The sequence below is a fragment of the Duganella sp. CT11-25 genome (genome assembly GCF_047302815.1).
Taxonomy (GTDB): Bacteria; Pseudomonadota; Gammaproteobacteria; order Burkholderiales; family Burkholderiaceae_D; genus Rugamonas.
The window spans coordinates 7,011,276-7,238,590 of record NZ_JBKBFD010000001.1 but is presented as its reverse complement, the minus strand read 5'-3'; the positions used below and the strand labels follow the sequence as shown (position 1 = coordinate 7,238,590).

General features: G+C 66.0%; 197 protein-coding genes, 3 tRNA genes, 1 pseudogene and 1 other annotated feature (2 of these 202 cut by a window edge). Of the genes and pseudogenes, 83 read left to right on the top strand and 118 right to left on the bottom strand.

Annotated features, from left to right (window positions below):
• The 3 genes from ACEN9F_RS31710 to ACEN9F_RS31700 form a co-directional block, all read right to left on the bottom strand.
• Positions 1–892, bottom strand: partial view of a GAF domain-containing protein gene (locus ACEN9F_RS31710; RefSeq protein WP_413426805.1) — the 5' end (the start) only. Its footprint begins 1,391 nt before the window's first position; the window shows 892 of its 2,283 coding nt (coding positions 1–892); the start codon lies at positions 890–892; its stop codon lies off the left edge, out of view.
• Positions 889–1,209, bottom strand: coding sequence for a hypothetical protein (locus tag ACEN9F_RS31705; protein WP_413426803.1), 321 nt, complete (start codon positions 1,207–1,209; stop codon positions 889–891). Before ACEN9F_RS31705 ends, ACEN9F_RS31710 begins: the two co-directional genes overlap by 4 nt.
• Positions 1,210–1,278: 69 nt before the next feature.
• Positions 1,279–3,492, bottom strand: coding sequence for a TonB-dependent receptor plug domain-containing protein (locus tag ACEN9F_RS31700; protein ID WP_413426801.1), 2,214 nt, complete (start codon positions 3,490–3,492; stop codon positions 1,279–1,281).
• Positions 3,493–3,680: 188 nt separating this feature from the next.
• Between ACEN9F_RS31700 and asd the strand changes: the two genes are divergently transcribed.
• Complete coding sequence (gene asd / locus ACEN9F_RS31695; protein ID WP_413426799.1) at positions 3,681–4,526, top strand: archaetidylserine decarboxylase; 846 nt, start codon at positions 3,681–3,683, stop codon at positions 4,524–4,526.
• Positions 4,527–4,542: 16 nt separating this feature from the next.
• On the opposite strand, the gene ACEN9F_RS31690 is transcribed toward asd, so the two are convergent.
• The gene (locus tag ACEN9F_RS31690) at positions 4,543–5,454 is read right to left on the bottom strand and encodes a LysR family transcriptional regulator (protein ID WP_413426797.1); all 912 of its coding nucleotides are present in this window, start codon (positions 5,452–5,454) and stop codon (positions 4,543–4,545) included.
• A gap of 111 nt (positions 5,455–5,565) precedes the next feature.
• Here ACEN9F_RS31690 and ACEN9F_RS31685 point away from each other — a divergent pair, with 111 nt between their 5' ends.
• The 3 genes from ACEN9F_RS31685 to ACEN9F_RS31675 all read left to right on the top strand — a co-directional run bounded on the left by ACEN9F_RS31685 (position 5,566) and on the right by ACEN9F_RS31675 (position 7,657).
• A complete protein-coding gene (locus ACEN9F_RS31685; protein ID WP_413426795.1) occupies positions 5,566–6,165 on the top strand; it encodes an FMN-dependent NADH-azoreductase in 600 nt (199 codons plus the stop codon).
• Between the two features lie 37 nt (positions 6,166–6,202).
• Positions 6,203–7,072 carry a pirin family protein gene (locus ACEN9F_RS31680; protein WP_413426793.1) on the top strand — a complete coding sequence of 290 codons (870 nt, stop codon included), beginning with the start codon at positions 6,203–6,205 and terminating at the stop codon, positions 7,070–7,072.
• A 120-nt stretch (positions 7,073–7,192) separates the two neighbouring features.
• The gene (locus ACEN9F_RS31675) at positions 7,193–7,657 is read left to right on the top strand and encodes a hypothetical protein (RefSeq protein ID WP_413426792.1); all 465 of its coding nucleotides are present in this window, start codon (positions 7,193–7,195) and stop codon (positions 7,655–7,657) included.
• On the opposite strand, the gene ACEN9F_RS31670 is transcribed toward ACEN9F_RS31675, so the two are convergent.
• Genes ACEN9F_RS31670 through ACEN9F_RS31660 form a run of 3 tightly spaced genes read right to left on the bottom strand, consistent with a single transcriptional unit; the run spans position 7,654 to position 9,750 of the window.
• Positions 7,654–8,808 carry an acyltransferase family protein gene (locus ACEN9F_RS31670; RefSeq protein ID WP_413426790.1) on the bottom strand — a complete coding sequence of 385 codons (1,155 nt, stop codon included), beginning with the start codon at positions 8,806–8,808 and terminating at the stop codon, positions 7,654–7,656. The genes ACEN9F_RS31675 and ACEN9F_RS31670 overlap by 4 nt on opposite strands.
• 13 nt (positions 8,809–8,821) lie before the next feature.
• Complete coding sequence (locus ACEN9F_RS31665) at positions 8,822–9,109, bottom strand: hypothetical protein (protein WP_413426789.1); 288 nt, start codon at positions 9,107–9,109, stop codon at positions 8,822–8,824.
• Between the two features lie 2 nt (positions 9,110–9,111).
• A complete protein-coding gene (locus ACEN9F_RS31660) occupies positions 9,112–9,750 on the bottom strand; it encodes a DUF1906 domain-containing protein (RefSeq protein ID WP_413426787.1) in 639 nt (212 codons plus the stop codon).
• A gap of 240 nt (positions 9,751–9,990) precedes the next feature.
• Between ACEN9F_RS31660 and ACEN9F_RS31655 the strand changes: the two genes are divergently transcribed.
• The 3 genes from ACEN9F_RS31655 (at position 9,991) to ACEN9F_RS31645 (ending at position 14,673) form a co-directional block, all read left to right on the top strand.
• Positions 9,991–13,263, top strand: coding sequence for a winged helix-turn-helix domain-containing protein (locus ACEN9F_RS31655; RefSeq protein ID WP_413426785.1), 3,273 nt, complete (start codon positions 9,991–9,993; stop codon positions 13,261–13,263).
• Complete coding sequence (locus tag ACEN9F_RS31650; RefSeq protein WP_413426783.1) at positions 13,260–13,625, top strand: hypothetical protein; 366 nt, start codon at positions 13,260–13,262, stop codon at positions 13,623–13,625. The genes ACEN9F_RS31655 and ACEN9F_RS31650 overlap by 4 nt, the downstream gene beginning before the upstream one ends.
• A gap of 88 nt (positions 13,626–13,713) precedes the next feature.
• Positions 13,714–14,673 carry a succinylglutamate desuccinylase/aspartoacylase family protein gene (locus ACEN9F_RS31645; RefSeq protein ID WP_413426781.1) on the top strand — a complete coding sequence of 320 codons (960 nt, stop codon included), beginning with the start codon at positions 13,714–13,716 and terminating at the stop codon, positions 14,671–14,673.
• Here the strand turns inward: ACEN9F_RS31645 and sugE are convergent.
• Positions 14,670–14,987 carry a quaternary ammonium compound efflux SMR transporter SugE gene (gene sugE / locus ACEN9F_RS31640; protein WP_413426779.1) on the bottom strand — a complete coding sequence of 106 codons (318 nt, stop codon included), beginning with the start codon at positions 14,985–14,987 and terminating at the stop codon, positions 14,670–14,672. The two genes, ACEN9F_RS31645 and sugE, sit on opposite strands and share 4 nt — an antisense overlap.
• Positions 14,988–15,192: 205 nt before the next feature.
• Here sugE and ACEN9F_RS31635 point away from each other — a divergent pair, with 205 nt between their 5' ends.
• Positions 15,193–15,552 carry a DUF1304 domain-containing protein gene (locus ACEN9F_RS31635; protein WP_413426777.1) on the top strand — a complete coding sequence of 120 codons (360 nt, stop codon included), beginning with the start codon at positions 15,193–15,195 and terminating at the stop codon, positions 15,550–15,552.
• Here the strand turns inward: ACEN9F_RS31635 and ACEN9F_RS31630 are convergent.
• Together ACEN9F_RS31630 and ACEN9F_RS31625 are read right to left on the bottom strand one after the other, a co-directional pair.
• Complete coding sequence (locus ACEN9F_RS31630; protein WP_413426775.1) at positions 15,549–17,672, bottom strand: peptidase domain-containing ABC transporter; 2,124 nt, start codon at positions 17,670–17,672, stop codon at positions 15,549–15,551. The two genes, ACEN9F_RS31635 and ACEN9F_RS31630, sit on opposite strands and share 4 nt — an antisense overlap.
• A gap of 14 nt (positions 17,673–17,686) precedes the next feature.
• On the bottom strand, positions 17,687–18,928 hold the full coding sequence (locus tag ACEN9F_RS31625) for an HlyD family secretion protein (protein WP_413426773.1): 1,242 nt from the start codon (positions 18,926–18,928) through the stop codon (positions 17,687–17,689).
• Between the two features lie 499 nt (positions 18,929–19,427).
• Here ACEN9F_RS31625 and ACEN9F_RS31620 point away from each other — a divergent pair, with 499 nt between their 5' ends.
• On the top strand, positions 19,428–19,586 hold the full coding sequence (locus ACEN9F_RS31620) for a hypothetical protein (RefSeq protein WP_413426771.1): 159 nt from the start codon (positions 19,428–19,430) through the stop codon (positions 19,584–19,586).
• Between the two features lie 541 nt (positions 19,587–20,127).
• On the opposite strand, the gene ACEN9F_RS31615 is transcribed toward ACEN9F_RS31620, so the two are convergent.
• On the bottom strand, positions 20,128–21,132 hold the full coding sequence (locus tag ACEN9F_RS31615) for a hypothetical protein (protein WP_413426769.1): 1,005 nt from the start codon (positions 21,130–21,132) through the stop codon (positions 20,128–20,130).
• Between the two features lie 128 nt (positions 21,133–21,260).
• Between ACEN9F_RS31615 and ACEN9F_RS31610 the strand changes: the two genes are divergently transcribed.
• Entirely contained in the window at positions 21,261–21,557 is a 297-nt protein-coding gene (locus ACEN9F_RS31610) for an ArsR/SmtB family transcription factor (protein ID WP_413426767.1), read from the top strand.
• An 11-nt stretch (positions 21,558–21,568) separates the two neighbouring features.
• Positions 21,569–22,624 (top strand): alkene reductase, encoded by a 1,056-nt coding sequence (locus ACEN9F_RS31605; RefSeq protein WP_413426765.1) that lies wholly within the window; start codon positions 21,569–21,571, stop codon positions 22,622–22,624.
• A gap of 52 nt (positions 22,625–22,676) precedes the next feature.
• Here ACEN9F_RS31605 and ACEN9F_RS31600 read toward each other — a convergent pair whose 3' ends face one another.
• The 7 genes from ACEN9F_RS31600 to ACEN9F_RS31570 form a co-directional block, all read right to left on the bottom strand.
• A complete protein-coding gene (locus ACEN9F_RS31600) occupies positions 22,677–23,642 on the bottom strand; it encodes an MBL fold metallo-hydrolase (protein WP_413426763.1) in 966 nt (321 codons plus the stop codon).
• 88 nt (positions 23,643–23,730) lie between these two features.
• Positions 23,731–24,759, bottom strand: a complete 1,029-nt coding sequence (locus tag ACEN9F_RS31595) for an acetate kinase (RefSeq protein WP_413426761.1) — start codon at positions 24,757–24,759, stop codon at positions 23,731–23,733.
• A 59-nt stretch (positions 24,760–24,818) separates the two neighbouring features.
• Positions 24,819–25,310 (bottom strand): hypothetical protein, encoded by a 492-nt coding sequence (locus ACEN9F_RS31590; protein ID WP_413426759.1) that lies wholly within the window; start codon positions 25,308–25,310, stop codon positions 24,819–24,821.
• A gap of 14 nt (positions 25,311–25,324) precedes the next feature.
• On the bottom strand, positions 25,325–26,011 hold the full coding sequence (locus ACEN9F_RS31585) for a C39 family peptidase (RefSeq protein WP_413427245.1): 687 nt from the start codon (positions 26,009–26,011) through the stop codon (positions 25,325–25,327).
• Positions 26,011–26,364, bottom strand: a complete 354-nt coding sequence (locus ACEN9F_RS31580; protein ID WP_413426757.1) for a hypothetical protein — start codon at positions 26,362–26,364, stop codon at positions 26,011–26,013. The genes ACEN9F_RS31585 and ACEN9F_RS31580 overlap by 1 nt, the downstream gene beginning before the upstream one ends.
• Before the next feature lie 64 nt (positions 26,365–26,428).
• Positions 26,429–28,144: a hypothetical protein gene (locus ACEN9F_RS31575; protein WP_413426755.1), complete on the bottom strand. Its 1,716-nt coding sequence runs from the start codon at positions 28,142–28,144 to the stop codon at positions 26,429–26,431.
• 172 nt (positions 28,145–28,316) lie between these two features.
• A complete protein-coding gene (locus tag ACEN9F_RS31570) occupies positions 28,317–29,723 on the bottom strand; it encodes a sigma 54-interacting transcriptional regulator (protein WP_413426753.1) in 1,407 nt (468 codons plus the stop codon).
• A gap of 171 nt (positions 29,724–29,894) precedes the next feature.
• Between ACEN9F_RS31570 and ACEN9F_RS31565 the strand changes: the two genes are divergently transcribed.
• Complete coding sequence (locus tag ACEN9F_RS31565; protein WP_413426751.1) at positions 29,895–30,515, top strand: 1-acyl-sn-glycerol-3-phosphate acyltransferase; 621 nt, start codon at positions 29,895–29,897, stop codon at positions 30,513–30,515.
• 6 nt (positions 30,516–30,521) lie between these two features.
• On the opposite strand, the gene ACEN9F_RS31560 is transcribed toward ACEN9F_RS31565, so the two are convergent.
• The 8 genes from ACEN9F_RS31560 to ACEN9F_RS31525 all read right to left on the bottom strand — a co-directional run bounded on the left by ACEN9F_RS31560 (position 30,522) and on the right by ACEN9F_RS31525 (position 36,259).
• Positions 30,522–31,070 (bottom strand): HupE/UreJ family protein, encoded by a 549-nt coding sequence (locus ACEN9F_RS31560; RefSeq protein WP_413426749.1) that lies wholly within the window; start codon positions 31,068–31,070, stop codon positions 30,522–30,524.
• A gap of 9 nt (positions 31,071–31,079) precedes the next feature.
• Complete coding sequence (gene ureG / locus ACEN9F_RS31555) at positions 31,080–31,703, bottom strand: urease accessory protein UreG (RefSeq protein WP_413426747.1); 624 nt, start codon at positions 31,701–31,703, stop codon at positions 31,080–31,082.
• A 13-nt stretch (positions 31,704–31,716) separates the two neighbouring features.
• Positions 31,717–32,397, bottom strand: coding sequence for an urease accessory protein UreF (locus ACEN9F_RS31550; RefSeq protein WP_413427243.1), 681 nt, complete (start codon positions 32,395–32,397; stop codon positions 31,717–31,719).
• A 109-nt stretch (positions 32,398–32,506) separates the two neighbouring features.
• Positions 32,507–33,016: an urease accessory protein UreE gene (gene ureE / locus ACEN9F_RS31545; RefSeq protein ID WP_413426745.1), complete on the bottom strand. Its 510-nt coding sequence runs from the start codon at positions 33,014–33,016 to the stop codon at positions 32,507–32,509.
• 7 nt (positions 33,017–33,023) lie between these two features.
• Positions 33,024–34,724, bottom strand: a complete 1,701-nt coding sequence (gene ureC, locus ACEN9F_RS31540) for an urease subunit alpha (protein ID WP_413426743.1) — start codon at positions 34,722–34,724, stop codon at positions 33,024–33,026.
• 11 nt (positions 34,725–34,735) lie between these two features.
• A complete protein-coding gene (locus tag ACEN9F_RS31535) occupies positions 34,736–35,062 on the bottom strand; it encodes an urease subunit beta (protein ID WP_413426741.1) in 327 nt (108 codons plus the stop codon).
• Positions 35,063–35,073: 11 nt separating this feature from the next.
• Positions 35,074–35,376 (bottom strand): urease subunit gamma, encoded by a 303-nt coding sequence (locus ACEN9F_RS31530; RefSeq protein WP_117010090.1) that lies wholly within the window; start codon positions 35,374–35,376, stop codon positions 35,074–35,076.
• Between the two features lie 13 nt (positions 35,377–35,389).
• Entirely contained in the window at positions 35,390–36,259 is an 870-nt protein-coding gene (locus tag ACEN9F_RS31525; protein ID WP_413426738.1) for an urease accessory protein UreD, read from the bottom strand.
• 325 nt (positions 36,260–36,584) lie between these two features.
• Here ACEN9F_RS31525 and ACEN9F_RS31520 point away from each other — a divergent pair, with 325 nt between their 5' ends.
• The 3 genes from ACEN9F_RS31520 to ACEN9F_RS31510 all read left to right on the top strand — a co-directional run bounded on the left by ACEN9F_RS31520 (position 36,585) and on the right by ACEN9F_RS31510 (position 38,818).
• On the top strand, positions 36,585–37,106 hold the full coding sequence (locus tag ACEN9F_RS31520) for a spore coat U domain-containing protein (protein ID WP_413426736.1): 522 nt from the start codon (positions 36,585–36,587) through the stop codon (positions 37,104–37,106).
• Positions 37,107–37,297: 191 nt separating this feature from the next.
• Positions 37,298–37,819, top strand: a complete 522-nt coding sequence (locus ACEN9F_RS31515) for a spore coat U domain-containing protein (RefSeq protein WP_413426734.1) — start codon at positions 37,298–37,300, stop codon at positions 37,817–37,819.
• A gap of 102 nt (positions 37,820–37,921) precedes the next feature.
• Positions 37,922–38,818, top strand: a complete 897-nt coding sequence (locus ACEN9F_RS31510; protein WP_413426732.1) for an NAD-dependent epimerase/dehydratase family protein — start codon at positions 37,922–37,924, stop codon at positions 38,816–38,818.
• Positions 38,819–38,897: 79 nt separating this feature from the next.
• Here ACEN9F_RS31510 and ACEN9F_RS31505 read toward each other — a convergent pair whose 3' ends face one another.
• The 7 genes from ACEN9F_RS31505 to ACEN9F_RS31475 all read right to left on the bottom strand — a co-directional run bounded on the left by ACEN9F_RS31505 (position 38,898) and on the right by ACEN9F_RS31475 (position 50,897).
• Complete coding sequence (locus ACEN9F_RS31505) at positions 38,898–39,713, bottom strand: APH(3')-I family aminoglycoside O-phosphotransferase (protein WP_413426730.1); 816 nt, start codon at positions 39,711–39,713, stop codon at positions 38,898–38,900.
• 239 nt (positions 39,714–39,952) lie between these two features.
• A complete protein-coding gene (locus tag ACEN9F_RS31500) occupies positions 39,953–41,290 on the bottom strand; it encodes a S41 family peptidase (protein WP_413426728.1) in 1,338 nt (445 codons plus the stop codon).
• A 299-nt stretch (positions 41,291–41,589) separates the two neighbouring features.
• The gene (locus tag ACEN9F_RS31495; protein WP_413426726.1) at positions 41,590–42,072 is read right to left on the bottom strand and encodes a hypothetical protein; all 483 of its coding nucleotides are present in this window, start codon (positions 42,070–42,072) and stop codon (positions 41,590–41,592) included.
• A gap of 438 nt (positions 42,073–42,510) precedes the next feature.
• Complete coding sequence (locus tag ACEN9F_RS31490; RefSeq protein ID WP_413426724.1) at positions 42,511–44,292, bottom strand: DUF885 domain-containing protein; 1,782 nt, start codon at positions 44,290–44,292, stop codon at positions 42,511–42,513.
• Between the two features lie 23 nt (positions 44,293–44,315).
• Positions 44,316–46,499 (bottom strand): EAL domain-containing protein, encoded by a 2,184-nt coding sequence (locus tag ACEN9F_RS31485; RefSeq protein ID WP_413426722.1) that lies wholly within the window; start codon positions 46,497–46,499, stop codon positions 44,316–44,318.
• A gap of 58 nt (positions 46,500–46,557) precedes the next feature.
• Positions 46,558–49,077, bottom strand: a complete 2,520-nt coding sequence (locus tag ACEN9F_RS31480) for an ATP-binding protein (RefSeq protein WP_413426720.1) — start codon at positions 49,075–49,077, stop codon at positions 46,558–46,560.
• A 173-nt stretch (positions 49,078–49,250) separates the two neighbouring features.
• Entirely contained in the window at positions 49,251–50,897 is a 1,647-nt protein-coding gene (locus tag ACEN9F_RS31475) for a SulP family inorganic anion transporter (RefSeq protein WP_413426718.1), read from the bottom strand.
• A 310-nt stretch (positions 50,898–51,207) separates the two neighbouring features.
• On the opposite strand from ACEN9F_RS31475, the gene ACEN9F_RS31470 reads away from it, so the two are divergent.
• Positions 51,208–52,887, top strand: a complete 1,680-nt coding sequence (locus ACEN9F_RS31470; RefSeq protein ID WP_413427242.1) for a fibronectin type III domain-containing protein — start codon at positions 51,208–51,210, stop codon at positions 52,885–52,887.
• Positions 52,888–52,897: 10 nt separating this feature from the next.
• On the opposite strand, the gene ACEN9F_RS31465 is transcribed toward ACEN9F_RS31470, so the two are convergent.
• On the bottom strand, positions 52,898–53,488 hold the full coding sequence (locus ACEN9F_RS31465) for a hypothetical protein (RefSeq protein WP_413426716.1): 591 nt from the start codon (positions 53,486–53,488) through the stop codon (positions 52,898–52,900).
• 118 nt (positions 53,489–53,606) lie between these two features.
• Entirely contained in the window at positions 53,607–54,182 is a 576-nt protein-coding gene (locus ACEN9F_RS31460) for a TetR/AcrR family transcriptional regulator (protein ID WP_413426714.1), read from the bottom strand.
• A gap of 88 nt (positions 54,183–54,270) precedes the next feature.
• Here ACEN9F_RS31460 and ACEN9F_RS31455 point away from each other — a divergent pair, with 88 nt between their 5' ends.
• A complete protein-coding gene (locus ACEN9F_RS31455) occupies positions 54,271–55,407 on the top strand; it encodes a thiolase family protein (RefSeq protein ID WP_413426712.1) in 1,137 nt (378 codons plus the stop codon).
• Positions 55,408–55,411: 4 nt separating this feature from the next.
• Here ACEN9F_RS31455 and ACEN9F_RS31450 read toward each other — a convergent pair whose 3' ends face one another.
• Positions 55,412–56,797: a GGDEF domain-containing protein gene (locus ACEN9F_RS31450; RefSeq protein ID WP_413426710.1), complete on the bottom strand. Its 1,386-nt coding sequence runs from the start codon at positions 56,795–56,797 to the stop codon at positions 55,412–55,414.
• A gap of 311 nt (positions 56,798–57,108) precedes the next feature.
• Here ACEN9F_RS31450 and ACEN9F_RS31445 point away from each other — a divergent pair, with 311 nt between their 5' ends.
• Both ACEN9F_RS31445 and ACEN9F_RS31440 read left to right on the top strand, forming a co-directional pair.
• Positions 57,109–58,110: an SDR family oxidoreductase gene (locus ACEN9F_RS31445; protein ID WP_413426708.1), complete on the top strand. Its 1,002-nt coding sequence runs from the start codon at positions 57,109–57,111 to the stop codon at positions 58,108–58,110.
• A 3-nt stretch (positions 58,111–58,113) separates the two neighbouring features.
• Entirely contained in the window at positions 58,114–59,061 is a 948-nt protein-coding gene (locus tag ACEN9F_RS31440) for a Ku protein (protein WP_413426706.1), read from the top strand.
• Between the two features lie 7 nt (positions 59,062–59,068).
• Here ACEN9F_RS31440 and ligD read toward each other — a convergent pair whose 3' ends face one another.
• Entirely contained in the window at positions 59,069–61,570 is a 2,502-nt protein-coding gene (gene ligD, locus ACEN9F_RS31435; protein WP_413426704.1) for a DNA ligase D, read from the bottom strand.
• Positions 61,571–61,726: 156 nt separating this feature from the next.
• On the opposite strand from ligD, the gene ACEN9F_RS31430 reads away from it, so the two are divergent.
• On the top strand, positions 61,727–62,083 hold the full coding sequence (locus tag ACEN9F_RS31430; RefSeq protein ID WP_413426702.1) for a hypothetical protein: 357 nt from the start codon (positions 61,727–61,729) through the stop codon (positions 62,081–62,083).
• Positions 62,084–62,160: 77 nt separating this feature from the next.
• Here the strand turns inward: ACEN9F_RS31430 and ACEN9F_RS31425 are convergent, their stop codons facing one another.
• From ACEN9F_RS31425 to ACEN9F_RS31400, 6 genes are all read right to left on the bottom strand, one after another.
• Complete coding sequence (locus ACEN9F_RS31425) at positions 62,161–64,056, bottom strand: hypothetical protein (protein ID WP_413426700.1); 1,896 nt, start codon at positions 64,054–64,056, stop codon at positions 62,161–62,163.
• Between the two features lie 194 nt (positions 64,057–64,250).
• Positions 64,251–65,753, bottom strand: a complete 1,503-nt coding sequence (locus tag ACEN9F_RS31420) for an efflux transporter outer membrane subunit (RefSeq protein WP_413426698.1) — start codon at positions 65,751–65,753, stop codon at positions 64,251–64,253.
• Position 65,754: 1 nt separating this feature from the next.
• Entirely contained in the window at positions 65,755–68,943 is a 3,189-nt protein-coding gene (locus tag ACEN9F_RS31415) for an efflux RND transporter permease subunit (RefSeq protein WP_413426696.1), read from the bottom strand.
• A 6-nt stretch (positions 68,944–68,949) separates the two neighbouring features.
• Positions 68,950–70,191 carry an efflux RND transporter periplasmic adaptor subunit gene (locus tag ACEN9F_RS31410; protein WP_413426694.1) on the bottom strand — a complete coding sequence of 414 codons (1,242 nt, stop codon included), beginning with the start codon at positions 70,189–70,191 and terminating at the stop codon, positions 68,950–68,952.
• A gap of 144 nt (positions 70,192–70,335) precedes the next feature.
• Complete coding sequence (locus ACEN9F_RS31405; RefSeq protein ID WP_413426692.1) at positions 70,336–71,202, bottom strand: alpha/beta hydrolase; 867 nt, start codon at positions 71,200–71,202, stop codon at positions 70,336–70,338.
• Positions 71,199–71,411, bottom strand: coding sequence for a hypothetical protein (locus tag ACEN9F_RS31400; RefSeq protein ID WP_413426690.1), 213 nt, complete (start codon positions 71,409–71,411; stop codon positions 71,199–71,201). The genes ACEN9F_RS31405 and ACEN9F_RS31400 overlap by 4 nt, the downstream gene beginning before the upstream one ends.
• Positions 71,412–71,535: 124 nt before the next feature.
• Between ACEN9F_RS31400 and ACEN9F_RS31395 the strand changes: the two genes are divergently transcribed.
• Together ACEN9F_RS31395 and ACEN9F_RS31390 are read left to right on the top strand one after the other, a co-directional pair.
• Complete coding sequence (locus tag ACEN9F_RS31395; RefSeq protein WP_413426688.1) at positions 71,536–72,495, top strand: LysR substrate-binding domain-containing protein; 960 nt, start codon at positions 71,536–71,538, stop codon at positions 72,493–72,495.
• Entirely contained in the window at positions 72,492–73,469 is a 978-nt protein-coding gene (locus tag ACEN9F_RS31390; RefSeq protein ID WP_413426686.1) for a D-2-hydroxyacid dehydrogenase, read from the top strand. Before ACEN9F_RS31395 ends, ACEN9F_RS31390 begins: the two co-directional genes overlap by 4 nt.
• 32 nt (positions 73,470–73,501) lie before the next feature.
• Here ACEN9F_RS31390 and ACEN9F_RS31385 read toward each other — a convergent pair whose 3' ends face one another.
• Entirely contained in the window at positions 73,502–74,647 is a 1,146-nt protein-coding gene (locus tag ACEN9F_RS31385; protein WP_413426684.1) for an L-lactate dehydrogenase, read from the bottom strand.
• 209 nt (positions 74,648–74,856) lie between these two features.
• On the opposite strand from ACEN9F_RS31385, the gene ACEN9F_RS31380 reads away from it, so the two are divergent.
• Both ACEN9F_RS31380 and ACEN9F_RS31375 read left to right on the top strand, forming a co-directional pair.
• Positions 74,857–75,600: a PEP-CTERM sorting domain-containing protein gene (locus ACEN9F_RS31380; RefSeq protein ID WP_413426682.1), complete on the top strand. Its 744-nt coding sequence runs from the start codon at positions 74,857–74,859 to the stop codon at positions 75,598–75,600.
• Between the two features lie 16 nt (positions 75,601–75,616).
• On the top strand, positions 75,617–76,354 hold the full coding sequence (locus tag ACEN9F_RS31375) for a PEP-CTERM sorting domain-containing protein (RefSeq protein WP_413426680.1): 738 nt from the start codon (positions 75,617–75,619) through the stop codon (positions 76,352–76,354).
• A gap of 49 nt (positions 76,355–76,403) precedes the next feature.
• On the opposite strand, the gene ACEN9F_RS31370 is transcribed toward ACEN9F_RS31375, so the two are convergent.
• A tRNA-Arg gene (locus ACEN9F_RS31370) sits at positions 76,404–76,480 on the bottom strand.
• Positions 76,481–76,629: 149 nt separating this feature from the next.
• On the opposite strand from ACEN9F_RS31370, the gene ACEN9F_RS31365 reads away from it, so the two are divergent.
• Complete coding sequence (locus ACEN9F_RS31365; protein ID WP_413426678.1) at positions 76,630–77,358, top strand: PEP-CTERM sorting domain-containing protein; 729 nt, start codon at positions 76,630–76,632, stop codon at positions 77,356–77,358.
• Between the two features lie 34 nt (positions 77,359–77,392).
• On the opposite strand, the gene ACEN9F_RS31360 is transcribed toward ACEN9F_RS31365, so the two are convergent.
• From ACEN9F_RS31360 to ACEN9F_RS31350, 3 genes are all read right to left on the bottom strand, one after another.
• Positions 77,393–77,469 (bottom strand) — tRNA-Arg (locus ACEN9F_RS31360).
• A 135-nt stretch (positions 77,470–77,604) separates the two neighbouring features.
• Positions 77,605–77,681: transfer RNA gene (locus ACEN9F_RS31355), tRNA-Arg, on the bottom strand.
• Positions 77,682–77,872: 191 nt separating this feature from the next.
• Entirely contained in the window at positions 77,873–78,106 is a 234-nt protein-coding gene (locus ACEN9F_RS31350; protein ID WP_413426676.1) for a hypothetical protein, read from the bottom strand.
• A 264-nt stretch (positions 78,107–78,370) separates the two neighbouring features.
• Here ACEN9F_RS31350 and ACEN9F_RS31345 point away from each other — a divergent pair, with 264 nt between their 5' ends.
• The 3 genes from ACEN9F_RS31345 (at position 78,371) to ACEN9F_RS31335 (ending at position 82,797) form a co-directional block, all read left to right on the top strand.
• Positions 78,371–79,198, top strand: coding sequence for a response regulator (locus ACEN9F_RS31345; RefSeq protein WP_413426674.1), 828 nt, complete (start codon positions 78,371–78,373; stop codon positions 79,196–79,198).
• Positions 79,199–79,342: 144 nt separating this feature from the next.
• A complete protein-coding gene (locus ACEN9F_RS31340) occupies positions 79,343–81,571 on the top strand; it encodes an ATP-binding protein (protein WP_413426672.1) in 2,229 nt (742 codons plus the stop codon).
• Between the two features lie 248 nt (positions 81,572–81,819).
• The gene (locus tag ACEN9F_RS31335; RefSeq protein WP_413426670.1) at positions 81,820–82,797 is read left to right on the top strand and encodes a diguanylate cyclase domain-containing protein; all 978 of its coding nucleotides are present in this window, start codon (positions 81,820–81,822) and stop codon (positions 82,795–82,797) included.
• A gap of 48 nt (positions 82,798–82,845) precedes the next feature.
• On the opposite strand, the gene ACEN9F_RS31330 is transcribed toward ACEN9F_RS31335, so the two are convergent.
• On the bottom strand, positions 82,846–83,268 hold the full coding sequence (locus ACEN9F_RS31330) for a hypothetical protein (protein ID WP_413426669.1): 423 nt from the start codon (positions 83,266–83,268) through the stop codon (positions 82,846–82,848).
• 228 nt (positions 83,269–83,496) lie between these two features.
• Here ACEN9F_RS31330 and ACEN9F_RS31325 point away from each other — a divergent pair, with 228 nt between their 5' ends.
• Both ACEN9F_RS31325 and ACEN9F_RS31320 read left to right on the top strand, forming a co-directional pair.
• The gene (locus tag ACEN9F_RS31325; RefSeq protein ID WP_413426667.1) at positions 83,497–85,116 is read left to right on the top strand and encodes a response regulator; all 1,620 of its coding nucleotides are present in this window, start codon (positions 83,497–83,499) and stop codon (positions 85,114–85,116) included.
• A 109-nt stretch (positions 85,117–85,225) separates the two neighbouring features.
• Complete coding sequence (locus ACEN9F_RS31320) at positions 85,226–85,951, top strand: sensor histidine kinase (protein ID WP_413426665.1); 726 nt, start codon at positions 85,226–85,228, stop codon at positions 85,949–85,951.
• Here the strand turns inward: ACEN9F_RS31320 and ACEN9F_RS31315 are convergent.
• Entirely contained in the window at positions 85,938–87,248 is a 1,311-nt protein-coding gene (locus tag ACEN9F_RS31315) for an NAD(P)/FAD-dependent oxidoreductase (RefSeq protein ID WP_413426663.1), read from the bottom strand. The two genes, ACEN9F_RS31320 and ACEN9F_RS31315, sit on opposite strands and share 14 nt — an antisense overlap.
• Before the next feature lie 35 nt (positions 87,249–87,283).
• Positions 87,284–87,775 carry a hypothetical protein gene (locus ACEN9F_RS31310; RefSeq protein WP_413426661.1) on the bottom strand — a complete coding sequence of 164 codons (492 nt, stop codon included), beginning with the start codon at positions 87,773–87,775 and terminating at the stop codon, positions 87,284–87,286.
• A 140-nt stretch (positions 87,776–87,915) separates the two neighbouring features.
• Between ACEN9F_RS31310 and ACEN9F_RS31305 the strand changes: the two genes are divergently transcribed.
• The 4 genes from ACEN9F_RS31305 to ACEN9F_RS31290 are packed head-to-tail and all read left to right on the top strand — an operon-like array spanning position 87,916 to position 92,515.
• On the top strand, positions 87,916–88,350 hold the full coding sequence (locus ACEN9F_RS31305) for a MarR family winged helix-turn-helix transcriptional regulator (RefSeq protein WP_413426659.1): 435 nt from the start codon (positions 87,916–87,918) through the stop codon (positions 88,348–88,350).
• On the top strand, positions 88,347–89,885 hold the full coding sequence (locus ACEN9F_RS31300) for a DHA2 family efflux MFS transporter permease subunit (protein WP_413426657.1): 1,539 nt from the start codon (positions 88,347–88,349) through the stop codon (positions 89,883–89,885). The genes ACEN9F_RS31305 and ACEN9F_RS31300 overlap by 4 nt, the downstream gene beginning before the upstream one ends.
• 23 nt (positions 89,886–89,908) lie before the next feature.
• Positions 89,909–91,342 (top strand): efflux transporter outer membrane subunit, encoded by a 1,434-nt coding sequence (locus tag ACEN9F_RS31295; protein ID WP_413426655.1) that lies wholly within the window; start codon positions 89,909–89,911, stop codon positions 91,340–91,342.
• A gap of 24 nt (positions 91,343–91,366) precedes the next feature.
• Positions 91,367–92,515, top strand: a complete 1,149-nt coding sequence (locus ACEN9F_RS31290) for an efflux RND transporter periplasmic adaptor subunit (RefSeq protein ID WP_413426653.1) — start codon at positions 91,367–91,369, stop codon at positions 92,513–92,515.
• A 5-nt stretch (positions 92,516–92,520) separates the two neighbouring features.
• Here the strand turns inward: ACEN9F_RS31290 and ACEN9F_RS31285 are convergent, their stop codons facing one another.
• The 3 genes from ACEN9F_RS31285 to ACEN9F_RS31275 all read right to left on the bottom strand — a co-directional run bounded on the left by ACEN9F_RS31285 (position 92,521) and on the right by ACEN9F_RS31275 (position 95,077).
• Positions 92,521–94,074: a hypothetical protein gene (locus ACEN9F_RS31285; protein WP_413426651.1), complete on the bottom strand. Its 1,554-nt coding sequence runs from the start codon at positions 94,072–94,074 to the stop codon at positions 92,521–92,523.
• 52 nt (positions 94,075–94,126) lie between these two features.
• The gene (locus tag ACEN9F_RS31280) at positions 94,127–94,507 is read right to left on the bottom strand and encodes a hypothetical protein (protein WP_413426650.1); all 381 of its coding nucleotides are present in this window, start codon (positions 94,505–94,507) and stop codon (positions 94,127–94,129) included.
• 72 nt (positions 94,508–94,579) lie between these two features.
• On the bottom strand, positions 94,580–95,077 hold the full coding sequence (locus ACEN9F_RS31275; RefSeq protein ID WP_413426648.1) for an Lrp/AsnC ligand binding domain-containing protein: 498 nt from the start codon (positions 95,075–95,077) through the stop codon (positions 94,580–94,582).
• 101 nt (positions 95,078–95,178) lie between these two features.
• On the opposite strand from ACEN9F_RS31275, the gene ACEN9F_RS31270 reads away from it, so the two are divergent.
• The 3 genes from ACEN9F_RS31270 (at position 95,179) to ACEN9F_RS31260 (ending at position 98,520) form a co-directional block, all read left to right on the top strand.
• A complete protein-coding gene (locus tag ACEN9F_RS31270) occupies positions 95,179–96,462 on the top strand; it encodes a D-amino acid dehydrogenase (protein ID WP_413426646.1) in 1,284 nt (427 codons plus the stop codon).
• A gap of 196 nt (positions 96,463–96,658) precedes the next feature.
• Positions 96,659–97,498: an HDOD domain-containing protein gene (locus tag ACEN9F_RS31265; RefSeq protein ID WP_413426644.1), complete on the top strand. Its 840-nt coding sequence runs from the start codon at positions 96,659–96,661 to the stop codon at positions 97,496–97,498.
• Positions 97,498–98,520: a transporter gene (locus tag ACEN9F_RS31260; RefSeq protein ID WP_413426642.1), complete on the top strand. Its 1,023-nt coding sequence runs from the start codon at positions 97,498–97,500 to the stop codon at positions 98,518–98,520. Before ACEN9F_RS31265 ends, ACEN9F_RS31260 begins: the two co-directional genes overlap by 1 nt.
• Here ACEN9F_RS31260 and ACEN9F_RS31255 read toward each other — a convergent pair.
• On the bottom strand, positions 98,468–98,989 hold the full coding sequence (locus ACEN9F_RS31255; protein ID WP_413426640.1) for a hypothetical protein: 522 nt from the start codon (positions 98,987–98,989) through the stop codon (positions 98,468–98,470). The two genes, ACEN9F_RS31260 and ACEN9F_RS31255, sit on opposite strands and share 53 nt — an antisense overlap.
• A gap of 148 nt (positions 98,990–99,137) precedes the next feature.
• Here ACEN9F_RS31255 and ACEN9F_RS31250 point away from each other — a divergent pair, with 148 nt between their 5' ends.
• From ACEN9F_RS31250 to ACEN9F_RS31235, 4 genes are all read left to right on the top strand, one after another.
• A complete protein-coding gene (locus tag ACEN9F_RS31250; RefSeq protein ID WP_413426638.1) occupies positions 99,138–100,352 on the top strand; it encodes an MFS transporter in 1,215 nt (404 codons plus the stop codon).
• Positions 100,349–100,969 (top strand): helix-turn-helix transcriptional regulator, encoded by a 621-nt coding sequence (locus tag ACEN9F_RS31245; RefSeq protein ID WP_413426636.1) that lies wholly within the window; start codon positions 100,349–100,351, stop codon positions 100,967–100,969. The genes ACEN9F_RS31250 and ACEN9F_RS31245 overlap by 4 nt, the downstream gene beginning before the upstream one ends.
• Before the next feature lie 44 nt (positions 100,970–101,013).
• The gene (locus tag ACEN9F_RS31240; RefSeq protein ID WP_413426634.1) at positions 101,014–103,119 is read left to right on the top strand and encodes a TonB-dependent siderophore receptor; all 2,106 of its coding nucleotides are present in this window, start codon (positions 101,014–101,016) and stop codon (positions 103,117–103,119) included.
• A 115-nt stretch (positions 103,120–103,234) separates the two neighbouring features.
• Entirely contained in the window at positions 103,235–103,855 is a 621-nt protein-coding gene (locus ACEN9F_RS31235) for a hypothetical protein (RefSeq protein WP_413426632.1), read from the top strand.
• Here ACEN9F_RS31235 and ACEN9F_RS31230 read toward each other — a convergent pair.
• From ACEN9F_RS31230 to ACEN9F_RS31215, 4 genes are all read right to left on the bottom strand, one after another.
• On the bottom strand, positions 103,812–106,475 hold the full coding sequence (locus tag ACEN9F_RS31230; protein WP_413426630.1) for an EAL domain-containing protein: 2,664 nt from the start codon (positions 106,473–106,475) through the stop codon (positions 103,812–103,814). The two genes, ACEN9F_RS31235 and ACEN9F_RS31230, sit on opposite strands and share 44 nt — an antisense overlap.
• Positions 106,472–106,900 carry a phosphate ABC transporter substrate-binding protein gene (locus ACEN9F_RS31225; RefSeq protein WP_413427240.1) on the bottom strand — a complete coding sequence of 143 codons (429 nt, stop codon included), beginning with the start codon at positions 106,898–106,900 and terminating at the stop codon, positions 106,472–106,474. The genes ACEN9F_RS31230 and ACEN9F_RS31225 overlap by 4 nt, the downstream gene beginning before the upstream one ends.
• A 20-nt stretch (positions 106,901–106,920) precedes the next feature.
• Positions 106,921–108,174, bottom strand: a complete 1,254-nt coding sequence (locus ACEN9F_RS31220; protein ID WP_413426628.1) for a hypothetical protein — start codon at positions 108,172–108,174, stop codon at positions 106,921–106,923.
• Positions 108,175–108,447: 273 nt separating this feature from the next.
• Entirely contained in the window at positions 108,448–111,609 is a 3,162-nt protein-coding gene (locus ACEN9F_RS31215) for a PAS domain S-box protein (RefSeq protein ID WP_413426626.1), read from the bottom strand.
• 128 nt (positions 111,610–111,737) lie between these two features.
• Between ACEN9F_RS31215 and fur the strand changes: the two genes are divergently transcribed.
• Positions 111,738–112,193 (top strand): ferric iron uptake transcriptional regulator, encoded by a 456-nt coding sequence (gene fur, locus ACEN9F_RS31210; protein ID WP_413426624.1) that lies wholly within the window; start codon positions 111,738–111,740, stop codon positions 112,191–112,193.
• Here fur and ACEN9F_RS31205 read toward each other — a convergent pair.
• On the bottom strand, positions 112,171–113,073 hold the full coding sequence (locus ACEN9F_RS31205; protein WP_413426622.1) for a LysR family transcriptional regulator: 903 nt from the start codon (positions 113,071–113,073) through the stop codon (positions 112,171–112,173). The genes fur and ACEN9F_RS31205 overlap by 23 nt on opposite strands.
• A gap of 127 nt (positions 113,074–113,200) precedes the next feature.
• On the opposite strand from ACEN9F_RS31205, the gene ACEN9F_RS31200 reads away from it, so the two are divergent.
• On the top strand, positions 113,201–114,190 hold the full coding sequence (locus ACEN9F_RS31200; protein WP_413426620.1) for a zinc-dependent alcohol dehydrogenase family protein: 990 nt from the start codon (positions 113,201–113,203) through the stop codon (positions 114,188–114,190).
• On the opposite strand, the gene ACEN9F_RS31195 is transcribed toward ACEN9F_RS31200, so the two are convergent.
• The 5 genes from ACEN9F_RS31195 to ACEN9F_RS31175 form a co-directional block, all read right to left on the bottom strand.
• Complete coding sequence (locus ACEN9F_RS31195) at positions 114,180–114,851, bottom strand: FecR domain-containing protein (protein WP_413426618.1); 672 nt, start codon at positions 114,849–114,851, stop codon at positions 114,180–114,182. The genes ACEN9F_RS31200 and ACEN9F_RS31195 overlap by 11 nt on opposite strands.
• Positions 114,852–114,899: 48 nt before the next feature.
• Entirely contained in the window at positions 114,900–116,831 is a 1,932-nt protein-coding gene (locus ACEN9F_RS31190) for a putative bifunctional diguanylate cyclase/phosphodiesterase (RefSeq protein WP_413426616.1), read from the bottom strand.
• Positions 116,832–116,833: 2 nt separating this feature from the next.
• Complete coding sequence (locus tag ACEN9F_RS31185; RefSeq protein ID WP_413426614.1) at positions 116,834–117,235, bottom strand: response regulator transcription factor; 402 nt, start codon at positions 117,233–117,235, stop codon at positions 116,834–116,836.
• 110 nt (positions 117,236–117,345) lie between these two features.
• Entirely contained in the window at positions 117,346–117,969 is a 624-nt protein-coding gene (locus tag ACEN9F_RS31180; protein ID WP_413426612.1) for a response regulator transcription factor, read from the bottom strand.
• On the bottom strand, positions 117,956–119,413 hold the full coding sequence (locus ACEN9F_RS31175) for a sensor histidine kinase (protein WP_413426610.1): 1,458 nt from the start codon (positions 119,411–119,413) through the stop codon (positions 117,956–117,958). Before ACEN9F_RS31175 ends, ACEN9F_RS31180 begins: the two co-directional genes overlap by 14 nt.
• A gap of 236 nt (positions 119,414–119,649) precedes the next feature.
• Between ACEN9F_RS31175 and ACEN9F_RS31170 the strand changes: the two genes are divergently transcribed.
• From ACEN9F_RS31170 to ACEN9F_RS31160, 3 genes are read left to right on the top strand one after another with little or no spacing between them, the layout of a single operon-like run.
• Positions 119,650–120,618 carry a hypothetical protein gene (locus ACEN9F_RS31170; protein WP_413426608.1) on the top strand — a complete coding sequence of 323 codons (969 nt, stop codon included), beginning with the start codon at positions 119,650–119,652 and terminating at the stop codon, positions 120,616–120,618.
• Positions 120,618–121,589 (top strand): GlxA family transcriptional regulator, encoded by a 972-nt coding sequence (locus tag ACEN9F_RS31165; RefSeq protein WP_413427238.1) that lies wholly within the window; start codon positions 120,618–120,620, stop codon positions 121,587–121,589. Before ACEN9F_RS31170 ends, ACEN9F_RS31165 begins: the two co-directional genes overlap by 1 nt.
• Before the next feature lie 31 nt (positions 121,590–121,620).
• Positions 121,621–126,045, top strand: coding sequence for a DEAD/DEAH box helicase (locus ACEN9F_RS31160; RefSeq protein ID WP_413426606.1), 4,425 nt, complete (start codon positions 121,621–121,623; stop codon positions 126,043–126,045).
• Positions 126,046–126,062: 17 nt separating this feature from the next.
• On the opposite strand, the gene ACEN9F_RS31155 is transcribed toward ACEN9F_RS31160, so the two are convergent.
• On the bottom strand, positions 126,063–126,944 hold the full coding sequence (locus tag ACEN9F_RS31155) for a neutral zinc metallopeptidase (protein WP_413426604.1): 882 nt from the start codon (positions 126,942–126,944) through the stop codon (positions 126,063–126,065).
• 126 nt (positions 126,945–127,070) lie between these two features.
• On the opposite strand from ACEN9F_RS31155, the gene ACEN9F_RS31150 reads away from it, so the two are divergent.
• Entirely contained in the window at positions 127,071–129,134 is a 2,064-nt protein-coding gene (locus ACEN9F_RS31150) for an AsmA family protein (RefSeq protein WP_413426602.1), read from the top strand.
• A gap of 6 nt (positions 129,135–129,140) precedes the next feature.
• On the opposite strand, the gene ACEN9F_RS31145 is transcribed toward ACEN9F_RS31150, so the two are convergent.
• The 6 genes from ACEN9F_RS31145 to ACEN9F_RS31120 form a co-directional block, all read right to left on the bottom strand.
• Positions 129,141–131,510 carry a beta-L-arabinofuranosidase domain-containing protein gene (locus tag ACEN9F_RS31145; protein ID WP_413426600.1) on the bottom strand — a complete coding sequence of 790 codons (2,370 nt, stop codon included), beginning with the start codon at positions 131,508–131,510 and terminating at the stop codon, positions 129,141–129,143.
• Positions 131,511–131,610: 100 nt separating this feature from the next.
• Complete coding sequence (locus ACEN9F_RS31140; protein WP_413426598.1) at positions 131,611–132,702, bottom strand: ATP-binding protein; 1,092 nt, start codon at positions 132,700–132,702, stop codon at positions 131,611–131,613.
• A gap of 3 nt (positions 132,703–132,705) precedes the next feature.
• Entirely contained in the window at positions 132,706–133,836 is a 1,131-nt protein-coding gene (locus tag ACEN9F_RS31135; protein WP_413426596.1) for an FIST signal transduction protein, read from the bottom strand.
• Positions 133,837–133,962: 126 nt separating this feature from the next.
• On the bottom strand, positions 133,963–135,222 hold the full coding sequence (locus ACEN9F_RS31130; RefSeq protein ID WP_413426594.1) for a right-handed parallel beta-helix repeat-containing protein: 1,260 nt from the start codon (positions 135,220–135,222) through the stop codon (positions 133,963–133,965).
• Positions 135,223–135,291: 69 nt separating this feature from the next.
• The gene (locus tag ACEN9F_RS31125; RefSeq protein WP_413426592.1) at positions 135,292–136,170 is read right to left on the bottom strand and encodes a sulfurtransferase; all 879 of its coding nucleotides are present in this window, start codon (positions 136,168–136,170) and stop codon (positions 135,292–135,294) included.
• Between the two features lie 62 nt (positions 136,171–136,232).
• Positions 136,233–137,150 carry a LysR substrate-binding domain-containing protein gene (locus ACEN9F_RS31120; protein WP_413426590.1) on the bottom strand — a complete coding sequence of 306 codons (918 nt, stop codon included), beginning with the start codon at positions 137,148–137,150 and terminating at the stop codon, positions 136,233–136,235.
• Between the two features lie 113 nt (positions 137,151–137,263).
• Here ACEN9F_RS31120 and ACEN9F_RS31115 point away from each other — a divergent pair, with 113 nt between their 5' ends.
• From ACEN9F_RS31115 to pyk, 4 genes are all read left to right on the top strand, one after another.
• Positions 137,264–138,352 (top strand): tartrate dehydrogenase, encoded by a 1,089-nt coding sequence (locus tag ACEN9F_RS31115; protein WP_413426588.1) that lies wholly within the window; start codon positions 137,264–137,266, stop codon positions 138,350–138,352.
• A gap of 73 nt (positions 138,353–138,425) precedes the next feature.
• Complete coding sequence (locus tag ACEN9F_RS31110) at positions 138,426–139,772, top strand: dicarboxylate/amino acid:cation symporter (RefSeq protein ID WP_413426586.1); 1,347 nt, start codon at positions 138,426–138,428, stop codon at positions 139,770–139,772.
• Between the two features lie 13 nt (positions 139,773–139,785).
• The gene (locus ACEN9F_RS31105; RefSeq protein ID WP_413426585.1) at positions 139,786–141,045 is read left to right on the top strand and encodes a glycerate kinase; all 1,260 of its coding nucleotides are present in this window, start codon (positions 139,786–139,788) and stop codon (positions 141,043–141,045) included.
• A 12-nt stretch (positions 141,046–141,057) separates the two neighbouring features.
• Positions 141,058–142,476, top strand: a complete 1,419-nt coding sequence (gene pyk / locus ACEN9F_RS31100) for a pyruvate kinase (RefSeq protein ID WP_413426583.1) — start codon at positions 141,058–141,060, stop codon at positions 142,474–142,476.
• Here pyk and ACEN9F_RS31095 read toward each other — a convergent pair.
• Entirely contained in the window at positions 142,473–143,222 is a 750-nt protein-coding gene (locus ACEN9F_RS31095; protein ID WP_413426581.1) for an SDR family NAD(P)-dependent oxidoreductase, read from the bottom strand. The genes pyk and ACEN9F_RS31095 overlap by 4 nt on opposite strands.
• Positions 143,223–143,331: 109 nt before the next feature.
• Here ACEN9F_RS31095 and ACEN9F_RS31090 point away from each other — a divergent pair, with 109 nt between their 5' ends.
• On the top strand, positions 143,332–144,234 hold the full coding sequence (locus tag ACEN9F_RS31090) for a LysR substrate-binding domain-containing protein (RefSeq protein WP_413426579.1): 903 nt from the start codon (positions 143,332–143,334) through the stop codon (positions 144,232–144,234).
• A 3-nt stretch (positions 144,235–144,237) separates the two neighbouring features.
• Here ACEN9F_RS31090 and ACEN9F_RS31085 read toward each other — a convergent pair whose 3' ends face one another.
• Positions 144,238–144,597 carry a hypothetical protein gene (locus tag ACEN9F_RS31085; RefSeq protein WP_413426578.1) on the bottom strand — a complete coding sequence of 120 codons (360 nt, stop codon included), beginning with the start codon at positions 144,595–144,597 and terminating at the stop codon, positions 144,238–144,240.
• 90 nt (positions 144,598–144,687) lie between these two features.
• Positions 144,688–145,059, bottom strand: coding sequence for a GFA family protein (locus ACEN9F_RS31080; protein WP_413426576.1), 372 nt, complete (start codon positions 145,057–145,059; stop codon positions 144,688–144,690).
• 110 nt (positions 145,060–145,169) lie between these two features.
• On the opposite strand from ACEN9F_RS31080, the gene ACEN9F_RS31075 reads away from it, so the two are divergent.
• Positions 145,170–146,570 (top strand): glycoside hydrolase family 28 protein, encoded by a 1,401-nt coding sequence (locus ACEN9F_RS31075; RefSeq protein ID WP_413426574.1) that lies wholly within the window; start codon positions 145,170–145,172, stop codon positions 146,568–146,570.
• A gap of 6 nt (positions 146,571–146,576) precedes the next feature.
• Here ACEN9F_RS31075 and ACEN9F_RS31070 read toward each other — a convergent pair whose 3' ends face one another.
• The 4 genes from ACEN9F_RS31070 to ACEN9F_RS31055 form a co-directional block, all read right to left on the bottom strand.
• Positions 146,577–147,551, bottom strand: coding sequence for a hypothetical protein (locus ACEN9F_RS31070; protein ID WP_413426572.1), 975 nt, complete (start codon positions 147,549–147,551; stop codon positions 146,577–146,579).
• 7 nt (positions 147,552–147,558) lie between these two features.
• A complete protein-coding gene (locus tag ACEN9F_RS31065) occupies positions 147,559–149,388 on the bottom strand; it encodes a hypothetical protein (protein WP_413426570.1) in 1,830 nt (609 codons plus the stop codon).
• A 110-nt stretch (positions 149,389–149,498) separates the two neighbouring features.
• Positions 149,499–150,533 (bottom strand): AraC family transcriptional regulator ligand-binding domain-containing protein, encoded by a 1,035-nt coding sequence (locus ACEN9F_RS31060; protein ID WP_413426568.1) that lies wholly within the window; start codon positions 150,531–150,533, stop codon positions 149,499–149,501.
• Positions 150,530–151,426: a GGDEF domain-containing protein gene (locus ACEN9F_RS31055; protein WP_413426566.1), complete on the bottom strand. Its 897-nt coding sequence runs from the start codon at positions 151,424–151,426 to the stop codon at positions 150,530–150,532. Before ACEN9F_RS31055 ends, ACEN9F_RS31060 begins: the two co-directional genes overlap by 4 nt.
• Between ACEN9F_RS31055 and ACEN9F_RS31050 the strand changes: the two genes are divergently transcribed.
• The 4 genes from ACEN9F_RS31050 to ACEN9F_RS31035 all read left to right on the top strand — a co-directional run bounded on the left by ACEN9F_RS31050 (position 151,425) and on the right by ACEN9F_RS31035 (position 160,974).
• Positions 151,425–151,649 (top strand): hypothetical protein, encoded by a 225-nt coding sequence (locus ACEN9F_RS31050; protein ID WP_413426565.1) that lies wholly within the window; start codon positions 151,425–151,427, stop codon positions 151,647–151,649. The two genes, ACEN9F_RS31055 and ACEN9F_RS31050, sit on opposite strands and share 2 nt — an antisense overlap.
• Positions 151,650–151,718: 69 nt before the next feature.
• Positions 151,719–154,265 carry a TonB-dependent receptor gene (locus tag ACEN9F_RS31045; protein ID WP_413426563.1) on the top strand — a complete coding sequence of 849 codons (2,547 nt, stop codon included), beginning with the start codon at positions 151,719–151,721 and terminating at the stop codon, positions 154,263–154,265.
• Complete coding sequence (locus tag ACEN9F_RS31040; protein WP_413426561.1) at positions 154,265–155,842, top strand: phytase; 1,578 nt, start codon at positions 154,265–154,267, stop codon at positions 155,840–155,842. The genes ACEN9F_RS31045 and ACEN9F_RS31040 overlap by 1 nt, the downstream gene beginning before the upstream one ends.
• Before the next feature lie 179 nt (positions 155,843–156,021).
• A complete protein-coding gene (locus ACEN9F_RS31035) occupies positions 156,022–160,974 on the top strand; it encodes a response regulator (protein WP_413426559.1) in 4,953 nt (1,650 codons plus the stop codon).
• Here ACEN9F_RS31035 and ACEN9F_RS31030 read toward each other — a convergent pair.
• Positions 160,950–162,110, bottom strand: a complete 1,161-nt coding sequence (locus tag ACEN9F_RS31030) for a putative peptide maturation dehydrogenase (RefSeq protein WP_413426557.1) — start codon at positions 162,108–162,110, stop codon at positions 160,950–160,952. The genes ACEN9F_RS31035 and ACEN9F_RS31030 overlap by 25 nt on opposite strands.
• 191 nt (positions 162,111–162,301) lie before the next feature.
• On the opposite strand from ACEN9F_RS31030, the gene ACEN9F_RS31025 reads away from it, so the two are divergent.
• The 3 genes from ACEN9F_RS31025 (at position 162,302) to ACEN9F_RS31015 (ending at position 168,332) form a co-directional block, all read left to right on the top strand.
• The gene (locus ACEN9F_RS31025; protein WP_413426555.1) at positions 162,302–162,571 is read left to right on the top strand and encodes an NHLP-related RiPP peptide; all 270 of its coding nucleotides are present in this window, start codon (positions 162,302–162,304) and stop codon (positions 162,569–162,571) included.
• A 388-nt stretch (positions 162,572–162,959) separates the two neighbouring features.
• Positions 162,960–163,508 carry an RNA polymerase sigma factor gene (locus ACEN9F_RS31020; protein ID WP_413426553.1) on the top strand — a complete coding sequence of 183 codons (549 nt, stop codon included), beginning with the start codon at positions 162,960–162,962 and terminating at the stop codon, positions 163,506–163,508.
• A 237-nt stretch (positions 163,509–163,745) separates the two neighbouring features.
• Positions 163,746–168,332, top strand: a complete 4,587-nt coding sequence (locus ACEN9F_RS31015) for a hypothetical protein (RefSeq protein ID WP_413426551.1) — start codon at positions 163,746–163,748, stop codon at positions 168,330–168,332.
• Positions 168,333–168,389: 57 nt separating this feature from the next.
• On the opposite strand, the gene ACEN9F_RS31010 is transcribed toward ACEN9F_RS31015, so the two are convergent.
• From ACEN9F_RS31010 to ACEN9F_RS30965, 10 genes are read right to left on the bottom strand one after another with little or no spacing between them, the layout of a single operon-like run.
• Positions 168,390–169,544 carry an esterase-like activity of phytase family protein gene (locus tag ACEN9F_RS31010; protein ID WP_413426549.1) on the bottom strand — a complete coding sequence of 385 codons (1,155 nt, stop codon included), beginning with the start codon at positions 169,542–169,544 and terminating at the stop codon, positions 168,390–168,392.
• Positions 169,541–170,455, bottom strand: coding sequence for a nucleoside hydrolase (locus ACEN9F_RS31005; protein WP_413426547.1), 915 nt, complete (start codon positions 170,453–170,455; stop codon positions 169,541–169,543). The genes ACEN9F_RS31010 and ACEN9F_RS31005 overlap by 4 nt, the downstream gene beginning before the upstream one ends.
• The gene (locus tag ACEN9F_RS31000; RefSeq protein WP_413426545.1) at positions 170,452–171,357 is read right to left on the bottom strand and encodes a ribokinase; all 906 of its coding nucleotides are present in this window, start codon (positions 171,355–171,357) and stop codon (positions 170,452–170,454) included. The genes ACEN9F_RS31005 and ACEN9F_RS31000 overlap by 4 nt, the downstream gene beginning before the upstream one ends.
• The gene (locus ACEN9F_RS30995) at positions 171,354–172,307 is read right to left on the bottom strand and encodes a carbohydrate kinase family protein (protein ID WP_413426543.1); all 954 of its coding nucleotides are present in this window, start codon (positions 172,305–172,307) and stop codon (positions 171,354–171,356) included. Before ACEN9F_RS30995 ends, ACEN9F_RS31000 begins: the two co-directional genes overlap by 4 nt.
• A gap of 17 nt (positions 172,308–172,324) precedes the next feature.
• Positions 172,325–173,374, bottom strand: coding sequence for an ADP-ribosylglycohydrolase family protein (locus ACEN9F_RS30990; protein WP_413426541.1), 1,050 nt, complete (start codon positions 173,372–173,374; stop codon positions 172,325–172,327).
• A gap of 36 nt (positions 173,375–173,410) precedes the next feature.
• Entirely contained in the window at positions 173,411–174,379 is a 969-nt protein-coding gene (locus tag ACEN9F_RS30985; protein WP_413426538.1) for an ABC transporter permease, read from the bottom strand.
• Positions 174,376–175,461, bottom strand: coding sequence for an ABC transporter permease (locus tag ACEN9F_RS30980; RefSeq protein WP_413426536.1), 1,086 nt, complete (start codon positions 175,459–175,461; stop codon positions 174,376–174,378). Before ACEN9F_RS30980 ends, ACEN9F_RS30985 begins: the two co-directional genes overlap by 4 nt.
• Entirely contained in the window at positions 175,458–177,056 is a 1,599-nt protein-coding gene (locus ACEN9F_RS30975) for an ABC transporter ATP-binding protein (protein WP_413426534.1), read from the bottom strand. The genes ACEN9F_RS30980 and ACEN9F_RS30975 overlap by 4 nt, the downstream gene beginning before the upstream one ends.
• Before the next feature lie 13 nt (positions 177,057–177,069).
• On the bottom strand, positions 177,070–178,164 hold the full coding sequence (locus ACEN9F_RS30970) for a BMP family lipoprotein (RefSeq protein ID WP_413426532.1): 1,095 nt from the start codon (positions 178,162–178,164) through the stop codon (positions 177,070–177,072).
• A 19-nt stretch (positions 178,165–178,183) separates the two neighbouring features.
• Entirely contained in the window at positions 178,184–180,646 is a 2,463-nt protein-coding gene (locus tag ACEN9F_RS30965; protein WP_413426530.1) for a TonB-dependent receptor domain-containing protein, read from the bottom strand.
• Between the two features lie 287 nt (positions 180,647–180,933).
• On the opposite strand from ACEN9F_RS30965, the gene ACEN9F_RS30960 reads away from it, so the two are divergent.
• Complete coding sequence (locus ACEN9F_RS30960; protein WP_413426528.1) at positions 180,934–181,680, top strand: GntR family transcriptional regulator; 747 nt, start codon at positions 180,934–180,936, stop codon at positions 181,678–181,680.
• Between the two features lie 3 nt (positions 181,681–181,683).
• Here the strand turns inward: ACEN9F_RS30960 and ACEN9F_RS30955 are convergent, their stop codons facing one another.
• Both ACEN9F_RS30955 and ACEN9F_RS30950 read right to left on the bottom strand, forming a co-directional pair.
• On the bottom strand, positions 181,684–182,232 hold the full coding sequence (locus tag ACEN9F_RS30955) for an RNA polymerase sigma factor (protein ID WP_413426526.1): 549 nt from the start codon (positions 182,230–182,232) through the stop codon (positions 181,684–181,686).
• A 211-nt stretch (positions 182,233–182,443) separates the two neighbouring features.
• A complete protein-coding gene (locus ACEN9F_RS30950; protein WP_413426524.1) occupies positions 182,444–182,983 on the bottom strand; it encodes an RNA polymerase sigma factor in 540 nt (179 codons plus the stop codon).
• Between the two features lie 269 nt (positions 182,984–183,252).
• On the opposite strand from ACEN9F_RS30950, the gene ACEN9F_RS30945 reads away from it, so the two are divergent.
• From ACEN9F_RS30945 to ACEN9F_RS30900, 10 genes are all read left to right on the top strand, one after another.
• A complete protein-coding gene (locus ACEN9F_RS30945; protein ID WP_413426522.1) occupies positions 183,253–184,293 on the top strand; it encodes an FHA domain-containing protein in 1,041 nt (346 codons plus the stop codon).
• Positions 184,287–185,654 carry a FliI/YscN family ATPase gene (locus tag ACEN9F_RS30940; RefSeq protein ID WP_413427236.1) on the top strand — a complete coding sequence of 456 codons (1,368 nt, stop codon included), beginning with the start codon at positions 184,287–184,289 and terminating at the stop codon, positions 185,652–185,654. Before ACEN9F_RS30945 ends, ACEN9F_RS30940 begins: the two co-directional genes overlap by 7 nt.
• A complete protein-coding gene (locus ACEN9F_RS30935) occupies positions 185,651–186,130 on the top strand; it encodes a hypothetical protein (protein WP_413426520.1) in 480 nt (159 codons plus the stop codon). Before ACEN9F_RS30940 ends, ACEN9F_RS30935 begins: the two co-directional genes overlap by 4 nt.
• Entirely contained in the window at positions 186,120–186,770 is a 651-nt protein-coding gene (locus ACEN9F_RS30930; protein WP_413426518.1) for a hypothetical protein, read from the top strand. Before ACEN9F_RS30935 ends, ACEN9F_RS30930 begins: the two co-directional genes overlap by 11 nt.
• Positions 186,771–186,838: 68 nt before the next feature.
• Positions 186,839–187,912 carry a FliM/FliN family flagellar motor switch protein gene (locus tag ACEN9F_RS30925; RefSeq protein ID WP_413426517.1) on the top strand — a complete coding sequence of 358 codons (1,074 nt, stop codon included), beginning with the start codon at positions 186,839–186,841 and terminating at the stop codon, positions 187,910–187,912.
• The gene (gene sctR / locus ACEN9F_RS30920; RefSeq protein WP_413426515.1) at positions 187,909–188,568 is read left to right on the top strand and encodes a type III secretion system export apparatus subunit SctR; all 660 of its coding nucleotides are present in this window, start codon (positions 187,909–187,911) and stop codon (positions 188,566–188,568) included. Before ACEN9F_RS30925 ends, sctR begins: the two co-directional genes overlap by 4 nt.
• Before the next feature lie 22 nt (positions 188,569–188,590).
• Entirely contained in the window at positions 188,591–188,854 is a 264-nt protein-coding gene (gene sctS, locus ACEN9F_RS30915; RefSeq protein WP_413426513.1) for a type III secretion system export apparatus subunit SctS, read from the top strand.
• A 3-nt stretch (positions 188,855–188,857) separates the two neighbouring features.
• Positions 188,858–189,652 carry a type III secretion system export apparatus subunit SctT gene (sctT, locus tag ACEN9F_RS30910; protein ID WP_413426511.1) on the top strand — a complete coding sequence of 265 codons (795 nt, stop codon included), beginning with the start codon at positions 188,858–188,860 and terminating at the stop codon, positions 189,650–189,652.
• Positions 189,649–190,755 carry a type III secretion system export apparatus subunit SctU gene (gene sctU, locus ACEN9F_RS30905; RefSeq protein ID WP_413426509.1) on the top strand — a complete coding sequence of 369 codons (1,107 nt, stop codon included), beginning with the start codon at positions 189,649–189,651 and terminating at the stop codon, positions 190,753–190,755. The genes sctT and sctU overlap by 4 nt, the downstream gene beginning before the upstream one ends.
• Positions 190,745–191,323 (top strand): hypothetical protein, encoded by a 579-nt coding sequence (locus ACEN9F_RS30900; RefSeq protein WP_413426507.1) that lies wholly within the window; start codon positions 190,745–190,747, stop codon positions 191,321–191,323. The genes sctU and ACEN9F_RS30900 overlap by 11 nt, the downstream gene beginning before the upstream one ends.
• 21 nt (positions 191,324–191,344) lie before the next feature.
• Here ACEN9F_RS30900 and ACEN9F_RS30895 read toward each other — a convergent pair whose 3' ends face one another.
• Positions 191,345–192,439: a type IV pilus twitching motility protein PilT gene (locus ACEN9F_RS30895; RefSeq protein WP_413426505.1), complete on the bottom strand. Its 1,095-nt coding sequence runs from the start codon at positions 192,437–192,439 to the stop codon at positions 191,345–191,347.
• 215 nt (positions 192,440–192,654) lie between these two features.
• Here ACEN9F_RS30895 and ACEN9F_RS30890 point away from each other — a divergent pair, with 215 nt between their 5' ends.
• Together ACEN9F_RS30890 and ACEN9F_RS30885 are read left to right on the top strand one after the other, a co-directional pair.
• A complete protein-coding gene (locus ACEN9F_RS30890) occupies positions 192,655–192,810 on the top strand; it encodes a hypothetical protein (protein ID WP_413426503.1) in 156 nt (51 codons plus the stop codon).
• A gap of 69 nt (positions 192,811–192,879) precedes the next feature.
• Entirely contained in the window at positions 192,880–193,062 is a 183-nt protein-coding gene (locus tag ACEN9F_RS30885) for a hypothetical protein (RefSeq protein WP_413426501.1), read from the top strand.
• Positions 193,063–193,140: 78 nt separating this feature from the next.
• Here the strand turns inward: ACEN9F_RS30885 and ACEN9F_RS30880 are convergent, their stop codons facing one another.
• Both ACEN9F_RS30880 and ACEN9F_RS30875 read right to left on the bottom strand, forming a co-directional pair.
• Entirely contained in the window at positions 193,141–193,488 is a 348-nt protein-coding gene (locus tag ACEN9F_RS30880) for a hypothetical protein (RefSeq protein ID WP_413426500.1), read from the bottom strand.
• Positions 193,489–193,772: 284 nt separating this feature from the next.
• Positions 193,773–193,979 carry a hypothetical protein gene (locus ACEN9F_RS30875; RefSeq protein ID WP_413426499.1) on the bottom strand — a complete coding sequence of 69 codons (207 nt, stop codon included), beginning with the start codon at positions 193,977–193,979 and terminating at the stop codon, positions 193,773–193,775.
• 319 nt (positions 193,980–194,298) lie between these two features.
• Here ACEN9F_RS30875 and ACEN9F_RS30870 point away from each other — a divergent pair, with 319 nt between their 5' ends.
• Positions 194,299–194,745: a GNAT family N-acetyltransferase gene (locus ACEN9F_RS30870; RefSeq protein ID WP_413426497.1), complete on the top strand. Its 447-nt coding sequence runs from the start codon at positions 194,299–194,301 to the stop codon at positions 194,743–194,745.
• On the opposite strand, the gene ACEN9F_RS30865 is transcribed toward ACEN9F_RS30870, so the two are convergent.
• From ACEN9F_RS30865 to ACEN9F_RS30815, 11 genes are read right to left on the bottom strand one after another with little or no spacing between them, the layout of a single operon-like run.
• Complete coding sequence (locus ACEN9F_RS30865) at positions 194,742–195,179, bottom strand: lytic transglycosylase domain-containing protein (RefSeq protein WP_413426495.1); 438 nt, start codon at positions 195,177–195,179, stop codon at positions 194,742–194,744. The two genes, ACEN9F_RS30870 and ACEN9F_RS30865, sit on opposite strands and share 4 nt — an antisense overlap.
• A complete protein-coding gene (gene pilV / locus ACEN9F_RS30860; protein WP_413426493.1) occupies positions 195,176–196,507 on the bottom strand; it encodes a shufflon system plasmid conjugative transfer pilus tip adhesin PilV in 1,332 nt (443 codons plus the stop codon). The genes ACEN9F_RS30865 and pilV overlap by 4 nt, the downstream gene beginning before the upstream one ends.
• 10 nt (positions 196,508–196,517) lie before the next feature.
• Positions 196,518–196,982: a type IV pilus biogenesis protein PilM gene (gene pilM / locus ACEN9F_RS30855; RefSeq protein ID WP_413426491.1), complete on the bottom strand. Its 465-nt coding sequence runs from the start codon at positions 196,980–196,982 to the stop codon at positions 196,518–196,520.
• Between the two features lie 3 nt (positions 196,983–196,985).
• A complete protein-coding gene (locus ACEN9F_RS30850) occupies positions 196,986–197,957 on the bottom strand; it encodes an ATPase, T2SS/T4P/T4SS family (RefSeq protein WP_413426489.1) in 972 nt (323 codons plus the stop codon).
• A gap of 18 nt (positions 197,958–197,975) precedes the next feature.
• A complete protein-coding gene (locus tag ACEN9F_RS30845; RefSeq protein ID WP_413426487.1) occupies positions 197,976–198,500 on the bottom strand; it encodes a type 4 pilus major pilin in 525 nt (174 codons plus the stop codon).
• Positions 198,501–198,557: 57 nt separating this feature from the next.
• A complete protein-coding gene (locus ACEN9F_RS30840) occupies positions 198,558–199,634 on the bottom strand; it encodes a type II secretion system F family protein (RefSeq protein ID WP_413426486.1) in 1,077 nt (358 codons plus the stop codon).
• Positions 199,624–201,243 (bottom strand): GspE/PulE family protein, encoded by a 1,620-nt coding sequence (locus tag ACEN9F_RS30835; RefSeq protein WP_413426484.1) that lies wholly within the window; start codon positions 201,241–201,243, stop codon positions 199,624–199,626. The genes ACEN9F_RS30840 and ACEN9F_RS30835 overlap by 11 nt, the downstream gene beginning before the upstream one ends.
• A complete protein-coding gene (pilP, locus tag ACEN9F_RS30830) occupies positions 201,240–201,791 on the bottom strand; it encodes a type IV pilus biogenesis protein PilP (protein WP_413426482.1) in 552 nt (183 codons plus the stop codon). Before pilP ends, ACEN9F_RS30835 begins: the two co-directional genes overlap by 4 nt.
• Positions 201,781–203,067, bottom strand: a complete 1,287-nt coding sequence (gene pilO2 / locus ACEN9F_RS30825; protein WP_413426480.1) for a type 4b pilus protein PilO2 — start codon at positions 203,065–203,067, stop codon at positions 201,781–201,783. The genes pilP and pilO2 overlap by 11 nt, the downstream gene beginning before the upstream one ends.
• 10 nt (positions 203,068–203,077) lie before the next feature.
• A complete protein-coding gene (locus tag ACEN9F_RS30820) occupies positions 203,078–204,754 on the bottom strand; it encodes a PilN family type IVB pilus formation outer membrane protein (protein ID WP_413426478.1) in 1,677 nt (558 codons plus the stop codon).
• Positions 204,751–205,257: a toxin co-regulated pilus biosynthesis Q family protein gene (locus ACEN9F_RS30815; RefSeq protein ID WP_413426476.1), complete on the bottom strand. Its 507-nt coding sequence runs from the start codon at positions 205,255–205,257 to the stop codon at positions 204,751–204,753. The genes ACEN9F_RS30820 and ACEN9F_RS30815 overlap by 4 nt, the downstream gene beginning before the upstream one ends.
• A gap of 267 nt (positions 205,258–205,524) precedes the next feature.
• Here ACEN9F_RS30815 and ACEN9F_RS30810 point away from each other — a divergent pair, with 267 nt between their 5' ends.
• Entirely contained in the window at positions 205,525–206,226 is a 702-nt protein-coding gene (locus ACEN9F_RS30810) for a response regulator transcription factor (protein WP_413426474.1), read from the top strand.
• 39 nt (positions 206,227–206,265) lie between these two features.
• Here the strand turns inward: ACEN9F_RS30810 and ACEN9F_RS30805 are convergent, their stop codons facing one another.
• Genes ACEN9F_RS30805 through ACEN9F_RS30790 form a run of 4 tightly spaced genes read right to left on the bottom strand, consistent with a single transcriptional unit; the run spans position 206,266 to position 209,305 of the window.
• Complete coding sequence (locus ACEN9F_RS30805; RefSeq protein WP_413426472.1) at positions 206,266–206,730, bottom strand: hypothetical protein; 465 nt, start codon at positions 206,728–206,730, stop codon at positions 206,266–206,268.
• Entirely contained in the window at positions 206,721–208,646 is a 1,926-nt protein-coding gene (gene sctC / locus ACEN9F_RS30800; protein WP_413426470.1) for a type III secretion system outer membrane ring subunit SctC, read from the bottom strand. The genes ACEN9F_RS30805 and sctC overlap by 10 nt, the downstream gene beginning before the upstream one ends.
• Positions 208,643–209,068 (bottom strand): hypothetical protein, encoded by a 426-nt coding sequence (locus ACEN9F_RS30795; RefSeq protein WP_413426468.1) that lies wholly within the window; start codon positions 209,066–209,068, stop codon positions 208,643–208,645. Before ACEN9F_RS30795 ends, sctC begins: the two co-directional genes overlap by 4 nt.
• A 3-nt stretch (positions 209,069–209,071) precedes the next feature.
• Complete coding sequence (locus tag ACEN9F_RS30790) at positions 209,072–209,305, bottom strand: hypothetical protein (protein ID WP_413426466.1); 234 nt, start codon at positions 209,303–209,305, stop codon at positions 209,072–209,074.
• Positions 209,306–209,507: 202 nt separating this feature from the next.
• Between ACEN9F_RS30790 and ACEN9F_RS30785 the strand changes: the two genes are divergently transcribed.
• The 6 genes from ACEN9F_RS30785 (at position 209,508) to ACEN9F_RS30760 (ending at position 214,135) form a co-directional block, all read left to right on the top strand.
• The gene (locus ACEN9F_RS30785; protein ID WP_413426464.1) at positions 209,508–210,653 is read left to right on the top strand and encodes a hypothetical protein; all 1,146 of its coding nucleotides are present in this window, start codon (positions 209,508–209,510) and stop codon (positions 210,651–210,653) included.
• A 74-nt stretch (positions 210,654–210,727) separates the two neighbouring features.
• The gene (locus ACEN9F_RS30780; RefSeq protein WP_413426462.1) at positions 210,728–211,162 is read left to right on the top strand and encodes an EscI/YscI/HrpB family type III secretion system inner rod protein; all 435 of its coding nucleotides are present in this window, start codon (positions 210,728–210,730) and stop codon (positions 211,160–211,162) included.
• A 2-nt stretch (positions 211,163–211,164) separates the two neighbouring features.
• On the top strand, positions 211,165–211,989 hold the full coding sequence (gene sctJ, locus ACEN9F_RS30775; RefSeq protein ID WP_413426460.1) for a type III secretion system inner membrane ring lipoprotein SctJ: 825 nt from the start codon (positions 211,165–211,167) through the stop codon (positions 211,987–211,989).
• A 3-nt stretch (positions 211,990–211,992) separates the two neighbouring features.
• Positions 211,993–212,613, top strand: coding sequence for a hypothetical protein (locus tag ACEN9F_RS30770; protein ID WP_413426458.1), 621 nt, complete (start codon positions 211,993–211,995; stop codon positions 212,611–212,613).
• A 38-nt stretch (positions 212,614–212,651) separates the two neighbouring features.
• Complete coding sequence (locus ACEN9F_RS30765) at positions 212,652–213,275, top strand: HrpE/YscL family type III secretion apparatus protein (RefSeq protein ID WP_413426456.1); 624 nt, start codon at positions 212,652–212,654, stop codon at positions 213,273–213,275.
• 101 nt (positions 213,276–213,376) lie between these two features.
• Entirely contained in the window at positions 213,377–214,135 is a 759-nt protein-coding gene (locus ACEN9F_RS30760) for a hypothetical protein (RefSeq protein ID WP_413426454.1), read from the top strand.
• Positions 214,136–214,204: 69 nt separating this feature from the next.
• Here ACEN9F_RS30760 and sctV read toward each other — a convergent pair whose 3' ends face one another.
• From sctV to ACEN9F_RS30725, 7 genes and pseudogenes are all read right to left on the bottom strand, one after another.
• The gene (gene sctV / locus ACEN9F_RS30755; protein WP_413426452.1) at positions 214,205–216,298 is read right to left on the bottom strand and encodes a type III secretion system export apparatus subunit SctV; all 2,094 of its coding nucleotides are present in this window, start codon (positions 216,296–216,298) and stop codon (positions 214,205–214,207) included.
• Between the two features lie 73 nt (positions 216,299–216,371).
• Entirely contained in the window at positions 216,372–216,656 is a 285-nt protein-coding gene (locus tag ACEN9F_RS30750) for a hypothetical protein (protein ID WP_413426450.1), read from the bottom strand.
• Positions 216,653–217,096 (bottom strand): hypothetical protein, encoded by a 444-nt coding sequence (locus ACEN9F_RS30745; RefSeq protein WP_413426448.1) that lies wholly within the window; start codon positions 217,094–217,096, stop codon positions 216,653–216,655. Before ACEN9F_RS30745 ends, ACEN9F_RS30750 begins: the two co-directional genes overlap by 4 nt.
• Entirely contained in the window at positions 217,093–217,431 is a 339-nt protein-coding gene (locus ACEN9F_RS30740; RefSeq protein WP_413426446.1) for a hypothetical protein, read from the bottom strand. The genes ACEN9F_RS30745 and ACEN9F_RS30740 overlap by 4 nt, the downstream gene beginning before the upstream one ends.
• Positions 217,428–218,618 carry a hypothetical protein gene (locus ACEN9F_RS30735; RefSeq protein ID WP_413426444.1) on the bottom strand — a complete coding sequence of 397 codons (1,191 nt, stop codon included), beginning with the start codon at positions 218,616–218,618 and terminating at the stop codon, positions 217,428–217,430. Before ACEN9F_RS30735 ends, ACEN9F_RS30740 begins: the two co-directional genes overlap by 4 nt.
• Before the next feature lie 412 nt (positions 218,619–219,030).
• On the bottom strand, positions 219,031–221,385 hold the full coding sequence (locus ACEN9F_RS30730) for a DUF6351 family protein (RefSeq protein ID WP_413426442.1): 2,355 nt from the start codon (positions 221,383–221,385) through the stop codon (positions 219,031–219,033).
• Positions 221,386–221,566: 181 nt separating this feature from the next.
• Positions 221,567–222,146: pseudogene (locus ACEN9F_RS30725) on the bottom strand (IS3 family transposase); the annotation flags it as partial.
• Positions 221,810–221,914, bottom strand: a sequence feature (AL1L pseudoknot). Its footprint overlaps the pseudogene before it by 105 nt.
• Before the next feature lie 229 nt (positions 222,147–222,375).
• On the opposite strand from ACEN9F_RS30725, the gene ACEN9F_RS30720 reads away from it, so the two are divergent.
• Positions 222,376–226,086, top strand: coding sequence for a CARDB domain-containing protein (locus tag ACEN9F_RS30720; RefSeq protein ID WP_413426440.1), 3,711 nt, complete (start codon positions 222,376–222,378; stop codon positions 226,084–226,086).
• Positions 226,087–226,369: 283 nt separating this feature from the next.
• On the opposite strand, the gene ACEN9F_RS30715 is transcribed toward ACEN9F_RS30720, so the two are convergent.
• A complete protein-coding gene (locus ACEN9F_RS30715) occupies positions 226,370–226,555 on the bottom strand; it encodes an Arm DNA-binding domain-containing protein (protein WP_413426438.1) in 186 nt (61 codons plus the stop codon).
• Between the two features lie 301 nt (positions 226,556–226,856).
• On the opposite strand from ACEN9F_RS30715, the gene ACEN9F_RS30710 reads away from it, so the two are divergent.
• Positions 226,857–227,315: the start of a tyrosine-type recombinase/integrase gene (locus ACEN9F_RS30710; RefSeq protein WP_413426436.1), read on the top strand. 777 nt of this gene lie beyond the right edge of the window; 459 of the gene's 1,236 nt are visible here — the first part of the coding sequence; the start codon lies at positions 226,857–226,859; the stop codon falls past the right edge of the window.

Sequence of the window (227,315 nt, the reverse complement as noted above, 5' to 3'; positions counted from 1 at the left end):
ACAGGATGGAGCGCGTGAAATAGCCGGTACGCTTGTCGAAGGCCGGGTTGAAGCGCAGATCGGCGTAGGCATACGGGATATTGATGGTCTTGCCGGAGGTGAACACGGCGCCGGCGATACCGGCGCTGTTCGGCAGGCGGATCTGCAGCGACTCCAGCCCTTGCCCCACTTCCGACCACAGCTCGCCGGTTTTCTCATCGTTGAGGAACAGCGTCGAACGCTCGGCGTTGAGCAGGCGCGTGGCCTCGCCCATCACCTTTTGCAGCAGCGAGCCCAGCTTGATGTCGGCCGTGACTTCGGAGACGACGTCGATGAACTCCAGCTCCTGGCGGCGGATCTTCTTCATGCTCTCCAGGAAGCGCGCGCTTTGCAGCGCCAGCGTGCCTTGGGTGGTCAGCGCTTCCAGCAACTGCAGGTCGCCGCGAGTGAACTTGCCGCGCCGCTTGTTCAGCGTCTGCGAGACGCCGATGATCTCGCCCTTGAAGGTCTTGATCGGCACGCACAGGATGTTGCGCGTGACGAAGCCGGTCTGCTCGTCGATCGTGCGGTTGAACCGGGCGTCCGCGTAGGCGTCGGCGATCATCACCGCCTCGCCGGTGGTGAACACGTGGCCGGCGATGCCGGTGTGGTTGAGGAAGCGGATCTCGCGCTGGTGCGTGCCCTGCGCCACGCGCGAGAACAGCTCGCCGGTCTCGGCATCGTTGAGGAACAGCGAGCCGCGCTCGGCGTCCAGCTCTTCGGTGGTGACTTCGATCAGCGCGGTGAGGATTTCGTCCAGCGTGTCGTAGGCGGCCATGCGGCGCGACACTTCCAGCAGCAGCTCGACCTGGCGCAGGCGCTTGCGCTGCGCGCCGGCGGTCTCCGCCAGGTCGGAAGGGATCCTGGCCGTCATGCCCGGGCCTCCAGCGCATCGCGCAAGGCGCGGATGGTTTCGTGCAGCTGGGCGATGTCGGCGTGCAGCGCGGTGGTCGCGGCCTGGACGGCGTCGGCCTTTTCCTGGGCCAGCTTTTCCAGGCTGGAGCGCAGGGCGGAAATGGTATCGCGCAACTGCTGCGATTCATTGTGGGCGGTGGTCGCGGCGTCCTGCACCTGGCGCTGGCGCTCCAGATGCGCCGCTTCCAGCTCGGAGCGCAACACAACCACGGTGCGTTGCAAATCCCGCACCTCGGCCAGCGCCAGACGCAAACCGGCGTCGTCGTCCTGGATCATATCGGCTGCTTTCGGCGTTTTCAGGGTAGTCCCACGGCAAAAAAGTTCACCGCAGAATCATACCACTCATCAGAATCGCTTCTCTACCGTGACGCGCAGCTGGGTCTCGCCGCTGGCGATGGACATGCGGTTCAGGCTGCCGTTGGCGTCGCTGTACAGGCTTTCGGTGGTGTAGTCCTGCGCCAGCAGGTTGGAGACGGCCACGCGCAGGTTGTTTTGCGGGTCCAGCTTCCACAGCGCGTACACATCCAGGTCGCGGCGCACCGAGCTGTAACCGCCCTGGGTGCCGCTCAGGCGCGCCAGGCCGCCGTTGCGGAAGCTGAAATTGCTGCCGGTGCTGAGCTGGCCGTCGCGGGTCTTGTAGTCGATGCCCAGCGTGGCGCTGAGCGGGGTCTGCTGGTCCAGGCGGTTGTCCGGGCCCGGCACGCTCTCCACGCGCGACCAGTTGCGGCTGACGCTGGCGCGCAGGTCCAGCGACGGCGCGTCGTCGATCAGCGCGCGCATCGGGAACTTGGCTTCCAGCTCGATGCCGCGCGTCTCGGCGCGGCCGTCGTTGATCGCGGTCGAGACCCAGCGGTCGTCCTCGAACAGCAGGCCCTGGTGAGTGTAGTTCTCGATGCGGCGCACGGAAGCGCTGGCGCTCAGCAGGCCGCCGTCGCCCCAGTAGTGCTCGAACGACGCGTCCAGGCCCAGCGCCAGCTCCGGCTTCAGGCGCGGATTGCCGCGGCGGTCCGGCTCGGTCGGGCTATTGTTGGTCGAGGTGAACTTGCGCGGAATCAGGCTGGCGGTCGACGGCGCCTTGTAGGTGCGGGTCAGCGCCAGGCGCATCTGGTCCTTCTTGTTCGGCATCTTGATCAGCGTCTGCATCAGCGGGCTCAGCACGCTGGAGCGCTGTTGCACGGCGTCGAAGGTATTGCCATCGCTGCGGGTGTCCAGTCCTTCCCAGCGCAGGCCGGTGTAGATCGACCACAGCGGCGTCAGGCTCCATTCGTCCTGGCCGTACAGCGCCAGCCGCGTCACCTTGGCCGAGAAGCCTTCGTCGCTGTTGATCGGCGCACTGCCCGGCAGGTCGGCGTCGCGCTGGATGCGGCTGTCGTCGCGCTGCGTGATGCCGGCATCCCAGCCCAGCGAGATCGCGTGTTCGACGGCCTCGGCCTCGCCCTCGGCCGGCTTGCCGAAGGTCAGCGGCGTCGAATACTTGCCCTGGGTGCTGAAGCCCTGCTCCGAGCTTTCCGACACCACCGTGCGGAACAGGGTCGCGGGATCGCCGTGGTTGCCGCCCAATTGCAGCGAATCGCTGGTGTTGCGGGCATCGCTGACGGCGGCCTTCAGGTCCAGCTTGGCGCCTTCGGCCAGCTTGTGCACCCAGTTCAGGTCGGTGCGGCCGAAGCCGCTGTGGGCGCTGTAGGTGCTGTCGATGCGGTCGTAGTCGGGGCCGGCGCCGAGCTCGGTCGTGGTGCGGCTATGGCTGTTGCTGGCGAACTTGTTCAGGTTGAAGAAGGATTGCGAGGTCAGCGTATCGCCGTTCCGCAGGGTCCAGTTGATGCGCGGCGACAGGTTGAAGCCGTCCGAGCGGCCCTGGTCGCGCCAGGTCGAGGAGCGGTCCAGGTTGGCCACGCCGTCCGCATCGGTGCCGGTCTCGAACGATGGCGTCATGCGGTTGTACATATAGCGCCAGGCGTTGCCGCCGAACGAATACGAGGTCGAGCCCATCTTGTCCGACATCTGCAGGCTCAGGCCGGGCGAGCTGAAATTGCTGCCCTTGCCTTCGCTGATCTTGACTTCGTGCTGGGCCGCCTTGAGCGCCTTCTTCAGCACGATATTGATGGTGCCGGCGATCGACTGGGTGCTGAATTCGGCGCTGGCCGCGCGCAGCACCTCGATGCGTTCGATCACGTCCGGGGCCAGGCTGTCGATGGCGAAGCCGGCCGGCGCGCGTTCGCCGTTGATCAGGATCTGGGTATAGCCGGCGCCCAGGCCGCGCATGCGGATCTCGCCGCCGCTGCGGCCGGCCGCGCCGCCGACGGTAATGCCAGGCAACCGCTTGAGCACGTCGTTGACCGAGGTATCGCCGTATTTCTGGATTTCCTCGCTGTTGACCACGGTCTTGCTAGCGGTATCATCTCGGCGCGCGTCATAGCTGGCGGCGGCGCCCTTGACCTCCACCTTCTGCATCGGCTGCGGCTCGGCTTCTTTAACCACATCATCGGCACGCGCGGCGCCGGCAACAAAGCAAAGGGAGGCGACGGCAGCAGCGATCTGCGTCAGATGAAGTGTCTTCATATGAAATTGGCAAGTTGTAGGACAAGTGGGAACTTGCATTATGCCTTGATTTGGGCGAAATGTTCAGTAAATAACAAGCCCGAGAAACTGTTTAGCGTAATTTCATAAACGGCCATCCCGAAAACATGAATCTCCCCTGGCGACAACGATATAATGCGCGATCGTTAATCTTGTATGGATAGCCTACCGTGTCCGACCGCCTTGCCGTATTGCCGCAGTATTTGCTCCCCAAGGGAGCGTTGACCAACTTCGCTGGCTGGGTCGCCGGCGCCAAAGGCGGTTCCCGGACCACCGCCCTGATACGCTGGTTCGTCGGCCGCTACAACGTCAACATGGACGAGGCGCTCGATCCGAATATCGCCAATTACAAGACTTTTAACGAGTTCTTCACCCGCGCGCTGCGCGCCGACGCCCGCCCGCTGGCCGACGCCGCCTTCATCTGCCCGGTCGACGGCCGCATCAGCCAGTTCGGCGCCATCGATGACGACCAGATCTTCCAGGCCAAGGGCCATCAGTTCAGCACCACCGCGCTGGTCGGCGGCGACGCCGCGCTGGCCGCCAGGTTCCAGCACGGCAGCTTCGCCAATCTGTACCTGAGCCCGCGCGACTACCACCGCATCCACATGCCGGTCGACGGCAAGCTGACCCGCATGATCTACGTGCCGGGCGAGCTGTTCTCGGTCAACCCGACCACCGCGCGCGGCATTCCGGGCCTGTTCGCCCGCAACGAGCGCGTGGTTTGCGTGTTCGAGACCGCCCACGGCCCGTTCGTGATGACCCTGGTCGGCGCCACCATCGTCGGCAGCATGGCCACCGTCTGGCATGGCGTGGTCAACCCGCCGCGCCTGCCGAAGGTCACCGAGTGGAGCTACGAGGACCAGGACATCGTACTGAAGAAAGGCGAGGAACTGGGCCGCTTCCTGCTCGGCTCCACCGTCGTCATGCTGTTCCCGAAAGACGTGCTGAGCTTCAATCCAGCCTGGCAACCGGCCGGCCCGGTGCAGCTGGGCGAAGCGATGGCTCAGCTGAAATAACTCGGTTTCAACAAGCCTACATGCCGGCCGGCGCGCCGGTATCGAAGGCTGCCTCCAGCATATCAATAAACACCCGGGTCTTGGCCGGCATCAGCCGGCGGCCCGGGAAGACGGCCCAGCCCGTCACCTGCGGGAAAGCCCACTCCGGCAGGACCCGCACCAACTCCCCCGTCTGCAGGTACGGCCTGGCGATGGCCTCGGTCGACGCGCCGATGCCGATGCCGGTACTGGCCATGCGCACCAGCAGTTCCGGCGAATTGGCCAGCAGCCGCACCGGCAACTCGCGCTCCCAGGTGGTCTTGCCGCGCAACAGCGTCCAGCGTATCAGGCCGTTCAGGCGCGGCGGCAGGCTCAACAGATCATGCTTGAACAGGTCGTCCGGATGCTCGGGCAACCCGCGCAAGCCGTTGTACAGCGGCGATGCATACAGCGCCAGCGAGCTGAAGGTGATACGGCGCGCGGCCAGCGTGGCATCGTCCGGCAGGTTGCCCATGCGGATGGCCAGGTCGTAGCCTTCGGCCACCAGGTCCACCCGGCGCGGCGACAGGTCCAGCTCCAGCGAGATGGCCGGATAGCGGTTCATGAACTGCGCCAGCGTCGCGCTCATCGCCACGTTGGCGAAGTCGGCCGGCATCGACACCCGCAGCAGGCCGCTGGGCGCGCCCTGCCGGTGCTGGGCCAGCGCGCCGGCCGCCTCGGTCTCGTCGGCCACCTTGCGCGCGTGCTCCAACAGGCTGGCGCCGAACTCGGTCAGCACCAGCTTGCGCGTGGTGCGCTGGAGCAGGCGCTCGCCCAGGTGCGCCTCCAGCAGCGAAATCCGGCGCGACACCGTCGATTTCGGCAACTGCACCCGCTCCGCCGCCAGGCTGAAGCTGCCACATTCAACGATGCGCGCGAATAAAAGCAGGTCTCCGGGGTCGATTTCCATAGGATTGTTCCATCAGTGGATTAATGTTATCCATTTTAACGACTTCCGGAATAAATTTGAAACGATTAAAGTAACTCCATCGCATCACTAACCAGACATCAGGAGTAAGCCATGAACATCTTGCAAATCAATTCCAGCGCCCGCAGCACCGGTTCCGAATCGACCCGCCTGGCCGACGCCATCGTCGCCAAGGTGCGCGCGGCCAACCCGACCGCCGCCCTGACCCGCCGCGACCTGGCCGCTGATCCACATCCGGTGATCGACGAGCCAACGCTGCAGGCCCTGTTCACCCCGGCCGACCAGCGCACCGAAGCCCAAGCCGCCCGCGTGGCGCTGGACGACGCACTGATCGCCCAGGCACAGGCAGCGGACGTGATCGTGATCGGCGCGCCGACCTACAACTTCGGCATCACCGCCCAACTGAAAAGCTGGTTCGATGCGATCGCCCGCGCCGGTGTGACCTTCAAGTACGGCCCAACCGGCCCGGTCGGCCTGCTGACCGGCAAAAAAGTCTACGTGGCCTTGTCGCGTGGCGGTCTGCACCGCGATGCGCCGACCGACACCCAGCTGGCGCACATCAAGATGTTCCTGAACTTCGTGGGCCTGACCGACGTGCAGTACGTCTTCGCCGAAGGCCTGGGCATGGGTCCGGAAGCCGTGGCCAAGGCGCAAGCGCAGGCGGAAGCGGAAATCAACGCCGTACTGGTGTAAGCAAGACAGGCGGCGCAACCAATTAAGGAGAAATACCATGACTGATCAAGTGAAAAACCAACGCAGCGTAGAACGCATCATCCAAGGCCAGGCCGTCATGGACGGCGCGGGCGTCAAGATCAACCGCGTATTGACCCAGACCCTGCAGCGCCGCCTGGATCCGTTTTTGATGCTGGACAATTTCGGCAGCGACCAGGCCAACGACTACATCGCCGGCTTCCCCAGCCATCCGCACCGCGGCTTTGAAACCGTGACCTACATGCTGGAAGGCCGCATGCGCCACAAAGACAGCGCCGGCAACGAAGGCTTGCTGACCAACGGCGGCGTGCAATGGATGACGGCAGGCCGCGGCGTGATCCACTCCGAAATGCCGGAACAGGAAGACGGCGTGATGGAAGGCTTCCAGCTGTGGCTGAACCTGCCTGCCAAGGACAAGATGCGGGCGCCGTGGTATCGCGATTTCAACGGCGATGAAGTGCCGGTGTTCACCACGGCCGAAGGCGTCAAGGTCAAGGTCATCGCCGGCAGCAGCCATGGCGTGACCGGCGCCGTGCAGCGCGAAGTGACGGAACCGATCTATATCGACATCGATATCCCGGCCGGCGCCTCGTTCAGCCAGTCGCTGCCGGAAGGCCACAACGCCTTCATCTTCACCTACCGCGGCGCGGTCAATGTCGGCGACAAGGCGGTCGGCACGGGCCGCATGGCGATCCTGGCCAACACGGCGGGTGCGGACGGCGTAACCATCCATGCGACCGAGGCCAGCCGCCTGATCCTGATCGCCGGCCAGCCGCTGAACGAGCCGATCGCACAATACGGCCCGTTCGTGATGAACACGCAAGCGGAAATCTTCGCCGCCGTCGAAGACTTCCGCGCCGGCAAGCTGGGCGAAGAAGCCCAGGCGTAAAAGATCCGGGGTCAGGTCCAGTTTCCGGACACGAACTCTACCGTAGTGACCGCTACGGTAGAGTTCGTGTCCGGAAACTGGACCTGACCCCGGAGTTGCATCTCAGGATAAAATGCCGGCATGATGCCCACTATCCTTAAATGGCTGCGCTACCTGAGCCACATTCTCGGCTTTGAGACGGCCGATTCCTTCCCGCCCGGCCACCCGTACGAACGCACGCGCTGGAACGGCGCCTATTTCGATATCGCTTCGGATGTGAAGCCGGACCAGATCGAGAGCCGCCTGTGCGAGGCGATCGGCAACACGCCGCTGGTGTTCGGCTATATCACCAATCCGACGCCGCGCATGCAGCGTGCGCTGCTGGCCATGCTGGAAGAACGCATGCGCAACAACCGCGGCCGCGCCACCGAACTGGCCGCGCTATTGGTGACGGCCTATGACAGCCCGCATATCACGGAAGTGGTGCCCGGCCTGCGCGCCGCCATCGCCGCCACCCGGCATGAAGACATGGGCGAGCGCGCGCGCAGCGTGATGGCCTTCCTGGGATCGATGCAATCGCCGTTCGACGTGATCGAGTTGAATTAGGCCGGGACGGCCGCCGGCACTACCGGCTTGGCGAAGTTGCCCGGCACGTAGCGGTCGCGCAGCTTCATGAACGGCGTCTCCACTAATAAATGCAGCAGCCAGCCGGCGGCGATGCTGGCCACGCTCATGATGGCGATAGCCTGCCAGGAATCCGGGCCCCAGCCTTCGGCCTGCAGCGGCACGCGCATCAGCACGCACAGCTGCTTGTGGGTCAGGTAGATCGCATACGACCACAGCGCGATGCTGGCCGCGCCCGGCACGCGTATTCGCTGCAACAGCGAGCCGGCGCTCAGCGCCGCGATCAGCAACAGACTGAAACTCAGCCCCAGCAATGGATAACCGATCACGGTCATCATCAGGCCATAATGGTCTTCCAGCAGCAAACTCCAGGTCAGCGCCAGCAACGCGGCGCCGGCCGCCAAGGTCCAGTTGCCGAACGAGGTGATGCGCGCCCACACGCCGGCGTGGTAATTCTTCAGCAGCGCCAACGCCACACCGCACACCAGCTCGTCGAAACGGCACAGCGATGAATAATAGATCAGCGTGTAGTAGTGGTAGCCGCCCTGCTCTCCCGGACCGACATAGGTGGTCCAGAGGTAGGCGCGGATCGCCATGCCGGCGGCCAGCGTGCCGATCACCGCCACCCACGCCCAGATCAACGATTTGCGGCAGGCGGCAATCAGCAAGGCCAAGGCCGGCAGCAGCAGATAGAACTGCTCTTCCACGCACAGCGACCAGGCATGCGAGAACGCCGTGCCCGGATTCAGGTGGATGTTTTGCGTAAAAGTCAGGAATTTCCACAGCGGCGGCATCACGCTGGCGCCGCGCCAATACGGCCACAAGGCGTACAGCGCCAGCACCACGTAGAAGTTGGGCAAGGTGCGCAACAGCCGGCGCGCATAAAAACGTGGCAGCGAAAAGCGCTCAGGCCCGCTCTGCTGGCGGCGGATCGCGCCCAGGATCTGGTTGCCGATCAAATAACCGCTCAGCGCAAAGAACAGGTCGACGCCAGCCCAGCCGATCTCGCTCATCCAGCCGAAGGTCGGCGTGTTGCTGACGAAAATCATGTAGTGGTTCATGAACACCAGCACGATCGCCAGCGCGCGCAAGGTGTCGAGGCCGGCATTGCGGCTGGTGGTCAATGAATTCATCGACCGCATTTTATCAGGGCGATACCGCCATTGTCAGGACGTTATTAGAAACCGACAAGACCGCCGTGCTTTCCGGCGCAATCGCATAATTCTGGCTGTGACAGGAATAATAGTTGGTCATGCCCAGCCGTATGCAATCGATGGCCGCGCTGATGCCGGAGCTGATGGTGTAGGCGGACAGCACCATATCCGGGGCGGTGACAAACTTCAGCGTCAAATCCTGCCCCGTGTTGTTCAAAAAAACTGTCCTGGCCGGTTTGACCGTTTTCAACGAATGTGTTTCAGTAAAATGAATCTTCACCACTACAGCACCCTGAAAAGACCGGCCGGCAAGCCGTTGTTGTTACTCGCCAGATCGACACTGATCTTTTTGCCATCATCGACCGGCAAGGTCGCGGCGTCCAACTGCTTCAGGTTATACGCGGCATAGCCTTGCGATCCCAGAAACTCGGGGGGCGCGGACAGCCAGCCCAGCGTCGCCAGACCGGCGCCGATCATGGCCTGGCAGCAGGCGCCGGAGCCGTACACGCCGATCTGATACCGCTGCTCGCCCGGCCAGGCCGCCTCGAACGCCTGGTTCACGCCCTCGAAATAGCGCATGATCGGGCCCTCGATCTCGTCGCTGCCCGGATTGAAATCCACCGCGAAGTAAATCGCCGAGCCGGACGGTTGGGTGATGACCGACTGCGCCATCAAATAGGCGGCGGCGCCATCGGCCAACCCTTGGGCACGGCTGAAATAGTTGAGGTGCGGGCCGGCCGCCTCCCACACCACGCCGATCTGGATGCCGGCGTCGGTCAGCGCCCGCGCCTCGGCCAGCGACAGATTCCTGCCGGCCTGGTGGCTATACGAGCGAATTGCAAAATCGATACCTTGTTGTTTGATTGCTATTGCATGCTGCGTCAGTTCGAACGGAGCTTTCACGCCGGTCAAAACAGTCATAGGGGCTCCAGAGGGTTGAGGGGTGATCGATGACTGATGGGTGCGCCAATGCGACGGGATCGGCCGAATTTTAAAACTGCAAGATTGTTTAATTATTTCCCTCGACATAATGTTAATATTTCCGAGTTATGCAGGAGTGAAACAACTGTAACCAGTTGGCGATGAATCGGCCTTCCGAAAACCTTCCGATAGCTAAGCCATTGATTACAAATCACTTATTACCGAGCAAAGAAGGCTAGTGTGAACCATAAAAGTTTTCGTTTTGGACAGTGGCGGGTCGATCCGGCAACTAATACCGTCAGCTGCGAAGGCCTGAGCCGGCAGCTGGAACCCCGCGCCATGGATGTTTTATTGCATCTTTGCCGCAACCCGCATGTCGTCGTCTCCGCCGAAAGCTTGCTCGACGCCTGTTGGGGCGATGTGTCGCCCAGCGATAACGCCGTACACAAAATCATCACCCAGCTGCGCCGCGCGCTGGATGACTCGGCGACCGAACCGCGCTACATCGAAACCATCCGCAAGCGCGGCTACCGCCTGCTGGCCGAGCTCAGCTACGACGACGACGTCAGCAACGGCAGCTGGTTGCACGCCTCGCCGTTCCGCGGGCTGGAAGCATTTGAAGAACAGCACGCCTCCATCTTCTTCGGCCGCAAGATCAGCGTCGACCAATTGGTGCAGGTCGTGGTCGCGCAGGTCCAGGCCGCTTGTGCGATGGTTCTGGTGCTGGGGCCGTCGGGCGCCGGCAAGACCTCGCTGGTGCAGGCCGGCCTGATTCCCGCGCTGAAAGCGGGCGCCGCGCCGGCCGATGCCGGACTGGCTATCAACGCCCACCTCCAGCTCGATTGCGCCGACATGGGCCAGGCCGGGCTGCTGGAAACCCTGGCCAGCGTGCTGCTGGATGCCGAAATCGGCGACCGTTTGTTGTTTGAAAACACCAGCGCCGTCACACTGGCGCAACGTCTGGCGCAGGATTTGCCGGGCGTGATCGAGCAATTGCAAAAGCAAATGCCGGCGATTCAATTGCTGGTCTTTATCGACCGCTTCGAAGCCGTGTTCCGGCTGCCGCACATCAGCGAACAGGAACGTGCCGTCTTCATCAACGTGCTCGACCAGCTGGCGCGCTCCGGCAGCGTGCTGCTGATACTGGCCTGCCGCAACGACTTCTACCCACACTTGACAGCCTATCCGGCACTGATGAGCATGAAGCTGCGCGGAGGCCACTTCGACTTGACGCCGCCCGGCAGCGCCGACATCGCGCAAATCATCCGCCACCCGGCACAAGTGGCACAGCTGCGTTACACGACCGACGAGCGCGGCGAAAGTCTGGACGAGCTGCTGATCAGCGCCGCGAAATCCGGCCCGGACACCTTGCCGTTGCTGCAATACTGTCTGCAAGAGCTATACCGGCTGCGCAGCGCAGACGGCGAGCTGAGCCACGCCGCCTTCCATGAAATGGGCGGTCTCGAAGGCTCCATCGGCGCGCGCGCCGAGCAAGTCATTTCCGCCTTGGGCCCGGCGCAGATCGCCGCCCTGCCCCATGTACTGTCGCAACTGGTGCTGGTCGCTGACGATGAATCGACCGTGACTTCGCGCCGGGTTCCCTGGTCCGCCCTGCGCAACGACGCCGAGAACAAGCTGGTGCAAGCCCTGGTGGATGCCCACTTGTTCGTCAGCGACCTGCAAGGCGGCACGCCCGCCTTCGGCATCGCCCACGAAGCCCTGCTGCGCCGTTGGCCGCGCGTGGTCGCGTGGATCGACGAGCATCGCCAGGCTTTGCAAGTCCGCAGCCGCATCAGCGCCCAAGCCAACCGCTGGCAAGACAGCGGCCGCAAGCGGGACATGCTGCTGCCGTCGGGCACACAAGCCAACCAAGCCCGCCATCTATTGAAGACGAGCGGATTCAGTTTTACGCAACAAGAGCAGGACTTCGTCCAGGCATCGTTGATGGGCGTGCGGCGCGGCGAACGGCTACGGCTTGGAATCATGATCGTAGTGGTCAGTCTAGCCGTGCTGGCCGGTGGTCTTGGTGCTGCCGCACGATCGGCACAAACACAGGCCGAAGCGCACCGTACCGAGGCGGAGGGGCTGATGGGCTACATGCTGGGCGAGTTCGTCGACAAGCTTCGACCTTTGGGCAAGCTAGACCTCCTCGACAGCATTAGCAACCGCGCGCTGAAATATCTGTCCGATCCGGCGCGCAGCAACGACGGCGATGTAGCCTTGGCTCAGCGCGCCCGATCGCTGCAGCTCATTTCCGAGGTACGCATCGCCCGTGCCGACCCGGCCGGAGCCAACGCCGCGCTGCTGGCTGGCCACGCTATCCTACAGCGGCAATTGCAAGGCCAACCGACCGACCCTACGTTGCGCAAGAGCGCCGGCGAAAACGCCTTCTGGCTGGGCCAGATCCATCTCGACCAGAAAGAATGGGCTGAGGCTGAACGCTACTTCCGCGAGTACCGCGACCACAGCGATCAACTGGCGGCTGCGGCACCCGCCGATGTCGACGGCTGGATCGAGCAATCGTTCGCGCACAACAGCTTGGGTACAGTGGCCCTACGGCGCGGCGACATTGCTAACGCGGTCACCGAATTTGCGCTTTCGGTAGAGTTGAAAACTCGCGCCCACGAGCAAAAGCCTAAGGACAAACAGATCACCGCCGACTTGGCCGACAGTCTATCTTGGCTAGCCAGCGCTCAGATGCAACAAGGTAAGTTGGCGCAGGCAGAAGCGCTGTACTCCCGCGGTTTGACGCTACTGGAAGCGCTGCATGAGACCTATCCTAACGAAGTATCGTGGGTCAACGAACTAGCTGCAACTTGGTCCCATCAATCGGACTTAAGGCAGGCGCGAGGCCAGTTGACCGACGCCTATGCCCACGCGCAGCAAGCGCATTCACTATTGCAGGCGATCGTCGAAAAAGATCGGAGTAATCGTAACTGGCAGCGCAATCTCTACATCGCCGAACTGCGTATGTTCGATACCGACACCAAGCCGCGCACGCCCTTCCAAGCATTGGCTCATCTGGAACAGTTGCAAGGGCGCTTTGCTGAGCTCAGTCGCCTTGAACCCAAGCACTTGAACTTGCAGACATTAGTGGCAATGGTGCAACAGCGCAAAGCATCCGTACTGCTCCAACAGCGGCAAGCGGACGCCGCCGCCAAGGAACTTCAACCGGCGTTGAACAAACTGCAGCAGCTTCACGACGCAGTCCCGGCCGACCAGGTGATACTCAACGCGCTCAGTGATGCGCTATTGCTCAACGCAGACCTCGGCGGCTTGCAGGCCGATGCCACCGCGCTGAGTCATTGTGATGCCGTGCGTACGTTGCTGCGTCCACTGATAAGCGACAGTTCCGATTTCCATTTGCTGGCGCCCTGGGTCAAGGCCAACGTCTGCATGGATCAAAGCGAGCAAGTAGGTCACATAAAGAAGCAGCTTGAAGCGATGTCCTATCGTGATGCAGCCTATCTGCAATATCTATCTACCCACCAACCAAAGAAAGCGAACTTATGAGCAAAATCCACGCCTCTACACCGTTCATCAACGTCATGGTAAAGGTCAAAGCTGGCGACACGCCTGGCACTTATAACGTACACACGGCTCCGGAAATGCCGTGTGCCACGCAGAAGGATACGATCATTAACTACCAGATCTATGATGACGACAATGAGGGTATCGTCTTCACTGGCATGACCATCACGACTTTGGGGAATCCTCAACTGAGCGCGCCGAGCGTCAGTCTCAGCGGCAAGCAGTTGACATTCTGCGATTCAAACACATCCACTGTCACGATCAGCTTTAAGCTCAACTTTAAGAATGCTGCTGGCGTGGAATTCATGCATGATCCGCAAGTAAAAAACGATCCTCAGGTCTGATTAATCCCCTGCACGACGAAGCTGCCCAAGCGGCAGCTTCGCTGTCGCTTGAGATACCGTGCATTTTTGACAAATTGATGGGCAGAGCATGACAGTAACATACGCGTTGCAATTCAAGTCTCAGCAATATAGCGGCCAGCAACCCGGCACGCGACTAATCATCACCGGCGCCGTTCACGGCAACGAAACCTGCGGCACCAAGGCCATCCAGCGCGTGATGCAGGAACTCGACAGTGGCAAGCTGTTGATACGCAACGGCAGCGTCACCTTCGTCCCGATCACCAACCCGCTGGCCTATGCAAAAGGCGAACGCTCCGGAGAACGCAACCTGAACCGCAACCTGTTCCCGAATTCCAACCCGCAGGATTTCGAAGACCGCATCGCCAACTGGCTGTGCCCTCTTCTGGCCCAGCACGACGTGCTGCTCGACCTGCACTCGTTCAACGCCAACAGCGAACCGTTCGTCATGGTCGGCCCGCGCAACAACGACGGCCCGCTCGAACCGTTCAAGCACGAGGAAAAGGAACGCGCGATGGCGCGCCGCCTCGGCGTGCGCCGCTTCGTCGACGGCTGGCTGCGCACCTATGGCGCCGGCGTCCAGCGCCGCATGAGCGGCAGCAGCGAGCTGCAAACCGTGCTGCGCTACGGCATGGGCACCACCGAATACATGCGCAGCACCGGCGGCTACGCACTGACCTTGGAGTGCGGCCAGCACGCCGACCCGCAAGCGCCGGAAGTAGCCTACCGCGCCATCATGAACACGCTGGCCTTCCACGGCCTGATCGACGCACCGTCGCCGGAGCCGATCGCGATGGAAGACATGGAAGCGCTGAGCATGGTCGCGGTCTACGACAAGCAGCACGCCGACGATAGCTTCAGCCGCCAGTGGTCGAGCTTTGATCCGGTCGTGCAGGGCCAGCAGATCGGCACCCGCGCCGACGGCACGCCGGTGCTGGCCGAGTTCGACGGCCGCATCCTGTTCCCGGACGCCGCGGCCAACGCCAACAGCGAGTGGTATTACCTGACCCGCGCCAATCCTTCGTTTTAAACGGCGGAAATCTTCAGGCCGATGATGCCGCCAACAATCATGGCGATGCACGTCAGCCTGACGACGCTGGCCGGCTCGTTGAGCATGACGATGCCGTAAATCACCGTACCAACGGTGCCGATGCCGGTCCAGATCGCATAGGCCGTGCCCAGCGGCAGCGTGCGCAGCGCCAGGCCCAGCAAGCCGACGCTGCCGGCCATCGCGGCCAGCGTCAGCGCCGACGGGATCAGCTTGGTAAAGCCTTCGGTGTATTTGAGTCCGACCGCCCATACGACTTCCAGCAGGCCGGCCAGGATCAGAATCATCCAGGTCATCAGAGTTCCTTGTTGCGGCAAGGTCGTCCCCGCCTGGAAAACGCCACCACGGGCGCGGTACTTCTATCTGTGGCGGGGTCGTCCCCGCAGAAGCGCAAGAGCCCGTACTATACCAAGGGTGCAAAATTGGTGCAGAGCCTCTAGCCGCTGCAGCTTTTTCCGGGCGATAATGTTTCTTCAACATTCATAACAATAAGGAGCACCCATGCATTTAGCAGCGCAGATCGTCACCGCACTGGTGGCGCTGATACACGTTTATATCGTCCTGCTCGAAACCGTGCTGTTCCAGACGCGCGGCCGCCGCGTGTTTGGCCTGAGCAAGGAGAAGGCGGACATCGTCCAGCCGGCGATGTCGAACCAGGGCTGCTATAACGGTTTCCTGGTCGCCGCGCTGGTGGTCGGCTTCGCGCATCCGGACGCGGCGATCGCTTCGGCCTTCACCGTGTTCGGCCTGTGCTGCGTGGCGGTGGCCGGCATTTGGGGCGGCGTGACCGTCAAACGCTCCATCCTGCTGATCCAGACGCTGCCGGCGGTGATCGCGCTGGCGCTGCATCTTGCTCGCTAAGCACTAGCGTAGAGACCGGCCGGCTCGTCTGCAGAAACCAGCTTGCCGGACTTCAGCACCACCACCCTGTCCGCGCTGGCTATCGTCTCCGGCCGATGCGCCACGACTATGCGTGTGAGCCCCATTGACCTGACAGTCGTGTTGACGCTCTTCTCGTTGTCGATGTCCAACTCACTGGTCGCTTCATCCAGGACCAGAATGCGCGGTTGCCGGTACAGCGCGCGGGCCAGCAATATGCGCTGTTTCTGTCCACCGCTGATGCCAACACCGCTGTCGCCTGTAATGGTGTTGTATCCCATCGGCATGCTTTCGATTTCCGTTCCGACCGCTGCCAATCGCGCGCATTCCTTGATCCGCTTCCACTCTGGCATGGGGTCGAAGAAACTGATATTTTCCGCCACCGATCCGGAAAACAGCCGATCCTCCTGCATCACCGTCGCGACCATGTTGCGATAGGTGGTCAAGCCCAGCCGTTGAATCGGCTGGCCGCCCACCAGGATTTCACCATGCGTGGGAGCGAGTAAACCCAGCATCACTTTCACCAAGGTCGTCTTGCCACCTCCGGAAATGCCGGTAATGGCGACGCTCTCCCCTGCCCCAATCTTCAGATCGACATTTTCGAACACATAAGGCTCGGTCGGCGAGTAGCGGAAGGAGATACCGCGCAGTTCGATGCTCGGCGACAGTTGGTCCAGGTCCACCTCATCGGCATCATGACTGCCCAGCACTTCAGCTTCCGCCAGCACGATGTCCGCCACGCGCTCGCCGTGTAGCTTCAGCATCTTGAATTCAACCACCTTATCCACCAGCGCCGCCAACCTGGTGGAGAACTGATCCTTGTAGGCAATGAACGCAAACAGCATACCGGTCGTGAACACATGGTCCATCACCGCAGCCGCAGCGAGCCACACGACCAGAACACGCTCCAGGCCGAACAGCAAGGTTTGCGCCGTTTCGTAGCTAATCCGAATCCGGTGAATGCGCAGCTCGGCATTAAATTGTTCGGCCAGAATGTTCAACCATCCCGAGCGCCGCTGTTCGCCTTTGCCGAACAAACGTACGCTTTGTATGCCATTCGCGGTTTCAAAGAAATGGGTAGTTTGCTTTGCCGCGTGAATGATTTGTTCGGACGTCGCGGCGCGCAATCCGTGGAATAAAGCCCAACGCATCAAGGCATATAGCACCACCGCAATCAAGGAAATCCAGGCCAGCCGCTGGCTATACAGCATCATCATGGCGAAGGTCCCGGCTACCATCACGCCATCAACCATCGCCTGCACGAAGCCGCCGGTCAGGGTTTTCTGGATAGTTGTGATCGAGCCGAAGCGCGACATGATGTTGCCGACGTGGCGCTTCTCAAAATACTCCAGCGGCAGCTTCACCATATGGCCGAAGACATTGCCCAACCACTGGAAATTGAGCTGGGTACTGATCGCCACAACAAACCAGCCGCGCACGGCACTGATGGCTGCCTGTATCAATATGAGCAGGCCGAAGCCCAAGGCTAGCGTGGTCAGCAAATCCCGATCCGCCGATACCAGCGCATTATCGACCACCCACTGCAAAAAGAATGGCAGCGCAATCGAGACCGCCTCCAAGGCGAGCGCCAGCAGCAGGATCTGCGTCAGGCCGCGCTTCAGGCCGGTGATATGCCCCATCAAGCCGCGCAGCGTGAAGTGCAGCGTCTGGTCGGCCGGTGTGAAATCGGTGGCGGGGCTCAATTCGAGCGCGACGCCAGTGAAGTGCTTGCTGAATTCAGCCATCGTAAAGCTGCGCACGCCGATCGCGGGATCGTGAATCACGGCACGACGACTCGATACCGAGACCAGCACCACGAAGTGGTCCATATCCCAATGGATAATGCAAGGCAGCCGCAGTTGCGGCAAGTTGTGCATATCCAGTTTGACTGGGCGGCTGTCCAGCTTCAACACCTGCGAGATGCGAATCAGGCTCTCCAGCGTCGCGCCCTTGCGCGAGATCGGAAAACGCAAGCGCAGCGATGCCAGGTCCGTGCGATAGCCGTGATAATCGGCCACCATCGCCAGGCTGCACAGCCCGCACTCACTGGCCTCGGTCTGCAAATAAATCGGCACTTTGCGGTGCAATCCGATCCGTTCCATTCAGTACAGCTCCATCATAAACGGCTAGAAATACCGAGCAAGGGTTCCAACACCCACTCCGCCAATGTGCGATGTTCCAGTACCAGCGTGGCTGATAGCTGCATGCCAGGCTTGAGCGCATAAGGCAGGCCTGCGGCAACAACATCTTGCGCATCCAGACTCACGCGCACGCGGTAGACAGGCTCGGACGTAGCGCTGGCCGGCTGCAATTCGCCGAGCGAAATCGTAGTCAAGGAAATTTCACGCACACGGCCATGAAACTGTCCGAATTTTTGGTAAGGGAACGCGTCGTACCGCAGCAAAACCTCCGTACCAGGACGCACAAATCCGGCTGCGCGCGTCGGGACATAAAGCTCGGCTTCAAGCTTGCTGTCTTTAGGCAGCAAGCTTGCCAGTCGCTGCTCGATCGAAACGGCTTGTCCCTGGTCGACGACGATACCCGCCAGCCTACCGCTTTCGTCGGCGCGAACCACGAGTTGACGTTTGGCTTCGCTCTCGCTGGCTTGCTGCTTGAGCTCCTCAAGACTGCGCTTGAGTGTTGAGGCATCGCGGCTGCTTTGCAACGGCAAGTCGCTGCGCAGCGCAGTGAGCGCGCCGATATCGCGCTGAATGCTCAGGCGTTGTCCTTCGATAGTGGATGTCCGGGCTTCCTGCTCCAGCAGCTCAGCAGCCTTTTGACTGGCCGTATTTTTAGAAACACTTCCTTCCGCTGCAAGACTGTTGAGGCTATTCGACAATCCGCGCACGATTTCCGTTTTGCGCCGCTGCAAAGCCAACTCCGCATCCAACTGCTTCAGGCTGGTGCTGAGATTATCAAGACGAAAGGCAATTTCCTGTCCCTTGTTGGAGCTTTGAATGCCTTGCTGCTCCAACTCCTTGCTCAGGTGCGCCATACGGGACGACAGCGCCTCATTGATGGAGGCCTGCGTATCTCCTTTGGCGCTCGTGCGTTCGCTGGTCAGTACAAATACCGGGTCGCCGACCTGAAGCAAGTCGCCTTCTTTAGCTTGGATGCGGGTAACCACGCCGGACTGCGGCGCAGCCAGTCGGATCACGCCACGATCAGGGACCACCACCCCACTCACCGTCTCCTTGCGTGTGAAGCCATGACTGAACGCGAACACAATCAGCGCTATGACGATGCAGCAAAAGAATACGGTCAAAGCAGTGTACGACCAGGTATACGCCAATATAACCACGCCGTGCAGACGCTTATTCTTGTGCTCCACGGCTTCAGGGCGAAACAGTCGACTCATCAAGGTCTTTCATGTGCAAAAAAAGTGGACGCACAAGCGTCCACAGTGAAGAAATCTATCTGGCGTTGAATAGGCGATCAAAACCAATTGCTCTGCTTCAATTCGCAATGAATGCTACCGGACCTGACCTGATTACGCAACGATCTACCCGTGATAAGACGCACGCAATTTCTTCGTTGCATAAGCGAAAGACCTCTGTTAGTCTTTTTACGTTGTTTACCAAAAAATAATTTACGTCGAGGGATCTCTTTCTGAGATGCGTGTTTGATTAACTGAGGATATTTACATGCGTATAGCTTCCATTCAAAGTTGCAAGACTTCTATTTTGACGTTCTTTACCGAAAGCGTCTTAAAAACAGCCACGACCCACACTGCCACAGACATTCAAGAAGTTCAACCGGCGGAGTATTCCGCGATCGCTGGTGGCCCACAGGTTCAAAACGATCCCCAACCTCGCTGAGCATAACTTGGCTAACTCAAGAATAAGGAGTGGTAAACCATGAACCTCATTTCGAACATCAAAAAAATATTTTCGCCTTCTATCGGCCTGGATGCGCGTCAGGCTAATATGGCACCAATTCAAAATCTAACAGAGGGCGAGAGCCATGCCGTGCCCGGTGGCCCGCAGGTCCAGAACGATCCCCAAAAACCTCCATAAGCGCCCACCGCTAACAGCACAATAGACATTCAAGAACTTCCATATTGAAGAGTATGAAAGCAAACACCGCACTGTTGATCTGTGCAGCAATTGGCATTGGGACCGCTGGTTATGCGCAACTAACCAACAAGCCAACATCGCACGAGGTCAATCAAGCGTCCTGTGAAAAGGACGCAATTAGAAGTATTCCGAACATCACTGAGCGAGCAATATTGGCTTCGAAATGCGCAGAGCGGGGACGAGCCTGAGCGTCTGGCGCAACAGTTTTTGGCGCGATTGATAAGATCCGATAAATTTTGGCGACACTAGCCAGGAAATGAATTATGCATATTTTCTTTCTTTGTATCTGATAAAAATCCGTCATTCAGCGCAGTTCCCAAAACTAGTTTTTCGGTGACGGAAAAAGTAGGCAACGAACCTGCCATTCAGCAACTCACAGTAGAGGAATATCTATGTGTAGCTGGTGGACCGGAAAGCTCAAGTAGCTCGGGTGGCACTCCACCGAGACCACTATCACCTTAATCTTTCGACGCCACTTCGTTTATTTCCTCAGATCAGGCAACACCAGCGGCGTCACGGCCGGCGTGGTATCCGGCGGCTTGGCGCCGCTGCCGCGCAGCGCCAGCAGCCAGCCGATGCCGTCGAACCAGAACGGCGCGCCCAGCGATGAGGCGAAGGCCGTCATGATCCAGCCGATCAGCGCGAAGGCCAACGCGGCCAGGAAGGCGCCGACACCCTTGCCGTCGGCGGCGTCGAAGCGCGGCGACGGCCAGCCTATCGGCAGCGCCTTGACCTCTTGCAGTTCGCGTGTCATTTGCGCGGTCTGCGCCGTCGGCGTGGCGGCCGGCGTCGCGGCGGCCGGCTTGGCGTCGCTCGCTTTCTGCACCAGGCCGGCTGTGACGGCCGAGTCGCGCCACAAGCGCTGCGACAATTCCAGCGCATCGATGTTCATTGCGCACGCATAGAACAGGCCGACGCAGAACAACACCAGTTGCGAGCGCCGCTTGTACCAACCCGAGATACGGTCCATGACCGTGTCGTACCAGATGCGCACGGCGTTCTCCAGCGCCGCGATGTCCTCCGGCCCCTCGCCCATGATGGCCAGCAAGGTGCGGCTCAGGCCGTCATTGCCCAGCTTGGCCAGCAAGGCGGCGGCGGTCTGCGTCTTGCCGTACTTGGCAGTCAGCGTGGAGACAAACGCCCGTGCGAATATCGCGGACGGAATATAGGACGGCATGCGCCCCTTCTGCGCCATGCCGATAATCAGCGGATGGCTCATGACTTCACTGGTCAGCGAATGCGACCCCAGTTTCTCCAGCCCGAAGCCGGCGTCCATGCGCAGGAAGCGCTGGATCGATGGCCAGATGCCGCGCACCCGTTTCTTGCCCGCCGATTCGTGCAGCATGGTCAACACGCCATCCAGCAGCACCTTGGCGCGCGTCTGGAACAGCGAGGCGATCGCTTCGCGCGTGGCGCTGCACAGCAGGCTCACCGCCAGAAAAGTGTAGGACAGCCCGATGGCCACATCCAGGTAATGACTCGACATATACACCTCGTTATCCTGAATACAATGTTCCCATAACATAAAGGATTTTTCGGCCGCCAGCACATTTTTCTTTTACATCGTAAGATGGCGATATTGAAATCGGAAAAACACGATCTATATATCGTTACATGCAGATGGACATAGACGCTATACATAAAGCCCTCGCCAACCCGATGCGGCGCCAGATCCTGGCGTGGCTGAAGGAGCCGGAGGTGTATTTCTCGGACCAGCAGCATCCGCTGAGCCTGGGCGTATGCGCCGGTCTGATCGACCGCCGCTGCGAACTGTCGCAGTCGACCGTGTCGGCGCATCTGGCCACCTTGCTCAAGGCCGGCCTGATCACGTCGCACCGCGTCGGCCAGTGGAATTACTTTAAACGCGATGAAGCCCTCATCCAGGCCTTCATCGACCAAATGCAACTATAAGGAAACGCATCATGGCAAATCTCTTCGACCCGATCACCATTGGCGATATCACGCTGAAAAACCGCGTCATCATGGCGCCCCTGACCCGCGCCCGCGCCATCGGCGGCGCCCGCGTGCCGAACGCCTTGATGGCCAAGTACTACGAGCAGCGCGCCAGCGCCGGCCTGATCCTGAGCGAAGCGACCGCCGTGACGCCGCAAGGCGTGGGCTACGCCGATACGCCGGGCCTGTGGTCCGACGAGCAGGTCGAGGGCTGGAAGCAAGTGACCGAGGCAGTGCATCAAGCCGGCGGCGTGATCTTCGCCCAACTGTGGCACGTGGGCCGCATCTCGGACCCGAGCTTCCTGAACGGCGATGCGCCGGTCTCGGCCAGCGCGATCGCCGCCGACGGCCACGTCAGCCTGCTGCGTCCGCAGCGCGCCTACCCTGTGCCGCGCGCGCTGGATACCGAAGAGCTGGCCGGCATCGTCGCGGCCTACAAGAAAGGTGCGGAAAACGCCAAGAAGGCTGGCTTCGACGGCGTGGAAATCCACGGCGCCAACGGCTATCTGCTGGACCAGTTCCTGCAAGACAAGACCAACCAGCGTACCGACAACTACGGAGGCCCGATCGAGAACCGCGCCCGCCTGATGCTGGAAGTGACCGATGCCTGCATCGCAGTGTGGGGCGCGAACCGCGTCGGCATGCACCTGGCGCCGCGCCGCGATTCGCACGACATGGGCGATTCCAATCCTGCCGCGACCTTCGGCTACGTGGCGCGCGAACTGGGCAAGCGCAAGATCGCTTTCATCTGCGCGCGTGAAGCCGTCGGCGAAGACAGCCTGGGCCCGTTGCTGAAAAAGGAATTCGGCGGCGTCTACATCGCCAACGAAAAGATGGACAAGCAGGCCGCCCAGAAAGTGCTGGACAGCGGTGCGGCCGACGCGATCGCCTTCGGCAAGGCTTACATCTCGAATCCCGACCTGGTGCGCCGCCTGCAACTGGACGCGCCGCTGAACGAGTGGAAGGCTGAAACCTTCTACGCGCCGGCCGAGGAAGGTTATACCGATTACCCTGCCCTGGCGTAACCGCAAATTCAGCATGGGTTCCCGCTTTCGCCGGAATCCATGCTGAACAGAACTATCGCGGCTGCGTGTAATTGACCGGCACGAACAGGTAACCGCCCTTGCCGTTGGACCGCACATGGCCCAGCGCCGGGAACGCCAGGTGCGGCGCACCGATCAGGTAGCCGCCCTTGGCCGCCGCCGCGAACGCTTCCTTGCGCTCGGCAATGGCGATCTTGCTGTCGCTGTCGAACTGAATACCCACGCCCGGATCCTCAAACTGCACCGCCTGCACGTGCAGCAAATCCCCCAGCAACACCAGCTTCTGGCCCTTGCTTTCGACCACGTAGGTGATGTGGCCCGGCGTGTGGCCGCCATTGAAATACGATTTGATGCCCGGCACCAGCTCGCTGTTGGCGACGATAGGCTGGAACTTGCCCGCCTTCACGTAGGGATTGATCGACACCATCGGGCCCTGGAAATTATCCTTGGCCTCGGCCGGCGCCTTGTCCAGGTTGGCCGGGTTCAGATAGTAGTCCGCGTCCAGCTTGCCGGCGCGGACGATGGCGTTCGGGAACATGCGCTGCTCATTGGCCGCCAGGCCGCCGACGTGGTCGCCGTGCATGTGGCTGATGTAGATCTCGTCGACCTGCTCCGGCTTGTAGCCGGACGCCTTCAGATTGCCCAGCAGCTGGCCCAGCGTCGGGCCGAACAGGCTGGCGGCGCCGGTGTCGATCAGGATCAGCTTGCTGCCGGTATTGATCAGGAAGCCGTTGACCGAGGTTTGCAGCGGGCTTTTCTCGAAAGACTTGGCCAGCGCGGCGTCGGTCTTGGCGGCCGGCTGCTTCAGCAGTTTGTTGACCGGCAAGTCCAGGGTGCCGTCGTTCAGCACGGTGACTTCAAAATCGCCCAGCGTGGTGCGATAGAAACCCGGCGCCTGGAACTTGGCCATCGGCGCGGCGGCCTGGGCCGGCGCGCCCGCCAAGGCGGCAGCCAGCGCCGCAGCGATGGCTGCCGTTTGGGTCAATTTTGTCGAGATCATGGCTCCCCTTATTTTGAGAATTGTCAGGAACGCTACAATACCTCAAATGCACGGATTTAGCAGAGCACGTTAGAACCCACCCCGTTTTTCAAAACGTCATCGGCAAGCGGAACGACAGCTGCACGTCCGGCGTATCGCGCGTCAGGCCGGCGCCGACCGCGATGTTGACGGTGCGCTTGTCGGTGAGGCGGTAGGAAAATCCCATCAGCAGCGTGCCCAGTTGCGTACGCACCGAACCCGCCACCGGCTTGCCGTTCTGCCGCGTGCGGGCGATCGAGCTGTGGTCGTAGCCAAAGCTGATCAGCGACTTGTCGTTGAGCGCCAGACCGACGCCGAAATTGAAGCCGATCACGCCGCCCGGCTCGATCTTGCCCAGCGGCTCCCATTCGCCGTTCAACACCTGGCGGCTGACATTGTCGCGCTTGAAGTTGTACAGGTAGCTGACGCTGCCGAACAAGATCGCCGGGTCGCTGGAATACAGCCAGGTCAGGCTCGGTTGCAGCGCGTAAAAGCCCGAGCCGGTCGGCAGCTCCAGCGGCAGGCCGGTGCCGGTGGCGTTCGGCCCGACGCAGCGCTGGCTGCAATCGGTGACCACCTCGAACGGATCGGTGCCGGTGCGCGACTTGAAACGCAGGCCCGCCACGTAATACGGCTTGTCGATGCCGCCGTCGTTGAGCTGGTAGCGCACCGCCAGTTCGGCGTCGCCCACGCCGCGCCCGCTGGTGTCGAACACGCGGTCGACGCCGGTGCCGGTGAACACTTCGCGGCTGACGGTGGAGTCGGAACGGTAGACATACGGCACCTTCAGCTCCAGCTCGGCGCGGTTGGTCAGGCCGTAGCGGCCGGTGATGGCGCCGGTCAGCGTGTTGCGCTTGACCTCCCTCACGTCCACCAGGCCGATCAGCAGCGCCGGGATGATGGTGTAGCCGACCAGCACCACGCGGTTGCTGGACGAATAGCCGAACTGCATCGACGGCTCCAGCACCAGCTTGCCGCGCGGCGTCAGCACGCCCGGCTGCTCGAACAGCGGCGCCACCGCCGGCGGCCTGCCATCCTGCGGCGGCGGCGCGCCGACCGCCTGCCCCTGCCCCTGCTGCGCCAGTGCGGTCCCGTTCATCGCGCCCATCGTCATTACCACGGCCAACGCCATCGCTCTTGCTTGCATCGCTACCCTCTCTACTTGCCTACCGCACTGCTCAAGGCGTCGCGCAGAGCGCTTTCAAAATTGACGGCCTTGAGCATGGCCAGATTGCCGACCGTGGTGTTGATCGTGGTCTGGCTGCGTATCGCCTGATCGTTCGCGCTGTTCTGTATCAGCAGCGCCCCCAGCGTTTGCGCAGGCAGCGTCGGATCGACCGTGTTGCCAGGGCCGACCTGCACCACCGCGGCGGCCAGCGCATCGCTGACCGTCCTTGCTTCCGCAGCGCTCAACTGTGTCATATCGGCGATCGAGAAACGACTGTTTACAACAACACTGCCATTGATCGAAACCAAACGTTCGACACCTAGCGAGACCAGCATGCCGTTGCCGAGGTCGAAGCCGCCGCGCGCCTGCTCCAGTGTGCTGTCGTCGACGGCGCCCCAGTCGCCGGTCGGGTCCGGTAAAGCTTCACCGGCGTGCGCCACCGTCCCGCAGGCCAGTAGCACGGTCAATAAAGTGTTGCGCATGGCAGCGCCTCCTGTCAGTAGTTGCCGCTGCCGTTCTTGAACAAGGTGATGTTGGCCAGGCTGGAGCGGTTGATCGCCTCGCCCAGCGGCGCGCGCGGCGCGACGCCCCAGTCGGCCTGTTGATTGAAGTGCGGCTGCCCCGGCCAGTTGTGGATGACGAACAGCAACCGGTCCGGCCGCATCGCCTCGAAGTCCGCGCGCCGCATCGCTCGCGTGCCGCCGGCCGGATCGCCGAGCAGCACGCGCTCGTCCTCGATGCCCTTGATGACGACAAAATGCAGGTAGCCGTTCTCGACGATGCGCACGATGGCCGGCAGCTTCGCCTCGGCCAGCTTCTGCAAAGGCTGCAGGTAGCCGTCGGCGATGAAGCCCTGCTGCGCCAGGTAGCGCTTCATGTCCAGCAGCGAAAAGCCTTCGCGCTGTATTTTCTGCTGGTCGCCGCTCGCGTACATGGCGGCAAACACTTGCTGTTCGGTAACGGGTTTGTCGTAGTGATAGCTGAGCAGCGTCGCCACCGCCGCCGAGCCGCAGCTGAAGTCGTCCTTCTGCCGCACCGTCGAACGGAAACGCGCCTCCTTCAGGCTGGTCACCGGCAGCGCGTAGCTGCCGCCGCCACCGACGCCGGGCAGCTCCGCCGCACCGGCCAGGCCGGCGGCGCACAACGCGGCGCCGGCCATGAACACGCTCGCCAGGGTCTTCATCATTGCATCTGGATGTTGATGATGGTGGCGTTCTGGATCAGCACATTGGTGCCGGAATTCTGGATCGCGATCGGCAGTCCGGAAGCATTGCTGAACGAGCCGCTGTTGATCGAATTGGCGCCGCTGAGCACGTTGACCGCCGTGTTGTCGGTCACCGTGCCGTCCAGCCGCATGGTGTTGGTCACCGTGTCGGCGCCGCCGCGCAGCGCGGCCAGCTCGCCCACGTCCACCGCCTTGCCGTCAAAGCCGGCCGGATCGGCCACGGTAATGACGATCTCCGGCACCAGCGGCGGCGCGGCGCCGGCCTGCCAGCTGGCGGCCAGCAGTAGAACCACGCATAAATATTTGCGCATACCATCCCTCCTGTCGTTGGCTGTAGCGGAGCGCGCGCCGGACTGCGCGCGCCCCGCCTGCTTGTTACCTGCCTACCGACAGGTTGGACTGCACGTTGACGCTCTGCTGCACCAGCGCCGCGATGCCGCTGTTTTGCGACGCCACCATGATGCCGGCGGCGGACTGGCCGACGCTGTTCATGGTATTGGACATATTGAAGGTGCCCGCATCGACCGTCACCGCGCCGCCCGCGCCGCCGGCCGCACCGGTCCCCGCACCGCCGGTGGCTGTGCCGCCGGTGTTGGTACCGCCCGAACCGCCTGCGCCGCCGGTGTTGCTACCGCCGCCGGCACCGCCGGCACCGCCGGCGCCCGCCGTCGAGCTGCCATTGGTCGGATCGCCGTTGCTGGCCGTGCCGCCGGTGGCCGCGCCGCCCGCCGCACCGGCACCGCCGGTATTGGCCGCCGCGCCGCTGCTGCCGCCGCCCGCGCCCGCGCCGCCGGCACCGCCGGCCGCGCCTGTGCTGCTGGCGCTACCGCCAGCGGCGCCCGAGCCGCCCGCGCCCGAGGCCGCCGCCGCACCGGCACCGCCGGTTTGCGTCACGCCCGCACCCGCGCCGCCCGAGCCGCTGGTGGCCGCGCCGCCTGCCGCGCCGTTACCGGCGGTATTGCGGCCGCCCGTGCCCGCCGCGCCGGCGCCGCGGGCGCCGCCCGCCGCACCCGCACCGCCGGCACCGCCCGTTGCCGAGCCGGTGGTCGTGGTACCGTCGCCCGAACCGGCGCCACCGCCCGTGGCCGCGCCCGAGCCGCCGTTCGCGGTCTGCGACGGCGGCGTGCCTGCCGTGCCGCCATCGGTCGGCACGCCGGCCGTGTTGGTACCGGTCGCCGCGCCCGAACCGGCGCCGCCGCCGGAGGCGGAACTGGTGGCGCCGCCGGAGCCGCTCGCCGCATAGCCGCCGGCCGCGCCGGCCCCGCCGGCACCGGCCGAACCCCTCGACCCGCCCGAGCCGCCGCCGGCCAGGCCGGTGCTGCCGCCCAAGCCGCCGTTGCTGCCGGTGGCAGCGCCGCTGGCGCCGCCGTTGCCGCCGTTGGAGCCGCCGATGCCGCCGCCGGCGCCGCCGGTTGCCGCGCCGGTGGCGCCGCCATTACCGCCGTAGCCGCCGTAGGTCTCGCCGCCGGCGCCGCCGTAGCCGCCGTAACCGCCCGCGCCGCCGGCCCCGCCCGCACCGGTGCTGGCGCCGGCCGCATAACCGCCGGCGCCGCCGGCGCCGCCGGCCGTGGCGCCGACCACCGGCGAGCCGTTGTAGGCGCTGCCGTTGGTCGAGCTGCCGCCCGCGCCGCCGGCCGCGCCGGCGCCGCCGTAGCTGGCGCCGCCGGCGCCGGCGGTGGCGGCGGCATTGCCGCCTGTCGCATTGCCGCCATAGCCGTTGCCGCCATAGCCGCCGGTGCTGTTACCGCTGTTGGTGGCGCGGTTGCCGATGTCGTGCACGGTGTTGCCGCCCACGGTGCCGGTCAGCGTGGTGGTCGCGTCGGCGCTGGAGGTGTTGAAGGCATTGCTGAAGGTCGACGTGGCCGTGCCGCCGTTGTTGGCGGCGACGCCGCCGATCGCATTGGCGGCGGCTTGGCCAGTACTGTTGTTATTGTTGTTGCGGTTCTTGGTGCTGCTGTCCTGGATGGCGCTGGAGGCGTCGTTGGCGTGCGCCCCCGCGCCGGACTGGGTGGTCGTTGGCGGCGTGGTTTGCGCATAAGCCTGCGTGCCAAAAGCCAGCGCAATCGCTGCGCCGATCAGAGATTTTTTCATGGTTGCTCCCTACCTTGTTGTTCATGGGTTGATCAAGAATCGTGGCGCCAGGGGACCGATCTCCCGGCCAGACTTCTTTCGCAAACTTGGTGCCAGCGGTGGCAAGACATTGAAATCTAAAGACTATTCGACGCGCCGCGTGCCTGAGCCCGGCCCTTTCCGGCGTTGAGCGTCACTTGCCTGTGACAGAGCGCCCCGGCGCGCCGCCCTTCTCATTGGGCGCGGAGGTGTAACAGACACGCGACGGCGCGGGTATGCCATGCTTGGCCAGCAGGCGATACAACGTCATGCGCGATACGCCAAGGTCGCGCGCGGCCAGCGTGATGTTGCGGCCGGCGCGCAGCAGGCTGGCGTCGATGGCGTCGCGCTCGGCGCGGATGCGGGCGTCGTCCAGCTGCGCGGCGCCGTCCGGCGCGCGCACCGGACTCAGGCCCAGGTCCTGCGGCACGATCAGGCGCCCTTCCGCCATCACCATCGCGCGCCGCACGCGGTTGATCAATTCGCGCACGTTGCCGGGCCAGTCGTAGTCGCGGATCGCCTGCGCGGCACGGCCGCTGAAGCCTTTGACGCGGCGCGCCCGCTCGCTGGAAAAGGTGCGGAAAAAATGTTCGGCCAGCGGCAGCAGGTCTTCCTTGCGCTCGCGCAGCGACGGCACGTCCAGCGCCAGCACGTTGAGGCGGTAGTACAGGTCTTCGCGGAAGACGCCGCGCCGCACCGCCTGGGCCAGGTCCACGTGCGAGGCGGCGATGACGCGCACGTCCACCGCGATGCTGTGCGTCGAACCCAGGCGGTAGATGGTCTTCTCCTGCAGGAAGCGCAGCAGGTTGGCTTGCAGCTCCATCGGCAGGTCGCCGATCTCGTCGAGGAAAATCGAGCCGCCCTGCGCCGATTCGATCAGGCCACGCTTGGCGTGCGCGGCGCCGGTAAAGGCGCCGCGCTCGTAGCCGAACAGCTCGGACTGGATCAGCGCGGCGGGGATCGCGCCGCAATTGATGGGCACGAACGGTCCCTTGCGGCGCGCCGAATGCGCATGCACGGCCTGCGCCGCCAGCTCCTTGCCGCTGCCGCTCTCGCCCCAGATCAGCACCGGCGCGCTGGCCGCCGCCACCTTGACGATCTGCCGCCGCAGCCGCACGATGGCGCTGCTTTGTCCGGTCAGCGACGGTTCGTCGCCGGCATGCGGCGCCGGCACGGCGGCCCGCAGCGTCGCCAGGCCGAACGCATGGCCCAGCGCGTAACGCAACCTGGCGGCGTCGATCGGCCAGGTGTGGAAGTCGCCGCAATGATCGAGCACCAGCTGGCGCCACAACGGCTGCTCCAGCACCGGCGCCGGCAGCACGGCGATCCAGTGCGTCTGCCAGTGATCGTGCAGCAGATGGTCCAGCGCCTCCAGCGGCTCGCCCGCCGCCGCCTCGTCCACCATCAGCAGGCCGAGGGCGAATGACCGCGCCCTCAACTGACGGCTGGCTTCGGCCAGCGTAGCGGCCCGGCACACCTCCCATCCGTCCACTGCCGCATTCGGCGCCTCCAATAAGATGCGATCGCCGATCGCCACGCACAGTATGGTTTTTGTCGTCATCCACATTGGATGAGAAACAATAAATAAAGTTCAATCTTTCCGGCTATGCAAATGACGAATCGCTTGCCCGGCCGTCGGCCCCAATATAGAATGCGTGCGCGGTTTTTTGACGAGGTCTATGCCAACCTGTCAATAGTGAAAATAAGTTAAAACAACGACGGGGTATGTGAGATGAGCGATTTTGTACTGAAACCGGCGGATCTGCCGAGCTGGGGCCAGCGCATGTCGCTGCGCGTCCTCAACCTGTTCGGCTGGCGCATGCTGTACCGCCCACTGCCCGGCCCGCGCGGCATCGCGGTGATCTACCCGCACACCTCGAACTGGGATTTCATGGTCGGCCTGTTCGGCAAGTGGACGCTCAAGCTGCCGTTCCGCTGGCTGGCCAAGGATTCGCTGTTCAAGCTGCCGGTGCTGGGCAAATGGTTCCGCGCGCTGGGCGGCGAGCCGGTCGAACGCGGCACGCCGAGCGGCACCATCAAGCTGCAGGCGCAACGCATGAACGCGGCCGACTGGTACTGGGTCGGCATCACGCCGGAAGCGACGCGCGGCTACCGCCCCAACTGGAAAAGCGGTTTCTATCACCTGGCGCTGGAAGCCAAGGTGCCGCTGGCGCTGGTGTATATCGACTATCCGAACAAGACGCTGGGCCTGGTCGATCATGTGTTCCTGACCGGCGACCAGGAAGCCGACATGGCCGCCATCCGCGCCGGCTTCGAAGGCCACCGCGGCCTGTACCCCGAGAACCAGGCGCCCATCGTGCTGCAGGAACGCCGCACCGAGACGCGCGGCTGACCAGCCTTACACCGCCGCCACCAGCATCACGCCGGTGGCGGCAATCGCCGCGCCGGATACCTTCAGCGCCAGCGCGGGGGCCACGCGGCCCAGCACACTTCCTCCGCATACCAGCAGCGAACTAGCCAGCAACAGGCCGAAGGCGCTGGCCGCCTGCGGCAGCTCGTGCCCGTGCGCGTTGCCGTGCAGGAGAGCGAAGGCGCCCACCATCACGGCGCCGGCCGCCGCCGGCAGGCGGGCCGCGACCGCGATCAGCACGCCCGTCAGGACCACGGTGGCGGCGATGCCGGTTTCCAGTCCGGGGATCGCCAGACCGGCCGCGCCGCTCGCCATGCCGACCATGACCATGCCGATGAAGACGCAAGGCAGCCAGCGCGCGTTGGACTGGCGCGCGCTCCAGATGCCGGCCGCCAGCATCGCCAGCAAGTGATCGAGACCGGTGAACGGATGGGCGAAGCCGGCGATGAAGCCGTGCGTGTGGACGCCGCCCGCTTGCGGGTGGGCCAGTGCGGCGCCGCTGATGAGCGCCAGTGTGAGGGCCGCGATCTTTTTCATAGTGTCTCCTTAGTGTGGGGTCTGGCCCAGCAGGCCTTGTTCGCGGATGAAGTCGATGACGGCGGTCACGCCGTCGCCGCTGCGCAGATTGGTGAAGATGAACGGACGCGCGCCGCGCTGCTGTTTGGCGTCGCGCGCCATCACATCGAGGTCGGCGCCGACGTGCGGCGCCAGGTCGGTCTTGTTGATGATCAGCAGATCCGAGCGGGTGATGCCGGGGCCGCCCTTGCGCGGGATCTTCTCGCCGCCGGCCACGTCGATGACGTAGATGGTCAAGTCGGACAGCTCGGGACTGAAGGTGGCGGCCAGGTTGTCGCCGCCGGATTCGACCAGGATCAGGTCCAGCTTGGGGAAGTCGGCCTGCATGCGGGCGATGGCTTCGAGGTTGATCGAGGCATCTTCGCGGATCGCGGTGTGCGGACAGCCGCCGGTCTCCACGCCCATCAGGCGCTCGGCCGGCAAGGCGTCCGCGCGCAGCAGGATCTCCATGTCTTCCTTGGTGTAGATGTCGTTGGTGATGACGGCCATGTCGTAGTGGTCGCGCATGCCTTTGCAGAGCATCTCGCACAAGGCGGTTTTGCCGGAGCCGACAGGGCCGCCGATGCCGACGCGGAGGGGATTGGAAGTAGTCATGGTGGGTTGTCTCTCAAGATCTATATAAACGGCTGTATTGGACTTCGTGCTGCATCGACAGCAGCGACAGGCCCGGCGCCCAGTTGCTCATGTCATCGTCGGCGACGGTTTGCGCGTGGCGTGCGGCTGCCTCGATATCGGCGCGCAGCGACAGCAGCATGCGCTGGCCCGCCACCTGCCCCAGCGGCACGGACTTGACGCACACCAGCACCTGGTTCTCGGCCCACGCGAACAGCATCGCCAGCAGCGCGGCCTCGTGCGGGATCTCCAGCGCGGCGACGGCGCAGGAGAATGCGGTCGGCAAGGCGACTTCCGGCTCGCCTTGCAGCTGCGCCAGCATCTCGGCATCGACGAAGCCCAGTTCGGCCACCAGCTTGGTCAGCGAGTAGCCCATCTGGATGGTCTCGGCGCGGAACTCGGCGCTGTCGCGCGAGGCGATGAAACGCTCGCTCCATTCGGCCACCGCCGGCCAGTCGCGCCGCGACCATGCCCGCATCAGGCGCCAGCAGACCGGCGCTTCCCATTGCGCCACCACTTCATGCAGATGGCGCAGGATCCAGGCGCGCGCGGTGCCGGCGTTGTGGACGGCGCCGTTTTGCAGCGCCGCCTCCAGCCCCTGCGAATAGCTGTACGCGCCGATCGGCAGGGCCGGACTGGCGAATTGCAGGAGGTTGAGCAGCGCGGATGCTTGCATCACGCCCCCGCCGTCGTCATCCCCGCGCAGGCGGGGATCCATGCCGGGCGGGCCGCGACGCGTTCCATGGATTCCCGCCTGCGCGGGAATGACGATGACGCCGCCGACTTCATTTCGGGTCGCTCGGGCGGTGGATCTTCTGGCGCAGCGGGATTGGCGCCAGCGGATGATGGCCGCCATCATCGTGATGCGCGTGCCCGCCGCCGTAGGCGCCGGACTCCGGCTCGAAGGCGGCCTTCTCCTCCACCACCGTCGCGCCCAGGCCCGCCAGCATCTCCTTCAGCACCGCGTCCGCGCGGATGCGCAGGAAGCCGTCGCCGACCTGCGCCTGCGTGTGGCGGTTACCGAGATGGAAGGCGCAGCGCAGCAAGGTGTGGGCGTCGGCGCAGGTGACCTTGTAGGTCGGCTCCGCCGCGGCCACCACCTTGACGACGCGCTTGTCCTCGCCGGTCAGCAGGTCGCCGTCGCGCAGCACGGTGCCGCGCACGGTGAAGACGGCGACATCCTCGCCGGTGTCGAGCGTCGCGCGCAGGCGGCATTTCTCGCGCAGTTCGTAGGGCAGCACGAGCTGCGCGGAAATCGCGTCGGCATGTGGAATCTTGGTGTGCAATGTCAGCATAGTGAACTTAGAACAGGAAGTAGCGCTGCGCCATCGGCAGCTCGGTCGCCGCTTCGCAAACCAGCAGCTCGCCGTCGGCGCGCACTTCATAGGTTTCAGGATTGACGTCCATCTTCGGCGTCAGGCCGTTGTGGATCATGTCGGACTTGCGCAGCGCGCGCATGTTCCTGGCCACGATCAGCGTCTTGTTCAGTTTAAGCTTGTCGCCGATGCCGTCGTCATACGCCGCCTGCGAGACGAACGTGAACGACTTCTTCAAGCCGCCGCCGAAGGCGCCGAACATCATCCGGTAATGCACCGGCTGCGGCGTCGGGATCGAGGCGTTGGGGTCGCCCATCTGCGCGGCGGCGATCATGCCGCCTTTTAAAATCGTCGACGGCTTGACGCCGAAGAAGGCCGGCTTCCACAACACCAGATCGGCGATCTTGCCCACTTCCAGCGATCCGACCGCATGCGCGATGCCGTGCGTGATGGCCGGGTTGATGGTGTACTTGGCGATGTAGCGCTTGACGCGGAAGTTATCGTTGCGCGAGGAGTCCGGCGCCAGCGGACCGCGCTGCGTCTTCATCTTGTGCGCCGTCTGCCAGGTGCGCATGATGACTTCGCCCACACGGCCCATGGCCTGCGAATCCGACGACATCATCGAGATCGCGCCGAGATCGTGCAGGATGTCTTCCGCCGCGATCGTCTCGCGGCGGATCCGCGATTCCGCGAACGCCACATCCTCGGCGATCGCCGCGTCCAGGTGATGGCACACCATCAGCATGTCCAGGTGCTCGTCCAGCGTGTTGACGGTGAATGGACGGGTCGGATTGGTCGACGACGGCAGCACATTGGATTCGCCCACCGCCGCGATGATGTCCGGCGCATGGCCGCCGCCCGCGCCCTCGGTGTGGAAGGTATGGATGGTGCGGTCCTTGAAGGCCGCCAGCGTATCGGACAGGTAGCCGCCCTCGTTCAGCGTATCGCTGTGGATCGCCACCTGCACGTCCATCCTGTCGGCCACCGACAGGCAGTTGTCGATGGCGGCCGGCGTGCTGCCCCAGTCCTCGTGCAGCTTCAGGCCGATGGCGCCGGCGCGCACCTGCTCTTCCAGCGGCTCCGGCAGGCTGACGTTGCCCTTGCCGAGGAAGCCCAGGTTCATCGGGAAGGCGTCGGCCGCGCCCAGCATCGCGTGCAGGTGCCACGGACCCGGCGTGCAGGTGGTGGCAGAGGTGCCGGCCGACGGCCCGGTGCCGCCGCCTATCATGGTGGTCACGCCGCTCATCAGCGCTTCCTCGATCTGCTGCGGGCAGATGAAGTGGATGTGCGTGTCGACGCCGCCGGCGGTGACGATCATGCCTTCGCCGGCGATGATCTCGGTGGCGCCGCCGATGGCCATCGTCACATTCGACTGGATGTCCGGATTGCCGGCCTTGCCGATGGCGGCGATCATGCCGTTCTTCAGGCCGATGTCGGCCTTGACGATGCCCCAGTGGTCGATGATCACCGCATTGGTGATCACCGTGTCCATCACGTCGGCGGCCACGCGCTGCGACTGGCCCATGCCGTCGCGGATCACTTTGCCGCCGCCGAATTTGACTTCCTCGCCGTAGGTGGCGTAATCGTGCTCGATTTCGATAAACAGTTCGGTGTCGGCCAGGCGGATGCGGTCCCCCTTGGTCGGGCCGAACATCTCCGCATAGGCGCGGCGCGAGATTGTAGCCATGTCAGCCTTTTTTAGCTTTTAGGTGGTGTGGTATCCAGCTTGCCCATGACTTTGCCGTTGAAGCCGTAGACCTTCTGGTCGCCGCCCAGCTTCACCAGTTCGACGGTGCGCTGCTGGCCCGGCTCGAAACGCACGGCGGTGCCGGCCGCGATATTCAACCGCATGCCGTAGGCTTGCCAGCGCTCGAACTTGAGCTCCGTATTGACCTCGAAAAAATGAAAATGCGAGCCGACCTGCACCGGCCGGTCGCCCTTGTTGGTCACCACGACGGTCGCGGTGGGCCGGCCTTCGTTCATGCCGATCTCGCCCTCTTCGAGCACGTATTCGCCTGGGATCATAGCGATCTCCTTTACGGGATAGGGTTATGGACGGTCACCAGCTTGCTCCCGTCGGGGAACGTCGCTTCGACCTGGATGTCGGGGATCATTTCGGGGATACCTTCCATGACGTCGGCGCGCGTGAGTATCCGCGTGCCGTCGGACATCAGTTGAGCGACGGTTTTGCCGTCGCGGGCACCTTCCATGATGGCGCAGGTAATCAGCGCCACCGCTTCCGGGTAGTTCAACTTCAAGCCGCGTGCCAGGCGGCGTTCCGCCACGATGCCGGCGGTGAAAATCAGCAGCTTGTCTTTTTCTCTTGGCGTCAGGTCCATGGTGGTTCCAGTGTCAGGTTTGCCAGATGCGCGGCGTGATGGCCTCGCGGTCCAGCAGATGCGGGCGCACGCGGCGCCACACGGTGAGCATGAGGCGGCGCGCGGTCTCGCTGTCGTCGCCCAGATGGCGCGCCACCAGCACGCCCTTGGTGTGCGTGACGCCGAAAACGTGGTCGCCGTCGGCGCCGATGTCGGCGCGAATTTGGGACAACAAGTCGGACAGCACGACGGCCGGCAGCGTCTTGCCGGCGGCGATCAGCGTCGCGCACACGGTCCGGCCGTTCAGCGCCAGCGGGCTGTCAAGGCGGCCGCCCAGCATGGCGCCCTGCTCCCACCAGATCAAGCGGCCGTCGCGGCGGATGCTGCTGCGCTGCGTGATCATGCCGCTGTCGAATACCTCGCCCGAACCGCGCCGGCCCATGCACAGGATTTCGCAACCGATGAACGTGGCGCCGGCGGCCAGTTCGATGTCCTGTTCCAGCACGACGTTAGCGGTATCAAAAAAGATCGTCTCTTGCGGCAGCCATTCGAGCGCGGCGTCCGCGTTCACATGCAGGTGCACCGACTGGCGCGACACCTTGCCGTTGGCCTGGTACCACTTGGCCGCGCCCGGCGTGGTGATGAAGGCGTGCGCCCGCGCGCCGACGCCGATGTCGATTTCCAGCCGGTCGCCGCCGACCACGCCGCCCGGCGGGTGGACCACGATGGCGTGGCAGACCTTGCGGTCTTCGGGATACAGCGCCTTCTGCACGCGCAGCGGGCCGTAGTGGATATTGTTGAACAGCCGCGTGGTGCCGGCGTCATCCGCGAATCCGAGCGTGAGGCTGGCCTGCCAGGCGCTGGGACCGGCGGCGAGATCTCGGAGTGCGGTGCAATCGGGCATGGCAGTGCTAACTATGAATAATGCCTTGTCCTATGCAATCCGCGTGCCAGCCCAAATCACCGCTGATGCCGGGCAACAGCAGCTTTACGCACCAAATCGAAGCAAATGCACCACTGCGGTGCGTAAAAATCATTATTAGTAAAAAAATCCCGGGTTTTGCTGACGGCTGTTGTAAATATGTTCCCTGCGGCAAAATATTTCGTGTTTTTCTACGACCGCAAAAGTTCTGCCGCGCGCCGCAAAAGCATGATTTTTTTTGTTCAGGAATAATTGATTCATTAAATCAAAGAAACAAAATCTTATTTTTTACTTAAAGGAGGTCAACATGGCAAGCAAGTCCCTGTCCCGCGCCGTACTCGCCGCCGCAATCGGCGCGATGCTGTTACCGGTATTGAGTGGTGCGGCGGTCTACAGCAACGGCAGCAAAACCAGCACATTCGACGTCACACTGAAAATCATCGCCGACTGCACGATCGCGGCCACGGCGCTGGACTTCGGCCAATCGCAAGGCGTGCTGGCGACCGCGGTCAACGTCAACACCACGCTCAACATCACCTGCACCAACACCACACCATACAACATCGGCCTGAACGCGGGCACCGGCACCGGCTCCACCACCTCGGCGCGCCTGATGAGCGGCACCGCAGCCAACACCAGCACCGTGGCGTTCAACCTGTACCAGGCATCGGGCAGCACCAACTGGGGCAACACGCAGGGTACCGACACCAAATCCGGCGTGGGCACCGGCGTCGCACAAGTCCATACCGTCTACGGCAACGTGCCGGCACAAGCCACGCCGCAGCCGGATACTTATAAGTCGACGATCACCGCGACCGTGTACTTCTAATACCTGCAACACCCTCCGCCGGCAGCCCCCAACCAAGGCTCACCGACGCGATCCAGCAGCATCCCCAGCGCCTAACCCCGCGCTAGATTTTCCCCAGTTTTGTATCGATACCGCCCAAGCGTAGCGGCAGCATCTCACTTGCTTCGACCCTTTGCGTCCGGCCCCTATCTTTTACTTTACTGGAGTTCATCATGACCCGTCGTACCCTGACCCGCATCGCCACCGCCGCCATCGTCACCGCCATGCTGGCGCCCGTTATCGGCGGCGCCGCCGTCTACAGCAACGGCAGCAAAACCTCGACCTTCGACGTCACGATGAAGATCATCACCGACTGCACCATCAACGCCAATCCGCTGGACTTCGGCCAGTCGCAGGGCGTGCTGGCCACCAACGTCAACGTCAACACCACGCTCAACGTCACCTGCACCAACACCACGCCATATAACGTCGGCCTGAGTGCCGGCACCGGCACCGGCTCGTCGACGGCGGCGCGCCTGATGAGCGGTACCGCCGCCAACACCAGCACCGTCGCCTTCAACCTGAACCTGACCGCCGGCGGCGGCAACTGGGGCAACACCCAGGGCACCGACACGCTATCGGGCACCGGCACCGGCGCGGTGCAAAACCACACCGTGTACGGCGTCGTGCCGGCGCAGGCAACGCCACAGCCGGACACCTACAAGTCGACCATCACCGCCACCGTGTACTTCTGATTATTGATCCGCGCTCAAGGGAGCTTTGCGCCGCGCGGTCTTTGTGTGCGGTGGGACTGTCCCCATACTGGTAGCTTCTTGAATTGAATCCGGGAGCACAGCATGAAAGTATTCGTCACAGGCGCGGCAGGTTTTATCGGCGGTTCGATCGCGGCGGGGCTGGTGAAAGCCGGGCATGAAGTTGTTGGCCTGGTGCGCAAGCCTGAGCAGCTGGATGCATTGGCCAAAATCGGCGTGGCAGGCGTGGTCGGCGCCCTCAATGATCGCGAGCTGCTGATCGCCCAGGCGCAGGCGGCCGACGCCGTCATCAACGCCGCCAGCAGCGACAACCGCGCGGCGGTGGAAGCCTTCGTCGACGCCCTGTCCGGCACAGGCAAGGCGTTCCTGCACACCAGCGGCTCCAGCATCGTCGGCGACGCCTCCGGCGGTGAAGGCACGGAGCGCATCTACTTCGAGGACCAGCTGCCGGAACCAACCGCAGACAAGGCGGCCCGCGTCGCCATCGATAACCTGGTGCTGGCCGCAGCCGATAAAGGCGTGCGCTCGGCGGTGCTGTGCAATACGCTGATCTACGGCCACGGCGCGCTGCCGCGCGACAGCGTGCAGCTGCCACGTTTGCTCAAGCAGGCGCGCAAGAGCGGCATCGTGCGTCACGTCGGTCCTGGCCGGAATATCTGGTCGAACGTTCACATCGACGATGTGGTGGATTTGTATTTGCGGGCGTTGGAAAAGACCGAAGCCGGCGCCTTCTACTTCGTCGAAAGCGGCGAGGCCTCGTTCCGCGACATGAGCACCGCCATCGCCCGCGCGCTCAATCTGGGCGAACCGCAGGATTGGCCGCTGGACGAAGCCAAGGAAGAATGGGGTTATGAAATGGCCTCGTACGGCCTCGGCTCCAACAGCCGCGTGCGCGGCCAGCGCGCACGCACGCAGCTTGGCTGGAAGCCGCATCGCCCGTCCGTGTTGGAGTGGATCGCGAACGACATGCTGCGCGAGTGAGGCCTATTGATGGCGATTCGTTCGGAGTGTTGATCTCACCTCATCAGCCCCACTTAAGCGGACGTGAATTGGGGCGAGGTTAAAATAACTCGTCGAGCATCAAGTGGAAGTGCAACTTATCCCGATCAGGCTTGAGGACACCGTATCGCTCCAGGAATCTCTCCTGAAGCGATGCGCCAAACTCTGCGAGGCAGTTCCAAGCGATGGCGAGATCCTGATAGCGATCTGCAATGCCAACTCGACCCACATCGATGCAACCAAGCACCTCCCCGTCGAGGAGGAGCAGATTGTCGAGCGAAAAGTCTCCGTGCGTGACCACCGCATCCGGCGTGAGTGGCAACAGGGCTTGCATCGCGTCCCAGACCTGTTCCACCGTCCAGCCTTCACGCTCGTCATCGAAATCGTCTTCGTCGACCAGATGTGCATCGATGCGTGCTCGCGCACGGGCCAGCCGGTATGCATGCCCGCTCGTGAAAGGACATTCGCTAGTCGGAATTGCATGTATCCGTCGCAGGAACCCTGCGATAGCGTCCACGACGGCGGTTCGGCGTTCGGGATATGCTTCAAGGATCTGGTAAGCAGTTTTTCCGGGAACTGCCGTCATGAGCAACCATGCCTCCTCATCGTTGCGGGTGAACTGCACAACGGCGGGCACTGGCACGTACCTGCCCAGCCAACGCAGCCTGACCATTTCATCGGCGATGTCATCGGCAATGGCATCTTTGCCGTGTTTCAAAAACAATTCGGGAGTATGTGCCTTGCTGTGGAGCCGGTACACGGCTCCACCCGATGCGCCTACAGTGTCGCGTCCCCATTCATATCCGATCAGCTCGGCCGACAGGCTTGCCGGCAAGTGCGCGGCTGTGCACGCTTCCTCGCGATTCATATCATTCATCCGACTCACCTTGGAATCTCGTCCTTTAATACGCGTCATCCCCTGACCGCCTGCCTCTAAGACCAGCAAGCCTATTCGTATATCTTCCCGCAGGAAAGGAACACTGCGAAGCTGTTCGTGTACCTGCATGGTTTCGAGTCAAAAAATTAATGCCAATAAGGTCCGTTTGTGGCCGGCTGTTGTCGGCCCCATTGCAGACCTTCAAATTATAGAAAGTCTGCAACTGAAATACGCCCAATCTAGTGCTGCTGGATAAGCGCAATTGCATCGTACAAGACTTGATCGTTCGTGCCCGTGATCGGTGCCCGTGGGATCGAAAAATCGGGCGTGACTCCCGAAACTTCATCCTTGCCGTTGGGCCGGACAAAATGACTCTTGGGGTAGGTGACCGATATTTTCGTATTCGGCAGCGTAAAGGATTGGACCGACGCATAGTTAGAGGCCACATCTGCGGTTTCTTCACCAATGACTTTGCCGAAACCATAGTCCTGAACGAGTGCAGCGACCGACGCCGCGTTCGAGTAGCTGTGCCGGTTGACTAGGATCCACACCCTTCCTGTGAAGCGGGGGCCGGTACGCGGTTGTGCCAGGGGAAGGTCATATTTGTAACGCGTGCCGTTTGGCTCGCGGGCCTCGGCGTCCATCTGATGCGCGAAGTTTGGGTCTATCTTAGTGCCGGCCGCACGTTGGCGGGCATAGTCGGCTTTGGTCGCGGCGCTCGCCTTCAATGTGAAAGATGAGGCAAAGCGGAATGCTCGGGTGGCGAACCAGGCGACCATTGGGTCACTAAAGCTGTTGTCCCCTCCCGGATTATTGCGTAGGTCGATTATTAGATCGGTGGCGCGGCTGGCAAGAATTTTATGGAAGCTGTCGTCAATGAAGGTCAGGAATGACGCCGCCTGATAGGAAGGCTGGGCCCCGCTCACCGGTTGCTCGGTGTTAAAAAAAGGACCAGGGCGGAGATAGGCAATTCCGTTATCGAGCGGCTTGTAATCGCGTGTGGAGAAGTCGGTGGAAAGGCTCGGGCTCGAAAATTTTGCACCTAAGGCGCTGCGCTGTGCGAGCGTCACCGCCGAGACGGGAACCGTTAGTGCTTTCCCGGCGACGCTCGCTGTTACCATGATCGACCTGACTCCGCCGAGGTCCAGCCATAAGAGCGCTGGGAAGCTCTCCTCCATTTGCGCATACACCATATAGGGCCGCTCCGCAGAAACGTATGAGCTCAGCCGGTTCAGTACGTTATGAATCGGGATGCCGTCAATGGCGGTGATTTCTGTGCCTGCGCGCAGAGTGCCGCTGTCCTCCGCAGGCTCCGTCAGCAACACCCTGGCACCATCAATGCGTACGAAAATAGGCAGCAGCTTTCCGCCGCCTTGCAGATAGCTAACGAACGCGACGATGGGCGCATCGATATGCGCATGCCCGATACGCCCGAAGGCCACGAACTTCTGGAATAGCGTGGCGACCGCCACCGATGTCATTGGCCCTCGAATCGTCGCTGCCAGCGCCCGATAATAGTTATCGTACTCAAGTTTAGATCGATGTGCATACAGGTCGATGTGCGCCTCTTTCAGCATACGATACAGAAACGAGAAATCAGACCGAATGCTCCTAGCGGGCACTTTCGTAGCGGATCCTGTTTCAACGGTAGGCGCTGTTATTGATGCAAACACGGATTGATTCGTCAGAACCAATATTAGCAGGATCGATATTGATAAAAAATGTCTCATCGCCTGTATCTCCCAATTGCCAGCTTTCCTCTTTCTGCGTCAATGCTACTCATCAGACATACCCTGTTTCTCGGTTAGAAATAACCGTCTGTTGTTGGCCGGCTGCAGTCAGACTCTTCGGGCGACTTTCTAGCTGCAGGAAACAATCAATGCCCCGGGCCGATGCGCCTGGACTGGAGCAGCTTTCGAAGATCGGCTGGTATCTGTCCGTTTACAAGACGACGGCTTAACTGCGGAGATGGGTAGATGACCCCGTTCTCTTCGTATCCAGCGATTAGCCAAACCTCGCGATTTTTTACGGTGAAATCAAACACTCCGGCGCAAGATGTGCCGGGTACACTTCCCATGACACCGCGAGCGCTTAGTTTTTCACGTGCCTGACCGAGCCACCATCGCTCTGATTTGAAGTGAATGATTTGTACCTGCTCTCCGTGTTTGGCCGGCGCATCCATTGTTACGCTCTCGACCTCGCCCTTGAAAACAACCTTATTAGCGTGGTCAGAAGACATGAAGACTGCCAAGTCAAACGCCTCTGGCGCTAACTTACATGCACCTGCCTGCCCACTGAAGAGAATAGCCGCGGAACCAAGGATAACTATGGACAGGAAAGCGGGAAGCTTTGTTTTCATCTAAGGCGCTCACGCGGCATGTTTGCTCCTGCCGTTGGCGGAAGCTCGCGCTACTTCTTCGGCAGAGGTATCAGAAATTTTCGCGGCAGAGCGCGAAGGAAGATGCAAAGCCCACCGAATGCCACGAAACCGGCAGCCTTAGCGAAGTGAGAGTTCGGCGAAATCAGTCCCAGACCACCGCGCCGCCAATTAGCAATCCCAACAAAATGACTACAGCAGTCATCCCGTGTCGGACATTTTCCTCATCCATCTTTCCCCCTATGGTTCAGTCATTGTCCGCTGAATGGTAACAGCGGCGGCTCCTGGCCTAAATCGACCAGCGCAGTCACGATAGCATTTTTCTGACGTGACAAATACGCTTATTGTCACGCCCTTCTCGCTGGCTAACGCAATGCCCTTCGGAGATAGTCAAAATCGACTATCTCCACAAGGCTTGTATCAATCCAGGTTTGGATATGGGCTTTTGCCGCCTTCGGCGATGAACAGGTCGATACGCGCTTCCAGCACCGGCAGCGGTACCGAGCCCAGTTGCAGCACGGTGTCGTGGAAGGCGCGGATGTCGAACTTCGAGCCCAGCGCCTGCTCCGCCTTCTTGCGCGCGTTGATGATGCTCATCTCGCCCAGGTAGTAGGACAGCGCCTGGCCCGGCCACGAAATGTAGCGGTCCACTTCCGTCTCGATCTCGTGATCGGACAGCGCGGTGTTGGCGTGCAGGTAGTCCTGCGCCTGCTTGCGGGTCCAGCCCTTGCTATGCACGCCGGTGTCGACCACCAGACGCGACGCGCGCCATGCCTGGTAGCTCAACATGCCGAACACTTCATACGGCGTCTCGTACATGCCCATCTCGACGCCCAGGCGCTCGGTGTACAGCGCCCAGCCTTCGCCGTAGGCCGAGATGTAGCCGTTGCGGAACGGGGGACGGCCCTTCTGCTCCAGAGCGATCGGCATCTGGAAGGCGTGGCCCGGCGCCGATTCGTGCAAGGTCAGCGCCGGCATGCTGTACAGCGCGCGCGACGGCAGGTTGTAGGTGTTGACCAGGTAGACGCCCGGACCGCCACGGCCCGAGGTGTAGAACGGCGCCTGGTCGTCCGGCACCGGGATCACGGCGAAACGGCGGCGCGGCAGATAGCCGAAGTACTGCGAGACCTTGGCGTCGAACTTCTTGGCGACCCAGGCGGAGCGCATCAGCAGCTCTTCCGGCGTCTTGGCGTAGAAGCGCGAGTCGGTGCGCAGGAACTGCAGGAAGGCCGGCAGGTCGCCCTCGAAGCCGGTCTGCTTGATCACGTCCTGCATCTCGGCACGGATCTTGGCCATTTCGCTGACGCCGATCTGGTGGATCTGGTCGGCGCTCATCGAGGTGGTGGTGAATTCGACGATCTTCGACTGGTAATACGCTTTACCATCCGGCAGGCTCTCGGCCGCCAGTTCTTCGCGCGCCTTCGGCACATACTCTTCGCGCATGAACTTCAGGAGCGTTTGATATGACGGCAGCACGTGGGTCTGGATCGCCTGGACCGCCTGCGCGCGCAGTTCTTCCTGCTGCGCCGCCGGCATGGTGGCCGGCATGGTCTTGAACGGCGTGTAGAACACCGTGTCCTGCGGCGTCTTGGCCTCGGTCACGGAAGTGATCGAGCCATCGCGGCCGACCAACGTCACCTTCGGCGGCGTGAAGCCGCGCGCCAGGCCGGCGCGCATGTTGACGATTTCCTCGTTAAAGTAGCGCGGCACGTCGTTCAGCTGCTTCAGGTAGTCCTTGTACTGCTTTTCGGTGGTCAGCGGACGACGCGCGCCGCCGGCCATGTTGGACCAGAAGGCGGTATCGGCGTTGAGCGGCTTTTCGTATTCGCGGAACTGCTGCTGCGCGATCAGCGTGGCGATCTGCGCTTTGTAGACCTGGTAGTTGATACGCTCTTCCGCCGACAGCTTGTCCTGGGAAATGCCGTCCAGCTTTTTCATCACGCCCTGCCAATACGCCAGGCGCTTGTTCTGCGTGCCGACGTCGATGCGCGGCAGCGACGATGAAACGCCGTTGTCGTCATCCTCGTCTTCTTCCTGTTTCTGGCTGATGCGCCACTTCCACTCCTGGGTGTAGATGGCTTTGAATTGGGCGTCGGCCGGGCCGGCCTTGACTACTGGGGCCGCCGCGTTTGCGGCGCTTGTGGCGCCCAGACACAACAGCATGCATGCGCCGGCGATCGCGGCGTTGAACTTCTTTTCCATAATGCTCCAGGGGGAAAGGTTAATCACATATCCAACAAATTACGACGTTCTCTCAGCAGCGCGGTAAACGCCTCGGCGTTGACCGGGCGGCTGAAATAATAGCCCTGCATCTCGTCGCATCCGCGCTCGGTCAGGAACTGCACCTGCTCGCGCGTTTCGACACCCTCCGCGATGACGCGCATGTTCAGGTTGTGCGCCAGCGAGATCACCGACAGCGCGATCGCGGCGTCGGCGGTGTTGGTGGTGACGTCGTCGACAAACGATTTGTCGATCTTCAGCACGTCGATCGGGAAGCGCTTCAGGTAACTGAGGCTGGAATAGCCGGTGCCGAAGTCGTCCAGCGAGATGCTGACGCCGATGTCCTTCAGGCGCCGCAATGCCGCCACCGCCTTGTTCGGATCGCCCATCACCGTGCCCTCGGTGATCTCCAGGCCCAGGTACTCGGCCGCCACGCCGAACTTGCGCAGCGTGCTCTCGACATACGGCACCGTGGCGTCGTTGGCGAACTGGCCGGCCGCCAGGTTGACGGCGACCTTGATGTCGCCCAGGCCCTGGTCGTGCCACACCTTCATCTGCGCGCACACGCTCTCCAGCACCCATTCGCCGATCGAATTGACCAGGCCATATTCCTCGGCCAGCGGGATGAAGCGGTTCGGCGGCACCTTGCCCAGTACCGCGCTATCCCAGCGCAGCAGCGCCTCGGCGCCGACCATCGCGCCGGTCTTCAAACACATTTGCGGCTGATAGTGCACTTCGAATTCGTCGCGCGCGATGGCGCCGCGCAGCTGGCCCTGGATCGCCAGCTTGTCGCGGATTTCGGCGTCCATGCGCTCGGTGAAGAAGGCGTAGTTGTCGCGGCCGATCTCCTTGGCGCGGAACAAGGCGGTGTCGCCGTTGCGCACCAGTTCATCGAAGCTGTCGCCGTCGGTCAGGCTGACGGCGATGCCGATGCTGGAGGTGACGGTGATCTGCTGCTCGTCGATCACCAGCTCCTTGCGCAGGCCGGACAGGATCTTCTGCGCCAGCGCCATCGTCGCACCCAGCTGGGCATCGTCGGAGACGATGATCTGGAACTCGTCGCCGCCCTGACGGGTCACGGTGTCGCCTTCGCGCACCACGCCGCTCAGGAAGGTGGCCACCGTCTTCAATGCCTTGTCGCCCATGTCGTGGCCGTAGGAGTCGTTGATGCTCTTGAAGCGGTCCAGGTCCAGGCACATGACGGCCACGCAGCGGCCTTCGCGCCGCGCCGCGGCCAGCGTCTGCTCGAAGCGCTGGCGCGCCAGCATGCGGTTCGGCAGGCCGGTCAGCGCGTCATGGTTGGAGAGGAAATCGATCAGGTGCTGCTCGGCCTTGCGCTCGGTGATATCCATGAACACCGCCACGTGGTTGATCACATGGCCGGCTTCGTCCTTGACCACCGAAGCGCTGAGCAGGCCCGGATAGGTTTCGCCGTTCTTGCGGCGCGCCAGGATCTCGCCCGACCAGTGGCCGGTATGGACGAGGGACTGCACCATCTGCTCGAAGGAGGCCGCATCCTGGGTGCCTGCATGCAGGATACCCACGCTCTGCCCCATCACTTCCTGCGCCGTGTAGCCGGAAATCTGCGTGAAGGCCGGATTGGTGGCGACGATGCGCGCCTCGCGGTCGGTGACCACGATGGCGTCCTGCGTGGCCTCGAACACCTGGCTGGCCAGGCGCAAAAATTCTTCGTTGGCGCGGCGCTGCTCGATTTCCCTCGCCAGTTCGGCGGTGCGTTCGGCCACCCGCTCCTCCAGCAAGGCCCGTTCGGCGGCCAGCGCCTTCTGCGCGCGCCCCAGCCGCACGTGGGCGTCGGTGCGGGCCAGGATTTCCTCGGTCTGGAAAGGCTTGGCGATGAAGTCCACCGCGCCCAGCGCGAAGCCGCGCACCTTGTCGTCAGTGTCATGCTGGGCCGACAGGAAGATCACCGGCACCTGGCTCAGTTCCGGCGAGGCTTTCAGGCGGCGGCACACTTCGAAGCCATCGATGCCGGGCATGCGGATATCGAGCAGGATCAGTTCCGGCGGGCGCGATTGCGCGGTCCACAGGGCCAGCTCGCCGTTGGGCGCCTGGCGCACGTAATAGCCGGCCTCCGTCAGCAGGTCGCTCAGCAGCTTCAGCGAGGCCGGCGTGTCTTCCACGATCAGCACTTCGCCCTTGGTATGTTGGTCCGACAAATCCCGGTGCATGTAAAACTCTCTCGCCTGGTTCGCTGCTACTGTGGTTGCTGTCGCTATCATATACCTGTCAGGCTTGCGCCTCCAGTTCGGTACCCGCCTCGTCGAGCAAGGCGCACAACTGCGGGTATTGGTACAGCTGTATCATGTGTTCGATCCGTTCGACCACGCCGGCCAGCTGCGGCGGCAAAGGCGCCAGCAGCAACGCCACGCGCGACAGGTTCAACTCCTGCAGCGCGATCTTCAACTGGCGGCGCAGCGCCGGCTCCAGCAGTTCCAGGTCGGCGCGCGACAGCGGCGACGGCAGATGCTGGCGCGCGCTGTGATGGCGGCGCACGAAGTGCAGGCCCAGTTGCTGCTCCAGCACCGCGTACAGGCGATCCTGCTCCACCGGCTTGCGCATGAATTCATCGGCGCCGGCGTTCAGCGCCTCCTGGCGCTCCTCGGCAAAGGCGGACGCGGTCAGCATCACGATGCGCGGCTGCGGACCGGCGGCGTTGGCGCGGATCTGGCGCGTCGCGCTCAAGCCGTCCAGCGCCGGCATGCGCCAGTCCATGAACACCAGGTCGGGCTGCCAGACATCGACCATCGCCAGCGCCTGCGCGCCGTCGCCGACCATCGCCACCTCGAAGCCCAGCGGCTTGAGCAGGCTTTCCAGCAGCGCGCAGCCGTCGGCGTTGTCGTCGGCCACCAGGATGCGGCGCCCGCGCTGCTGCGGCTCCAGCGCGGTCACTTCGTCCTCGCCCTGCGCCTGCGGGCTGTCCGCCACCTGCACCGCGACGGTGAACTGGAATGTGGCGCCGGCGCCAAGCGTCGATTGCACCGACAGCGCGCCGCCCATCAGCTGGACGAACTCGCGCGAGATCGTCAACCCCAGGCCGGTGCCCTCCTTCGCGCCCGGACCGTCGGCCTGGATGAACGGCTCGAAGATGCGGGCCTGGTCCTCGGCGGAGATGCCCGGACCGTTGTCGATCACGGCGAACGCCAGCTCGCAGTGGCCGTTGCGTGAGATGCCGCGCACCCGCAGCGTGACCTTGCCCTGGGCCGTGAACTTGACCGCGTTCGACATCAAATTGAGCAGCACCTGGCGCAGCTTGGTGCCGTCCACGCGGGCGCCGGAAGGCAGGCCGGCGCTGTCCAGCTCCAGCTCGACGCCGGTCTGGCCGGCGCGCATGCTGACCATGTCCATCACTTCCTGCAGCATGTCGTCCAGCTTGACCACCTCGGTCTGCAGCACCGCGCGCCCGGCCTCGATCTTGGACAGTTCGAGGATATCGTTGATCAGCGTGAGCAGGTGCTGGCCGGAGCGGTGGATGATGGCCAGGTTGCGCTTCTCCTCCGGCAGCATGTTCTTGGAGTCCGCCATCAGGCGCGAGAAGCCGATCACGGAATTGAGCGGCGTGCGCAGCTCGTGGCTCATGTTCGCCAGGAACACGCTCTTGGCCTGGTTGGCTGCCTGCGCCTGGCGCACCGCGACCGACAGCGCGTTGGTGCGCTCGGCCACCAGGTCCTCCAGGTGGATGCGGTGGCGGCGCAGCTCGTGCTGCGCGACGCGGCTGGCGGTGACGTCGTAATTGACGCCGACCATGCGCGACGGCTTGCCATTCGCATCGCGGAAGATCATCGCGTCGCCCTTCAGGTAATGGACCGAGCCGTCCTCCCAGATCACGCGGAACTCGCCATCGAATTCGCCGGTGCCGTCCAGCGCCTGCTGCAGCAGTGCCTCGGTCGGCATCGCATCGTCCGGGTGCATCATCTGGCGCCACAGCCCGAACGGCTTGTCGACCTTGCGGCCATCGACGCCGTACAGGCGGTACATCTGCTCATCCCACACCACGACGTCGTTGATGATGTCCCAGTCCCAGATGCCGATGGCCGCCGCGCTGGAGGCGATCTGCAGCCGCTCCTCGCTGGCGTGCATGGAGACGTAGCGGCTGTCCATCAGGCGCACCATGTCGCGGATCGACGCATTCAGGGTTTTCAGCTCGCCGAAGAACCAGTCGCGCGGCGGCAAGGCGCCGGGATTCTGGCCGGCCTTGACGTTGGCGGCATAGCGCTCGATGGTGGTCAGCGGCTTGAGGATCAGTTGCCACAGCAGCAGGTAAAGACTCGCCACCAGCGTCACGTCCAGCACGAAGATCATGCCGGCGATGGTGTACAGGCGCTGGCGCAGCTGCTCGATCAGCACCGCCGGCGAGGCGTACACGGTGATGGTGCCGATGTTCTGGCCGCCGGCGACGATGGCACGCCGCTCGGACAGGAGTTCGGGATTTTCCGGCAGGCGCGTGGCGGCGACCAGTTGGGCCTGGGCGTTGCGGGTCAGGATGAAGGGACGGCTGCTGGCGGCCGGCGCGACCGCGCTGGCGTACAGGTCGCGGTTGCTCAAGCCGCTCTTCATGATGGTGACGATCTGGGTTTCGTCGAAGTTCCAGGCCGGCAGCGCCACGGCGGCGGCCAGCTCGTCGGCGCTGTTGGCCAGCGTCTTGTGCAACTGCTCCCAGCGCTGCGCCCGCTCGACCTGATAGAAGTACAGCGCGAACGTGGTCAGCACCAGCGTCACCACCGCCGTCAACGTGACGCTAACGAACACGGCTATAGATACTCTTCCTGCACGGCGGGCAAGTCGGACCAACATCGGAAAACCATTCTTTGGGGGTTAATCTGCGTTGCTACGACTTAAATCATAGGTTTAAAACGACTGCAAGTCCATGCCTTTTATTGCCTAAAAGGATTTAATTTCTCAAAAAACAATATTTTGCGCATTCAAGCAACATCCTTGACAGGATGCAAATGGTCGCAGGCGTTGGCGGTGCTCAGGAACAGCTTGCCGTTCAGCTGTCGCAGCAGCTCGCTGTTGCGCAGCCGGTCCATCACCGGCCCCTTCACTTCCGCCAGGTTCAGGCCGATGTCGCGCCGCTTCAGGCTCTGGTTCAGCTCGGACAGCGCCATCAGCGCCGTGGTGTCGATCGAACTGACGGCCGTCATCACCAGCACCAGGTGGCGCGCGCTGGCATGGGTCTGCAACTCGCACTCGATGCGCTCGGTCACCGCCTCGACGTTGCCGAAGAACAGGTTGGCGTCGATGCGCAGCACCAGCAGCTCGGGCTGGGTCTCGGCCGGATAGCGCTCGATATTGCGGAAATGCTCGCTGCCGGCGATGCGGCCCAGCACCGCGATGTGCGGCCGGCTGGCGCGCCAGATCAGCGTGCCCATCGACAGCGCCACACCGATGATCACGCCCGCCTCCACGCCCAGCACCAGCACGCCCAGGCAGGTCGCGCCCCAGGCCAGCGCGTCGCCGCGGTCGTACTGCCAGGCGGTGCGCAGGATGCCCAGTTCCAGCATGCCCAGCACGGCGATGATGATGGTCGCGGCCAGCACCGGCAGCGGCAGCAGCGCCAGCCAGCCGGTCGGCGCCATCAGCGCGCAGGCCAGCAGCGTCGCGGTGATCAGGCTGGCCAGCGGCGTATTGGCGCCGGCCGCGAAGTTGACGGCGGAGCGCGACAGGCTGCCGGTCACGGGGAAGCCGCCGGACAGCGCGCTGGCCACATTGGCCGCGCCGAGGCCGATCAGCTCATGGTTGCTGACCAGTTTCTCGTTGCGCTTGAGCGCCAGCGTCTGCGCCGCCGACATCGACATCAGGAAGATGATGAAGCCGATCAGCAGGCCCGGTTGCAGCAAGGGGCGCCAGTGGGCGCTGGACGACGCCAGGTTCAGATGCGGCAGGCCGGCAGGCACGGCGCCGGTGGCGCGCACGCCCAGCTCCGGCAGGCTGGTAAAGGCCATCAGCGCGATGCCGCCCAGCACCACCAGCATCGGCGCCAGCTTGGCGCCGATATCGGCGGCCATCGGCGGCAGGCCGCAGCGTTTCAGCAGGCCGGCCAGGTACAGCTTGGCCAGCACCAGCAGCGCCAGCGAACCGAGGCCCAGCATCGCGCTCGGCGCATGGAAGTGCGGCAGCTCTGCGCCCAGCAAGGTGTGCACCTGGTCGAAGGCGATGACGATGGCGGAACCGACGGTGAAGCCGCTCATCACGGGACGGGAAAAGAAATTGGCCAGGAAGCCCATGCGCAGCAGGCCGCACAGCAGCAGCACCGCGCCCGACACCAGCGCCAGCTGCGCCGCCAGCACGGTGGCCAGCGCGGAACCGGCCGGCGCCAGAGGGCCGATGACGGCGGCCGTCATCAGCGACACGATGGCCATCGGGCCGACCGACTGCGTCATGCTGCTGCCGAACAGCGCGTAGATAATCGGCGGCAGGATCGACGCGTAGATCCCGACCACCGGCGGCAGCCCGGCCACCAGCGCGTAGGCCATGCCTTGCGGGATCATCATCATCGCCACCACCAGCCCGGCGCTGATATCGCCAGGCAGCTGGGCGCGCCGGTATTGCTTCAACCAATGCAGCATTGTTCGTCCACGGTACTTGAAAAATACCGCCAGTCTACGCCATCGGGCTCGACCGGCCCAGCCTCCTTAGAAGATTTTTACATTACGTAATTCGAAAAACGCATAAGGCGAGCTGTTTGCGCCGGCGAGACAGTAGAAATACTGGGTCTGTGGCGCGCGTTGCATTTTCTATTACTATCGGATTCCTTGTGCCGCCCTGGCACCAGACAAAAAAACCGATAACAGGAGACCTCGAATGACGACCATCGTTAGGCAGTCCCGTATCTGTAGTATTGTCTTGACCTCGCTGCTGGCGGGCTGCCAGCACACCATGTCGCTGGCGGTTGCGGCGCCCGTCGCCCTGCCGTCGTATAACATTGATCCGGCGCAAAGCTCGGTGTCCGGCCTGTCTTCCGGCGCCTTCATGGCGGCGCAGCTGCATGTCGCGTACTCGGCGACCTTCAAGGCCGGCGCCGGCATCGTCGCCGGCGGACCGTTCTATTGCGCGCAAGGCTCGGTGGTCACCGCGACCGGCCCTTGCATGGCCGCCAGCAGCGCCAGCAAACCGGCGACCGCCAGCCTGATCTCGACCACCAACACCTGGGCCAGCCAGAGCCTGATCGATCCGACCAGCAACCTGGCCAACGCGCGCGTCTACCTGTACTCCGGCACCATCGACAGCACCGTCAAGCAGCTGGTGATGAACGAAGCCAACACCTACTATCAAAACTACGTCAGCGGCACGAATATCTTCTACAAGAACAACCTGGCGTCCGAGCACGCGATGGTGACCGACTACTTCGGTAGCGCCTGCAGCACCAAGGCCAGTCCGTACATCAACAACTGCAACTTCGACCTGGCCGGCGAAATCCTCCAGTGGATCTACGGCACGCTCAACGCAAAAAACAGCGGCACGCTGGGCGGCAGCTTCGTCGAATTCAACCAAGCCGAATTCATCGCCAGCCCGGCCACGCACGGCATGGCCGCCAGCGGCTGGGCCTACGTGCCGGCCAACTGCGGCGCCGGCCAGCAATGCAAGGTGCACGTCGCGCTGCACGGCTGCCAGCAGGACCCGACCAAGATCCAGGACAAGTACTACCGCAGCACCGGCTATAACCGCTGGGCCGACACCAACAACATCGTCGTGCTGTATCCGCAGACCGCGCCCAGCAGCACCGGCAATCCGAACGGATGCTGGGACTGGTGGGGCTATGACGATGCGAACTACGCCAAGAAAAGCGGCCGCCAGATGGTGGCGATCAAGGCCATGGTCGACCGCGTGACCAGCGGCTTTGTCGCGCTGCCGGCGCCGACAGGCCTGCAAGTGACGGGCGTGACCAACGACACGATCGCCCTGGCCTGGAGCGGCGTGACGGGGGCGGCGGGTTACGACGTATATCGCGGCGGCGCCAAGGTCAACCCGGCGCTGGTGGGCGGCACCGCCTACACCGACAGCGGACTGGTGGCCGGCACCGGCTACAGCTACACCGTCAAGGCGGTGACATCGGGCGGCGCCAGCAGCGCGGCCTCGGCGGCGGTCAGCGGCACCACCAGCGGCAGTCCGCCGCCGCTGGCCTCGCCGACCGGCCTGGGCGTCAGCGGCACGACCGCCAGCACGGTCACGCTGGCATGGAGCGCGGCGGCGGGCGCCAGCGGCTACCACGTGTACCGCAACGGCAGCAAGGTCACGGCCAGCCCGGTCAGCGCCACCAGCTATGTCGACAGCGGCCTGGCGGCCAGCACCGGCTACAGCTATGCGGTGACATCGTACGCGGGAGGAAATGAAAGCGCGCCATCGGCAACCGTGACGGCCACCACGCAATCGGGCTTCACGTGCAGCACGACGACGGCGTCGAACTACGCGCATGTGACGGCTGGGCGCGCGGTCAACAGCGGCGGCTACGCGCTGGCCAAGGGCTCGAACCAGAACATGGGGCTGTACAACACCTTCTACACCACCACGCTAGCGCAAACCTCGGCCGGCTACTACATCATCGGTGCCTGCCCATAACACTCCGGGATCAGGTTTCCTGGATCAGTGACCGGGCATTGGTTTGCCCGGCACGCACTGCCCACAGCGCGCTGGCCCAGAGTATCAGGCCGGCCATCAGGCAGCCGATCGCATCCAGCGGACCTTGCGGAGCAAGCCGCGGATAGACCAGCGAAAGCGCGATCAGCGCCACGCCGGTGATGTAATGGGGAGGATTGGAAAACAGTTTTGCCAACGGCAGGAAGTGCAAGCCGATGATCAGGATGGCGGCCGGCACGACCCAGTCGGCAAGTCCAATATTGATCAAGACGTTGTTGACAACCAGGATGCCAATCCACTGCGCCGCGTTGATGATATTGAAAATGCGCCCCACCCGGGCCTGCGCAGGCCCGTCCTGTTCAAGCAACAGCGCACCTTTATTCTGGGCGTAGCGCCGGCGGCAAAACAGGAACAGGGCAATGGTGACCGCGCCAATCGCCAACGACGGCCATGGCGTCGCGCCGAAGCTGCGATAGGCCCACAACATCAGCCACGCGCCGCCAAACACAGAAAAAAACATGGCGCCGGTGGCGCGCCGCGCCGCAGTGGCGCTTGGAGCAGACTGTTCCTTAGAATTTGGCATGGACTCGACTCATGTAGGTAGACGCGCGCAAGAATACCATCTTGTCGAAATAGAAAATGCGCGAATTGTCACTGACACCGAGGGTTACCGAGGGTTACAAATAGTCACCGCATCAGTTTCAGCGCGATGCGGTCGCCAGGCTATCCTGGACCGCCTGCAGGATTTCCAGCGACAGTGCGTCGTCGTCGACGGCGCGCGACAGCACCAGCGCGCCGACCATCGATGCGTACTTGGCCAGCGCCTGCTTGCGCTTGTCGGCGTCGTCTTCACCCGGCATCAGTTTCTGCAGCACCGCCATCTGGCCGCAGGCGCCCTCGGTCAGCGCGTGACGCGCCTTGGGACCGAGGCGCGCGATGTCGGCACCCAGCGAGGTGACCGAACAACCGGCCCCGGGGTGGTCGCGGTGCTGCTCGGTCAGATAACCCTTGCCGATCTTATCCAGCGCCGTTTCCGGCCCTTGGGCCGCATAGCCCTCCCAGCGCTCCACCGATTTCTTCAGCGCGTGCGCCGTGGCCTCGGCCAGCAAATCTTCCTTGGATTCGAAGTGGCCGTAGAAACCGCCGTGCGTCAGCCCGGCGCTCTTCATCAGATCGGCCACGCCGATGCCGTCGTAGCCCTTTTCCCGGAACAGCCGCGCGGCCGTTTCGACGATGCGCTGCCGGTTCAGCGCCACCTGCTCCCTGCTGACTTTCATGTCCTTCTCCTTCTTGAATCTCTATTGACATTATACATGACGAGCGTAATATATCATTCATTATGATCGTCATTAAAGGAATTCCACCATGAAAGCAGTCATCAGCGCCTACGCCCGTTCGCCCTTCCACTTTTCCCGCAAAGGCAAGCTGGCCGACGTCCGTCCCGACGACCTTGGCGCGCAAGTCGTCAAGGGCCTGATGCAACGCACCGGGCTCGATCCGCGTCTGCTGGACGACGTGATCCTCGGCTGCGCCTACCCGGAATCGTCACAGGGCAACAACCTGGCCCGCATCGTTTCGCTGCTGGCCGGCTTCCCGCATGAAGTCAGCGGCATGACCATCAACCGCTTCTGCGGCTCGTCCATGTCCGCCATCCACATCGCCGCCGCGCAGATCGAGGCCGGCCTGGGCGAGGTCTACCTGTGCGTCGGCATCGAGTCGATGACGATGGTGCCGCAGGGCGGCTTCAACTTCTCTCCCAACCCGCGCTTGCTGGCCGAGACCGACGCCTACATCAGCATGGGCGACACCGCCGAGAACGTCGCCCGCAAGTACGAGGTCGCGCGCGCCGACCAGGAACTGCTGGCCTTCCAGTCGCACCAGAAAGCCGCCGCCGCGCGCGCCGCCGGCCTGCTGAAAGATGAAATCGTCCCGATCGCCACCGCCGCCGGCGAAGTGATCGCCGAAGACGGCTGCATCCGTCCAGGCACCACGGTCGAAGCGCTGGCCGCGCTGAAACCGGTGTTCGATCCGGAACATGGCGTGGTCACGGCCGGCACCTCGTCGCCGCTGACCGACGGCGCCTCCGCCGTACTGGTGACCAGCGAGGAATTCGCCCGCAAGCACGGCCTGAAACCAAGCGCGCGCATCGTCTCGATGGCGGCGGTGGGCTGCGATCCCGCGCTGATGGGCATCGGCCCGATTCCCGCCACGCGGAAGGCCCTGAAGATCGCCGGCCTGCAAGCCAGCGATATCGATGTGGCGGAGATCAACGAGGCCTTCGCCTCGCAGGCCTTGGCCTGCGTGCGCGAGCTGGGAATCAAGCCGGAGGTGTTGAATATCGACGGCGGCGGCATGGCGATCGGCCATCCGCTCGGCGCGACCGGCGCCCGCATCACCGGCAAGGCCGCATCGCTGCTGGCGCGCACCGGCGGCCGCTACGCGCTGGCCGCCCAGTGCATCGGCGGCGGCCAGGGCATCGCGACGATCCTGGAAAAGATCTAGCGGACTAGCCCTGCACGGCCACTTCGATGCAGTTGCGACCCGCGCGCTTGGCGCGGTGCAGCGCTGCGTCGAGGCGATCGAGCACCCCGCCGCTGCCCTCTTCCACCCCGACCTGGGCCACGCCCAGGTTGACGCTGACGGTGGCGCCGTTCAAGCCATTGCCCGGCAGGTCGGCCTCGGCGATGGCGCCGCGCAGCTTCTCCGCCAGCCGCACGGCATCGTCGGCCGTGGTGTGGGTGGCGACGATCAGGAACTCGTCGCCGCGCATGCGGGCCAGCAGGTCCGAAGTGCGCAGCCGCTCCTTGACGATGTCGGCGATCTTGCGCAGGGCCGAGTCGCCGACGGCGGAACCGTATAAATCGTTTGCGGAGCTGAAGCTGCCGACGTCGAAGGACAGCACCGCCAGCGGCAGGCCGTAGCGGCGCGCGCGGCGGATCTCGTTGTCCAGCATGTCCTCGCCGGCGCGCCGGTTGGCGGCGCCGGTCAGCGCGTCGACGGTGCTCATCTGCGACAGCTGGCCGGCCAGCGCGTCGTTCTGATGCTTCAATTCGCTCATGCCCAAACCAAAGCTGACAAACTGCGCCAGGCTGGCGAAGCAGGCGAACTGCTCGCGCGAGAAGACGATGTGGCGGTCGAACATCAGGCAGATCGCACCCATTTCCGGCCCGCCCGGATCGGCGCGCAGCGGCAGCGCCAACACCATGCGCACATTGCGGTCGTGCAGGCTCATGGCCAGTTCGGGATCGCCGGATTTTTCCGGCGCGTCCAGCAGCACCATCTCGCCGCGCGCCACCGCCATCAGCGGCGGAAACACGTCGCGCAGCGGCGATTGCAGCAGGCGGTCGCGCCGCTGCAGCAGGCGCGCCATATCCAGGTGGTTGCGCGCCTCCTGCGCCACCAGTTGCAGGTCGCCGCGCTCCTTCATGTGCAGCAGCGCCGTGTGGCGCACGCCGGGGAAGTTACACAGCGCCAGGCAGATCTGCGCCGACATCGTCTCGACACTGTCGATGCCGCTCAACGCGCGCTGCAGGCTGCGCTGCACGCCCAGCAGGTCGCGCAGTTCTTTTTCCTTGTCCAGCAACTGCTGCTGCATGGCGGCGGCGGCATCGGCCGGCACCGTCAACGCCTGCTTGATGGCCAATTGCAATTCATCGCTGAGCAGCGGGCAGATGCGGTAGTTGAACGACCCGTAAGCCATCAGGTCCGGCAGCCAGGCGCTGTGATCGTAGCTGCACAGCACCAGGGTAGGCGCGCCGGCGCGGCTGCGGATCAGGGCCCCCACGCCGCTCAGGTCGCTCAATTGCTCGTAACCGTTCAAGTCGACAATCAGCAGGTCGGCCGCGCGCTTGCCCAGCGCGACTGCGGCGGCGTCCACATTGTCAGTCAGCATGAGCTGGGAGAACATTTCCCCACAGCATGATTGGAACTCAGCGCGGCGTTCGCCGCTGGCATTGAAAAATACCCCTACGCTGTCAGTCCGGCCGTACACATCCGCCATGATGTTACTCCTACGCATTTCTGGCTGTTATTAAAATGACTCCTTTGCTAGTGTGCCATAAAGTTCATAATTAGCAATATATTTTGCATTAAAGATCAGATTTTTTTAATGCCGCAGCGCGTCGGCCGCGCTTATGTGAACAAGCGCACCGTCTTCGCGGCCGCCAGCGCCAATACTGTCCCTTCAAGACGAAGGAGAACATCATGGCTAATTCCGAGAGCAAGGCTGATCCCGGCACCGCCAGTCAACAGCGCGAGATCCAGCGGCGCCAGGACCAGTCGGACCGGCGCGCCGGACAGGAGCCGCGCGCCAGCGTCATCCACAACAGCGGGCCGGTGCAAACCACCCGGCACGACTATCCCGGCACGCCGCTGCCGGCCCAGCATCTGGAAAAGCCCGGCCTGGAGGCCGATATGCGTCTCAAGCCGGAGTTCCTCGCACCCGACTACTGCGGCAGCGGCAAGCTGGCCGGCATGGCGGCCCTGATCACCGGCGGCGACTCCGGCATTGGCCGCGCGGTGGCGGTGCTGTATGCGCGCGAAGGCGCGGACGTGGCCATCATCTATCTGGACGAGGACCGGGATGCCGAGGACACCAAACGCTACGTGGAGGCCGAAGGCCAGACCTGCCTGCTGCTGCGCGGCGACGTGCGCGATGCGGCGTTCTGCCGTGAAGCCGCCCGGCAGACGCACGAGCGCTTCGGCCGGCTCGACATCCTGGTCAACAACGCCGCATTCCAGGAACACGCGGAAAAGCTGACCGACCTGACCGAAGACCGTTTCGACATGACCATGAAGACCAACGTCTATGGCTACTTCCACATGGCCAAGGCGGTGCTGCCCTACCTGAAACGCGGCGCGTCCATCATCAACACCGGCTCGGTGACCGGTCTCAAAGGCTCGAAGCATCTGCTGGACTATTCGACCACCAAGGGCGCGATCCATGCATTCACGATGTCGCTGGCGTCGAACCTGCTGGACACGGGCATCCGCGTGAACGCGATCGCGCCCGGCCCCGTCTGGACGCCGCTGAATCCGGCCGACAAGCCGGCCGGCGAAGTGAGCGAATTCGGCGAGGACACCGACATGCGGCGGCCGGCGCAGCCGCAGGAGCTGTCGCCGGCCTATGTGTTCCTGGCGGCGCCTTGCTGCTCCAGCTATATCACCGGCATCGTGCTGCCGGTGACCGGTTCGGTGGGAGAGTAAATCATGGCGACCCGCGCATTGTGGAAGGGAGCGATCAGTTTCGGCCTGGTACACATTCCGGTCGAGGTCTATTCCGCCGTGCAGGAGCATGAACTGGACCTGACGATGCTGGACCGGCGCGATTTTTCACCGGTCGGCTATAAACGCTACAACAAGAAGACCGGCAAGGAAGTGACCTGGGACGACATCGTCAAGGGCTATGAGTACGAGGACAACGAGTATGTGGTACTGAGCGACGAGGACCTGAAGCGCGCCAACCCGGAAGCCACGCAGACCATCGACATCCAGGCCTTTGTCGATGCGGCCGACGTGCCGCTGACATATTACGAGCACCCCTATAACCTGGCGCCGGCGAAAGGCGGCGCCAAGGTGTATGCGCTGCTGCGCGAGACGTTGCGCAAGGCCGGCAAGATCGGCATCGCGACGGTGGTGATGCGCACCAAGCAGCATCTGTGTGCGCTGGTCTGCATCGACGACAAGATCGTGCTCAACACACTGCGCTATGCGGCGGAAATGCGCGACACCGAAGAACTGAAGCTGCCGCCGGCCACCATGAAGGCGGCCGGCATCAGCGACAAGGAGCTGCAGATGGCGCTGTCGCTGGTCGAGGGCATGAGCGAGGAGTGGAAGCCGGAGCAGTATCACGACACCTATAAGGACGACGTGCTGGCGCTGGTGAAGAAGAAGGTCAAGGCCGGCCAGACCAAGACCATCACCGCGGCAGAGCCGGAAGAAAAAGCGGCCAAGCCATCCAACGTGGTCGATCTCGTCGCGCTGCTGCAGGACAGCCTGGGCAAGCGTCCCGGCAAGGGCACGGCCAGGAAGGCGCCGGCCAGGGCCGCCGCCGGGGAAGAAAACAAGCCCAAGCCACGCACCACCGCGGCACGCAAACCAGTAGCCCACAAGCCCGCCGCGCGCGCCAGGAGTGCCGCGAGCAGCAAAGCTGCTTGAACCTCGCTTAGTCGGCGCCGGGCATGAAGTCCATCAGCTTCATCGCCGGCGCCAGGCCCTTGGCGGACCTGGCGTAATCACCCCATGGCGCATTGCCGGCATCGAGCCGGGTATGAACGGTCGCCACGGTCCAGTGGTCGCCGCCGCGCAGCCCGCCCAATTCATCCCAAGCGACAGGCACCGAGATGCCCAGGCCCGGCCGCGCGCGCGCCGACCATGCGCTGGCGGTGGTCGAGCCGCGTCCGTTGCGCAGATAGTCGATGAAGATCTTGCCGACACGGTTGCTCGGGCCGCTCTTCAGTACGAAGCGCTCCGGTATGTTCCGCGCCATGTGCGCGACGATGGCTTGCGAAAAGGCCTTGACGTCATCCCAGCCGTAACCTGGCCTGATCGGCACCACCACGTGTAGCCCTTTGCCGCCGCTGGTCTTCAGGAAGGCGGGCAGTCCGAGATGATCGAGGAAGGCGTGCATCAGCTGGGCCGCTTCCTGCACCTGCGCCCAGGTGACGTTCTTGCCGGGATCGAGGTCGAACACCATGCGGTTCGGTTTTTCGTAGCTGGTGGCGCTGGCGTTCTGCGTATGCAGCTCGATCACGTTCATCTGCGCCGCCGACAACAAGCCCAGCCCGGTGGCGATCTCCAGCATCGGCGGGTGTTCGGGATCGAGCGCCTGCTTGAGCTGCTTCACGCCGGGCAGCTTGTCGACGTCGGCGTGCTTCTGGAAGAACAGCTCTCCGCCGACGCCGTCCGGTGCGCGCACCAGCGATACCGGGCGCCCTTTCAGGTGTGGCAGCATCAGTTCTCCGACCAGCGCGTAGTAGCGCACCAGCGCTATCTTGGTGGCGCCGCTTTGCTTGTCGATCACACGGTCGGGATTGGTGACTTTGAGGGATGCGGGCAGTTTGCCCAGTATGGCAGGTTCCACGGTTTTCTCCTCGGTCAGGTGGGCCGGCAGCTCGCGCCTGATGGCGCTGGCCTTCTTGTCCTTGCGCAGCCCCTGGAACACGGCGTGGCGGATCGAGCCGGAATGCGTCCATTCGCCGAAGCTGACTTCCGCCACCAGCGCGGGCTTGATCCAGTGAGCTTTCCTGTCGATCTCCCGGCTGGGCGCGAACGGACTTTGGCCGGTGGCCAGCCTGTCCATCCTGCTTTTGATGTCGCCCAGCGTGGCGGCGTTGAAGCCGCTGCCGACATTGCCGGCGTACTGCAGCTTGCCGTCTTCGTCGTAGGTGCCGAGCAGCAGCGAGCCGAAACCGCTGCGCGTGCCTTGCGGATCGGTGTAGCCGCCGATGACGAATTCCTGGCGCTGACCGCATTTGAGCTTGATCCAGGTGCCGCCGCGGCGCGAGGTGTAGCGCGAATCGCGGCGCTTGCCGATGATGCCCTCCAGGCCCATGCGGCAGGCGGCGGCGACCATCTCCTGCGGCGTGGCTTGCAGTGCTGCGCTGAAGCGGACGTTGTCCGTCGCGCGCTTGCTCATGATGTCTTGCAGGATGGCGCGGCGCTCTTCCAGCGGCAGATCGCGCAGGTCGCGGCCGTCGTGGAACGGGATGTCGAACAGGAAGTAGACGATATCGCCGGGGTGTTCCTCATCGAAGGCGTTTTGCAGCAGTCCGAAGTCTGGGCGGCCGTTGTCGTCATGGACGACGATCTCGCCGTCGTACCAGCCCGGCGCCAGCTTCATCTTTTCCAACGCGGCGCGCAGCGGCTGCAGCTTGTGCGTCCAGTCGTTGCCGTTGCGGGTGATCAGGCGGATGTCCTTGCCGTCGATCCGGGCCAGCAGGCGGTAGCCGTCGAACTTGATCTCGAACAGCCACTCGTCCGGCGATGCCGGCGGCGCATCGACCAGCGTCGCCAGTTGCGGTGACAGGCTGTCGGGCAGCGCCGCCTTGGGCGCGGCTGCGGCGTCGGCAGCGGTTTGCAGCCTGGCTGCCGCAGGCGGCCTGCCAGGCGGTGCGGGCGCCGGCAGCGCCTTGACGCTGTCCGGCATCTCGTCCACCACACTGAACTCGTCGGCGGGCCGCGCGTATTCGTCCTTCTCCTTGATCAGCAACCAGGGCTCCTGCTTCTCGCCCTTGCCCTTCATGCGCACCAGCACCCAGCGGCCGTGCATCTTGTGGCCCGCCAGCTCGAATTTCAGATTCCCCGCCGCCAGCGCCTTGTGCGGATCGTCCAGCGGGCGCCATACGCCCTTGTCCCAGATGATCACCTTGCCGGCGCCGTACTGCTTGGGCGGTATCGTGCCTTCGAAGCTGTTATAGGAGATCGGGTGATCCTCGACGTGCACCGCCATGCGTTTGTCGTGCGTGTCGTAGCTGGGCCCCTTGGGTACGGCCCAGCTCATCATCACGCCATCGAGCTCCAGGCGGAAATCGTAGTGCAGCCGGCTGGCCCAATGCTTCTGGATGACGAACGTGCGCGCGGCGCCGCCCTCCTCGCCGCCTTCAGCAGGTTCGGGCGTGATCGCGAAGTTGCGTTTGGATTTATAGGTTTTCAGCGAGCCTGTCATGTCGCCAGACTATGCCCGTCCGGTTGCGCGCACCGTGCGTTGGCGAACATGTAAGCGATTGTAAAGGCCGTCAACGTAGCGGGTTCAGGCTGCGTTTTCTGCTCAGTGACACGGGAATTGTCCCGGCCCTAAATCAACCTGAATGAGGATTTCATCATGAACAAACTTATCGCTACCCTGATCGCCGGCCTGTTCGCTACCGCAGCATTTGCGCAGACTCCAGCTACCACTCCAGCTGCTCCTGCCGCCGCTGTCAAAGCCGAAGCCAAAGAAACCAAGGCCGTCGCTAAAGCCGATGCGAAAGAAACCAAGGCCGACATCAAAGCTGAAGCCAAGACCGACAAAGTCGCCGCCGAAGCCAAGAAGGACGTCGCCGTCGCCAAGGCTGACGAAAAAGCCGCCAAGGCCGATGCTCATGCCAAGTCCACCAAGACCAAAGCCAAGGCCCACACCAAGGCAGTCAAGGCCGAAGCCAAGGCGGATGCCGTTCCCGCCCCTGTCGTCACCAAGTAAACATCCGGCCTTCGGGCTGTACAAGGATCATCGCGGGCACCCGCGATGATCCTTTTTTTCGTCCGCGACAAGCTGCCTCAGTGGAGCGGAACGTACAACGGCATCGCCTCCTCCCAGTAGGTGTCGGTCACCGGATGCTGGTTGGAGCCGTCGGCATTCATCACCCAGTTTTGACCGTCGGGCTGGAAGGTATTGTCGTACAGCGAGAGCTCGTCCTTGTGGCCGTAGATGGCGGAGCTGTACAGAATACGCCCGTCGGTGGTCCATACCGCGTGCGCGTCGTTGCCGCCGTGGTTGGTCAGGCGTTTCAGCTCCGAACCGTCCGGCTTGATCGTAAACACCTCGTAATTGAATTTGTTAGAATCCTGCGCATCGATCAACTTGCGGGTGAAGACTATCCGCGAACCGTCCGGCGACCAGCCTGGCGTATTATCCGGCTCGGTCGTCAACACCGTGATGTTGCGCTTGTTGAGATCGAGGACGCGCAGTCCCTTCTCCAGCGGACTCCAGACGCGGTACACCAGCTTCTTGCCGTCTTCCGAATAGCTGGGAAAGCCGGAGTTGACGGAGCCGTCGGTCAGCGCCTCTGCCACGCCATTCATGCTGCCGTCGGCCTTGATGCGCACGATCTTGCCCGGGCCGGCGGCGCGCGTCAGGAACCATTGGCCGACACCGAAGGCGACCCATTGGCGGTCCGGCGACCATGTCGGCTGGAAGGCGCCCGCCAGGCCCTTGGCGATCAGGACGGGATCGACGCCGCTGGTGGCGGGATCGTAGATACGCTGGTAGCCGGAAAAATCAGCCGGGTTGACGATCGCGATCGACGAGTTGATGGCCTTTTCCGTGTACACCAGCTTCTGTCCATCCTTGGACAACTGCGGGAACACGTCGGTATACTTGTAGTTCCAGTCCTTGTCAAAGCTGAACAGCGCCGTGCCGTTCGCGCGCGCCGGAGCGAACGCGATTTTTTCATAGACCACCTGGGCGCCGTTGGCCGAATAACGCGGCGAGCGCAGGCCGCTGCCGGCGGTCGAACGCGCACCGCCGGCGGTGGTGTACAGGCCCTCGTTGGCCCCTCCCTTGATGTGATAGGCGATATTGGTCGCGCTCAGGAATTGCGGGAACACCTTGAAGCCATCGACCGTTCCCACCGTCGCCCTGGCCAGGCTGGTCACATTGACCGATACCAGCTGTGAGGTGACGGAGTTGATCAGCTCCGGACGATGGGCGCCCCATGTGGATTCAACCGGCGTTTCATAGAACACCAGGCTGGCGCCGTCCGGCGACCAGGTGGGCGAGCCCTCGGCATAACCGGGATTGGTGACGATCTTCTTCCACCCGCCGCCATCGGGGCGGATGATGTAGATGCTGCTTTCCTGCGTGCGTTCCCAGCCATCCGGCAAATTGTGGCCGCGCCAGTCGGTGCCGGCATCGGACGAGAAAGCCAGCCATTTTCCGTCCGGCGACCACGATGGACGGAAATAACCGTGCGGCTTGCTGGCGTCGAACGGCAATGCGCCGGTGACGTTCGTCAACGCGCCGGTGGCGAGTTTCAAGGTCCAGATATTGGCGGTGCCGAAGGCGTCCGAGCCGCTGCGCGACGAGACGAAAGCGATGGTGCCTCCGTCCGGCGAAAACACCGCTGCATCATCCACCGCCGGGTGGTCGGTCAACCGCTGCAGGCCGGTGCCGTCGGTCTTGACGCGATAGATGTTGGATTGCCCCAGACCGTCCCGCTCGGAGGTGAAGACGATCCATTGGCCATCCTTCGAGAAGGACGCGTGATAGTCATAGCCCGCGCCGGATATCAGCTTATGCTCGCCGGTGCCGTCGGCATTGGCCACATACAGCTCCGAGCTCACCGGCCCGAGGCGGTTGAGCAGCATATTGCCCTTGGGTGATGCGCCGGCCGTCGCCGGCGAAAAAATGCACGCGGCCGCGATCGCCACCCACGCTAGTGTCGTTGATTTCATGATGTCCCCGTTAGTATTGCGTTGGTCAACGCTTGTAGAACCGCTGGAAAAAATCGTGCGGTCGGAGATCATCATATTGGAGAAAATGGCGCGCACGTTTGCACAGAAATGACATTCACTGGCATTTTTCTTACGCGCCGATGGCAAAAAAAAACGGACCGTTTCCGGTCCGCCTTGGGCTCTACCTTCCGCTTTTACTTCTGCGCTATCGTCGGCTGGCCCGGCGCATTCGCGCCATCCCAGCCACCGCCCAGCGCGCGGATCAGCGCCACGGTGGTCACCGCGCGATTGCCGCGCAACTGCACCGCGCTACGCTCTACCGCCGCCAGGTTGCGCTGAGCGTCCAGCAGATCCAGATAACTGGAACGGCCGGCCGAATACAGCTTCTGCGCCAGGTCCGCCGAACGGCGGGCCGACACCAGCGCATCTTCGATCTGCGCCGTCTGGCCAGCCAGGATACGCAGGCCCGCCAGGTTGTCTTCCACTTCCGCGAACGCCACCAGCACGTTCTGGCGATAGGTACCGACCGATTCCTCCAGCGCCGCTTCGCTGCGCGTGATATTGGCCTTGTTGCGGCCGCCATCGATCAACGGCATCGACATCAGCGCGCCCAGCACCCACGAACGGCTGCTCCACTTGAACACGTCGGCGACGGTATCACCCGAAATGCCGCCGGCGTTGGCGTTCAGCGTCAGCGCCGGGAACATCGCCGACTTGGCGACGCCGATGCGGGCGTTCGATGCTTCCATCGCGCGCTGTGCGGCGGCGATGTCGGGACGGCGCTCCAGCAGCGACGACGGCAGGCCGGCGGGAATCGCCGGCAGCAGCGACGTATCCAGCAACGGACTGGCGCCGGCCGTGTAGCTGGCCGCCGGTTTGCCCAGCAGGACCGCCAGCGCATGCTCGGTCGTCACGCGCTGACGCTGCAGGCCGATGGCTTCGGCGCGGGTGGTGGCCAGCTCGGTCTTGGCGCGTGCCAGGTCGAACTCGCCGATGTCGCCCAGGTCGAAGCGACGCTGGTTGACCTTGACGTTTTCTTCGCGGGTCTGCACCGTGCGGTTCAACGTTTCCAGCTCGGCGTCGGTGGCGCGCAGACGGAAGTAGGTCTGCGCCACGTCGGCCTGCACCGACAGCAGCACCGAACGATAGGTCGCTTCGATGGAAGCGGCGTCGTTGCGGGCGGCGCTGACGTTGGACGATACGCGGCCGAACAGGTCGACTTCGTAGCTGGCCGTCAGATTGGCCTGGAACACATTGCCCGGTGCGACCGGCGTACCGGCAGGCAGGCCGAGCGCCACGTCGGACTGGCGCTGGCGCGCGGCGCCGACGTTGACGCCGACTTGCGGAATGCGGTCGGCTTCGGCGACGCCGGCGATGGCGCGGGCCTGCTTGACGCGGGCCGCGGCGACCGCCAGGTTGGCGTTGGCCTTGGTGGCTTCCGCGATCAGCTCATTCAGGGCCGTATCGTTGAAAGCCAGCCACCACTCGCCGCGCGGCTGCGCTTCGGCGGCCTGCGCCTGTTTCCAGGTGCTGCCGTCGGCGGCGACTTTTACCGCTGCTTCAGGCAGCTGCGATTCCTTGAACGCGGTTGGCACGTCCATCGCAGGCTGCTTGAATTCCGGCGCGGCGCATGCGGTCATCAGCAAGGCTGCCAATACAGGCGCTACACCTTTTGCGATCATATGCAGCTTGTTCATATTAATGAGTCCCTTCCAGTTTTGCCACAGCGGCGTCGCCGGCCACGGCAGGTTTTTTCTTCTCCAGGCGCACGGCCAGCTTGCGCAGCAGGACGTAGAACACCGGCGTCAGGAACAGGCCGAAGAAGGTCACGCCCAGCATGCCGGCAAACACCGCCACACCCATTGCATGACGCATTTCCGAACCGGCGCCGTGCGAGAACACCAGCGGCAGCACGCCCATGATGAATGCGATCGACGTCATCAGAATCGGACGCAGACGCAGGCGGCAGGCTTCCAGCGCCGCTTCAACGATGGTGCGGCCATGGTGTTCCAGTTCGCGTGCAAACTCCACGATCAGAATCGCATTCTTCGACGCCAGTCCCACCAGCACAAACAGTGCGATCTGCGTAAACACGTTGTTGTCGCCGTGGGTCAGCTTCACGCCGACCAGCGCGCACAGGATCGACATCGGCACGATCAGGATCACCGCCAGCGGCAGGGTCCAGCTTTCGTACTGGGCGGCCAGCACCAGGAACACCAGCAGCACGCACAACGGGAACACATACATCATCGTGTTACCGGACAGGATGTCCTGGTACACCAGTTCGGTCCACTCGTAGCCGATACCTTTCGGCAGCACCTCGTTGAGGATCTTGGTCATCTCGGCCTGTGCTTCGCCCGACGATACGCCGGCGGCGGCGCCGCCATTGATCTCGGCAGCCACGTAGGCGTTGTAGCGTTGAACGCGGTCCGGGCCATAGCTGTCCTTGACGCGCATCAGCGACGACAGCGGAATCATCTCGCCCTTCTCGTTGCGGACCTTCAGCTGGGCGATATCCTCGGCGTGCGAACGGAACTGCTGGTCAGCCTGGACGCGCACCTGGTAGGTACGGCCGAACTGATTGAAGTCGTTCACATACAGCGAACCCAGGTTGATCTGCAGGGTCTGGTAGATCGTCTGCAGCGGCACGCCCAGTTGCTTGGCCTTGGCGCGGTCGATGTCGGCGAACAGCTGCGGCACGTTGATCTGGTAGCTCGAGAAGACGCCGGCCAGTTTCGGGTTCTGCCATGCCTTCATCTGCACCGCCTGGATCGCCTTGTACAGCGCGTCGTAACCCAGGTTGTCGCGGTCTTCGATCATCACCTTGAAACCACCGGTGGTGCCGAGGCCATTGACCGGCGGCGGCGACAGCACCATCACGAACGCGCCTTCGATGCTGCCCATGCGCTTGTTGATTTCAGCGGCGATCGCTTCAGCCGATTCGCTCTTCTTGGTGCGTTCCTCGAACGGCTTCAGCGGCGTGAACACGATACCGGCGTTCGGCGCGTTGGTGAAGCCGTTGATCGACAGGCCAGGGAAAGCCACCGAATCAGCCACGCCTGGAATTTCCTTGGCGATGTCCGACATCTTGCGGATCACGGCCGTGGTGCGGTCCAGCGAAGCGGCGTCCGGCAATTGCGCGAAACCGATCAGGTACTGCTTGTCCTGCGCGGGGACGAAGCCCGGCGGCACGATCTTGAACATGAAGCCTGCGGCCACCGCCAGCACGGCGTACACCACCAGCGAACCGCCCTTGCGCTTCAACACGCCGGTCACGCCGGTTTCATAGCCTTGGGACGCGCGGTTGAAGAAGCGGTTAAACCAGCCGAAGAAGCCGCCGAACACCTTGTCCATGCCACGGGTCAGCGCATCCTTCGGCGCGTCGTGCGGTTTCAGCAGCGATGCCGCCAGGGCCGGAGCCAGGGTCAGCGAGCTGAATGCCGAGATCACGGTCGAGATGGCGATGGTCAGCGCGAACTGCTTGTAGAACTGGCCCGACAAGCCGGAAACGAAGGCGATCGGCACGAACACGGCGCACAGCACCAGCGCAATCGCGATGATCGGACCGCTCACCTCTTTCATCGCCTGGATGGTCGCGTCATGCGGCGACAAGCCGTTCTGGATGTTACGTTCGACGTTTTCCACCACCACGATCGCATCATCGACCACGATACCGATGGCCAGCACAAGGCCGAACAGCGACAGCGTATTGATCGAGAAGCCGAAGGCCAGCATCACGGCGAAGGTACCCACCACCGAGACAGGAACGGCCAGCAGCGGAATCACCGATGCACGCCAGGTTTGCAGGAATATGATCACGACCAGCGCCACCAGGATGATTGCCTCAACCAGGGTGTGGATCACCGAGCGGATCGATTCGCGCACGAATTGGGTCGGGTCATATACGATGCTGTAAGTGACGCCTTCCGGGAAATCTTTCGACAGGCGGGCCATCGTCGTCCGCACGTCGGCCGACAGCTGCAGCGCGTTGGCGTTGGGTGCTTCGAAAATGGGGATCGCCACCGCCGAATTATTGTTCAGCAGCGAGCGCAGCGCGTAGGAGTTCGAACCCATCTCCATGCGGGCCACATCCTTCAGCAGCGTGACCGCGCCGTCGGTGTTGACCTTCAGGATGATATTGCCGAATTCTTCTTCGCTTTGCAGACGGCCTTGCGTGTTGACGGTCAGCTGGAAGTCCGCGTTCTTGGTCGGACCCTGGCCGATAACACCGGCAGCCACCTGAACGTTCTGCTCGCGGATCGAATTCACCACATCGCTTGCGGTCAGGCCGCGCTGCGCCACTTTTTGCGGATCGAGCCAGATACGCATCGCGTAGTCGCCGGAACCGAACAGCTGTACCTCGCCCATGCCTTGCAGGCGGGCCAGCTGGTCCTTGATGTTCAGCACCGCATAGTTACGCAGGTACAGGTCGTCGTAACGGCCGTTCGGCGATTGCAGGTGGACCACCATGGTCAGGTTGGGCGACGACTTGACGGTCGTCACGCCGATCTGGCGCACCTCTTCCGGCAGGCGCGGCAGAGCGCGCTGGACGCGGTTCTGCACTTGCGTTTCGGCCTGCTCGACGTTGGTGCCGATCTTAAAGGTGACGGTCAGCGCCAGCGCGCCGTCCGAGGTGTTTTGCGAGGACATGTACAGCATGTTCTCGACGCCGTTGATCTGTTCCTCAAGCGGCGCGGCCACGGTTTCGGCGATGATCTTCGGATTCGCGCCCGGATACTGCGCGCGCACCACCACCGATGGCGGCACCACGTCCGGGTATTCCGAGATCGGCAGCTTGAAGATCGAGATCAAGCCGGCGACGAAGATGATGATCGACAGTACCGCCGCGAAAATCGGCTTGTCGACGAAAAATCGAGATATGTTCATATTGTTTTATTCCTTGGCAGTGCCGGTCTTGGTCGTGACTGCGGCTACTTTTTCATCTTTTTTAGCTTCCGGTTTCGCCATGCTGGCCGCCAGCGGATCGGCATCCATCGGCACCACGGTCGGCGTGATCGGCGCACCTGGACGCACGCGCTGCAGGCCGTTGACGACGATCTTCTCGCCCGGCTTCAGGCCGTCGCGCACCACGCGCAGGCCGTCGATCTGAGGGCCCAGGGTCACAGGGCGGTATTCGGCCTTGTTGTCCTTGTCGACCACGAACACGAACTTGCGGTTCTGGTCCGTGCTGACGGCACGCTCGTTGATCAGCAGCGCCGACTTGGCGCCGGTGGAACCGGCCAGCTGCACGCGGGCGAACAGGCCAGGCACCAGCGCGCCGTCGGTGTTGGCGAAGGTGGCGCGCATGCGCACCGAACCGCTGCGCGGATCGAGCTGGTTGTCGACGAATTCCAGCTTGCCCTCGTGCGGGAAGCCGGTTTCGTTGGCCAGGCCGATCTTGACGGTGGCGGGCTTGCCCTGGTGGGCGGCGGCGCCGACGCGCAGGTAGGTGTCCTCATCGCCGTCGAAGGAGGCGTAGATCTGGTCCAGCGAGACCACCGAAGTCAGGACCGCCGAAGCGTCGACCAGGTTGCCCAGCGTGATTTCCGCTTTCGACACGCGGCCGTTGATCGGCGACGTCACCTGGGTGTAGCTCAGGTTCAGTTTCGCCGCCTCGTACTGCGCTTGCGCGGCGCGGGCGTCGGCGTCGAGCTGCTTGAAGCCCGATGCCGAAGCGTCGTATTCGCGTTGGGCGATGGCTTTGTCGGCCAGCAGCTTCTCGGCGCGGGCCAGCTCCACCTTGGCCAGGTCGGCCTTGGCGCGGGCCGAACCGGCGGCCGCTTCGGCGCGGTTGGCTTCGGCCTGGTACGGACGCGGATCGATCACGAACAGCGTATCGCCCTTCTTGACCTGGCTGCCCGGCTTGAAGTTGATCGCGGTGATGAAGCCGCCGACGCGCGGACGGATCTGCACCTGCTCGATCGCCTCCAGGCGGCCCGAGAACTCCTGGGTCTCGGTGATGGTTTTCTCGACCACGGCGGCGGCCGAAATCGGTGGCCCGCCGGCGGCAGGCGCCTCGGCCGTCTTGCCGGTCGCATCGTCGCAACCAGAGAGGCCGAACGCGGCCAGTCCCGCCAGCGCCATAGCGGCGGCCAAAGGCCGTGCCACAGCGGTGAATTGTTTAATGTTTTTCATGTTAATTCCCTTTTATATGAAAATATTTAATAGAAATGGCGGCACCGGCTGCCTCAACGAAAATCGAGAAAACACGGTACTAGCGCCCCGCTGGCAAGCCAATGGGGACGTGACTACAGATACTGCAGATGGTTTGGGCTATCCCTATGAGGCTGGCGGCGTCTCGGACCGTTCCAGGCCAGTGATGAAACTGGCGATTTCTCCCAGCGCGTAGCACTTGCACGCGCATTCGTTACGCGCCCCCGTGTCATGCAGGGGCGCTGGCGGCATGCGGATGACGGTGGTCTTGACGCCACACGAAATCAGCTTGGCGCCGTATTGTTCCGCCTCGTCGCGCAGCGGATCGTCTTCGGTCGACAAAATCAAGGCCGCCGGCAGGTTCTTCAAGCGGCTCGACTGCAGCGGCGACGCATACGGGTGCGTACGGTCGGCGGCGTTCGGCAGGTAACCGCGGTAGGCCGCCGCGCAGGCGTCGGCCACGTCCAGCAGTTCCGGCGCAGCCTGCATTTCGCGCATCGAGCAGGTGCTCAGGCCCGGATCCAGCATCGGCATGATCAGGATCTGGCCGGCCAGCGCCGGGCCGCCGCGGTCGCGCGACATCAGCGCGCAGACGGCTGCCAGGTTGGCGCCCGCTTCGATGCCGGCCACCAGCAGCTGCTTGCCGCTCCAGCCAAGCTTGCCCTTGTTCTTCTTGGCCCACAACAGTACCGCGTGGGCGTCTTCCACCGCCGCCGGGAACGGGCTGGTGGTGGCCAGCGTATAGCCGGCGGCCAGCACCGCGTGCTCCTGGTTGTCGTCGGCCAGATAGCGCAGAAACATATCCGCGTCATCCAGGTCGCCGCCGACGAAACCGCCGGCGTGGAAAAATACGATCAACGAATCGCGCTTGGCGCCAGCTTCGCCGCTGGTGTACAGGCGTGCCGGCAGCGGACCTTCCGCGCCGCGCACTTCCAGGTTGCGGATCTTCAGCTGATCCGACAACGGGCGCAATTCGTCGACCGGGTTATTCATCGCGGCACCGTCGGCTGGGCGGTCGACAGCATGGCGGTATCGTCGCAGGCCACGGCGTCGCCCATCTCCACCTGCTGGGTCAGGGCACGAAAGCCGCTCACCTCGGCCTTGGCCGTCTGCGAGTAGGCATCGGTATAGACGACGCCCGCCAGGGCGACCGAAGTCAGCGCCAGTGCGATCGTTGCAAAAATTCCGTCCCGATATTTCATGATGATTCCCCTTTCCTTCGTACTTTCCATGGTGCAGTACAACAATCTTAAACTTGTTCTACAATCCGATAAATAGTGCAATGTTGAATTGATTGTTCAGGATTCCGAACAATGGGGATGAAAGATGAATAAACTTCAAGCGATGGAGGTCTTCGTGCAGGTAGTCGACGCCGGCGGCTTCACGCGCGCGGCTGAAAACATGCAACTGCCCAAGGCCACGGTCTCGACCCTGATCCAGTCGCTGGAGGGGGCGCTGTCGGTCAAGCTGCTGCACCGGACCACGCGCCAGGTCAGCGTCACGGCCGACGGCGCCGCCTATTATGAACGTTGCCTGCGGATCCTGTCGGACGTGCGCGAGGCCGAGGAATCGCTGTCGCGCACCCGGCTCAGCCCCAGCGGCCGGTTGCGGGTCGATGCGCCGACCGGTTTGTCCAGCGAGGTGATCGTGCCCGCTCTGCCCGACTTCTTCGCCCGCTACCCGGACATCTTGCTGGAGCTGGGTTCCAGCGACCGCACCGTCGACCTGATCGAGGAAGGCGTGGACTGCGCGGTGCGCGGCGGCCAGCTGGGCGACTCCAACCTGATCGCGCGGCGGGTCGGCATCCTGCACTTCGTCACCTGTGCCACGCCGGACTACCTGTCGCGCTACGGCAAGCCGTCGCACCCGAATGAACTGATGCGCCATCGCTGCGTGAATTATTTTTCCTCGCGCACGGGTAAAATCTTCGACTGGGATTTTACGCGCGACGGCGAACGGGTGCAGGTCGCGCTGCCCGGCCACATCGCCCTCAACGACACCAACTCCTACACGGCGGCGGGGCTGGCCGGACTGGGCATCGTGCAGATGCCGAATTTCCTGATGGAGCCGATGATTAAAGACGGCCGCTTTGAAACGCTGCTCGACGACTGGACCACCGACCCGCTGCCGGTGCACGTGGTCTATCCGCAAAACCGCCACCTGTCGGCCAAGGTGCGGGTGTTTGTCGAGTGGGTCGCCGAACTGTTTTCCAACCACCCAGGCATGCGTCTGCCGAAAGCGCCGCCGCCGGCCGCGCGTGCCATACCATTTGAGGTTGCCCTATGACCGCAGCAAAAGAACCGCACCGCATTGTTTTCCTCGACCGCGACAGCGTCATCGCCAACGTGCGCAAGCCCGCGTTCGCGCACGAATGGACCGAGTATCCGGCCACCAAGGCGGCCGACGCGGTGCAGCGCCTGCGCGACGCCCGCGCCACCATCGCCATCACCAACAAGGTGCCGCTGTCGGCGCAGGACCTGGCGCAGCTGCCGGAGCTGAAGATGATCGCGGTGGCGGCGACCGGCACCAACATCGTCGACCTGAAGGCGGCGCAGGAGCGCGGCATCGTGGTCTCCAACATCCGCAACTACGCGGTGCACACGCTGCCCGAGCACACCTTTGCGCTGATCCTCGCGCTGCGCCGCCAGCTGGTCGCCTACCGCGCCGACATCGAGGCGGGGCTGTGGCAGAAATCCGAGCGTTTCTGCCTGTTCGGCCATCCGGTCTCGGACCTGGCCGGCAGCCGCCTGGGCTTGTTCGGCTACGGCGCGCTGGGCAAGTCGGTGGCGCAGATCGCGCGCGCGTTCGGCATGGAAGTCGTGGTCCACAACCGCTCGCCGCTGCCGGACGCGCAGGCGGACGGCGTGCGCGAGGCTGGCTTCGACGAGGTGCTGGAAAGTTCCGACATCATCAGCCTGCACCTGCCGCTGACCGACAAGACGCGCAATATGATCAGCGCCAAGGAGCTGATACGCATGAAGCGCAACGCGCTGCTGATCAACACCGCGCGCGGCGGGCTGGTGGACGAACTGGCGCTGGCCGACGCGCTGCGCGCGGGCGTCATCGCCGGCGCCGGCTTCGACGTGCTGGTGACGGAACCGCCGCCGGCCGACAACCCGCTGCTCAACCTGCGGCTGCCGAACTTCATCCTGACGCCGCACTCGGCCTGGGCCAGCTCGCAAGCGATGCAGGTGCTGGTCGACCAGCTGATCGACAACCTCGAAGCCTGGGTCGCCGGCGCGCCGCGCAACGTGGTTTAAAAGCGGGGCCGGTTGCCGGAACTGCCCCCGCCTTAGAAGGTGCCGGGCAGCAGGATATTCTTGTCGACCTGGCGCACATCGCGCAGGCCGCAGAAGGCCATCGTCAGGTCGGCTTCATTGCGGATGATGTCCAGGCACTTGGCCACGCCCTGCTCTCCCATGGCGCCGAGGCCGTACAGGAACGGGCGGCCGATGTAGACGCCCTTGGCGCCCAGCGCCACCGCCTTGATCACGTCCTGGCCGGAGCGGATGCCGCCGTCCATGTGTACTTCGATCTGTTTGCCGACCGCGTCGACGATCGCCGGCAACGCGCCGATCGACGATTGCGCGCCGTCCAGCTGGCGGCCGCCGTGGTTGGAGACGATCAGCGCATCGGCGCCGCTTTCCACGCACAGGCGCGCATCTTCCGCATCCATGATGCCCTTGATGATCAGCTTGCCGCCCCAGCGCTGCTTGATCCATTCGACATCCTTCCACGACAGGCTCAGGTCGAACTGCTGGCTGGTCCACGACGACAGCGAGGACATATCCGATACCGACGTCGCATGGCCGACGATGTTGCCGAAGCTGCGGCGTTTGGTGCCCAGCATGCCGAGGCACCAGCGTGGCTTGGTGGCGAGGTTGAGCAGGTTGGCGATGGTCAGCTTGGGCGGCGCCGACAGGCCGTTGCGCAGGTCCTTGTGGCGCTGGCCCAGCACCTGCAGGTCCAGGGTCAGCACCAGCGCCGAGCAGCGCGCGGCCTTGGCGCGGTCGATCAGGCGGTTGATGAATTCGCGGTCCTTCATCACGTACAGCTGGAACCAGAAAGGCTTGCTGGTGTTGGCGGCGATGTCTTCGATCGAGCAGATGCTCATGGTCGACAAGGTGAACGGCACGCCGAATTTTTCCGCGGCCTTGGCGGCGAGGATCTCGCCGTCGGCGTGCTGCATGCCGGTCAGGCCGGTGGGCGCCAGCGCCACCGGCATCGCCACGTCCTGGCCGATCATGGTGCTGGCCAGCGTGCGGTTCTCCAGGTTGACGGCGACGCGCTGGCGGAACTTGATCCTGCCGAAGTCTTCGTTGTTGGCGCGGTAGGTGGATTCGGTCCAGGAGCCGGCATCAGCGTAATCGTAAAACATGCGCGGCACGCGCTTCTGAGCCAGTTTGCGCAGGTCTTCAATGTTGGTGATGATGGTCATGCACTCTCCTCCGGAACGATGTCGTCAGATCATCGGGCATTTCAGCAAAAATGCCAAGCAAGATGGAAATTCTCCCCTGCAAATAATCACCGGCCTGCGCGGCGGCTGCGGCACCGGCCGAAAAATACTAAAAAAACAATAAATCTCGTGCACTTTCAGTAAATAAATAATAATATTATTGATCCTATATCATGCCGAAAGGGGAAGTCATGGGTATTCGATTGATAGCATCGGCGCTGGCGGCGGCGGTGTGCCTGCCGCTGAGCGCACTGGCCGACGTCAGCTACACCTACACCGGCAATCTGTTCACCGATTCGCAGGCGCTGGTGGCCTGGGACGGCCAGCCGCCGGACAGCGTCGCGGAGGTGTCGGCCGCCGCCGCTGCCGCGCTGCTGACGGACCGGACGTCATTGACGTTCAGCGTGCCGGTGTACATTCCGCAAGGCTGGAGCTCGTTTTCCAGCACGGGCCCCATCAACGGCGCCCTGGCCGCGCCGCTGATAGCGCTACAAGCCGGCGGCTACGCCGATCCCGGCGTGACGTGGAGCGGCAGTTCCAGCCTGGTGGCGGACCACGGCCACGTCTCGCTGCAGCCAGCCCCCATCCCTGATCCGGAACCACCCTATTACCAGCCGCCGGTGATCACGGTGTCGGTGCATGTGGGGACGAACAATCAGATCGACGCCTGGGAAATCTCGCTGGCGCCCGGCTATATCCCCGCCACGTACCTACTGACAGCCAGCTTGTCGAGCTCCAGCACCAGCGGCGATAAATTATCCTACGACTACATCGACAGGCATTTCAGCAACGAACAGCAGGCCTCCAACAGCAACGCCGGCGCCTGGGCGGTCAGCGGCAGCCCGGTGGCGCCGGTGCCCGAGCCTGCCGGCTACGCGCTGATGCTGGCCGGCCTGGCAACCATCTGCACGCTGGCGCGCCGCCGTCGCGCATAAGCCGAAAGGAGAAATCATGGCTATTCGATTGATCGCAACCGCGCTGACGGCCGCGGCGTGCCTGCCGCTGAGCGCAATGGCGGACGTCAGCTACACCTACACCGGCAATCCGTTCACCGACTCGCACGCGCTGGTGAGGTGGGAAGATGCGCCGCCGGAGAGCGTCGCGCAGGCCTCGGCCGCCGCCGCAGCCGCGCTGCTGACGGACCGGACGTCGTTTACGTTCAGCATGCCGGTGTACATTCCGCAAGGCTGGAGTTCGTTTTCCAGCACGGCCCCCATCGGCGGCGCCCTGGCCGCGCCGCTGATGGCGCTACAAGCCGGCGGCTACGCCGATCCCGGCGTGACGTGGAGCGGCAGTTCCAGCCTGGTGGGCGACAGCGGCCACATCTCTCTGCAGCCGTCCAACGCCCCTCCCCCCGACGATTACACGCCGGCGGCGATCTCCGTGTCGGTGCATGTGGATACGAACCATCAGATCGACGCCTGGGAAATCTCGATGACGCCTGGCTACATACACAGCAATTTCTCGCTGGATGCCAGCCTGTCCAGTTCCAGCACCAGCGGCGACAAATTATCGTACGTCTACTTCACCAGCTTCAGCAACAGCACCCAGGACGCCTCCAACGGCAACGCCGGCGCCTGGGCGGTCAGCGGCAGCCCGGTGGCGCCGGTGCCCGAGCCTGCCAGCTACGCGCTGATGCTGGCCGGCCTGGCGGCCGTCGGCACACTGGCGCGCCACCGTCGCGCATAAAGAAAAAGGGCCTGAAGATTTCTCTTCAGGCCCTTCCACTTACGAATTTTGGTGCGGCTGGCAGGAATTGAACCCACGACCCCTTGGTTCGTAGCCAAGTACTCTATCCAGCTGAGCTACAGCCGCGAAAGACAACATTATAGCAGTGCAAGTTCAAATCCAGAAGGGCTATGTTGAACATTCTTTTCAAGCGAGCACGATTGGCGATTTTGCATGTGAGCGCGCCGCTATCGTTTTAATATTGAAGACCCGTCACCCACGTAAAGGCACAGATCATGGCAACGAAGTTGATGCTCGGCGCGCTTGTCGGCGCGCTGTCCATGCCGCTTGCGGCACTGGCCGATGTCACCTACACCTATACCGGCGCCACCTTCAACGACGTCAATGTGCAAACCTGGCTGGACCCCGAAGTGCCGCCCGAGGTCGCCCTGGCCCAGAGCGCGGCGGCCAAGGCCATCCTGCTGAACGACCACATCGGCATCACGCTGACCACGCCGGTCTACATCCCCACCGGCTGGAGCAGCATTACGTACACCGGCATCACCGGCGAACTGTCGGGGCCGTTGTACGGGCTGCAAGCGGACTATCCGGGCGCCGGCGCCAGCTGGACGCTGACCAACAGCGCCTTCGGCGGCAGCGGCCACATCCAGCTGGACAACATCGGCGCCTTCGATCCCTGGCTCGACAGCCGCCTGACGGTCTCGCTGCACGTCGGCAGCGGCAACGTCATCGACGCCTGGGACATCAGCGTGCTGCCGGGCGAAGCCTATAGCGCGCCGAACTGGGATATCCACGTCGCCAGTTCCAGCACCAACGGCGACAGCCTGCTGCATGAATTCGGCGCGGCCCACTACGCCCAGCGCCGCGAAGCGGCCACCACCGACATCGGCACCTGGGCCGTCAGCGGCAGCCCGGTCGCCGCAGTGCCGGAGCCGGCCAGCTATGCCCTGCTGCTGGCCGGCCTGGCGCTGGTCGCCGGCGCGGCACAAAGAAAAAGGGCCTGAAGATTTCTCTTCAGGCCCTTCCACTTACGAATTTTGGTGCGGCTGGCAGGAATTGAACCCACGACCCCTTGGTTCGTAGCCAAGTACTCTATCCAGCTGAGCTACAGCCGCGAAAAACAAGATTATAACAGCGTTTTCCTGTTTGGCGAAGCATTTTCCTGAGAGAACTACATTGGCAATCAGGTGCTTACACTTAAAGGAAAAGGGCCTGGAGATCGCTCTCCAGGCCCTTCTACTCACGAATTTTGGTGCGGCTGGCAGGAATTGAACCCACGACCCCTTGGTTCGTAGCCAAGTACTCTATCCAGCTGAGCTACAGCCGCGTTGCATGCATTATAAAGCATTAATTTCGTTTTGCAAAGTTCGATATTTTCTATCGTTTAGTTGGTCAGGCTTACGAAAAGCCGAATCAACCACCCTGCAAACTGCTTTACCGCATCTTCCTTCAAGCAGCTTGCCGCTCGAAAGAAGCAGCATTATAGGGACACTCCCCCGGCTTGTCCAGCACTCTCTGTCAGGTGCCGAATTCGGCCGCGGCCTTGGCCGACCACAGGGCCTCGTTGTAGGACGGATACGGATCGCCGTAGCAATCGACCCGGTCCCCGGCGCCGACGAACTTGACCCACCAACCGGCGCTGTCGGCGACGATGGCGATATCGCCGTCGCGACAGTTGCCGGCAATCTGCTCGTTTTGCTCCAATACAACAATATTGACCCTGCGGTGCCGCACCACTGTCGCCATCTGCATTCCTCCTTTATGCCAGTATAGATGGTGCCCCGCACGACCGGCGCGGGACAGCGCCGGCCGCCTCATTCATAACGGTGATCTCGATCATCATCAATAAAAATTTGCTTTCGATTGCGCGTTGCAGCATGATTCATCTGTCTCCTCTATTCTCCTCCAAGGAAATAGATTTAGCCCGCTCCTGTAGCGGGCTTTTTTTTTACCGTGTACGATTCGATCAGCTTTGCCTTTCCATAAGAGAGATGACAAATTGACAGGTCGCACCGTATGAACCCTACCGACTCCACCGTGCCGCCCGCCCCCGACTGGTCGCGCACCGCCCTTGGCGATCCCGCCGGCTGGCCGCTCAGCCTGCGGGTGACGGTGGACATCCTGCTCAATTCCCCGCAAGCCATGCTGCTGATGTGGGGCCCCGAACAAATCATGGTCTACAACGAGGCCTACGCCGAACTGACCGGCCTGCCCAGCCTGCGCGCGCCCGGCGGCGGCGTGCCGTCCATGCAGCCAGCCGCGTGGAGCTGGAACAGCGAAGCCATCCGCCTGGCCTGGGAGGGCCGCGGCGCCAGCTACCGCGGCCGCAGCCTGCCGGTCTGGCGCAACGGCGGCGTGCAGCAATTGGCGCTGGACCTGTACTACACCCCGGTACGCGGCGACGGCGACCGCGTGGCCGGCATCCTGTGCACGCTGGCGCCGGCCCGCGCCGCGCCGGCCGCCGGCAACGTCGCGCCGCTGCGCCTGCTGGTGGTGGAGGACAACGCCGACGCCCGCTACCTGGTGTGCGAGACGCTGCGCGCGCTGGGCCACGAGGTGCAGGCCGCCGGCAGCGGCGAGGAAGCGCTGCCGCAGCTGGCCGCACAAGCGTTCGACGTGCTGTTTACCGATGTCAGCCTGCCCGGCATGTCGGGGGTCGACCTGGCGCGCCAGGCGCTGCGCCAGGCGCCCGGGCTGGAACTGCTGTTCGCCTCCGGCTATGGCGAGGAACTGACCCGCCACCTGGAATTCCCCGCGCAATCGTTGCAAAAACCCTACGATATCGAACAGCTGCAGGCGGCGCTGGAACAGATCGGCAGCCGCCGCTCCGCCCGCGCGGCCTGAGGCCGCATCCGCCGGTCAACCGTGCGGTGCCGCTGCGAGGCTTGGAGCTACAATAAGGCAACCGTTCAACGTTCAGCGTTAGTCTGCCGAACTGTGGCCGCCGCCCGGCTGCCGCAGCGATCGCGGCAGCCGGCAGCCCCCCACATGATTCTTCCAAATGAGCCTATCGAAACACTGCCGCGCAGCATAGCGGACGATGACACGCTCACCACGCCTGAGGCCATGCACCGGGAGTTGTTGAACGCGCGGGCGGCGCTGCGCCAAAGCCAGATGGAATTGCGCGCGCTGGCCAATTCCATGCCGCAGCTGGCCTGGATCGCCGAGCAGGACGGCACCATGGTCTGGTACAACGAACGCTGGTACGACTACACCGGCACCACCCCCGCGCAGATGGCCGGCGACGGCTGGAAGCAGGTCTACGCCCCCGATTGCGTCGACGCCATGGAGCAGCACTGGGATGAATCGCGCGGCAACGGCACGCCGTTCGAACTGGAGGTGCCGATCCGCAGCGCCGGCGGCGAATTCCGCTGGTTCCTGACGCGCGCCAATCCGGTCCACGGCAGCGACGGCGAAGTGCTGCGCTGGTTCGGCACCAGCACCGACGTCGACCAGGTCAAGCGGGTGCAGGAAGCGCTGCGCGACGAAACCGCCGTGCTGGAACTGCTCAACCGCAGCGGCAGCGCCATGGCCTCGACCCGCGACCTGCAGCCGTTGCTGCAGGAAGTGACCGACGCCGCCACCAGCATCAGCGGCGCGCGCTTCGGCGCGCTGTTCTACCACGACACCGGCGCCGACGGCGATACGCTGATGCTGCACACGCTGTCGAGCGGCGCGCCGGACAGCTTCGCCGCCTTCGGCCAGCCGCGCGCGACCGCGCTGTTCGGTCCCAGCCTGCGCGGCGAAGGCACGGTGCGCAGCAACGACCTGCTCAAGGATGCGCGCTACGGCCTGAACGCGCCCCACCACGGCGTGCCGCGCGGCCACCCGCCGGTGCGCAGCTACCTGGCGGTGCCGGTGGCGCTGCGCAGCGGCGCCGTGATCGGCTGCCTGTTCTTCGGCCACCCGGAGCCGGACATGTTCACCGAGCGCACCGAGCGCATCATCGGCGGCATCGCCGCCCAGGCCGCCGTCGCGATCGACAACGCGCGCCTGTACGAAGCGTCGCAGCAGGCCGCCGCCGAGCGCAAGGTGCTGCTCGACAGCGAGCGCCAGGCGCGCGCCGAGGCCGAGCGCACCAGCCAGATGAAGGACGAGTTCCTGGCCACGCTGTCGCACGAGCTGCGCACGCCGCTGACGGCGATCCTGGGCTGGGCCCAGGTGCTGCGGCGCGGCAGCCGCGACCAGGCCGACCTGCACCGCGGCCTGCAAACCATCGAGCGCAACGCCCGCGTCCAGGCCCAGCTGATCGAGGATTTGCTGGACATGAGCAGCATCACGTCCGGCAAGGTGCAGTTGGAAATGCTGCCGCTGGCGCCGGCCGCCATCGTCGCCGCCGCCATCGACACCGTGCGCCCGGCCGCCGAGGCCAAGCAGATCGAGATCGACAAGGACTTCGACCGCGCGCCCGGCATGGTGTCCGGCGACGCCAACCGCCTGCAGCAGATCGTCTGGAACCTGCTGACCAACGCGCTCAAGTTCACGCCGCGCGGCGGCAGCGTCAAGGTCGGCGTGCGGCGCGAGGGCGACCACATCGCCATCAGCGTGCGCGACAGCGGCATCGGCATCGCCGCCGGCTTCCTCGGCCATGTCTTCGAGCGCTTCCGCCAGGCCGACGCCACCACCACCCGCAAGCACGGCGGCCTGGGATTGGGGCTGTCCATCGTCAAGCACCTGGTCGAGCAGCACGGCGGCACCGTCAGCGCCGCCAGCGAGGGCGAAGGCCTGGGTGCCTGCTTCACCGTGCGGCTGCCGCGGCGCGGCGGCCGCGACGAGGAGCCGGCCGCCAATGGCCAGCGCCCGAACCTTCGTGCTGCAGCGCACGATTTATCCGGCCTGCAGGTGCTGGTGGTCGACGATGAAGACGACGCCCGCGAGCTGATCAAGCGCATCCTGGCCGACTGCAACGCCGACGTGCTGACCGCCGCCACCGCCACCGAAGCCTTGAGCTTGCTGCAACATGCGCGGCCGGACCTGATGGTCAGCGACCTCGGCATGCCGGAGGTGGACGGCTACGGCTTGCTGGACCGCATACGGGCGCTGGGACCGGCGCGCGGCGGCGACCTGCCGGCCATCGCGCTGACCGCCTTCGCCCGCTCCGAAGACCGCATCAAGGCGCTGTCCAGCGGTTTCCTGGCGCATATTTCCAAGCCGGTCGAGCCGAACGAACTGATCGCCAAGGTGGCGGCGATGGGCGCGGCCCAGCGCCACGCCTGAAAGCGATATGCGGGTGTCAACGGCCATGGACAAAATATCTATATTGCAATTGTTCTCACTCCTACTTTTAGACGCGGCAATGTCCTACAAGCAATTTGAGGAACCCTTGTTAAACTACAGGAACACGAAAAAACGGGTACAATAATTTCCACACGGAAATATATGCACGCTTGTGTGCGCCGCAGCACGGAAGCTTGGGTTATTATCGAAATACTATTGCGCGTTATTGAGACAAGACAGAGAACCTTATGCCGAGCCGAGATGAAATCCTGCACGCCAAAATCCTGGTGGTGGATGACAGTGCCGACAACGTCGAGCTGATGTTGGAGATCCTGCGCGAAGCCGGTTATACCGATGTCGCCTCGACCATGCTGCCCGAACAGGTGTGCCCGCTGCACCGCCAGCATTGCTACGACCTGATCCTGCTGGACCTGCAGATGCCGGGCCTGAACGGCTTCCAGGTCATGAAGGGACTGAAGGAAATCGAACAAGGCGGCTACCTGCCGGTGCTGGCCCTGACCGCCCAGCCGAGCTTCAAGATCGCCGCGCTGGAAGCGGGCGCGCGCGACTTCATCAGCAAGCCCTTCGACCTGCTGGAGGTGCACAAGCGCATCCACAACATGCTGGAAGTGCGGCTGCTGTACAAGGAGCTGGCGCAGTACAGCCGCCAGCAGCAGGAACTGGCGCTGCACGATCCGCTGACCAGCCTGCCCAACCGCCGCCTGCTGGAAGACCGCATCTCGACCGTGCTGCAGCACGCCACCCGCCAGCAGAACAAGGTGGCGGTGATGTACCTGGACCTGGACGGCTTCAAGACCATCAACGATACCCACGGCCACGCCTACGGCGACGAAATCCTCAAGATGGTGGCGCAGCGCCTGATCGGCTGCTCGCGCAAGGAAGATACCGTGGCCCGCGTCGGCGGCGACGAGTTCGTCATCGTGATGGGCAATATCACGCAACTGGGCGACACCCAGGAGCCGGCCGCCAAGCTGATCGAAGCGGTCTCCGAGCCCTACGTGGTCAACGGCCTGACGCTGCAGCTGTCGACCAGCATCGGCATCGGCATCTATCCGGACGACGCCGACGAGGTGGCCTCGGTGATCGCCGCGGCCGACGCCGCCCTGTACGAAGCCAAGCGCTCCGGCAAGAACCGCTACTGCACCGCGCAGATGGTGCGCAAGCAGCCCGCCCCACTCCACACGATGTCCACCACGCCGGCATAAGGCGCCGGGGTCCGCCCCCGCGCGCCATGGCCGGCTGATGCTTGATGCTTAATGCGCGGCGGCCTCTTCTTTTTTCTGGCCCGCCTCGGTGCACTCGTCGACCTTGCCCGCGTGCTGATGGTCGTCGTGCGCGTTCACCATGTCAGGAGCCACCTCGATGCGCGTGATACCGGAATCAACCGAGATCGGATCGCTGGCCGGGAACGTCATTTCCAGGCCGCCGTCCAGCAGGGTCTCCTTGGCCTGCTCTTCCGGCGTGGCCTGCTCATGCTCGGCCAGCGTGGCGATCGCCGCCGCCCATTTGACGAATTCCAGATTGGCCAGCTCGCGCACCGTGTGCACGTTGAAGGCCTGCGCCAGCGCCTTGGCGTCCTTGGCGCTGATGCCGCGCAGGGCGCTGGTCGGCGCGTCGGCCAGCGCGCGGAAACTCAGGCCTAAGTACTCTTTGTCCACGACAGTATCGATATTCATGATGGGATCCTTTGGGTTAACGTACCGATTCACTGTGCCAGCGCCCCCGCCATGGGTCTGTGCGCGGGCGAACACTGGGTCGGCGCCGGCCGCCGCGACACCATTGCCGCGCTCGATTGACCGGGCGCTTTTGACATTCATATATGCAATTGCTATGATCGATTGGTGCTTCTCTGGCAGCTTCCAGGCCGCGAAGATTTCGCCGTGTCAGCATCGTACAGAGACCCCGTGCCCAAACTAGACAAACCGAAGATCCTGGTCGTCAACGACGATGCCAACAGCCTGTTTGCGCTGACCAGCTTGCTTGGCCAATGGGCCGGGCAGGAATCCTATGAGGTACTGGCGGCACGCTCGGGCCAGGACGCGCTGCGCCAGGTGCTGATGCACGACTTCGCCGTGATCCTGCTGGACGTCAACATGCCGGGCATGGACGGCTTCGAAACGGCCGAGGCGATCCACGCGCGGGCGCGCTCGGCCGACATTCCCATCATCTTCATCACCGCCTTCCTGGCCGACGAGCTGGACCGCCTGAAGGCGTACCAGCACGGCGCCGTCGACTTCCTGTTCACGCCGGTCATCCCGCAAGTGCTGCACGCCAAGATCGCCGTGTTCGTCGCGCTGGCCATGAAGAACGAGGAATTGAAAAAGCAGGCACGCCAGCTGAGCCTGCGCACCACCGAACTGACCGCCGCCAACAAGAAGCTGACGCGCGAGGTCGAGGAGCGCCAGGTGGCGGAGCGGCAAAACCACGCCAAGGATGAGTTCCTCGCCATGCTGGGCCACGAGCTGCGCAATCCGCTCAGCGCCATCAGCAGCGCCGCCTCGCTGATCGGCCTGCCGGGCGTATCGGCCGACGGCGTGCAGCGCGCCAAGAAAATCATCCAGCGCCAGAGCCAGCACCTGGGCCGCATCGTCGACGACCTGCTGGATCTGTCGCGTGCCATGTCGGGCAAGATCCTGCTCAACCGCGTGCCGCTGGACCTGGCCACCCTGGTCACGGCCTCGCTGGAAACCTACCGCGCCACCGGCCGCAGCACCGACTACGAACTGGTGCAGGACCTCGACGCCGGCTGGATCGACGGCGACAGCACGCGGCTGGAGCAGATCACCAGCAACCTGATCGACAACGCGCTCAAGTACACGCCGGCCGGCGGCCGCATCGAAGTGCGCACCTGGACCGAGAACGACGACGTGGTGCTGAGCGTGCGCGATACCGGCGTCGGCATTTCCGCCGATTTGCTGCCGCATGTGTTCGACGTCTTCGTGCAGGGCACCAGCACGCTGGACCGCTCCCAAGGCGGGCTCGGCATCGGCCTGTCGCTGGTGCGCCGCATGGCCGAGCTGCACGGCGGCAGCATCGACGCCGAAAGCAAGGGTCCGGGCGGCGGCAGCACCTTCACGCTGCGCCTGCCGCGCATCGAGCACCAGTTGGCCCCCGCGCCGGCGCCGGTCAGCGCGCCCGAGCACGGCAAGCCGAGCGTGCTGCTGATCGAAGACAACGACGACGGCCGCGAAATGATGACCATGATGCTCAGCTGCTACGGCTATGACGTGCGCTCGGCCGCCGACGGCCTGCTGGGCCTGGAAGCGGCCGAGCGCTTCCAGCCGGACCTGGCGCTGGTCGACATCGGCCTGCCCGGCATCGACGGCTACGAGGTGGCGCGCCGCCTGCGCGCCGATCCGGCCACCCGCGACATCAAGCTGATCGCCCTCACCGGCTACGGCCTGGCGGACGACCTGCGGCGCGTGATGGACGCCGGCTTCGACCGCCACCTGGTCAAGCCGGTCGACATCGACCAGCTGATGGAAGTGATCGGCAGCTGCGCCCGCGTGCCCGTCAAGCAGTAGACGGCAGGGCCCGGCACGCTTGCCGCCCCGGAGTGCGCCACGACTTGCAAAGCTCGGGTATGATCGGCACACAGCGTAGTCCGCACCGTTCGACCTAACAGAGAAAACAATGTCCGTACCGGCCCCGCAAGAACAACAAAACCAGCAACAGGACGCCCTGCGCAGCGCCGATTTGAGCGAGCTGCTCGGCCATGTGCATACCTGCTGGGACAATGAACGCCGCTCGCTGTCGCGCCAGTTGCACGACAGCCTGGGCTCGTCGCTGACCGCGCTGACCATGCACCTCGGCCTGCTGATGCAGAAGATGCCGCAGGAGCCGGCCCTGCAGGACCGCGCCGCCCACATGAAAAAGCTGCTGATGCAGATCGTCGAAACCAACCGCCAGATGCAGATCAAGCTGTGGAACGACAAGCTGGAATTCCTCGGCGTGCGCGTGGCCCTCGATGAGCTGACCGGGCAGTTTGGCCAGCAGCACCAGATCGCCGCGCGCTGCAGCCTGCCGGACGACGAGCTGGACTGCCCGCGCAGCCACGGCATCGTGCTGCTGCACACGCTGGAGGAAGCGCTGCGCAACATCGCCGCGCACGCGCAGGCGACCGAGGTCGATGTCATCGTCGACGACAACGAGGACGAGGTGATGCTGACGGTGAAGGACAACGGCGTCGGCCTGAGCGGGCCGGTATCGGCCACGCCGGGCCAGGCCACAGGCAAGTTCGGCCTGCGCATGGCGCGCGAACGCGCGGCCTACCTGGGCGGCACGCTGACGCTGTCGGCCGGCGCCGAGGGCGGCGTCACGCTGACCATGGTATTGCCGAAAAACCCTAGTGCAGCTTGACCAGCGGCGTGGTGCGCTTGATCAGGAAGCGCGCCAGCGCCAGCACGCCGGTGCGCACCGTGCCCAGCACGGCCTGGTGATGCATCAGGTGCAGGCTCACATACATCATGCGCGCCACAAAGCCGTCGACAAACCAGCTCAAGCCCTTTAGCGAGCCCATCAGGCTGCCGACCGAGGTGGTCTGGCCGAACGACACCAGCGAGCCATAGTCGCGGTACACATAGGGCTTCGTTTGCGGCGGCTTGTTGTTTTGCTGGCGCATGAAGGTCTGCAGCAGGTAATCGGCCTGCTGGTGCGCGGCTTGCGCGCGCGGCGGCACCAGCTTGCCGTCCGCGCCGGCGCAGGCGGCGCAATCGCCCAGCGCGTAAATATAATCGTACCCTCGCACCGCCAGGTCGCCGCCGACGTCGAGCTGGCCCGACTTCGCCGTCGGCAAGCCCAGCTCCTTGAGGAAATCGGGCGCCTTGATGCCGGCCGCCCACACCACGATCTGCGCCGGGTAGACGGTGTCGCCGGCCGTCACCCGGTCGGCGGCGATGGCGGTCACGCGGGTATCGGTGACCACGGTGACGGCGCGCTGCTTCAATAATTCCAGCGCGGCGGCCGAGACTTTTTCCGGCAGCGGCGCCAGGATGCGCGGCGCCCCTTCCAGCAGGGTGATGCGGACGTCGCGCTCGGCCTGCAACTGGCGGAAGCCGTAGGCGGCATACACGCCGCTGGCCTCGCGCAGCTCGGCCGCCAGCTCGACGCCGGTGGCGCCGCCGCCGATGATGACCACGTCGACGCCGGCCTCGATCTGCGTGCTTTTCTTCAGTTCGGCCGAGGTCAGCAGCTTGAGCAGCGTCAGGCGGAAGCGCTCGGCGTCTTCGGTGGCGTTGAGGGAAATGGTGTTGTCGGCCGCGCCGGGCACGCCGAAATAATTGGAGGTGCTGCCGACCGCGATCACCAGCGAATCGAAGCGAACCTGGCGTTCGGGCAGCACCTGCTCCTGCTGCCGGTCCTGGCGGTCGCCGCTGAAGATGGCGCCCACGGTCAGTTGCCGCTGCGCCGCATCGAGCGCCAGCATCGGCCCGTAGACAAAGGTGAAGCCGTTGTCGTGCGCCAGCATCTGGTAGGACAAGCCTTCCTGGTGCACGTCCAGCGTGCCGGCCGCCACCTCGTGCAGCGACGGCTTCCAGATATGGAACAGCCGGCTGTCGACCAGCATGACCGCTTCCGGCCCCAGCTTGCGGCCGAGTTTGCAGGCCAGCTCCAGCCCGCCCGCCCCGCCGCCTACTATCACGATTTTGCTATGCAAACGCTTCTCCTGTAGCGGCGGCGTACGCCGGGTGATCAGTCGCGGCGGTCGTGGCCGTGACCCTTGTCGTGGCCGTTGCCATGGCCCTTGTCGTGGCCGTGGTCGTCCCGGCGGTCATCGCGACGGTCGTCGCGGCGATCGTCCCTGCGGTCGTCGCGGCGGTCGTCGCGGCGGTCATGGTCGCCGTGTTGCGCGCGGTAGCGCGGCGCATAGTCGTTGTTGTACCACTTATCCTGCACAAAATACACGCGCTGGCCGCAGGCGTTGTACTTGCGGCAATGCTTGGACCAATTCTTGGCGTGACCCGGCGGCACCCGCAGGTAGATGGGCGCGGTCTCGACGTAGCGCACCGGGCGCTCGACGATCACCGGCTGGCGGTAAATCACCTGCGGCTGCGGGTAGTCGCCGATATCGATGCGGCCGTAAAAGCCCGGCTGGCCGATATTGATCGACACGCCGACATCGGCGGCAAAGGCGGAAGTGAACGACAGTGCCAGCAGGCTGGCGGCAATGATCTTGGCTTTCATGATGTGTCTTCTTATAGTGTGAGCGAACTTGCTCACTCGGCATATTAGCAAGCGCCGGGACATTTTACCGTGCGCTAGCGAACATAAGTTGTCTGTGCTAAACTAATGGTTCGATGTCTAACGATTAGCTGGTGAATCATATGTCTTCTATCGAAGAGCGCTTTTCCGCCGCCCTGCACGGCACCGCCCGCAACTGGCGCCTGGCGATCGACCGCCGCCTCAAGCACCTGGGCATCAGCCAGGCCAGCTGGATGGCGATCGCCTACGTCGCCAAGCAAAAGGAATCGATGTCGCAGACCAAGCTGGCTTCCTGCGTCGGCGTCGAGGACCCGACCATGGTTTCCACCATCGACCGGTTGGTCAAGGCCGGCTACGTGGTGCGCACGCCGTCCGAGACCGACCGCCGCGTCAAGCTGGTCAGCCTGACCGAACAGGGCCAGGAAATTTATAACACCGTCAAGCAGGAAGCCGACGCCGTGCGCCGGGAATTGCTGGGCCAGGCCGATCCGGCCGTGTTGCGCATCGCCACCGAATTCCTCGAGACCATGCTGGCCGATATCGAGTCCCGCATATGAGCGCCGCCGCAGCCAGCGCCCCCGCGGCCGGAGGCGAGATCAACCGCCGCATGATCACCATCTCGATCATGCTGGCCACCATCATCCAGGCGCTGGACGGCACCATCGCCAACGTCGCGCTGCCGCACATGCAGGGCAGCCTGTCGGCCTCGCAGGACCAGATCACCTGGGTGCTGACCTCCTTCATCGTCGCCGCCGCCATCGCCACGCCGCTGACCGGCTGGCTGTGCGACCGCTTCGGCCAGAAGAACATCTTCCTCACCTCGGTGGCCGGCTTCACCGCCGCCTCGGTGCTGTGCGGGTTGTCCGGCTCGCTGGCGCAGATCGTCGCCGCGCGCCTGCTGCAGGGCATCTTCGGCGCCGCGCTGGTGCCGCTGTCGCAAGCCACGCTGCTCGACATCAACCCGCGCGAGAAGCACGGCTCGGCCATGGCGGTCTGGGGCATGGGCGTGATGATCGGCCCCATCCTCGGCCCCACCCTGGGCGGCTGGCTGACCGACAGCTACAACTGGCGCTGGGTGTTCTTCATCAACATCCCGATCGGCGCGGTCGCCTTCTACGGCATCTGGCGCTACATCCGCCCGGTGGCCGCGCCGCGCAAGATGAGCTTCGACGCCTTCGGCTTCGCCACCCTCAGCCTGGCCATCGGCGCCCTGCAGATGTTGCTGGACCGGGGCGAGCAGAACGACTGGTTCGCCGCCACCGAGACCTGGATCGAAGTCATCATCCTGGCGCTGAGCTTTGCTTATTTTGTCGCCCACACCGCGCTGCGGCCGGCCGGCAAGTCCTTCTTCGATTACCGGCTGCTGCGCAATGCCAACTACGTCAGCGGCCTGTTGTTCATCTTCATCGTCGGCCTGGTGCTGTTCGCCACCCGCGCGCTGACGCCGACCATGCTGCAAGGCCTGATGGGCTATCCGGCCAAGATCGCCGGCCTGGTCACGGCGCCCAGCGGCATCGGCACCATGATCGCGATGATGTTCGTCGGCCGGCTGGTCGGCAAGGTCGACCTGCGCCTGCTGCTGGGCATAGGCTTCGCCATCACCGCCTTTTCGCTGTGGCAGATGACGCGGTACACGCTGGTGCTGTCGCAAAGCGACATCGTCTGGCCGGGCGTGATCCAGGGCCTGGGCCTCGGCCTGGTGTTCGTGCCGCTGAGCGCGGCGACCTTCGCCACGCTGTCGCCGGAAATGCGCGCCGAGGGCACGGCGATCTACAGCCTGATCCGCAATATCGGCAGCTCGATCGGCATCGCGCTGGTGCAGACGCTGCTGGTGCGCAACACGCAGACCGTGCACGCCTCGCTGGTCGAGCACGTCACCACCACCAACCCGGCGCTGCTGGACAACCTGGCCACGCCGCAGGCCGCCGCCGCGCTGAACAACGAGATCACCCGCCAGGCGTCGATGATCTCGTACGTGGACGACTTCTGGCTGATGATGATTTTGACTTTGTGCGTGCTGCCCCTGCTGCTGCTGGTCAAGCCGCCGGCGAAGACCGCGGCCCCGGTAGTCGACCACGCCGCGATGGATTGATGATGAAACGATTGGAACCTCAAGTGAAGATAACCGCCCCTATCCTGGCAACGGCGCTGGCCTTGGCCCTGGCCGGCTGCGCCCAGATCACGCCCGACATGCATCCGCAAACCCGGCGCGACATCGCCAGCGCCGAACTGTCGGCCGGCATCAAGCTCGCGCACGAAGGCTGGCCGGAAGCGCAATGGTGGACCGCCTACTACGACGAACAGCTGAACGCCCTGATCACGCAGGCGCTGAAAGACGGCCCGAGCCTGGAAGTGGCGGCGGCCCACATCGGCAGCGCGCGTTCGGCGCTGTCGCGCAGCGCGGCCGATCTCGGCGTGGACGTCTCGGCCTACGCCAACGCCAACCGCCAGCGCTACTCCGGCACCGGCCTGTTCCCGGCGCCGATCGGCGGCGCCTATTTCACCGAAGAGACGCTGCGCCTGGACCTGCGCTACAACTTCGACTGGTGGGGCAAGAACCGCGCGCAGGTGGCCGCCGCCGTCGGCGAACTCAACGCCGGCCGCGCCGAATATGCCGAAGCCGAGCAGTCGCTGGCCGGCGCCATCGCGCAAAGCTACTTCCGCCTGCAGGGCGCGTGGGCGCGCCTGGACAATGCCGGGCAGCTGGCGGCCGCGCAAACGGCGCTGGTGCAAGACAAGGCCAGGCGCATCGCGCGCGGCCTGGCCAACGCCGACGAACAGCGCGCCGCCGAGGCGGAACTGAGCCTGATCCGCAAGCAGCAGGCCCTGCTCAACGCCGACATCGCCCACGAGCGCGAAGCGCTGCGCGCGCTGGCCGGCGCCGGCAACGCCGCGCTGGCCGACCTGAAGCCGGTCACGCTGGCGGCGACGCCGCACGCCCTGCCCGCCCACCTGGGCATGGACCTGCTGGCGCGCCGTCCCGACCTGCAGGCCGCGCGCTGGAAGCTGGAAGCCTCGCTCAGCAAGATCGACGCGGCCAAGGCGGCGTTTTATCCGGACCTGAACCTGACCGGCTCGATCGGCCTCGATACCGTCAAGATCGAGAACCTGCTGCAGGCGGCCAGCCGCACCGTCTACCTGGGGCCGACGCTGACCTTGCCGCTGTTCGACAGCAAGCGGCTCGACGCGCAGCTCGACAGCGCCCGCACCGGCCGCAACGAGCGCATCGCCGAATACAACCAGGCCATCGTCGAGGCGGTGCGCGAAGTGGCGCAAGGCGGCGCCCAGCTGCAGGGCATCGAGCAGGAGATTGCGCAGCAGGCGGCGGCCACCGGCTCGGCGCGCGCGCAGCTGGTGTCGGCGCAGGCACGGCTGGACCACGGCCTGGCCGACAACAGCAGCGTGCTGAATGCGCGCCTGGCGCTGCTCAAGCAGCGGGACGCCGACGTCTACCTGCAGCAGGTGCAGCTGCTGGCCGAAGTCGCGCTGACCAATGCGCTGGGCGGCGGCTATCACGAGCAAGCGCCGCTGGCGACCGCCTCCAAATAATTCAAGTACAACGGACCTGACATCATGAGCACTGAAACCACCAAACCCAACGACAAAAAACGCAAGGCCGTCCTGGCCGGCATCACCCTGCTGTTCATCGCGGTGGGCGCCGCCTATGCCGCGTACTACCAGGTCGTGCTGTCCAAGATACAGGAGACCGACAACGCCTACGTGGGCGGCAACCTGGTCAACCTGTCGTCGCAGGTGACCGGCAACGTCACCGAGATCGGCGCCGACGAAACGCAGATGGTGCGGGCCGGCGCGCCGCTCATCAAGCTCGATTCGGCCGATGCCGATGTCGCGCTGGCCCAGGCCGACGCCAGGCTGGGCGCCGCCGTGCGCCAGCAGCGCCAGCGCTACGCGGACGTGGCGCAGTACGACGCCACCGTCGCGCTGCGCAAGCTGCAGCTGAAGAACGCCGAAGACGACCTGGCGCGCCGCAAGCCGCTGGCCGCCGACCACACGGTGTCGGGCGAGGAAGTCGAGCATGCGCGCCAGGCGGTGGACAATGCGCGCGCCGCCATCGCGGTGGCGGTCAAGCAGGAAGATGCGGCGAAGGCCGGCGTGGCGGGCGTTGCCGTCGCCGCGCATCCGGCGGTGCAGGCGGCCAAGGCGGACTACGTGCAGGCCTGGCTGGCGGCCCGCCGCAATACGATCCTGGCGCCGGTATCCGGCTATGTGGCCAAGCGCAGCGTGCAGATCGGCGCGCGCGCGACGCCCGGCACGTCGCTGATGTCCATCGTGCCGCTGGACCAGCTGTGGGTGGACGCCAATTTCAAGGAATCGGAACTGCGCAATATCCGCGTCGGCCAGCCGGCCAAGGTGGAAGCGGATATGTATGGCAGCAAGGTCGAATTCCACGGCAAGGTGGTCGGGCTGTCGGCCGGCACGGGCAGCGCGTTCTCGCTGCTGCCGGCGCAGAACGCCAGCGGCAACTGGATCAAGGTGGTGCAGCGCCTGCCGGTGCGGATCGCGCTGGACCCGAAGGAGTTGAAGGAACATCCGCTGCGCATCGGCTTGTCGACCACGGTGTCGGTCGACAACAGCAAGACCGACGGCCCGGTGCTGGGCGCGGCCATGCCGCAGGCGCCGGTCTACACCACCCAGGCGCTGACGCTGCCGCTGCAGCAAGCCGCGCTGGCGGCCGACGCCATCATCGCCCACAACCTGTGAGCTAGTCAGCCCTTGCGCAGTTCGGCGTCTAGTTGACGGATCGCCGCCTGCGCTTGGGTGATCACGCGGTCGGCGATGCGCTGGCGCATGCCCGGCACGCGTCCCGCCGCTTCCGCCTCCAGCAGCAAAGGCGTCAGCAGCTGCAAGGCGGAATCATGGAATCCCCGCGCCACCTGGTCCAGCTGCGTGTTGAACGACTGCTCCGCCGCCTGCAGCTGCTTGCGCAACTCCTCTTCAAACGCGGCGCGCTTGTCGCGGATCTCGGTGCGCTTGCGCTTGCCGCCGTCGGTGAACCACTTGAACGCCCCCGCCAGCAGCACCGCGCCGCCGACGAACGGCGCCACCGGGGCCACCACCGGCAGCACCACCGCCGCGCCGATCAGGTAAGCCGCCGTGCCGGTGCCGGCCGCCACCACCGCGCCGCTCATCAGCGTCACATTCGCCGCCGTATCGACGCTGTTGACGATGCGCGTGCCGACCCGCAGGCGCGGCATCAGCTTGGCCAGCGTCGAATGGTGCTGACGCTGGAACACCGACGATTGATTCAGCCGCATCGCCGACTGGAACAGCCGCAGGTCCTCCTGCATCAGGTGCAGCGACTGCTCCTTGCGCCGCACGATGCGGTCCAGCCGCCGCTCCATCTCCTGGCCGAATTGCTGGCGCCCCATGCTGGCCCACACATCCTCGTCCTTCCATTGATCCGTGTTCAGGCGGTCGGTGATCGCCAGCTCGATGGCGTTGCCGGCGTCGTGCACGGCGTCGTCGATTTCCTCGATCAGCAGGCGGCGCTCGTGGGCGATGCGCTGCTCCACCAGCGCCAGGCGTTGCATGACCTGGTTTTTCAAGCCGTTGGCGGCGTCGACCAGCGTGGCGGCGGTCGCTTCGCCGACCGACAGCATGCGCGCCTGCTCCAGGTAGGTGCTGATGTCGTGCGTGATCGCCGAGGTGGTGCTGACGACCAGCTCGCGCAACTGCGCCTGGTCGATATCGCCGGACTGGAAATTGCGCGCGTGGTCGACCAGCAGCGGCTGGCCGGCGATGCGGCCGAAGTCGGCCACGGTATCGGCCAGCGAACGGCCGCGCACCAGCCGGCGCGCCTGCTCGCCCAGGTTGGCCAGGATGCCGCGCTCTTCGGCCGCCGGCAGCAGGTTCAGGTCTTCCGGCGACAGCCGCACCGATAGCGCCTTGGCCAGCCGTTGCGCGACGACGCGGGCGTCGGCGCCGTGCAGCGCCAGCAGCGGGATGGTCATGCTCAGCGCGTTCTCGCGCGCGGCCTGCTCGATACCGGTGCAGCTGCGGCTGAGCGCGTTGAAGGCCCAGTCGATATTGACGCCGGATTCGATGGCGTTGAGCACCAGGGCGGTGAAGACCGCAGAGGATTTGCCGTCGCCGGCGATATCGGTCACGGCGGCGAATTGCGCCAGCGTGAGGCTGCCCTCGTTGCCGGCGATCGCGCCGACCGCGCGCGCGTAGGCCGAGCTGAAGCTCTGGTCCGAGGACATGTGTTCGTCCAGCGAACGAACGCTGAGGTTGGATGGAGTACCGTGCTGACTGTTCACACCTGCTCCAGTTTGTTCAATGTCATTATGACATTCTAACTGAAGCATCAGCTCAATGAGGCATATACCGGAGCACGGCGACGATGACGCTGACCTGGCCCACGGCCGAAGCGAACATCGATTTGAGAATTTCCGCCTTTTGTTCCTTCATCTCCGTCCGCAGTATCGCCACCTGCTCTTTCACAAAAAGCTCAACCAGGTCGATGCGCGCATTCAGTTCGTTGCTCACATTATCGATGCGCGTGCTCAGCTCCTCGCTCACCCGGTCGAGTCTAGCACTCAGATCGACACTCACTGACGTCAAATCGGCCTTGCCGACTGTTTGCGCCGACAGCACCTCGGCCAAAGCCATGGTATGAGCCTCCGCCTGCTCCGCAGGCACGCCGGCCGATTCAAGGCGTTTGGTATAGCTGAGCGTATCGAAACCGGTCATGATGGGCTCCCACAGCATGCTGTCATTATCCCTCTCGCGACGGCATACGCAAGCAGGATACCCTGAGCCATATCAACCCTGCACCACCTCGGTGGACAGTATCAAGGTTTCCTTGATCTCCTCCATCACGACATAGCTTTTCGACTGTGCCGCACCCGGCAACGACAGCAGCATGTCGCCCAGCAGCTTGCGGTACTCGGCCATCTCGTGGATGCGCGCCTTGATCAGGTAGTCGAAATCGCCCGACACCAGATGGCACTCCTGCACCTCCGGTATCCGCAGCACCTCGCGCCGGAACTGCTCGAACACCGGCCCGGACTTCTGGTTCAGCGTGATCTCGACAAACACCAGCAGCTTAGCCCCGAGCGACGGCGGATCGATGCGCGCGTGATAGCCGGTGATCACCCCGTCGCGCTCCATGCGCTTGACCCGCTCGATCGCCGGCGTGATCGACAACCCGACCTGCTCGCTCAAGTCCTTCATCGAGATCCGCCCGTCCTCCTGCAGGATGCGCAGTATCTTTCTGTCCAGCTTGTCCAGGCTGCGGACCGATTCCTTCTGAATTCTCATGAAAATCCACTGTTTTTATCAAGTTATACAGTAACAAACACTAGTGATACAAGAATACCATAGCGGAATATCTGGCGTGATTAAATAATCGGGGGACTGCAATGCGCGTTGTTATCTTGGGTAGCGGTGTCATCGGCGTCACCAGCGCCTACTATCTGGCCCAGGCCGGCCACGATGTGACCGTGCTCGACCGTCAACCCGGCCCCGCGCTGGAAACCAGCTTCGCCAACGCCGGCCAGATTTCCCCCGGCTACGCCTCGCCGTGGGCCGCGCCCGGCATTCCGCTCAAAGCGATGAAATGGATGCTGCAACGCCACGCCCCGCTGTCGATCACCCCGGACGGCACGCTGTTCCAGCTGCAATGGATGTGGCAGATGCTGCAGAACTGCACGCCGGAGCGCTACGCCGTCAACAAGGAACGCATGGTGCGCCTGGCCGAATACAGCCGCGACTGCTTTAAAGCCCTGCGCGCCGCCACCGGCATCGAATACGAAGGCCGCCAGCAAGGCACGACCCAGCTGTTCCGCACCCAGAAGCAGCTGGACGACGCCGCCAAGGACATCCAGGTGCTGGAAGAAACCGGCGTGCCGTATCAACTGCTGAACCGTGAACAACTGGTCGCCGCCGAACCCGGCCTCGACCAGAACAAGCTGGTCGGCGGCCTGCGCCTGCCCAACGACGAGACCGGCGACTGCCAGCTGTTCACCACCCGCCTGACCGCCATGGCGGAAGAGCTCGGCGTCAAGTTCCGCTACGGCGTCGACATCACCGGCCTGCTCACCGCCGGCGACGCGATCAAGGGCGTGCAGTGCGGCCCGGAACTGGTCACCGCCGACTCCTACGTGGTCGCGCTGGGCGCCTACTCGACCACGCTGCTGAAAGACCTGGTCAAGATCCCGGTTTATCCGCTCAAGGGCTATTCGATCACCGTGCCGATCGTCAACGCCGGCGCCGCGCCGGTCTCGACCATCCTGGACGAAACCTACAAGATCGCCGTCACCCGCTTCGACGACCGCATCCGCGTCGGCGGCATGGCCGAGATCGCCGGCTTCGACCAGCGTCTCAATCCGCGCCGCCGCGAAACGCTGGAAATGGTGGTCAACGACCTGTTCCCCGGCGCCGGCGACACCGCCTCGGCCAGCTTCTGGACCGGCCTGCGCCCGATGACGCCGGACGGCACGCCGATCGTCGGCCGCACCGGCCTGCGCAACCTGTTCGTCAACACCGGCCACGGCACGCTGGGCTGGACCATGTCCTGCGGCTCGGCGCAGCTGCTGTCGGACATCATCTCGGCCCGCCGCCCGGCCATCCTGTCGGACGATTTGTCGGTCAGCCGCTACAGCGCCGACCGCGCGCCGCGCCAGCCGGAATTGGTGAACGCCTGAAGATAGGTTAAGCTTGACCCCGTGCGCGGCGCCCAACCAAGGCGCCGCGCACGGCACCCCTCCCGCGCCCCATCCCCGCGCTGAATGACGCCTCGGCGTCGAGACTGTCGCATCGCCGCCTTTTATCTGTCTCCGAACCCGCAACAACGCGATCATGGCGTTGAGATTGAGGCCAAGCCTGCGTATAATTTTGACCATGAATAAACTCGAAGCATTCGGCCATATCGCGGCCCTGGCCATCCGTGGCGAACTGGTATTCCCTACCAGCGTAAACGCGGCGCTCCGCGTTCAACTGGCATTGGACGATCCCGAGTGCCCGGTCGACACGGCCATCAGCCTGGTATTGGCGGAGCCGCTGCTGGCGGCGCGCACCGTCGCCATCTCCAATTCGGCCATGTTCAACCGCGCCGGCGCGCCGGTCATCACCAACGTGCGCGGCGCCATCATGCGCATCGGCTACCAGAACCTGTTCGCGCTGGCCGCCGCCATGGTGGTGCGCCAGTTCGGCAGCAAGATCACCGACCCCGCCGTGCGCGCCAAGGCCGAAAGGCTGTGGGACCACACCATCGCCGTGGCCGCGCTGGCCCGCATCATCGCGCGCCAGGTCACCGGCGTGAACCCGGACACCGCGCTGTTCGCCGGCATCGTGCACGAAGTGGGCGGCTTCTACCTGCTTTCGCGCGCCGACGAATTCCCCGGCCTGCTGGAAGAGGACCCGGAGAACTGGCATTCGGCCAGCGAGGAAATCATCACCCGCGAAGTGATGCGCAAGCTGTGCATCCCCGAGCCGGTGTCGGAAGCCATCGAAGGCCTGCGCGACAGCTTCATGTCGATCCCGCCCGATACCCTGCTCGACACGCTGCTGCTGGCGAACCACCTGACCAACGTCAAGTCGCCGCTGCAGGAACCGCAGCGCGACCTGCCGCCGCACTCCGATTCGGCCATCGACCTGTTCATCGACGAGGAGAAGCTGGCCTCGATGCTGGAAGAGGCCAGGATCGACGCCGCCGAAATGAGCGCGGCGCTGCTGGTCTGATGAGCACACCACCGTCCTACGGCTCCGACCAATCCGGCCTGGTATGCGGCTACCTGTTCGGCCGCACGCCGGACTGCAAGGGCCAGCCGCTGGATACCGACGCCGCCAGCCGCTGGCTGGCATCGCGTGAACAGCACCCGCAGGAATTCGTCTGGCTGCACTACAACCTGGCCAACACCGCCAGCGAGAAGTGGCTGCACGAGCACACCGCGCTGCCGGAGGAATTCTACGAATCCCTGCACGAAGGCCCGCGCTCGACCCGCATCGAACTGGCCGACAACACGCTGATCGCCGTGGTCAACGACGTGCTGCATGATTTTTCATTCGAGCCGTCGGACATCTCCACGCTGTGGCTGAGCGTCGACAAGCAGATCGTCATCAGCGCGCGGCGCAAGCCGCTGAAGGCGGTGGACGGCCTGCGCAACGCGGTGCGTGGCGGTGAGCCGATACGTTCGTCGGTCGAACTGCTGATCCACCTGCTGCGCGACCAGGCCGACGCGCTGATCAAGATCGTGCGCGACGCCATCGCCACGGTCGACAGCATCGAAGACAATCTGTTGGCCGGCAAGCTGACCACCAAGCGCGCCAGCCTTGGCTCGCTGCGGCGCGTGCTGGTGCGCCTTCAGCGCCTGCTGGCGCCGGAGCCGGCGGCGCTGTTCCGATTGCTGCAACGGCCGCCGGCCTGGGTGGCGGAGATCGACGCCCAGGAGCTGCGCCAGTCGACTGAGGAATTCTCGATGGTGCTGGCGGACATGGCCTCGCTGCAGGAGCGCATCAAGCTGATACAGGAGGAGATCGCGGCGCTGACCGCCGAAGCCAACAACCACAGCCTGTTCGTGCTGACGGTGGTGACGGTGCTGGCCCTGCCGATCAACATCATCGCCGGCCTGTTCGGCATGAACGTCGGCGGCATCCCGCTGGCGCAGGAGGCGCACGGCTTCTGGGTGGTGGTGGCGATCGTCGCCAGCTTTACCGTGATCGCCGGCTGGCTGGCGTTCCGCCGGCAGCGCGACGTGCGCTAGCGCGGCGCACGCGCTGCGCGCCGTAGGCCGCGAAGAAGACGCCCATCACCAGCGCGATCAGGTTGTCGCGCCGGTAGCTGCCGCGCACCGCGTCCAGGCCGGCCACTTCCTTGCCGCCGACTTCGATACCGTAAGCAGTGTAAAAGTCGCCGGGCGCAAAGCCGCTGCGGGCCGGCTGGCGGCGGTCGAAGCGGACGGTGAGCGGATACATGACGGCGTCCAGCACCGCCTCGCGCTGGCGGCCCTCGGCGTCGCCCTTGGCATACAGGACAAACCGCTGCTTGCCGTCGCCGATGGCGAAATACAGCGCGCCGCGGGTGGACTGGCTCCACGTCACGCGGCCGCTGGCCGTCTCCAGCTTGTCGGCGGCCGGAAAGCGCCATTCCAGCGCGGCGTACACCAAGATCAAGCCTATGCCGAGCAGCAGGAAGAAATACGCGCCGCGCTCGCCGGCTAGCCATTGTTTCATGTTGGATGGGTGTGTATCGACATGACCGATATCATACAGCGTCGCTACAATGGCACCTCAACAAACACTGGAAGGTTTTCACTGAACCGGCGCGGCATTTGTAAACAATTTTGTTTACTTATTGATGGGCAAAGTTTAAAGTGGCGATATGAAAACACCACTGCTCATCGGCGCCGCCTGCCTGCTGGCCCTGCTTTCCACGATAGGCGCATCGCTGCCCTACCCCATCCTGCCGCCGCTGTTCGCCGCCGGCGCCAGCAACGGCCTGAACACCTTCCTCGGCCTGCCGCCCAAGCTGCTGTTCGGCCTGGCCCTGACCATCAACCCGCTCGGCCTGCTGATCGGCTCCGCCCTGCTCGGCCCGATGTCCGACCGCTACGGCCGCCGCCCGGTGCTGCTGGTCACCGCGGTCGGCGCCGCCATCGGCCACGCCGTCACCGCCTGCGCGCTGCTGATGGAATCCTATCCGCTGTTTATCGTCGCCCGCTTCGCCACCGGCTTGCTCGAAGGCAGCGGCTCGGTCGCCCGCGCGCTGCTGGCCGACCGCCTGACCGGCGACCTGCGCCGCAAAGCGCTGTCCTGGCTGAACGGCGCCTTCTACATGGGCTGGCTGGCCGGCCCGCTGCTGGCCGGCGCCACGCTCGGCTTCGGCCTGACCACGCCGTTCTGGGTCGCCGTCGCCGCACTGCTGCTGGTGGCGGCGCTGGTGGCCGTGACGCTGCCGCGCGAAGCGGCCACCGGCGCCACCACCTCGTGGTGGCAAGTGGCGCGCGACCGCCATTCGCTCAACCTGCTGCGCGAACCCGACCTGCGCAGCCTGTTCATCGTCACGCTGGCCTACACCTGCGGCGTCACCGGCTTCTACGAGTTCTACCCGCTGTGGCTGGTCGAGGTGCCCGGCTACAGCGCCCAGGGCATCGCCTGGACCACCGCCGCCATGTGCGCCGTGATGACCACCACCACCATCGTCGCCGGCCGCCCCTTCCAGGGCGAGCCGCTGCTCAGGGCGCGCCGCTTCGCCTTCATCACCGCCGCCATCATCACGCTGCTGGCGGCCAGCAACGCGAGCATCGGCATCGCCGCCATCGTCCTGTTCGGCATTCCGCACTCGTTCTACAACGCCATCGTGCCCAACTGGTGCGCCGAACGCTTCGGCGCCCACGGCCAGGGCGCGGTGATGGGCCTGATCTCCACCACCTTCTGCCTGGCCAACATCATCATGGCGCTGATCGGCGCGGTGCTGACCTTGATCGATACCCGCCTGATCCTGCTGCTGGGCGCGGCGCTGACCGCCTGGTCGGCCTGGCGCATGCAGGCCTGGCACCACAGCATGAACGCCAGGCCGGAAGCGGCGCTGCCATGAACACCGCCGAACAGACGCTGTTCCTGATCAAGACGCGCGGCCCGCAAACCGCGCAGCAACTGGCCGTGCTGCTGGAGCTGACCTCGATGGGTGCGCGCCGGCAGCTCGAATCCTGGCAGGAAAAAGGCATGGTCACCTACGAAGACGTGGCCGACAAGCCGGGCCGCCCGTCGCGCCGCTGGCTGCTGACCGAGGCCGGCCACGCGCGCTTCCCCGACCGCCACGCGGACCTGACGCTGCAGCTGATCGACCAGGTCCGCACGCTGTTCGGCGACGCCGGCCTGGACAAGCTGATCGGCTCGCGCGAGGCCGCCAGCGAGCTGCAATACCGCCAGCACCTGGCCGCCGCCCAGTCGCTGCCGGAGCGCGTGACGGCGCTGGTGCAGGCCCGCAGCGCCGAAGGCTATATGGCCGAGATCGAGCAGCAGGATGACGGCAGCCTGCTGCTGATCGAGAACCACTGCCCGATCTGCGCCGCCGCCAGACAATGCCAGCAATTCTGCCGCTCCGAGCTGGACGTGTTCCAGCGCGTGCTGGGGCCGGACTGCTCGGTGGGACGGGTCGAGCACATGCTGGCCGGCGCGCGCCGTTGCGTGTATGTCATCAAGAAGATATAATAAGAATCATTCTCATTCTTATTATCATCTTCCAGGAGTCCCGCATGCCCCGTCACGTCCCCCTGCGTCCTATGCTCATCGCGCTGTCGCTGGCCTATTCCGGCCAGGCCATCGCCGCCGAACCGGCCGATGCCGACACGCCCGAGACCACCATGCAGGTGGTCACCGTCACCGGCACGCAGGAAGACAGCTACACGGCCCGCAACACCAAGTCCGCAGGCAAGCTCGACCTGACGCTGCGCGAAACGCCGCAATCGGTGTCCGTCGTCACGCGCGCGCTGATGGATGATTTCCACCTCAGCAACATCAACCAGGTGCTGTCCACCACCACCGGCGTCACCGTCGAGAAGGTGGAAACCAGCCGCACCTACTACACCGCGCGCGGCTTCGACATCGTCAACTTCCAGTACGACGGCATCGGCGCGCCCCAGGTCTTCGGCAACGTCTCGGGCGACCTCGACACCGCGCTGTACGAACGCATCGACATCGTGCGCGGCGCCAACGGCATGATGGCCTCGACCGGCAATCCGTCGGCCACCGTCAACTTCATCCGCAAGCGTCCGACCAACGGCACCACCGCCGCCGCCAGCGTCACGCTCGGTTCGTGGAATGCGCGCCGTGCCGAAGGCGACGTCAGCACCAATCTGAACGAGAGCGGCAGCGTCAAGGGCCGCGCCGTGCTGGTGCAACAGGAAAGCGACTCCTACCTGGACCGCTATGCGCCGAAGAAAACCGTGGCTTACGCGGTGGTCGAAGCCCAGCTCGGCGACGCCACCCTGCTGACCGTCGGCCACACCTACGAAACCAACCGCAACAAGGGCGTGATGTGGGGCGCGCTGCCGCTGTACTACACCGACGGCAGCCCGACCAACTATCCGGTCTCGACCAGCACCTCGGCCGACTGGTCGCGCTGGGACACCACCACCAACAGCAGCTTCGCCGAACTGAGCCACAAACTGGGCCGGGACTGGAACCTCAGGTCCTCGCTGAGCTACATCACCGACAAATCGGATTCGACGCTGCAATACGTCTACGGCACGCCGGACAAGACCGCCGGCGGCGGCCTGTATGCCTACCCGTCGCTGTACAACGCGCGCCAGCGCCAGACGCTGCTCGACGTCACGGTCGACGGCAAGTTCGTGCTGGCCGGCCGCCGGCACGACATCAGCTTCGGCTACAACGGCTCGCGCGCCCATCTGAGCGACGTCTCGTTCTACGGCCAGGGCATCGGCACCGAGCTGCCGGGCCAGACCGCCTTCGACGGCAGCTACCCGCTGCCATCCTTCGATGCGGGCACCGACGGCAGCAGCTTCGAGGATACCCGCAACAGCGTCTTCATCGCCGCCCGCTTCAACCTGGCCGACGACTGGAAGCTGCTGAGCGGCCTCAACTCCACGCGCGCCAGGAGCAGCGGCGCCGCCTACGGCGTCAGCAAGTCGCTGGCGGCCCACAAGACCACGCCCTACGTCGGCCTGGTCCACGACATCAACAGCTGGCTGACGGCCTACGCCAGCCACACGGCGATCTTCAATCCGCAAAGCGAGACCGACGCCAGCGGCCAAGTGCTGAAGGCGATCGAAGGCAGCACCAGCGAGGCCGGCCTGAAAAGCGCGCTGTTCGACGGCAGACTGAACCTGTCGGGCGCGGTCTTCAAGACCAGGCAGGACAACACCGCCGAGCAGGCCGGCATGGTCGGCGCCAAGGCCTACTATCGCGGCGTGAACGCCGAATCGCAGGGCGTGGAATTCGACCTGTCCGGCGAGCTGGCCAAGGGCTGGCAAGCCAGCGCCGGCGCGACGCGCCTGTCCATCCACGGCGACGACGGCCAGGCCGCCCGCACCTACATCCCGCGCACCACGCTGCGCCTGAACACCACCTACCAGCTGCCAGGCCTGCCGGCGCTGAAGGTCGGCGCCACGGCGGCATGGCAGAGCGAGATCCATATCGACCAGGAACCGGGCATCGTCACCACCCAGTCGTCTTACGCGACACTGGGCCTGATGGCGCGCTACCAGATCGACAAGCACCTGAGCCTGTCGCTAAACCTGAACAATGTGACGGACAAGAAGTACCTGACCAGCCTGTACTGGACGCAAAGCCTGTACGCGGCGCCGCGCAACGGCAGCGCCACGCTGAGCTGGAATTATTGATGCGCCATTGAAATATTTTTCCGCTGTGACATTTTGATATGATCTGCGCGCGCCGGGCCGTCACAATGGCGTCCGGCGCAACGCCTCATCATCAAAACGACACAGGGAAATACACATGGCAAAATGTTTCAAAGCACTGGCAGGCGCCGCGCTGCTGCTGGCTTGCGGCCTGGCTTCAGCCCAACTGCCCATCGGCAATGGCGGTGCTCTCTTCTCAGGAGTCAACAAGGCCAATCCCAACCCGTCGCAAATCCTCGACATCTACATCGGGAACGCGCAGGCGCTGCTCAACGCAAACAAGGACTTGCTCAGCGCCGTGGGATTGAGCGAGCCGGCCGCCAGGGCGGGCGCCGAGGCGCAAAACCTGACGCCGCAATCCAGCCGCAGCCAGATTGAAAATGCGCTCAAGATACAGGCCGACAGCGGCCAGGCGCTGACGCAGAAACTGGCCGCCGGAGAGGCGCTGAGCGCTGCCGGAAAACTGCAATTCATCACCGGCGTGACAGCGCTGTCGCACGGCCTGATCGCGAGCGCCGGCATGTCGCGCGACCTGGTGGACATCCGCAAGACGCTCAAGGGCGCCAACGGCGCGGCCATCTCCGTGCTGTACCTGTCAAAAGCGTTGCCGGGCTCCGTCAGGGAAGTGGGCCAGACGCTGCAGGCCGCCGTCGCCTACGCCAAGGCCAACAACCTCACGCTGCCGCCGGTAGCGAACGAAGCGCTGGCTGTGCTGTAAGCGCGGGCGGCGGCAGCAGCTTGAGCAGCTGCTCCGGCGGCAGCGGACGGCTGAACAGGTAGCCCTGCATTTCGTCGCAGCCGTTCTCGCGCAGGAAGCTGCGCTGCTGTTCGGTCTCCACGCCTTCGGCGATCACGCGCAGCTTGAGCCGGTGCGCCAGGCCGATGATCGAGCTGGCGATGGCTTCGTCGCCTTCGCTGCGGCCCAGGTCGCGCACGAAGGATTTGTCGATCTTCAGGGTGCTGATCGGGAAGGACTTCAGCGCCGACAGGCTGGAATACCCCGTGCCGAAATCGTCGATCGACAGCGACACCCCCATCGCCCGCAGTTCGGCCATCTTGGCCACCGCGCCCTGCAGGTCGCGCATGATCACGCCCTCCGTCACTTCCAGCTCCAGCCATTCCGCGGCCAGGCCGCTGTCGGCCAGCGCCCGCGCCACGCGCGGCACCAGCTGCTGCTCCTCGAACTGGCGCGGCGAGACGTTGACGGAGATGCACAGCGGCGCCAGGCCGGCGTCCTGCCAGGCGCGGTTCTGCGCGCAGGCGGTGCGCAGCACCCACTCGCCCAGCGCGACGATCATGCCGCTCTCCTCGGCCAGCGGGATAAACCGGTCCGGCCCGATCACGCCGTGCTCCGGATGCTCCCAGCGCACCAGCGCCTCGACGCCGAACACGCGGCCGCTGCGCAGGTCAACCTTGGGCTGGTACACCAGGCGGAACTGGTTGTCGTCCAACGCGCCGCGCAAGCCCTCCAGCAGCGCCAGCTTCTGTTCGATGTGGGCGTTCATTTCGCCGGTATAGAACTGGCAGTTGTTCTTGCCCATGTCCTTGGCGCGGTACATCGCCGCGTCGGCGTGCATCAGCAGTGTCTCGGCGTCGCCGCCGTCGTTCGGATAGACCGCCACGCCGATGCTGCAGCTGACCTGCACTTCCTGGCCGCACAGGCTGATCGACTGCAGCACCGCTTCGCGCACGCGCTCCAGCACCGGCGCCGCGTCGGCCACCAGGCCGGCCTCGCTCAGCAGCAGCACGAACTCGTCGCCGCCGAAGCGGCCGACGGTGTCGCCGGCGCGCAGGCAGCCGGCCATGCGCTCGGCCACCACCTTCAGCAGCTCGTCGCCGGCGTTGTGGCCCAGGCAGTCGTTGACCAGCTTGAAGCCGTCCAGGTCGATGAAGGCGACCAGCACCGCGCCGCCGTTGCGCTGCGCCTGGGCGATGGTCAGCTCAAGGCGGTCGGCGATCAGGCTGCGGTTCGGCAGCCCGGTCAGCGTATCGTGGTGGGCCAGGTGCAGCATGCGCTCCTCGGCCAGCTTGCGCTCCGAGATGTCGCGCACGATGGCGACGATGCCGCCTTCGACCGGCACCACCTGCTGGTGCAGCCAGCGCGCGCGCAGCTGCGGTATGGTGCTTTCCCATTCCTGCTCGTGGACGCCGCCGATGCGCGTCACGTGCACCAGGTGCTCGAACATGCCGTTGCTGCGCGCCTGCGGCATCAGGCTGGATAAGGTCATGCCGCACAGCCGCTGCTTGCTGTAGCCGGTCATCTGCTCGGCGCGCACGTTGGCGTCGACGAAGATGAAGTCGACGATGTCGCCGCCGGCGTCGCGCACTTCGCGCATGACGAAGAAGGCGTCCAGGCTGGCGGCCGACGCCGCCGCATAGGTTTCCTGCGCGCGGCGCACGTGGGCGCGGTTGCGCGCGCCCTGCCACGACCATAGCCACAACAGCGCGGTGCCGAACACCAGCACCGCGCTGGCGATCCCCGCCTCCCACAGTTTTTCGCGGCGCTGGCGCTCGAAGCCGGCCATCAGTTCCGTTTCATCCAGCCCGACCAGCACGTTGAGCGGCACGCCATGCAGCGCCCGCATGCCGCTGTAGCGGTTCAGCGCGTTCGGCAAGCCGGCCGGCTCCGCGCGCAGGGTCATGCGCTGGCCGAACGACATCTGGTCGCCGATGCGCAGCGCGCGCACCACGCCGTCGGCGCCGACCAGGCCCAGCATGCCGCGCTCGCCGAGGCGGCTGCGCTCATAGCTGCTGGTGAAGTAGGCCGGGTCGGTCTCGACGATGACGATGCCGGCGAAATTGCCGGCGGCGTCATCGATCCTGCGCGTGAAGTGCAAATGCCATTCGGTGTTGGCGGCGTCGCGCGCGGCCTGGCTGACGTAGGTGACGCCGCTGTCGCGCTCCTGGTGGAAGGTGAAATAAGGCTGGCCGGCCACCGAAATCGGCAGCGCGCGCGGATTGCTGGCCACCGTCATGCCGTTGCGGTCGACGATGCTGACCACGAACACCACACCCGGCGGCAGCAGGCCTTCGCGGCCCAGCTCCGGCAGCGCGCCCAGCGCGCCCTTGCGCTCGACCGCGTATTTGAGCATGCGCAGCGTCTGGTCGATGCCGTCCAGGCTGCGCGCCACCTGCGCCTCGTAGGTGCCCAGCAGTTCGCGCAGCGTATCGGCGGCGGCTTCCTGCGCGTGCTCGCGCTCGGCGTCGATCTCGTGGAACGACACCAGCCAGATCGCCACCAGCAGCATCAGCGCGAACAGCGGCAGCGACACGTGCGTGTCCAGGCCGCGCCGCAGCCAGCGCGCCCGCAGCGTATCCTTCCTGGCCGGCGCGTTCATCGCGCCACCTGCACGGCCTTGACGCTGGCGTCCAGCGCGGCGCGGTCGATATAGCCGATCATGGCCGGATTGTCGGCCACCATCCTGCGCACGGCGGCGCTGCTGGCCAGCTCGCGCGGCGGCTGGCCGCGCCCGGTGAACACCATCTTGGTCCAGTAAGCCTTCATCAGGGCCGGCGACTTGGCCGCCATTCTGTCGTAGAACTCGTCGCGCAGCGGGCTGCCGACCGGCAGGTCCAGCGCCACCGCCTGCTCGCCGCCGGGGAAGCGGCCGGTCTGCGCCAGGAAGATCTCGGCCACCTGCTCCGGGCGCAGCGCGGTCACCGGATTCCTGGCCGAGACGATCACCACCAGCTCGGCCGCGCCGGCCGCGCCGGCCCACAGCAGCAGGCTGGCCAGCGCAAGACGGCGTAGCGTGAGGAGCATCATATGCATGGGCGCCCCCGTCAGAACACGAAGTCCACGGCCGCGCTCAGCACGGCGATGGGCCGGCCCGGTCGGAACCCCGGCTGGACGTTGATGAAGGTGCCGGTCGAGCCCTGCTGCGGCGTGATGCGGTCGTACTGCAGCTTGAGCGCATAGTTGGGGCACAGGTCCCAGCGCGCGCCGGCGGCGACGCTGCGCTGGCGCGGAATCGCCGCCAGCAGCTGGTTCAAGCCGGCGTTCAAGCCGGCGCCGGCGGCGGCCAGCGGCGGCGGCAGCGCGGCCAGGTCGAGGCCCGCCGTGCTGGCCGGCGTGTTCGCGCGCGAAACGGAATACGCCAGGTAGGGCGTCACGTCGCCGATGCGGTAGCCGGCGCTCAGGTAGGCGGCGGTCTTGTCGCCCAAGTACGAGCGCGCGTTCATGCGGCCGATCTCGCCCATCGCGAACCAGGCGCCGGGATCGTAGTTGAAGCCGATCGCGGCGACGTCGGCGCGCACCGCGTTGACGTCGTAGCGCGCGGCCAGCGCCGCGCCCTGCGGCCCGAAGGCGCGCAGGCCGTCGAACAGCTCGCGCGCGATGTCGACGCTGAGCTGGGTGGTCAGAAAGCTGGCGCGCAGCGTCAGCGCGCCGGCGGTGGTGGTGTTGGACAGGCCGCTCAGCGCGCGCGCCTGGGCCCGCGCGCCCGGCGACAGCGACAGGTCGGTGCGGCCGAAGAAGGCCTGCGTGAGGTTGTTGGCCTCGCCCGCGCGCCAGCGGTAGCTGGCGTCGACGCCGTCGCTGTTACTCAGCGGGATGGCGCCGTACAGCTCCACCGGCGGCCGCACCCACGGCAGCGCGTAGCCGGCCTTGCGGTAGTCGCCGCTCAGGAACAGCGGCAGCGCGATGCGGCCCGCGCGCACGCTCAGGTCCGGCGTGGCCTGGTACTGAAGGTTGGCCCACTCGACCCTGGGCGCATAGCCGCCGCGCAGCGTGCGCTCGGACACCAGCTGCAGCACCGCCGACCACGCGCCGTCCAGGTTCACGCCCAGCTGCATGCCGAGGCGGCTGTCGACGGCGGCGCTCCAGTCGCGGCTGTAACCGGCGTCGCCGGGATTGAGGACGTTGGCGGTGAAGTCGGCCGCGTGCTCGCTGCTGTGCGCCACGCCCAGCGTGCCGAAGCCGCCGAAGGTCCAGCGTGCCCGGTCGTCGTCCACGACCTCGCCTGCCGGAGCCATGCGGCAGCTCAGCATCATCAAGGTCGCAACGGTGGCGCGCAACGGCGAAAATTCAACGGTCATTGTGGTTCCTGTCTATCGGCATACGGCAAACGAATGCCCGCCTTCCGCACAGCGGAATGTCTGTTTAATAAGGTGGGAGGGTTACGTGGGCACGGAGCCGGGGTGCCGGTCCGAAGAACTGATTCGGATGAATGAACTTTATACTGCCTTTCGGCAACTGTCGATGAATTAGAGCAATATACCAAAAATTCTCTCCAAAAATCACACTTTTCAGTGACTTTTAGACATTTCCAATGTCAATACATTATCGGATGGCTTGCTCTAATTTCCATCTTATGGATGCGCCAACGCCTGCTTCAGCTTGTCCACGCTGTATGGTTTCAAGAGCAACTGCGCCTGCTCCAGCGCGAAGCGCGGGTGCTGGCCGCTGGCGTAGATGATGCGCAGGCCGGGCTGGGCGGCGCGCGCCCTGCCCGCCAGCACCTCGCCGGACAAGTCGGGCAGCGAGATATCGGTCAACAGGACGTCGACCGGCCCTTGCGCCAGCAGCGCCAGCGCGCCGGCCGCGTCGCCGGCCTGCAGCACCGTATGGCCCAGCAGCTCCAGCAGCTCGCCGGTGGTGGCGCGCAGCTCCGGCTCGTCCTCCACCAGCAGGATGCGGATGCCGCCCGGCTGGCTGACGGCCAGCGCGATATCGGCCGCCGCCTGCGCATGCTGCCGGCGGTTGGCCAGCACATGGCGCACCTTGCGCGCCAGCGCCTCGCGGGTGTACGGCTTGCCCAGCAAATCGACGCCGGGGTCGAGCCGGCCGCCGTGCACGATGGCGTTCTCTGTGTAACCGGAGGTGAACAGCACCGCCATGCCGGGCTGGCGCTCGCGCGCCTTGCGCGCCAGCTCGGGACTGCGCAAGGTGCCCGGCATGACCACGTCGGTAAACAGCAGGTCGATCGGCATGCCGCTGTCGACGATGCTCAGCGCGCTGGCGGCGTCGCCCGCCTTCAGCACCCGGTACCCCAGCTCGCTCAGCAGTTCGACCACGGTGGCGCGCACGCCCTCGTCGTCTTCCGCCACCAGGATGGTCTCCTGGCCGCCGACCACGGCGCGCGCCTCCGGCGGCAGCGGCGCGTCCTCGACATCCAGGGAGCGCGGCAGGTATAGCTTGACCGTGGTGCCGTTGCCCGGTTCGCTGTAGATCTTGACGTGGCCGCCGGATTGGCGCGCGAAGCCGTACACCATCGACAGGCCGAGGCCGCTGCCCTTGCCTTCCGGCTTGGTCGAGAAGAAGGGATCGAAGGCCTGCTCCATCACCTCGGCGCTCATGCCGCTGCCGGTGTCGCTGACGGCGATCATCACGTACTGGCCGGCGCTGAGCTCCGGGTGGGCGCTGGCGTAGGCGTCGTCCAGCAATGCATTCCCCACTTCGATGGTCAGCTTGCCCACGCCTTCCATCGCGTCGCGCGCGTTGATGCACAGGTTGAGCACCGCGTTCTCCACCTGCGCGGTGTCGACCAGCGTATTCCACAAGCCGCCGGAGATCACCGTCTCCACCTCGATCTCCTCGCCCAGGCTGCGGCGCAGCATGTCCTCCATGCCGCTGATGAAGCGGCCGATCCTGACCACGCGCGGGTCGAGCGCCTGGCGCCGGCCGAACGCCAGCAGGTAGCTGGCCAGCTTGGCGCCGCGCGTGACGCCGGCCAGCGCGTTGTCCAGCCGACGCTCGGCGCGCGCATTGCCGGCCACGTCGCCGGCCAGCAGCTGCAGATTGCCGGAGATGACCTGCAACAGGTTGTTGAAGTCGTGCGCCACGCCGCCGGTCAGCTTGCCGATCGCTTCCATCTTCTGCGACTGCTGCAAGGCCAGCGCGGTGCGCCGCATTTCCTCGGCCGCCGCCCGTTCCGCCGTCATGTCGCGGCCCACCGCGTGGACGAAGCGCTGGTCCGGCGCCGCCGTCCACGACAGGATGGCGTAGCCGCCGCCCTTGCGGCGCGTGCGGTTCTCGAATTTGAAGGTGTTGGCGCCGCCGGCCAGCGATGCCATTTCGGCCGACGTCGCCGCCAGGTCGTCCGGATGCACCAGCGTGTACAGCGAAGTGCCGACGATCTCGGCCTGCTCCCAGCCCAGCAATCGGGTAAAGGCCGGGTTGATGGCGGTGATCCAGCCTTCAAGTTCGGCCACCAGCATGACGTCGGTGGAGTACTGCCACATGCGGTCGCGCTCCGCGGTGCGCTCGGCCACCTGCCGCTGCAGCATGGCGGCGGTGGATTTCTGGTCCTGGATGTCGGTGTTGGTGCCGACCCAGCGCTGCACCGCGCCGTTGTCGTCGACGATAGGCAGGGCGCGCACGATGTGCCAGCGGTAGGCGCCGTCGGCGCGGCGGATGCGGAATTCGGTTTCGTAGGTCTGCCCGGCCGCCACGGCGGCGAACCACGAAGCGCCGGCCGCGTCGCGGTCGTCCGGGTGGACGATGTCGGCCCAGCCGACGCCGTCCAGCTGGCCCGGCCGGGTGCCCGAGTAGCGGTACACCTGGTCGTTGAGCCAGTCGACGCCGCCGTCGGCGGCGGAGGCCCATACCTGGTTGGGCATGGTCTGCGCCAGCGTGCGGAAGGTGTCCTCGCTGGCGCGCATCAGGTTCTCGGCCAGCACGCGGTCGGTGACGTCGGCGCCCTGCACGAAGATGCCCAGCACACTGCCGCTGTCGTCGCGCAGCGGCTGGTAGACGAAGTCGAGAAAGCGCTCGCGCGCCGGCGCCTCGCCGGTGGCGTCGATCGAGAACGGCACGGCGACGCCGGACCAGCTCTCGCCCGAAGCGTACAGCCGGTCGAGCAGCGCGGCGAAGCCCTGGGCCTCGGCCTCCGGCAGCGCCTCGCGCAGCGGCAGGCCGAGCACCGGCCGGTGGCCGATCAATGCCGAGTATGCGCGATTGGCCAGCGTGAACACGTGATCGGGGCCGGACAGCATGGTCATGAAACCCGGCGCCTGTTCGAACATGGTACGCAGCCGTTCGCCCTCGTTGCGAAGGCGGCGCTCCGCCTTGACCTTGCCGGTGGTCTCGACCACGATCACCATCACGCCGACCGGCGCGCCCTGCTCGTCCAGCAGCGGCGAATAGTCGAGGTTCATCCACACCTGCTCCGGCTTGCCGGACCGGCGCAGCGTCAGCTCCTGGTCGACATAGGCCAGCGTGCCGCCGCCCAGGCAGACCTGCAGCACGTGCTGGTTGAAGTCCGCCACCTCCGGCCAGGCCTCGCGCACGTTGGCGCCCAGCGAGGCCGGGTGGCGTCCGGCGGCAAACACCGAATAGCCGTCGTTATAGATCATCACGCCCTCCTCGCCCCACAGCGTGACGATGGGCACCGGCGAGCGCAGGATCAGCGAGATCGTGGTCTTCAGCGACTGCGGCCAGCCGTCGATCGGACCCAGCGCGGTCGCCCCCCAGTTAAAGGAAGCAATAATCTGCGCTAGCTGGCCGCCGCCTTGAAGGAAGGAATGAGTCATCGGACGATTATAGCGTTGTCCTATACAGAAAACTTGCGCACGGGAGTAATCGTGCATTGCCAATTAGATAAATTACAGCTATCCTGAGAATAGGAATCATTATCATTAAAGAGAAATCAAAGAGACACATGGATATCCCTCAAGAGCTGCGCAAACTCGGCCTGAAAGCCACCCTGCCCCGCCTGCGCATCCTGCAGCTGTTCCAGGAATCGAAGAGCAAGCACCTGAACGCGGACGACGTCTACCGCCTGCTGCACGACGAAAATATCGACATGGGCCTGGCCACGGTCTACCGCGTGCTGATGCAGTTCGCCGACGCAGGCATCCTGATCCGCCGCCATTTCGAATCGGTGGCCTCGGTGTTCGAGCTGAATGAAGGCAGCCACCACGACCATCTGATCTGCACCAATTGCGGCCGCATGGAGGAGTTCCTCGACGCCGAAATCGAGCGGCGCCAGGAGGCGGTGGCCAGGGAGCGCAACTTCGTGCTGCACGAGCACTCGCTGTCGCTGTACGGTTTTTGCGGCGACTGCGCGGCCACCATCAACCCGCTGGCCAGCGTCAAGAAGATGCGGCGTTCCTGAACAGCGCCTCGACAAAATCGACGAACACCTTGATCCTGGCCGCGCGCTGATGGCGTTGCGGGTACAGCACCGACACGTCCGGCCCCGGCGCCTGCCAGGGCTCCAGCAGAGGCAGCAGCGCGCCGCTGCGCAGCGGTTCGATCAGCGATACCGATAGATGCTGGACGATGCCGCCGCCCTGCAGCGCCATTTCGATCAGCGATTCCACATGATCCATCGCCACCGCGCCGCGCGGCGTGCTGGTGAACGGCTGGCCGTCCTGCTGGAAGGTCCACGGCCGCAGCTGGCGCGCTTTCGGATAGACGAAATTCAGGCATGGCAGGTGCTCCAGGTCGTCCGGGTGGCCGGGCCGGCCATGCCTGGCGATGAAGTCCGGCGAGGCGCAGCAGATGTAGTTGTTCTTGAAGATGCTGCGTCCCACCAGCGAAGAATCGGGCAGCTCGCCGATGCGCAGCATCACGTCCACGCCCTCGTCCACCATGTCGATCAGGCGGTCGCTGGCCGTCAGGCGCACGCTCAGTTCCGGATAGGCCGCCAGGAAGCGCGGCAGCGCCGGCGCCACGAAGCGGCGCGCCAGGATGTCCGGCATGTCGACCCGCAGGCTGCCGCGCGGCAGTTGCCGCGCATCGCTCATGCTGGCTTCCAGTTCATCCATCTCGTCGAGCAGGCGGCGGGCCTGCTCGACGCAGCGCCGCCCCTCCTCGGTCAGCGACATGCTGCGCGTGGTGCGGTTCAGCAGGCGCGCGCCGAAGTGCGCCTCCAGCACGCCGATCTGGTGGGTGACGGAGGATGTCGATATCCCCAGCTTGGCCGCGGCGCGGCTGAAGCCACCGGCATCGACCACGGCGCAAAAAACCTTCAAGGCATCCAGACGATCCATCCCGCTCCCCCTTTTTTCACTCTAGCGTGATTATTCACGATTTCGGGATACTGCATGCGAACCAGCCCCGTTTTTCCCGCCGCCGCCCTGCCCTAGACTGGCTTTATCAATCACCGAGGAGCACATCATGCAAGCAGTCGTACTGAATAACGCGGGCGCCCCGCTCGTCATCCAGCAGATCGAACGCCCCGCCGCCGGTCCGGGCCAGGTGCTGGTGCGCGTATGCGCCAGCGGCGTCAATCCGCTCGACACCAAGATCGCCGCCGGCAAGGCCGATCACGCCCGCGTCCAGCTGCCCGCCATACTGGGCATCGACATGGCCGGCGTGGTCGACAGCGTCGGCGCGGGCGTCGAGTCTTATGCGCCGGGCGACCGGGTCTACGGCATGACCGGCGGCATCGGCGGCGTCCAGGGCTCGTTGGCCGAGTATGCGGCTGTGGACGCGCGCCTGCTGGCCCACATGCCGCCGGGGTTGACGATGCGCGAAGCCGCCGCGCTGCCGCTGATCTTCATCACCGCCTGGGAAGGCCTGGTCGACCGCGCCCGCGTCGGCCCAGGCAAGACGGTGCTGGTGCACGGCGGCGCCGGCGGCGTCGGCCACATGGCGGTGCAGCTGGCGATCGCGCTGGGCGCCACGGTCCATGCCACCGGCAGCGCAGGCCAGCGCGGGGCCATCGAGGCCATGGGCGCGACATTCATCGACTACCGCGCCGCCAGCGTTGAAGAATACGTCCAGCAATACACGGACGGCGAAGGCTTCGACATCGTCTATGACACGGTCGGCGGCGCCACGCTGGACGCCTCGTTCCGCGCCGCGCGCCAGTATCACGGCCATGTAGTGAGCTGCCTCGGCTGGGGCACGCATGCGCTGGCGCCGCTGTCGTTCCGGGCCGCGACGTATTCGGGCGTGTTCACGCTGCTGCCGCTATTATCGGGCAAAGGCCGCGCGCATCACGGCGACATCATGAAAGAAGCCGGCGCGCTGGTCGCCGCCGGCAAGCTGAAAGTGATGCTGGATCCGGCCGTCTACACGCTGGCCGGCGCCAATGCCGCCCATGCCGCGCTGGTCGAAGGAAGGGCGTGCGGCAAGGTGGTGGTGGAAGTCGCTACGGCGTAAGCGTATCGGCCTCGCCGAAGGACGGCGGTGGCGCGAACTTCATGCCCGGATTGGTGAACATCTTCACCGGCCGGGTCTTGTCGTTCTTGATGAAGCCGAACTGGCCGGGATCGTACTGGAAGCGGCCGGCCGCGTTGACGATGGAGATGCCGCCCTCGCTGACGTGGACGTGCAGGCCCGGCTCCAGGCCCGGCGACGGATCGAGGTCGCCCTTGCCGGTCAGGTATTCAAGGAAGAAGGTGGTGCCGCGTATGCCTATGGTGGCGCTGGGTGTCTTCAGCGCGAACTTGTCCTTGCTGCGCTTGCCGAGAATGCCGGTGACCGAGCGCAGGCCGCCCTTGAGCAGCGTGAAGGCGGCGCGGTCGGCATCGGGCTTGTCGCCGTCGAAGGAGAACTGGTCGATGACGACCGTGGAACCGGGCTTCAGGGTCAGCTCGCTGTTGTCGATGAAGCGCACCAGCGCGTAGGCGCCGGCGGCCGTGGTCAGCGTATCGCCGCCCTCCACTTCCGACCTGGCCTGCAGCGCCCTGAGCGCGCCGGACGGCGAGCGCGCGCTCATCGCGCCGCTGGCCTGCACCACCACGCCGGCCACCTGCGCAGCCGAAGCCTGCGCCGCCGTCGCCCACAGCAGCAGCGCTGCCAGAACATACCGAATCCGCATGAAACACCTGATCGAGATCTGAATAGGCTTTTATATCACGGATAGCCATCAGGCGGCCTGCAGTTGCAGGCTGCCTTCGAGGAATGTGAGTGCGGATTCCGCCGTCAACGGGCGGCTGTAGTAGTAGCCCTGTATCTCGTCGCAGCGCCAGCCGCTCAGCATGCCGCGCTGTGCTTCGGTCTCCACGCCCTCGGCGATCACGGTCAGGCCCAGGCTGTGACCGAGGCCGATGGTGGCCTGCACGATGGCGCTTTGCTCGCGCACCGAGTGCATATTGCGCACGAAGGACTGGTCGATCTTCAGCTTGTGAATCGGGAAGCGCGACAGGTAGGCCAGGCTGGAATAACCGGTGCCGAAATCGTCGATGGCCAGCTTGAGGCCGAGCGCGCGCAGGCGGTGCAGCAAGGCGATGGCGCTTTCGGCGTCTTCCACCATCACGCTTTCGGTGATCTCCAGCTCGATGCTGCAGGGGTCGACGTGGGTGGTGGCAAGCAGGTCCTCCAGGTGCGCCAGGAAGCCCGGCGCGGCAAACTGGCGCGGCGAGATATTCACCGCCACCACCACCCGCTGGCCGGTTTCGGCCTGCCACACGCTGACCTGGCGGCAGGCTTCTTCCAGCACCCAGTTGCCGATGGCGACGATCAGGCCGGATTCCTCGGCCAGCGGAATGAAGTCGGCCGGCGAGATCAGCTGGCCGTTGCGGCGCCAGCGCACCAGCGCTTCGAAGCCGATCAAGCCGCCGTTGTGCAAGGCTTGCTGCGGCTGATAATGCAATTCCAGTTCGTCGCGCTCGATGGCGTGGCGCAGCAGCGATTCCAGGTCCAGCCGCTCGCCCGCTTCGGCGTTGAGCTGCTGCGAATAGGCCACCAGCCGGTCGCCGCCGGCCTTGCGCGCGGCCTGCAGCGCGGCGTCGGCGTTGCGCAGCAGGACGTCCGGCGTGGCGCCGTTGTGCGGATAGGTGACCGCACCCAGGCTCAGGGTGGTGAAGATTTCGTGGCCTTCGCAATCGAACGGGCTGCATGCCTCTTCGCGCAGGCCGTCCATCGCCGCGCGGAATTCGTCGCTGCTGCAATCCATGCCGTACAGGATGGCGAAGTTGGCGCCGTCCAGGCGGAACACCTCGCCGCCGCAGCGCTCCGCAGCGGCGCGGATCCGGCCCGTCAGGCCGACCATGACGCGGTCGCCGAAGGCGTGGCCGAAGCCGCCGACAATGCGCGAGAAGCGGTCGATGGTGCCCAGCACCACCACGTGCGCTTGCTGCGCCGGCAAGGCCGCCAGCCGCGCCTCGAAGCTGCGGCGGTGCGCGAGGCCGGTCAGCGGATCGTGGCCGGCCTGGTGTTTCAGTTCATCCTCGATCCGCACCCGGGCCCGCACGTGATGCAGCATGAACAGGCAGGTCAGCAAGGCCAGCACGTCGAACAAATGCACCAGCAGCGTGATGCCGGCGATGCTGCGGCTGGCCATGCTGCCCTTGTCGTTGATCGCATCCTGCACCTGCTGCTGCATGCCGTCGATCTGCGCGCGCAGCCGCTTGACATCGTTGTTCATCGCGATCAGTACGCGGCGCGCGGCTGCTGGATCGGCATCGACGCCGCGCTCGAAGTCCGGCGCCAGCTTGACGATATCCAGGTAGCCTTCGCGCAGTGCGCCCAGCTCCGGGCCATCGCCCAGGCTGGACCGCAGTTGCGCGAGGGAGGCATCGAGTTCGCCCCGGCCCATGTTCTCCAGCACATGGAAGCGCTCCGACGTGATCGATGCGGTAAAGCGTTTGTCGAACGCCAGCTGGTAGCGCAGCATGGCGCTTTCAAAGTCGCCGAGGTAGCGCAGCTGCGGAATGGTCTTGGTCAGCAGCGGCGTCTCGTTGCGGCGGATATTGTGCGCGGTCCTTTCCATCACCACCGAGAGCGTCACGCTGGCCGCGACCACCAGCAACAACATGATGTAAATGAGACGGCGTGAACTGCTGATGGCGTTGGTCATGACTATTCCTGTGGGGATGGGAAGCCGGCGCCGCCGGCCTGGCGCAGGCACCGCAGCAGTTCGTTCGCCTCGAAGGGTTTGCTCAGGAAGCAGGAGGCGCCGCCTTGCAGCGCGCGCTTGCGCAATGCTGCTTCGGGAAAGGCTGTCATCAGGATCAGCGGCAGCTGGTTGCCCTGGCGGCGCAGCTGCTCCAGCAGTTCGATGCCGCTCATGCCCGGCATCTGCAGGTCGGTGACGATGCAGTGGTAGTCACCCAGGCCGCCTGCTGCCAGCAGGGCGTATGCCGAATCGTAGGCGTCGGCGGTGTAGCCATAGGAGCGCAGCAGGCTGCTGAGGGCAATCCGCACCGAGTCGTCGTCGTCGACGATGGCGATATTGCATAAATGTGGTTCCGGATAAGTCACTAGCTACTCCCATGTTCGGACGGCGGCTCGCGGCCATCCAGCGCATGGGAGAACAATACAGTTCGGTGACCTTTACCGAAATTATACAAGGGTATAGGTATGCCGGAAGCTCAAGCCAGGCCAAGGGCTTCGGCCATGCGCACCAGGTCGGCGAAGGTCTTGGCTTCCATCTTGCGCATGGCGTTCCCGCGATGGATCTTGACGGTGATCTCGCTGGTGCCGACCTCGCCGGCGATCTGCTTGTTCATCAGGCCGCGCGCGGCCAGGCCCATGATCTCGCGCTCGCGCGGCGTCAGGGTGGCGTAGCGCGTGGTCAGCCCTTGCAGCGCCTGGTCGCGCTGGCGCCGTTCGCGGTCGGCCTGCAGCGCGGCGTGGATCGCGTCCAGCAGGTCCTGGTCGCGGAAAGGCTTGGCCAGGAAGTCGATGGCGCCGGCCTTCATGGCCCGCACCGACATCGGGATGTCACCGTGCCCCGTCATGAAGATGATCGGCAGCGCCACGCCGTCGCGATTGAGCTCGGCCTGGAAATCGAGCCCGCTGACGCCCTGCAGCCGCACGTCCAGCAGCAGGCAGCTGGTCAGCTCGGGACGCGGCGCGGCCAGGAATTCCGCCACCGAGGCGTGGGCGGCGATCCGCATGCCGACGGAGCGCAGCAGGCTGGAAATGGCGTCGCGCAGCGGCGCCTCGTCGTCGACGATGTAAACCAGCGCGTCGGCGTAGTCAATCTGGTTCATGAGCTGATGCACGAGCTGGTTCATGGGCGGGCAACGAGAAAAAGATGGTGGCGCCGGCCACGGGACCGTCCGGCGCCGGCTGGCGCACCCAGATGCGGCCGCCGTGGGTTTCGATGATCGAGCGGCAGATCGGCAGCCCCATGCCCATGCCCTCCTCCTTGGTGCTGTAGAAGGCTTCGAACAAACGCGGCATCGCCGCCGCCGGAATGCCGGGGCCGGAGTCGCTGACGCTCAGCTGCGGGCAGCCGCTTTCGCCGGCTTGCGTGCGCAGCGTCAGCACCGCCTGGCCGGGAGCGCAGCCGGACATGGCCTGGATGGCGTTCATCAGCAGGTTGATGATCACCTGCTGCAACTGCACGCGGTCGCCCTCGACCGCCGGCAGGTCCGGCGCCAGCGACAGCATCAGGGCGACGTGGTGGTTGTCCAGTTCACGCCGCACCAGGTCCACGCTCTCCTCGACCACGGTGTTCAAGTCCAGCACCGCGTGCTGCGGGTCGCTGCGGCGCGCCAGTGCGCGGATGCGCTTGATCACGCCAGTGGCGCGCTGGCTCGCTTCCAGTATGCTGGAAATGGTGGCGCGCGCCTCGGCCAGGTCGGGCAGCGGGCGGTTCAGCCAGCGCACGCAGGCCTCGCCGTTGGTGGAAATCGCCGCCAGCGGCTGATTGACTTCGTGCGCGATGGAGGCGGCCAGTTCGCCCAGCATGGTGACCCGGGTGGCATGCGCCAGCTGCACCTGCGAGCGGTGCAAGGCTTGCTCGGCCAGCACCGCCGCCGTCACGTCGGTCAACGCGCCCAGGTACTCGCAGGAGCCGTCCTGGTTGTACTGGGCGTGCGCCAGCACATGCACGTATTTCAGTTCGCCGTCCGGCATCAGCAGGCGATGGCGCAGGTCGACTACGCCCTCGCCCCGCAGCGACTGTTCGAACGCCGCACGCACGTGATGGCGGTCCTCCGGCGCGGTGTGCTGCAGCACCCGTTCCATGGTCGGCGTCACGTCCAGCGGATAGCCGAAGATGCGGGCCGCTTCGTCGGACCAGTACATCTCGCCGGTCGGCGCCTTGAAACTGAAGCTGCCGGTCTTGCTGATGCGCTGGGTGCCGGCCAGGAAGGCCTCGCTGCGGCGCAGCGCATGTTCGCGCGCCAGCAGCGCATTGGTGGCGGCCTGGCCGCGCAGCGCCAGGAAGGAAGTGATGCTGATGGCCAGCAGGCCGACCGTCATGCGGCCGGAGGCGGCGCCGGAGAACACTTCGGTGTGGGTCAGCAGGTAGGAGGCCACGGTCAGCGCCAGGCAGACGGCGGTGGCCAGCAGGACGCCGCGCCGCTGCCACACGCTGGCCGACAGCAGTACCACCACCACGTACATCACGGCGATCGCCATGTCGAGCGGCGAGAAGGTGTCCAGCGCGAAGATCAGCAGCGTGAGACAGATCAGCAGCGCAGACATCCAGGGAGTGCTAGGTACCCGTAACATGCCTGTCCTTGTAGTTTATGTTGGCAATCCCACCAATTATAGTGCGGAATTGCCTATACGCATCCTATACTCCGGTATAGGTGGTGCGGCACGCCGCTGCGGCGGAATTCAATGCTACATTGGCAGGATTCGATCCCTTTGAGCGGTTTATGCCGGCGCGCATACGACCTAGAATCAGTTCATCGCTCAATCACCGAAAACTGACAACCATGAAAACCAAACTGCTGCCCGCCTCCTTCTTCGCGCTGACGCTGGGGCTGGCCGAAACCGGCAACGCCTGGCGCTTCGCACATAACCTGTGGGCGCTGCCGCCGCTGGCGGGCGAAGTGCTGCAGGCGCTGGCCGTGCTGTCCTTCCTGCTGTTCCTCGCCCTCTACGCGCACAAATGGCTGGCGCACCGCGCCGGCGCCGTGGCCGAAACGCGCGATCCGGTGCAATCGGCCTTCCTGGCGCTGATACCGGAATCGCTGATCCTGGTCGCGCTGGCGCTGCAGCCGTACTGGCTGGCCGCCGCCAAGCCCTTGTTCTGGACCGGTTCCGCCCTGAACCTGGCCTACGGCGCCTGGCGCCTGGCCGCGCACTGGAGCGCCAGGCGCGACGCCGTACAGATCGTGCCGCCGCTGTTCCTGCCGTACACCGCCAGTGTGCTGGTCAATGCGCTGGCGGCGGGCGTGTTCGGCTACATCGACTACGGCTGGATGCTGTTCGGCGCCGGCGCCATCTCGTGGCTGATACTCGATTCGGCCATCACCCATCAGCTGATGACGGGCGGCCTGGCCGACAAGACCCGCAACTTCATGGGCATCTACAGCGCACCGCCGGTGGTGGCACTGGTGGCCTACCAGGTGCTGGCCGGCGCCGGCGCCAACGCGGCGGTCACGTATGCGCTGGCCGGCTACGCGCTGTTCGTGTTCGCGGGCCTGGCCTTCGCCGCGCGCTGGCTGGCGCAGCAAGACTTCGCACCCGGCTATTGGGCCTACACCTTCGGCATCGCCACGCTGGGCCAGGGCTTGATGCTGATGGTGGAACATAGCCGCAGCCCCGTGCTGGAAGCCGTCGCTGCCGCGGTGTTTGCAGCCACTCTGCTGCTGGTGCTGTACGTGGCCTGGGGTTCGCTGCGGCTGCTGGCGCGCGGCAGCTACCTGCCCGCCGCCCCGCAAGCGGTAGCCGGCACATGATGAAGACGCTGGCCCTGGTGCTGTTCCCCGGCGTGCAGTCGCTGGACGTCTCCGGGCCGATGGACGTCTTCGCCGAAGCCAACGCCTACGTCGGCGAAGGCCAGGGCTACCGGCTGGTCACGGTCGGCACCGCGCCCTACCCGATCCGCGCCTCCAACGGCCAGCAACTGGGCGCCGACCTTGGCCTGGACGACGCCGGCCACGCTTACGACATCGTACTGGTCGCCGGCGGGCCGCAGCTGCCGCAGGCGCCGGACCACCCGCAGCTGTCGGCCTGGCTGCGCACCGTGGCGCACAGCGTGCCGCGCTACGGCTCCATCTGCACCGGCGCCTTCCTGCTGGGCCGCGCCGGTCTGCTGGACGGCAAGCGCGCCACCACGCACTGGAGCGACGCCGCCCAGCTGGCCGCTCAGTTCCCGCTGGCGCAGATCGAGCATGACCGCATCCACGTGCGCGACGGCGCGCTGGTCACCTCGGCCGGCGTCACGGCCGGCATCGACCTGGCGCTGGCATTGGTGGCGGAAGACCATGGGCCCGCCGTCGCGCTGGCGGTGGCCAAGCGCCTGCTGGTGCTGGCGCAGCGCCAGGGCGGCCAGTCGCAGTTCAGTCCTTATTTGTCCGAGGCCGCCGCGCCGAACGAACTGGCGGCGGTGATCCAGCGCTACGTGATGGACCACCTGGCCGAAGCGCTGTCGGTCGAGCGCCTGGCCGAAGTGGCCGGCATGAGCCCGCGCAATTTCGCCCGCCGCTTCGTCGAGGAGATGGCCGTCACGCCGGCCGAATTCGTGCAGCGCGCCCGCATCGACGCCGCGCGCAATCTGCTGGAGGGTGGCGGACTGGCGCTCAAGACCATCGCCTACCGCTGCGGTTTCGGCAGCGCGGCGCGCATGCGGCTGGTGTTCGCGCAGCGCTTCGGCGTCACGCCCAACCAGTACCGCGACAGCTTCCGCGCGGTGCGCGGCGGCGATTGACATCCAGCGAGACATCCCCAACTATAGGGGGATGAGCAAACTGCCGACCGCCGCCGAACTGTGGCAAGACTTCCACCCCGCCGTGGCGGCGTGGTTTCGCTTGACTTTCCAAAACGCAACGGAAGCCCAGCAACGGGCCTGGCCCTTGATCCGCAGCGGCCAGCCGACGCTGATCGCCGCGCCGACCGGTTCGGGCAAGACGCTGACCGCCTTCCTGGCCGCGATCGATGCGCTGGTGCGCGAAAGCGGCACCGGCCCGCTGCCCGATGAAACGCGGGTGCTGTACGTGTCGCCGCTGAAGGCGCTGTCGAACGACATCCGCGTCAACCTGCTGGCGCCGCTGGAGGGCATCGCACGCGAACTGGAGGCGATGGATCTGCCGCCGCACGGCATCCGCAGCGCCGTGCGCACCGGCGACACCACGCAGGCGGAACGCAACGCCATGCGCAGGCGCGCGCCGCACATCCTGGTGTCGACGCCGGAATCGCTGTACGTGCTGCTCGGCTCCGACAGCGGCCGCGCCATGCTGTCGACGGTGCGCACCGTGATCGTCGACGAGATCCACGCGGTGGCCGGCGGCAAGCGCGGCAGCCACCTGGCCCTGAGCCTGGAGCGGCTCGATGCGCTGTCTGCGCGGCGGCCGGTGCGCATCGGCCTGTCGGCCACGCAGAAACCCTTGTCGGCCGTGGCGCGGTTCCTCACCGGCGCCGGGCGCGATTGCGCGGTGGTCGACGTCGGCCATGTGCGCGCGCGCGACCTGAACCTGGAGCTGCCGCCGGTGCCGCTGGAAGCCATCATGGCCAACGACGTATGGGAGCGCGTCTACGACCGCCTGGCCGAGCTGACGGTCCTGCACCGCACCACGCTGATCTTCGTCAACACCCGGCGCATGGCAGAGCGCATGGCGCGCCACCTGGCCGAGCGCCTCGGCGCCGAACATGTGGCCGCGCACCACGGCAGCCTGGCCAAGGAATACCGGCTCGACGCCGAGCAACGCCTCAAGCGCGGCGAGCTGCAGGTGCTGATCGCCACCGCCTCGCTGGAGCTGGGCATCGATATCGGCGACGTCGACCTGGTGTGCCAGATCGGTTCCCCGCGCAGCATCGCCGCCTTCCTGCAACGGGTCGGCCGCTCCGGCCACCATGTCGGCGGCCTGCCCAAGGGCCGGCTGTTCCCCCAATCGCGCGACGATTTGATCGAATGCACCGCGCTGCTGGATTGCGTGCGGCGCGACGAACTGGATCTGCTGCGCATCCCCGTCGCCCCGCTGGATGTGATGGCGCAGCAGATCGTCGCCGAGGTGGCCTGCCGCGAATGGAGCGAGGATGCGCTGTTCGCGCTGCTGCGCAACGCCTCGCCCTACGCGCAGCTGGAGCGCAAGCAGTACGACGCCGTGCTGCGCATGCTCACCGACGGCTACACCGGCCGCCAGGGTGTGCGCGGCGCCTACCTGCATCGCGACACCGTCAGCGGCACGCTGCGCGGACGGCGCGGTGGCAAGCTGACCGCCGTCACCTCCGGCGGCACCATACCGGACAACGCCGACTACACGGTGCTGCTGGAACCGCAGGGCCAGAATATCGGCACGGTGCACGAGGACTTTGCCGTCGAGAGCCTGGCCGGCGACGTTTTCCAGCTCGGGAACACCTCCTATCGCATCCAGCGCATCGAGGCCGGCAAGGTGCGGGTGGAGGACGCGCACGGCGCCGCGCCGAACATCCCGTTCTGGCTGGGCGAAGCGCCGGGCCGCAGCGACGAGCTGTCGATGGGCGTGGCCCGCCTGCGCGGCGAGATCGACCGGCTGCTGGCCAGCGCAGCAGATGGCGAAGCGGCGATCGAGCGCGCGGTCGACTGGCTGATCGGGCATCTCGGCCTGAACGAAGCCGCCGCGCGCCAGATCGTCGAATATCTCGCCCGCGCCCGCGCCGCGCTGAGCGCCCTGCCCACCCGCGATACGCTGGTGATGGAGCGCTTCTTCGACGAATCCGGCGGCATGCAGCTGGTGCTGCATTCGCCCTACGGCAGCCGCATCAACCGCGCCTGGGGCCTGGCGCTGCGCAAGCGTTTCTGCCGCACCTTCAACTTCGAGCTGCAGGCCGCCGCCACCGAGGACGCCATCGTGCTGTCGCTGTCGGACAGCCACAGCTTCCCGCTGGATGAAGTGTGGCGCTACCTGCGTTCCACCAGCGCCGAACACATACTGATACAGGCCCTGCTCGATGCGCCGCTGTTCAACGTGCGGTGGCGCTGGAACGCCACCACCTCTCTCGCGCTGCCGCGTTATGCGGGCGGCCGCAAGGTCGCGCCGCAGCTGCAGCGCATGAAGAGCGACGACCTGCTGGCGGCCGTGTTCCCCGACCAGGCGGCCTGCCTGGAAAACATCGTCGGCGAGCGCGAGCTGCCCAGCCATCCGCTGGTCGACCAGACGCTGGACGACTGCCTGCACGAGGCGATGGACAGCGAAGGCTGGCTCGCCCTGCTGCGCCGCATGGAAGCCGGCGAGGTGACGCTGTTGTCGCGCGACCTGCCGGCGCCGTCGCCATTGGCGATGGAGATACTCAACGCCCGTCCCTACGCCTTCCTCGACGATGCGCCGCTGGAAGAGCGCCGCACGCAAGCCGTCATCAACCGCCGCTGGACCGATCCGGCCTCCACCGACGACCTGGGCGCGCTGGACGCCGGCGCCATCGCCGCCGTGGCCGACGAAGCCTGGCCGCATGTGCGCAACAGCGACGAGATGCACGAAGCGCTGACTTCGCTGGCTTGCGTCACGCACGACGAAGCGGTGCGGGAAGAAGGCTGGCTGGCATGGCTCGAAGGCCTGTCCGCCGGCGGCCGCGCCACGCGCCTGCGGGATGCGCGCGGCGGTGTCGATTTCTGGGGCGCGCTGGAACGGCTGGCCTGCCTGCAGGCAGCCTATCCCGGCGCCGTCGCCAAGCCGGAGCTGGCGATCCCCGACAGCCTGCTCGTCAATGGCGACGAAGAATGGACCCGCGACGCCGCGCTGGTCGAGATCATGCGCGCGCGCCTGAGCGGCTTCGGTCCTCAGCCATTGGCCAACATCGCCGCCGCGCTGGCGCTACCCGAAACCACCGCCACCATCGCGCTCACGCAGTTGGAAAGCGAAGGTTATGTGATGCGCGGCCGCTTCAACCCCGGCGCCACGGCCGAGGAATGGTGCGAACGCCACCTGCTGGCGCGCATCCACCGCTACACCATCAAGAGTCTGCGGCGCGAGATCGAGCCGGTGGAGCGGCAGGACTTCATGCGCTTTCTGTTCGAATGGCAGCACCTGGCGCCGGACACGCAGTTGCAGGGCGTGGACGCGCTGCCCCAGGCGCTGGCGCAGCTGGAAGGCTATGAAGCGGCGGCAGGCGCATGGGAGAGCGAGCTGCTGGCACTGCGCGTGTCCGACTACGAGATGCAATGGCTCGATGACCTGTGCCGCGCCGGGAAGATCGTCTGGACCCGCGTCGGCGCGCCGTCCAGCGCCGCCGGCGGTCCGGTACGCAGCACGCCGCTGGTGCTGCTGCCGCGCCGTCAGCTCGGCCTGTGGCATGCGCTGCCCGCAGTGCCGGCCGAAGTCGAAGTCTCGCCGCGCGCCGCGCGCGTGCTGGCGGCGCTGCGCCGCGACGGCGCCATGTTTTTCGACGAACTGGCGAACGACGCCCGCCTGCTGCCGGTGGAACTGGAGAACACGCTGGGCGAGCTGGTGGCGACGGGCCTGGTCAACGCCGACAGCTATGCCGGCCTGCGCGCCATGCTGGTTCCGGCCAACAAGCGCGCCAGCAACGACAAGCGCCGCCGCCGTGGCGCGGCGCCGACGATGGAAGAAGCCGGCCGCTGGGCGCTGGTGCGGCGCGGCGACGGCGTCACCATCACCGAGCGCGTGGTGGAAACCGCACTACCCGTCACCCCGGTTGCGGCCATCGTCGAAACGTCCGGCGGCGCGACAGCGCAGCCGGCAGCCAGGCCCGCGGCACCGGTGCGCAAGCCGCGCACCGATCCGGCGACGCTGGAGCATATCGCCATGACGCTGCTGCGCCGCTATGGCGTCATGTTCTGGCGGTTGCTGGAGCGCGAAGCCGCATGGCTGCCATCCTGGCGCGAGCTGCTGCCGGTCTACCACCGGCTGGAGGCACGTGGCGAGATACGCGGCGGGCGTTTCGTATCCGGCCTGTCCGGCGAACAGTTCGCGCTGCCGGAGGCGATCCCGCTGCTGCGCGAGATGCGCCGCCGCCCGCATGACGGCGGCCTGGTATGCATCTCCGGCATCGACCCGCTCAACCTCTGCGGCACGCTGCTGCAGGGCGACAAAGTTCCGGCGCTGGCCGGCAACCGCCTGCTGTTCCGCGACGGCGTGCTGGTCGCCACCCAGGCATCGGGAAAATTCAACTACCTGCTCGGCGGCGAGGAGCGCGAACTGCTGCACGCCCGCCTGGTCGGCCGCGGTTAGCCGCGCAGTTGGCCGGTCTACAGCTGGCGCGCCTCGAAGGTATTGCACTGCGCGACCTGACCGGTCTCTATCCCCTTCCTGAACCACCGCACGCGCTGCTCGGAGGTGCCATGCGTGAACGAGTCCGGCACCACGCGCCCCTGTGCCTGGCGCTGCAGGGCGTCGTCGCCGATCGCGGTGGCCGCCTTCAGCGCGGTTTCGATGTCGCCCTGCTCAAGGATATGGCGCGCCTGGTTCGCGTGAAATGCCCAGACGCCGGCGAAGCAGTCGGCCTGCAGTTCCAGCCGCACGGAAAGCGCGTTGGACTGGCTTTCCGAAGCGCGCCGCCGCGCCTGGTCCACCTTGCCGGAGACTCCCATCAGGTTTTGAACGTGGTGCCCGACCTCATGGGCGATCACATAGGCTTCGGCGAATTCGCCGGAAACCTTGAAGCGCTCCTGCATCAGGCGATAGAAGCTCAGGTCGATATACACTCTCTGGTCGCCGGGGCAGTAGAACGGACCGGTTGCCGTATCTCCCGTGCCGCAGGCGGTCGGAGTACTGTCGGAAAACAAAACCAGCTTCGGCTTGACATAGGTCTCGCCCCCGGCACTGAACAACGCGGTCCAGGTGTCCTCGGTATCGGCCAGCACGGTCGACACGAATTTCGCCTCATGGTCGGAAGCAGGCGGCGCATGCGCCGGAGCCTGCTGCTCCGAAGTCATGCCCCCACCGCCACCACCGCTTAACAAATTCAGCAGAGTGACCGGACTGATACCGAGAAAATACGATCCGACCAGCGCGACGACGATGGTGCCGATGCCAATCGAACGCCCGCCGAAGCCGCTCCGGCCGCCACCGCCGCCTTCACCACGCCGGTCTTCCACGTTGTCGCTTTGGCGATTGCCTTCCCATTTCATATTTTCTACTCCCGAGTGGATTTTCTGATATCACTATACGCCGCCCGGGCCAAGGGGAGCAACGTTTTACCCCGCACTGTGGCATAACGCACATTGCGCCCCTTGCACGGGGCGTAGCATGTGCTCATGAGAACATCTCGACCCATCAATATTTTGCTCGGTATTCTCGCCACACTGCTGGTGGTGGTCACTGCGCTCATCGTCTTCGTGCTGACCTACGACTGGAACCGTGCGCGCCCGTGGATCAATCACAAGGTATCGGAGACCATCGGCCGCGAGTTCGCCATCAACGGCGACCTGCGCGTGCGCTGGCACCAGGGCGACGCCACCGAAAGCGGCTGGCGGCGTTATGTGCCACGCCCCGAGATCAGCGCCAAGGAAGTCCATATCGTCAATCCCGACTGGACCAAGGCCGGCCCGCAACTGGCCGATGTCGGCAGCATCGTCGTCTCCGTGCATCCGCTGCCGCTGCTGCACAAGGAAGTCGTCATCAGCGACCTGGCGCTGGACAGCGTCACCGTCGCCGCCGAACGCCGCGCGGATGGCAGCAACACCTGGACCTTCAAGGACAACGGCCCCTCCGCATGGGACGTCGATATCCGCCGGCTGGCCTTCAGCAACGGCACGCTGCGCTACGTCGACGGCGGTATCGGCCTCGATCTGCGCGCCAAGGCCATCTCGCTCAGCGATGCGAATGCGCCGAAGTACGGCATGAAGTTCGATCTCGGCGGCACCTATCACAACGCGCCGATCAGCGGCGGCGGCCGCGCCGGCGCCGTACTGACGCTGGACGCTGAGCACACCAACTTCCCGCTGGAGGCCAACGCCACGCTGGGCAAGAACAAAATCGGCATCTCCGGCACGCTGACCGATCCACGCACGCTGTCCGGCCTCGATCTGAAGCTGTCGCTGGCCGGCGCCAGCATGGCCGACCTGTATCCGCTGACCGGCGTGCTGCTGCCGGAGACGCCGGCCTACGCCACCACCGGCCGCCTGATTGGCAAAAAACGTGGCGAGCTATGGGACTGGACCTACCGCGAATTTATCGGCACAGTCGGCGGCAGCGACCTGGAAGGCACGCTGAATTACAGTCCGCGCAAACCGCGGCCGCTGCTGACCGGTGCCCTCACCTCGCGCCAGCTGCGCCTGGACGACCTGGGGCCGACCATCGGCGCGGAGAGCAATGCCGGCAAGGCCTCGCGCGGCAAGGCGAAGAACCAGCCGGCCGGCAAAGCCCTGCCGGTGGAACAATTCAACACCGCCAAATGGGATGCGCTGGACGCAGACGTCAAATTCACCGGCAAGAAACTGGTGCGCACGCACGACATTCCTCTGCAGGATATCGAAACGCGCATCGTCATGAAGAACAAGGTGCTGACCCTGACGCCGCTGAACTTCGGCATGGCCGGCGGCGACATCACCTCCAACATCAAGCTGGACGGCGGCAAGAAGCAGATCGATGCGCAAATCAAGATGGCAGCGCGCCACCTGAAGATCCGTGAGCTGTTCCCCAAGCTGCAATCGATGCAGGCCAGCTTCGGTGAAGTCAACGGCGACGCCGCGCTGGTCGGCACCGGCAATTCGATTTCCTCGATGCTGGCCACGTCCAGCGGAGAACTGGGTGCGACCGTCAGCGAAGGCTCGATCAGCAAATTCATCCTGGAAGCGGCGGGCCTGAACCTGGCCAACGTGGTGTTTGTCAAGCTGTTCGGCGACAAGCAGATCGAGCTGAATTGCGCTGCCGGCGATTTCGTGGTCGAACACGGCAAGGCGCAAACGCGCCGCTTCGTCATCGACACCAAGGAAGCGGTGATCGACATCACCGGCGGCATCGACCTGGCGCAGGAGACGCTCGATCTCGACGTGCGGCCGAAGACCAAGGGTGTGCGCATCATCTCGCTGCGCACGCCGCTGTACGCCAAGGGCACCTTCTCCAATCCAGATGTGGGTCCGTACAAAGGCCCGCTGGCGCTCAAGGCCGGCGCCGCCGTGGCGCTGGCCACCGTCATGGGGCCCGCCGCGGCCATCCTGCCGTTGGTGAATCCGGGCCGCGTGGAGCCGGTCGATTGCGCCGCCGCGTTGAAGGAAGCAAATCAAACCCGCAACGTAACCAGGACGACGCAAGCCAAGCCACAAAAAGTGGCGCCGCAAGCGAACGCGCAGAACGTGCAGCCGCAGGTCAAGCGCTAAAGAAAACTACCGCGTATATAGTCTCACGCCAAAGGCCGGCCCCGCCGTGTGGCCGGGCTCCGGATCGAAGCGCACCACGATAGTCGACTTGCCGCTGGTGAGCCGCTCCGGTACCGGATAATCCTGGTCGATAAACTCACCGGGCCGGCTGCCGTCCAGTACCACATGGGCGATGCGCTCGCCGTCCACGCTGATGTGGAAGTCGCGGTTGCGTTCCTCACCCCAGTAGGTCGCCTGCAGCGCCAGCGCACCCGGGCCGCTCTTCATGCGGAAGCTGAAGTAGCCGCCGGTGCGCGCATCGCGGCCGTTGCGGCCACGATAGGATACCGGATACGAGATATCCGACTGCAGGTCGTGGTCCCGCTCCGGCTGCATCTCGCCGAGGTGCATGACGTCGACCGAGCGCGCCGCCAGATCCTTGAGCCGCGCCTCCTCCTTTCGGAACGCCACCTCCGACGCCGCCCACTCCGACTCGGTATAGGCATTGAAGTAGACCGCCGCGCGCCGCTCGTACTGTGCAAAGAACGGTGTGAACTTCATGTCGCCCGGCCGTCCGCTGCCGACGCTGCGGTACACGGCTTTCGCCTTGTCGCCCTCCGCGAACGAGGACAGGATGTTGGTGCCGACCAGCGCCGGCGCCAGTCCATTGAACGGCTTGTCGGCCGCGCCCAGGTCGGCCGCCAGTACCATCGGGCCGAGCAACAGCGCCACCACACGGTCGTTGCCGGCCGCCGACTCCAGCCGCAGGTCCAGCGGCAGCGACAGGCGCACCGTATCGCCCGCGCGCCAGCGGCGGCGTATCAGCGCATAGCCCTTATCGCGGGGCGCCGCGAACTGCTTGCCGTTGACCAGCAGCGTGTGGCCCGTCGCCCAGGCAGGAATCCGCAGCGCCAGCGTGTAGTAGCGCTGCCCCGCCAGCCGCTTGACCTTGATGTCGATGTCGCCTTCGAAGGGATAGCGCGTCGTCAACTCCAGCCGCGCGGCCGCCGCCGTCCAGTCCACCATCGAAGGAATGTACAGGTTGACGAACAGCGTGTCGGCATTCTCCCAATAGATCGAATCGCCATGCTTGGCGTGGCTCTCCATGCCCGACAAGACGCAGCACCAGAAATCGTTCTCCTCGCTGGAGAACTCGCGCGCGGTGCCGGACATCAGCGGCGTCATGTAGGTAAACATGCCGGTGCGCGGATTCTGGTGCGCCAGGATATGGTTCAGATGCGTGCGCTCGTAGTAGTCGAAATACGCGGCGTCCGGCGCCCAGCTGTACAGGTGGCGCGTCATCTTCAGCATGTTATAGCTGCAGCAGGCCTCGCAGGTTTGCTCGGTGATGTGGGCGGCGATAGTGTCCGGTCCGGAGAAGTATTCGCGGTCGCCGTTGCCGCCGATGACATAGCTGTGATGCCGGGTGACGGCCTTCCAGAAGAAGCCGACCGCGTCGGCGTCGCTGCGGCGGCCGGTCAGCTCGTGCAGGCGCGCCAGGCCGATCAGCTTCGGTATCTGCGTGTTCGAATGCAGGTTGGCCAGTTCGTCGCGGCCCTGCGCCAACGGGTCCAGCACCTTGTGGTGATAGAGCCGCTGCGCCAGCGCCAGCCAGCGTTTATCGCCGGTGCGCGCATACAGCTCGGCAAAGCTCTCGTTGATACCGCCATGCTCGCACCCCAGCACCTGCTGCACCTGCTCGTCGCTCAGCGCCGCGAAGACCTTCCCGATATAGCCGCCCAGGTCCAGCGCCACTTGCAGCGCCTGCGCGTTGCCGGCATACGTCTGCGCATCGAACAGGCCGGCGAACACCTTGTGCCAGTTGTACAGCGGTACCCAGCAGCCGTTCAAATCGAAGCCGGCGGAGCGGATCTCGCCGCGCATGATTTCGGGGAAGATCTCCTTGCCGTCGACTACCGTGCCATCTTTGCGCTTGCGCATGAAGCCCGCCGCGTAGCCGTCGCCCTGTGCCTGCTGCACGCGCGCCAGTTCGGCGACGATGTAATCGATGCGCGGCTTCAGTGCCGGCAGCCCGGTCTGCGCATGCATCAGCGACAGCGCCGACAGGTAATGGCCCAACCCTTCGCCGGCGATGGTGTCGGCCTCCCAGCCGCCGTACAGCGCGCCCTTGGTCGGCAGGCCGGCAAAGCGGTGGTAGTTATGCAGGAAGCGGTCGGCGCTCAGGCGCAGCAGATAGGCCAGGTTGGCCTGGACCGCATCGGCATAGACCGACGGCAGCAGCCGCACCGCCGACAGCGGCACCGCCTTCGCGGCCGATGGCACGCCGCCGACGGCCGTGGCGGCGCTGGCCCGCATGCTCCATCCGGACACCAGCCCAAGGCTGGCGGCGCCCTGCAACAGCAGCCTGCGTTGACGAGACGATGGAGACGCGCGCATACCTATCCTTGAAAAATCAGCCCAAGGGATAATGTAACGCCATAGCGCCTCGGCCGTCTTGCATCGGCGGCCCGCAAAAAATGACGAATTCTGCACAAGGCTATCCGGGTTGATCCGCCTCGGCCTCGGCGCGATGGACCGGCAGGGTCACCTTGAAGGTCGTGCCGCGCCCCACTTCGCTCTCGACGTCGATGCTGCCGCCATGGGTCTGCACGATGGCATAGGTCAGCGACAAGCCCAGGCCCGTACCCTTGCCAACCGGCTTGGTGGTGAAAAACGGATCGAAAATACGCGAGCGGTGTTCCGGCGCGATGCCGGCGCCGGTGTCGCTCACCGAGAACCAGACCTTGTCGTCCTCCGCGCCGGTGCGCAGCGTGATGGTGCCGCGCGCCGGCGCGATCGCGTGGGCAGCATTGATCACCAGGTTCATGATCACCTGGTTGATCTGCGACGACAGGCATTCGATATCGGGCAGCTTGCCGTACTCCTTGACCACGTCGGCGCTGTATTTGACCTCGTTGGCGACGATGTTGAGCGTCGAATCCATGCCGCGGTGCAGGTCGAACCAGTGCCAGGTCTGCTGCGCATCGACGTGCGAGAAGTCCTTGAGATCCTGGACGATCCGGCGCACCCGTTCCAGGCCGTCCTTGGACTGGTCCATCAGTTGCGGGATATCCTCGCGCAGGTAATCCAGGTCGATGTCCTGCCGCAGCGCGCCCAGCGCCTGCGCCACCGCCGGCGCGCCGATGTCCGCCTCGGCGTCCTGGTAGGCCTGCAGCATTCCGAACAGCTGCTTCACATAATTCTGCAGCGTGCTGAAATTGGAATACAGGTAGCCGATCGGATTGTTGATCTCGTGGGCGACGCCGGCCGCCAGCTGGCCGATCGACGCCATCTTGTCCGACTGCAGCAGCTGATTGCGGGCGGCCTCCAGCTTGCGGTTCAGTTCCAGCAAACTGTCGTTGCTGGCGCTCAGCTGGTCCATCATGCGCTGCTTGTCGGCCAGCTGCTCGGCCAATTGGCGGTTGCGCTTGCCCAGTTCCTGCGACATGATTTCCAGCGAATTCTCGATCAGCAGCCGGTCGTTTTCAAAGCCCTGGTAAGCGTTGTCGATCGCCTGGCTCAGGCCCGTGATATCGGTTTCGCCGTTGCGGCAGTACTTGCGCAGCTGACGCTCCAGTAGCGGATGCATGCCTCACTCCTCGCTGAAGGTGGTCACTGTCATGGTCTGGTTATGTAGTTCGCATCGGGTCAACGCGCTGTGCGGCGCGATCTCGCCATAGGAATAAAAGCCGGCCAGCACCGCCTGCGCCCCCAGGACATCGGCCACGCCCTCGGTCTCCTCCTCGATGCGCTGCTGCAGCACCAGCTTGCGGCCGATGCAGCTGATCAGGATGGCCAGCTCGGGCGCGCTGCCGTTCAGCTGCACCAGGTTGTCCTCGGCCGCCAGGATCGCGCCGTCGACCAAGCGGTTGAAATTGGCCTTCATCAGCTGGACCGAGGCGCCGACCGGCATGTCGCCGGCGAAGGTCATGCTCTGCGCGGCCTCGTCGACGCCGAGCACCGTACGCACCACATACGTGTCGGTGTCCGACTGGTGCAGCGCCAGCGGGAACAGCAGAGCCGACGCCGGCAAGCCGTCGGCCTGTTTGCCGAGATAGGTCTTGTATAAGGTCAGCGCCGACTCGCCATCCAGCTCGAACAGCAGGTTGCCCTCGGCACGGGTGATCCGGCGCTCCGGCCCGAACGCATCCCAGCCGCCGACCGAGCCGTATCCGATGCGCAGGCGTTCGCCGTAAAATCCGATCGCCGCCACCATCTGACGCGCGGCAGGTGCATCGGCCAGCACCACCGTGGCGCCGAAGTCGGCGCCGTCGCCGGCCAGGCCGCCGGTGACGTTGACGCCCGGCGGCAGCGCCGCCCGCAGCCCAAGCACCAACTCGCTGCCATTGACGTGCAAGCCGTCGGACAACACCATCACGTGGCGCAGTCCCTCGCCGAGCAACTGGCGCGACAGCGACTCCCCTGCCTGGCGGCTGTCGGAACTCAGTTCGACTTTGGCGGCCACCATGCGCACCCGGGTATCGGCAAAGCGCAGCGCCGTGATCACGACGCTACCGTCATGCACCTCGGTGCCGCGAATCTCGCCGGCGGTACTGCAGCCGGCGATCAAGGCGCGCGGACACGCGCGGCGCAACGCGGGAAACAGCGCGGCATCCTGCAGCAGCAGCCGCGCGCCGAACACCAATATCAGATCGGCATCGGCCGGAAGGTCCAGCTCAGCCAGCGCGGCGCTCTGGGTGATCTGGAATTGAGTGATTTGCATACGCTCCCCCGTGGACATCGCCGGTTGATTGTATGGTGAAAACAGCGTTGCCAGTGTTGCGCGCAATGATTTTTTTTGCCATGGACATGCGTCACTTGCATCATGCGATGCAAGTGACCGCAGCGCTCAACGTGGTGCGGAAAACGCCCCCATGCCGGTCAAGGCGCCGCCTGCATGCGGATGGAAACTGCGCAGCACCGGCAGGCTGCCGTCGGCCTGTCGCGGCGCGTCCCAGCCGGCGCTGGAGATGTCCTCGAAATCGGCGGCGCCGACCGGCGTCGGCAAGGTCCATGAATTGCCGGCCATGTCGAGACCTTCCGTGTTGGCGGTCGGTTTGGGACCGTAGGCGATGTTGCGGCGCAGGTTGCCCAGGTTGACAGGACTGCCGTCCGCCGCGATGCCCAGCATGTTGTAGTCCGGCCGGTTGTCGAAGGCGGTATTGTTGAAGAAATCGACCGCCAGCGGATGGTGGTTGGCGTAGAAGCCCGCCGCCTTGTTGGCGAATGCGACCGAGTAGCGCACCGTGTGCTTGACGCCATTGGCGGCATACTTGCCGCTGTAGCCGCCGGCCTTGATGCCGTTGCCGTTGCCCGCCTCCAGCGGCGTCATGGTCCCCGGCAGATAGCCCTGCAGCCACGCCCACGAATACTCGATGGTCACCGGTGAATACGCGTTGATCAGATCGAAGCCGTCGTCCGAATTCGCCCACGCGCGGCAGCCCCGGAACACATTGCCCGGCTGGCCAGCCTTGATGTGCGCACCGAAACCGTCGGCGCTCTGCCCCGCGCCGTTCGAGGTATAGGGATCGTAGTTGTGATGCGAATCGCTGTTGAGCACCAGGTTGTAGGCGCCGTCCTTGATGAACAGTCCCGGCCCCATATTGTGGTGCAGGTTGAGCTGCTCGAAGATATTGTGACTGCCGCTGATCCACACGCCCCATGACTCATGATTCAGCCGGTTCTCCGGCTGCTGGGGAACGCCGGTCACCTCCAGCCCCTTCATGTGAATCCAGCTGGCCGTGACGTTAAAGCCCTTGACGCGGCAATCATCCTTCATCGCCGAAAAATCGAACACCGGCGTCTCGCCGGGATAGGCCCAGTAGCGTATCGGCTTGCCGTCGCTACCGTCCTTGTCCAGCGTGACGGCGTTGACGGTCGCGGTGCGGCTGGCGCAGGCGTTGACGCCCGCCGTGTAGACATAGCGGCCGCCACGAAAATAAACGGTGTCGCCGGGCTGCGCGCGCTCCTGCGCGTGCGTCGCCGAGCGCCACGGCGCGGCCTGCGTGCCGGCGGCGGCATCGCTGCCGTTTGGCGCCACATAATAATCAGCCGCAAACGCGGGCGTCAGCGCGCAGCCGCACAAGAAGAGGACAAGTCGATTTATCATGCCCTTATTGTAGAGAGCATCGGGCCGCAGCGGCAACGCGCCGCGAAAAAATCATCAATCTGATAATCGTCAGCCGGACCTGCTCCACTCGCACCAGCCGCCGTCATAGACGCTGATATCGCTCCAGCCCATCAGCCACGCATAAAAAAACGCCATCGAAGCGCGCCAGCCGGTGCCGCAATAGAACACGGTGCGTTGGCCGCCGACGATGCCCGCCTCCGCCCACTGCCGGCCGATGTCGGCTGCCGGCTTCATGCTGCCGTCCGCGCAGTGATAGGTGCTCATGCTATTGACGTCGCCGTCCTCGCCGGCCTGCCCCCAGCGCGCACCGGGAATATCGCCGGCCGCGCTGATGTAGCTGTAGCCCGAGACCTTGCCGGTGAATTCGGCCTCGGTGCGGATGCTGGCCAGCGTGCCGTCGCGCCGCTCCAGCAACGCGCGCACCTGGGCGGTATCGATCATGTACTCGGGATGCGCGGGGAATGCCACGCCGAAGTCACGCGCGGCTACGCTCAAAGGCGCCGGCCCGCGCTCGCAGGGATGGCCGCCCGCCTGCCACAGCGCGAAGCCGCCATCGAGCAGCCGCACATCGCCGACGCCCGCATACAGCAGCAAATGCGCCAGCCGCGCGGCCGCCAGGTTATTGCGGCCGTAAAGTATCACCGTCGTATCGTGGCGCACGCCGCGCGCCAGCAGCAGCGCCAGCAACGCGTCGTCCGACACCTTGTTCCACAAGGGCGCCTGCTCGACCTGGCAGGTATCCACATACGCCGCGCCGGGAATATGCGCCTGCTCGAACAGCGCCGCGCCGCCGCAGCCGACTTCAAACAAACGCCACCCGCCAGCCGGCGCAGCGGCGATCATCGCCGCCAGCGACGCGGGCGCGATGAGCTGGCGCCCCCGGACCAGGTCCTGGCGCACATCGGCAATGGCGGAAAAATCACGCATATGAAAGGGAATCTGACGCAAACCTCGTTATTTTACCCGCGCCGCGCCGGGCATCCGGTTTTTCAGTCGAAGCGCTCGAAGACCTCGGTCAGGAACTCGACAAAGGTGCGGATCCGCGCCGATAGCTGGTGCCGCTGCGGATACACCGCATAGATGTCGGCGTCCGGCGTGCGGTAGGCCGGCAGGACCTGCACCAGCCGGCCCGATTCCAGATAGCGCTCGATATCCCATTCGGCCCGCATCAGGATGCCGTGGCCGTCCAGCGCCCAGTTGACGGCGATCTCGCCATCGTTGGTCGCCAGGTTGCCGCGCACCTTCACCGCTTCCGCGTCGCGCTCGGACTCGCGTCCGCTGAACAACCGCCACAGGCCATAGGCCTCGTCCCCCTGCCGGATGCAGATGCAGTTATGCCGCCGCAGTTCGGCCGGGGATTTCGGTTCGCCGCGCGCGGCCAGGTATTTGGGCGACGCGCACAGCAGCCGCCGGTTCGACGCCAGCCGCTTGGCGATCACGCGCGTATCGGCCGGCGCGCCGAAACGCACGCAGACGTCGAACTGGTCGTCCGTCAGCGCCGGCGGATCGACCGACAGCTGCAGCTGCACGTCCACCTCCGGATACCGCAGAACGTACTTGGAAATCGCCGGCGCGATATGCAGGCGCCCGAATCCCAGCGTCGCATTGACCCTCAGTTGCCCTTTCGGCATGCCCTTGGACGTGGTCAGCAACTGATCGAGGTCGGCGATCTCGCCCAGGATGCGGCGCGCATGCTCCAGCAGGACCTCTCCTTCCGGCGTCAGGCTCATGCGCCGCGTGGTGCGGTTCACCAGCGGCACGCCCACCCGCGCCTCGATGATCGACAACCGCTTGCTGACCGCCGAGGTGGTGATGCCCAGCTCCCGCGCCGCGCCACTGAGGCTGCCGGCGCTCGACAGGGAGACGATAAAGCCCAGTTCCGCAGGCTGGAATCCGCTGGTACTCATGAATGATTGTTGAGCTGGAGGTTAACAATGGCTTGAGTTTAGCCTTCTTAAACAGTGCCGTCCAGCCCTTACAGTGCACCCACTACCCGCCACCCATACACAGGAGACACCCCATGAAGACCTACCACATCGCAACCATTCCAGGCGACGGCATCGGCAAGGAAGTCGTGCCGGCCGGCCAACAGGTGCTGGCCGCGCTGGCCGCCGACAGCAAGACCTTCAAGTTCGAATTCGAAGACTTCGACTGGGGCGGCGACTACTACCGCCGGCACGGCGTGATGATGCCGGCCGACGGCCTGGACGCGCTGCGCGGCAAGGACGCCATCCTGTTCGGCTCCGCCGGCGACCCGGACATCGCCGACCACATCACCCTGTGGGGCCTGCGCCTGAAGATCTGCCAGGGCTTCGACCAGTACGCCAACGTGCGCCCTACCCGCATCCTGCCCGGCATCGACGGCCCGCTGAAGCGCTGCAAGCAGGAAGACCTGAACTGGGTGATCGTCCGCGAAAACTCGGAAGGCGAGTATTCCGGCGTCGGCGGCCGCGTGCACCAGGGCCATCCGATCGAAGCCGCCACCGACGTCTCGATGATGACCCGCGTCGGCGTCGAGCGCATCCTGCGCTTCGCCTTCAAGCTGGCGCAGTCGCGCCCCCGCAAGCTGCTGACCGTCATCACCAAGAGTAACGCCCAGCGCCACGCGATGGTGATGTGGGACGAGATCGCGCTGGAAGTCTCGCGCGATTTCCCGGACGTCGCATGGGACAAGGAACTGGTCGATGCCGCCACCGCGCGCATGGTCAACCGCCCGGCGACCCTGGACACCATCGTCGCCACCAACCTGCACGCCGACATCCTGAGCGACCTGGCCGCCGCGCTGGCGGGCAGCCTGGGCATCGCGCCGACCGGCAACATCGATCCCGAGCGCCGCTATCCGTCGATGTTCGAGCCGATCCACGGCTCCGCGTTCGACATCATGGGCAAGGGCCTGGCCAATCCGGTCGGCACCTTCTGGTCGGTGGTGATGCTGCTGGATCACCTCGGCGAGCACGACGCGGCCAAGAGCGTCATGCAAGCGATCGAACACGTTACCGCCAACCCGTCGCTGCACACGCGCGACCTGGGCGGCACGGCCACCACCGCCGACGTGACCCGCGCCGTGTGCGACTTCCTGGGCACGGGCCAGCAACGCAAAGCAGCCTGAGTGGCGCCTCCCGACCAGCCGCAGAGCATGGCGGGACGCGATCCGCGTAGCACAACAGAATAGGAGACCTATCATGTACAAGCGTTTTTTTGGAAAACTATACGTCCAGGTCCTGATCGGCGTCATCGCCGGCGGGCTGCTGGGCTTTTTCTACCCGCAGCTCGGCAGCGACCTGAAGCCGCTGGGCGACGGCTTCATCCGCCTGATCAAGATGGTATTCGCACCGGTCATCTTCGCGATGGTGGTGCTGGGCATCGCCAAGATGGAGAGCATGAAAGAGCTGGGCCGCGTCGGCGTGCGCGCCCTGATCTACTTTGAAGTGATGTCCACCTTCGCCCTGCTGCTCGGGCTCATCGTGGTCAACATCGTCCAACCCGGCGCCGGCATGAACGTCGACGCGCACACGCTGGACACCACCAGCATCGCCAGCTACACGGCCGCCGCCGCCAAGCACGACACATTCATGGGCTTCGTTCTGAATATGATCCCGGTCAGCGTGGTCGACGCCCTGGCCAAGAACGACATCCTGCAGATCCTGGTGTTCGCGACGATGTTCGGCGTGGCGCTGTCGCACATGGGCCGGCGCGCCAAGCCGGTGGTCGATTTCCTGGAGGCGTTCAGCAACAGCATGTTCATCGTGGTCGGCATGATCATGCGCATCGCGCCGCTGGCGGCGTTTGGCGCGATCGCCTTCACCGTCGGTAAATACGGCCTCGGTTCGCTGGTGTCGCTGGGCCAGCTGATGGGTTCCATGTACCTGACCTGCGTGGTGTTCGTGTTTGTCGTACTGGGCCTGGTGGCGCGCGTCTCCGGCTTCAGCCTGCTCAAGTTCCTGCGTTACATCAAGGATGAGATCTTCACCGTACTGGGCACCAGCTCGTCGGAGTCGGTGGTGCCGCAGATGATGCGCAAGCTGGAACATATCGGCGTCTCCAAGCCGGTGGTCGGCCTGGTGATCCCCGCCGGCGTCACCTTCAATCCGGACGGCCAATGCATCTACTACACCATGGCCGCCATCTTCATCGCCCAGGCCACCAACACGCCGCTGACCATGATGGACCAGTTTATCGTGCTGGGCGTGCTGATGCTGACCTCCAAGGGTTCGGCCGGCGTGACCGGCTCCGGCTTCATCACGCTGGCGGCGACGCTGGCCTCGATGGGCAAGATCCCGGTGGCCGGCATGGTGCTGCTGCTCGGCGTCGACCGCTTCATGTCCGAAGCGCGCGCCATCACCAACACCATCGGCAACGCGGTCGGCACCATGGCGATCGCCAGCTGGGTCGGCGCGCTGGACCGCGACCGCATGCACCGCGTGCTGAACGGCGAATCCACGCCGGAAGAGATGCAGGCGCTGTACACCCAGGACGAGCCCGAGCACGCACCGGCCGAACTGGCGGTCGTGCACAAGGCCTCGGCTTGAACGGGAGAACACCATGAACCAACGCGAGCTGCTGCTCAATATGTTCGAGGCCGCGATCGCCGCCGCACAGCCCGCGCTGTGCGTGCCGCCCGCCCTGCCCGAGGCGCCGAAGGGGCGGCTGATCGTGATCGGCGCCGGCAAGGCCTCGGCCGAGATGGCGCGCACGGTGGAGCGCAACTGGCCAGGCCCGCTCACCGGGCTGGTGGTCACACGCTACGGCTACGCCGTGCCTTGCGAACGCATCGAGATCATCGAAGCGGCCCACCCGGTACCCGACGCCGCCGGCCTGGCCGCCGCGCGCCGCATGCTCGACCGCGTGCAGGGCTTGAGCGCCGATGACACGGTGCTGTGCCTGATCTCCGGCGGCGGCTCCTCGCTGCTACCCTTGCCGGCCGACGGCATCAGCCTGGAAGACAAGCAGCACGTCAACCAGCTGCTGCTGCAATCGGGCGCCAGCATCAGCGAGATGAACTGCGTGCGCCGCCACCTGTCGGCCATCAAGGGTGGCCGGCTGGCCGCGGCCTGCCATCCGGCGCGGGTGGTCACGCTGCTGATCTCCGACGTGCCCGGCGACGACCCGCGCGACATCGCCTCCGGCCCGACCGTGGGCGACGCCAGCACCTGCGCCGACGCGCTGGACATCATCCGCCGCTACGGCATGCGGTTGCCGGAGCATGTGATGGATGTGCTGCGCAGCGGCCGCGGCGAATCGGTCAAGCCGGACGATCCGCGCCTGGCGCGGGCCGAAGTGCGCATCGTCGCCACGCCGCAGATGGCGCTCGACGCCGCCGCGCGGGTGGCGGCCGGCGCCGGCGTCACCCCCTACATCCTGGGCGACAGCCTGGAAGGCGAGGCGCGCGACGCCGGCAAGGTCATGGCCGGCATCGCGCTGCAGGCGGCGCGGCGCGGCCAGCCGTTCGCGGCGCCGTGCGTGCTGCTGTCCGGCGGCGAAACCACCGTCACCGTGCGCGGCCAGGGGCGCGGCGGACGCAATGTCGAGTTCCTGCTGTCCTGCGCAATCGCCCTGCAAGGCGAGGCCGGCGTGCACGGACTGGCGGGCGACACCGACGGCGTCGACGGCCAGGAGGAAATCGCCGGCGCCTGGATCGCCCCCGACACGCTGGCCCGCGCATGGGCCGCCGGCCTGCGCCCGAGCGACAGCCTGGCCGACAACGACGGCCACGGCTTCTTCCAGGCGCTGGGCGACAGCGTCGTCACCGGCCCCACCCTCACCAACGTCAACGACTTCCGCGCACTGCTCGTGACGCGCTAACCGGACACCATCATGCACCGCAACCGCAACGCCAAGATCGTCGCCACGCTCGGCCCGGCCAGCAGCGACAAGCACACCATCCTCGCCCTGTTCAACGCCGGCGCCGACGTGTTCCGCCTGAACTTCAGCCACGGCAATCACGCCGACCACAAACAGCGGCTCGACATCATCCGCGCCATCGAGCGCGATAGCGGCCGCCCCATCGGCGTGCTGCTCGACCTGCAGGGACCGAAGCTGCGCCTGGGCGTCTTCGGCGACGGCACGGTCACGCTGACGCCGGGCGACGCCTTTCGCCTGGACATGGACCACGAACTGGCCGGCGACCGGCACCGCGTGGCGCTGCCGCATCCGGAGATCTACAGCGCGCTGGAGACCGGCACCGAGCTGCTGATCGACGATGGCCGCGTGCGGCTGCGGGTGGAGTCGTTCGGGCCGGAGCATGCCGAAACCCACGTCGTCATCGGCGGCCGGGTGTCGGACCGCAAGGGCGTCAACGTACCCGGCGTGGTGCTGCCGCTGTCGGCGATGACGGCCAAGGACCGCTCCGACCTCGATTACGGCTTGAGCCTCGGAGTGGACTGGGTGGCGCTGTCGTTCGTGCAGCGTGCCGAGGACATCGCCGAAATCAGGGCCATCGTCGGCGACCGCGCCGGCATCGTCGCCAAGCTGGAAAAACCGGCCGCCATCGCCAGCCTGGAAGCCATTGTCGCCGCCAGCGACGCGGTGATGGTGGCGCGCGGCGATCTCGGTGTGGAAATGCCGCCGGAACAGGTACCGGCGATCCAGAAGCGCATCGTGCGCGCCTGCCGCAAGGCCGGCAAGCCGGTCATCGTCGCCACGCAGATGCTGGAGTCGATGGTCGGCGCGCCGGTGCCGACCCGCGCCGAAGCTTCGGACGTCGCCACCGCGATCTACGACGGCGCCGACGCCGTCATGCTGTCGGCCGAATCGGCGTCCGGCCGGTATCCGCTGGAGGCGGTCGGCATCATGCACTCGATCATCGCGCAGACCGAGGCCGATCCGTACTATCGCGAGGCGCTGGCGGCGCATGACGGCGGTACGGCGGCGCTGGCGTCGGACGGCATCGGCATCGCGGTGCGCAGCGTCGCGCAGGCCTTGAACGTGGCGGCGGTGGTGGCCTACACCAGCTCCGGCTATTCGGCGTTGCGCATGGCGCGCGAGCGGCCGCACGCGCCCATCGTCGGCATGACGCCGCGCCAGGCCATCGCCCGCCGCCTTGCGCTGGCCTGGGGCGTGCATCCGGTGCTGTGCCACGAGGTGGTCGACGTGCTTGAAATGAGCGCGTGGGCCTGCCAGACCGCCAGCCGCGAAGGCATCGCGAGGACTGGCGACACCATCGTCATCTCGGCCGGCATCCCGTTCGGCACGCCCGGCACGACCAACCTGCTGCGTATCGCGCAGATCGCCTAGATCTGCGCCGCGCCGCCGTCGACGAACAGCTCGATGCCGTTGACGAAGCTGCTGTCGGCCGAGGCCAGGAACAGCACGGCCTTGGCGATTTCCGCAGGCTCGCCGAGGCGGCCCATGGGCACCAGCGTCGACAGGTGGCCGAGCAGGCCGTCGACATGCTCGGCGGGCACCAGGCCGGCCAGGCCGGGGGTGCGCACCGGACCGGGACTGATGGCGTTGACGCGGATGTTGCGCGGTTTCAGGTCCAGCAGCCAGGAACGGGCGAAGTTGCGCACGGCGGCCTTGCTGGCGCTGTAGACGCTGAAGTTCTCCGTGCCCTGCACCGAGGTGGTCGACGCGGTCAGGATCACCGAGCCGCCGTCTTTCAGCAGCGGCAGCGCTTTCTGCACGGTGAACAGCGTGCCCTTGACGTTGCCGTCGAAGACGCGGTCGAAATGCTCTTCGGTGATGCTGCCCAGCGGCTGCATGTCGCCGCCGCCGGCGTTGGCGAACACCACGTCCAGGTGGCCGGCCTTGGCCTTGATTTCCGCATATAAACGATCCAGGTCGTCCAGCTTGCTGCTGTCGGCGCGCACGCCGATGGCGCCGTGGCCGATGGCGGCGACCGCCGCGTCCAGTTCGGTCTGGCGGCGGCCGGTGACAAACACCTGTGCCCCCTGCGCCGCGAATTCCTGCGCCGAAGCCAGGCCGATGCCGGTGGTGCCGCCGGTAACCAGTGCTACCTTGCCTTCCAGTTTCTTGCTCATGATCTACTCCTTGGGTGATTGATGTGGCTACTTTATGCCTGTAAGATTGTTGAATAAAGTAGCCACAACCAAATACGTTATTCCCCTATGTGAATAATCAAGGACAACAATGGACCAATTACTGGCGATGCGCGTGTTTGCGCGCGTGGTGGAAGCAGGCACGTTCACCAAGGCGGCGGATTCGCTGCACATGCCGAATGCGACGGTGACCAAGCTGATCCAGTCGCTGGAATCGCACCTGGGCGTCAAGCTGCTCCAGCGCACCACGCGCCGGGTGTCGGTCACGCCGGACGGCGCGGCCTACTATGAAAAAACGGGGCGGCTGCTGAAGGAACTGGGCGATATCGACGGCAGCTTCGGCAGCGCCCAGGCCAAGCCGCGCGGCCACCTGCGCATCGATTGTGGCGGCTCGACGGCCAGCCTGTTGCTGATCCCGGCGCTGCCCGACTTCCTGCAACGCTACCCGGACATCCAGATCGACCTGGGCGTCAGCGACCGTCATGTCGACCTCATCTCCGACAACGTCGATTGCGTGATACGGGGCGGCGTGCTGACCGATATGTCGATGATCGGCCGCCAGATCGGCGCCGCCGGCTGGGTCACCTGCGCCACGCCCGCCTACCTGAAGCGGCACGGCGTGCCCACGCATCCGGACGACCTGGCGGCCGGCCACCGGGTGGTCAACTACCTGTCGGCCCGCAGCGGCCGCGTGACGCCGATGCGGTTCAACAAAGCGGGGGAGAAACTGGAAGTCTCGCTACGGCACGCGGTCGGCGTCAACGAAAGCAATGCCCACTTCGCGGCGGGCCTGGCGGGACTGGGCATCATCCAGACCTTCGCCTACACGGCGCGCGCGCAGATCGCCAGCGGCGCGCTGGTGCCGGTGCTGGAAGACTGGCAACCGGCGCCCTACCCGTTCCACGTCGTGTATCCGCCGAACCGGCATTTGAGCAACCGCCTGCGCGTGTTCATCGACTGGATCGCCGAACGCTTTGCCGCCGCGGCGCGTTAGCCCTCAATCCTGCCTGGACAATTTGACCGGCGGCGCCGGATCGACCGACGGGCGCGGCTTGGCGCGGCGTTCCGGAAAGGGATAAGCCGCGACCTCGCCCATCGAGGCGCAGGCGGCGATCAGCTTCAGGGCGGCCATCGGCTCTTGGAAATTCACCTCGGACGCCGCTTTCACGGTCCGGTCCGAGGTCGGCAGATCGGTCTCAAACAGGCCGTCGATGGTGATATGGCGGATGCGCCGCATCTGCAGCTCGCGCGCGATGTGTTCCTGGCTGGCACTGGCGGCGACGTCGTGGCCGTTGATGCGCAGCGTCATTTCGACGCCGTCCCCATGACGGGCAAACAAAACCTCTGCGGTGGACATGCCGGCGGCTCCGTAAAAAAAAACTGCCTCAACAGAGGCAGTAAAACGTTCGAAAAACGAGAGAGACAGGAGCATATTGCCACATAGAAATTACAGGCGTATGACAGGAAGCCAATGAGGCTTGGTTTCTGTAAACAATTCTTCCTCCACCGAACCGTCGTATTCCGGCTCCAGCGTGCCCAGTGTGACGGCGATGCGGTCCGGCGTCTGCGTGCTGCGCCAGAACAGCGTCGAGCCGCAGATGCGGCAGAAACCACGGCGGCCATGGCCGGACGACGCATATTCGGTCACCAGGTCGGCGCCGCGCTCGACGACGTAGCCGGCGCTGGCGACATTGGCGTAGGAGCCGGCGGCGGCGCCGTGCTGCTTCTGGCACATGATGCAGTAGCAATGGCTGGCGCCGCTGACCGGCCCCTCGGCCCGGTACGCTATGCCGCCGCATAGACAGCTGCCTCGTAACATCGCGCGTCTCCTTATAAAAACGGTCATGGTGCTGATTATTTTACGCCGCCAGGACCGCGTTCTTATCGATTCGCTTACACTCGGCAGTCCTCGTCCTACGGAGATGTCCCATGGTTCCGCATTCAGCCTATCGGCGCAAGGTCATGTTTGCCGGATTCGCCGTGCCGCTGCTGGCCGGCTGTGGCAGCATGACGCTGCGCCCGGCGCGAACCCAGGTGCGCGCGGCGGCGCCGTTCGACATGCCGGCCATCGACATCCCGGACTTTAGCGGCAGCCGGCGCTTCCCGATCACCGACTTCGGCGCCGCGCAGGACGACCAGCAAAAAACCTCGGCCGCCATCGCCAGCGCGATCGCGGCGGCCAACGCCGCAGGTTCCGGCATCGTGGTGATCCCCGAAGGCGTCTGGCCGACCGGCAAGATCCATCTGATGAGCAACGTCAACCTGCACCTGGCCAAGGGCGCCACCCTGCTGTTCTCGTCCAATCCCGCCGACTACCTGCCCGCCGTGATGACCAGCTGGGAAGGCCTGGAGTGCTACAACTACTCGCCGCTGGTGTACGCCTTCGAATGCGAAAACGTGGCGATCAGCGGCGAAGGCAAGCTGCAAGCCCGGCTGGACGTCTGGCAGGTCTGGTATGCGCGGCCCAAGCCTCACATGGATGCGCTGGTCGCGCTGTACCATATGTCGGCCACCGGGGTCGAGGTCGCCAAGCGCCAGATGACCGGCGGCCAGGCCAACCTGCGGCCGCAGTTTGTGCAGTTCAACCGTTGCCGGCATGTGCTGATCGAAGACGTCAGCATCGAGCACAGTCCGTTCTGGGTGCTGCATCCCTACCTGTGCAGCGATGTCGTGATCCGCCGCGTGAAGATCAAGGCCAACGGCCATAACAACGACGGCGTCGATCCCGAGATGAGCCAGAACGTGCTGATCGAGGATTGCGTCTTCGATCAGGGCGATGACGCGATCTCCGTCAAGTCCGGCCGCGACCGCGACGCCTGGCGCCTCGGCGTCGCCAGCCGCAACATCATCATGCGCAACTGCCGGGTCAAGAACGGCCACCAGCTGATGGCGATCGGCAGCGAGCTGTCGGGCGGGATCGAGAACGTCTTCGTCGACAACTGCCACTTCGATCACGGCGACTCGGAAAAGCCGAGCACCATCAACAACATCCTGTTCGTCAAGACCAACGAGCGGCGCGGCGGCTACGTCAAGAACATCTTCGTCTCGAACGTCAGCGCGACCCGCATCGCCGGCGGCGTGCTCAGCGTGGAGACCGATGTGCTGTACCAGTGGCGCAACCTGGTACCCACCTACGAGCGGCGCCTGACGCCGATTGAGGGCCTGCATGTCAGCAACGTCACGGTCGAGCATGCCAAGTTCCTCTGCGCGATCAAGGCCGAGGCGGAACTGCCGGTCAAGGACGTCACGCTGCGCAACATCAAAGTGAAGACCATCACCGGGACGCCGGTGTTCACCGAGAATGTGCGGGGCTTTGTCAACGAAAGCTGATGCCGTCTAGCGCCCGGCGCTATCGGCAGCCATGACGATCAGCGCGATGCCGCCCGCCAGCCGGTCTTCGTTCGGATGGCGCTGCACCAGTTCGAACGCGCTGAACTGGCCGGCCTGCAGGGGCTTGGCCAGATGCATGCGCAAGTGCATCGCCGTCTGACGCCCCGCCGGCAACGCCACCATGCCCGCACCCGCCGAACGGTCCGGGACGACAGCATCCCTCGCCTTGCTTTGCGCCGCGATCTCATAGCGCACACTCGCCCTGACCGGTTCGGCACGCACGACGCGCTGCAAGCCCTCAAGACGATCGCGCGAGAACGGCACGACTTCGAAGAGGAATTCCGTTTCCCGCTCCAGCACATTGCCCGCCTGGAAGAAGAAATCGATCATGCCGTTCTCTCCCGGCGCCACGTAGGACAGGTTGTGCTGCGCCCAATGGCGCTCCACGCCCGGCGCGGGAAGCAGCGCGTGGGGCGGCGCCGGATCGCGCGGCGCCGGATCGAGCGGATGATCGACACACGCGACCAGGCAGATGTGCGGCGGCGGCAGGCTGGCAAAACTGTAATGCATGACGTCGCTGACGACCGTCGCGCCGCGCGGCGGCAACAGCACCGACGCCACCCCCATCAGCCTTGCCGGGTCCATCTTGACAAAGCTGGTGCCCGGATACTCCCACCACAGCCGCACCACGGCGATGCTGCCGACCGAGCCGCCACCCCAGTTTCTGACGGCGACGGTGACGTCGAGATCGTTGCCGGGTTGATACGGCGCCAGCGTGGCGATGCCTGCGCACAGATAGGAAACGATGCCGCCCGGCGGCGGCCGGATATCGCCGCGGTCGCCGGGGTCGCCGACGAAGAGTTCGCCCGGCTCCCAATAGGGGATCAGCAGGCTCGGCAGATTGCGCGCGTAACGCTCGTCGGGGTCGTCGGGATTGTCTATGCGCTGATCCTTGGGCTGGTCGTGGTATTGGTCGTTCATGGCTGCCTCACGTCTCGGAATAGTTCAGTACCACCACGTTGACCGGATTGTCATCGATGGAACCCTTGGTTCTCCAGCACGCGTGCCGCAAGCCGCGATCCGCATCCAGATCGTAGTTGCCGGTATCGCGCGTGCGCGAGGCGGCCTGGCGCCACACAGCCATCGAGAGCTGGCTCGCATTACCGCCGCCGGTGGCCTCGCCGCCGAGGAAGACCGCCGGCAAGGCGCCCGGATGAAACGCCTGCGTCATCACGGCAGCCTGCTCGATGCTCGTCTGCGGATACAGGTGCGCGTCATCCGGCCCGAACGGCGACGGCGTGTGCGGCCAGGCGCCCGGCATCGCGTTTGGCGCCTGCAGGAACTGCCGGTAGAGCGGCCGGTCGAGCAGTTCGTCGGGGTAGATCATGCCGGTGCGGCACAGGTAGACGTAGGCGCTGTTCATGACTTCCCAGAAATAGTTGTGCAGATCGTAGAAGCTATGCACCAGGTCGATCACCTGCTGGGAATTGGCGGCCGTGGCCAGCATCTGGCCCGTGGTGCCGGTCGGCTCGCCGGCCCCCTGCCCTCCGCCCAGCGAAGCCCACCAGTCGGCGAAATTGTCTTCCATGTCGTCCCACAGCTTGCAGTGGCGGCCGTTGCCCCAGTCCTCCCAGCACGGCCCCCACAGCACGCCGGTACCGGCGATAAAGCGCGCCAGGCCTTCAAAGAAGGCGCCGCAATCGAGCTTGGAATTGCGCCGCGAATCCTGTTGGCCGACGTTGCCGGAACCTGGCTTGTTCTGCGGCTTGACGCCGCCCCCGCCGCCCGACCCGGGCGGGCTGGCGGTCTTGATCTCGATGATGGCTTCGACCACCGAGAACGACGGATTGGCGGTGTCGCCATAGATCTTTCCCAGCAAAGGCTGCGGCGGCAACGCCGCCTTGGGCGGCATCTTGAAGGTGTCGAGCGCGTCCAGATGGCGCAGCATGCGGGTGTAGCCGGTCTGCAGATCCGGCAACGGCGGAACCCGCGACAGGTCGTACAGCGCGGCTACGCCGCCGCTCACCAGCGAAGCGACCGCCGCCGGCAGCTGCGGCGAAAACAATCCGTAACGGATCTGCGCCGCGATGCCGGACAGCGACCTGGTCTGCGGATGGGTGAGCGCATAGCTGCTGCCCACCGCATTGCGCGCCATGCGGTCGCGGTGCCGGTGCGCCCGGCGCGGCCCACCGACCACCTGTCCCAGATAAGCCGAGCCGAACACGTTGGCGCCGTAGCTCGACATGACGCCGAAGGCAAACGCCTTTTGCCTGTCATCGGCGGCGTCCTGCCACACCTGATGGCAAAAGGCATCGGTATGCCGGGCCAGGAAGATATCCCCCCAGCCCCATTGGTCGAGGCGCTGGTTCCGCTGGCGCGGGTGTGCGTCCGGCAGCGCGGCGGCGTAGATATCGTCGCCCAGCACGTTGACTTCCAATTCCTTGCCGAAGACCGCGGCCTCGAACTCCGAGCGCTTGCGCCACGCCGCGTCGAAGCGCTGCACGGCATCGGGGGCGTTCGGATGGACCAGGGCTTGCTCCAGGTCGTGGCGAAACTCGCCAAGCTTGCCGTACAAGGCCATGCCGGTGCGCCAGAGCTCGGCCGCGCGTTCGACCAGGGCCAGTTCGGCGCCATCCGACGCCGCATGCCACATCAGGTGATTGACCAGGGCGCCCAACATGGCCATGCCCGGTTCTTTGGCGACGGCGGCAAGCTGGCTGTCGCGCGCGGCGCTTAAGTCGCCGCCGGCGATAACGCTGGTCTGCAGCGATAAACGGAAGGTATCCAGTGCAGCAATATTGGCGCGATAATCGATCATGATGGCTCCTGGGACGCTGTGCAGGAATCTGCGCAGGGAACCAATGTGAGGCGTAAATCGAAACGCGGCTTTGCGCTCAATCAAACGGCCGCGGCATGGCGCGCCGGCTGTCAGGTCAAGTTGGGAATACTCATCAAGCCATCACGCAGAAGGCTGGGTGTGAGGCCGGTCCAGCGCTTGAAGGAGCGGCGGAAGTTGGTGGCGTCGTGGAAGCCGAGATACTGCGCCACCGCCTCGTTGTCGTAGCCGCGCATCTGGAACAACTGGATCGCGACATGCGCGCGCACCTGGTCCAGCTCGGCCTGGAAGTGGCTGCCGTGCCGCGCCAGGTGGCGCTTCAGCGTGGCCGGGCTGATGCCGAAGTCGGCCGCGCTCAGTTCCAGCGTCGGCCCCAGCCGGATGTGGTCCAGCAGGTAGTCATACAACGCCGTCAGCAGGCTCGGCATCAGCGCCCCGGATCCGGCTTCGGCCGCAGCCACCGACGCCACCATGCCGTTGCCGCGCGGCCAGGGGCGGTCCAGCCAGGCCGGATTGATCAGCATCGCGTCCAGGTGGCAGTTGAAGCGCAGGTCGCTGCCCAGGTGCACCTCGTGCTGCTCGACATGCGCCGGCGCGCCGCGGTTCATGCAGTAGCGCCACGGCAGCCGCTCGCCGCTGAGCCAGCGGCACATCGCCGTCACCGCCGTCATGTGCATCTCGACCAGCGCCGGCATCTGGCTGGGCGCGCCGAAACTGTCGGTCCAGTACAGCACGGCCATGCCGCCCTCGTGGCGCAGGCGCGGCGTCAGCAAGGGACAGAGCCGGGCCTGGCCGGCACCGAGGATCTCCAGCGCCTGGCGCAGGTTCTGCGCCTGCAGCAAGGCATGGCTGAGCGCGCCGTAGTGGCCGGGCAGCATCTGCTGGCCCAGCATGAAGCTGGTGTCCGGGCTGTCCAGCGCGCGCATGACATTGGACAGCAGTTGCAGGTATTGCGCCGGGCTCAGCATGCTGTCGGCGGCCGGCATCTCCCATCCCCGCAGGCCGGTGCCGCGCAGGACCAGCTCGCCCTGCTCGTCAAGCTCGCGGCTGCGGGCGTAGTCGAGCACCAGCGCCGGCTGGTGCCGGGCCGGGATAAAACTGTCGACGATCTGGCGGTAGGCGATCACGCCGCGGCTGCCGCGACGTTGATGTCCGCCGCCGGCTGCGATACCGCCCGGCTCAGGTCGGCCAGCAGCACATCCGGCGCGGCATCGGCGTTCGAGCAGGCGTGGCGCAGGGTGATGTTGACCCGGCCGCCCTTGGCGTGATGGCGCATCTGCCCCACCATCGCCGCCAGATGGCTGGCCAGCGCGCCGGCCTGGTCCACGCTGGTGTCCGACAGCAGCAGCGCAAAGCGGTCGCCGGCGTAGCGGCACAGCAGGTCGTCGTTGCGCAGGTTGAGCAGCAGCATGTGGCCGACCGCCTGCAAGACGCGGTCGCCCTCGGGCTGGCCGAATTCGCGGTTGATCATATGGAAGCCGTCGATGTCGAGCAGCACCAGCGCGCATTGCTGGCCCGGCCGGCGCGCCTGCTCGTGGCGGATCTGGCGCCGCAGGTAGTCGGCGTTGGCCAGCTGCGTGACGCGGTCGAAGGCGCGGTGGTCGCGGAACAGGCGCTCGCGCTTTTGCAGATGCTCGTTGAGGCGGAACTGCTCGTGGCGCCAGTAATACATGCCGATGGTGACCACCAGCATGCCGATCGGCACCATGCCTTCCAGCCAGTGGTCCCACATCGCCGTCTTGCTGATGATGAAGAACTCGTCCATGCAGTCGGCGAAGGAGCCGATCATGATCAGCGCCAGGCCGCCCGCCAGCAGGCGCGTGACCAGGCCGCCCGGCCGGCTGCTCAGCGTGAACAGCACCCAGCTGCCCGCCATGACGGCGGTGCCGCCTTCGCTGATGATGTCGGTCCACTTCCATAGATGGAAAGACTTGGCCGCCCCCAGGGTGGCGTACAGGAACAGGCAGGCCAGCAGCGCCAGGCCGGCGGCGATCAGGGTCGAACGGTGCAGTTGCAGCATGGGCGATCTCTTCGGTGGGCGGAATGATTGCGGCCGCAGCATAAACCGGTTTTATGACGGCGGCATGACAAGCATGCACAAACAACAGCAGGTGCAAACAGCTCACCGGCGCCTGCCAAACGCCGCAAATCGCGCCATGCGGATGCTGTCGCTGGCGGGGGCCGCAGGTCAATCCAGCTCATTTCATCTTGAAAGCGGGCATTTCGCCGCCTGCCCGCCATGACCTGTCACGGGATTGACATATTGGCTACCTAGAATCCGCCCGTCTTCCAACCTACTACGACGGCATCTCATGAAAACCCACTATCCAAAACCCAACCTGCGCCTGTCCATGCTGACCATCGGCGTGCTGACCATGCTGGCCACCTATTCCCACGCCGGCGCACAAGTCAATGCCGACGCGGGCGACAGCACCGTGGCGGCCGCCGGCAGCGTGGTGATCACCGGCCAGCGCTCCAGCCTGCGCAACGCCATCGCCGCCCAAGAGAAGGCCGACAACATCGTCAGCGTCATCAGCAGCGACGACATCGGCGGCCTGCCGGACAAGAACGCGGCCGAGGCGCTGGCGCGCCTGCCGGGCGTGTCGGTGCAGCGCGACCAGGGCGAAGGCCGCTACATCAGCGTGCGCGGCCTGGGTCCGGACCTGAACGCGGTCACCATCAACGGCGCGCTGGTGCCGTCGCCGGAATCGGGTCGCCGCGCGGTGGCGCTGGACGTGCTGCCGGCCGGCTTGATCCGCACGCTGGAAGTGAGCAAGACCCTGACCCCGGACCATGACGCCAATTCCCTGGGCGGCACGGTCGAGGTCAAGACGCTGACCGGCTTCGACCTGCCGGGCAAGCTGCTGTCGGCCACGGTCGGCGCCAGCCGCGACCAGAACATCGGCAAGACCAGCCCGAACGCCAGCGTGCTGTTCGCCGACCGCTTCCTGGACGGCAAACTGGGCGTGGCCGGCGGCCTCAGCTATGAGAAGCGCGAGTTCGGCTCCGACAACGAGGAAACCGGCGGCGCCTGGGAAGACGGCAAGCTGGCCGGCGTCGAACTGCGCGAATACCAGCCGACGCGCGAACGCCGCGCCGCCGCGCTGAACCTGGACTACCACCCGGACAACGCCAGCAAGTACTTCCTGCGCGGCTTCATCAGCGACTTCAGCGACGACGAAGTGCGCGACCGCCTGACCATCAGCAACATCGCCGGCGGCAGCGTGGCCGAGGGCAAGACCGCCACCGCGCGCGGCGAGCGCCGCCTGCGCCAGCGCAAATACACTCAGACCATCAGCTCGGCCGTGCTGGGCACCGAACAGAAGTGGGACCGCTGGAAGCTCGAGCTGAACGGCGGCGCCAGCCGCTCCAAGGACCACGCGCCGGAATCGATCAACGACGCCCGCTTCCGCGGCAGCAAGGACTTCGCCGGCGTCGGCTTCAGCGGCACGCAAGTCCCGCGCCTGACCGCGCCGGAAGCCTTGTATACCGCCTCCAACTACAAGCTGAACTCGATCGCGCTGCAGCAAGGCGACGCCAAGGACAAGGAAAACCATCTGCAGTTCGACCTGAGCCGCAAGCTCGAGCTGGGCGAAGGCAGCGCGACGCTGAAGTTCGGCGCCAAGACCAGCAACCGCGAAAAGACCAACGACAAGGAAGCCTGGTCGTACAGCGCCAAGCAGATCGGCAGCGCCAGCACCTCGATGAGCGACTACGTCACCGCCGACCAGCTCGACTACCAGCTGGGCCGCATCGGCAACGCCATCAATCCTGCCGCGATCCGCAGCCTGGTGGCCGGCCTGAACCGCGCCGGTGCGCGCGTGCTGGCCGACTCGACCATCGACGACTACCGCATGCAGGAAGACATCGATGCCGCCTACCTGCAGAACAGCGTCGACCTCGACGCCTGGCACCTGCTGGCCGGCGTGCGCGCCGAACGCACCCGCTTCGACGCCGCCGGTTCGCGCGTCGACGAGGAAGAGGAAACCATCGCGGCGGTCAAGCACAAGCGCTCGTACACCAACTGGCTGCCGGCGCTGCAGGCGCGCTACGACCTCGACGCCAAGACCAGCGTGCGCGCGGCCTGGACCCACTCCGTGGTGCGCGCCAACTTCGACCAGCTGGCGCCGGGCATCAGCCAGGCCAGCGAGACCGAAGCCACGATCGGCAATCCCGACCTGGCGCCGCTGAAGTCGACCAACCTCGACCTCGGCATCGAACGCGTGCTGGGCGACGACGGCAGCGTCTCGGCCTACGTCTTCCACAAGGACATCAAGAACTTCACCTACACCACCAACCTGGCCGGCAGCGGGCAGTGGGCCGACTACACCTCGGCGATCACCTACGCCAACGGCGACCAGGCCACCGTCAAGGGCATCGAGCTGTCGTACACGCAGCCGCTGCGCATGCTGCCGTCGCCGTTCAACCGCCTGATCGTCGGCGCCAACGGCAGCCTGACCCGCTCGGACGCCAACGTCGCCCGCTACGACACCGAGGCCGGCCGCATGCGCTCGCGCGGCATCCACCTGCCGGGCCAGTCGGACCGCGTGCTGAACCTGATGCTGGGCTACGAACAGGGACCGCTGAGCACGCGCATCGCCGTCAACTACAAGTCGCCGTACCTGCTGGAGATGGGCGACGACATCCTCGACGCCAGCCAGGACCGCATCGTCGATGCGCAGAAGCAGGTCGACTTCTCGCTGTCCTACCAGTTGAGCAAGCAGGTGCAGTTGAACCTCGAAGCGGCCAACCTGAACAACGAGAAATACTACGTCTACCTGGGCAGCAAGGCCTACAACGCGCAGTACGAACAATACGGCCGCACCTATAAACTCAGCCTGAAAGTCAGCCTGTTCTAATGAAATCGACACTCTTCAACAGCGTTCTCTTCGGCGCCCTGGTCTCCTGCGGCGTGCCGGCCCAAGCCGGGGAGCGGGCCGCCATGCCCGACGGCGGCTGGCTCAGCGCCGACAAGCAAGGCCTGCACCTGCTCGACGCCAAGGGCCGGGAGCGCGCCCGCCTGGCCATGCGCGCCAAGCAGCTCGACACCCGTCCGCGAGGCGACGGCGTACTGGCCGTGGTCATGGACGCCGACAGCGAGCAGGTGCTGCCGGTGCTGGTCGACCTGAAAGCCGGCACCCTGGCGGCGCAAGCGCCGTTCCCGGCGCCGCCGTTCGGCATCGAAGCGTCCTGCCTGTACCGCGACGCCCAGCAGATCGACCATCTGTTCATGATCGGCAAGGATGGCCAGGCCGAACAGTGGCTGATGCACGGCGACCAGCGCCGGCTTGTGCGCAAGCTGGCGCTGCCGCCGCACACCAGGCATTGCCGCGCCGACGACCAGGCGCGGCAACTGCTGGTCAGCGAAGACAAGGTCGGCGTGTGGGCCTACAACGCCGAGGCGGAAGGCGTGCCCGAACGCAAGCTGATCAGGCAGCCGCAGAAAACCGCGGCGCCGGTGGCCGCCAAGGCCATCATCGAGCCGCGCGCGCAGACCGAACCGGTGGCGCGCACCGGCGATGCCGCCGACGATCCGGCCATCTGGCGCAATCCGGCCGATCCGGCCGGCGCGCGCATCCTCGGCACCAACAAAAAGCAGGGGCTGCTGGTCTACAACCTGGACGGCAAGGAGCTGCAACTGCTGGAAGTGGGACGGCTGAACAACGTCGACGTGCGCCAGGACGTGACGGTCGGCGGCCGCAAGCTCGACCTGGCCGTGGCCACCCGGCGCGACGACAACAGCGTGATGCTGTTCACCATCGACGCCCAGGGCCTGGTGGCGCCGGCCGGCGCCTTCGCGACCGGGCTGGAGAACATCTACGGCATGTGCTTGTACCGTCCGGCGGACGGCGGCCTGGAAGCGTTCATCAACGACAAGGACGGCAGCTTCCTGCAATACCGCATCGAGGCCGGCGCCGACGGCCAAGGCATGGCGGGCAAGCTGCTGCGCCGCTTCAAGGTTGCCAGCCAGCCCGAAGGCTGCGTGGTCGACGACCGCAACGCGCGCCTGTTCCTGGGCGAGGAAAAGCGCGGCGTTTGGACCGTCTCGGCCAGGGGCGACGCCCCGGCCAGGCTCAGCCTGATCATGCCGGTGGGCGCGCAGCTGGTGGCCGACGTCGAAGGCATGGCGTTGTATCACGGCGACAAAGCCGGCTACCTGATCGTCTCCAGCCAGGGCGACAACAGCTACCTGGTGATGGACGCGCAGGCCCCCTACCGGGTGCGCGGCAGCTTCCGGGTCGGCTACAACCTGGCGGCCGGCATCGACGGCACGTCCGAGACGGACGGGCTGGAAGTCAGCTCCGCCAACTTCAGCGGCCCCTACAGTAAAGGCATGCTGGTGATCCAGGACGGCTACAAGCGCCTGCCGGACGGCCCGCAAAACTTCAAGTACCTGGCCTGGGACGACGTCGCCAAGGCCCTCAAGCTCGACTAAACTCCGGGGTCAGGTCTAAAACCCGGACACGAGCTCATGTCCAGGTTTTGGACCTGACCCCGGATTTGCGCCGCGTCAATAAATAGACAGTTGCCCAACAATTCCGTATGCTTTGAGGCAGAATACCCCTTGCCATAAGGCATGGTAAAACTCAGGGCAGGCTTCTACGGTTCCTCGTTGTGCGCGATTTCATCGACCTTTCATCTGCTGGCGGCAACAGCTTGCGGCGCCTGCTGATCGCGCGGACGATCGCGGCCGCCTTTTCGCTGGCCACCCTGGCCGACGCGGCGGCCGCCGCCGCGCCCGGCCCCTGGCATGCGCTGGCGCCCACCGTGTTCGAACACCTGGTGCCCGCCGAACTGGGCTTCCCCAGCCCGACCACGATGTCGGTGGTGCAGGACGGCGACGGCTTCATCTGGTTCGGCACCCAAACCGGCCTGGGGCGGTGGGATGGCTACCGCATGCGCAATTTCTTCTTCCAGGCCGACGATCCCTACTCGCTGCCGGGCGACTTCATCCAGACCCTGCATGTGGACCACCAGGGCCGGCTGTGGCTCGGCACCACCATCGACGGCCTGGCCATGTACGATAAGCAGACCGAGCGCTTCGTGCGCTTTCCGGCCGGCCCGCAAGGCTTGAGCAGCCCGGCCGTCAACGCCATCGCCAGCGATGCCCGCGGCGGCATCTGGATCGGCACCTCCGCCGGCCTCGACTATATCGACACCGCGCGCGGCAACGCCATCACCCACCATCCGCGCGGCGCGGCGGGCGCGCCGGCCAACCAGATCCGCGCCCTGCTGGTCGACCGCGACGGCGACCTGTGGATAGGATCGACCGCCGGCCTGGCCCGGCGCGACGCCGCCAGCGGCCGTTTCGAGGACCTGGCGGGCGTCGACGATACCGTGCTGTCGCTGGCCAGCAACAGCGGCGGCGAGGTGGTGTTCGGCACCTTCAAGAACGGCGTCGGCCTGGCCCGCGCCGGCGCCGGCGCGCGCCTGCTGACGCTGGAACAGGTGCCGGACGCGAACAGCAACATGGTGCTGTCGATCACCGAGACCCTGCCGGGCACTTGGTGGGCGGCGAGTTACGGCGGCGGCATCATCGAGTTCGACACCAAGGGCCACAGCCGCCGCATCGTGCACCGCCCGGCGATCCAGGTCAGCCTGGCCCATGACCGGGTGGCCGCCCTGTGGCGCGACCGCAGCGGCCTGGTGTGGGCCGCCAACGAGCGCGGCGTCGATATCCACAATCCGACCCACCGCACCGTCGAAACCGTCCTCGACGGTGTCGGCCTGCAGGAGGTGTCCGCCTTCGCCTTCATGACCGACAGCGGCGGGCGGCTATGGGTGGCGCTGGCCGACAAGGGCATCGACCTGATCGCGCCGGACGGCGCCCGCACGGCCGGCCTGCGTCCGGACCCGGCGCGGCCGGAAACCTCGCTGCCCAACCGCCTGATCCTCGCCATGGCCGAGGCCGAGCCGCAGGACGCCTGGATCGGCACCCAGCTGGGCTTGTACCATACCAGCGGCCGCGGCACGCGCGTGACCCGGGTGCCGCTGCCGCAGGCCGATCCCTTGCCGCGCATCGGCAGCATCGTGCGCCAGGGCGGCGTGCTGTGGCTGGGCACGGCCAACGGCCTGCTGCGCTACGATACGCGCGCCCACACCCTCCAGGCGTTCCGCCAAGGCGCCCCCGGCTCCGGCGGCCTGAGCGACAATCGCATCACCACCCTGCTGCCGGCCGCCGACGGCGCGCTATGGGTCGGCACCCGCAACGGCGTCAACCGCTTCGACCCGGCCAGCGGCATGGCCGAGCAGATGCTGCCCGATCCCGCCAGCGCCAGCGCCCTGCCGCACGGTTTCGTCAGCACCCTGACCTTCGACGCGCAGGGACGCCTGTGGGTCGGCACCAATAGCGGCGGCATCGGCATCCTCGACGGCAAGGCGGCCGACGGCACGCGCCGCTTCCTGCGCATGGACCGGCAATCGGGCATGCCCAGCAACAGCATCGGCGCGCTGAGCACCGATGCCGCCGGCCGCATCTGGGCCTCGACCTCCGACGGCATCGCCGTGATCGACGCCGCCACGCTGCGCGCGCAGGCGCTGGGCCGGGCCGACGGCCTGGTGTTCCAGCCCTACGTGGTCGGCGCGGTCGGGCGGACCGCGCAGTCCGATATCGTGTTCGGCACCTCCGGCGGCTACGCGGTGGTGCATCCGCAACCGCCGCAGCGCTGGCGCTACCAGCCGCCGCTGGCGGTCAGCGCGGTGCACCTGGACCAGCGCGCCGTGCCGGCCGCGCCGCTGCTGGCGCCGGGCGGGCCGGGCCTGAGCATCCCGGCCGGCACCCGCCGGGTCGAGGTCGAGGTGGCGGCGCTGGATTTTTCCGCCAGCCAGCGCAACCGCTACGCCTTCCTGCTCGAGGGCTACGACAAGGACTGGGTCGAGGCCGACTCCAGCCACCGCGTCGCCACCTACGCCAACGTGGCGCCGGGCCACTACCGCCTGCGCATGCGCGGCAGCAACCGCGACGGCGAGTGGAGCCCGCACGAACTGAGCATGCAGCTGCACTTCCTGCCGGCCTGGTACCAGACCTGGTGGGCGCGGCTGGGCGCGGCGCTGGCGGTGCTGGGACTGGGCTGGGTCCTGTACCGCTGGCGCGTGCGCCAGCTGCAGCAGCAGGTCTACCTGCGCACGCTGCACCTGGAGCGGGTGCACGCCATCGTCAAGTCCATCAACGACGAACTGGACTTCGACGCCCTGCTGCACACCATCCTGCGCGAGTCGAGCGCCATCGGCCACGTGCGCGCGGCCTACGCGCTGATCGGCGACGGCGCCGGCGACGCGCTGGCCGTGCGCGCCAGCTGGCACCGCAGCGCGCTGCCGCTGGTGCGCGCCGGCATGCGCCACGCCGAAGCGCAGGCCCAGCTGGTCGACGGCGCCGTCGTCATCGCGCCGGACATGTTCCTCAAGCAAGGCACCACGCTGGCGGTGCGCATCCGCGTCGAACGCCAGGCGCAGGGCTACCTGGTGTTCGAGCAGGACATCCGCTTCGCGCCGGGCGAGCTGGACATGTTCAAGGCGCTGAAGGAACCGTTTGTCTCGGCCTTCCAGAAGGCCAGCGCGATCCGCGCCATCCAGCAGGCGCGCGCCGACGCCGAGGCTTCGACCCGCGCCAAGAGCGAGTTCCTGGCCAACATCAGCCATGAAATCCGCACGCCGATGAACGCCATCCTCGGCTTCGCCGGCCTCGGCGGCCACCTCGACCTGCCGCCCAAGCCGCGCGACTATTTCAACAAGATCGGCCGCGCCGGGCAAAACCTGCTCAGCATCATCGACGACGTGCTGGATTTCTCGAAGGTCGAATCCGGCAAGCTGGAACTGGAAACCGTGCCCTTCGACCTGGCCGAGATCCTGAACCAGATCGCCGACCTGTTTTCCTGGCGCGCGGCCGAGAAAAGCCTGGAGCTGATGGTGTGGGCGGCGCCGGAAGTGCCGTCCGGCCTGGTGGGCGATCCGCTGCGCCTGACGCAGATCATGGTCAACCTGGTGGGCAACGCGCTGAAGTTCACCCCGCACGGCCACATCATGCTGCGCGTGGAGCTGGCCGGGCCGGCCGACGCGCAGCCGGTGCGGCTGCGCTTCAGCGTCGAGGACTCGGGCGTGGGCATCAGCGCCGACCAGCAGGCGCGCCTGTTCCGCGCCTTCTCCCAGGCCGACAGCAGCACCACCCGGCTGTACGGCGGCACCGGCCTGGGGCTGGCGATTTCGCAGCAGCTGGTGCAGGCCATGGGCGGCGAAATCGGCCTCGACAGCACGCCGGGCGACGGCAGCCGCTTCCAGTTCGAGCTGGACTTGCCGCGCCAGCCGCAGGCCGCCGCCGCGCCGCTGCCGGCCAAGGCGCAGGGCAAGCACGTGCTGATCGTCGACGACAACGCCCTGATGCGCGACATGCTGGAGCGCCAGCTGCGCCACGACGGCTTCACGGCGCACGCGGTCGCCAGCGGCGCCGCCGCGCTGGCGCGCCTGGCCGGCGAGCCGGCGGACGTGGTGCTGGCGGACTGGGACATGCCGGAATTGAACGGCATCGAGACCGCCCAGCGGTTGCACGCCCTGGCCGGCGGCGCGCAACTGCCGGTGGTGCTGATGGTGAACGAGTTCGCGCGCGAGCCGGTGGTGCAGGCCGCCAGCGAGGCCGGCATCAGCGCCTGCCTGGCCAAGCCGGTCAACCCGCCGCAGCTGCTGGCCGCCCTGCTCGGCGCGCTCGGCGTCGAGGGCGCCGGCCTGGCGGCGTCGGCGCAGCCGTCCACGGCGCCGTCGGAGGCCGCGCAGCACATCGCCGGCGCCCTGGTGCTGGTGGTGGACGACAACGTCATCAACCAGCAGGTGGCGCGCGAGGTGCTGATGCGCGCCGGCGTGCACGCGGTATTGGCCGGCAACGGCGTCGACGCCGTGCAGATGGTCGACCAGGCCAGCTATGACGCGGTGCTGATGGATATCCAGATGCCCGGCATGGACGGCTACGAAGCCACCGCCCGCATCCGCGCCAAGGCGCAGCACGCGCGCCTGCCGGTGATCGCGATGACGGCGCACGCGGTGGCCGGCTTCCGCGAAAGCAGCCTGGCGATGGGCATGAACGATTACGTGACCAAGCCGATCGAGCCGGAACGGCTGTTCAAGGTGCTGGCCGGCTGGATACGGCGCGATCCGGCGCGATCCGCCGCCAGTCCGGCGGCGCCGGCGGCGCCGGCCGACGCGCCGCCGTTCGTGCCGGGCATCGACATGGTGGCCGCGCTGGACCGGCTGGGCGGCAACCGCCAGCTGCTATCGGCGCTGCTGGACCGCTTTGTCGCCGATTTCGAACCCAGCCCCGAACGGCTGCTGGCGGCCATCGAAGACAGCGCCTTCGAACAGGCGGCGGCGCTGGTGCACAAGGTCAGGGGCGCGGCCGGCAATCTGTCGATGCCGGAACTGCACCGCACCGCCAGCGAACTGGAGCAACTGCTGCTGTCGCCCCCGCCCGCCAGGCTGGACGAGCCGCTGGCGGCCTTCGGCGCCGCGCTGGAAACGGTGATCGACGGCGTCCACGTGCTGGACCGCGCCGCCCTGGTTCAGATCACGCCGGTCTCGCCGTAGCGCAGCTCCACCTGGTTGCGCTGGCCGGACGACGGCCCGCAGCCGCACACCGCGATCACGGCGTGGCGCAAATGGTCCAGCGCCAGCAGGCGCTCGATGTCGACGTCGTTGACGGCGGCCGTGATGAACGCCGGCAGGCCGGCCTCCGCCGCCAGCAGGTAGAAGGTCTGCGACAGGTGGCCGGCATCCAGCGCCAGCGCGCGGTAGGCCTTGTGGTGGTTGCGGTACTTCCAGAAAGTGCGTTCGGCGCGGCCCACCAGCACCACCTGCATGGCGGCGTCGGCCAGCCAGGTCTGGTCGGCCACCATTTGCAGCGCCACCGCCGCCGCCTGCTCGCGGTCCAGCGCGCGCAACAGGCGCAGCTCATGGTCGATGGGATGATAGTGATACAAGCCGGGCGCCACGCCGTCGATGCGCTGCGCCAGCACGAAGGCTTCGACCGGGTGCAGGCCGCCGCCCGACGGGCTGGTCTTCTTCAGCACCGAGGCGTGCGGCCCGACCTGGCGCAGCTCCTGGGCGCCGAAGGTCCGTTGCAGCAGGCGCGCCGCCACCGGCAGCGCCAGTCCGGCCGTGGTATCGAAATTGCGTCCCGTGTAGCGCTTGAACAAGGTCTCGTCGAGCACGCCGCTGGCGACGCCCGGCAGCTTGACCGCGCCGCCCTCCACGCCCAGTTCCAGCGTGTTCGGCGGCGGCTCGCCGTAGGTGTCGAGCAATTCCTGGAAGCTGGGCGCCTCCATGCCGGTCTCGCTGCGCACGTCGCGCCAGCGGCTGAAGGTGTGGGCCAGCGCCGACACCGGCCGCCAGTGCGCGGCGCGCAGGGTGTCGTCGCGCGCGCGCAGGGCGGCGTGCAGCGGATCGTCGCTGACGAGCAGGCCCAGCTCCAGCAGGCGGCCGATCCGGGCCGGGTCGTGGAGCTCTTCGCAGGCGCCGCGCTCGCGCCAGACGGTCTGGCTGAGCGCGCCCAGCACCGTCAGGTCGGCGGCGTCGACTTCGATTTCCAGATCCAGATGCGGCGCCAGCGCCATCCAGCGGCTGGAGGCCGCCAGCGTGCTGCCGCCGGCAAACAGCGCCGACCAGTCGACAGCCAATTCTTCGCGTGATTCAAGGTACAGGACGGCACAACGTCGTATCTTCATGCAAGTCACCTCGGCAAGGGTTGGGGACGGCCACAGCGGAAGCCTGAGTCTAGCGTAATTTCAAGTTGAAGTATGTATGTTGCCCTTGCGCAATCCGCTTGGCAAGCGGCAAGGTTTGCCGTAGCATTGGACTGGCTACTTGGCTGTAGCGCCCTCACTTCCATGCAACTTTAGCTAAAGGATTACACTTCATGAATACTTCTAGCGAATTGAGTTCCATCCTCGACAAACTGGCCTCGGACGACGTCTTCCGCGCCCGTCTGGTGGCCGATCCAGTGGGCGCTCTCGCCGCGCTGGGCATCACGCTGCGCGCCGACCAGGTGCCTGCGATACGTACCCTGCCGTCCAAGGAAAGCATCCTGGCCGACCGCGAAGCACTGCAAAGCGTGCTGGAAACCACGCGGAACATGGTGCCCTTCCTGTTGTCCGGCGCCCAGCTCGATACCCGCATGGCGGCGTAACGCTTCCTTCAGACGATGATTCATCCCCGTGCGCCGCGCGCGCGCGGGGCGGCGACACCGCCGGCCGCAACCTGCGGCCGCGCCCATCCCCCCCATCCCACCTCCGCGCCGTCATCGGCGTGTCATTCCGTCGTAACGCAACTGTGTCACATTGCGCCTGGCCTCGCAACAACACGCCATGGTCCGTACCATTCCCATCGCAGAAATTGTTAAGATTCATGAAATATTCTTTTTGAATTGAAATGTGGTACGTACCACTGTACAATCAACAACGTCGGCCATGCCACTGGTTTCCCGCCGATATTGCCATTGCTTCCGGAACTGCGGCGCGGGCATGCGCTGCGATACGCCCGCGGTGAGAGCGCTCCTGACAAAAAGTGAACGCAAAATGAACTCAGTGACCGACATCTTTACTACCGGCGAGTACGCTGCGGACGTCAACGCCAGCGCCGACCTGAAGCATCTATTCCAGAATTATCGCCACCTGCTGGTCTGCTTTGTCATGCGCTATACGCGCAGCCATGAAGATGCCGAAGACGTGGTGCAGGCGGCCTTCGTTCAGGCGCTATCCACGGAGAGCGGCGGCGCGCCGGAACACACCTTGCCCAAATCGCTGTTTGGTACCGCACTCATGCTCGCGCGCGACAGGATGCGCAATCACGCGCTGGAACACGGCGCAAGACCAGGCGAACACCTCGCCGCGCAGCAGCGCCGCTTGCAGCAGGATCCGTTTGAATTGATCGCATTACACCAGTTCAAAGCCAGGGTGGAGGCGTCGCTGCGCGCCTTCCCCCAAGCTGTACTGGAGACTTTCGACCTTGTGGTCAACGGCGAAACCAGTCACACGGACGCCGCCGAATATCTCGGAATTCCGCTGGCCACCGTGCAAACGCATATGGCGCACGTGGGTGACATGGTGCGCTGCCTCGGAGAGTGATGGCGGTTTGCTCCGCGCCTGGGAACTCTGGCACCGGCCCGCGCCACAGATGGATGACATCCCGCCGTCAGGCCAACTACATCCATCTCCCAGGATAATATGTTTCCCGATCACTCCACACAATTCCGGACGCCCCCTTCCCACAGCCACCTGACCCAGGACGAGATTGCGTCTGGTCCGCCGTTATCGCCGCCCCCTATACCATCCTCCTCCGGCACGACATCGGGCGGCGCGGTCGTGCCGCAACATCCCGCACGGTCGGCAAGCGCGCTGGCGGCCAACAGCCGCACCCAGGTCATGGCGCCGGTGTGCGCGGCTGGCGTCCCCCAGTCCGAGGCGGTACGCGACCTGGAAAACAATATGGCCCACATCGGCGTATCGCAGCTGACGCTGGAGCGTGACATCGCCGCGATAGGCGGCAAGTTCATTCCATCCGCGTCGCAAGGAAAGACGCTGGCGTCCTTGAACGACCATGCGGGCGTCATCGTTTTCCCGGCAAAAAACAAGAACATCAAAATTGCCGAAATGCTGGCCGTGGTCAAGGATACGGTCACCAGTCCGGAGGGCGTGAAGCAGGAAAGGTATTTCGTCAAAGGCTATGGCAACCGCCTGGTCCCGCTCTCGGTCGTCACCGGATTCCAGGCGGAGGATTACGAGCATCCGCCCGCCGCCGCGGCCGATGCGGCGGGCGGGGCGCCGGCGCCCCGGCCGACTGAAATGGAAACCTCGTTCCGCACGCACCTGCGCAAGCATTCGGAAACGGCGACGCTGTATGCGCGCAGCCGGGCCGACCAGTCGGACCGGCCGGTCATGAAAGTCCCGCCCAATCCCTTGCCGATGCCGCGTCAAAGCACCTGGGCCATGGGCGAGCAATCGCTGCACGGCTTTGGCGAAAAACCGGACGTGACCGCCCCCCCCACGCCCGGAGCCACGCCCGGCGCCGCGCCGACACCCCGCAAGAGCGACTTCCACCGGGGTTACGTCGACTACAACGGCGTGGAAAACCGTCTGATCTTCTTCCTCAACAAGGATGAGGTCCATGCGCGTCGACGCCCGCAACAGACCCGCCCGCCGCATCCGGCCGACAGCAATGGCAAGAACAAGATCGAGGTACCGGCCAGCGTCAACATGGATGGCCCGATCCTGGCCCAGATCCAGGGCATCAAACGGATCGAAACGATAGGCCCGGCCGGTGTGGTCGAGGGCGTCAAGCTGGCGTCGTTCCGCGTGCACTTTGAGAAGGACCAGAACAAGGTGCTGCGCATCACCACCGAAGACGACGCCGTGCACGAACTGACCTTTACGCCCAAGGGCGCCACGCTCAAGCGCATCCATCCCGCGCCGAGCGGCGACGACCCGATGGCGCCGCTCGAGAATGCCGACATCAGCCTGTATTTCTACCAGGGCGCGAACACCGGCCCGCACGGCAGCCTGCAAGGCTATGCCGACCCGGAACTGGTGATGTCGACCGGCGAAGTGCTGCCCGCCGGCACGCTCGTCAGCGATCCGACCGGCACCGGCATGCTCAAGGCCGCCACCAAGGCCTTCCTGGAACTGGTGACGCTGTCGCCGTCGTTCGGCAACCACGACGGCTGGTCCGGCGCGACCGTCAATACGGGACTGCAGGCGACGATGACGGCCGCCAGCGTCTATCTCGCCAACGCCTTGCTGGACAAGGTCAAGGCCCACACCGGCGGCACCCTGGTCCCCGGGGCCGACGTGTTTTCGGCGTCCGGCGCCGGCCATGTCACGCCGCTCACGCTGGCCGGCGCGGTGGCGCCCATCGTTGTGGTGCAAAAGGCGCTGACCTATGGCGTCGCCTTCATCCTCGACAAGCTGCCGCAAAGCGCCAAGTCCAGGGAAACCGGCGTCGGCCAGTTCGTCAACGAGCTGCTGCTGCCATGGGTCGAGGAAACGGTACGGCTGATGATCAACTACGGCCTGGAAAAACGCCTGCATCTGCCGCGCGGCACCACGACCGAACTGGCGGTGCTGCTGCTGACATCGGCGCTGACCGTGAGCGTCCGCGCCGCCCGCAACCGCATGGGCAACGCGGAAAACCACCCCTGGCTGGAGGCCGCCGGCCAACTGACGGAGTTCCTGGCCGCCGACCTGGTGGGCCGGTCGACCGGCGCCGTGGTCGGCACCGAACACTGGAAGGAGGACCCGTCCAATTTTGGCAGGAACTTCGGGGAAGCCTACATCACCCGCGCCATCGCGCGCGGCTACGACAAGGCGGGGGCGCCGATGCTGCGCACCATGCTCAACGCCCTGGGCTGGGCCGGCACCAACGCCAACGCCTACGATGCGCAGCTCAACCAGCAAGCGCGCTTCAGCCCGGCGGGCGCGCTGCGCAGCTGGAGCCACGACATCACCAAAGCGCTGGACGTGTTTGGCGAAACAGTGGCCGACAAGCTGCAAGACATCGAGGCGACCGCCAACGCCGTCCATCTGGTGAAGAAGGCCGCGCATCGCCTGCACCAGCTGACCGACACCATCGTGCTGCAGGCGGAGCAGGCGGACGCCGACGATGAGCACTGGGTGCAGAAGGCCATCGCCTACCAGAACACAACGGATCCGGCGGCACGCAAGGCCATCCTGAAAGAGTTCGAGGAAGAGATCGCGCGCCGGGTGAAGCTCAGCGAAGACACGGCGGGCACCGCCACAGAGATTGCGGACACTATCCGGGCCATCACCAATCATACCCAGAACCTGCCGGAGAATATGCGTGACGGCTTCGAGCAGATCACGGCCCGCTATCTGGAGCTGATTAAGGCGAACCCGGAGACCAATCCCGGGCTGTATCCGGTCAAGCCGGCTTCCGACTTCCTGTCGGCGCCGCTGCCCGCCGGCAGCGAACCGTCGACCCGATTGGGCGGGCACACCGAACGCATCGTCAACGACTTGAGCACGTTTACGCGGGAACCGGCCAAATTCATCAAAACCATCCACGACGCGATGGTGACCCTGAACGGCTTGCCGGGCAGCCCTGCCCACAGCCTGCCGAACACCAGCGGCGACAACCCAGCCGACTACCGGCAGCTGACGCCCGCCATCCTGCGCGAACAGTGGGATGCGCTGGTCAGCTACACCGTCCAGTCCAGCCCCTTCCACTACAAGCTGCGCTGGGGCGAAACAGGGCAGAACCACTTCCAGATGCTGGCCGACGGGATTCCCATCCGCACCACCGCCATGAACGAGCGCGGCAACGTGACCGGCGACCGCGGCCGCCAGGTCACGGGCCGGATGGCGCTGCTGGTCAACCACGCGGTACTGCATGGCACGCCGCATCCGACCCCGGTGGTGCGCGCCGTGGTGACGGAGGCCTTCTACCAGCATCCCGATAGCCCGCCGCCCCCGCATTCCAGCGACAAGGTGGTCACGATAGGCGACCAGGTATCGCTGACGGAAATCTTTTCCGCCACCAGCTCCAGTCTGCTCGCCGCCTCCTTCCTCGCGCCGCAAGGCTTCAACGCCGCCGACGGCGCCCGCCGCGCGCGCATCGTGATCGACAACGGCGACCATCAACCGGTCGCGGTATCGATCTCCAGGGAGACCGACCTGAAGCAGGCGGAAAGCCTGCTCATGCCGGGCACCTCATTCATCGTCAGCAACATCGTGCGCGAACCCGCGGCGCCGGGAACCGACGCCCAGAAGCCGGGCGAGAACCTGGGCCAGGTCATCCACTTCAAGCGGGTCAACCTGTGGAAAGCGGAAGCCCTCCAGCGCAACTACGACGCGCTGTCCGCGGTCCAGAAGGCGGAAGGGCTGACACAGGGCGAGGATGGAAAATATTCCTTCGACCATTCCGGGGTGGTCCTGAAGGACGGCACCCTGACCATGGACAAGGACAGCGGCGCCTTCAGCCGCTTCAACGGCACCACCGGCAAGCTGGAGCCTCACCAGGCCAAGAATTACTTCCTGGGCACCGGCATGGACGACCCCGGACAAAAATCGCGCACCCGCTTCCCCTTCACATCGGATAAGAGTCCGCGCGGTCTGAAAGATGAAATCAACGCCATGCTGTTGCTGGGCGATAGCGCCGTGCCCTATTTGGACGACATGACCAAGAACGCTTCCTATGAAGTTGACAAGCGGGCCGACGGTTATTACACCAGGGGCACGCCGGCCAACAGGTTCAAGCAGGAGGACGATCAGCAGCGCGACCTGGTGCGCGCGAACGCGCGCCAGGTGGCCGAACGCATAGACGAGCTGGAGATGAACACCGCCATGCCCGTCGTGCAAGGCCAGTCTTTCCAGGGCCAGCTGCTGGCCGAGACGACCGCAAGCGCCTTGCGCCAGCCGCTGAAGATGGTGCGGATCGATGGCGACGGCAAGGTGCTCACGCAGGACGTGCCCGGCGGCACAGACGGCGCTCCGCCCAAGACCGAACCGCAAATCCTCGCCAATATCGCGGAAGGATTCGACGGCGTCGACCTGCGTTGGGAAAAGCAGGGCCATGCGCTGATCGGCGTCGGCCCCAAGGGCTACTACCACATGCGCTACAAGGACGGCGAGTTGACCGCGATCCCGATCGAGATCGGCGCCGGCGGCCACACGCCGGGCAACCTGCTGCACGCCATCGCCGCGGCGGCTTTGCCGAACCCGGCCGACAGCCGCTACCAGGTGCACGACGGCCGCCTGAAGACGACGCATCAGGTTCAACTGGCGTCCGAGCAGGCCATACCGGGTTACTATCCCCAGCCGGCCGATCAGGATCAGGACCCCGTCCACCACAGCGCGGGGCAACTGCTGCAACGCCTCAAGACGTATGTCGGCGCGGAGTATGAGCCGATGCAGGCCTGGTTGTCGGCCCGGGTGTAACTGAGCCCATGGGATAGTTCGCGGCGGCCGGTCGCTCCCGGCCGCTGCGGACCAGCTTCAACGCATGACTTCAAACACCAGGAACTGCGTCACTTCCCTCGACAGGAAATTATCGTCGGCAACAAACACCAGCGACTCGCGCCCTCCTCCCAGCGGCAGGCCCCAGGACATGCCCTCGATATTTCCCACATAGGGCAGCCCCAGCGTGCCGAAGTCCAGCACCAGGCGCTTGCGGCCGGGCGTATAAGTCGCTCCCCGCAGCGTTGGCAGCGACGCGACATCGGTGGCGCCGGAAAAATCCACTTCATACAGCTTGATGTAGAAAGTGAAATCGCCCGCCGCATCCTGCACGCCGGAGCGCTCGATCACGTACAGGTGCTGCTCGTCGATCGCCAGGATCTCGGACACGCCGTTGTCGGCGAACCTGCCGGCGGGCGGCGCATGGGCGATCGCGTCGATCGGGTAGGCGAACTGCCGCAGCATCCTGCCGTCGCGGTCGAAACGGCTGATGCGCACCATCGCGCCGGCGGCCGGCGTCGCCACCGGCCCGTCCTGGTAGAGCGGCGCCTCCATCGCCAGCCACAGCGAGCGTCCGTCGGGCGCGAAGGCCAGGCCCTCGAACGACAGGTTCGAGCGCGGCCCCGCCTCGCGCGTTGGCCAGACGCGCAGCATTTCCGGCATCGGCAGATCCTTCATCAAGCCGCCATCGGCCGACGCCTGGCGCACGAATGGCTGGTGGTTGCGTTTGCGGTCGCCTTCACTGCTGTACCAGATGCCGCCGTCCAGCGGATCGAAGCGGATGGACTCGATATCGGGCACCTCGCCGCCGACCGCCTGCACCGTCGCCGCGCCGGGATACGGCGTGCCGTCGGCCTGGCGGAAGTAGTGCACATCGCTCAGCGACACCGCCCTGAAGGCATGGTCGTCGTAGTCCAGCCGCGCGGAATAGAAACGTGCGGGGCCGATCTCGGAGCGGTCGTCGCTTTCCATGATCCACTCGCCGCTGCGCGGGTCATAGTCGATGCCCGACAGGCCGCCGACCACCGTGTCCTTGAAGGACAATCGCGATGCGAGGCGCTGCTCGCCGATCAAGCGCAGGCCGGCGCCCGGCACGTGCGCGGCCGACGACGGCCGCACCGGCGCGACGCCGCAGCCGCCCATCGCGGCGCACAGCAGCAGCGCCCCGAACACCCCAGCGAACGGCCGCGTCACGGCAGGCGCGCAATCGCGGCGTGCACCAGCGCCAGCAACGCATCGTTGCGCACCGCCGTCATGGCCAGCAGATTGGCCGGATGCGCAGCGTCGATCTGTTCCCCGAACCACGCCAGCGCATGTCCCTCGGTCGGGCCCGCGCGCCAGTCGACTTCGATGTGGCATGGCTCGCCCGTGAACAGCGTCTCGTCGATCAGGTAGGCCACCGGACAGGCGTCGTGCAACAGCGGATCGAGCTCCGCGTAGGCTTCCAGCATGCCGGCGGCGGCCTTGCCGCAGGCGCCGTCCAGGGTATGGAAGGAGGCGATCCACGCCGGCGTCATGATCGCCGAGCTGGTGACGTCGAGCGGGAACAGCACGGCGTTGGCGCCGGACGCCAGCACCATCTCCGCCGCCACCGGATCGGCGTAGAAATTGAATTCGGCGGCGGGCGTGATATTGCCGGGAAAGCGCAGCGCGCCGCCCATGATCAGCAGCCGCCGCGCACGCCGCAATATCCCCGGCGACAGGCTCTCGGCCAGCGCCAGGTTGGTCAACGGCCCGGTGGCCACCAGCTCGACGGTGTGCGCCGGGTGCGCCGACAGCAGCTCGACCAGGCGGTTGGCGGCATGGCCCTCCTGCGCCGGCGCGCCCGGGCCGACATCGACGCCGCCCAGGCCGTCCTCCCCGTGCACCAGGTTGCAGCGCGCGGCGGGGTATCCCAGCGGCCGCGCGGCGCCCGCATACACCGGCACCATCGGCTGCCCCGCCAGGTCCATGATCTTGCGGGCATTGCGGGCGGTGGTCGCGGCGGGACGGTTGCCGGCCACCGTGGTCACGGCCAGCACCTGGAACGCATCGCTGCCGGCGGCAAGCAGCAGCGCCAGTGCGTCGTCGATGCCGGGATCGCAGTCGATAATAATGTGTTTCATGCGGTTTCCTTTGATGTCATGAACTGTTCGATGTCGGCGCGCAGCGGCTGCGCGGCCTGGGCGCCGGGCCGCGTGCACGCCAGCGCCGCCGCCGCGGCGGCATAGCGCATCGCGCGCCGGCGGTCGGCGCCCTCCGATATGGCGGCGGCGAACACGCCGGCGAAGGTGTCGCCCGCACCGGTGGTGTCGCGCACCGCGACCTCGAAGGCCGCCGCCGTCAACAGCCCGCCGCCCGGATCGGCCAACAAGGCGCCCTGCGCGCCCAATGTGACCAGCACCTCGCAACCGTGGCGGGCCGCGAGCGCGAGGGCCAGCTCGGCGGGCGCCGCGCCGGAGCCCGCCAGCCGTTGCAGCTCGTGCGCATTGGCGATCAGGATATCGACCGCATCGAGGTCGGGCAGGCGCTCCGGCTGCAGCGGCGAAGCGTTCAATATCACCTTGCAGCCGAGGCGCCTGGCGCGCCGCGCCAGCGCCATGGTCTCGCCGATGTCGGTCTCGAGCTGCAGCAGCAGGCAATCGCCGGCGCCCAGCGCCTCATCCGGCACTTGTCCCGCGGCGGCGGCCAGATTGGCGCCCGCCGCCACCACGATCGAGTTTTCGCCCCTGGCATCCACCATGATCAGCGCCATGCCGGTGGCGAGTCCGGGGAGCGCCGCGACCCCGGAAATATCCACGCCGGCCGCGATCAGCGCCGCCAGCGCCGTCGCGGCGAAGCCATCGTCGCCCGTCGCGCCGAACATCCTGACCTGCGCGCCGAAACACCTGGCGGCATGCGCCTGATTGGCGCCCTTGCCGCCGGGCGACAGCAGCGCCTGCCCCCCCAGCACCGTCTCGCCCGGCAAAGGCAGGCGTGGCGTCGCCACGCCGACATCCACATTGATGGAGCCGAATACGCAGATCATGCGGCGCCCTCCGACAGCACCGAGGCCACGCGCGCGCGGTCCGGCAGCGCCGTTCGCGCACCCATCGCGGCGACCGTGCAGCTCGCGGCCGCGCAGGCGAATCGCAGGCAGGCGTCCAGCGCCGCTCCGTCCAGCCAGGCCGAGAGGAAGGCCGCGTTGAAGCTGTCACCGGCGCCGGCCGTATCGACCACCCGCGCGGCGAACGCCGGCCGGGATGCTTCCTCGCCGGCGCTCACCGCCATCGCTCCGGCCGCGCCAAGGCTGACCACCACCACCCTGGGTCCCAGCGCCAGCACCGTGCGCATGGCGTCGAACGACACCGCGCCGGCGTTGCCGGCCTCGAAGCCGGATTCATTGAAGAACACGATATCGGCAAGCGCGGCCCGCGCGCGCATGGCGTCCGGGCCGGGCGCGACCGCCGCCTCCAGGTCGATCGCCACCAAGGCGCCCCGCTCGCGCGCGGTCGCGCTGAGCGCGGCGTACTCCTCAAGGTCGTACGGCATGGCGTAGGCGACGCGCGACTCGGCCAGCGCCTCGGCCAGCGCCGGCCGGTCCAGCGGCGCCGTCTCCATCGGCTGGTAGATCACGGATTTTTCGCCGGACGGCGTCACGATCACGATCGCGGACGCCGACGCCGCGCCCTGCTCGCGCCGCAGATAGGTCATGTCCACGCCGAACCGCGCGAACGAATCCCTGAGCACATCGCCGTTGGCATCCGCGCCGGTGCGGCCGAATACGGCGCAGCGCATGCCCAGGCGCGCCACGCCGCAAGCCACATTCGCGGTGGTGCCGCCGGCCAGCGTGCCGAGCGCGCGGCCCAGCACTTTTTCGCCGAGCGCCGGCGGCTCGCCGGCCGCGATCACGATGTCGGCGCATGGATCGCCAAACGACAGCAACTGCCAGCGCCGCCGGCTGTCGCCCCGTATCTCCGTCCCGATTCCAGTCTCCATTGCTGCTCTTTCCCCGATCATTTGATGGCAAGCGACGCCAGTCCGGCGGACAGGCTGTCCAGGTCGAATTCCGCCGCGTTGACCCGCTTGAACTCGTGCATCAGTTCCTGCGGCAGCGCCGCCGTGCCGCGCAAGGCGCCGACGATCGCCCCGGCCATGGTCGCGATCGAATCGGTGTCGTTGCCGATCGATGCGCTCAGCGCGATGGTGCGCAGCGGATCGCCCTGGGCATACGCTACCACGCCCAGCGCCGCCGGCACGGATTCGGCCGCCAGCACCGAGTTGCCGACTTCACTCTCCATCCTGCGCAGGAAGGCGTCGTCGCTGTGCGATTCGCGGGCGATGCGCAGCGCCATCCGCAGGCGCGCCAGGTAGCTCGGCCCGGCAACCAGGCGCGCATGCTCGCGCGCCAGCTGCTCGCCGAAGCGGGCGCCGCTCTCGGCGGCCTCCAGCACGCCCGCCAGGTCGTCCGTCACCAGCGCCAGCGAGGTCGCGGCGGCGACCGAGCAGGCGGCGGAAATCGCGACATCCGTATCATGGGACGGCAGGCAGGTCACCAGCGCGAAGCGGCATGCGGCTTCCAGCCGGCCCGGGTAGAGCAGGCCGGCCGGCGCCACGCGCATCGCCGCGCCGTTGGTGGTGCCGACCGTCGTCATCTTGCGCCGCGACTGGCCGATCACGCCGACCAGCGCCGTATCGCCGCCCTCCCGCAGCGCCTTGACGATGCCGGCGGTGCTCGGCCCCATGAAGCCGGCCTTGGGACTGTGCTCGGCCCAGTCCAGCAGGCAGTCCACCCATTGTTTTCCGCTCAGCTGGCCGCCGGCCTCGATCACGGCACGCGCCAGATAGTACATCTGGCTGGCGTCGTCGGTCACCTCGGCGCGGTGGCCGAGGTTTGCGCCGGCGAAGGTGTCGGACGGCGGCTCGTCGAAGGCCGTCACCAGGCCGCCGTACTTGGCGGCGATTTCGTCGATGCTCCATTGTTCGGTCGGCGCGCCGAGGGCGTCGCCCATGCCGGCCAAGGCCAGCGAGGCATGGATACGGTCCTGCAGTATGTTGATGTTCACGTGTGTCCTCTTATTGGCATAATTTATTCGAATAACTTAGTGGAATGAATGACGCGCGCGGCGCCGTCCAGCCAGCACCAGGGCCAGGATGGTCACCAGCGGCGGCAGCATGTAGACCACCTGCGTCGGCCAGCCGATCGCGCCGAGGCGCGTCGCCAACACGCCGGCGCCGCCGAAAAGCAGCGCCGCCGCCAGCATGCCGAGCGGCCGGCGGGCGCCGAGAAAGACCGCCGCCAGCGCCAGGAAACCCCGGCCGGCGGTCATGTCGGCCTGGAACAGCGAGAGATAGCCCATGCTCAGGTAGATCCCGCCGCAGCCGCCCAGCAAGCCGCTCAGCAGCAGCGCCGCATACCGGACCCGGCGCACCGGGATGCCAGCCGCCAGCGCGGCGGCGTGGTTCTCGCCCACCGCGCGAAGCCAGGCGCCGAAGCGTGTCCGCGTCAGCAACAGCGACAGCAAAGGCACCGCCGCAAAGGCGGCGATCAGCAGCACATGATGCCCATGGCCGGTCTCGCCGTTGAACAGCAGGTTCGCCAGCGGCAGGCCGTCCAGTCCCGGCACGAACAGCGATGGCAGCACCGGCGTGGCGATGCTGGCGGTCGAGCCCTTGTCGCCGACCAGCGACACCAGCAGGAATACCGTCAGGCCGGCGGCCAGCAGATTGATGGCGATGCCGCCGACAATCAGGTCCGCGCCCAGTTCAAGGTGGAAGAACGCCAGCAACGCCGTCAACAGCAGCGCCGCCGCCAGGCCGGCGGCGCAACCGAGCCATGGATAAAGCCATGGCGCCAGGCCGGGGAACCAGCGCTGCATATAGATCGCGCCGATCACGCCGAAGAAGGCGGCGATCAGCATGACGCCTTCCAGCCCGACGTTGATGCAGCCAGCCAGTTCCGAGACCAGGCCGCCCAATGCGGAGAACAGGATGGGCGTCGCGGCGCGCAGCACGGCCAGCAGCACCAGCGCCGCGCCGGCGCCTGTCGCGCCGGTCAGGTCGGGCATCATGCGCGGCTCCCGGTCCAGCGCGCGGGCAGCAGCCGGTCGGCCACCACGAACAGGATAATCAACGCCTGGATCACCAGCACCGTCTCGCGCGAGACGTCGGTGCCGCGCTCCATGGCCTGCGCGCCGGTGCGCAGATAGGCGTAGAACAGCGCCGCCCACGGGATCGCGCGCGGCTCGTTGCGCGCAAGCAGGGCCACCAGCAGGCCGTCGTAACCGAGTCCCGGATTCAGGTCGACCGGCAGGCGCTTGAGCAGGCCGTTGCTGATGTGGAGCCCGGCCAGCGCGGCAAAGGCGCCGCCCGCCGCCATCGACAGCACCATGGCGCGGCCCACCGGCAAGCCGGACTGCAACGCAAACGCCGGCGCCGAACCGGTGACGCGGATTTCATATCCCAGCGTGGTGCGCTTGAGCAGCAGCGCGGCGGCGGCGACGGCCAGCGGCACCGCGAACAGCAGCGTGGTCACGTTGGTATGCTCGATCAGCGCGGAGAACACCGCCGGCGCGGGCAGCAGCGGCGTGACCTGGTAGCCGGCATGCGGATCGGCCATCCAGTCGGCCACCGCCAGGCGGTAGAACTGCACCGCGATCAGGTTGAGCATCAGGCTCGTGACCATCTCGTTGGCGCCGCAGCGCACCTTCAGCAGTCCCGGTAGCAGCCCCCAGGTGAAGCCGGTCAGGATGGCGGCGCAGGCGGCGGCCGGCAGCAGCATCCAGGCGGGCGCCCCCACCTGCAGCCAATACAGGCTGGCGGCGGCGGCGGCCAGCGCCGACAGGAACATCTGGCCGTCGGCGCCAAGCGAGAACTGGCGCGCGCGGAACGGCAAGGCCACGGCCAGGCCGAGGAAGGTCAGCGTGACAGCGTCTTCGATGACGGTACCGAAACGGACGATGCGATGCAGCTGCCAGCCCTGCTCCGCGCTCCAGCCGATCTCCGGCAGCGCCCCGGTCAACAGGATCAGATAGGCGCGCAACGGTTCGCGGCTGACCAGCGCCGTGATCGCCAGCCCGGCCAGCAAGGCCGCGCCGACCGCGGCCGCCAGGCGCCAGGCGTTGGACGCCTTGACCTGCGCCGAGGGCATCATGCCGCCACCCCGCCGGTGAAAGGCGCGTCCAGCGTCGCCTCGGCGCCGGGCTGGTGGCCGCCGGTCATGCAGGCGCCGACGGTCGCGGCCCCGGCACCGCCGTTGAAATGGCCGACGATGCGCCCCTGCACCAGCACCGCGATCCGGTCCGACAACGCCAGCACTTCATCGAGGTCGGAAGAGATCAGCAGCACGGCGGCGCCGCTGTCGCGCAGCTCGACCAGCGAACGGCGCAGCGCCTGGGCCGCGCCGAGATCGACGCCACGGGTCGGCTGGCTGGCCACCAGAAAACGCGGCGCGCGCTCTATTTCGCGGCCCAGTACGATCTTCTGCAGATTGCCGCCGGAAAGCGCGCCGATGGCCTGCTGCGGCCCGCGCGACGCCACCCCGAAGCGTTCGATCAGGCCCGCCGCCATCGCTTGCGCGGCGTCGGGATACAGCCAGCCCAGGCGCGACAGCGGACGCCGGTGATAGGCGCCCGCGATGGCGTTGTCGGCGATGCTCATGTCGGCCGCGACGCCGTTGTGCAGGCGGTCCTCGGGAATGGCGCCGACGCCTGCCGCGCGCGCGGCGCGCACGCCGGCGCCGGTGACGCCGCGTCCGTCCACCGTCGCGCCGCCGGCATCGGGGCGCAGCAAGCCCGCCAGCACATCGGCCAGCAGCCCCTGTCCATTGCCTTCGACGGCGGCGATGCCGAGGATTTCGCCGGCCGCGATGTCGAAGGAGATGTCATGCAGCCGGGCCCTGCCATCCCGGCCCCGGACGCCGATGCCGCGCGCGCTGACCAGCGCCGCCTGGCCGCGCGCGGCGGTGCGCGCCACCTGCAGCGGCGGCAATGGACGGCCCACGATCATCTCGGTCAGCTGGCGGGCGTCCACCTCGGCGGCGGCGGCCTGGCCGGTCACGCGGCCGCCGCGCAGCACCGTGAAGCGGTCCGATACCTCAAGCACTTCGGACAGCTTGTGCGTGATCAGCAGCACCGTCACGCCCTGCAGCGTCAAGGCGCGCAGCGCCCCGAACAAGGCCTGCGCCTCGGATGGCGTCAGCACCGCCGTCGGCTCGTCCAGCAAGATGATGCTGGCGCCGCGATACAGCGTCTTGAGGATTTCCACGCGCTGCTGCTCGCCCAGCGACAGGCCCGCCACCGGCGCCAACGGATCGGCGTCAAGGCCGAAGCGCAGCGACAGATCCCGCACCCGCTCGATCGCGGCGCGCCGGTCGAGCATGCCGAAGCGTCCCGGCTCGCTGCCCAGCACCACGTTTTGCGCCACCGTAAACGACGGCACCAACTGCAGGTGCTGCGGCACCAGCCCGATTCCGGCCGCGATCGCATCGGCCGGCGTGCGCAGCGTCAGCGGCGCGCCGTCAAGCAGGATCGTGCCGGCGCTGGGCTGCTCCAGGCCGTACAGCATCTTCATCACGGTGGATTTTCCGGCGCCGTTCTCGCCCACCAGCGCGTGGATGTGGCCGCGCCGCACCTGCAGGCTGACGTCGTCGCTGGCCAGCGTGCCGTTGGGGTAGCGCTTGGACACCGCGCGCAACGCCAGGCGCGGCGTGCCCGTATCGGATACCGTCTCGGTTATGGTCTGCATCATTGAAAGCGCGCCCTCACATCGCTTGGGCAAAAGCGCTGGGCACGCGCACGCGCCCCCGCACGATGCCATCCTGTATTGCTTCGATTTCCCGCCGCAGTTCCGGCGCGGCCGCATCCATCACCGGAGAACCGAGGGCGAGCCGTATGCCGCCCTCGGCCAGGCCGATGGACTCGGCGCGGCCGTATGGCAGTTTGTCCTCAAGCTGCAGCTGCACGGCGCGCAGCAGGCCGGCATCGACGTCCTTGATCACCGAGGTCACGATGCGCGCCGCCCGCTGCGGATTGCTGTCGCGGTAAAGCTGGTACTGATCCATATCGACGCCGATCACATAGCGGCCGGCTTCCGCCGCCGCCTCCGTGACGCCCTGCCCGGTGGCGCCGGCGGCATGGAATACCAGGCCGGCCCCCTGCCCGAACTGGGCCTTGGCGATCTCCTTGCCGGCGGCCGGGTCGGAGAAGGCATTGGCGTACTGGCTGAAGATGCGCGCGTCCGGCCACGCCGCATGGGCGCCGGCGCCGTAGCCGACCAGGAAATCCTCGATCACCGGGAACGGCATGCCGCCGACCGCGCCCAGCGCGCTGCCCGCCGGCGCGCCGGGCAAACCGCGCTGCATCAGCCGCGCGGCCAGGAAGCCGGCAAGATAGGCGCCCTCGTTCTGCCGGAACAGCATCGAGTACACGTTCCGGCAGCGGCAATGGGCGTAATCGACCGATGCGTCGAAGACCACAAAGCGCGTCGCCGGAAATTGCGCCGCCAGCTTCTGCACATACGGCACCATGGTGAAGGTTCCCGCCACCACAATGTCGTACTCGCCGCTGTCGGCCAGGTCGCTCAGCGCCGCCTCCCAGCGGGTCGGGTCGGTGCCGCCCTCGATCACCCTGGTCCGCACCGGCAGCGTCGCCCGTATCCGCGCCATGCCGGCGGCGGCCGAGTCGAACAGCGACTTGTCGCCGCGCGTGCCGTTGATGAACAGGGCGACCCGCAGCCGCTCGCCGGCCGCGGGCGGCGCATATACCCGGCGGCCGATCCAGGCCAGCAGGTACAGCACCGCCACCACCGCGGCCAGCCAGCATAGCTGCCGCAACAACGAATACGCGCTTTGCTTCAAAGTCCCATGCCTTTCATCTTCAGAGCGATGCCCTCAGGGTGAAGAACAGCGTGCGCGGGCTGCCGAGGAAATAACGGCCCGACGTCAGCGGATTGGAGGTCGTCAGTTCCGCTCCCACCCCGCCAAGATAGCGCTTGTCGAACAGGTTGTCGACGTTGAACGCCAGTTCGGCATTGCGGATGTAGCCCAGGAAGCTGCCTTTCGGCCGATAGCTGAGCGACATGCCGACCAGCGTATAGGCGGGCATGTATTCGCGCGGGTAGAAGGCCGGCCCGCCGGTGATGACGGTATTGGCGACATCGCCGTAGGTGCCGGCGGATTCGCCCACATACTTGGCGTTGACGCTCGCGCGCCAGGTCTCCAGCGGCTTCCAGACCGCTTCGACAAACGCGGTGCGGCGCGGCGCGCCCAGCACCGGATCGCCGGCCTTGATGCCCTCGGCCGCCGTCTCGGCGACGTAGTGCGCGTCGTTGTATGCCGCGTTGGCGTACAGTTCGTAGGTATCGCCGGTGGCGCGGCCCGTCAGCTCGACGCCGCGCGAGCTGATGCCGCCCTGGTTCTGGAAGGTGGTCTTGACGTCGCGCGAGAAGATGTCGCCGTTCGGATTGCCGTTCTGGATCGAGATGCGGTCGCGGTAGTCGATATCGTAGACCGTCAGCGCCAGGCCATAGCGGTCGCGTACCCAGCGCAGGCCGATGTCCTTGTTGATCGAGGTCTCGGGCTTGATGCCGTTCTTGGCGTCGACCGCCGAAGTGCCTTCGAACACGCTGTCGGGTATGGCGCTGAAGTTCTTCGAGCCGCTGGCAAACACCTCCCACTCGTCGCTGACGCGATACAGCGCGGCCAGCTTGGGCAGCAGCTTGGACGACACGCGCAGCGAGCGGGTGCCGGAGAACTCCACCGGCGACAGATAGGACTCGCTGAAACGCTGGTAGGTGGCGCCCAGGTCGAGCTCGACGCGGTCGCCCATCAGGCTCATTTTATCCTGCACGTAGGCCATCGCCGTGTTCGACGAATAATGGCGGTCCTGCGTGACCGAGTATGGCGCGCCGTCGGCATAGGCGCCGCTGACCTTGGGATCGACCACATCGAACCAGTTGCGCACCTTCTCGCGGGTGATGTGCTCATACCAGCCGCCGACGCGCACGCGATGGACGTCGGCGAACGTCACCGCCGCTTCCGCCAGCGCGCCCTTGCGGTCGATCGAATTGTCGCTGCGGCGCGTGGTCGCCTCGCGCGCACCCCAAGCGGACACCGGGTTCATCGCATACTTCGCCGCGACCGGACAGCCGGCGGTCTTCAGCGCGGCCGCGCTGGAACCGGCCGGAATCGCCACCGCCGCCACCGGCACCAGCGCGCCGCTGGCCGTGCGCTGGTACTGGTTCTTGTAGCATTCCTGCACCACCGCCGTCGCCGCGCCGCCCGGAGCGACGGTGCTGTAGGCCAGGCCGTTGCTGGGCAGCTGCGCATACGGCACATAGAACCAGCCGTTGCCGTCCTGCTTGTGCAGATAGGGCTTGAGCGTGAATTTCCCGGTCTCGCCGAAACGCTGGGTCCAGTCGATGTGGGCCAGCGTGTCGGTGCTGTTGATGCCGCGCGTGCCGCGGAAGTTCTGGTCGATGGCGGGGTCGCCAGTCCAGTGGTCCGTCAGGCCGTCCGTCTCCGGGTTGCCTTGGAACGTGGCCTTATACAGCGGTGCGGAAATCGCGCGCAGCGCCACGGCGTCATAGTCGTTGTCGGTGAAGTCGTTGTAGCTGACGGTGGCGCGCAGGCTGGAGCCGCCGCCCAGGTCCTGCAGTACCCGCAGGTCGGCATGCTGGCGCCGGTTGCGGCCCGCCTCGTCTCCCGGCCAGGTCCGCACGTACTCGTGGGAGTAATCCATGTAGGCGCTGGTGCCGAGCGACGACTTGCCGGTGTCGACCCGCACGAACTCGCGCTGGTAGCCGAAGCTGCCCGCCGACAGCTCGATATCGCCGCCGCGCACCTTGGCCGGATCGCGCGTGCGGTAGTCGATGTAGCCGCCCAGCGCCTGGCCGGATGGCGTGCCGAGGTCGCCGGCCGTCTGCGACACATCGACCCTGACCAGGTTGGCCGGTTCAAGCAGGCGGTTCGGCATGGTGCCGCCGTTCGACAGCGTCGAGCCGTTCGGAATGCCGTCCACCGAAATGCCGATCTGCTCCTTGTTCAAGCCGCGCATCGACAAGCGCATCGAGAAGCTGCCGGTCAGCGCGTCGCTGGAACTGACCTGCAGCCCGGGCACGCGCGCCAGCAGCTTGAGCGGATCGAGACCGGCGGGCTGCTGCTTGATCGCCTCCTCGTCGATGACGCTGTTGGCGCGCGCCTCGCCCTTGCCCATCACCTGGCCGGTGATCTCGACCACGGTCGGCGCGCGACCTTCGCCCGCCTCTTGCGCCGACGCCGGCAGATTCCATTGCAGCATGACGGCCGATCCAGCCGCCAGCAGTCCGATTTTTCTATACACGATACCCCCTAGGTTATGAATTAACTACCGCGTTTCGAGATGCCTGCCGGCGCGCCGGGCTGATGCATTGATTCTATAGTGGTACGTACCACTAATCAATAGGAACAAAAAAAATTCCACCGGAATATCCAGTGAAATTTTTATTTCGCCCGAGATTGGTACAAACCAATATATAATCCACACGAAACAAGCCGCCAATGTGCCACAGTTACATGACGGCTGCATGACATGGACCGTCGGCGCCGGGACGCCGGACAAATATTTCAACCAACCTGACGATGAGCAGCATGACCGCCTTTTCCAATGCGACACCGATCTACCGCCAGTTGGCCGACCGGCTGCGGGCCGAGATCGAAGCGGGCCACATCGGCCCGAACGACGCCATTCCCGCCGAACGCGACCTGGCCATCACCCACGAAGTCAGCCGCGACACGGTGCGCAAGGCGATCAAGCTGCTGGAAGAACAAGGCGTGCTGTATAGCGACCATGGACGCGGCACCTTTGCCGCGCCGACCGCCGTGCGCAAGATGTCGCGCTTCCTCGACAGCTTCACCGAGGACACCATCAAGCGCGGCGGCGTGCCGGGCCAGAAGATCCTGGTCATGGAGGAAGTCGTCGCCAGCATGGCGATCGCCAGCCTGCTCAACATCGATACCGACACCACCATCCTCCACCTCAAGCGCGTGCGCATGATGGACGGCGCGCCGATCGGCATCCAGGATTCCTATCTGCGGCTGCCGCCGGGCGAGACGCTGACCCGCCACGAGCTGGAACGCAGCGGCTCGCTGTACCGGCTGCTGGTCGACAAGCTGGGCATCGAGCCGTCCGAAAGCCTGGAGAGCATCGGCGCGCTGGCGGCCACGCGCGAGGACGTCGACTTGCTGGGCATCGCGATCGGCACGCCGATCCTGGTCTGCGAGCGCATCATGCTGTCGAGCCGGCGCGAGCCGGTGGAATACTGCGAGATGCGCTACCTGCCCTCGTACCGCTACAAGACGCGCATCAGCAAGTGGAGCCAGGGGCAGGCGGCGTAACGGCTAGGCGCTGCCGCCGAACTGCTCGCGCACGGCGGCGCGCACCCGCGACACCCGCGAACGCACGGTGCCCACCGGCACCTCCAGATACTCGGCCGCTTCCTCGTAGGTGATGTCGCGGCTGACCACGACGTCGAAGGTTTCCCGTATCTTCGGCGGGAAACTGCGCAGCAGCGCGTCGACCCTGGAGCTCATCTGGCGCGACTCGCACAGCTCGGCCGGATTGGCGCGCTGGTCCTTGATCTGTTCGAAGTAGCCATCCTCCACCGTGTCATACAGGTCGGCGCTGTTGCGGCGCACCTGGTTGCGCGCCAGGTTCAGCGCGATGCCGAACAGCCAGGTCGACGGTTTCGACATGCCGGCAAAGCGGTCCGCGCAGCGCAGCGCTTCGATGAAGGTATTCTGCACCACGTCCTCGGCGTCCTCCAGGCTGCGCGTATAGCGCTGCACGAAACGCACCAGGTGCTGGCGGTGTTCGAGGAACAGGCGCTGGACGTCGACGGCCGGTTCGGCGGGCGACGACGCGGTGCAGGAAACAGGCGCGGACATCATGACAATTTCTCCATGGGGTGAGGGGCAGTGGCGAAAAGCGAATGATTATTCTTAAGAAATCTTAATTTCCGTTTCGCAATGTATCAGGAAAAACGCCGCCGCTGGCACTTTGCTTTGTATCTTTATGCGATTTTTGAGCATCGTTGAGAAGATTGGCGACATTCCCGTCAAAAAAATAATCCTTTGATAAAGCTGCATAAAAAGCACGCCATCATGCCACGCTGCCAAACTGCTGGCGCACGGCAGCGCGCACCCGCGACACCCGCGAGCGCACCGTCCCCACCGGAATCGCCAGATACTCGGCCGCCTGCTCATAGGTGGCGTCGCCGTTGATCACCACGTCGAAGGTTTCGCGGATCTTCGGCGGCAGGCTGCGCAGCAGCGTGTCGACCTGCAGCGTGATCTGGCGCGACTCGAACAGGTCGGCCGGATTGGCGTGCTGGTCGGCGATCTGTTCGATGTAGCCCTCCTCCACCGTCTCGTACAGGTCGGCGCTGTTGCGGCGCACCTGGTTGCGCGCCAGGTTCAGCGCGATGCCGAACAGCCAGGTCGACGGCTTCGACAGCCCGGAGAAACGGTCGGCGCAGCGCATCGCTTCGACAAAGGTGTTTTGCACCACGTCCTCGGCATCTTCGGTGTTGCGGGTGTAGCGCTGGACAAAGCGCACCAGGTGCTGGCGGTGCGCCATGAACAGGCGCTGGACATCGATCGCAGGGGTGGTGGTCGGGGCGGCGGCGTGTTCGATAGTCATGATTCGATCTCCATGGGTTGGCGGCGATGAGAGGTGCAAAGCAGCATGGAAGCCAAGGTAGCAGCAAAAAAACGCGTTTCCGCCGAACCATGAGGATTCGTGAGACTTTGAAAAACGTTGAGGAAATCGGGAGAAAAAACCGGCGCGCCAAGGGAACCGCAGGGCCGCCGCGCCGACCGCGCGAGCCGTGCCGCATGGCGCGCCGAGGCCGGAACCAAAGCCCGGCGGCCGTCACTTACCGGTATCCAACCAGCCACCGGGGACCCCTCATGCAAGAACTGCGAATACTCAACGGCCTGCACCGCGGCGCCACGCTGCCGCTCGACGCGCAGGCCGTCAACATCGGCGCCGACGAAGCGGCCGACGTCGTCATGGCCGACCACGGCATTGCGGCCGACCACGCGCTGCTGTCGCCGAACGGTGGCGGCTGGCTGCTGTCGGCCACCGGCGGCGCCGTCTACGGGGCCGACAGCGGCCAGCCGCAGCAACTGGTCGAGCTGTCGCCCGGCGACTGCGCCCGCGTCGGCGATATCTGGCTGAGCGTCGCCTGGCAGGGCGCGCCGTGGGAGGCGCCGCCGCCGCTGCCCGAACCGGAACCGGAATTCGATGCGCGCGCGGCGGCCGATGAAGCGGCGGCCGCCACGCAGGCCGCGGATGGCGCCGCCCTGCCCGCCGCGCCGCAGCCGGCGGTAAAGAGCAAGCCGCGCGGCAAGTGGCGCCGGCGCGGTGTCGGCGCGATCCTGGTCGCGGTCGCGGCGATGCTGGCCGCCACCGCCTATGCGCTGACCACGCGCCCGCCGCTGCCCGCACCGGTCACGCTCGACCCGCCGGCGGCGGACGCCGCCGCCTCGTCGCCAGCCACACCGGCGCCGGCCTCGCCGCCCTCGGCATCGGCGCCCGCCACCTCGGCCGCGCAACCGGCCGCCGCCACGCCGGCGCTGGCCGCGCTGTTCCGCAAGCGCCTGGCCGACGCCGAACTGCTGAACCGCTTCGACCTGTCGCTGGAGGCGCGCGCCTGGACCATGCAAGCCCATCTCGACGACGAAGAGACGGCGCGCTTCGAACGCATCCTCAACAGCTTCATCAAGGAACACCACATCACCTTCCCGGTCAGCGCCAAAGCGGTGACGGCGGAAGCGATGCTGCCGTTCCGCATCGGCCAGGTGATCTCCGGCGCCAACGCCAGCGTGGTGACGCAGGACGGCGCCCGCCTCTACGTGGGCGACGACTATCGCGGCGTGCGGCTGGTGGCGATCCAGCCCAACCGCGTGACCTTCTTCGGCAAGCGCAAGATCGAGGTGATCTGGTGAGCCGCGACGAGGCGGTGGCCGAGCGCCTGGCCGCGCTGGCCGCCCGCGCGCCGGCCTGGCTGGCCGGCCTGCCGGCCGCGCCGGGACTGCAGCGCTACGGCCGCGTGGCGCAGGTGGTGGGCACGCTGATCGAGGCGCACATGCCGCCGGCGCGGATCGGCGAACTGTGTCACCTGCTCAGCCCCGGCAACCAGCCCATGCTGGCCGAGGTGATCGGCTTCTCCGAGCAGGCCACGCTGCTGTCGGGACTGAGCCCGCTGGAGGGCGTCTCGCGCAGCACCATCATCGAGCCGCTGGGCCGCGTGCACACCATCGACAGCGGCGAGCACCTGTTCGGCAGCGTGCTGGATGGTTTCGGCCGCGTGATGTTCCGCTCGCCGCACGCGCCGCCGCTGCGCGCCGACGGCTGGCGCGAGACGGTGCCGGTGGTGCGCGAGGCGCCGGCCGCGATCGACCGCCCGCGCATCGCCACCGCGCTGCCGACCGGCGTGCGCGCCATCGACGGCCTGCTGACGCTGGGCCGGGGCCAGCGGGTCGGCGTGTTCGCCGGCCCCGGCTGCGGCAAGACCACGCTGATGGCGGCGGTGGCGCGCGGCTGCCAGGCCGACGCCATCGTGTTCGGCCTTATCGGCGAACGGGGCCGCGAACTGAACGAATTCCTCGAACACGAGCTGGATCCGGAACTGGTCAGCAAGACCATCATCGTCTGCGCCACCTCGGACCGCACCTCGATGGAACGGGCGCGCGCCGCCTTCACCGCCACCGCCATCGCCGAGGGCTTCCGCGCGCGCGGCAAGCAGGTGCTGCTGCTGGTCGATTCGCTGACCCGCTTCGCCCGCGCCCAGCGCGAGATCGGCCTGGCCGCCGGCGAACCGCCGGCGCGCGGCGGCTTCACGCCGTCGGTCTACACCATGCTGCCGCGGCTGGTGGAGCGGGCTGGCGCCACCGCCGACGGCGCCATCACGGCCATGTACACGGTGCTGGTCGACGGCGAATCGGCGTCCGACCCGATCGGCGACGAAGCCAAGTCGCTGCTGGACGGCCATATCCTGCTCAGCAAAAAACTGGCGGAACAGGGCCACTACCCGGCCATCGACGTCCTCGCCAGCATCAGCCGCACCATGGGCAACGTCACCGACGGCGCGCACCGCAAGGCCGCGTTCCGCTTCCGCGCGCTGCAGTCGCGCTACCAGGAGATGGAATTGCTGATACGGCTGGGCGAATACCGCAGCGGCGGCGATCCGCTGGCCGACCAGGCGGTGGCGCTGCGCGACGCCCAGCTCGACTTCCTGCGCCAGGACACCAGCGGCCAGACGCCGTATGCGCAGACACTGGAACGCCTGACGGCGTTGGCGGCATGATCACGCGCAGCGCCGTCCGGCGCGAAGCCGTCGAAGTGGTCGAGCCGCGCCTGCCCGACCGCACGCTGGAACGCCTGCTCGGGGTGCGCAAGCACCGGCTGGAGCGGCTGGAACGCGAGCGCCGCGACGCCCGCGAGCATTGGCGCCAGCAGCGCACCGCGCTGCGGCTGGCGAAGCTGCTGTGGCGCGGCGCGCGCCAGGCCGCGACCACCCACTGGCAGCAGGCGCGCCAGCAATTCTTCGCGATGGAAACGGACAGCCTGCAGTTCCGCGCCGCGCAGGGTGGCTACGAACGCATGAAGCGCGACACCGGGCAGCGCCTGCTGGCATGGCGCGAGACCGCCGTCGCCAGCCGCGAAGCCGGCGCCGCCTTCTTCGCCGCCCACCGGCAGCTGCGGGACGCCAGGCGGCAGCAGGAAAAGCTCGACATCCTGCGCGAACACATCCGGGCGACGGAGCGCCGCTATGACGATTGAGCTGCGCCCCCGCGCCCCAGCCCCCGCCGGCGACGACGACGCGCCGCAGCCGGCCCGCCGCCGGCAGCCGCCGCGCTATGCGCCCAAACCGGCCGCCAAGCCGCCGCCGCAGGCCGTCGCCGGCACGCCGGCATCCGCGCGGACCGCCGCGCCGCCGTCCCGCGCCAGGGCGCGCGATGCCCAGGCGGCGCGTGACGGGCGGCAGGCCGACCTGCGCCGGGAGCGCCCCGCCGGCGGCCTGGCCGACGCCGATCCGCAAACGCCCGGCATCCAGGCCTTCGCCCCGCCGCGCGACAGTTGCCGGGAAAGCGGCGACGATGGTGCGGGTGCGGGTGCGAGCGCGGATCCGGCCGGGACCACGGGCACCGGCGGCGCGGCCGGTAGCGCCGGCGCAGCCAATGACGACGCCGAACTGGAAGCCGGCCTGCAAGGGCTGCACGACCAGCAAGGTATCTTCGAGCTCTTGCTGCCGGGCGGCCAGTCGGTCGGGGTGGTGGTGCAATCGGCGGCGGCCGGCGTGCATTTCCTGCTCAGCGCCGGCGGCGGCGCGCTCGAACAGCGCCTTCGTCAAAACAAAATGGAACTGGAACGGCGTTTACAGCAACGTATGCAGAAGGATGTGCGGATCGCGGTGCTGTAGCACCCCGTCGGCATCCGCCATGCGGGCGCCGCCGTCGCGGCGCCGCTGGCCCACCCGGATTCATGACGATGCCGAGCTCCCCGATTATCCTTTCCTCGCCCGCCCACGCCCTGCGGCCGCTGGCCGTGGCCAGCATCAGCCGCGAACAGGCCGACCTGGCGCGCCAGATCGGCCGCGGCCGCCAGGCGGCGCTGCCGGCGCTGGCACCGGACGCCCTGCTGACGCTGCAGGCGGCCAGCGACGCGGCGCCGTCGTGGCTCGAACCGCTGTCGGTGCAAGGCAGCTTCGGCCGGATTGAACTGGTGCGCGGCGCGCGGCTGCTGCGCGCGCTCACCGGCATCGACCTCGGCGACGACAACCATGGCCCACAGTGGGAATGGCTGCAGGCGGCCGTGTGCGCGCGCCTGCACGGCACGCCGCTGGCCGGCGCCGACAGCCTGGCGCAAGGCCAGCTGGCCGTCGCCGCACCGGGCCTGGTGACCCTGCGCCTGACGCTGCGCGGCGCCTGCCACCTGATCACCACCCACGGCCGCGCCAGCGCCGCCGACTGGCTGCGGCTGCTGGCCGGCGGCGACTGGCTGCGGCTGCAAAGCCCGTTCGACGGCTACGCCGGCCTGCCGCTGCACCTGCCGCTGCGGCTGGCCCGCCACCGCCTGCCGCGCGCCATGCTGGCCGGCCTGCGCCCCGGCGACGTGCTGCTGCCGGACGGCAGCGCCTTCGATCGCAGCGGCCAGGGCCACGTCACCCTGGGCGGCCTGCGCGCCACCGTGCGCTACCAGGCGCCAGCCAGTTTGATCATCTTAGCTTTGGAGACCCAGATGGACGCACCACACGACATGGCGCAGGACCTGCCGCAGCCCGCCGCCGCGCCCGATATGCTGGAACGCCCGCTGGACGGCGTGCCCGCCGTGCCGGCGGCCGCGCTGGACCAGCTGCCCGCCACGCTGGACATCGAATTGGGCAAGCTCACGCTCAGCCTGGGCGCGCTGCGCGGGCTGGCCGCCGGCAGCACGCTGCTGCTGGCCGGCGCCGATCCGGCCGCGCTGGAAATCCGCTGCGCCGGCCGGCTGCTGGGCCGCGGCGAAGCGGTCGACGTCGACGGCCGGCTGGGTGTGCGCATCACCGAATGGAGCGCGGCATGATGAGCAGCCAGTACGACGTCGTCTCGTTTGCGATCCTGCTCGGGATGATGTCGCTGATACCGCTGATCGTCGTCGTCACCACCTCCTTCCTGAAGATCTCGCTGGTGCTGCTGGTGCTGCGCAACGCCATCGGCGTGCAGCAGGTGCCGCCGACGCTGGCGATCTACGGCATCGCGCTGTCGATGAGCATCTTCATCATGGCCCCCACGGCGCAGCAGATCGGCACCCGCGCGCTGGCCATCGAGGCGCGCGGCGGCGCCGGCCAGAGCGGCCAGCTGCTGACCCAGGCGCGCGAGGCGGTCGAACCGCTGCGCGAATTCATGCTCAAGTTCAGCCAGCCGGAGCAGCGCGCGCTGTTCCTCGACTCGGCCAGGAAGCTGTGGCCCAAGGACATGGCGCAGGCCGCCACATCGAGCGACCTGCTGGTGCTGGTCCCGGCGTTCGTGGTGTCGGAGCTGCAGACCGGCTACCAGATCGGCTTCCTGATCTACATCCCCTTCGTCGTCATCGACCTGCTGGTGTCCAACCTGCTGATGGCGCTGGGCATGCAGCAGGTCAGCCCGCAGACCATCACGATTCCGCTGAAGCTGCTGTTGTTCGCCATGGTCGGCGGTTGGGGCAAGCTGCTCAACGCCCTCGCCATGTCGTATCTGTGATGTCCTATCCGTGAGGCGCGCCATGGGCGAAACACTCCAATTCTTCCAACAGGGCCTGTGGCTGGCGATCATCATCTCGGCGCCGCCGCTGCTGATCGCCACGCTGTTCGGCGTGATCGTCTCGCTGGTGCAGGCGATCACCCAGGTCCAGGACCAGACGCTGCCCTACGTGGTCAAGCTGCTGTCGGTGGCGCTCACCGTCGCCGTGCTGGGGCGCTGGTTCGGCGCCGAGATCATGCAGCTGGCCGACAAGGCCTTCCTGCTGATCCCCACCATCGGACGCTAGCGCATGCCCGCCTCGCTGCTGGTCGACCTGCAGACCTTCCTGGTCGCCATGGCGCTGACGGTGCCGCGCACCGCCGTCTGCCTGGCGATCCTGCCCGGCTTCAGCGCCCGCACGCTGCAGGGCATGATGCGCAACGCGGTGGCCTTCGCCATCGCGCTGCCGGCCGTGGCGCCGGCCTTCCTGTCGCTGCAGCATTCCACGCCCGGCCTGCTGGTGGCCGCCGCGCTGGCGCTGAAGGAAGCCGGCATCGGCCTGCTGCTGGGAGTGCTGATGGCGATCCCGGTGTGGGTCGCGCAGTCGATCGGCTCCATCCTCGACGCCCAGCGCTCGCCGATCCAGATCCAGTCCAACAACCCCTCGCTCGACCAGGACGCCAGCGCGCTGGGCGGCATGCTGCTGCAGGCGGTGGTGCTGGTGATGGTGGAGGCCGGGCTGTTCGTGGCGCTGGTGCGCATCCTGATCGAAAGCTACGGCCTGTGGCCGGCGCTGAGCCTGACGCCGCCGTTCGAGAGCGGCCACCTGGACCTGCTGATACGCCGCTTCGGCGAATTCTTCTGGCACGTCGCGGTCTACGGCGGCCCGGTGATCATGCCGCTGCTGATGGTCGATTTCGGCTTCGCCATCATCGGCATCTTCGCCGCCAACCTGCAGGTGTCGTTCATCTCGGCGCCGGTCAAGAGCCTGGCCGGGCTGTTCATCCTGCTGGTGTACTGGCCGATCTTTTCGCACTACGTGGCCGGCGATTTCGCCCACATGCTGGACTTCATTCCACAGATGCTGGACTACGGCAAGCAATGAGCGACGAAAAGACCGAACAACCCACCGACAAGAAGCTGCGCGACGCCCGCGACAAGGGCCAGATCGCGATCAGCCGCGACCTGGCGCGGGTGGCCATGCTGATCGCCGTGGCGGAGCTGGCGCTGGCCGCCGAGCCGCAGTGGCGCGCGGCGCTGGACGCGCTGTTCGAGCTGTCGCTGCGGCAGATCGGCCAGCCGTTCCGGGACGCCATGCCGGCCATGCTGATGGCGGCCGGCACCCTGCTGCTGGGCGTGTTCGGCGCGTTCTTCGTGCTGTGCGGCGTGGTGGCCTTCGCCGCCCACTGGGGCCAGTTCGGCGTGCTGATCGCGCCCGAGTCGCTGACGCCGACGATCGACAAGATCAATCCCGTCAACGGCGTCAAGCAGCTGTTCGCCAAGAAGAAGCTGGGCGAGCTGCTGATGGCGCTGTTCAAGGCCGGCACACTGGGCGTGATGATCTGGATCATGGTGCGGGAGCAGCTGCCGTCGATTCTGCAGATGGCCAACGGCGAACCGAAGGATATCTATTTCGGCTTCATCGCGCTGCTGCGCATGGTGCTGCACCCGGTGGCCGGCGTGTGCCTGGTGCTGGGGCTGATCGACTTCGCGCTGCAGAAATACTTCCACATCAAGTCGCTGAAGATGGACATGGAGGAGATCAAGCGCGAATTCAAGGAATCGGAAGGCGACCCGCAGCTCAAGCAGACGCGCAAGGGACTGGCGCGGCAATGGGCCTCGGAAGCGCCGGCCGCCAAGACCGCCGGCGCCAACGCGGTGGTGGTCAACCCGACCCACTTCGCGGTGGCGCTGTTCTACGACGCCGCGCAGACACCGGCGCCGCTGCTGCTGGCCAAGGGCAAGGACGAGGTGGCCCAGGCGATGATACGCGAGGCGCGCGCGCGCGGCATCCCGGTGATCCGCCATGTCTGGCTGGCGCGCACGCTGTACGCCACCGGCCAGGCCGACCACTACGTGCCTAGGGCCAGCTACGAGTCGGTGGCCCACGTGTACGCGGTGGTGCAGGAACTGATGGAACAGAACGATGCCGGCCGCGAGGTCGAGCTGGAAAGCCGTGGCGAGGCGCCGGAGTCCCATGCGCCCTGACGCCGTTCTTCCTGGCCTGGCGCCGGCCGCCATCGTACCGGCGCCGTTGCTGGAGCCGGTCCCGGTGCCGTCGCCCGTGTCGCTACAGTCGTCAGCACCGGCGTCGATGCCGGTGGGCTCCGGCGCCGAACCGGTGTCCACCGCGCCGCCGCAAGGCGCGGCGGCCGACACGCTGGGCCCGGCCATCCCTCCGCCGCCGGCGGCCGCTCCGTTAATCCCGATGGAAGCGCTGCCACCGCGCCGCGCCCTGCGCGCCGCCGACGTCATCGCCGTCCAGCGTCATGGCCGCGATGGCCAGGCGCTGGGTGGAACGCGGGGTGAAGCCGCCCCGGCCGACAACCTGGTCGGCGGCGGCGAGGACCGCATGCGCTACCTGGCGATGGTCGCGGCCACCTCGGTGCCGCCGCTGCGCATGAGCCCGGCAGAGCGCGAGCGCGCCATCACGGCGGCGCGGCCGCGCAGCCGCATCGAGTGCATGCGCCGCTGCGGCAGCAACGGCTTTTGCGATCCGTCCAGCCCGAGCGGCTGCGGCGGCGAATACTGCCTGGCGGGCCGCGACCTGGTTTAACTCTGGGGGGGACGGCGCCGGCTAGCGCTTGTTGCTCAGCATTTCGTGCAACTCCAGCCGGTTGTAGGCCGAACGCATCGCGTCCTTGGCGCTGACCAGCTTCTTGCCGACCAGCTGCGCCAGCACGTCGTTGAGGCTGCGCGACATATTGTCTTCCTTGCGCTTGAGGAAATCGGCGATCAGGTGCAGCTTGGACGGATCGCTGATCAGCGGCGCCACCTGCTGGTTGTGGTTGAAGATCATCTCGCTGGCCAGCACGAAGCTCTGGCCATCCTCGCTCGGCAGCAGGTTCTGGTAGATCACGCCCACCAGCGAGTTGGCCAGCGCCGCCGCGCGCTGCGCCTGCTGCTCGGCCGGGAAATAGCCCAGCAGCTTGCCGATCGCGCCCAGCGCGCTGTTGGTGTGCATGGTGGCCAGCACCAGGTGGCCCGATTCGCCGGCGTGCAGCACGGTGTCGGCGGTGTCGAAGTCGCGGATCTCGCCCACCATCAGCACGTCCGGCTTTTGCCGCATCGCCTCGCGCAGGCCGGTCGAGAAGCTGGCGGTGTCGGTCGGTACCTCCTTCTGCGAGACGATCGACTGGTCGCGCCGCAGGTGGTACTCGATCGGTTCCTCGATCGTCACGATGTGGGCGCTGCGGGTGCGGTTGATGTGGTCGAGCAGCGCGGCCATGGTGGTGGTCTTGCCGGAGCCGGTCGGGCCGGTCACCAGGATCACGCCCTTGGTCGCCTCCAGCATGGTGCGCACGTACGACGGCAGCCCGGTCTTCTCGATCGAGATCGGCTCCATCGGCAGGCGCCGGATCGCGATGCCGATCGCGCGCCCGCCCGACATGCGGTACAGGTTGCAGCGCAGCCGGCAGTTGGTCAGCACGAAGGAGCGGTCGATGGCGGCGCTGAGGATCTTGTCTTCCCAGTCCTCGTCGATGGCGGCCAGCAGCGGCGTCATTTCGGCCAGCGTCACGGCCTCGTCGCCGGCCGCGGTCCAGCCGCGCGGCGTCTTGATCATGATGCGCGCGTCCTGCTCGATATGGATGTCGGAGAACACCTCGCCCTGGTTGACCAGCGCGATCAGCTCGGACAGCAGATCGCGTTCTGCCAAAAATTCGTCGCTCATGATGCATCCCAAAGTATCGCGCCCCGGTGGCGCATGCAGGATCCATCATACGTGGCCCGGGCCGGCGATTCCTCAACAAATCTCACCGCCGGCCCGGCCCGCGAAAAAACCCGCGCGGCGCCGGAACCTTCGCGCGTTGTCGGACGACATATGCAGGACCGCCACGGCCGCGATGGCTACGGCGGCAACCTCAATCAACCTTTAAGGAGAACACGATGGGCGCAGCAGTCGTAGGAGCAGCAGCAGCAGGTACCGCCTCGGGTCTGGCAACTATTGGCGCAGGTATGGCGGCCAACGAGGCGCTGACCGCGGCCGAGATGGCGGCACAGATCCAGAAGAAGGCCAACACCGCAGCGGTGAACGCCATCTAAACAGCGCTGAAGGCCGGGGCCCGCTCCGGCCTTCAGCATTTTTCATTCCCGTCAAAACAGGAGGTCGCGATGACTTATCTGAATAACCGTACGCAGCAGCTGCCGGCGCAGGCAGGCGGCGGCGCCATCGAGCGGCCCACCGCCCCCGGCGGCGACGCCGACCTGGTGCGCTGGGCGGCGGCCCAGGGCCAGGCCCTGTCCAAGCTGCAGATCTTCAGCACCATGGCCAAGCAGGTCAACGAACAGCAGTAATTCCGGCGCCGCCGTCCGGCGGCGCCTTGCTTCCGCCTGTCTCCCCCTCGGCAGGATTCCCCTCCCCCGCTGCGCCAACTACGACACCGACAGCAGCCACGCGGCGGCCTGGTCCTTGGCGGCCAGGATGGCGTCCAGCAGGCCGGTCTCGTCGACCAGCCGCTCGATGCCGATGTTGTGCAGGATGATGTAGCGCCCTTCGCTGGCGTCCCACAGCCATTCGCCGCCGGGATAGCCGGGGCTGGACAGCGGCGCCGCCGCCTCCGGCAACAGCGCGCGGCGCGGCAGGTACACCGACACGCACAGGAACGGCTGCGGCGCCTCGGCCGCCAGCGACGTCACCGTCAGGATATCGTCGAACTGCAGCTCCAGCACCGGAGGACCGTCGGTCCGGCCCTGGCCCGTCAGTTCGACCAGTTCGCGCATACAGCGCAGGACGGCCGCTACGGAGCCACCGAACTCCTCTGGTGGGACATAGTTGTGTTGCTGCATAATACCTTATCGGATAAGTAAGCGGTCGGAGCGATGGGCAGGGGCGGTAGACGAATGCTACGCCTTCTGCGGCTCATCGCCAAGGTCAAACAGCGCCGGCGCCCCTTGCGGCGCAACCGTGCCCGCAACGATCAGCTCTCCTGCTCTGCGATACTTTTCGTCAACGCCTGTTTCTGTGGTTCAAAGTCGACGCGGCGTTCCGCGCGCGCCTCTTTATCTTACTTGTTGATAGTTTCGGCCATTTGGCGATGCAACTCTTCGCGCTGCGGCAACAATTGCTGCGATTGTTTGCCGACATCCCGGCCTTCGGGCGCCCGCTGGCGGGTGTTGTTGCCGCACACGGCGCGCGAGATGTTGCCATCGCACAACACGCGACAGGCCAGGCGGGGGCATCGTGGGTGCGGCGGTGCCGCGGCGCGGCGCATGCGGCGGGCCGAATGGGAATGTGCTGGGTTATCGGAAATCAGAAAAATAAGCCGTCATCGCGCCGGCGCATGGAACCACGCGCCGCCAGCGCCCACTCATCGATACTCCAACCGGAGTCTTGTCCACCACTTTGAAAGGAAGCACCATGCCTATGCTCGCCCCTCTCGCGACCCTCGCCTCCACCGCCGCATCGATGATCCCACCGCCACCACCACCGCCAAAAGCGGATGACGGCGGCGCCATCATCTAAGGCCGCGAATAGCGCGGGGCCGCGAACGCGCGGTCCTGCGCATTTCCCTTTCCGCACGGAGTTCCCCCATGGCCGACTTGCGTTTGACCGACCAGGCCGATCTCGGCCTCATGTACGATATCGAGCGGCAGCGCTACGACAGCGCGCTGATCGCCGCCGTGACGCGCGAACACGCCGTCGCCCACTACTCAGGATGTCCGTCGGTCGGCTACGAGATCGATGGCGTCGCCGCCGGCGGCGCCGTGTTCGACGGCCATGAGCTGCACCTGGCCGTGCTGCCGCAATTCCACGGCCGCTGGGCGTGGCTGCTCAAGCCCACGCTGGACTGGCTGTTCGCGCTGCGCGACCCGGTGCCGGTGCGCATCGAGCGGGACAACCCGCGCTGCATCCGTTTCATGGACTGCGGCGGCTGGCAGCGCATCGCCGAAGACCAGCAATACATCACCTACCTGTTGAGCAGCAGCGCGCCGCACGTGTTCCGCCGTCGCCGCGCCGAGCGCCTCGCCGGCCGCTAGCGCCCCGGCGCAGGATCCTGCGGCAGGTTGCGGTACACCTTGAGCGCATACGCCAGCCGCTTCTTCGGATCGGCGGCGTTGTAGGCGCCCACCGCATCCCAGGAATTTCCCAGCCGGCGCATGTTCTGCGCCAGTATCCACGCGCCGACGTGGATGCTGGTGCAGGCGTCGTACAGCTGCTGCTCCTCGATGCCGTGGCGGCGCAGCGTCGGCAGCCAGCTGCTGTTGATCTGCATCAGGCCGATGTCGTAGGAGCCGTTGGCGTTGACGCGGCCGCGCGCCAGCGGATCGAGCCTGGACTCGGTGCGCGCGATCGCGTACAGCAGGCTGGCGTTGACGCCGTAGCGCTCGGCCGCGTCCTGCCAGCAGGCGTCGGCACGGCCGCACAGCAAGGCCAGCGCCAACAGCCATGGATGGCGGCGGCGCGCCGTCATCGCGTCAGCGAGCCGTCGATGTACTTCCACACCGCGTTGTCCGGATTGGTGCCGGTGCAGATCAGCGGCAGCGGCGGCGACGACGAGTCGAGCACGATGGTGCCGATGATGTTGACGCGCACCGGCGGATTGGAGCCGGCCAGCACCTTGTTGCAGCCGTCGCCGGGCCAGTAATGGCTGCCGATCGAATAGGTCGCGGCCCAGATGTAGTCATCGACGATCAGCGTGTACGCGTGGATATGGTCGAACACCTCCAGGTCGCCCTTGATCGAACCGTTCCTGACGGCGGTGACATCCCGCCCCGCATTGAGGTCGCGCCCGGCGTTGACGTCGGCGCCCGCCGTCAGCGTGCCGGTCATGTTCAGGTTGCCGTTCTCGTCCACCGCCAGCGGCCGCCAGGTGTTGGTCGCGGCCTGGTAGCTGAAGGCCAGGCCCAGCGCCGTCACCAGCCGCACGTCGCCTTCCTTGCTGCCCGGCTGCAGCGCCAGGTCGGCGTAGGCGGCCACCGGCTCCCTCCACGACGTCAGGCTGGCCACCTGGCGCCAACGGTTGTCGCTGGTGCAGTTCATCAGGTTGCGGTCGGCGTCGATCGCGATGCCGGCGCCGGTGCAGGGATCCTCGGCCGTCACCACCGCCGCCGCGCCCATGCCGATCGGTGCGTTCATCTGGTTCAGCTCCGGCATGCCCGGCACGCGGTTACGGTACAGGAAATCGGCCGACTGGCCGGGACCGTCGAAGAACAGTGCCGACACCAGGCTGCCGCCGCCGGCCGCCGTGCCGCTGCAGTTGGCCGATATGAAGCTGGCCAGCGTGGGCGAGGTGGTGGCGCTGAGCGTCCAGGCGCCGGACGCGCTCTGCGCCCGGGTCGGGTCGCGGCTGGTGATGAAGCCGGCGCCGGCGCTGGCGGCGGCAAAGGCCAGCACCCGGTCCGGGATCGCCGCGCCTTCGCTGACCACCAGCGCGTCGAGCACGATGGTGGTGGGCGCGGCGGGCGACTTCACGCGCGGGCGCACCAGCAGGCAGGCGCCCTGCTCGTAGGGATTGGCTGCCGCCATCCCCGGCGGCAGCATGCCGGCCGCCTTCAGCATGGCCGGCGTGATCACCAGCGTCTGCCCGACCTTGGCCGGCACCGCCAGCGCGCCGTACTGGTCGGCCAGGTAGGTGGCCGCGGCGGCCGCCATCTGCGACTGGTATTGCGCGGCGCGCTGCGCCTTGGCGTCCTCCATGCCGGTGTCGATCATGGCAGACAGCCCCGCCACCAGCATCGCGCCGATCAACAGCGCGCCGAGGATTTCTATCATCGCGATGCCGCGCTGTTTGTGGTGCATGGTGTTGTCCTCAGTTGGCCGCGGCCAGCCACACCGGGCCGCCGTTCGGGATCGCCAGCGCCGGCGTGGCGATGGTGCTGGATGCGGCCGACAGCGCCGGCCGGAAGAAGCCCTGGCTGAACTGGCCGACCATGCGCGAACGCTGCGACAGCGCCAGCAGCTCGCCGGTCAGGCCGGGCTGCGGCGAGAGCGCATAGACCACGATGGTGCCGTCGGCCAGGCGGTAGTTGGCGAAGCCGCCCTGGTTGGCGCCCGCCATCGGCGCGCCCGCCGCCATCAGCTGGGCGGCCGGCGCCGCCTGGTACTGGGCCGGATGGGCGCTGAAGTACGCCACCACGGCCTGGCGGTAGGCCGCCATCGCGCTGGCCTGGCCGCGCTGCGCCGTCTGCGCGGCCATGGCGCCGGCGTCGACCTGGCCGGCGCTGTACCAGGTGGTCAGCGCCAGCATCACGGCGACGATCATGGCGTTGAACATGGCCTAGCGCTGCAGCACGGGGATGGCCGCGCTGCCGGCGATCAGTGCGGCCATCTGCTGCCTGGCGATGGCGGCCAGCAGGTCGTACTGGCCGTTGCGCAGGTGGCTGCGGGCGGACGGCGCGTCCTTCAGCAGCAGCATTTCGGTCTTCAGCGTCTTCTTGGCGCCGCCGCCGAGCTGCTGGTGCAGCACGCCGGCCAGGCCGTCGGCCATCAGCGCGCGCGCGTGGACGGCGCCGATGCGCTCGGCCGCCAGCGACTCCAGCTTGCCGACCGCCTGGGTCGCGCTGTCGGCGCGCATGGTGCTGATCAGCAGGTAGCCGTCGATGCTGGCGCGCAGCACGGCGACGGCGGCCTCCTGGTCGCGTATCTCGTCGAGCATGATGATGTGCGCGCCGCTGCCCAGCACGCGGCGGAAGGCTTCGGCGAAGCCGCCGTCGCCGCCGGTGGCGGTCTGGTAGCAGACGCCGTCGCCGTAGCTGCCCTCCAGCGGCAGCTCGATCAGCGCCTCGCCGGTGACGGCCACGCCGCCGTGCGCCGCCAGCCGGTCCTTGACCATGGCGCAGGCGCTGCTGGTCTTGCCGGACTTGGCCGGGCCGGCCACGATGAACAGGCCGGACAAGCCCCGCGCCAGCAGCGCCGGGATGTAGGCGTTCGGTATCCCCAGTTCGGCCAGCGTGTGGATCACGCTGGCGATCTTGCGCAGCACGAACACCTGGCCGCCCGCCGTCAGCATGGTCGTCATGTGGTAGTTGACGCCGTCGTGCGCCACCTGGCAGCGGGCCGGCGCGCGCGGCCCCGCCAGCGCCGCCTTGCACACCGCGATCAGCCGGTCCAGGTCACCGCGCAGCGCGGCGCTGGCGCGCAGCGGATTGGCGGCGGCGCCGGGGACATCGCAAAAGCGGTCCTCCAGCGTCGGGTGGCCGAGGTACAGGTCGGAAAACACCAGTTGTCGGACTGCGGTGGCGTCAAGCATGGGATGGCCGATGGTTGATTAATTGGAGGTGAAGACCAGCGTGTTGCCGGCGGCGGCGTTGACGTTGCAGGCACCGGCGGCGATTGCCGGCGTGACCGGGAAGGCCACGATGCCGGCCGCGCCGTTCGAGGCGATCGATTGCCAGCCGCTGGCGCCAACCAGCGTCGAGACGCAGACGTCCTGCGGCAGCCCCGGGTAGCTGATGGTGAAGGTGCCGGTGTTGCCGGTGACGACGACGTTGCCGCCCCAGACGTTGGTGGCCACGCCCGCCGCCGTCACGGCCAAGGTGCCGGGGAAGGCGCCGGCGGTCCTCAGCGTCGCATTGAGCGCCGCCGCGCCGTAGCCCTGGCCCATGTACAGCTTGCGCACGGCGGTGCGGATCGCCGTCACTTCCTCGCCTGCCTGGTTGGATTGGGCGCTGCTGAAGGCGCCGGTCAGCAGCGAGACCGCGCCGAGGATGACGATGGCGGCGATGCCGAGGTAGGCGATGGCTTCGAGCAGCGAGGCGCCGCGCTGGCGGCGTGGGTGGCGGATCAGTTTCATGTTGTTCTCCAGTGGTTGAGGCAATTGAGAAAAAACTACGGATAGAGCAAATTCATTTCAGCGCAGCGCGCGCGTCATGCCGGCGATCTCCTGCTGGATGCCGAAGAAGCCCGTCACCAGCCAGGCGATCACCACGGCCAGCGCGACCACCGAGACACCGTTCAGCACCTTCATCTGGGCGCTCACCGTCTCCACACCCTCGGCCAGCCATTCGTCGGCCAGGATCTTGAGCGCGTCGGCGAAGCCCTTGTACTCGGCATACACGCACAGGTCGTCGACCACTTCCGGCGATGGAAAACCGTAGCCGGCGTTGCGCAGCGCCTCGCCGCAATTGAGGCCGGACTTGACCCCCAGCAGCGCGCCGTCGAGCCGCTCGCGCAGCCACGGCGGCGCCTGGCCGGACAGGCGCTGCAGCGATTTCTCGACCGTGATGCCGGCGAACTGCAGCGCCGAAAACGCCATCAGGAAGCCGCTGCCGACCTGCAGCCGGTAGATCGAATACGGCGCGTAGCGGTCCAGCACCACGCGCACATTGCCGCGCCAGCGCGGCATCGACACGGCGATCGCCGCCAGCACCAGCAGCATGCCGGCGACGATGGGCAGCATCCACTGCTGCACCAGCTGCGACATCAGGTACAGCGAGCGCGCCGAGCCGTGCCACTTCTCCGGGTCGACCATGCGCGCGAACTGCGGCACCACCGTCACCCCGAACACATACAGGTAGGCCAGCACCATCGCCAGGATCGCCAGCGGGTAGGACAGGCCGCCGATGATCACGCGCTTGATCTCCTTCTGCGACTTGACCACGCCGGCCAGCACCTGCAGCGTCACCTCCAGCCGGCCGGACTGCTCGCCGGCCAGGATGATCATCCGTTCGGTGCTCGGTATCCACCATTCCAGGCCGTCGCCCAGGAAGCGGCCGTTCTGCACCGTCCGCCGGCACTCGGCCAGGATGATGGCCAGCGGCTCGTTGGGCTTGCGGCCCTGGAGCGAGGCGCGCTCCCACAGCTCGTCGAGGATCTTCAGCAGCGGCAGGCCGTTGCCCAGCATGGCGGCGATCTTGCGGTACATGCGCAGCCGCACGGCCTCGCCGAACTGGGTGCGCGCCCACCAGCGGTGCAGGTCAACCTGCATGGACCGACTCCACCACGTTCAGGTGGCGCTCCGCGCGCGGGGCGTCGGCGGCCAGGTGGCCCACCACCTTCTCGGCCATGCGCGGATCGACCAGGCCGGCCGTGATCTTGGCCAGCGCGTGTTCGAGCAGCGTCTGGCCGCCCAGGTCGCGGCGCCAGTATTCCAGCGCCTGGCCCTTGTCGCCGCTGCGGATGTAGTCGAAGAAGCGCGCGTCCGGCGTGATCACCTCGGCCACCACGGTACGCCCCGCCGTGCCCTGGTCGCGGCAGGCCTTGCAGCCCGGCCCCGCCACGCACACCTGGTCGAAGGCGGCGCCGGTGGCCTGGCGCACCCGCGCCAGCAGCGGCGCGGCCAGCGCGTCGGGCTGGTCGCGCAGCTTGACCTTGCAGTGCGGGCACAGCAGCTTGACCAGGCGCTGGCTGATCAAGCCGGTCACCACCATGTGGTCGGCCACCATGCTCAGCGGCAGGCCCAGGTCGAGCAGGCGGTCGACGATGGCCATGGCGCTGTTGGCGTGCACCGTGGTCCAGACCTGGTGGCCCGTCATCGAGGCCCGCAGCGCGCTCTGGGCCGAAGCCTTGTCGCGCATCTCGCCGATCATGATGGTGTCCGGGTCGAGCCGCATGGCGTTGCTGATCGCCGCCGAGAACAGGCGCGAACGCTCTTCCTCGCTGCCGGCGTTGGTCACCGAGGTCTGCACCGCACCGTCGATCGGATACTCGACCGGATCTTCCACGGTCAGCACGTGCAGCTTGTGCTCGGCCTGCTGGATGGCGCCGGTCAGCACCCGCTGCAGCGTGGTCGACTTGCCGGAACCGGTCGGGCCGCTGATGATGTTCATGCCTGTCGGCTGCTCCTTGAGCCGCTGCAGCTGCTCGGCGTGCAGCTCGCCGAAACCGAGCGGGCGCAGGTCGACGGTGTCGCCGGCGTCGTTGTACAGCAGCCGCAGCACCATCAGCGTGCCCTCGTTGGTGGGCGCGGTGGCGATGCGCACGCCGTACAGCTGCGGCGGCAACTTGTCGCGGTCGGCGATGCTGGCGTCCTGGCGCTCGGTCGGCTTGTACGAGCTGTCGGACACCGACGTCATCGCGCCGTACAGCGTGGCCAGCAGGCGCTCGCCGTATTCCGAGGTCTGGCTGCCGATCCGCACCAGGTCGTTATGGATGCGGAAATAGGTCTCGGTGCTGCAGCGGCGCACGCGGATGTGGATGTCCGAGGCGCGTTCGCGGCAGGCGCGGTTGAGCAGCTCCTTGGCCGTCACCTGCATCATCGAATGTTCGTGGCGGCGGCCGCCCTGCTCGCCCGCGCCGTTGTTGTACAGGGCGGCGATGGTTTCGATGTCGACCACGCAGACGGTGCACTCGCGCGCCATCCTCTGTAGCCGCGCGCGGTAGGACAGCACGTGCGGATTGGATTCCTGGCCGTGCGCGATCAGCAGCCGGCCGTCGGACAGCAGGCATAGCAGCTTGCGTTCCTCGGCGCTGCCCTCGAAGGCGCCGGAACGGCTCAGCACTTCGGGCGCGCCGGCGGCGGCCTTGGGCCCGGCCATCATGGCCGGCGGCGGCGCCTTGGCCGCCGGCGCGCTGCGGAAGCTGGCGAAGGGGCTCATCGCTCGCTCCCCTTGGCGCCGGGGAACAGCGGCGGCAGGCCGACCGCGGGACGCGGCAGCGCCGGATTGAACGGCGCCGGCGCGCCGCCCATCAGGTGCAGCCGCATGCGCTTCTTCTTCGCCGTCTCGACGATCACGCCATTCGACTGGATGGCCACCACGCGCATGCCGTCGGCCAGCACATCGCCGGCGCGCACCTCGACCAGGGAGCCGCTCTCGAACAGCAGCGTCGCGTACTGGTTCTTGCCAATGCCTTCGAGCGACTGCACCACCGGATTGCCGCTGACCGGCGCGCTGCTCAGGCGCGCACCCTCGTCCTGCTTGCCGGCGATCTCGTTCTGGCGCTGCAGGATCGCCGCCTGCACCGCCAGCTGGCGCTCGCGCGCCTTCAGCACCAGGGTTTCGGACTCGATGCGGGTCAGCGCGTCGGAGGCGTTGACGGCGGCCGGCGCCCGCGCCGGCGTGGCAGCGGGAACGGGGGCGGCGGGGGGGCGGCCGGCGGCCGCCACTGCCGCCACCAGGAAAAGCAGGCGCAGGCTATTTCGCATAGATGACTCCTTCCAAAGACCATATTCCGGCGCGGTAGCGCAGTCTCTCCAGCCGGATGCCCGGCATGTCGAGGATCGATGCCACTTCCAGCGGCGAGATGCCCACCGGCCCGATCACATAGCTATAGGTGTGCCAATCGGGCCGGACGGTTCCATCGGCGGGCGCGCCGGGCGGCGGCGCGGCCGCCGGCGCCTCCTTCATGGCCAGGCGCAGGCTCAGGTTCATCAACTGCAGGCGCGACTGGATGCCCGCCACCAGTTGCTGCTGCGGCAGCAGGGCCTCGTCGCTACCGGGACCAGGCGCGAACGGCCGCGCCAGCGTGGCGGTGTCGCCGCCGATATCGACCTGCGCGCCCGGCACCTGCGCCAGCAGGAAGTCGACCGTGGATTCCTGCCGGGTCCAGGTATAGCGCTGTTCGGGCACGCCGCAGCTGTATTCGGTCAGGGCCCAGCCGCCCGGCGTCAGCTGCGACAGCCCGGCCACGCAGGCGCGCGCCACGCTGGTCGGGCCGGCGCTGCGCGCCCACGGATGCGGCGCCGGCGCGGCCTTGGGGCGGCGCAATTCGACCTGGCGCAGCACCTCGGCCTCTTCCGCCAGCCGCAACGCTTGCTGGCGCGCGTGGTAGTGGCGCCAGCCCAGGCCGGCGGCCAGCGCCAGCACAGCGCATACGCCGACGCCGGCCGCCACCATGCGCGGCGAGATGCGCGGCACGGTCGGGCGCAGCAACCAGGCCTTGTTGATCTTGATCTGGCCGCCGCCCGGCTCGCCCAGCACGTCTTCGATGCTGCGTTCGCGGAAGTTATGGAAGCCGTAGTGCTCCAGCTCGGCGTCGCCGATGACCAGGTTCCAGCCACCAAGGCCGTAGTCGCCGTGCAGGCGTTCGAACACTTCCTCGCGGCTGCCGGCGAAGTCGCCGTTGGGCAGGAAGTTGGCGTCGCGGACCGCGAAGTAGGCCCAGTTACCGTCGGGCAGGCGGAACGCCGCCAGCCAGTTGTGCACCGGCTGGTTTTCGCCGTCGTAGTGGGCGCCGTCGCGCGCCAGCCGGCTGGCCACCGCCGCCGCCAGCGAATACAGCGGCTGGCGCGGACCGGGACCGCTGTGCGCGAATCCGGCCTGCGCGGTGGAGTATTCGCGCCGCAGCACGGCCAGGTCGCAATCGATCTTGCGCGCCAGGTCCGCCGCCTCGCGGGCCAGCTCGCGCGGGCGCGACAGCGATTGCCAGAACAGGCCGCAGATGAACTTGTGGCGGCCGAGCTGGATGATGGGGCTGGTCATGGCGCGCGCCTCAGGAACCGGCCATGGCGGTCGGCGTCACCAGGATCACGATCACTTCCTTGTTGGTCTTGCGGGCCAGGCCGCCGCCCAGCAGGAAGTTGGCCGGATGGCCGACGCCCTGGCGGTCCAGGTCGTCGTCGGTCTGCTCGAAGCCGCTGATGATCAGCGTCTCGTTGGACTTCATCGAGACCCGCTGCAGGAAGTTGCGGGTGTCCAGCTCCGGCGATTCGATGCTGTTGCTGTTGGCGCCGTCGCCGCTCTTGACCGTGCGGATCTGGCGCAGCGCCGAAATGTCGGTGGAGAACTGCAGCATCACCGTGCCGTCGTCCAGCAGATGCGGCAGGATGCTCATGTTGAAGCCCGAGGTCACCACGCCGGGCGTCAGCGAGGTGGTGCTGCCCGCCAGCGGCGAGGTGGTGGTATCGGACGACTTCAGGTAGCTGGTCTGCTTGGCCACCTGCACCGGCACCGGCTGGTTATTCAGCGTCACCACGGTGGCGCTGGTCTGGCGCCGTACCTTGCCCTGCTGCGACAGCGCCTGGATCATCAGCGAGCTGCCGGCGAACTTGCTGCCGGACGAGGCCAGCACGCCGGCCGAAAACGCCACCGGATTGCTGCCGGGCGAGCCGGCGATGGTGTTGCGGATGCCATAGTTGTTCAGCAGGTTGCTGTAGACCAGATTCCAGTTGATGCCGTACTCGTCGGCGTCGGTGAGCGTCACCGACAGCACCGTCACGTTGATCGCGATCTGACGCGCCATGGCCTGGTTTTCACTGTCGATGAAGGCCGCGATACGCTCCATGGCGTCGGGCGTATCGACCACCGTGATGCTGCCGGTGGCCGGCGACGCCACTACCTGGCCATAGGGCGACAGCATGGCGCTGATCGATTTCTGCAGGTTCGAATAAACCGACAGCTGCGAGCTGACGGCGGTGTTCTGGTTGTTGGTCGCGCTGACGCCACCGCTGCCGCCACCACCGCTGCCACCGCCGCTGCCGCTGGAGACGCCGCCGCTGGAACTGGCGCCGCTGCTGACGGTGGCGCTGAAGCTCGAATCGCCGGGAAGCGCGTTGATCTGGAACGAGCGCGATTCAGTATGGAAGAACAGGATGGCGCCGTTGGCGTATTTCCAGTAGACGCCGTAGCGCGCGGCCACCGTGTCGAGGAAGTTCTGGAAGCTGCCGTTGCTGTAGGCGATGTGCACCGGCTCGGGTTTGTGCGCGCCGTTCTTTGCCGGCGGTGGGTTCAGCGGCGGCACGATCGGCGTCACGGTGCCGGCACCGGCCACGCCCGCCCCTGCCGCCGCGGACGGCGGCAGGGCGCCGCCGGCCACGGCCAGCGCGCCGGGACTGACCTTGGTTGGAATCCCGGAGCGCATGGTGATGCGTTCGGCCAGTTCCGACAGCGAAGAGACGGTGCGGTCGAAGTTGGCGGGTTCGCGGAACACCGGCGGCAGCACCGGCGCACTGGGCACCTTGACCACCTTGTGACCCAGCCAGATGCCCTCCTCGTGCACCACGGCCGGCGCCGGCGCCGCCGGTACCGGCTTGGTCGTGCCGACCTGGCGCGACAGCTCCGTGATCTTTCCGCCCGGGTCGCCGAAGCTCTGGCTGTCGCGGCGCGCGATGTCGGAGCAGGCCGCCAGGCTACAGCACAGCAGTACCGCTGGTATCAGTCCGGCCTTCATGATTGCGCTCCTTTGACGACGATGCGTATGACGCGGTTGCCTTTGTAGAAAATCGCCTGTAGTGGCGTCTCGGCGCCGGCCATGCTATGCGCGACCGCTTCGATCGCTTGTTCGAAACTGCCGGTGACGGTGGTGTCGCGTTCGACGGCGTAGTCGACCGGCGCTTCCCACACCAGCTGCCAGCCTTCGCTGGCGGCCCAGCGCAGCAGCGCGGTCTTCAGGGTCTGGTCGCTGGCCTTGAGCTGCCAGGTTGGCGGCGCTGGCGGCGGCGGTGGCGCCACCGGCTGCGGTTGTGGCGCGGCGGCGGCCAACACCGCCATTGCCGGCTGCGCGGCTGCCGGTTCTTCCACGCAGTCGGCCTCGTTGATCCAATACCCATAGCTGGGCAACAGCAGCGGCTGCGGGATGGCGGACGGCGTACCGGCAGCGGCAGGCAGCGACAGGCATACGCCCAGCCACGACAGCAGGCCAAGCCGGGAGAGAGATAACAGGGACTTGAGCATAAGCAGCATCAATCAGAAGCATCACATGAAGAAATGAACCCGGCCTCGCCAACATCGAGGCGCGCGCAAGCGGCGCCTCTCGTGACAATGAGTGTCGTGCGCGGCGCGACGGTTCCATCAATCTGAAAATATTTTTCCCGCATGCCGCAGACAGGCCGCCGTTGCTGGCCCTACGCAAAAAACCCTTGCAGCGCGATACGTTTTACTGATACAACTGCTGACGCAACATTAACCTCTTCAACAGGGCTACTAGCGGGGATGTATGGCATGCTGAATAAATCCGAGAGCATAGGCTGCTACGTGCGTAGCGACAGCCTGTTCGCCAAGCTGCAGGCAACGCTGCAGCAGGCCGGTTTCAGCTGCGAGCGTTTCGCGTCGGAGAACAGCCTGTCGCGCATGCTGAGCCGGCGCGAGTTCGCGCTGCTGATGATCGACATCGGCAACCACCGCGACGACAGCGAGGATTTCGTCTCCTGGCTCAACTGCCGCACCGGCAACAGCACGCCGGTCATCGCGATGTCGCAAGGCACGCCGGAGATGGCGGCGCTGGCATTGAACGCGGGCGCCGATGACTTCATCGGCGCGCAGTTCGAGGCGGTGGAGGCGATCGCGCGCATTCGGGCCGTGATACGGCGCCATCATCCGAACACCGTGCGCCGCACGATCACCTTGGGGAAGTTCACCCTGGACCGCGAGGCGGCCAGCGCCGCCTACGACGGCGCGGTGGTGGAATTGACGCCACGCGAATTCACCATGGCCTGGCTGTTCTTTTCGTCGCCGGGCGTGTTCATCTCACGCGGCACCATCGGCGCGTCGATCTGGAGCGCCGACAGCGAGGTGGCGGGACGCACGATCGAACAGCATGTCTACAAGCTGCGCAAGAAGCTGCAGTTCGGCGTGGAGCGGCGCGTGATCATCCGCACCTCGTATAGCCAGGGCTACCGGCTTGAGTACACACCGGAGGAATGATGCGGATGGGGGGGAAGGATGGGCGCGCGCGCCGGTTGATTATTGAAGGCGCGCCAGTTCGCGCTGCAGCGCGGCGACATCGCTGCGACGGCGGCCGACGCGGTCGGCCGGAGCCCGACCGGCCAGCAGGCGCGCCAGCTCGGCCTGTGCGGCCAGCAGCTCGCTGCCGATGATGTGTTTTCTGTCGGCGTCGAGCTCGCGCTGGCGCTCCGCGTCGATGCGGGGGAAGTTGGCAGCGCCCAGCATCGGCGGCGGCGTTCGGCCGCCTGGTGCGGCATGCGTCGTTGGCGTGGCGCCGCCGCGAGATGCGGCACGGCGCGGCGGCGGTTCCGGCCGCAACACCAGCTCCCGCGCACCCGGCTGGGACGGACGGAAATTGGTGTAGCTGGCCATGCGCGTGAGCGGATCCACATACTTGAACAGCGCCGCCTGCGCCGCCGGCATGGCCAGCATCGCCAGCAGCAGCCAGCCGAGGCGCCGCGCCATGGCGCCGGTCATTGCCATGCCAGCGCCTGCCGCTTGCAAACCACGGTGCGCGGCTTTTTCGGCCACATCGTATCGGCCAGCGACAGACGGCGGAACGGCGGCGCCGCGTTGGCGGTTGTCGAAGCGCCTGTCGCCACCACCGCCGGCGCGCCGGCGGCGGATACGGAGGATACAGCGGGTGCGGCAACGGCGGCAGCGGGTGCGGCAGGTGCGGCGGCAACCGCCTCGTTCGCGCGCGCCTGCTGCCGCTGTTCGGCCGCAGCCAGGCGGCGCGCCGCCTTGTTCGCCTTCGACAGCTCGGCCGCCGCCATGCCGGCGCTGGTCGTGATGCGCGGCGTGATCAGGAACAGGCGCTCGCGCGTGCTGTGCGTTTCGCTGGAACTGCGGAACAGGTTGCCGAGCAGCGGCACATCGCCCAGCAGCGGCACCTTCTGGTTTTGCCGCGATACCGACTCCGCATGGTAGCCACCGATCATCAGCGTCTGCTGGGCGTCGACGATGGCCTGGCTGCTGATGTTGGAACGGGTCACGCTGTTCTTGGTGGTGTTCTTGTCCATCGAGCCATCCTCGATATCGACCTCCAGCCGCACCCGCATCACCGCGCCCTCCTGCACGATGCGCGGCACCACGCGCAGCATGGTGCCGACGGTGATGTCGGCCAGGTCGGCCACGCGCTCGCCGACCAGCGGCACATACGCGGTCTGACTCAGGTCCAGCACCGCCGCCACGTTGTCCAGTGTGAGCACGGTCGGCTTGGCCAGCACGCGGGCGTCGCCGTTGCCCTCCATCGCCTTCAGGCGCGCATAGAAGCGGCCGGCGTTATTAATCAGCAGCGTGGCGCCGGGCAGCGGCAAATCGACGCCCTGCGAATCGCCGCCGCTGGCGTTGATGGTGGAGGTCGTGTTGCCGCTCTTGACGCTCCACTCCACGCCCAATTCGCTCAACTTGCTGCGGTCGATATCGACGATCAGCGCCTCGATCTCGATCTGGCGCGGCTCGATGTCCAGCTCCGCGATCAGCGCCTGGTAGGTGGCGCGCTTGGCGACGTCGTCGTAGATGATGATGGCGTTGAGCGAAGGATCGGCGTCGATGCGAACCCGCTCGCTGCGGGCGGCGCCGGCCGCCTTGGCGCGGCGGCTGTCCTCGGCCGCATCGGCGGCATGCGCTCCGGCCTCCTGCGCACCGCCCTTGCCGACCGGCCCGCGACGCGAATGCTTGCTGCTGGCGGCGTCGAATTCGTTGCCCGGCACCGCGCTCTCCTTCTGCGCCTGGTCGCTGTCGAGCAGCCGGGCCAGGATGCTTTTAATGCCCGGCACCAGCTCCTTCTGGCCACGGGTGGTGATGGTACGGTCCGCGGCGCTGGCGTACTTCAGCCGGAACACCATGACCTGCCTGCCGCTGGCGGCGGCCTCCTGCTGCTTGCGGTCCGGCAGCAGCAGCGAGCGCACCAGGTCGACGTAGACGCGCGGGCCGCTGACGATGATCACGCCTTCGTCGGGCAGCTCGCCCCAGCCGAAGCGTGCGTCGAACAGGCCCACGCCGATCAGCGCGGTCTTGGCGTCCTGCACCGCATCTTCGCCCACCTGCAGCCGCACCGAGATCTGCTCGCCGCGCGGGACCACATACACCGTCTCGTTGTAGACGAACCAGCGGAAGTTGGCGCTGGCGGCGAGGCGGTCCAGGAACTCGGTGCCGGTGGCCGCCTTGAGCCGCATATTGGGCAGCACGGCATCGGTGACGCTGCTGTTGACCTGGACCCCGTAGGCGGCGCCGAACTGCTCGAGCACGCGGCCCAGGCGCATGCCCTTGGCGTCGATGGCGAAGCCGGTGTCGTTCCAGCTGGCGGGCGCCACGGCGGCGGCCGGTGCCGCCTGTACCAGGCACGCGGCCAGCAGCACGCCTCTGGCGATGACGGCCAGGCGCGGCCACATCATGACCATGCTCCGGTCAGCAGATTGCGCATGCGCTGCTCGTGGCGCGCGGCGCTGCCGCCGCCCGGGCGCTGGCGCTCGGAAGGCGGCGCCAACGCGGCGCGCCATACGGCCAGCTGATCGAGCAACTGCTCCAGCGCCGGCGCGGCGTCGCTCCAACCGCGGCAGGACGGCAGCCAGCAGCTGAGCACCAGGCCACGGCCGTCGTCGGCCAGGCTGAGCCCGGCATAGAATTCCTGTGCGCTGGCAAAGCCATACCGCATCGCCGCCAGCACCTGTTCGCGGCTGGGATCGTGCCACAGGCATGCCGCCAGCTCCGCACCGCCTTCGCCCGGCTGCAGCCAGACCGACTCGCCGTCGATGGCGACCCGCGCTCCAAGCGGCTGCGCCTGCAGCCACCGGGCCAGTTGGTCGTGATCGTCCATGTCTTACTTGGCCTCGGTGAGGACGGTCTTCAGCGGCTTTTCATGCAGCTTGAATTGCGCTTCCATCGCGCGCCGGCTGACCGAGCGCTGCTCCAGCATCTGCATGAAATCCTTGGGGTCCGGCTGTTCGCCGGCGGCGTCGGCCGCCATGAAGTCGCGCATCTGGCGGTCGCTCTCGTCGAAGTGTTTTTCCAGGCGCCGCAGCGCATGCGTGATCGGATTGTTATCGTGGGACATGCTATTTCTTCCTCGTGGCGGATGATGAACGGCAGCGGCGACAGCCCGGCATTGCTGATGAGTGGCAGCCCGTTCCCATTTAGTTCGCTTAAAACGAAAAAAAATATCCAGCCCGGGCGGCCGGAACCTTCGCGGCGGCCGCAACACTTATCCGCTGCATTCAGAACATTCTCCGCTCAACCATTTTTATGAAGGAAAGACGATGGCTATTACCAATCAGGTGACGCTGACCGGCGGCGCCCACAACGAGGTCCAGCTGCAGATCAGCTACGACAAGGAACGCGACGAAACCACCGAGACGCTGATCCAGGACGGTCAGGTCATCGGCAGCAAAACCCAGCACGGCGATAACGTGATCGGCGCCCAGCAGGCGGCGCTGGCGGCCGAAGCGGACGCCGGCGAACATTCTTCCTGCGGCCATGAGTCCGGCGATACCAAGAAAACCGGCCTGTTCCAGGCCTTCATGCAGTGGAGCGGCCTGACGCCGACGCCGACGCCGACGCCTACTCCGACGCCTACCCCTACTCCGACACCTACGCCGACTCCAACCCCGACGCCTACGCCTACGCCTACGCCTACGCCAACGCCGACTCCTACGCCTACGCCTACCCCGACGCCAACCCCAACTCCTACGCCTACGCCTACGCCTACGCCTACGCCTACGCCGACGCCGACTCCTACGCCAACGCCAACGCCAACGCCAACCCCGACGCCGACACCCACCCCGACGCCAACGGGTTACACGCCGCCGCCGATTCCGAACGATCCGGAAACGCGCCGCTTCTCCGACCAGAAATACAACGAGAAGATCGCCAGCTACCGCGAAACCGACGACGACACGTCGACCGACGCCGACCACAAGGTGATGAGCGCCAACGGCATTCCGGTCACCGAATTCCAGGGCAAGACCTACGGCTTCGTCGAGGGCACCAACAACACCGTGATCCAGGTCGGCGACAAGTTCGTCAGCGCCTACGACAATCCGGCCGGCTTCCAGGCTACGATGAAAAACATCAACACCTGGAACCTGACCAACGACTCCAACCGCTGGAATCTCGATGCGAACCAGTCCGGCAAATGGGGCCCGCTGGGCGACAAGCGCGTGGGCGACGGCAAGGAAACGGCGAAACCGGGCGCCGGCGACAACGGCGACGGCAGCTTCTCGCTGAACCGCGACAAGAATCCGCCAAACGATGTCTACCGCGCCTACACCACGCCGGCCATGGAGGACGCGGGCGTGGTTGCCTATGAGACGGCGGACGGCCATCGCCGCGTCATCAGCAAGGACATCAGTCCGGACGCGTACGCGGCCGTGCTGGCGACCGCCAAATCCGGCCTGAACATGTAAACAGGCCGGCGCGCCCGGCGCAAGCCGGGCGCGTTTTCACCTCCCCTACACCAACCGCGAGTACAGCCATGCACATGCCCGATATTCTCAGCAGCAAATTGCCGGCCCCCGTCCCCGACGCCGCAGGCAGCGCCGCCGCCGGCAAGGACGTGCTGCACCTCAGTCCCGTCAGCGACGCCGAATTCCGCGAGATCATGGCGCGCCACATCGGCCAAGACAGCGGCGCCGTGTCCAAGGCCGCAGGCCCGGTGGCCGGCGCGCACCCGGGCGCCGGTCCGGCCACGCTCGGCGAGCGCGTGATGCAGCGCGCCACGGCCCTGTCCGGCGAGCTGCAGAAAGACCAGCAATATATTTCCAAGACCCTGGAGCAAGCCACCCGCTCGGGCGACTCGATGCAGCTGATGAAGGCCATGCTGGCGTTGAGCGACTACCAGACCCGCGTGCAGTTCGTGTCCAAGGCCGCCGCCAAGGCCGCCACGGCGCTCGACCAGCTCACCAAGCTGCAATAACCATGAAGCCGCTCCGCCTCCTCCTGGCCACCCTCCTGCCGCTGGCGCTGTGCGCGCTGCTGGCCGGCTGCGGCAACCGCGCCAACCTGCAGGTCGGCCTGAACGACGCCGACGCCAACGAAATCGTCACGCTGCTGAGCCGCTATGGCATCGACGCGCAGAAAGTCACCACCAAGGAGGGCGTGACGCTGACCTTGAACGCCGACGACATCGCGCGCGCCACCACGGCGATGCAGGCGGCCGGCCTGCCGCGCCGCGCGCTGTCCGACCTGGGCCAGATCTTCAAGAAGGACAGCATGATTTCCACCCCGCTGGAAGAACGGGCGCGCTACATCCACGGCCTGTCGGCCGAACTCGAATCGACGCTGCAGCAGTTCGACAACGTCATCTCGGCGCGGGTGCACGTGGTGTTGCCCGAGCGCATCGCGCCGGGCGAGCCGATCCAGCCGTCGTCGGCCGCCGTATTCCTCAAGTACCACGGCACGGTGGACGAGGACACGCTGCTGCCGCGCATCCGCCAGCTGGTGGCCTCCAGCATCCCCGGGCTGTCGGGTGAAAACGGCCGGGCCAAGGTATCGGTGGTGATGGCGTCCAGCGCCTACACGGCGCCGGTCATCGAATGGAGCAATGTCGGGCCGTTCCGCGTGCAGGCCGGCTCGGCGATGGCGCTCAGCTTGACGCTGCTCGGCCTGGCGCTGCTGATGGCGTTGATGCTGGTCGGCCTGCTGTTTGCGCTGTGCCGCTACCACCCCGGCATGGCGGCCTGGATCAAGAGCCATTTCGGCAAGCCGCCGGCCTTCACCGCCGACGCCGCCGCGCAGGAATAAGCGATGACCGCCGCCAGCTCATTCGCCCAGGTTCCGGCCTGCGCGCCGCTGCCCGACGCCTTTGTCGACTGGTGGTTCGCCCCTTGGCGCGCCGCCCCGGACCGGTCGCCGCACGCCGCCATGACGGGCGCCCTGTCGCTACGCGACGGCTATCGACTGTGGTGCGCGCAGCTGGACCTGGCGCCCGGCCTGCCGCCCAGCTTCGATCCGGCCTGGGCCGAGGCCGCCGGCACCGATCCCGCCGCGCTCGGCCCCGCCGCGCGGCTGTTCGGCGGCCTGCTGGCGGCGCGCACGCAGGACGCGGCGGCGCTGGCCAAGCTGTCCGCCGCCGAGCGCGGCTGGTGCCTGCGCACGGCCGCCACCCAGCCGCTGGCCTGCTATGGCCGGGAATCCTACGTTGCCAGCGACACGCTGGAACTGCGCGGCCTGTGCGAACTGGCCTGCCATCTGCAGGCGGCCTTTCCCGGCCTGTGGCCGCGCCTGCGCGCCGGCCTCGACGCCGCCACCACCGCCCGCATCGCCGACCTGCTGGCCGCCATGCCGCTGCCGCTGGGCGCCGCCACTGCGGCCCGCGTCCGGCGCTGCTGGCTGCTGTGCCGCGCGCGCGCCATGCACGCCGCCTGAGCGGGCCGCCACTTTTCCACCTTGAACAAGGCACTCCCATGAACGACTTCTGTGTCGCCAAGATCACCACCGAGTCCCTGCTGCGCGCCGAGCACGGCGTGTGGCGCGCGGAGGCGCTGACGCTGACCCGCGACGCGCGCGCCGCCGCCGGTCACATCCTGGACGACGCCAGGCGCGAGGCCGACCAACTGCGCCTGCGCGCCGCCGACGAGGCGCGCGAGGCGGTGCGCGACGCCGAGCAGCAGGCGCTGGCCAGCGCGGCCGCGCTGCTGCTGCAACTCGAACAGCGCCATGCGCAATTGCTGCAGGGCGCGCAGGCGATCGCGGTCGACCTGACGCTGGCCCTATTCGACCGCGTGCTGGCCGAGACCACGCCGCGCGAGCGGCTGGCCGCCAGCTGCCGCCGCCTGCTGCAGGAAACCCCGCGCACGCTGGCGCAGCCGGTGCTGTACCTGCATCCCGACGACAGCGCGCTGGCGCCGGCGGAGCCGGCCTGGGAGCGCAAGACCGACGCCACGCTGCCGCGCGGCGCCTGCCGCCTGGAAGCGGGCGGCGGCGAATGGCGCGCCGATTTCACGGCGGGCGCCGCCGCGCTCCGGGCGGCGTTCCAGCGCGCCGCCCTGCCGGCAATCGACACCGACGACGACATTCCCCTTTCCTGACGGCGCCCGACAACGCCGTCTTCGCAGTTCCACCCACCCTCCCTGGAGACACCATGCCACCTGCCGTTCCCGCCACCTCCTCTTCCACCTCCCCAGCGCACATGATTCCCAGCCATGTCAATTCCGAACCGCAACCTGCGCCGCAGCCGCCCCCCTCGCACACGCCGCCTGGCAACTCCTCGGCATCGCTGGCGGCCGCGCGCCATAGAGGCGGCGTCAAGGAAAGGAACCTGCGCCTGGACTACAACAACAAAATGGAAGCAAAGCTGACGCACGCGATCGACTTCGCATCCCTCGACGAGGTACAGGAGGAGCAAGCGGGCTTGCTGCTGTTACAACTCCAGGAGAGCAAGGGAGACAATCAGCACGAGCTGCTGGGCAAGGCGGGGGAATTCCTGAAATCGCTGCCCGAAGGCGTCCAGTCGTTGATCGAGCAGCATGCCGACAGCCTGGCGGCCGATCCCGATATGCAGGCGAAACAGCGCGAAATCGACGACCTCCATGCGCGGATCCTGCAACTCGAAGCAAACCAGAATGGCACGTCGCCACCCGCCCAACCCCAGCCAGCGTCCACGGCCACGCAGCCGCTTCATCCCGCGCAACCGCATCCGCACGTATCGCAACCGTCGCAGCAGCCGCACCATGGCAGCATCCAGCAGCAACTGAGCAAGCTGGAAGCGCTGGAGAAGGAGCAGGCCGCCCTCGCCCTCGACGGCGACATGCACAGCCCGTCGGCCCAGCTCAGGGCCAAGGAAATTGAAATGCGCATGGCCATGCTGATGGAGAACATCCTGTCGATGATGAAGATGGTCGCCGATATCAACAAGCGCGCCAACCAGATCGCCACCAGCGCGATCTGAAAACAGCAAGGCGGAAACAGCAAAGCGGCCCGACGGGCCGCTTTTTCGTTGGTCTTCTTTCCTTCCCCGCTAGACCTCGATCATGCCGACCGGCTGCACCCGGCTATGCTGGGTCAGTTCGGCGAAGGCAAACACCGGCACCGAAAAGAACTCCTCCTCGATCAGGTTACGCACCGCGCGGCGGATGTCGGCCGCCGTCACCAATACCGGCGGCGCGGCCGGCGTGCCGCCGGTGCCCGACAGCTGGCCCAGGCGGTCGAGGATGGCCTGCTCCAGCTCCGGCTCCAGCTCCAGGTAGGTACCCTGGCTGGTCTGGCGCAACGCGCTGCGCAACTGCTCCTCCAGCTCCGGCGCCAGCAGCACCACCTCGATCAGGCCGTCGCGCGCCACTTCATGGCACAGCTGACGCTTGAACGCCAGCCGCACGTAGTCGGCGATGACGTCCGGATCGCGCTCCTTCGGCGCCCACTCCAGCGTGGTTTCCAGCAGCAGGCGCGCGTTGCGTAACGAGATGCCCTCGCGCGCCAGGCGCTGGATCACCTCGGTCAGGCGCGGCAGCGTCACGGTCTTGGCGATTTCCTTGCCCAGCTCCGGGAAGCGGCGGTCGGCCCAGGCGGTGAAGCGCTGCACCTCGTGCACGCCGATGAACATCTGGCAGTTGCGCAGCATCTCGACTTCGACGTCGGCCGCGAACACCAGCTCCCAGCCCAGGTAGCGCACCCCGGCCGCCCGCAGGCCCGCTTCGTCGTTCAGCGGCACCCAGACGCGGCGGCGGCGCGTGCCGGCCAGGCTGTCCTCCAACGCCGTGAAGCCCAGCTCGTCAAGGCGCTCGACCGATTCGGTGGTGGCGGCCCAGCCGCTGCGCATCTCGACGTCGATCAGCGGGACTTCCGCCATCAGGAAGTGGATGCGGCCGGCCGGCACCGAGGCCTGGTATTCGAAGTCGATCGGCTGCAGGTCCGGAATGCCCTTCTGGTCCAGCACATTGTTGCGCATGACGCGCACCGCGCTGGTGATGCTGTTGGCCGCCGCCGTGCCGCGCAGCGCCAGCGGCATGCGCACCGTGAACGGCCGGGTCGCGGTGAAGGTGGTCAGGTCGACGATGCCGGCGTTCTTGCGCTCCACCTCGGCCGTCTTGCGCTGGCGCGCCGCCATCGCGCGCGGCTTGAGCATGCCGGCCGCGCCGCCGGCGCCGAGCAGCAGCGCCAGCAGCATGAAGACGGTGGTCGGCATGCCCGGAATGAAGCCGAACAGCAGCATGATGGCGGCCGCCGTCAGCAAGGCGCGCGGCTCGCCGAACAGCTGGGCGGCGATGTCCTGGCCGATGTTGCTGGCGGCCTCGCCCGGCTTCTCGTCGTTGGCCGGCACGCGGGTGGTGATCATGCCGGCCGCCAGCGAGATCAGCAGCGCCGGGATCTGCGCGATCAGGGCGTCGCCGATCGACAGGATGGAATACACGCGCACGGCGTCGGCCGCCGTCAGGTTGTGCTGCAGGATGCCGATGGCGATGCCGCCCACCAGGTTGACGACGACGATGAAGATGCCGGCGATCGAGTCGCCCTTGACGAACTTCATGGCGCCGTCCATGGCGCCGTGCAACTGGCTCTCCTGGCCCAGCAGCGCGCGCTTTTTCTTGGCCTCGTCGGCGGTCAGGATGCCTGCCCGCAGATCGCTGTCGATCGACATCTGCTTGCCCGGCATGGCGTCCAGCGAGAAGCGCGCCGACACTTCGGAGACCCGCTCGGAACCCTTGGTGATGACGATGAACTGCACCACGGTCAGGATCAGGAAGATCACCAGGCCGACCACCAGGTTGCCGCCGACGACGAAGTTGCCGAAGGTCTCGACGATGTGGCCGGCGTTGCCCTCCAACAGGATCAGGCGCGTGGTGGCGACCTCCAGCGCCAGCCGGAACAGCGTGGTCAGCAGCAGCACCGTGGGGAAGGTGGAGAACGCGGTCGGCCCGGCCATGTACATCGACACCACCACCATCAAGCCGGCGGCGCACAGGTTGAGCGCGATCAGGATGTCGAGCAGCCAGGCCGGCATCGGCAGCACCAGCATGAAGACGATGGCGATCACCAGCGCGGCGGCCGCCAGTTCGGCCCGCTTCGCCATGCGGGCGGCGAGCTCGTTGAGGGACATGACGATTTTGTTGAGCATGAGGTTTCCTTGCGCGGTGAACGGGGTGGAACAGCCGCCGGCCGGGCCGGCGGTTCCGGTGGAGGGGATGGGCTCAGCCGCCGGCGCCGCAGCGGCGCGCCAGCACGGCGGTCCAGGATGGGCAGCCGGCGTCGCGCGCCAGCAGTTCGCCGGTGTCCTGGTCGGGACCGTCGAACAATTCGACCTGGGCGTAGGCCACCAGCAACGCCAGGCGCTCCTCGTCCGGCCAGATGCGCCGGCAGACGCGGCCGAGGCGGTAGGCCTGCTCGAACTGGCCGGTGTTCAGGTGGCCCCACAGCAGGCCGATGGCCACGCTCAGGTCGACCGGCATCGGGGTGTGGCGCTGTCGTAGTTTCATGCGTCGGCTCCGGTGGGCAACGAGGGTTCGGCGTCGGCGCCATAGCGGGCCAGTTCCATCTGCTGCAGCCGCAGCCGCAACCGCACGGCGTCCTCCACCACCAGGATCGCGGCCATGCTGTCGTCGCGCTGTTCTGGATCCAGCGCCAGCGAATAGTCGACCAGCCGCTTTTGCAACGCGCGCAGACCGGGCAAGGGGTCGCGCGACCAGGCCGGATTGGCCACCGTCAGCGCGGCGCCGAGAAAGCGCGTCAGCGGCGCCAGCGTTTCCTGGCCGGCCGGCGTCGACGGCAGCAGCGAGGCCGACTCCTCCCACGGCGTCAGGTCGGTGCGGTTGACCGGCTGGCTGCGGTCCAGGGCCGGCGGCCCGGCGATGTCGCCGTAGCCGTCGCCGGCCAGTCCTTCGGCGCGGCCGGCGCCGCTCGATGAGACGCGGCTCATGCCAGCAGCTCCCGCGCCGCCTGCCATTGCGCCGCGTCCGGCAGCGCCGCCTCGCCGGACGCATCGTCGCGCAGGCGCCGCACCACGTACCAGCTGCCGTCGCCCAGCATGGCCGGCAGCCAGCCGGCATAGCGCGCCGGCATGGCGGCGCGGCGGCGCAGCGCGCTCTCGGGCAGCACGCGGTGCGCGCTGTCGCGGTCGAAGCCGAGCGCCACCAGCGCGCCGTCCGGCAGCGGGTAGGCCAGTAGTTGCAGGTCATCGGCCTGTGCCTGCTGCATCACGACCTGGCCATCCCTGGCCTGCCGCACCAGCTGGGCTGCTGCTTGTTCCATCATGTGCTCCCGGCGCTTTGGTGGTCCAGACGCAGCCGCGATTGCAGCGCGTCGTCGGGCGCTGTCGACAGGGTCGGCAACGCGGCATGGTGTTCGATGGTCATCTGCTGCAACTGGTCGAGCAGGCGGTTGCGCTGCGGCAGCGCCTCGCCGCCCCACATGCCATCCGGGCAGCGCGCGATGACGCCGCGCAACGCGCGGCAGGCGGCGGCGCGCTGGCGCGGCGTCAGGCGCCGCATGTCGGCCAGCTGGCGCAGCAGCGGCTCGGCCTGGCCGACTTCCGGTTCGCCCAGGCGCAGCAACAGCCTGGCCAGCGCGCCCTGCCCGGCCAGCGGCGCGGTTTCGGCCTGCTCCGACAATTCGCGGCGCAGGTCGCCGGCCAGCGCATAGCTGGTGTTCACCAGCTGGAAGCAGGCGGCGTCCTGCAGCGACAGCCACAGGCGCGGACCGGAGCGGCCTCGGCGCCGCAATTCCTCATGCATCTGCGCCGGCGGCCGGCCCAGCGCGGCGCCGGCGCCAGCCGGGCCAGCATGCTTGAGCATGGCGTCGAGCAGCGCGGTGGGCGCCAGCGGCGCGTCGCGGCGGCCGCTGGCCGGCGCGCCGAACTGACGCCGCAAATCGGACAGCGTGCCGGGGCCGTCGCCGGCCGTCGCGGCGGCGTCCAGCGTGGCCAGCGCGCCCTCGAATGCCTCGGCGTGGCGCTTGCCCTCGGCGACGGCGGCGCCGTGACGCGCGGCCAGGTCGGCCTGCATCGCATCCAGCCTGGCGCCCAGGCGCTCGCGCCGGCCGTCGTCGTCGGGCTGCTGTTCCAGCAGTTGGCGGGCCTGCTCCAGCAGCATCTGCTGCTGCAGCGGATCGTGCGTGCCCTGCCAGCGTTCGAGGCCATCGTCCCCGGGCCGGGACAGGGACTCGATCAGTTGCACGGCCGCCGTCTTCAGCGGCGTGTCGTGATCGTCATGACCGGCGGGATGCTGCGGCGCCAGCGTGCGCGACAGGCGGCGCGCCAGCGGCGTGCGTACCTTGGCGGTATGCACGTGGTGGACCGCGCCCATGCCGGCCAGGTCGTCGAAGCCGGCCTTGCCCATGGCCTTGCTGTCGGCTGCGGCCGGCGCGGCGGTGGCTGCGGCTGCCTGCACCGCCGTCAGCGCGGCCGGCTGCTGCGCCATGGTGGAGATCGATTGTATCGCCATGATGCGGCTACAGCGGACGCGGGCCGACGGCGGCCTTCCGCTCCAGCCCCCTGCGGCGGCGCGGGCTGGGGTCCGAGGCTGGATCGGGCGGCAGCACCGGGGCTGCGGGAGTAAGTGGTGGAAAGCGTAGCGGGCGTCGTGACGGTGCCATGGTGTCGATGCGGACGCTTCCCGCCGGCGGACTTGACCGCGCCGGCTTTCGGCGTCCCTCCTCAAGAAAGTAGATGCATGCCGGCGCCGTCCGCGCGACGACGCCCTTGCCGCCATAAGTGCGCTGCAAGGCGCGCTTGGTTCCATGCATCAGGATGCTGTCTGCATCGCTGGAATACCCCCTGCCGACTTCCGATGCCGCCCAGCTCTGCGAAGGTCAAGCTGACGATCGCGCGGCCGTTTGGGGTTGATCGTCACCGCATCAACGCTCGATCAGATTCACGCCAGACGGTCCTGCGGACGGATAGGCCGTCACGCCGGTCTGGTTCACGCCCGGTTTGCTCCAGTCGCAGACACCGTCGGCGAAGATCGCTTTCAGGCGGGCCAGGCGGGCCGCGTCGATGACGACCTTGTAGTCGGCCATGCTGACCGGCTTGAGTTCGCACTTGAGTTTATCGGCGGCGATCGACGCGCCGGCCTGCGCGCGCGGATAACTCCAGGTCGGCCAGATCGCGTTGCAACCGCCCGCCGCGCCGGTGCTGGCCGGCGTCTGGGTCTCCGCGATGAACTGCGGCGCGCTGGAGAAGGTGAAGCAGCCGTCGACCGCCGCCGCCGGCTTGCCGGCGATGACCTTGTCGCGCTGCGCGCCGGCGGCCTTGTCGGCCTTGTACGCGGCCACCCACTGGATGAACAGCGGCCAGGCCTGGCCTTGGGCCTTGGCGTTGATGGCCGCGCGTTCGGCCTTGCCCGGCGTGCTGAGTCCGAACAGGTCGGCGAACGAAGCGCCGCCGCGCCACATGACATGGTTGCGCGTGTCGCCATTGGCCTTCAGCATGCGCTCGCGCACCGCGAAGTGGAACCACTGGTAGTGGTAATAGTTATCCTCGTCGTAGAAGTTGGACAGGTCGAACACCGGGATGGTCGCCAGGCCGCCGTTGCCGCCGAGCTGCAAGCCGAACCGGTAGGCGCGCTTGATGGCCGTCGGCGAGCCGGTGGTGCGGGCGCTGGTGTAGTTGCCGTCGCGGTCGTAGCCGCCGATCTTCTCGTTCAGGTCCAGGAACTGGTCGAGCGTGAGCGTACCGTCGTTCAGTTGTGCCAGGCCATACTGCACGCCGACGTTGTCGAACGGGCGCAAGGCATAGCCCTGGGCGTCGACGCCATACACATTGCGGTTGGCGTCGAAGACGGTGGCACGCGCGCCCGTCGGATTGGCGACGGGATCCCAGCGCTGCGCCACCGGCACCGCCGCGTTGAAGGCGCCGGATAGATAGCCGCCGCCCAGGGAGCCCTGCGTCGGAATGGTTTCGACGCGGCCCGATAGCGGATCGGTGCGGCCGGCCTGCACCGCCAGGTCGTACCAGGCGCGCGCCGATTTGTGGCCGGAGACGCCGACCATCTGCTGTTCGCTCACGCCGGCGGCGTTGGCGCCGGTGTAATAGTGGTTGAGCAGCTTGTCGTCCATGGCCGTCATGGCGATCACCATCGCGTCGGGGAAGGTCGCATCGACGAAGACGCCGTCGAACAGGCCGGGGAAGGCGTCGGCGATCTGCAGGCTGGTGTACGCGCCGCCCGACGAACCGACGCTGACCGTGAAGGCCGGCACGCCGAAGGTTTCGATGAAGTGCTGCTTGCCCATCATCGTGGTCTCGCCGGCCAGGTGCGCGTTGCAGCTGTTGGTCGGGTGATTGAGCGTGTTGGTGAAGACCGCGTAGCCTTCGCCGAGGCGCTGCATGTTGGTCGCCGTATAGGGGCTGACGCCCATCGCCGCGCCCTGGATGTACCAGCCGGCGGCGCAGCCGGTGCCGTGGACCGCGATCAGGCGCCGGTTCCATGCGGGCGGCGCGCTGCGCGGGCCGGGTGGCGCGTCCGAGACGGGATTGAACAGGATGGCGCTCTGGTAGACGCCGCGGTTCATCGAGCCGGTCTCCACGCGCACGATGAAGGGTACGCTGACGCCCGCCGTGGTGGTGGTGGTCGCGACATCGGTCGGCAGCGCGGCCGTGCCGGGCAGCGGCTGCAGCGCCGTCCCGCCCTTGGCCAGGTAGAGGTAGTGCACGCGCGTGGCGACGCTGCAGTTCGCATCCAGCGCGGCGCCCAGCTTGGCGCCATCGGGCAGCACGAAGTCCTGGGTCTGGCAGTTGAAGGGCGCGATCGGGGTGCCGGAGAGGACCGGGCCGGCAGCCGGATAGCTGGTGACGGTGAGCGAGGCGGTGTCGCCGCCGGCGGATGCGGACAGCACATTGGCGCCGTCCTTCAAGCCGCTGACCACGCCGATCAGGTGGCCGGGGTTGGCTGGGTCCGGTGAGAATGCCGAGGCGACGTTGTTGCCGTTGAGCGTCACGACGATCGTCGACGGGGTGGACGTCGCGCCGCTGGAAGGCGGCGGCACGATCCCGATGAGCACCGAGCCGCCCGCCGCGTATTCGGCTTTGGCCGACAGCAGCGTCACCGTCGGCGCCGCGACCACGGCCGGCGGCGGGTGGTCGCCGCTGCCGCAGGCGGCCAGCGCCGCGCCGGCGACGCAGGCCAGGACGGCGCTCCTGAATGTGGCGCTTGGTGACCAGGTGGCCAGTTGGATGGCCTTCTCAGGTGGCGTATGCAGGATTTCTAAGCTCATGACGAAAAAGGCCCTCCCCCGATGGAAACTGTTGTTTGTCGAATTGCAAACAGTGTAACTCATGTTTCCGTTAGGGAAGTGATAATGCGCTCAGGCATAGGGGCCATGACGCCGCAGTTGACGCATACGTCGCGCCCTCGGCACGCGGCGGTGGATCAGTTCGCTTTGAACAAACCGTTGCGATGACGAAGGCAACATAAACAAAACCCTGCCATGTCGATACGTACGTGAAGTCAGACATCCAAAGCTGGTTAGGGTGGTCGGCCCGGAACTGACGATTCACTCGATCCAACGGGCAAGGCGCGGCCGCATCGCTCACTGTGGTGCGCACGACTTTGCCTCGTATCACCCCGCGCAGTCCAGCCCGGCGCATCAAGCGCTCCACGGTGCAGCGAGCCACCTCAAAGCGCTCGCGCAGCAGCTGCGGCAGCCTACAAAGCCGCTCGACGCCGTACATGCTGCGGTGCTGATCGATAAAAGCCATCAAGGCTTAAAGCGGTGGTCGAGCTCCGCCTGGACGAAACAAGCGCTGGCCAGGCGCAGATTCGCTCTTGCTCGGCCGTTGTCGGCCCGACACGAAGGCCTGCCTCGGCTTCATGCTGCCGTACCCGGCGTCGCAGCGTTTCCGGCGTAAAGCCGATCTTGTTGGCGATCGACGTGATCGCGGCCCACTGAGCATCATGCTGGCTGGCCGATTACTCGACCATGCGCACGGCGCGCTCAATTACTTCCGAGGAAAAACGTACAGATTTCTTGTTCATAGGCTCCTTTCTCTCAAAGATTGGAGCCGCCCGGATTTCCGGTCCGATTCAATTTCATAAATAGTACTTTATTGCGAAGGGCATTGCCATGAGCGATGCCTTAGTCGGCGGTACCGCCTGAAGTCGACGTAAAGCTGACCTGAAGACAGTGTTTGAAATTTGGCTGCACAATTAAGTGCGGATAGCGGCCTCGCGCGATTAAAAAAAAACCATAAAAAGGAGATATGACATGAGATTAAATCAGGAGTCTTTTCACCAGAGGCTTTTTTTGGCACTGCTCTGGTTGGTGATCCTTGGCGCAGCCTTGCCAGGTTTCTCGTCAACGGCCAGCGCCGCCGTTTACCAGGCGGAATCGGGTGCGTTGACAGGCGGCGCAACTGTACAAACCGACCATTCCGGTTACACCGGCACGGGCTTTGCCGGTGGCTTCATCGATGCCAATAAAGGCAACGCGCAAACGGCCATGACGGTGAATGTCGCGGCGGCTGGGTCGTACGCCTTGGGACTGCGCTATGCGAACGGCACAGGTACGAGCAGGACCATGAGCCTGTACATCAATGGCACCAGGCTCAAGCAGACCACGCTGAATGCGACCGCCGACTGGAACAGTTGGTCGACACAGAACGAGACCGCGACGCTTAATGCCGGAAACAATACCGTCACGTATCGATACGACACGACCGACAGCGGCAACGCCAACCTCGACAGCCTGACGGTGACCTCGGCCGGGGCCGGCCCGGCCGACCTGGTGGTGACCAGCGTAGCCTGGACCCCGGTCTCGCCCCAAACTGACAACGCCATGGCCTTCAGCGCGACCATCAAGAACCAGGGAGGCACCGCCACCCCATCGATCAAGCATGGCGTCAACTTCACCGTGGATGGCGTCCAAGTTGCCTGGTCCGATAACGCTACCTCGTCCCTGGCAGCCGGTGCTTCCGTGACCCTGACCGCCAATGGCGGACCTGCGGGCGCCACGTGGACGGCAACAGTGGGGGCCCACACGGTTCAAGCCTATGTCGACGACCAGAACCTGATCGCCGAAGGCAATGAATCGAACAATACGCTGTCGGCGCCTTTCACCGTCAGCACGCCTTCGGGCGGCGTCGATCTGGTGGTCACGAGCCTGACCTGGACTCCGACCAATCCGCAAGCGCCTGGCGCGGTGACGTTCACGGCCGTTGTCAAAAACCAGGGCACGGCAGCGAAGCCTGCGGGCGTAAAAATCGGCGTTAGCTTCAGTGTCGACGGAACCCAGGTCAATTGGTCCGACACCGCTACCACATCGCTGGCCGCCGGCGCTTCCGTCACGTTGACCGCCAACAATGGACCGGCGGGCACAGCGTCCTGGGCCTCGACGGGAGGAACTCACACGGTGCAAGCCTATGTCGACGACCAAAACCTGATCGCCGAAACCAACGAGGCCAACAATACCTTGTCAGCCTCCCTGACTGTCGGCGCTGCGCCGGCCTTGTCGAACGGCCTGTACCGGATTCGGAATTTCTGGCAACCGACCCTCTATCTGTACGAGTCCGGCGGCAAGGTCATGTACGGAACGCCGGCGGCCAGCGACCCGACTTCGCAATGGGCGCTGGTGGATCAGGGCGGGCACAAGGCGCTTTGGAATGCTTCGACCGGCAACTATATCTCGATCACCGGCGTGGCAAGCTCCGCCGATTCGCTGACGACGACTTATTCGGACCCGGCGCCGAATAACGTCTTGTTCGACATACCGGCAGCATCGAACTCGGGTTACTACAACCTCCGGAGCGTGGCGCAGAGCTCGTGGTATGCGACAATCGAAGGGCAGAAGGGATTTGTCCAGAGCTACGCCATCAGCAACGCCTGGGGCAGCACGCAATGGGCCTTTGAAATGAAGGGGGCGGTTCCCGCGCGGCCAGCGGCCAAGCCGGACCTGGTTGTCACCAGCATCACCTGGAGTCCGGCAGTGCCGTCGGCAGGCCAGGCCGTGACCTTCAGCGCCACCGTCAAAAATCAGGGACCGGGCGCTACCCCGGCCGGCACGACGAACAAGATCACGTTCGCGGTCAATGGCACCGTGGTCGCGTCGGTCAGCAACTATAGCAGTTCCCTGGCTGCCGGCGCCTCGATCACCCTGGCGCAAGACACCGGCACCTGGGCGATGGCCGGATCGGCGCCGACCATCACCGCTGTGGTCGACAGCAACAACGCCATCGCCGAGTCCGACAAGACGAACAACGCGTTCAGCACCATCCTGAGCACTGCGGCCTACGGTGCTTCCATGCCGTACATCACCTACGAAGCTGAAGCGGGCAGCTACACCGGCGCCTTGATCTCGGGCAGCCGCGCATGGGGTCAGCTGTCGTCCGAAGCATCGGGCCGGGCCGCGGTGAAACTGAGCTCCGCGGGCCAATATGCGCAAATCACCACGACCGCCGCGGGACAAGGGCTGGTGCTGCGCTACTCCATCCCTGATACCGCCAATGGCGCGGCCTACAACGCCGGTCTCAGCCTGTATGTCAACGGCGTCAAGAAGACCGACCTGGTATTGACCAACAAGTACAGCTGGATCTACGGCACGTGGGGCACCGAAGGCGGCAACAAGCACTGGTCGAACAATCCAGCGGCCACGCCGGCCAATCCGCACCGTTTCTATGACGAAGTCGCCGTCGTCCTCGACGCCTCCTACCCGGCCGGAACGACGATCAAACTGATGCGGGAAACGTCGAATCTAAACTTCTCGACCACGGCCAGTGTCACGGTGGACTTCGTGGAACTCGAGCCTATCCCTGCCGCGCTGACCATGCCGTCGAATTTCGTCAACATCAACGCCTACGGCGCCGTCGCCAACGACGGCATCGACGACACCACGGCCATGAACAACGCCATTGCCGCGGTCGTTACTTCGGCTGGCGCCAAGGTCGGCGTCTGGATTCCTGCGGGCACCTTCGACTTCAACAATGGCGTCGCCGGCCCGGGCTGGAGTGGCGCCGGCACCCGTATCTACCTGCCAGCAGGGGTCTCCCTCCGGGGCACCGGGATCTGGACCAGCACGCTGCAAGGTGACTTCGCCGGCGTTTATGCCAAGGGCGGCGGCAGCAATTTGTCCGACCTGAAAATCTCGGCTGATGATGTGCTGCGTGATGACGACGATGGCGTGTCGGGTGCGGAAGGCAACTTCAGCAATTCGACGATCAACAACGTGTGGTTCGAACATACCAAGGTGGGTGTGTGGACCACCCAGTCGTACAGCCAGGCCGGATTGGTCAGCAGCGCCACCATCACCAACTGCCGCATCCGCGACACCTGGGCCGATGGCTTGAATCTCCACTACGGCACGAGCAACAGCACGGTGTCCAACAATGTCGTGCGCAACACGGGCGACGATGGCTTGGCCATGTGGTCGGATACGCATCTGAATACCGGCAACACGTTCCAGAACAACACGATCCAGCTGCCTGGCCTGGCCAATGGCATAGGCATCTACGGCGGTGAGAACAATGTCGTCAAGGCTAACCTGATTGTCGACATCATCGACAATGGCGGCGGTATCCAGTTCGGCACTAACTTCAGTCCGCCTTCGCTCACCGGCACGCTGGACATTTCCGGCAATAAGCTGGTGCGTGCGGGTTCATACCACCATGACTATCTCTACAACATCGGCGCGATCTGGGAATACTGGGTTGCCAGCTCGGGCAAGATCGCCAACCCGACGATCACGTTGAACAACAATCTCATCGAGGACAGCACGTATGCGGCGGTGCTTATCGAGGAACCGTCGACCGGGGCTACGGTGACGCACACCGGTGCCCAGATTGTCACCAGCGGTACCTACGGCGTTGAGATCCGTGCCACGGCGGTGGGAGCGGCAACCTTCAACACCACCACGGTAACCGGTGTGCCGCAGGCGCATTTGAAAAACAACTCCAGCAGCTTCACGGTGACTGGCGTTATTCCCTGATACACCGTTGCGGCCGTAATTGCGTGGAAGTGAGAACACTCCGGCCTTGCGCCGGAGTTACCTCGCTGCTTACGCGGCTTAGTCACTTCGGCCTTGAGCCACCCGGACACCTTCGTGACCAGGTCCCCTTAGAGAGATCGCCAGGCGACTTGGCATCTTGCGCAACACCGTCCGGCGCTATCTGCACTCGGAAATCACAGAGCCCTCCTATGCGGAGCGGCGAGCGCCGGCACGCTCGACAAATACTCATTGCAGCTATCGGGATGGCTCGAGACCGAGATGCTCAAGCCGCGCAGACAGCGACGCAATTTGAAGCAGATTTCACTGGATCATTACAGTAACGGAACACCCAGCTTTTCGAGCCGGTCGCCGACACCTGCAGCCACAGGCCGCCGCCATCGCCGTACAGTCCCGGCGGGCTCGGCCGGGCCACCCGCAGCGCGGACAATTTGTTGAGTAGCCTCGACATATTCGGCCCTCCGCCTGTCCCGCCTATCTACCTTGTAACCAAAGATCGCACCGGATGTTACCGGACGTCCCCGGACAAAGATCAAGCGAGCTGCCTATGACGGACGAAAAAAAGCCCCATTTCTGGGGCTTTTTTTCTGATTCTGGCGGAGACGGTGTCCGCCTAGATGTTGTCCGATACAATCCTGATGAGTCCGCTACGCTTGGTGATTCTCCGGGCTAGAGAGAAAATATTGTCCGTTAGGATTCGGTAGGGTACGCTACAATCCAGCCATCAGATGTGGGTACAGATGGGGGTAGAAATGGCGAAGAAGGTGGAAAAGCTTAGCCCAATGGCGATAAGCAAAATGACAAAGCCGGGATACTACGGTGATGGCGCAGGTCTGTGGCTGCAGGTGTCCAAGTCTGGGTCCAAAAGCTGGATTTTTCGCTTCACCTTCGGCGGCAAGCAACGTGAGATGGGACTCGGCGCCGTGCATACGGTCAACATGACCGAAGCGCGCGCAAAGGCGAAGGAGTGCCGCTCTGTTTTACTCGACGGCCGAGATCCGCTGGAGACCCGCAATGCCACCAGACTAACCGACGCAATCGAGCGCGCGAAGATGGTTACCTTCGACCAATGCGCCTCGGCCTACATCGAAGCGCACCGCAGCAGTTGGAAGAACGTCAAGCACGCTAGTCAATGGAAAAGCACTCTGGCCACCTACGCCGGCCCGATCATCGGTGCCCTGCCTGTGGCGGCCGTCGACACAGCACTGGTC

Bases quoted from the DNA above. Each gene is read 5' to 3' on its own strand.
- ACEN9F_RS31705 (WP_413426803.1), bottom strand. From the start codon at position 1,209: ATGATCCAGGACGACGACGCCGGTTTGCGTCTGGCGCTGGCCGAGGTG.
- ACEN9F_RS31700 (WP_413426801.1), bottom strand. From the start codon at position 3,492: ATGAAGACACTTCATCTGACGCAGATCGCTGCTGCCGTCGCCTCCCTT.
- ACEN9F_RS31690 (WP_413426797.1), bottom strand. From the start codon at position 5,454: ATGGAAATCGACCCCGGAGACCTGCTTTTATTCGCGCGCATCGTTGAA.
- ACEN9F_RS31685 (WP_413426795.1), top strand. From the start codon at position 5,566: ATGAACATCTTGCAAATCAATTCCAGCGCCCGCAGCACCGGTTCCGAA.
- ACEN9F_RS31680 (WP_413426793.1), top strand. From the start codon at position 6,203: ATGACTGATCAAGTGAAAAACCAACGCAGCGTAGAACGCATCATCCAA.
- ACEN9F_RS31675 (WP_413426792.1), top strand. From the start codon at position 7,193: ATGATGCCCACTATCCTTAAATGGCTGCGCTACCTGAGCCACATTCTC.
- ACEN9F_RS31670 (WP_413426790.1), bottom strand. From the start codon at position 8,808: ATGAATTCATTGACCACCAGCCGCAATGCCGGCCTCGACACCTTGCGC.
- ACEN9F_RS31660 (WP_413426787.1), bottom strand. From the start codon at position 9,750: ATGACTGTTTTGACCGGCGTGAAAGCTCCGTTCGAACTGACGCAGCAT.
- ACEN9F_RS31650 (WP_413426783.1), top strand. From the start codon at position 13,260: ATGAGCAAAATCCACGCCTCTACACCGTTCATCAACGTCATGGTAAAG.
- ACEN9F_RS31645 (WP_413426781.1), top strand. From the start codon at position 13,714: ATGACAGTAACATACGCGTTGCAATTCAAGTCTCAGCAATATAGCGGC.
- sugE (WP_413426779.1), bottom strand. From the start codon at position 14,987: ATGACCTGGATGATTCTGATCCTGGCCGGCCTGCTGGAAGTCGTATGG.
- ACEN9F_RS31635 (WP_413426777.1), top strand. From the start codon at position 15,193: ATGCATTTAGCAGCGCAGATCGTCACCGCACTGGTGGCGCTGATACAC.
- ACEN9F_RS31630 (WP_413426775.1), bottom strand. From the start codon at position 17,672: ATGGAACGGATCGGATTGCACCGCAAAGTGCCGATTTATTTGCAGACC.
- ACEN9F_RS31625 (WP_413426773.1), bottom strand. From the start codon at position 18,928: ATGAGTCGACTGTTTCGCCCTGAAGCCGTGGAGCACAAGAATAAGCGT.
- ACEN9F_RS31620 (WP_413426771.1), top strand. From the start codon at position 19,428: ATGAACCTCATTTCGAACATCAAAAAAATATTTTCGCCTTCTATCGGC.
- ACEN9F_RS31615 (WP_413426769.1), bottom strand. From the start codon at position 21,132: ATGTCGAGTCATTACCTGGATGTGGCCATCGGGCTGTCCTACACTTTT.
- ACEN9F_RS31610 (WP_413426767.1), top strand. From the start codon at position 21,261: ATGCAGATGGACATAGACGCTATACATAAAGCCCTCGCCAACCCGATG.
- ACEN9F_RS31605 (WP_413426765.1), top strand. From the start codon at position 21,569: ATGGCAAATCTCTTCGACCCGATCACCATTGGCGATATCACGCTGAAA.
- ACEN9F_RS31600 (WP_413426763.1), bottom strand. From the start codon at position 23,642: ATGATCTCGACAAAATTGACCCAAACGGCAGCCATCGCTGCGGCGCTG.
- ACEN9F_RS31595 (WP_413426761.1), bottom strand. From the start codon at position 24,759: ATGAACGGGACCGCACTGGCGCAGCAGGGGCAGGGGCAGGCGGTCGGC.
- ACEN9F_RS31590 (WP_413426759.1), bottom strand. From the start codon at position 25,310: ATGCGCAACACTTTATTGACCGTGCTACTGGCCTGCGGGACGGTGGCG.
- ACEN9F_RS31585 (WP_413427245.1), bottom strand. From the start codon at position 26,011: ATGAAGACCCTGGCGAGCGTGTTCATGGCCGGCGCCGCGTTGTGCGCC.
- ACEN9F_RS31580 (WP_413426757.1), bottom strand. From the start codon at position 26,364: ATGCGCAAATATTTATGCGTGGTTCTACTGCTGGCCGCCAGCTGGCAG.
- ACEN9F_RS31575 (WP_413426755.1), bottom strand. From the start codon at position 28,144: ATGAAAAAATCTCTGATCGGCGCAGCGATTGCGCTGGCTTTTGGCACG.
- ACEN9F_RS31570 (WP_413426753.1), bottom strand. From the start codon at position 29,723: ATGACGACAAAAACCATACTGTGCGTGGCGATCGGCGATCGCATCTTA.
- ACEN9F_RS31565 (WP_413426751.1), top strand. From the start codon at position 29,895: ATGAGCGATTTTGTACTGAAACCGGCGGATCTGCCGAGCTGGGGCCAG.
- ACEN9F_RS31560 (WP_413426749.1), bottom strand. From the start codon at position 31,070: ATGAAAAAGATCGCGGCCCTCACACTGGCGCTCATCAGCGGCGCCGCA.
- ureG (WP_413426747.1), bottom strand. From the start codon at position 31,703: ATGACTACTTCCAATCCCCTCCGCGTCGGCATCGGCGGCCCTGTCGGC.
- ACEN9F_RS31550 (WP_413427243.1), bottom strand. From the start codon at position 32,397: ATGCAAGCATCCGCGCTGCTCAACCTCCTGCAATTCGCCAGTCCGGCC.
- ureE (WP_413426745.1), bottom strand. From the start codon at position 33,016: ATGCTGACATTGCACACCAAGATTCCACATGCCGACGCGATTTCCGCG.
- ureC (WP_413426743.1), bottom strand. From the start codon at position 34,724: ATGGCTACAATCTCGCGCCGCGCCTATGCGGAGATGTTCGGCCCGACC.
- ACEN9F_RS31535 (WP_413426741.1), bottom strand. From the start codon at position 35,062: ATGATCCCAGGCGAATACGTGCTCGAAGAGGGCGAGATCGGCATGAAC.
- ACEN9F_RS31530 (WP_117010090.1), bottom strand. From the start codon at position 35,376: ATGGACCTGACGCCAAGAGAAAAAGACAAGCTGCTGATTTTCACCGCC.
- ACEN9F_RS31525 (WP_413426738.1), bottom strand. From the start codon at position 36,259: ATGCCCGATTGCACCGCACTCCGAGATCTCGCCGCCGGTCCCAGCGCC.
- ACEN9F_RS31520 (WP_413426736.1), top strand. From the start codon at position 36,585: ATGGCAAGCAAGTCCCTGTCCCGCGCCGTACTCGCCGCCGCAATCGGC.
- ACEN9F_RS31515 (WP_413426734.1), top strand. From the start codon at position 37,298: ATGACCCGTCGTACCCTGACCCGCATCGCCACCGCCGCCATCGTCACC.
- ACEN9F_RS31510 (WP_413426732.1), top strand. From the start codon at position 37,922: ATGAAAGTATTCGTCACAGGCGCGGCAGGTTTTATCGGCGGTTCGATC.
- ACEN9F_RS31505 (WP_413426730.1), bottom strand. From the start codon at position 39,713: ATGAATGATATGAATCGCGAGGAAGCGTGCACAGCCGCGCACTTGCCG.
- ACEN9F_RS31500 (WP_413426728.1), bottom strand. From the start codon at position 41,290: ATGCTGAAAGAGGCGCACATCGACCTGTATGCACATCGATCTAAACTT.
- ACEN9F_RS31495 (WP_413426726.1), bottom strand. From the start codon at position 42,072: ATGAAAACAAAGCTTCCCGCTTTCCTGTCCATAGTTATCCTTGGTTCC.
- ACEN9F_RS31490 (WP_413426724.1), bottom strand. From the start codon at position 44,292: ATGGAAAAGAAGTTCAACGCCGCGATCGCCGGCGCATGCATGCTGTTG.
- ACEN9F_RS31485 (WP_413426722.1), bottom strand. From the start codon at position 46,499: ATGCACCGGGATTTGTCGGACCAACATACCAAGGGCGAAGTGCTGATC.
- ACEN9F_RS31475 (WP_413426718.1), bottom strand. From the start codon at position 50,897: ATGCTGCATTGGTTGAAGCAATACCGGCGCGCCCAGCTGCCTGGCGAT.
- ACEN9F_RS31470 (WP_413427242.1), top strand. From the start codon at position 51,208: ATGTCGCTGGCGGTTGCGGCGCCCGTCGCCCTGCCGTCGTATAACATT.
- ACEN9F_RS31465 (WP_413426716.1), bottom strand. From the start codon at position 53,488: ATGCCAAATTCTAAGGAACAGTCTGCTCCAAGCGCCACTGCGGCGCGG.
- ACEN9F_RS31460 (WP_413426714.1), bottom strand. From the start codon at position 54,182: ATGAAAGTCAGCAGGGAGCAGGTGGCGCTGAACCGGCAGCGCATCGTC.
- ACEN9F_RS31455 (WP_413426712.1), top strand. From the start codon at position 54,271: ATGAAAGCAGTCATCAGCGCCTACGCCCGTTCGCCCTTCCACTTTTCC.
- ACEN9F_RS31450 (WP_413426710.1), bottom strand. From the start codon at position 56,797: ATGCTGACTGACAATGTGGACGCCGCCGCAGTCGCGCTGGGCAAGCGC.
- ACEN9F_RS31445 (WP_413426708.1), top strand. From the start codon at position 57,109: ATGGCTAATTCCGAGAGCAAGGCTGATCCCGGCACCGCCAGTCAACAG.
- ACEN9F_RS31440 (WP_413426706.1), top strand. From the start codon at position 58,114: ATGGCGACCCGCGCATTGTGGAAGGGAGCGATCAGTTTCGGCCTGGTA.
- ligD (WP_413426704.1), bottom strand. From the start codon at position 61,570: ATGACAGGCTCGCTGAAAACCTATAAATCCAAACGCAACTTCGCGATC.
- ACEN9F_RS31430 (WP_413426702.1), top strand. From the start codon at position 61,727: ATGAACAAACTTATCGCTACCCTGATCGCCGGCCTGTTCGCTACCGCA.
- ACEN9F_RS31425 (WP_413426700.1), bottom strand. From the start codon at position 64,056: ATGAAATCAACGACACTAGCGTGGGTGGCGATCGCGGCCGCGTGCATT.
- ACEN9F_RS31420 (WP_413426698.1), bottom strand. From the start codon at position 65,753: ATGAACAAGCTGCATATGATCGCAAAAGGTGTAGCGCCTGTATTGGCA.
- ACEN9F_RS31415 (WP_413426696.1), bottom strand. From the start codon at position 68,943: ATGAACATATCTCGATTTTTCGTCGACAAGCCGATTTTCGCGGCGGTA.
- ACEN9F_RS31410 (WP_413426694.1), bottom strand. From the start codon at position 70,191: ATGAAAAACATTAAACAATTCACCGCTGTGGCACGGCCTTTGGCCGCC.
- ACEN9F_RS31405 (WP_413426692.1), bottom strand. From the start codon at position 71,202: ATGAATAACCCGGTCGACGAATTGCGCCCGTTGTCGGATCAGCTGAAG.
- ACEN9F_RS31400 (WP_413426690.1), bottom strand. From the start codon at position 71,411: ATGAAATATCGGGACGGAATTTTTGCAACGATCGCACTGGCGCTGACT.
- ACEN9F_RS31395 (WP_413426688.1), top strand. From the start codon at position 71,536: ATGAATAAACTTCAAGCGATGGAGGTCTTCGTGCAGGTAGTCGACGCC.
- ACEN9F_RS31390 (WP_413426686.1), top strand. From the start codon at position 72,492: ATGACCGCAGCAAAAGAACCGCACCGCATTGTTTTCCTCGACCGCGAC.
- ACEN9F_RS31385 (WP_413426684.1), bottom strand. From the start codon at position 74,647: ATGACCATCATCACCAACATTGAAGACCTGCGCAAACTGGCTCAGAAG.
- ACEN9F_RS31380 (WP_413426682.1), top strand. From the start codon at position 74,857: ATGGGTATTCGATTGATAGCATCGGCGCTGGCGGCGGCGGTGTGCCTG.
- ACEN9F_RS31375 (WP_413426680.1), top strand. From the start codon at position 75,617: ATGGCTATTCGATTGATCGCAACCGCGCTGACGGCCGCGGCGTGCCTG.
- ACEN9F_RS31365 (WP_413426678.1), top strand. From the start codon at position 76,630: ATGGCAACGAAGTTGATGCTCGGCGCGCTTGTCGGCGCGCTGTCCATG.
- ACEN9F_RS31350 (WP_413426676.1), bottom strand. From the start codon at position 78,106: ATGCAGATGGCGACAGTGGTGCGGCACCGCAGGGTCAATATTGTTGTA.
- ACEN9F_RS31345 (WP_413426674.1), top strand. From the start codon at position 78,371: ATGAACCCTACCGACTCCACCGTGCCGCCCGCCCCCGACTGGTCGCGC.
- ACEN9F_RS31340 (WP_413426672.1), top strand. From the start codon at position 79,343: ATGATTCTTCCAAATGAGCCTATCGAAACACTGCCGCGCAGCATAGCG.
- ACEN9F_RS31335 (WP_413426670.1), top strand. From the start codon at position 81,820: ATGCCGAGCCGAGATGAAATCCTGCACGCCAAAATCCTGGTGGTGGAT.
- ACEN9F_RS31330 (WP_413426669.1), bottom strand. From the start codon at position 83,268: ATGAATATCGATACTGTCGTGGACAAAGAGTACTTAGGCCTGAGTTTC.
- ACEN9F_RS31320 (WP_413426665.1), top strand. From the start codon at position 85,226: ATGTCCGTACCGGCCCCGCAAGAACAACAAAACCAGCAACAGGACGCC.
- ACEN9F_RS31310 (WP_413426661.1), bottom strand. From the start codon at position 87,775: ATGAAAGCCAAGATCATTGCCGCCAGCCTGCTGGCACTGTCGTTCACT.
- ACEN9F_RS31305 (WP_413426659.1), top strand. From the start codon at position 87,916: ATGTCTTCTATCGAAGAGCGCTTTTCCGCCGCCCTGCACGGCACCGCC.
- ACEN9F_RS31300 (WP_413426657.1), top strand. From the start codon at position 88,347: ATGAGCGCCGCCGCAGCCAGCGCCCCCGCGGCCGGAGGCGAGATCAAC.
- ACEN9F_RS31290 (WP_413426653.1), top strand. From the start codon at position 91,367: ATGAGCACTGAAACCACCAAACCCAACGACAAAAAACGCAAGGCCGTC.
- ACEN9F_RS31280 (WP_413426650.1), bottom strand. From the start codon at position 94,507: ATGACCGGTTTCGATACGCTCAGCTATACCAAACGCCTTGAATCGGCC.
- ACEN9F_RS31275 (WP_413426648.1), bottom strand. From the start codon at position 95,077: ATGAGAATTCAGAAGGAATCGGTCCGCAGCCTGGACAAGCTGGACAGA.
- ACEN9F_RS31270 (WP_413426646.1), top strand. From the start codon at position 95,179: ATGCGCGTTGTTATCTTGGGTAGCGGTGTCATCGGCGTCACCAGCGCC.
- ACEN9F_RS31265 (WP_413426644.1), top strand. From the start codon at position 96,659: ATGAATAAACTCGAAGCATTCGGCCATATCGCGGCCCTGGCCATCCGT.
- ACEN9F_RS31260 (WP_413426642.1), top strand. From the start codon at position 97,498: ATGAGCACACCACCGTCCTACGGCTCCGACCAATCCGGCCTGGTATGC.
- ACEN9F_RS31255 (WP_413426640.1), bottom strand. From the start codon at position 98,989: ATGAAACAATGGCTAGCCGGCGAGCGCGGCGCGTATTTCTTCCTGCTG.
- ACEN9F_RS31250 (WP_413426638.1), top strand. From the start codon at position 99,138: ATGAAAACACCACTGCTCATCGGCGCCGCCTGCCTGCTGGCCCTGCTT.
- ACEN9F_RS31245 (WP_413426636.1), top strand. From the start codon at position 100,349: ATGAACACCGCCGAACAGACGCTGTTCCTGATCAAGACGCGCGGCCCG.
- ACEN9F_RS31240 (WP_413426634.1), top strand. From the start codon at position 101,014: ATGCCCCGTCACGTCCCCCTGCGTCCTATGCTCATCGCGCTGTCGCTG.
- ACEN9F_RS31235 (WP_413426632.1), top strand. From the start codon at position 103,235: ATGGCAAAATGTTTCAAAGCACTGGCAGGCGCCGCGCTGCTGCTGGCT.
- ACEN9F_RS31230 (WP_413426630.1), bottom strand. From the start codon at position 106,475: ATGAACGCGCCGGCCAGGAAGGATACGCTGCGGGCGCGCTGGCTGCGG.
- ACEN9F_RS31225 (WP_413427240.1), bottom strand. From the start codon at position 106,900: ATGCTCCTCACGCTACGCCGTCTTGCGCTGGCCAGCCTGCTGCTGTGG.
- ACEN9F_RS31220 (WP_413426628.1), bottom strand. From the start codon at position 108,174: ATGACCGTTGAATTTTCGCCGTTGCGCGCCACCGTTGCGACCTTGATG.
- ACEN9F_RS31215 (WP_413426626.1), bottom strand. From the start codon at position 111,609: ATGACTCATTCCTTCCTTCAAGGCGGCGGCCAGCTAGCGCAGATTATT.
- fur (WP_413426624.1), top strand. From the start codon at position 111,738: ATGGATATCCCTCAAGAGCTGCGCAAACTCGGCCTGAAAGCCACCCTG.
- ACEN9F_RS31205 (WP_413426622.1), bottom strand. From the start codon at position 113,073: ATGGATCGTCTGGATGCCTTGAAGGTTTTTTGCGCCGTGGTCGATGCC.
- ACEN9F_RS31200 (WP_413426620.1), top strand. From the start codon at position 113,201: ATGCAAGCAGTCGTACTGAATAACGCGGGCGCCCCGCTCGTCATCCAG.
- ACEN9F_RS31195 (WP_413426618.1), bottom strand. From the start codon at position 114,851: ATGCGGATTCGGTATGTTCTGGCAGCGCTGCTGCTGTGGGCGACGGCG.
- ACEN9F_RS31190 (WP_413426616.1), bottom strand. From the start codon at position 116,831: ATGACCAACGCCATCAGCAGTTCACGCCGTCTCATTTACATCATGTTG.
- ACEN9F_RS31180 (WP_413426612.1), bottom strand. From the start codon at position 117,969: ATGAACCAGATTGACTACGCCGACGCGCTGGTTTACATCGTCGACGAC.
- ACEN9F_RS31175 (WP_413426610.1), bottom strand. From the start codon at position 119,413: ATGTCTGCGCTGCTGATCTGTCTCACGCTGCTGATCTTCGCGCTGGAC.
- ACEN9F_RS31170 (WP_413426608.1), top strand. From the start codon at position 119,650: ATGAAAACCAAACTGCTGCCCGCCTCCTTCTTCGCGCTGACGCTGGGG.
- ACEN9F_RS31165 (WP_413427238.1), top strand. From the start codon at position 120,618: ATGAAGACGCTGGCCCTGGTGCTGTTCCCCGGCGTGCAGTCGCTGGAC.
- ACEN9F_RS31160 (WP_413426606.1), top strand. From the start codon at position 121,621: ATGAGCAAACTGCCGACCGCCGCCGAACTGTGGCAAGACTTCCACCCC.
- ACEN9F_RS31155 (WP_413426604.1), bottom strand. From the start codon at position 126,944: ATGAAATGGGAAGGCAATCGCCAAAGCGACAACGTGGAAGACCGGCGT.
- ACEN9F_RS31150 (WP_413426602.1), top strand. From the start codon at position 127,071: ATGAGAACATCTCGACCCATCAATATTTTGCTCGGTATTCTCGCCACA.
- ACEN9F_RS31145 (WP_413426600.1), bottom strand. From the start codon at position 131,510: ATGCGCGCGTCTCCATCGTCTCGTCAACGCAGGCTGCTGTTGCAGGGC.
- ACEN9F_RS31140 (WP_413426598.1), bottom strand. From the start codon at position 132,702: ATGCATCCGCTACTGGAGCGTCAGCTGCGCAAGTACTGCCGCAACGGC.
- ACEN9F_RS31135 (WP_413426596.1), bottom strand. From the start codon at position 133,836: ATGCAAATCACTCAATTCCAGATCACCCAGAGCGCCGCGCTGGCTGAG.
- ACEN9F_RS31130 (WP_413426594.1), bottom strand. From the start codon at position 135,222: ATGATAAATCGACTTGTCCTCTTCTTGTGCGGCTGCGCGCTGACGCCC.
- ACEN9F_RS31125 (WP_413426592.1), bottom strand. From the start codon at position 136,170: ATGCGTGATTTTTCCGCCATTGCCGATGTGCGCCAGGACCTGGTCCGG.
- ACEN9F_RS31120 (WP_413426590.1), bottom strand. From the start codon at position 137,150: ATGAGTACCAGCGGATTCCAGCCTGCGGAACTGGGCTTTATCGTCTCC.
- ACEN9F_RS31115 (WP_413426588.1), top strand. From the start codon at position 137,264: ATGAAGACCTACCACATCGCAACCATTCCAGGCGACGGCATCGGCAAG.
- ACEN9F_RS31110 (WP_413426586.1), top strand. From the start codon at position 138,426: ATGTACAAGCGTTTTTTTGGAAAACTATACGTCCAGGTCCTGATCGGC.
- ACEN9F_RS31105 (WP_413426585.1), top strand. From the start codon at position 139,786: ATGAACCAACGCGAGCTGCTGCTCAATATGTTCGAGGCCGCGATCGCC.
- pyk (WP_413426583.1), top strand. From the start codon at position 141,058: ATGCACCGCAACCGCAACGCCAAGATCGTCGCCACGCTCGGCCCGGCC.
- ACEN9F_RS31095 (WP_413426581.1), bottom strand. From the start codon at position 143,222: ATGAGCAAGAAACTGGAAGGCAAGGTAGCACTGGTTACCGGCGGCACC.
- ACEN9F_RS31090 (WP_413426579.1), top strand. From the start codon at position 143,332: ATGGACCAATTACTGGCGATGCGCGTGTTTGCGCGCGTGGTGGAAGCA.
- ACEN9F_RS31085 (WP_413426578.1), bottom strand. From the start codon at position 144,597: ATGTCCACCGCAGAGGTTTTGTTTGCCCGTCATGGGGACGGCGTCGAA.
- ACEN9F_RS31080 (WP_413426576.1), bottom strand. From the start codon at position 145,059: ATGTTACGAGGCAGCTGTCTATGCGGCGGCATAGCGTACCGGGCCGAG.
- ACEN9F_RS31075 (WP_413426574.1), top strand. From the start codon at position 145,170: ATGGTTCCGCATTCAGCCTATCGGCGCAAGGTCATGTTTGCCGGATTC.
- ACEN9F_RS31070 (WP_413426572.1), bottom strand. From the start codon at position 147,551: ATGAACGACCAATACCACGACCAGCCCAAGGATCAGCGCATAGACAAT.
- ACEN9F_RS31065 (WP_413426570.1), bottom strand. From the start codon at position 149,388: ATGATCGATTATCGCGCCAATATTGCTGCACTGGATACCTTCCGTTTA.
- ACEN9F_RS31050 (WP_413426565.1), top strand. From the start codon at position 151,425: ATGGGCGATCTCTTCGGTGGGCGGAATGATTGCGGCCGCAGCATAAAC.
- ACEN9F_RS31055 (WP_413426566.1), bottom strand. From the start codon at position 151,426: ATGCTGCAACTGCACCGTTCGACCCTGATCGCCGCCGGCCTGGCGCTG.
- ACEN9F_RS31045 (WP_413426563.1), top strand. From the start codon at position 151,719: ATGAAAACCCACTATCCAAAACCCAACCTGCGCCTGTCCATGCTGACC.
- ACEN9F_RS31040 (WP_413426561.1), top strand. From the start codon at position 154,265: ATGAAATCGACACTCTTCAACAGCGTTCTCTTCGGCGCCCTGGTCTCC.
- ACEN9F_RS31030 (WP_413426557.1), bottom strand. From the start codon at position 162,110: ATGAAGATACGACGTTGTGCCGTCCTGTACCTTGAATCACGCGAAGAA.
- ACEN9F_RS31025 (WP_413426555.1), top strand. From the start codon at position 162,302: ATGAATACTTCTAGCGAATTGAGTTCCATCCTCGACAAACTGGCCTCG.
- ACEN9F_RS31020 (WP_413426553.1), top strand. From the start codon at position 162,960: ATGAACTCAGTGACCGACATCTTTACTACCGGCGAGTACGCTGCGGAC.
- ACEN9F_RS31005 (WP_413426547.1), bottom strand. From the start codon at position 170,455: ATGAAACACATTATTATCGACTGCGATCCCGGCATCGACGACGCACTG.
- ACEN9F_RS31000 (WP_413426545.1), bottom strand. From the start codon at position 171,357: ATGATCTGCGTATTCGGCTCCATCAATGTGGATGTCGGCGTGGCGACG.
- ACEN9F_RS30995 (WP_413426543.1), bottom strand. From the start codon at position 172,307: ATGGAGACTGGAATCGGGACGGAGATACGGGGCGACAGCCGGCGGCGC.
- ACEN9F_RS30985 (WP_413426538.1), bottom strand. From the start codon at position 174,379: ATGATGCCCGACCTGACCGGCGCGACAGGCGCCGGCGCGGCGCTGGTG.
- ACEN9F_RS30980 (WP_413426536.1), bottom strand. From the start codon at position 175,461: ATGATGCCCTCGGCGCAGGTCAAGGCGTCCAACGCCTGGCGCCTGGCG.
- ACEN9F_RS30975 (WP_413426534.1), bottom strand. From the start codon at position 177,056: ATGATGCAGACCATAACCGAGACGGTATCCGATACGGGCACGCCGCGC.
- ACEN9F_RS30960 (WP_413426528.1), top strand. From the start codon at position 180,934: ATGACCGCCTTTTCCAATGCGACACCGATCTACCGCCAGTTGGCCGAC.
- ACEN9F_RS30955 (WP_413426526.1), bottom strand. From the start codon at position 182,232: ATGATGTCCGCGCCTGTTTCCTGCACCGCGTCGTCGCCCGCCGAACCG.
- ACEN9F_RS30950 (WP_413426524.1), bottom strand. From the start codon at position 182,983: ATGACTATCGAACACGCCGCCGCCCCGACCACCACCCCTGCGATCGAT.
- ACEN9F_RS30945 (WP_413426522.1), top strand. From the start codon at position 183,253: ATGCAAGAACTGCGAATACTCAACGGCCTGCACCGCGGCGCCACGCTG.
- ACEN9F_RS30935 (WP_413426520.1), top strand. From the start codon at position 185,651: ATGATCACGCGCAGCGCCGTCCGGCGCGAAGCCGTCGAAGTGGTCGAG.
- ACEN9F_RS30930 (WP_413426518.1), top strand. From the start codon at position 186,120: ATGACGATTGAGCTGCGCCCCCGCGCCCCAGCCCCCGCCGGCGACGAC.
- ACEN9F_RS30925 (WP_413426517.1), top strand. From the start codon at position 186,839: ATGCCGAGCTCCCCGATTATCCTTTCCTCGCCCGCCCACGCCCTGCGG.
- sctR (WP_413426515.1), top strand. From the start codon at position 187,909: ATGATGAGCAGCCAGTACGACGTCGTCTCGTTTGCGATCCTGCTCGGG.
- sctS (WP_413426513.1), top strand. From the start codon at position 188,591: ATGGGCGAAACACTCCAATTCTTCCAACAGGGCCTGTGGCTGGCGATC.
- sctT (WP_413426511.1), top strand. From the start codon at position 188,858: ATGCCCGCCTCGCTGCTGGTCGACCTGCAGACCTTCCTGGTCGCCATG.
- sctU (WP_413426509.1), top strand. From the start codon at position 189,649: ATGAGCGACGAAAAGACCGAACAACCCACCGACAAGAAGCTGCGCGAC.
- ACEN9F_RS30900 (WP_413426507.1), top strand. From the start codon at position 190,745: ATGCGCCCTGACGCCGTTCTTCCTGGCCTGGCGCCGGCCGCCATCGTA.
- ACEN9F_RS30895 (WP_413426505.1), bottom strand. From the start codon at position 192,439: ATGAGCGACGAATTTTTGGCAGAACGCGATCTGCTGTCCGAGCTGATC.
- ACEN9F_RS30890 (WP_413426503.1), top strand. From the start codon at position 192,655: ATGGGCGCAGCAGTCGTAGGAGCAGCAGCAGCAGGTACCGCCTCGGGT.
- ACEN9F_RS30885 (WP_413426501.1), top strand. From the start codon at position 192,880: ATGACTTATCTGAATAACCGTACGCAGCAGCTGCCGGCGCAGGCAGGC.
- ACEN9F_RS30880 (WP_413426500.1), bottom strand. From the start codon at position 193,488: ATGCGCGAACTGGTCGAACTGACGGGCCAGGGCCGGACCGACGGTCCT.
- ACEN9F_RS30875 (WP_413426499.1), bottom strand. From the start codon at position 193,979: ATGCGCCGCGCCGCGGCACCGCCGCACCCACGATGCCCCCGCCTGGCC.
- ACEN9F_RS30870 (WP_413426497.1), top strand. From the start codon at position 194,299: ATGGCCGACTTGCGTTTGACCGACCAGGCCGATCTCGGCCTCATGTAC.
- ACEN9F_RS30865 (WP_413426495.1), bottom strand. From the start codon at position 195,179: ATGACGGCGCGCCGCCGCCATCCATGGCTGTTGGCGCTGGCCTTGCTG.
- pilV (WP_413426493.1), bottom strand. From the start codon at position 196,507: ATGCACCACAAACAGCGCGGCATCGCGATGATAGAAATCCTCGGCGCG.
- pilM (WP_413426491.1), bottom strand. From the start codon at position 196,982: ATGTTCAACGCCATGATCGTCGCCGTGATGCTGGCGCTGACCACCTGG.
- ACEN9F_RS30850 (WP_413426489.1), bottom strand. From the start codon at position 197,957: ATGCTTGACGCCACCGCAGTCCGACAACTGGTGTTTTCCGACCTGTAC.
- ACEN9F_RS30845 (WP_413426487.1), bottom strand. From the start codon at position 198,500: ATGAAACTGATCCGCCACCCACGCCGCCAGCGCGGCGCCTCGCTGCTC.
- ACEN9F_RS30840 (WP_413426486.1), bottom strand. From the start codon at position 199,634: ATGCAGGTTGACCTGCACCGCTGGTGGGCGCGCACCCAGTTCGGCGAG.
- ACEN9F_RS30835 (WP_413426484.1), bottom strand. From the start codon at position 201,243: ATGAGCCCCTTCGCCAGCTTCCGCAGCGCGCCGGCGGCCAAGGCGCCG.
- pilP (WP_413426482.1), bottom strand. From the start codon at position 201,791: ATGCGAAATAGCCTGCGCCTGCTTTTCCTGGTGGCGGCAGTGGCGGCC.
- pilO2 (WP_413426480.1), bottom strand. From the start codon at position 203,067: ATGACCAGCCCCATCATCCAGCTCGGCCGCCACAAGTTCATCTGCGGC.
- ACEN9F_RS30820 (WP_413426478.1), bottom strand. From the start codon at position 204,754: ATGAAGGCCGGACTGATACCAGCGGTACTGCTGTGCTGTAGCCTGGCG.
- ACEN9F_RS30815 (WP_413426476.1), bottom strand. From the start codon at position 205,257: ATGCTCAAGTCCCTGTTATCTCTCTCCCGGCTTGGCCTGCTGTCGTGG.
- ACEN9F_RS30810 (WP_413426474.1), top strand. From the start codon at position 205,525: ATGCTGAATAAATCCGAGAGCATAGGCTGCTACGTGCGTAGCGACAGC.
- ACEN9F_RS30805 (WP_413426472.1), bottom strand. From the start codon at position 206,730: ATGGCAATGACCGGCGCCATGGCGCGGCGCCTCGGCTGGCTGCTGCTG.
- sctC (WP_413426470.1), bottom strand. From the start codon at position 208,646: ATGATGTGGCCGCGCCTGGCCGTCATCGCCAGAGGCGTGCTGCTGGCC.
- ACEN9F_RS30795 (WP_413426468.1), bottom strand. From the start codon at position 209,068: ATGGACGATCACGACCAACTGGCCCGGTGGCTGCAGGCGCAGCCGCTT.
- ACEN9F_RS30790 (WP_413426466.1), bottom strand. From the start codon at position 209,305: ATGTCCCACGATAACAATCCGATCACGCATGCGCTGCGGCGCCTGGAA.
- ACEN9F_RS30785 (WP_413426464.1), top strand. From the start codon at position 209,508: ATGGCTATTACCAATCAGGTGACGCTGACCGGCGGCGCCCACAACGAG.
- ACEN9F_RS30780 (WP_413426462.1), top strand. From the start codon at position 210,728: ATGCCCGATATTCTCAGCAGCAAATTGCCGGCCCCCGTCCCCGACGCC.
- sctJ (WP_413426460.1), top strand. From the start codon at position 211,165: ATGAAGCCGCTCCGCCTCCTCCTGGCCACCCTCCTGCCGCTGGCGCTG.
- ACEN9F_RS30770 (WP_413426458.1), top strand. From the start codon at position 211,993: ATGACCGCCGCCAGCTCATTCGCCCAGGTTCCGGCCTGCGCGCCGCTG.
- ACEN9F_RS30765 (WP_413426456.1), top strand. From the start codon at position 212,652: ATGAACGACTTCTGTGTCGCCAAGATCACCACCGAGTCCCTGCTGCGC.
- ACEN9F_RS30760 (WP_413426454.1), top strand. From the start codon at position 213,377: ATGATTCCCAGCCATGTCAATTCCGAACCGCAACCTGCGCCGCAGCCG.
- sctV (WP_413426452.1), bottom strand. From the start codon at position 216,298: ATGCTCAACAAAATCGTCATGTCCCTCAACGAGCTCGCCGCCCGCATG.
- ACEN9F_RS30750 (WP_413426450.1), bottom strand. From the start codon at position 216,656: ATGAAACTACGACAGCGCCACACCCCGATGCCGGTCGACCTGAGCGTG.
- ACEN9F_RS30745 (WP_413426448.1), bottom strand. From the start codon at position 217,096: ATGAGCCGCGTCTCATCGAGCGGCGCCGGCCGCGCCGAAGGACTGGCC.
- ACEN9F_RS30740 (WP_413426446.1), bottom strand. From the start codon at position 217,431: ATGATGGAACAAGCAGCAGCCCAGCTGGTGCGGCAGGCCAGGGATGGC.
- ACEN9F_RS30735 (WP_413426444.1), bottom strand. From the start codon at position 218,618: ATGGCGATACAATCGATCTCCACCATGGCGCAGCAGCCGGCCGCGCTG.
- ACEN9F_RS30730 (WP_413426442.1), bottom strand. From the start codon at position 221,385: ATGAGCTTAGAAATCCTGCATACGCCACCTGAGAAGGCCATCCAACTG.
- ACEN9F_RS30720 (WP_413426440.1), top strand. From the start codon at position 222,376: ATGAGATTAAATCAGGAGTCTTTTCACCAGAGGCTTTTTTTGGCACTG.
- ACEN9F_RS30715 (WP_413426438.1), bottom strand. From the start codon at position 226,555: ATGTCGAGGCTACTCAACAAATTGTCCGCGCTGCGGGTGGCCCGGCCG.